Source organism: Mycobacterium sp. ITM-2016-00318 (assembly GCF_002968285.2).
GTDB lineage: Bacteria > Actinomycetota > Actinomycetes > Mycobacteriales > Mycobacteriaceae > Mycobacterium.
On sequence record NZ_CP134400.1, the window covers coordinates 684,681 to 912,927 of the forward strand.

Annotated in this window: 215 protein-coding genes, 2 tRNA genes and 9 pseudogenes (2 of these 226 only partly in view); 130 read left to right on the forward strand and 96 right to left on the reverse strand. The window is 65.4% G+C overall.

Annotation, left to right across the window (positions count from 1 at the left end):
- Positions 1 to 112: the end of a glycosyltransferase family 1 protein gene (locus C6A82_RS03345; protein ID WP_105348791.1), read on the forward strand. Its footprint begins 1,016 nt before the window's first position; 112 of the gene's 1,128 nt are visible here — the last part of the coding sequence; the start codon falls outside the window, past its left edge; it ends in the stop codon at positions 110 to 112.
- A 3-nt stretch (positions 113 to 115) separates the two neighbouring features.
- Here the strand turns inward: C6A82_RS03345 and C6A82_RS03350 are convergent, their stop codons facing one another.
- The gene (locus C6A82_RS03350) at positions 116 to 1,069 is read right to left on the reverse strand and encodes an esterase family protein (protein WP_105348852.1); all 954 of its coding nucleotides are present in this window, start codon (positions 1,067 to 1,069) and stop codon (positions 116 to 118) included.
- 283 nt (positions 1,070 to 1,352) lie between these two features.
- Between C6A82_RS03350 and C6A82_RS03355 the strand changes: the two genes are divergently transcribed.
- On the forward strand, positions 1,353 to 2,045 hold the full coding sequence (locus tag C6A82_RS03355) for a demethylmenaquinone methyltransferase (protein ID WP_105348789.1): 693 nt from the start codon (positions 1,353 to 1,355) through the stop codon (positions 2,043 to 2,045).
- Positions 2,046 to 2,054: 9 nt separating this feature from the next.
- A complete protein-coding gene (locus tag C6A82_RS03360) occupies positions 2,055 to 3,110 on the forward strand; it encodes an alpha/beta hydrolase fold domain-containing protein (protein WP_105348787.1) in 1,056 nt (351 codons plus the stop codon).
- Between the two features lie 10 nt (positions 3,111 to 3,120).
- Here the strand turns inward: C6A82_RS03360 and C6A82_RS03365 are convergent, their stop codons facing one another.
- Both C6A82_RS03365 and menJ read right to left on the reverse strand, forming a co-directional pair.
- On the reverse strand, positions 3,121 to 3,531 hold the full coding sequence (locus C6A82_RS03365) for a GAF domain-containing protein (protein WP_233217154.1): 411 nt from the start codon (positions 3,529 to 3,531) through the stop codon (positions 3,121 to 3,123).
- A 47-nt stretch (positions 3,532 to 3,578) separates the two neighbouring features.
- The gene (menJ, locus tag C6A82_RS03370; protein WP_311101650.1) at positions 3,579 to 4,835 is read right to left on the reverse strand and encodes a menaquinone reductase; all 1,257 of its coding nucleotides are present in this window, start codon (positions 4,833 to 4,835) and stop codon (positions 3,579 to 3,581) included.
- Positions 4,836 to 4,856: 21 nt separating this feature from the next.
- On the opposite strand from menJ, the gene grcC1 reads away from it, so the two are divergent.
- From grcC1 to C6A82_RS03385, 3 genes are all read left to right on the forward strand, one after another.
- Positions 4,857 to 5,864 (forward strand): nonaprenyl/(2E,6E)-farnesyl/geranylgeranyl diphosphat synthase, encoded by a 1,008-nt coding sequence (grcC1, locus tag C6A82_RS03375; RefSeq protein WP_311101651.1) that lies wholly within the window; start codon positions 4,857 to 4,859, stop codon positions 5,862 to 5,864.
- 83 nt (positions 5,865 to 5,947) lie between these two features.
- Positions 5,948 to 6,826: a zinc metalloprotease HtpX gene (gene htpX / locus C6A82_RS03380; RefSeq protein ID WP_105341521.1), complete on the forward strand. Its 879-nt coding sequence runs from the start codon at positions 5,948 to 5,950 to the stop codon at positions 6,824 to 6,826.
- An 80-nt stretch (positions 6,827 to 6,906) separates the two neighbouring features.
- Positions 6,907 to 7,440, forward strand: coding sequence for a hypothetical protein (locus tag C6A82_RS03385; RefSeq protein ID WP_105341520.1), 534 nt, complete (start codon positions 6,907 to 6,909; stop codon positions 7,438 to 7,440).
- Position 7,441: 1 nt separating this feature from the next.
- Here C6A82_RS03385 and C6A82_RS03390 read toward each other — a convergent pair whose 3' ends face one another.
- A complete protein-coding gene (locus C6A82_RS03390) occupies positions 7,442 to 8,467 on the reverse strand; it encodes an NAD(P)H-dependent glycerol-3-phosphate dehydrogenase (protein ID WP_105341518.1) in 1,026 nt (341 codons plus the stop codon).
- 153 nt (positions 8,468 to 8,620) lie between these two features.
- Between C6A82_RS03390 and C6A82_RS03395 the strand changes: the two genes are divergently transcribed.
- From C6A82_RS03395 to C6A82_RS03405, 3 genes are all read left to right on the forward strand, one after another.
- Positions 8,621 to 8,932, forward strand: a complete 312-nt coding sequence (locus tag C6A82_RS03395; RefSeq protein ID WP_158261577.1) for a WXG100 family type VII secretion target — start codon at positions 8,621 to 8,623, stop codon at positions 8,930 to 8,932.
- A gap of 269 nt (positions 8,933 to 9,201) precedes the next feature.
- The gene (locus tag C6A82_RS03400) at positions 9,202 to 9,684 is read left to right on the forward strand and encodes a hypothetical protein (RefSeq protein WP_311101654.1); all 483 of its coding nucleotides are present in this window, start codon (positions 9,202 to 9,204) and stop codon (positions 9,682 to 9,684) included.
- 125 nt (positions 9,685 to 9,809) lie between these two features.
- Entirely contained in the window at positions 9,810 to 10,229 is a 420-nt protein-coding gene (locus C6A82_RS03405) for a hypothetical protein (protein WP_158261574.1), read from the forward strand.
- On the opposite strand, the gene C6A82_RS03410 is transcribed toward C6A82_RS03405, so the two are convergent.
- Entirely contained in the window at positions 10,220 to 10,711 is a 492-nt protein-coding gene (locus C6A82_RS03410; protein ID WP_311101655.1) for a YajQ family cyclic di-GMP-binding protein, read from the reverse strand. The genes C6A82_RS03405 and C6A82_RS03410 overlap by 10 nt on opposite strands.
- Before the next feature lie 149 nt (positions 10,712 to 10,860).
- Here C6A82_RS03410 and C6A82_RS03415 point away from each other — a divergent pair.
- Both C6A82_RS03415 and C6A82_RS03420 read left to right on the forward strand, forming a co-directional pair.
- Positions 10,861 to 10,943: transfer RNA gene (locus C6A82_RS03415), tRNA-Tyr, on the forward strand.
- Positions 10,944 to 11,493: 550 nt separating this feature from the next.
- Positions 11,494 to 11,721, forward strand: a complete 228-nt coding sequence (locus C6A82_RS03420) for a hypothetical protein (RefSeq protein ID WP_311101657.1) — start codon at positions 11,494 to 11,496, stop codon at positions 11,719 to 11,721.
- Positions 11,722 to 11,817: 96 nt separating this feature from the next.
- Here the strand turns inward: C6A82_RS03420 and C6A82_RS03425 are convergent, their stop codons facing one another.
- Together C6A82_RS03425 and C6A82_RS03430 are read right to left on the reverse strand one after the other, a co-directional pair.
- Entirely contained in the window at positions 11,818 to 14,028 is a 2,211-nt protein-coding gene (locus tag C6A82_RS03425) for an acyltransferase family protein (protein WP_105342725.1), read from the reverse strand.
- A gap of 247 nt (positions 14,029 to 14,275) precedes the next feature.
- Entirely contained in the window at positions 14,276 to 14,401 is a 126-nt protein-coding gene (locus C6A82_RS03430; RefSeq protein WP_255419217.1) for a hypothetical protein, read from the reverse strand.
- Between the two features lie 302 nt (positions 14,402 to 14,703).
- Between C6A82_RS03430 and C6A82_RS03435 the strand changes: the two genes are divergently transcribed.
- Positions 14,704 to 15,252, forward strand: a complete 549-nt coding sequence (locus C6A82_RS03435; RefSeq protein WP_105342727.1) for a hypothetical protein — start codon at positions 14,704 to 14,706, stop codon at positions 15,250 to 15,252.
- Between the two features lie 326 nt (positions 15,253 to 15,578).
- On the opposite strand, the gene C6A82_RS03440 is transcribed toward C6A82_RS03435, so the two are convergent.
- On the reverse strand, positions 15,579 to 16,355 hold the full coding sequence (locus C6A82_RS03440; RefSeq protein WP_105342729.1) for an ANTAR domain-containing response regulator: 777 nt from the start codon (positions 16,353 to 16,355) through the stop codon (positions 15,579 to 15,581).
- A 1,177-nt stretch (positions 16,356 to 17,532) separates the two neighbouring features.
- Complete coding sequence (locus C6A82_RS03445; protein ID WP_142405886.1) at positions 17,533 to 17,844, reverse strand: hypothetical protein; 312 nt, start codon at positions 17,842 to 17,844, stop codon at positions 17,533 to 17,535.
- Between the two features lie 969 nt (positions 17,845 to 18,813).
- Between C6A82_RS03445 and C6A82_RS03450 the strand changes: the two genes are divergently transcribed.
- From C6A82_RS03450 to C6A82_RS03465, 4 genes are all read left to right on the forward strand, one after another.
- Complete coding sequence (locus tag C6A82_RS03450) at positions 18,814 to 19,311, forward strand: DUF4383 domain-containing protein (RefSeq protein WP_396836771.1); 498 nt, start codon at positions 18,814 to 18,816, stop codon at positions 19,309 to 19,311.
- Positions 19,312 to 19,481: 170 nt separating this feature from the next.
- The gene (locus tag C6A82_RS03455; protein ID WP_105342736.1) at positions 19,482 to 19,724 is read left to right on the forward strand and encodes a hypothetical protein; all 243 of its coding nucleotides are present in this window, start codon (positions 19,482 to 19,484) and stop codon (positions 19,722 to 19,724) included.
- A 501-nt stretch (positions 19,725 to 20,225) separates the two neighbouring features.
- Complete coding sequence (locus tag C6A82_RS03460) at positions 20,226 to 21,968, forward strand: DUF3556 domain-containing protein (RefSeq protein ID WP_105341788.1); 1,743 nt, start codon at positions 20,226 to 20,228, stop codon at positions 21,966 to 21,968.
- Between the two features lie 242 nt (positions 21,969 to 22,210).
- Positions 22,211 to 22,305, forward strand: a tRNA-Tyr gene (locus tag C6A82_RS03465).
- A 35-nt stretch (positions 22,306 to 22,340) separates the two neighbouring features.
- On the opposite strand, the gene C6A82_RS26900 is transcribed toward C6A82_RS03465, so the two are convergent.
- Together C6A82_RS26900 and C6A82_RS03470 are read right to left on the reverse strand one after the other, a co-directional pair.
- A complete protein-coding gene (locus C6A82_RS26900; RefSeq protein WP_396836772.1) occupies positions 22,341 to 22,637 on the reverse strand; it encodes a patatin-like phospholipase family protein in 297 nt (98 codons plus the stop codon).
- Entirely contained in the window at positions 22,526 to 22,927 is a 402-nt protein-coding gene (locus tag C6A82_RS03470) for a patatin-like phospholipase family protein (RefSeq protein ID WP_311101660.1), read from the reverse strand. The genes C6A82_RS26900 and C6A82_RS03470 overlap by 112 nt, the downstream gene beginning before the upstream one ends.
- Before the next feature lie 134 nt (positions 22,928 to 23,061).
- Here C6A82_RS03470 and C6A82_RS03475 point away from each other — a divergent pair.
- A pseudogene (locus C6A82_RS03475) lies at positions 23,062 to 24,955 on the forward strand (acyl-CoA dehydrogenase family protein).
- A gap of 1,107 nt (positions 24,956 to 26,062) precedes the next feature.
- Complete coding sequence (locus C6A82_RS03480) at positions 26,063 to 26,761, forward strand: ANTAR domain-containing protein (RefSeq protein WP_233217071.1); 699 nt, start codon at positions 26,063 to 26,065, stop codon at positions 26,759 to 26,761.
- A gap of 260 nt (positions 26,762 to 27,021) precedes the next feature.
- On the opposite strand, the gene C6A82_RS03485 is transcribed toward C6A82_RS03480, so the two are convergent.
- Positions 27,022 to 27,237 (reverse strand): hypothetical protein, encoded by a 216-nt coding sequence (locus C6A82_RS03485; RefSeq protein ID WP_105347343.1) that lies wholly within the window; start codon positions 27,235 to 27,237, stop codon positions 27,022 to 27,024.
- A 262-nt stretch (positions 27,238 to 27,499) separates the two neighbouring features.
- On the opposite strand from C6A82_RS03485, the gene C6A82_RS03490 reads away from it, so the two are divergent.
- The gene (locus tag C6A82_RS03490) at positions 27,500 to 27,874 is read left to right on the forward strand and encodes a nuclear transport factor 2 family protein (RefSeq protein WP_105347341.1); all 375 of its coding nucleotides are present in this window, start codon (positions 27,500 to 27,502) and stop codon (positions 27,872 to 27,874) included.
- Positions 27,875 to 27,998: 124 nt separating this feature from the next.
- Here the strand turns inward: C6A82_RS03490 and C6A82_RS03495 are convergent, their stop codons facing one another.
- Positions 27,999 to 29,171: a fatty acid desaturase gene (locus C6A82_RS03495; protein WP_105347340.1), complete on the reverse strand. Its 1,173-nt coding sequence runs from the start codon at positions 29,169 to 29,171 to the stop codon at positions 27,999 to 28,001.
- Between the two features lie 219 nt (positions 29,172 to 29,390).
- Between C6A82_RS03495 and C6A82_RS03500 the strand changes: the two genes are divergently transcribed.
- The 5 genes from C6A82_RS03500 (at position 29,391) to C6A82_RS03520 (ending at position 34,685) form a co-directional block, all read left to right on the forward strand.
- Complete coding sequence (locus C6A82_RS03500) at positions 29,391 to 29,654, forward strand: hypothetical protein (RefSeq protein ID WP_105347338.1); 264 nt, start codon at positions 29,391 to 29,393, stop codon at positions 29,652 to 29,654.
- A gap of 215 nt (positions 29,655 to 29,869) precedes the next feature.
- Positions 29,870 to 30,430 (forward strand): hypothetical protein, encoded by a 561-nt coding sequence (locus tag C6A82_RS03505; protein WP_105347336.1) that lies wholly within the window; start codon positions 29,870 to 29,872, stop codon positions 30,428 to 30,430.
- Positions 30,431 to 30,763: 333 nt separating this feature from the next.
- The gene (locus C6A82_RS03510) at positions 30,764 to 31,747 is read left to right on the forward strand and encodes an MDR family oxidoreductase (RefSeq protein WP_105347335.1); all 984 of its coding nucleotides are present in this window, start codon (positions 30,764 to 30,766) and stop codon (positions 31,745 to 31,747) included.
- 11 nt (positions 31,748 to 31,758) lie between these two features.
- On the forward strand, positions 31,759 to 32,970 hold the full coding sequence (locus tag C6A82_RS03515) for a MaoC family dehydratase N-terminal domain-containing protein (protein WP_105347333.1): 1,212 nt from the start codon (positions 31,759 to 31,761) through the stop codon (positions 32,968 to 32,970).
- Positions 32,971 to 32,972: 2 nt separating this feature from the next.
- The gene (locus C6A82_RS03520) at positions 32,973 to 34,685 is read left to right on the forward strand and encodes a class I adenylate-forming enzyme family protein (RefSeq protein WP_105347331.1); all 1,713 of its coding nucleotides are present in this window, start codon (positions 32,973 to 32,975) and stop codon (positions 34,683 to 34,685) included.
- Here the strand turns inward: C6A82_RS03520 and C6A82_RS03525 are convergent.
- The 5 genes from C6A82_RS03525 to sodC all read right to left on the reverse strand — a co-directional run bounded on the left by C6A82_RS03525 (position 34,682) and on the right by sodC (position 39,771).
- A complete protein-coding gene (locus tag C6A82_RS03525; RefSeq protein WP_105347330.1) occupies positions 34,682 to 35,194 on the reverse strand; it encodes a hypothetical protein in 513 nt (170 codons plus the stop codon). The two genes, C6A82_RS03520 and C6A82_RS03525, sit on opposite strands and share 4 nt — an antisense overlap.
- A gap of 109 nt (positions 35,195 to 35,303) precedes the next feature.
- Complete coding sequence (locus C6A82_RS03530) at positions 35,304 to 35,936, reverse strand: AMP-binding protein (RefSeq protein ID WP_233217069.1); 633 nt, start codon at positions 35,934 to 35,936, stop codon at positions 35,304 to 35,306.
- A 40-nt stretch (positions 35,937 to 35,976) separates the two neighbouring features.
- Positions 35,977 to 37,053, reverse strand: coding sequence for an ABC transporter ATP-binding protein (locus tag C6A82_RS03535; protein WP_105347328.1), 1,077 nt, complete (start codon positions 37,051 to 37,053; stop codon positions 35,977 to 35,979).
- A 193-nt stretch (positions 37,054 to 37,246) separates the two neighbouring features.
- A complete protein-coding gene (locus C6A82_RS03540; protein ID WP_105347326.1) occupies positions 37,247 to 38,599 on the reverse strand; it encodes a lipase family protein in 1,353 nt (450 codons plus the stop codon).
- A gap of 233 nt (positions 38,600 to 38,832) precedes the next feature.
- Entirely contained in the window at positions 38,833 to 39,771 is a 939-nt protein-coding gene (sodC, locus tag C6A82_RS03545) for a superoxide dismutase[Cu-Zn] (protein WP_233217068.1), read from the reverse strand.
- A gap of 27 nt (positions 39,772 to 39,798) precedes the next feature.
- Between sodC and C6A82_RS03550 the strand changes: the two genes are divergently transcribed.
- The 8 genes and pseudogenes from C6A82_RS03550 to C6A82_RS03590 all read left to right on the forward strand — a co-directional run.
- On the forward strand, positions 39,799 to 39,993 hold the full coding sequence (locus tag C6A82_RS03550) for a hypothetical protein (RefSeq protein WP_142406018.1): 195 nt from the start codon (positions 39,799 to 39,801) through the stop codon (positions 39,991 to 39,993).
- Positions 39,994 to 40,096: 103 nt separating this feature from the next.
- Positions 40,097 to 40,960: an alpha/beta fold hydrolase gene (locus C6A82_RS03555; protein WP_233217067.1), complete on the forward strand. Its 864-nt coding sequence runs from the start codon at positions 40,097 to 40,099 to the stop codon at positions 40,958 to 40,960.
- A 34-nt stretch (positions 40,961 to 40,994) separates the two neighbouring features.
- Positions 40,995 to 42,395 (forward strand): wax ester/triacylglycerol synthase family O-acyltransferase, encoded by a 1,401-nt coding sequence (locus C6A82_RS03560; protein WP_105347321.1) that lies wholly within the window; start codon positions 40,995 to 40,997, stop codon positions 42,393 to 42,395.
- A 1,177-nt stretch (positions 42,396 to 43,572) separates the two neighbouring features.
- Positions 43,573 to 44,412, forward strand: coding sequence for an SH3-like domain-containing protein (locus tag C6A82_RS03570; protein ID WP_105347317.1), 840 nt, complete (start codon positions 43,573 to 43,575; stop codon positions 44,410 to 44,412).
- 49 nt (positions 44,413 to 44,461) lie between these two features.
- Positions 44,462 to 45,166: a thiocyanate hydrolase subunit gamma gene (scnC, locus tag C6A82_RS03575; protein ID WP_105347316.1), complete on the forward strand. Its 705-nt coding sequence runs from the start codon at positions 44,462 to 44,464 to the stop codon at positions 45,164 to 45,166.
- An 86-nt stretch (positions 45,167 to 45,252) separates the two neighbouring features.
- Positions 45,253 to 45,543, forward strand: coding sequence for a thiocyanate hydrolase (locus tag C6A82_RS03580; protein WP_233217073.1), 291 nt, complete (start codon positions 45,253 to 45,255; stop codon positions 45,541 to 45,543).
- 115 nt (positions 45,544 to 45,658) lie between these two features.
- On the forward strand, positions 45,659 to 46,567 hold the full coding sequence (locus tag C6A82_RS03585; protein ID WP_233217066.1) for a DMT family transporter: 909 nt from the start codon (positions 45,659 to 45,661) through the stop codon (positions 46,565 to 46,567).
- Positions 46,568 to 46,619: 52 nt separating this feature from the next.
- Positions 46,620 to 47,486: pseudogene (locus tag C6A82_RS03590) on the forward strand (SDR family oxidoreductase); the annotation flags it as partial.
- 76 nt (positions 47,487 to 47,562) lie between these two features.
- Here the strand turns inward: C6A82_RS03590 and C6A82_RS03595 are convergent.
- From C6A82_RS03595 to C6A82_RS03620, 6 genes are all read right to left on the reverse strand, one after another.
- Positions 47,563 to 48,354 carry a DUF4239 domain-containing protein gene (locus tag C6A82_RS03595; protein WP_199193892.1) on the reverse strand — a complete coding sequence of 264 codons (792 nt, stop codon included), beginning with the start codon at positions 48,352 to 48,354 and terminating at the stop codon, positions 47,563 to 47,565.
- 135 nt (positions 48,355 to 48,489) lie between these two features.
- Positions 48,490 to 50,151 carry an acetolactate synthase large subunit gene (locus C6A82_RS03600; protein ID WP_105347312.1) on the reverse strand — a complete coding sequence of 554 codons (1,662 nt, stop codon included), beginning with the start codon at positions 50,149 to 50,151 and terminating at the stop codon, positions 48,490 to 48,492.
- Positions 50,152 to 50,161: 10 nt separating this feature from the next.
- On the reverse strand, positions 50,162 to 50,662 hold the full coding sequence (locus C6A82_RS03605; protein ID WP_105347309.1) for a hypothetical protein: 501 nt from the start codon (positions 50,660 to 50,662) through the stop codon (positions 50,162 to 50,164).
- A gap of 6 nt (positions 50,663 to 50,668) precedes the next feature.
- Complete coding sequence (locus C6A82_RS03610) at positions 50,669 to 51,463, reverse strand: DUF1906 domain-containing protein (RefSeq protein ID WP_396836773.1); 795 nt, start codon at positions 51,461 to 51,463, stop codon at positions 50,669 to 50,671.
- Positions 51,444 to 52,205, reverse strand: a complete 762-nt coding sequence (locus C6A82_RS03615) for a cutinase family protein (RefSeq protein ID WP_233217065.1) — start codon at positions 52,203 to 52,205, stop codon at positions 51,444 to 51,446. The genes C6A82_RS03610 and C6A82_RS03615 overlap by 20 nt, the downstream gene beginning before the upstream one ends.
- A 261-nt stretch (positions 52,206 to 52,466) precedes the next feature.
- The gene (locus C6A82_RS03620) at positions 52,467 to 54,839 is read right to left on the reverse strand and encodes a lysylphosphatidylglycerol synthase transmembrane domain-containing protein (protein WP_105347306.1); all 2,373 of its coding nucleotides are present in this window, start codon (positions 54,837 to 54,839) and stop codon (positions 52,467 to 52,469) included.
- Between the two features lie 171 nt (positions 54,840 to 55,010).
- Between C6A82_RS03620 and C6A82_RS03625 the strand changes: the two genes are divergently transcribed.
- From C6A82_RS03625 to C6A82_RS03640, 4 genes are read left to right on the forward strand one after another with little or no spacing between them, the layout of a single operon-like run.
- A complete protein-coding gene (locus C6A82_RS03625; protein ID WP_311101663.1) occupies positions 55,011 to 56,561 on the forward strand; it encodes an adenylate/guanylate cyclase domain-containing protein in 1,551 nt (516 codons plus the stop codon).
- Positions 56,562 to 56,573: 12 nt separating this feature from the next.
- Positions 56,574 to 57,272 (forward strand): GPP34 family phosphoprotein, encoded by a 699-nt coding sequence (locus tag C6A82_RS03630; RefSeq protein ID WP_105346829.1) that lies wholly within the window; start codon positions 56,574 to 56,576, stop codon positions 57,270 to 57,272.
- Positions 57,273 to 57,309: 37 nt separating this feature from the next.
- Positions 57,310 to 57,438 carry a hypothetical protein gene (locus C6A82_RS03635; protein ID WP_255419252.1) on the forward strand — a complete coding sequence of 43 codons (129 nt, stop codon included), beginning with the start codon at positions 57,310 to 57,312 and terminating at the stop codon, positions 57,436 to 57,438.
- 23 nt (positions 57,439 to 57,461) lie between these two features.
- Complete coding sequence (locus C6A82_RS03640; RefSeq protein ID WP_233217028.1) at positions 57,462 to 57,716, forward strand: diguanylate cyclase domain-containing protein; 255 nt, start codon at positions 57,462 to 57,464, stop codon at positions 57,714 to 57,716.
- Between the two features lie 123 nt (positions 57,717 to 57,839).
- On the opposite strand, the gene C6A82_RS03645 is transcribed toward C6A82_RS03640, so the two are convergent.
- Positions 57,840 to 59,435: an aldehyde dehydrogenase (NADP(+)) gene (locus tag C6A82_RS03645; RefSeq protein ID WP_105346826.1), complete on the reverse strand. Its 1,596-nt coding sequence runs from the start codon at positions 59,433 to 59,435 to the stop codon at positions 57,840 to 57,842.
- Positions 59,436 to 59,661: 226 nt separating this feature from the next.
- Between C6A82_RS03645 and C6A82_RS03650 the strand changes: the two genes are divergently transcribed.
- Positions 59,662 to 60,936, forward strand: a complete 1,275-nt coding sequence (locus C6A82_RS03650) for a hypothetical protein (RefSeq protein ID WP_105346824.1) — start codon at positions 59,662 to 59,664, stop codon at positions 60,934 to 60,936.
- A 75-nt stretch (positions 60,937 to 61,011) separates the two neighbouring features.
- On the opposite strand, the gene C6A82_RS03655 is transcribed toward C6A82_RS03650, so the two are convergent.
- The 3 genes from C6A82_RS03655 to C6A82_RS03665 are packed head-to-tail and all read right to left on the reverse strand — an operon-like array spanning position 61,012 to position 62,635.
- Positions 61,012 to 61,395 carry a hypothetical protein gene (locus tag C6A82_RS03655; protein WP_105346833.1) on the reverse strand — a complete coding sequence of 128 codons (384 nt, stop codon included), beginning with the start codon at positions 61,393 to 61,395 and terminating at the stop codon, positions 61,012 to 61,014.
- Between the two features lie 51 nt (positions 61,396 to 61,446).
- Complete coding sequence (locus tag C6A82_RS03660; protein WP_105346822.1) at positions 61,447 to 62,217, reverse strand: M15 family metallopeptidase; 771 nt, start codon at positions 62,215 to 62,217, stop codon at positions 61,447 to 61,449.
- A gap of 31 nt (positions 62,218 to 62,248) precedes the next feature.
- Positions 62,249 to 62,635 (reverse strand): DUF2237 family protein, encoded by a 387-nt coding sequence (locus C6A82_RS03665; protein ID WP_105346820.1) that lies wholly within the window; start codon positions 62,633 to 62,635, stop codon positions 62,249 to 62,251.
- A gap of 17 nt (positions 62,636 to 62,652) precedes the next feature.
- Here C6A82_RS03665 and C6A82_RS03670 point away from each other — a divergent pair, with 17 nt between their 5' ends.
- Positions 62,653 to 64,032: an alpha/beta hydrolase domain-containing protein gene (locus C6A82_RS03670; protein WP_105346819.1), complete on the forward strand. Its 1,380-nt coding sequence runs from the start codon at positions 62,653 to 62,655 to the stop codon at positions 64,030 to 64,032.
- Here C6A82_RS03670 and C6A82_RS03675 read toward each other — a convergent pair.
- Positions 64,029 to 64,511, reverse strand: coding sequence for a hypothetical protein (locus C6A82_RS03675; protein ID WP_105346817.1), 483 nt, complete (start codon positions 64,509 to 64,511; stop codon positions 64,029 to 64,031). The two genes, C6A82_RS03670 and C6A82_RS03675, sit on opposite strands and share 4 nt — an antisense overlap.
- A gap of 197 nt (positions 64,512 to 64,708) precedes the next feature.
- Here C6A82_RS03675 and C6A82_RS03680 point away from each other — a divergent pair, with 197 nt between their 5' ends.
- Positions 64,709 to 66,232, forward strand: a complete 1,524-nt coding sequence (locus C6A82_RS03680) for a serine/threonine-protein kinase (protein WP_105346815.1) — start codon at positions 64,709 to 64,711, stop codon at positions 66,230 to 66,232.
- 10 nt (positions 66,233 to 66,242) lie between these two features.
- Positions 66,243 to 66,398: a hypothetical protein gene (locus C6A82_RS03685; RefSeq protein ID WP_199193854.1), complete on the forward strand. Its 156-nt coding sequence runs from the start codon at positions 66,243 to 66,245 to the stop codon at positions 66,396 to 66,398.
- A 13-nt stretch (positions 66,399 to 66,411) separates the two neighbouring features.
- On the opposite strand, the gene C6A82_RS03690 is transcribed toward C6A82_RS03685, so the two are convergent.
- The 6 genes from C6A82_RS03690 to C6A82_RS03715 form a co-directional block, all read right to left on the reverse strand.
- On the reverse strand, positions 66,412 to 67,446 hold the full coding sequence (locus C6A82_RS03690) for a M48 family metallopeptidase (protein WP_105346813.1): 1,035 nt from the start codon (positions 67,444 to 67,446) through the stop codon (positions 66,412 to 66,414).
- Complete coding sequence (locus C6A82_RS03695) at positions 67,443 to 68,345, reverse strand: potassium channel family protein (RefSeq protein ID WP_105346811.1); 903 nt, start codon at positions 68,343 to 68,345, stop codon at positions 67,443 to 67,445. The genes C6A82_RS03690 and C6A82_RS03695 overlap by 4 nt, the downstream gene beginning before the upstream one ends.
- Before the next feature lie 8 nt (positions 68,346 to 68,353).
- Positions 68,354 to 68,554, reverse strand: a complete 201-nt coding sequence (locus tag C6A82_RS03700; RefSeq protein ID WP_105346810.1) for an excalibur calcium-binding domain-containing protein — start codon at positions 68,552 to 68,554, stop codon at positions 68,354 to 68,356.
- Positions 68,555 to 68,578: 24 nt separating this feature from the next.
- On the reverse strand, positions 68,579 to 68,761 hold the full coding sequence (locus tag C6A82_RS03705; protein WP_105346808.1) for a hypothetical protein: 183 nt from the start codon (positions 68,759 to 68,761) through the stop codon (positions 68,579 to 68,581).
- A gap of 163 nt (positions 68,762 to 68,924) precedes the next feature.
- Positions 68,925 to 69,104: a hypothetical protein gene (locus tag C6A82_RS03710; RefSeq protein WP_105346806.1), complete on the reverse strand. Its 180-nt coding sequence runs from the start codon at positions 69,102 to 69,104 to the stop codon at positions 68,925 to 68,927.
- On the reverse strand, positions 69,101 to 69,436 hold the full coding sequence (locus tag C6A82_RS03715; protein ID WP_105346804.1) for a DUF4148 domain-containing protein: 336 nt from the start codon (positions 69,434 to 69,436) through the stop codon (positions 69,101 to 69,103). The genes C6A82_RS03710 and C6A82_RS03715 overlap by 4 nt, the downstream gene beginning before the upstream one ends.
- A 418-nt stretch (positions 69,437 to 69,854) precedes the next feature.
- On the opposite strand from C6A82_RS03715, the gene C6A82_RS03720 reads away from it, so the two are divergent.
- From C6A82_RS03720 to C6A82_RS03730, 3 genes are all read left to right on the forward strand, one after another.
- Positions 69,855 to 70,241, forward strand: a complete 387-nt coding sequence (locus C6A82_RS03720) for a hypothetical protein (RefSeq protein ID WP_105346803.1) — start codon at positions 69,855 to 69,857, stop codon at positions 70,239 to 70,241.
- Between the two features lie 154 nt (positions 70,242 to 70,395).
- Positions 70,396 to 72,210, forward strand: a complete 1,815-nt coding sequence (locus C6A82_RS03725; protein ID WP_105346802.1) for a bifunctional serine/threonine-protein kinase/transporter substrate-binding domain-containing protein — start codon at positions 70,396 to 70,398, stop codon at positions 72,208 to 72,210.
- Positions 72,211 to 72,345: 135 nt separating this feature from the next.
- Positions 72,346 to 72,786: a DUF5994 family protein gene (locus tag C6A82_RS03730; protein ID WP_105346801.1), complete on the forward strand. Its 441-nt coding sequence runs from the start codon at positions 72,346 to 72,348 to the stop codon at positions 72,784 to 72,786.
- A gap of 18 nt (positions 72,787 to 72,804) precedes the next feature.
- Here the strand turns inward: C6A82_RS03730 and C6A82_RS03735 are convergent, their stop codons facing one another.
- Positions 72,805 to 73,992, reverse strand: coding sequence for a N(5)-(carboxyethyl)ornithine synthase (locus tag C6A82_RS03735; RefSeq protein ID WP_105346799.1), 1,188 nt, complete (start codon positions 73,990 to 73,992; stop codon positions 72,805 to 72,807).
- 264 nt (positions 73,993 to 74,256) lie between these two features.
- Here C6A82_RS03735 and C6A82_RS03740 point away from each other — a divergent pair, with 264 nt between their 5' ends.
- The 3 genes from C6A82_RS03740 (at position 74,257) to C6A82_RS03750 (ending at position 76,387) form a co-directional block, all read left to right on the forward strand.
- The gene (locus C6A82_RS03740) at positions 74,257 to 74,415 is read left to right on the forward strand and encodes a DUF6307 family protein (protein WP_199193853.1); all 159 of its coding nucleotides are present in this window, start codon (positions 74,257 to 74,259) and stop codon (positions 74,413 to 74,415) included.
- 93 nt (positions 74,416 to 74,508) lie between these two features.
- Positions 74,509 to 75,750: an acyl-CoA desaturase gene (locus C6A82_RS03745; RefSeq protein WP_105346797.1), complete on the forward strand. Its 1,242-nt coding sequence runs from the start codon at positions 74,509 to 74,511 to the stop codon at positions 75,748 to 75,750.
- 178 nt (positions 75,751 to 75,928) lie between these two features.
- The gene (locus C6A82_RS03750; RefSeq protein ID WP_311101666.1) at positions 75,929 to 76,387 is read left to right on the forward strand and encodes a DUF5994 family protein; all 459 of its coding nucleotides are present in this window, start codon (positions 75,929 to 75,931) and stop codon (positions 76,385 to 76,387) included.
- 38 nt (positions 76,388 to 76,425) lie between these two features.
- On the opposite strand, the gene ppk2 is transcribed toward C6A82_RS03750, so the two are convergent.
- A complete protein-coding gene (gene ppk2 / locus C6A82_RS03755) occupies positions 76,426 to 77,322 on the reverse strand; it encodes a polyphosphate kinase 2 (RefSeq protein ID WP_105346794.1) in 897 nt (298 codons plus the stop codon).
- 135 nt (positions 77,323 to 77,457) lie between these two features.
- On the opposite strand from ppk2, the gene C6A82_RS03760 reads away from it, so the two are divergent.
- Positions 77,458 to 78,072, forward strand: a complete 615-nt coding sequence (locus C6A82_RS03760) for a rhomboid-like protein (protein WP_105346793.1) — start codon at positions 77,458 to 77,460, stop codon at positions 78,070 to 78,072.
- Between the two features lie 13 nt (positions 78,073 to 78,085).
- Here the strand turns inward: C6A82_RS03760 and C6A82_RS03765 are convergent, their stop codons facing one another.
- A complete protein-coding gene (locus C6A82_RS03765; RefSeq protein WP_105346791.1) occupies positions 78,086 to 79,252 on the reverse strand; it encodes a zinc-dependent alcohol dehydrogenase in 1,167 nt (388 codons plus the stop codon).
- A 14-nt stretch (positions 79,253 to 79,266) separates the two neighbouring features.
- Positions 79,267 to 79,785, reverse strand: coding sequence for a hypothetical protein (locus C6A82_RS03770; protein ID WP_105346790.1), 519 nt, complete (start codon positions 79,783 to 79,785; stop codon positions 79,267 to 79,269).
- Between the two features lie 179 nt (positions 79,786 to 79,964).
- Between C6A82_RS03770 and C6A82_RS03775 the strand changes: the two genes are divergently transcribed.
- The 7 genes from C6A82_RS03775 to fadD1 all read left to right on the forward strand — a co-directional run bounded on the left by C6A82_RS03775 (position 79,965) and on the right by fadD1 (position 86,337).
- The gene (locus tag C6A82_RS03775) at positions 79,965 to 81,092 is read left to right on the forward strand and encodes an acyl-CoA dehydrogenase family protein (protein WP_105346788.1); all 1,128 of its coding nucleotides are present in this window, start codon (positions 79,965 to 79,967) and stop codon (positions 81,090 to 81,092) included.
- 4 nt (positions 81,093 to 81,096) lie between these two features.
- Positions 81,097 to 82,080: an acyl-CoA dehydrogenase family protein gene (locus C6A82_RS03780; protein ID WP_311101667.1), complete on the forward strand. Its 984-nt coding sequence runs from the start codon at positions 81,097 to 81,099 to the stop codon at positions 82,078 to 82,080.
- Entirely contained in the window at positions 82,077 to 82,580 is a 504-nt protein-coding gene (locus C6A82_RS03785) for a MaoC family dehydratase N-terminal domain-containing protein (protein WP_105341211.1), read from the forward strand. The genes C6A82_RS03780 and C6A82_RS03785 overlap by 4 nt, the downstream gene beginning before the upstream one ends.
- A 104-nt stretch (positions 82,581 to 82,684) precedes the next feature.
- Entirely contained in the window at positions 82,685 to 83,101 is a 417-nt protein-coding gene (locus tag C6A82_RS03790) for a MaoC/PaaZ C-terminal domain-containing protein (protein ID WP_105342690.1), read from the forward strand.
- Positions 83,098 to 84,303, forward strand: coding sequence for a thiolase family protein (locus C6A82_RS03795; RefSeq protein WP_105342677.1), 1,206 nt, complete (start codon positions 83,098 to 83,100; stop codon positions 84,301 to 84,303). Before C6A82_RS03790 ends, C6A82_RS03795 begins: the two co-directional genes overlap by 4 nt.
- A complete protein-coding gene (locus C6A82_RS03800; protein WP_105342679.1) occupies positions 84,300 to 84,740 on the forward strand; it encodes a Zn-ribbon domain-containing OB-fold protein in 441 nt (146 codons plus the stop codon). Before C6A82_RS03795 ends, C6A82_RS03800 begins: the two co-directional genes overlap by 4 nt.
- Positions 84,733 to 86,337 (forward strand): fatty-acid--CoA ligase FadD1, encoded by a 1,605-nt coding sequence (gene fadD1 / locus C6A82_RS03805; protein ID WP_105342681.1) that lies wholly within the window; start codon positions 84,733 to 84,735, stop codon positions 86,335 to 86,337. Before C6A82_RS03800 ends, fadD1 begins: the two co-directional genes overlap by 8 nt.
- Positions 86,338 to 86,354: 17 nt before the next feature.
- On the opposite strand, the gene C6A82_RS03810 is transcribed toward fadD1, so the two are convergent.
- Complete coding sequence (locus tag C6A82_RS03810; protein WP_105342682.1) at positions 86,355 to 87,608, reverse strand: cytochrome P450; 1,254 nt, start codon at positions 87,606 to 87,608, stop codon at positions 86,355 to 86,357.
- Between the two features lie 66 nt (positions 87,609 to 87,674).
- On the opposite strand from C6A82_RS03810, the gene C6A82_RS03815 reads away from it, so the two are divergent.
- The 4 genes from C6A82_RS03815 to C6A82_RS03830 all read left to right on the forward strand — a co-directional run bounded on the left by C6A82_RS03815 (position 87,675) and on the right by C6A82_RS03830 (position 91,924).
- Positions 87,675 to 88,622: an alpha/beta hydrolase gene (locus C6A82_RS03815; RefSeq protein WP_105342684.1), complete on the forward strand. Its 948-nt coding sequence runs from the start codon at positions 87,675 to 87,677 to the stop codon at positions 88,620 to 88,622.
- Positions 88,619 to 90,208 carry an NAD(P)/FAD-dependent oxidoreductase gene (locus tag C6A82_RS03820; RefSeq protein WP_105342686.1) on the forward strand — a complete coding sequence of 530 codons (1,590 nt, stop codon included), beginning with the start codon at positions 88,619 to 88,621 and terminating at the stop codon, positions 90,206 to 90,208. The genes C6A82_RS03815 and C6A82_RS03820 overlap by 4 nt, the downstream gene beginning before the upstream one ends.
- Positions 90,209 to 90,542: 334 nt before the next feature.
- Positions 90,543 to 91,046 carry a DUF5994 family protein gene (locus C6A82_RS03825; RefSeq protein WP_105342688.1) on the forward strand — a complete coding sequence of 168 codons (504 nt, stop codon included), beginning with the start codon at positions 90,543 to 90,545 and terminating at the stop codon, positions 91,044 to 91,046.
- A gap of 68 nt (positions 91,047 to 91,114) precedes the next feature.
- Complete coding sequence (locus C6A82_RS03830) at positions 91,115 to 91,924, forward strand: DUF1206 domain-containing protein (protein WP_311101668.1); 810 nt, start codon at positions 91,115 to 91,117, stop codon at positions 91,922 to 91,924.
- 5 nt (positions 91,925 to 91,929) lie between these two features.
- On the opposite strand, the gene C6A82_RS03835 is transcribed toward C6A82_RS03830, so the two are convergent.
- The 4 genes and pseudogenes from C6A82_RS03835 to C6A82_RS03850 all read right to left on the reverse strand — a co-directional run bounded on the left by C6A82_RS03835 (position 91,930) and on the right by C6A82_RS03850 (position 93,734).
- Positions 91,930 to 92,706, reverse strand: a complete 777-nt coding sequence (locus C6A82_RS03835; protein ID WP_105342055.1) for an aminoglycoside phosphotransferase family protein — start codon at positions 92,704 to 92,706, stop codon at positions 91,930 to 91,932.
- Positions 92,703 to 93,065, reverse strand: a pseudogene (locus C6A82_RS03840) (molybdopterin cofactor-binding domain-containing protein); the annotation flags it as partial. The gene C6A82_RS03835 and the pseudogene C6A82_RS03840, both read right to left, overlap by 4 nt.
- Positions 93,064 to 93,348, reverse strand: a pseudogene (locus C6A82_RS03845) ((2Fe-2S)-binding protein); the annotation flags it as partial. The pseudogenes C6A82_RS03845 and C6A82_RS03840, both read right to left, overlap by 2 nt.
- Before the next feature lie 53 nt (positions 93,349 to 93,401).
- Positions 93,402 to 93,734 (reverse strand): hypothetical protein, encoded by a 333-nt coding sequence (locus tag C6A82_RS03850; RefSeq protein ID WP_105342057.1) that lies wholly within the window; start codon positions 93,732 to 93,734, stop codon positions 93,402 to 93,404.
- 62 nt (positions 93,735 to 93,796) lie between these two features.
- Between C6A82_RS03850 and C6A82_RS03855 the strand changes: the two genes are divergently transcribed.
- The 4 genes from C6A82_RS03855 (at position 93,797) to C6A82_RS03870 (ending at position 97,565) form a co-directional block, all read left to right on the forward strand.
- Entirely contained in the window at positions 93,797 to 94,732 is a 936-nt protein-coding gene (locus C6A82_RS03855; protein ID WP_105342059.1) for an NAD(P)/FAD-dependent oxidoreductase, read from the forward strand.
- Positions 94,733 to 94,959: 227 nt separating this feature from the next.
- Positions 94,960 to 96,312: a DEAD/DEAH box helicase gene (locus C6A82_RS03860; RefSeq protein ID WP_105342061.1), complete on the forward strand. Its 1,353-nt coding sequence runs from the start codon at positions 94,960 to 94,962 to the stop codon at positions 96,310 to 96,312.
- Between the two features lie 119 nt (positions 96,313 to 96,431).
- Positions 96,432 to 96,635 carry a cold-shock protein gene (locus tag C6A82_RS03865; protein ID WP_105342062.1) on the forward strand — a complete coding sequence of 68 codons (204 nt, stop codon included), beginning with the start codon at positions 96,432 to 96,434 and terminating at the stop codon, positions 96,633 to 96,635.
- A gap of 126 nt (positions 96,636 to 96,761) precedes the next feature.
- On the forward strand, positions 96,762 to 97,565 hold the full coding sequence (locus C6A82_RS03870; RefSeq protein WP_105342064.1) for a transglutaminase family protein: 804 nt from the start codon (positions 96,762 to 96,764) through the stop codon (positions 97,563 to 97,565).
- Between the two features lie 12 nt (positions 97,566 to 97,577).
- Here the strand turns inward: C6A82_RS03870 and C6A82_RS03875 are convergent, their stop codons facing one another.
- Positions 97,578 to 97,718, reverse strand: coding sequence for a hypothetical protein (locus C6A82_RS03875; protein WP_199193598.1), 141 nt, complete (start codon positions 97,716 to 97,718; stop codon positions 97,578 to 97,580).
- Positions 97,719 to 97,844: 126 nt separating this feature from the next.
- Between C6A82_RS03875 and C6A82_RS03880 the strand changes: the two genes are divergently transcribed.
- A complete protein-coding gene (locus C6A82_RS03880; RefSeq protein WP_311101670.1) occupies positions 97,845 to 98,438 on the forward strand; it encodes a TetR/AcrR family transcriptional regulator in 594 nt (197 codons plus the stop codon).
- 3 nt (positions 98,439 to 98,441) lie between these two features.
- On the opposite strand, the gene C6A82_RS03885 is transcribed toward C6A82_RS03880, so the two are convergent.
- From C6A82_RS03885 to C6A82_RS03895, 3 genes are all read right to left on the reverse strand, one after another.
- Positions 98,442 to 98,882, reverse strand: coding sequence for a nuclear transport factor 2 family protein (locus C6A82_RS03885; protein ID WP_105341241.1), 441 nt, complete (start codon positions 98,880 to 98,882; stop codon positions 98,442 to 98,444).
- A 129-nt stretch (positions 98,883 to 99,011) separates the two neighbouring features.
- Positions 99,012 to 100,532, reverse strand: coding sequence for an MFS transporter (locus C6A82_RS03890; protein WP_311101671.1), 1,521 nt, complete (start codon positions 100,530 to 100,532; stop codon positions 99,012 to 99,014).
- Positions 100,533 to 100,588: 56 nt separating this feature from the next.
- Entirely contained in the window at positions 100,589 to 101,020 is a 432-nt protein-coding gene (locus C6A82_RS03895) for a lipoprotein LpqH (RefSeq protein ID WP_233216746.1), read from the reverse strand.
- Positions 101,021 to 101,203: 183 nt separating this feature from the next.
- Here C6A82_RS03895 and C6A82_RS03900 point away from each other — a divergent pair, with 183 nt between their 5' ends.
- Positions 101,204 to 102,514 (forward strand): DUF4407 domain-containing protein, encoded by a 1,311-nt coding sequence (locus C6A82_RS03900; protein ID WP_158261587.1) that lies wholly within the window; start codon positions 101,204 to 101,206, stop codon positions 102,512 to 102,514.
- Here C6A82_RS03900 and C6A82_RS03905 read toward each other — a convergent pair.
- The gene (locus C6A82_RS03905; RefSeq protein WP_105342151.1) at positions 102,503 to 103,066 is read right to left on the reverse strand and encodes a TenA family transcriptional regulator; all 564 of its coding nucleotides are present in this window, start codon (positions 103,064 to 103,066) and stop codon (positions 102,503 to 102,505) included. The genes C6A82_RS03900 and C6A82_RS03905 overlap by 12 nt on opposite strands.
- 147 nt (positions 103,067 to 103,213) lie before the next feature.
- Positions 103,214 to 104,962 (reverse strand): hypothetical protein, encoded by a 1,749-nt coding sequence (locus C6A82_RS03910; protein ID WP_233216747.1) that lies wholly within the window; start codon positions 104,960 to 104,962, stop codon positions 103,214 to 103,216.
- Between the two features lie 170 nt (positions 104,963 to 105,132).
- Here C6A82_RS03910 and C6A82_RS03915 point away from each other — a divergent pair, with 170 nt between their 5' ends.
- The 3 genes from C6A82_RS03915 to C6A82_RS03925 all read left to right on the forward strand — a co-directional run bounded on the left by C6A82_RS03915 (position 105,133) and on the right by C6A82_RS03925 (position 109,098).
- Positions 105,133 to 107,004 (forward strand): hypothetical protein, encoded by a 1,872-nt coding sequence (locus C6A82_RS03915; RefSeq protein ID WP_311101672.1) that lies wholly within the window; start codon positions 105,133 to 105,135, stop codon positions 107,002 to 107,004.
- Positions 107,005 to 107,007: 3 nt separating this feature from the next.
- The gene (locus C6A82_RS03920) at positions 107,008 to 108,540 is read left to right on the forward strand and encodes a serine hydrolase (RefSeq protein WP_105348278.1); all 1,533 of its coding nucleotides are present in this window, start codon (positions 107,008 to 107,010) and stop codon (positions 108,538 to 108,540) included.
- A 96-nt stretch (positions 108,541 to 108,636) separates the two neighbouring features.
- Positions 108,637 to 109,098, forward strand: coding sequence for a cyclic nucleotide-binding domain-containing protein (locus tag C6A82_RS03925; protein WP_105348276.1), 462 nt, complete (start codon positions 108,637 to 108,639; stop codon positions 109,096 to 109,098).
- 153 nt (positions 109,099 to 109,251) lie between these two features.
- Here C6A82_RS03925 and C6A82_RS03930 read toward each other — a convergent pair whose 3' ends face one another.
- Positions 109,252 to 110,712, reverse strand: a complete 1,461-nt coding sequence (locus C6A82_RS03930; protein WP_105348275.1) for an aminotransferase class I/II-fold pyridoxal phosphate-dependent enzyme — start codon at positions 110,710 to 110,712, stop codon at positions 109,252 to 109,254.
- A 339-nt stretch (positions 110,713 to 111,051) separates the two neighbouring features.
- Between C6A82_RS03930 and C6A82_RS03935 the strand changes: the two genes are divergently transcribed.
- The 3 genes from C6A82_RS03935 to C6A82_RS03945 are packed head-to-tail and all read left to right on the forward strand — an operon-like array spanning position 111,052 to position 113,230.
- Entirely contained in the window at positions 111,052 to 112,200 is a 1,149-nt protein-coding gene (locus C6A82_RS03935; RefSeq protein WP_105348273.1) for a glutamate--cysteine ligase, read from the forward strand.
- Between the two features lie 56 nt (positions 112,201 to 112,256).
- A complete protein-coding gene (locus C6A82_RS03940; RefSeq protein WP_199193929.1) occupies positions 112,257 to 112,778 on the forward strand; it encodes a hypothetical protein in 522 nt (173 codons plus the stop codon).
- Positions 112,775 to 113,230: an RDD family protein gene (locus tag C6A82_RS03945; RefSeq protein WP_105348272.1), complete on the forward strand. Its 456-nt coding sequence runs from the start codon at positions 112,775 to 112,777 to the stop codon at positions 113,228 to 113,230. The genes C6A82_RS03940 and C6A82_RS03945 overlap by 4 nt, the downstream gene beginning before the upstream one ends.
- Before the next feature lie 58 nt (positions 113,231 to 113,288).
- Here C6A82_RS03945 and C6A82_RS03950 read toward each other — a convergent pair whose 3' ends face one another.
- A complete protein-coding gene (locus C6A82_RS03950) occupies positions 113,289 to 114,383 on the reverse strand; it encodes a zinc-binding alcohol dehydrogenase (RefSeq protein ID WP_105348271.1) in 1,095 nt (364 codons plus the stop codon).
- Positions 114,376 to 115,326 (reverse strand): Gfo/Idh/MocA family protein, encoded by a 951-nt coding sequence (locus tag C6A82_RS03955; protein ID WP_233217122.1) that lies wholly within the window; start codon positions 115,324 to 115,326, stop codon positions 114,376 to 114,378. The genes C6A82_RS03950 and C6A82_RS03955 overlap by 8 nt, the downstream gene beginning before the upstream one ends.
- Positions 115,327 to 115,461: 135 nt before the next feature.
- Here C6A82_RS03955 and C6A82_RS03960 point away from each other — a divergent pair, with 135 nt between their 5' ends.
- Entirely contained in the window at positions 115,462 to 116,505 is a 1,044-nt protein-coding gene (locus C6A82_RS03960; protein ID WP_105348269.1) for a glucosyl-3-phosphoglycerate synthase, read from the forward strand.
- Positions 116,502 to 117,665: a glycosyltransferase gene (locus C6A82_RS03965; protein ID WP_105348288.1), complete on the forward strand. Its 1,164-nt coding sequence runs from the start codon at positions 116,502 to 116,504 to the stop codon at positions 117,663 to 117,665. The genes C6A82_RS03960 and C6A82_RS03965 overlap by 4 nt, the downstream gene beginning before the upstream one ends.
- 115 nt (positions 117,666 to 117,780) lie before the next feature.
- On the opposite strand, the gene C6A82_RS03970 is transcribed toward C6A82_RS03965, so the two are convergent.
- Entirely contained in the window at positions 117,781 to 118,272 is a 492-nt protein-coding gene (locus C6A82_RS03970) for an SRPBCC family protein (protein WP_105348268.1), read from the reverse strand.
- 77 nt (positions 118,273 to 118,349) lie between these two features.
- Between C6A82_RS03970 and C6A82_RS03975 the strand changes: the two genes are divergently transcribed.
- The 5 genes from C6A82_RS03975 (at position 118,350) to C6A82_RS03995 (ending at position 123,700) form a co-directional block, all read left to right on the forward strand.
- Positions 118,350 to 119,360: an LLM class flavin-dependent oxidoreductase gene (locus C6A82_RS03975; protein ID WP_105348286.1), complete on the forward strand. Its 1,011-nt coding sequence runs from the start codon at positions 118,350 to 118,352 to the stop codon at positions 119,358 to 119,360.
- 315 nt (positions 119,361 to 119,675) lie between these two features.
- A complete protein-coding gene (locus tag C6A82_RS03980; protein ID WP_233217124.1) occupies positions 119,676 to 120,827 on the forward strand; it encodes a glycosyltransferase in 1,152 nt (383 codons plus the stop codon).
- A complete protein-coding gene (locus tag C6A82_RS03985; protein ID WP_105348265.1) occupies positions 120,824 to 121,843 on the forward strand; it encodes a glycosyltransferase in 1,020 nt (339 codons plus the stop codon). Before C6A82_RS03980 ends, C6A82_RS03985 begins: the two co-directional genes overlap by 4 nt.
- Positions 121,840 to 123,318 carry a glycoside hydrolase family 130 protein gene (locus tag C6A82_RS03990; RefSeq protein WP_105348263.1) on the forward strand — a complete coding sequence of 493 codons (1,479 nt, stop codon included), beginning with the start codon at positions 121,840 to 121,842 and terminating at the stop codon, positions 123,316 to 123,318. Before C6A82_RS03985 ends, C6A82_RS03990 begins: the two co-directional genes overlap by 4 nt.
- A 1-nt stretch (position 123,319) precedes the next feature.
- Positions 123,320 to 123,700, forward strand: coding sequence for a hypothetical protein (locus C6A82_RS03995; protein ID WP_199193928.1), 381 nt, complete (start codon positions 123,320 to 123,322; stop codon positions 123,698 to 123,700).
- Positions 123,701 to 123,741: 41 nt separating this feature from the next.
- Here the strand turns inward: C6A82_RS03995 and C6A82_RS04000 are convergent, their stop codons facing one another.
- Positions 123,742 to 124,050: a hypothetical protein gene (locus C6A82_RS04000; RefSeq protein ID WP_105348262.1), complete on the reverse strand. Its 309-nt coding sequence runs from the start codon at positions 124,048 to 124,050 to the stop codon at positions 123,742 to 123,744.
- 251 nt (positions 124,051 to 124,301) lie between these two features.
- On the opposite strand from C6A82_RS04000, the gene C6A82_RS04005 reads away from it, so the two are divergent.
- A complete protein-coding gene (locus tag C6A82_RS04005) occupies positions 124,302 to 124,979 on the forward strand; it encodes a TetR/AcrR family transcriptional regulator C-terminal domain-containing protein (RefSeq protein ID WP_105348283.1) in 678 nt (225 codons plus the stop codon).
- 107 nt (positions 124,980 to 125,086) lie between these two features.
- Here C6A82_RS04005 and C6A82_RS04010 read toward each other — a convergent pair whose 3' ends face one another.
- The 3 genes from C6A82_RS04010 to C6A82_RS04020 all read right to left on the reverse strand — a co-directional run bounded on the left by C6A82_RS04010 (position 125,087) and on the right by C6A82_RS04020 (position 128,140).
- Positions 125,087 to 125,488 (reverse strand): ester cyclase, encoded by a 402-nt coding sequence (locus tag C6A82_RS04010; RefSeq protein ID WP_105348260.1) that lies wholly within the window; start codon positions 125,486 to 125,488, stop codon positions 125,087 to 125,089.
- Between the two features lie 101 nt (positions 125,489 to 125,589).
- The gene (locus C6A82_RS04015) at positions 125,590 to 126,525 is read right to left on the reverse strand and encodes an alpha/beta fold hydrolase (RefSeq protein ID WP_199193927.1); all 936 of its coding nucleotides are present in this window, start codon (positions 126,523 to 126,525) and stop codon (positions 125,590 to 125,592) included.
- Positions 126,526 to 127,039: 514 nt separating this feature from the next.
- Positions 127,040 to 128,140 (reverse strand): Zn-dependent alcohol dehydrogenase, encoded by a 1,101-nt coding sequence (locus C6A82_RS04020; RefSeq protein WP_105348256.1) that lies wholly within the window; start codon positions 128,138 to 128,140, stop codon positions 127,040 to 127,042.
- Between the two features lie 49 nt (positions 128,141 to 128,189).
- On the opposite strand from C6A82_RS04020, the gene C6A82_RS04025 reads away from it, so the two are divergent.
- From C6A82_RS04025 to C6A82_RS04040, 4 genes are all read left to right on the forward strand, one after another.
- The gene (locus tag C6A82_RS04025) at positions 128,190 to 129,653 is read left to right on the forward strand and encodes an aldehyde dehydrogenase family protein (RefSeq protein ID WP_105348254.1); all 1,464 of its coding nucleotides are present in this window, start codon (positions 128,190 to 128,192) and stop codon (positions 129,651 to 129,653) included.
- Positions 129,654 to 129,841: 188 nt separating this feature from the next.
- Positions 129,842 to 131,038, forward strand: a complete 1,197-nt coding sequence (locus tag C6A82_RS04030) for an amidohydrolase family protein (RefSeq protein WP_105348253.1) — start codon at positions 129,842 to 129,844, stop codon at positions 131,036 to 131,038.
- Positions 131,039 to 131,047: 9 nt separating this feature from the next.
- The gene (locus C6A82_RS04035) at positions 131,048 to 132,778 is read left to right on the forward strand and encodes an amidohydrolase family protein (RefSeq protein WP_105348250.1); all 1,731 of its coding nucleotides are present in this window, start codon (positions 131,048 to 131,050) and stop codon (positions 132,776 to 132,778) included.
- A complete protein-coding gene (locus C6A82_RS04040; RefSeq protein ID WP_105348248.1) occupies positions 132,775 to 133,995 on the forward strand; it encodes a cytochrome P450 in 1,221 nt (406 codons plus the stop codon). Before C6A82_RS04035 ends, C6A82_RS04040 begins: the two co-directional genes overlap by 4 nt.
- Here the strand turns inward: C6A82_RS04040 and C6A82_RS04045 are convergent.
- Genes C6A82_RS04045 through C6A82_RS04055 form a run of 3 tightly spaced genes read right to left on the reverse strand, consistent with a single transcriptional unit; the run spans position 133,992 to position 137,054 of the window.
- The gene (locus tag C6A82_RS04045) at positions 133,992 to 134,786 is read right to left on the reverse strand and encodes a carotenoid biosynthesis protein (RefSeq protein WP_158261665.1); all 795 of its coding nucleotides are present in this window, start codon (positions 134,784 to 134,786) and stop codon (positions 133,992 to 133,994) included. The genes C6A82_RS04040 and C6A82_RS04045 overlap by 4 nt on opposite strands.
- Positions 134,786 to 136,291, reverse strand: coding sequence for an NAD(P)/FAD-dependent oxidoreductase (locus C6A82_RS04050; RefSeq protein WP_105348245.1), 1,506 nt, complete (start codon positions 136,289 to 136,291; stop codon positions 134,786 to 134,788). The genes C6A82_RS04045 and C6A82_RS04050 overlap by 1 nt, the downstream gene beginning before the upstream one ends.
- A gap of 22 nt (positions 136,292 to 136,313) precedes the next feature.
- Positions 136,314 to 137,054 carry a 1-acyl-sn-glycerol-3-phosphate acyltransferase gene (locus C6A82_RS04055; RefSeq protein ID WP_105348281.1) on the reverse strand — a complete coding sequence of 247 codons (741 nt, stop codon included), beginning with the start codon at positions 137,052 to 137,054 and terminating at the stop codon, positions 136,314 to 136,316.
- Positions 137,055 to 137,323: 269 nt separating this feature from the next.
- Between C6A82_RS04055 and C6A82_RS04060 the strand changes: the two genes are divergently transcribed.
- The 5 genes and pseudogenes from C6A82_RS04060 to C6A82_RS04080 all read left to right on the forward strand — a co-directional run bounded on the left by C6A82_RS04060 (position 137,324) and on the right by C6A82_RS04080 (position 143,288).
- Positions 137,324 to 138,739, forward strand: coding sequence for a wax ester/triacylglycerol synthase family O-acyltransferase (locus C6A82_RS04060; RefSeq protein WP_105348279.1), 1,416 nt, complete (start codon positions 137,324 to 137,326; stop codon positions 138,737 to 138,739).
- A gap of 21 nt (positions 138,740 to 138,760) precedes the next feature.
- Positions 138,761 to 140,524 (forward strand): long-chain-acyl-CoA synthetase FadD6, encoded by a 1,764-nt coding sequence (fadD6, locus tag C6A82_RS04065; RefSeq protein ID WP_105348243.1) that lies wholly within the window; start codon positions 138,761 to 138,763, stop codon positions 140,522 to 140,524.
- A 145-nt stretch (positions 140,525 to 140,669) separates the two neighbouring features.
- The gene (locus C6A82_RS04070; protein WP_233217121.1) at positions 140,670 to 141,827 is read left to right on the forward strand and encodes a S9 family peptidase; all 1,158 of its coding nucleotides are present in this window, start codon (positions 140,670 to 140,672) and stop codon (positions 141,825 to 141,827) included.
- Between the two features lie 664 nt (positions 141,828 to 142,491).
- A pseudogene (locus tag C6A82_RS04075) lies at positions 142,492 to 142,653 on the forward strand (hypothetical protein); the annotation flags it as partial.
- A gap of 47 nt (positions 142,654 to 142,700) precedes the next feature.
- The gene (locus C6A82_RS04080; protein WP_311101673.1) at positions 142,701 to 143,288 is read left to right on the forward strand and encodes a GNAT family N-acetyltransferase; all 588 of its coding nucleotides are present in this window, start codon (positions 142,701 to 142,703) and stop codon (positions 143,286 to 143,288) included.
- A 135-nt stretch (positions 143,289 to 143,423) separates the two neighbouring features.
- On the opposite strand, the gene C6A82_RS04085 is transcribed toward C6A82_RS04080, so the two are convergent.
- Positions 143,424 to 145,685, reverse strand: a complete 2,262-nt coding sequence (locus tag C6A82_RS04085) for an alpha/beta hydrolase-fold protein (RefSeq protein ID WP_105341956.1) — start codon at positions 145,683 to 145,685, stop codon at positions 143,424 to 143,426.
- A 131-nt stretch (positions 145,686 to 145,816) separates the two neighbouring features.
- Between C6A82_RS04085 and C6A82_RS04090 the strand changes: the two genes are divergently transcribed.
- The 5 genes and pseudogenes from C6A82_RS04090 (at position 145,817) to C6A82_RS04110 (ending at position 151,441) form a co-directional block, all read left to right on the forward strand.
- A complete protein-coding gene (locus tag C6A82_RS04090) occupies positions 145,817 to 147,217 on the forward strand; it encodes a wax ester/triacylglycerol synthase family O-acyltransferase (protein WP_105341958.1) in 1,401 nt (466 codons plus the stop codon).
- Positions 147,218 to 147,292: 75 nt separating this feature from the next.
- Positions 147,293 to 148,159 (forward strand): SDR family NAD(P)-dependent oxidoreductase, encoded by an 867-nt coding sequence (locus C6A82_RS04095; RefSeq protein ID WP_105341959.1) that lies wholly within the window; start codon positions 147,293 to 147,295, stop codon positions 148,157 to 148,159.
- A complete protein-coding gene (locus C6A82_RS04100) occupies positions 148,156 to 149,715 on the forward strand; it encodes an AMP-binding protein (RefSeq protein ID WP_311101674.1) in 1,560 nt (519 codons plus the stop codon). Before C6A82_RS04095 ends, C6A82_RS04100 begins: the two co-directional genes overlap by 4 nt.
- Positions 149,716 to 150,270: 555 nt before the next feature.
- Positions 150,271 to 150,554, forward strand: a pseudogene (locus C6A82_RS04105) (acetoin dehydrogenase); the annotation flags it as partial.
- Positions 150,555 to 150,682: 128 nt separating this feature from the next.
- Positions 150,683 to 151,441, forward strand: a complete 759-nt coding sequence (locus C6A82_RS04110) for a Mut7-C RNAse domain-containing protein (RefSeq protein WP_105345457.1) — start codon at positions 150,683 to 150,685, stop codon at positions 151,439 to 151,441.
- A gap of 7 nt (positions 151,442 to 151,448) precedes the next feature.
- Here C6A82_RS04110 and C6A82_RS04115 read toward each other — a convergent pair whose 3' ends face one another.
- From C6A82_RS04115 to C6A82_RS04145, 7 genes are all read right to left on the reverse strand, one after another.
- Positions 151,449 to 152,069, reverse strand: a complete 621-nt coding sequence (locus tag C6A82_RS04115) for an antibiotic biosynthesis monooxygenase (protein WP_105345459.1) — start codon at positions 152,067 to 152,069, stop codon at positions 151,449 to 151,451.
- 264 nt (positions 152,070 to 152,333) lie between these two features.
- A complete protein-coding gene (locus C6A82_RS04120) occupies positions 152,334 to 153,722 on the reverse strand; it encodes an alpha/beta hydrolase-fold protein (protein ID WP_105345455.1) in 1,389 nt (462 codons plus the stop codon).
- A 341-nt stretch (positions 153,723 to 154,063) separates the two neighbouring features.
- Entirely contained in the window at positions 154,064 to 154,372 is a 309-nt protein-coding gene (locus C6A82_RS04125) for a hypothetical protein (RefSeq protein WP_105345454.1), read from the reverse strand.
- Positions 154,293 to 155,255: a DMT family transporter gene (locus C6A82_RS04130; protein WP_233216935.1), complete on the reverse strand. Its 963-nt coding sequence runs from the start codon at positions 155,253 to 155,255 to the stop codon at positions 154,293 to 154,295. Before C6A82_RS04130 ends, C6A82_RS04125 begins: the two co-directional genes overlap by 80 nt.
- 6 nt (positions 155,256 to 155,261) lie before the next feature.
- Entirely contained in the window at positions 155,262 to 156,239 is a 978-nt protein-coding gene (locus tag C6A82_RS04135) for an N-acetylglucosamine kinase (protein WP_105345450.1), read from the reverse strand.
- Between the two features lie 2 nt (positions 156,240 to 156,241).
- On the reverse strand, positions 156,242 to 157,375 hold the full coding sequence (locus tag C6A82_RS04140) for an SIS domain-containing protein (protein WP_105345449.1): 1,134 nt from the start codon (positions 157,373 to 157,375) through the stop codon (positions 156,242 to 156,244).
- Positions 157,372 to 158,688 (reverse strand): D-tagatose-bisphosphate aldolase, class II, non-catalytic subunit, encoded by a 1,317-nt coding sequence (locus C6A82_RS04145; protein ID WP_105345447.1) that lies wholly within the window; start codon positions 158,686 to 158,688, stop codon positions 157,372 to 157,374. Before C6A82_RS04145 ends, C6A82_RS04140 begins: the two co-directional genes overlap by 4 nt.
- A gap of 130 nt (positions 158,689 to 158,818) precedes the next feature.
- Here C6A82_RS04145 and C6A82_RS04150 point away from each other — a divergent pair, with 130 nt between their 5' ends.
- The gene (locus tag C6A82_RS04150) at positions 158,819 to 159,619 is read left to right on the forward strand and encodes a DeoR/GlpR family DNA-binding transcription regulator (protein ID WP_105345446.1); all 801 of its coding nucleotides are present in this window, start codon (positions 158,819 to 158,821) and stop codon (positions 159,617 to 159,619) included.
- A 181-nt stretch (positions 159,620 to 159,800) separates the two neighbouring features.
- Here the strand turns inward: C6A82_RS04150 and C6A82_RS04155 are convergent, their stop codons facing one another.
- Positions 159,801 to 160,445, reverse strand: coding sequence for a hypothetical protein (locus C6A82_RS04155; protein ID WP_142405961.1), 645 nt, complete (start codon positions 160,443 to 160,445; stop codon positions 159,801 to 159,803).
- On the reverse strand, positions 160,420 to 161,343 hold the full coding sequence (locus C6A82_RS04160; RefSeq protein WP_142405960.1) for a hypothetical protein: 924 nt from the start codon (positions 161,341 to 161,343) through the stop codon (positions 160,420 to 160,422). The genes C6A82_RS04155 and C6A82_RS04160 overlap by 26 nt, the downstream gene beginning before the upstream one ends.
- 367 nt (positions 161,344 to 161,710) lie before the next feature.
- On the opposite strand from C6A82_RS04160, the gene C6A82_RS04165 reads away from it, so the two are divergent.
- Genes C6A82_RS04165 through C6A82_RS04175 form a run of 3 tightly spaced genes read left to right on the forward strand, consistent with a single transcriptional unit; the run spans position 161,711 to position 166,373 of the window.
- Entirely contained in the window at positions 161,711 to 164,074 is a 2,364-nt protein-coding gene (locus C6A82_RS04165) for an ATP-binding protein (RefSeq protein WP_158261636.1), read from the forward strand.
- Positions 164,071 to 165,771 carry a DEAD/DEAH box helicase family protein gene (locus C6A82_RS04170; protein ID WP_105345439.1) on the forward strand — a complete coding sequence of 567 codons (1,701 nt, stop codon included), beginning with the start codon at positions 164,071 to 164,073 and terminating at the stop codon, positions 165,769 to 165,771. The genes C6A82_RS04165 and C6A82_RS04170 overlap by 4 nt, the downstream gene beginning before the upstream one ends.
- Positions 165,765 to 166,373 (forward strand): hypothetical protein, encoded by a 609-nt coding sequence (locus C6A82_RS04175; protein ID WP_105345437.1) that lies wholly within the window; start codon positions 165,765 to 165,767, stop codon positions 166,371 to 166,373. The genes C6A82_RS04170 and C6A82_RS04175 overlap by 7 nt, the downstream gene beginning before the upstream one ends.
- Before the next feature lie 14 nt (positions 166,374 to 166,387).
- Here C6A82_RS04175 and C6A82_RS04180 read toward each other — a convergent pair whose 3' ends face one another.
- Positions 166,388 to 167,578 (reverse strand): DNA cytosine methyltransferase, encoded by a 1,191-nt coding sequence (locus C6A82_RS04180; protein ID WP_105345436.1) that lies wholly within the window; start codon positions 167,576 to 167,578, stop codon positions 166,388 to 166,390.
- A 102-nt stretch (positions 167,579 to 167,680) separates the two neighbouring features.
- Here C6A82_RS04180 and C6A82_RS04185 point away from each other — a divergent pair, with 102 nt between their 5' ends.
- Positions 167,681 to 168,148 carry a very short patch repair endonuclease gene (locus C6A82_RS04185; protein WP_233216934.1) on the forward strand — a complete coding sequence of 156 codons (468 nt, stop codon included), beginning with the start codon at positions 167,681 to 167,683 and terminating at the stop codon, positions 168,146 to 168,148.
- Positions 168,149 to 168,277: 129 nt separating this feature from the next.
- On the opposite strand, the gene C6A82_RS04190 is transcribed toward C6A82_RS04185, so the two are convergent.
- The 6 genes from C6A82_RS04190 to C6A82_RS04215 form a co-directional block, all read right to left on the reverse strand.
- Positions 168,278 to 169,342, reverse strand: a complete 1,065-nt coding sequence (locus C6A82_RS04190; RefSeq protein ID WP_311101676.1) for an HNH endonuclease — start codon at positions 169,340 to 169,342, stop codon at positions 168,278 to 168,280.
- Between the two features lie 142 nt (positions 169,343 to 169,484).
- Positions 169,485 to 170,321 (reverse strand): hypothetical protein, encoded by an 837-nt coding sequence (locus C6A82_RS04195; RefSeq protein ID WP_233216715.1) that lies wholly within the window; start codon positions 170,319 to 170,321, stop codon positions 169,485 to 169,487.
- 31 nt (positions 170,322 to 170,352) lie between these two features.
- Positions 170,353 to 172,056, reverse strand: coding sequence for a serine/threonine-protein kinase (locus C6A82_RS04200; RefSeq protein ID WP_396836774.1), 1,704 nt, complete (start codon positions 172,054 to 172,056; stop codon positions 170,353 to 170,355).
- Entirely contained in the window at positions 172,053 to 173,369 is a 1,317-nt protein-coding gene (locus tag C6A82_RS04205) for a neutral zinc metallopeptidase (RefSeq protein ID WP_396836775.1), read from the reverse strand. Before C6A82_RS04205 ends, C6A82_RS04200 begins: the two co-directional genes overlap by 4 nt.
- A gap of 140 nt (positions 173,370 to 173,509) precedes the next feature.
- Positions 173,510 to 174,181, reverse strand: a complete 672-nt coding sequence (locus C6A82_RS04210; RefSeq protein WP_158261619.1) for a M14 family zinc carboxypeptidase — start codon at positions 174,179 to 174,181, stop codon at positions 173,510 to 173,512.
- A 149-nt stretch (positions 174,182 to 174,330) separates the two neighbouring features.
- The gene (locus C6A82_RS04215) at positions 174,331 to 175,821 is read right to left on the reverse strand and encodes a protein kinase domain-containing protein (protein ID WP_233216842.1); all 1,491 of its coding nucleotides are present in this window, start codon (positions 175,819 to 175,821) and stop codon (positions 174,331 to 174,333) included.
- Positions 175,822 to 176,121: 300 nt separating this feature from the next.
- Between C6A82_RS04215 and C6A82_RS04220 the strand changes: the two genes are divergently transcribed.
- Positions 176,122 to 176,388, forward strand: a complete 267-nt coding sequence (locus C6A82_RS04220) for a hypothetical protein (RefSeq protein WP_105343688.1) — start codon at positions 176,122 to 176,124, stop codon at positions 176,386 to 176,388.
- Positions 176,389 to 176,576: 188 nt separating this feature from the next.
- Here the strand turns inward: C6A82_RS04220 and C6A82_RS04225 are convergent, their stop codons facing one another.
- Positions 176,577 to 177,134 (reverse strand): serine/threonine protein kinase, encoded by a 558-nt coding sequence (locus C6A82_RS04225; protein WP_142405911.1) that lies wholly within the window; start codon positions 177,132 to 177,134, stop codon positions 176,577 to 176,579.
- A 309-nt stretch (positions 177,135 to 177,443) separates the two neighbouring features.
- Positions 177,444 to 178,190: a hypothetical protein gene (locus C6A82_RS04230; protein ID WP_199193674.1), complete on the reverse strand. Its 747-nt coding sequence runs from the start codon at positions 178,188 to 178,190 to the stop codon at positions 177,444 to 177,446.
- Between the two features lie 587 nt (positions 178,191 to 178,777).
- On the opposite strand from C6A82_RS04230, the gene C6A82_RS04235 reads away from it, so the two are divergent.
- Positions 178,778 to 179,026, forward strand: coding sequence for a hypothetical protein (locus C6A82_RS04235; protein WP_105343684.1), 249 nt, complete (start codon positions 178,778 to 178,780; stop codon positions 179,024 to 179,026).
- Positions 179,027 to 179,110: 84 nt separating this feature from the next.
- On the opposite strand, the gene C6A82_RS04240 is transcribed toward C6A82_RS04235, so the two are convergent.
- Positions 179,111 to 179,710 carry a hypothetical protein gene (locus C6A82_RS04240; protein WP_233216841.1) on the reverse strand — a complete coding sequence of 200 codons (600 nt, stop codon included), beginning with the start codon at positions 179,708 to 179,710 and terminating at the stop codon, positions 179,111 to 179,113.
- Between the two features lie 93 nt (positions 179,711 to 179,803).
- Positions 179,804 to 180,490 (reverse strand): sensor domain-containing protein, encoded by a 687-nt coding sequence (locus C6A82_RS04245; protein WP_105343681.1) that lies wholly within the window; start codon positions 180,488 to 180,490, stop codon positions 179,804 to 179,806.
- Between the two features lie 353 nt (positions 180,491 to 180,843).
- On the opposite strand from C6A82_RS04245, the gene C6A82_RS04250 reads away from it, so the two are divergent.
- The 7 genes from C6A82_RS04250 (at position 180,844) to C6A82_RS04280 (ending at position 187,415) form a co-directional block, all read left to right on the forward strand.
- Positions 180,844 to 182,208, forward strand: a complete 1,365-nt coding sequence (locus C6A82_RS04250; RefSeq protein WP_105343678.1) for a cytochrome P450 — start codon at positions 180,844 to 180,846, stop codon at positions 182,206 to 182,208.
- A 103-nt stretch (positions 182,209 to 182,311) separates the two neighbouring features.
- A complete protein-coding gene (locus C6A82_RS04255) occupies positions 182,312 to 182,947 on the forward strand; it encodes a Uma2 family endonuclease (RefSeq protein WP_233216840.1) in 636 nt (211 codons plus the stop codon).
- A gap of 80 nt (positions 182,948 to 183,027) precedes the next feature.
- The gene (locus C6A82_RS04260; protein WP_105343676.1) at positions 183,028 to 184,695 is read left to right on the forward strand and encodes an SWIM zinc finger domain-containing protein; all 1,668 of its coding nucleotides are present in this window, start codon (positions 183,028 to 183,030) and stop codon (positions 184,693 to 184,695) included.
- 281 nt (positions 184,696 to 184,976) lie between these two features.
- Positions 184,977 to 185,354 (forward strand): hypothetical protein, encoded by a 378-nt coding sequence (locus tag C6A82_RS04265; RefSeq protein WP_105343674.1) that lies wholly within the window; start codon positions 184,977 to 184,979, stop codon positions 185,352 to 185,354.
- Positions 185,355 to 185,619: 265 nt separating this feature from the next.
- Positions 185,620 to 185,871 (forward strand): hypothetical protein, encoded by a 252-nt coding sequence (locus tag C6A82_RS04270; protein ID WP_105345553.1) that lies wholly within the window; start codon positions 185,620 to 185,622, stop codon positions 185,869 to 185,871.
- Positions 185,872 to 185,911: 40 nt separating this feature from the next.
- On the forward strand, positions 185,912 to 187,159 hold the full coding sequence (locus C6A82_RS04275; protein ID WP_105345555.1) for an HNH endonuclease signature motif containing protein: 1,248 nt from the start codon (positions 185,912 to 185,914) through the stop codon (positions 187,157 to 187,159).
- A gap of 70 nt (positions 187,160 to 187,229) precedes the next feature.
- Positions 187,230 to 187,415, forward strand: a complete 186-nt coding sequence (locus C6A82_RS04280) for a hypothetical protein (RefSeq protein WP_105345556.1) — start codon at positions 187,230 to 187,232, stop codon at positions 187,413 to 187,415.
- Positions 187,416 to 187,464: 49 nt separating this feature from the next.
- Here the strand turns inward: C6A82_RS04280 and C6A82_RS04285 are convergent, their stop codons facing one another.
- Positions 187,465 to 187,689, reverse strand: a complete 225-nt coding sequence (locus C6A82_RS04285; protein ID WP_233216940.1) for an asparagine synthase-related protein — start codon at positions 187,687 to 187,689, stop codon at positions 187,465 to 187,467.
- A 436-nt stretch (positions 187,690 to 188,125) separates the two neighbouring features.
- Between C6A82_RS04285 and C6A82_RS04290 the strand changes: the two are divergent.
- Together C6A82_RS04290 and C6A82_RS04295 are read left to right on the forward strand one after the other, a co-directional pair.
- Positions 188,126 to 188,329 (forward strand): annotated as a pseudogene (locus C6A82_RS04290) (transposase); the annotation flags it as partial.
- A gap of 414 nt (positions 188,330 to 188,743) precedes the next feature.
- Complete coding sequence (locus C6A82_RS04295) at positions 188,744 to 189,808, forward strand: resuscitation-promoting factor (protein WP_233216942.1); 1,065 nt, start codon at positions 188,744 to 188,746, stop codon at positions 189,806 to 189,808.
- 28 nt (positions 189,809 to 189,836) lie between these two features.
- On the opposite strand, the gene C6A82_RS26905 is transcribed toward C6A82_RS04295, so the two are convergent.
- The 3 genes and pseudogenes from C6A82_RS26905 to C6A82_RS04305 all read right to left on the reverse strand — a co-directional run bounded on the left by C6A82_RS26905 (position 189,837) and on the right by C6A82_RS04305 (position 190,498).
- The gene (locus C6A82_RS26905; RefSeq protein WP_105345560.1) at positions 189,837 to 190,019 is read right to left on the reverse strand and encodes a DUF5996 family protein; all 183 of its coding nucleotides are present in this window, start codon (positions 190,017 to 190,019) and stop codon (positions 189,837 to 189,839) included.
- 61 nt (positions 190,020 to 190,080) lie between these two features.
- Positions 190,081 to 190,367: pseudogene (locus tag C6A82_RS26910) on the reverse strand (DUF5996 family protein); the annotation flags it as partial.
- A complete protein-coding gene (locus C6A82_RS04305) occupies positions 190,319 to 190,498 on the reverse strand; it encodes a DUF5996 family protein (RefSeq protein WP_105345563.1) in 180 nt (59 codons plus the stop codon). The pseudogene C6A82_RS26910 and the gene C6A82_RS04305, both read right to left, overlap by 49 nt.
- A gap of 153 nt (positions 190,499 to 190,651) precedes the next feature.
- Here C6A82_RS04305 and C6A82_RS04310 point away from each other — a divergent pair, with 153 nt between their 5' ends.
- From C6A82_RS04310 to C6A82_RS04365, 12 genes are all read left to right on the forward strand, one after another.
- Positions 190,652 to 191,362: a DUF4190 domain-containing protein gene (locus tag C6A82_RS04310; RefSeq protein ID WP_233216941.1), complete on the forward strand. Its 711-nt coding sequence runs from the start codon at positions 190,652 to 190,654 to the stop codon at positions 191,360 to 191,362.
- A gap of 120 nt (positions 191,363 to 191,482) precedes the next feature.
- Positions 191,483 to 192,166 carry a DUF4190 domain-containing protein gene (locus C6A82_RS04315; RefSeq protein ID WP_105345565.1) on the forward strand — a complete coding sequence of 228 codons (684 nt, stop codon included), beginning with the start codon at positions 191,483 to 191,485 and terminating at the stop codon, positions 192,164 to 192,166.
- A gap of 55 nt (positions 192,167 to 192,221) precedes the next feature.
- A complete protein-coding gene (locus C6A82_RS04320) occupies positions 192,222 to 192,767 on the forward strand; it encodes a hypothetical protein (protein ID WP_142405967.1) in 546 nt (181 codons plus the stop codon).
- 6 nt (positions 192,768 to 192,773) lie between these two features.
- Complete coding sequence (locus tag C6A82_RS04325) at positions 192,774 to 195,452, forward strand: VWA domain-containing protein (RefSeq protein WP_311101680.1); 2,679 nt, start codon at positions 192,774 to 192,776, stop codon at positions 195,450 to 195,452.
- Entirely contained in the window at positions 195,453 to 198,998 is a 3,546-nt protein-coding gene (locus C6A82_RS04330; protein ID WP_105345569.1) for a tubulin-like doman-containing protein, read from the forward strand. It begins immediately after the preceding gene.
- Between the two features lie 8 nt (positions 198,999 to 199,006).
- Positions 199,007 to 201,652 carry a hypothetical protein gene (locus tag C6A82_RS04335; RefSeq protein WP_142405968.1) on the forward strand — a complete coding sequence of 882 codons (2,646 nt, stop codon included), beginning with the start codon at positions 199,007 to 199,009 and terminating at the stop codon, positions 201,650 to 201,652.
- Between the two features lie 2 nt (positions 201,653 to 201,654).
- Positions 201,655 to 203,688: a hypothetical protein gene (locus C6A82_RS04340; RefSeq protein WP_105345573.1), complete on the forward strand. Its 2,034-nt coding sequence runs from the start codon at positions 201,655 to 201,657 to the stop codon at positions 203,686 to 203,688.
- Positions 203,685 to 206,177 carry a hypothetical protein gene (locus tag C6A82_RS04345; protein ID WP_311101681.1) on the forward strand — a complete coding sequence of 831 codons (2,493 nt, stop codon included), beginning with the start codon at positions 203,685 to 203,687 and terminating at the stop codon, positions 206,175 to 206,177. The genes C6A82_RS04340 and C6A82_RS04345 overlap by 4 nt, the downstream gene beginning before the upstream one ends.
- Positions 206,177 to 207,118 carry a hypothetical protein gene (locus tag C6A82_RS04350; protein WP_105343048.1) on the forward strand — a complete coding sequence of 314 codons (942 nt, stop codon included), beginning with the start codon at positions 206,177 to 206,179 and terminating at the stop codon, positions 207,116 to 207,118. The genes C6A82_RS04345 and C6A82_RS04350 overlap by 1 nt, the downstream gene beginning before the upstream one ends.
- Positions 207,115 to 208,272 carry a hypothetical protein gene (locus C6A82_RS04355; RefSeq protein WP_105343046.1) on the forward strand — a complete coding sequence of 386 codons (1,158 nt, stop codon included), beginning with the start codon at positions 207,115 to 207,117 and terminating at the stop codon, positions 208,270 to 208,272. Before C6A82_RS04350 ends, C6A82_RS04355 begins: the two co-directional genes overlap by 4 nt.
- A gap of 35 nt (positions 208,273 to 208,307) precedes the next feature.
- Complete coding sequence (locus C6A82_RS04360) at positions 208,308 to 208,649, forward strand: DUF4190 domain-containing protein (protein ID WP_105343044.1); 342 nt, start codon at positions 208,308 to 208,310, stop codon at positions 208,647 to 208,649.
- Between the two features lie 51 nt (positions 208,650 to 208,700).
- Positions 208,701 to 209,669, forward strand: a complete 969-nt coding sequence (locus C6A82_RS04365) for a sensor domain-containing protein (RefSeq protein ID WP_105343043.1) — start codon at positions 208,701 to 208,703, stop codon at positions 209,667 to 209,669.
- A gap of 18 nt (positions 209,670 to 209,687) precedes the next feature.
- Here the strand turns inward: C6A82_RS04365 and C6A82_RS04370 are convergent, their stop codons facing one another.
- The 3 genes from C6A82_RS04370 to C6A82_RS04380 all read right to left on the reverse strand — a co-directional run bounded on the left by C6A82_RS04370 (position 209,688) and on the right by C6A82_RS04380 (position 210,877).
- A complete protein-coding gene (locus C6A82_RS04370; protein ID WP_105343037.1) occupies positions 209,688 to 209,999 on the reverse strand; it encodes a DUF2510 domain-containing protein in 312 nt (103 codons plus the stop codon).
- 328 nt (positions 210,000 to 210,327) lie between these two features.
- Positions 210,328 to 210,558, reverse strand: coding sequence for a hypothetical protein (locus C6A82_RS04375; protein ID WP_105343035.1), 231 nt, complete (start codon positions 210,556 to 210,558; stop codon positions 210,328 to 210,330).
- Between the two features lie 142 nt (positions 210,559 to 210,700).
- Positions 210,701 to 210,877: a hypothetical protein gene (locus C6A82_RS04380; RefSeq protein WP_233216810.1), complete on the reverse strand. Its 177-nt coding sequence runs from the start codon at positions 210,875 to 210,877 to the stop codon at positions 210,701 to 210,703.
- Between C6A82_RS04380 and C6A82_RS04385 the strand changes: the two are divergent.
- The 5 genes and pseudogenes from C6A82_RS04385 to C6A82_RS04405 form a co-directional block, all read left to right on the forward strand.
- Positions 210,864 to 211,758, forward strand: a pseudogene (locus C6A82_RS04385) (cytochrome P450); the annotation flags it as partial. The gene C6A82_RS04380 and the pseudogene C6A82_RS04385 sit on opposite strands and share 14 nt — an antisense overlap.
- A 70-nt stretch (positions 211,759 to 211,828) precedes the next feature.
- On the forward strand, positions 211,829 to 212,122 hold the full coding sequence (locus C6A82_RS04390) for a hypothetical protein (protein WP_142405897.1): 294 nt from the start codon (positions 211,829 to 211,831) through the stop codon (positions 212,120 to 212,122).
- Between the two features lies 1 nt (position 212,123).
- On the forward strand, positions 212,124 to 213,272 hold the full coding sequence (locus tag C6A82_RS04395) for a hypothetical protein (protein ID WP_105343033.1): 1,149 nt from the start codon (positions 212,124 to 212,126) through the stop codon (positions 213,270 to 213,272).
- A 206-nt stretch (positions 213,273 to 213,478) separates the two neighbouring features.
- Positions 213,479 to 213,700: a hypothetical protein gene (locus tag C6A82_RS04400; protein WP_142405896.1), complete on the forward strand. Its 222-nt coding sequence runs from the start codon at positions 213,479 to 213,481 to the stop codon at positions 213,698 to 213,700.
- A 158-nt stretch (positions 213,701 to 213,858) separates the two neighbouring features.
- Entirely contained in the window at positions 213,859 to 214,263 is a 405-nt protein-coding gene (locus C6A82_RS04405) for a hypothetical protein (RefSeq protein WP_142405895.1), read from the forward strand.
- A 74-nt stretch (positions 214,264 to 214,337) separates the two neighbouring features.
- On the opposite strand, the gene C6A82_RS04410 is transcribed toward C6A82_RS04405, so the two are convergent.
- A complete protein-coding gene (locus C6A82_RS04410; RefSeq protein ID WP_105343029.1) occupies positions 214,338 to 215,963 on the reverse strand; it encodes a peptide chain release factor 3 in 1,626 nt (541 codons plus the stop codon).
- Positions 215,964 to 216,072: 109 nt separating this feature from the next.
- Positions 216,073 to 217,389, reverse strand: coding sequence for an IS110 family transposase (locus C6A82_RS04415; RefSeq protein WP_311101682.1), 1,317 nt, complete (start codon positions 217,387 to 217,389; stop codon positions 216,073 to 216,075).
- A gap of 334 nt (positions 217,390 to 217,723) precedes the next feature.
- Between C6A82_RS04415 and C6A82_RS04420 the strand changes: the two genes are divergently transcribed.
- Positions 217,724 to 218,971 carry an HNH endonuclease signature motif containing protein gene (locus C6A82_RS04420; RefSeq protein WP_105341403.1) on the forward strand — a complete coding sequence of 416 codons (1,248 nt, stop codon included), beginning with the start codon at positions 217,724 to 217,726 and terminating at the stop codon, positions 218,969 to 218,971.
- A 139-nt stretch (positions 218,972 to 219,110) separates the two neighbouring features.
- Here the strand turns inward: C6A82_RS04420 and C6A82_RS04425 are convergent, their stop codons facing one another.
- The 3 genes from C6A82_RS04425 to C6A82_RS04435 form a co-directional block, all read right to left on the reverse strand.
- Positions 219,111 to 220,043, reverse strand: a complete 933-nt coding sequence (locus C6A82_RS04425; RefSeq protein WP_105341401.1) for a DUF5996 family protein — start codon at positions 220,041 to 220,043, stop codon at positions 219,111 to 219,113.
- Between the two features lie 59 nt (positions 220,044 to 220,102).
- Positions 220,103 to 220,456, reverse strand: a complete 354-nt coding sequence (locus tag C6A82_RS04430; RefSeq protein ID WP_105341399.1) for a J domain-containing protein — start codon at positions 220,454 to 220,456, stop codon at positions 220,103 to 220,105.
- Positions 220,457 to 221,198: 742 nt separating this feature from the next.
- A complete protein-coding gene (locus tag C6A82_RS04435) occupies positions 221,199 to 221,618 on the reverse strand; it encodes an Hsp20 family protein (RefSeq protein WP_311101683.1) in 420 nt (139 codons plus the stop codon).
- A 126-nt stretch (positions 221,619 to 221,744) separates the two neighbouring features.
- Between C6A82_RS04435 and C6A82_RS04440 the strand changes: the two genes are divergently transcribed.
- On the forward strand, positions 221,745 to 222,098 hold the full coding sequence (locus tag C6A82_RS04440) for a heat shock protein transcriptional repressor HspR (RefSeq protein WP_105348515.1): 354 nt from the start codon (positions 221,745 to 221,747) through the stop codon (positions 222,096 to 222,098).
- A gap of 197 nt (positions 222,099 to 222,295) precedes the next feature.
- On the opposite strand, the gene C6A82_RS04445 is transcribed toward C6A82_RS04440, so the two are convergent.
- Positions 222,296 to 224,911: a LuxR family transcriptional regulator gene (locus tag C6A82_RS04445; RefSeq protein ID WP_105348516.1), complete on the reverse strand. Its 2,616-nt coding sequence runs from the start codon at positions 224,909 to 224,911 to the stop codon at positions 222,296 to 222,298.
- A 227-nt stretch (positions 224,912 to 225,138) separates the two neighbouring features.
- On the opposite strand from C6A82_RS04445, the gene C6A82_RS04450 reads away from it, so the two are divergent.
- Together C6A82_RS04450 and C6A82_RS04455 are read left to right on the forward strand one after the other, a co-directional pair.
- Complete coding sequence (locus tag C6A82_RS04450) at positions 225,139 to 226,413, forward strand: hypothetical protein (RefSeq protein WP_233217140.1); 1,275 nt, start codon at positions 225,139 to 225,141, stop codon at positions 226,411 to 226,413.
- 11 nt (positions 226,414 to 226,424) lie between these two features.
- Positions 226,425 to 227,378: a glutamate ABC transporter substrate-binding protein gene (locus tag C6A82_RS04455; protein WP_311101684.1), complete on the forward strand. Its 954-nt coding sequence runs from the start codon at positions 226,425 to 226,427 to the stop codon at positions 227,376 to 227,378.
- 46 nt (positions 227,379 to 227,424) lie between these two features.
- Here C6A82_RS04455 and C6A82_RS04460 read toward each other — a convergent pair whose 3' ends face one another.
- Positions 227,425 to 227,556: a hypothetical protein gene (locus C6A82_RS04460; RefSeq protein ID WP_255419275.1), complete on the reverse strand. Its 132-nt coding sequence runs from the start codon at positions 227,554 to 227,556 to the stop codon at positions 227,425 to 227,427.
- Here C6A82_RS04460 and C6A82_RS04465 point away from each other — a divergent pair.
- Positions 227,495 to 228,247: the 5' end (the start) of a serine/threonine-protein kinase gene (locus C6A82_RS04465; protein ID WP_233217142.1), read on the forward strand. The gene runs 1,329 nt beyond the window's last position; the window shows 753 of its 2,082 coding nt (coding positions 1–753); the start codon lies at positions 227,495 to 227,497; its stop codon lies off the right edge, out of view. The genes C6A82_RS04460 and C6A82_RS04465 overlap by 62 nt on opposite strands.

Below are 228,247 nucleotides of genomic sequence, written 5' to 3' on the forward strand. Positions count from 1 at the left end.
CTCGGTGGCAGCTCGCCGCAGCGTGCTCGGCCGTACCTGGCCGGCGATCTGCGACGAGCTGATCGGCCACTATGAGGCGGTGCTGGGCACTCGCGGCGTCAAGGCCGCCTGAGTATCAGGCGCCCAGCGTGCGCTGGATATCCGGCTTCATCGCGGTGAGCTGTGCGTTCCAATAGCCCCAGCTGTGCGTGCCGTTGGGCGGGAAGTTGAACGTGGCATTGCCCCCGCCGGCCGCAGTGTAGGCGTCCTGGAAGGCGACGTTGCTGTTCTTGGTCAGCCCCTCGAGGAACGTCGCCGGCAGATCCGCTCCGCCCAGCTCGGTCGGGGTGCCGTTGCCGGTGTAGACCCACAGGCGGGTGCCGTTGGCGGCCAGTGTGCCCGCCTGCAGCGTCGGGTCGTTGCGCTGCCACGCCGGGCCGCCGCCGGGACCCCACATCGCGGTGGCGTCGAAACCGCCCGAGTCGCGCATCGCGAAGCCGATCAATGTCGGCCAGACCCCCTGCGACGGGTTCAAGAAGCCCGACAGCGATCCCGCGTAGCGGAACTGGTTCGGGTGGTAGGCCGCGAGGATCAACGCCGAGTTACCCGACATCGACAGGCCGACGACGGCGTTGCCGCTCTGCGAAATGCCCTTATTGGCTGCCAGGTAAGCGGGCAGCTCGGACGTCAGGAATGTCTCCCACTGGTAGTTGTATGTAGTGCCGTTGCCGACGGCCGGTGACTGCCAGTTGGTGTAGAAGCTCGACATTCCGCCGACGGGCATCACCACGGACACCCCGGACTGGAAGTAGGTCTCGAACGCCGGCGTCTCGATGTCCCAGCCGCTGTTGTCGTCGCGGGCCCGCAACCCGTCGAGCAGATAAAGGGCCTTGGACCCGCCGCCCTGGAACTTGACCGGAATGTCGCGGCCCATCGAGGCCGACGGCACCATCAGCGTCTCGACCGGAAGGCCGGGTCGGGAGTATGCCGCCGCGGTCGCCGATCCACCGGCGACAGCGATCAGGCCCGGCAGCATGAGCGCCGCCACCACGCCGGCCATCAGCCGACGGAGCCAGTTGTGGGTAGTCATTTTCTTGCACATCCTTCTCAAGGCGGATTGGTTCCGCTGATTAGTCTATTGAGTGGTGTCGCCTGCGATGAGGCTCGGTGCCCGTGAGGCACGCGGCTTCTTCGCGTCCACTGTTAATTCGCACGGGTGTCTGTTCCCGTTAGCAAACGGGCGAATCATTACGAATTTGTTATCAACGCCACACTCTCAACCCTGGGCGAGCTCGGAAACCGGCTGCCATTGTTCCCAGGCCAGAGCACCGCGCATTCCCGGTCTACGGAACCTCAAAGGTAGCGTCACGGACGTGAACAGGGCGTCGCTGGACAAGGACCCGCGCGAGGTGGCGTCGATGTTCGACGCGGTCGCCCGGCGCTACGACCTCACCAACACGGTGTTGTCGTTGGGCCAGGACCGGTTCTGGCGCCGTGCGACCCGGTCCGCGCTCCGCATCGGTTCCGGCGACAAGGTGCTTGACCTGGCGGCGGGCACGGCGGTGTCGACGGTGGAACTGGCGCGCTCCGGGGCGTGGTGCGTGGCCGCGGACTTCTCGGTCGGCATGCTTTCCGCGGGCCGGAGGCGCGACGTGCCGAAGGTCGCAGGCGATGCGACGCGGCTGCCGTTCGCCGACGGCGTGTTCGACGCGGTGACCATCAGCTTCGGGCTGCGCAACGTGGTCGACCATGGGGCGGGGCTGCGCGAGATGGCGCGGGTGACGCGGCCGGGCGGACGGCTGGTGGTCTGCGAGTTCTCGACGCCGACGAACAAGCCGTTCGCGACTGTGTACAAGGAGTACCTGATGCAGGCGCTGCCGCGGATCGCGCGGAAGGTGTCGTCGAACCCCGACGCGTACGTCTATCTGGCCGAGTCGATCAGGGCCTGGCCCGACCAGGCGCAACTCGCGCACCGGATCGCCGAAGCCGGCTGGTCTACCGTGCGCTGGCGCAATCTCACCGGCGGGATCGTCGCCCTCCACGCTGCTGTGAAGCCGTCGCGCTAGGGTCGCAAAATGCACGGTCGCCTAGCGGATCCCCGCACCACACTCGGTACGGATCCGCGGGCCGATCCCCGCATGGTCCGCGCGCTTGCCCCGTTCGGGCTCGACGGCCACATGCCGGTGCCGTCTGCGACGCCCGATTCACCGCTCGAGGACAGACTCGCCGCCGTCGCCGCGACGGAGACGCGAATGGGTGCGGTGCTCGAGGCGTTGGCGCAGAACCTGCCCAGCCCCACCGGCGTCGCCACCATGGCGACGACGATCACCGGGGTCGACGGCAACGACATCGCGCTGTACATCACCCACCCGATTCCGGCCGGGGGCGACCTGCCCGGTGTCGTGCACTTCCACGGCGGCGGGATGGCCATCAACAGTGTCACCGACACCAGCTATACGCGGGTGCGCGAAAACCTCGCTGCGACAGGGCTTGTGGTGGTCGGAGTGGAGTTCCGCAATGCCGGTGGACGGCTGGGACCGCACCCGTATCCGGCGGGGATCGACGACTGCGCGTCCGCTCTGCGGTGGACGTATGCCAACCGTAGCGACCTCGGCATCAGCCACCTGATCACGTGCGGCGAGTCCGGTGGCGGGAACCTGGCGCTGACCACGCTGCACAAGGCGAAGCGGGAGGGCTGGCTGAACGAGATCGCGGGCGCCTACGCGCAATGCCCGCTGCTGTCCGGCCGGTGGTACGAGCAGCCTGACGACTTGCAATCGCTGAAGGAGAATGACGGCTACTTCCTCACGCGCGAAATCATGGGGCTCGCGGGTTCGGTGTACGACCCGACGGGCGAGCACTCGCACGACGGCGCCTGCTATGCGGGACAGGCGACCGACGAGGAGCTCAGTGGGCTTCCGCCGCATGTCATTTCCGTCAACGAGATAGATCCCCTGCGCGACGAGGGGCTGGTCTACTACCGCAGGCTGGTGCGCGCCGGTGTGCCCGCGGTCGGCAGGATCGTCGCGGGTACGGGCCACGGCTGCGATCTGCTGCTTGGCGGTTACCTGCCGGAGGTGTTCGCGGCCACCATCCGCGACGTCAACGGCTTTGCCAACTCGCTCGCCTGAACCCTCGCGACTAGGCGAGGTTGCGCCACACAAGCAAGCTCTCGGCGCCGACGGAGGGGTGGTGCGTCTGCTGGAAGTTGCGACCACCCCGTCGGAAGGTGGCGATGACCGCGGCGGGTACCGCGTGCTCGGGCAAAGGCGTTGACAACCAATCGCATCGACGCACATGAACGAGGTCGACGGCGGATGCGTCGTCATCATCGTCATAGAAGTAGCGGCCGTTGATGCGGCCGAGCCAGTACAGCCCGTCCGGGTCGCGGGTCCAGACGAACGAACCGTCATCGACATCGCGGAAACGTTCGATGCGGCGCATCAGGCGTTCGTCCGACGGCTCGCGGCGACCGCCGAAGCCGCACAGACCGCGCGATAACGCCCGCTCGATCGTCGCCCCGAAGTCGACGTCATCGCGACGCGACCGCATCGGCGCTCGGTAGACCGCCCCAGACCCGCTCGCCTGCACAGGAGACATCAGCTGAACGGGGGGCGATGGTCCAGGCGCCGTGAGCCCGCACCCGCACGCCGCCAAATGCGTGCGATCCAGTCCGCGTCCTCGTCGGTGACGAGGTTGGCCATCACCCGCACGGCGATGTTCATGACGAACTTCGACCGCATCGCGATCGGACCCGTGGCCGGCAGGAAACGCGGAATCGTCAGCAGCAGCCCGAGCCTGCGCGCGACCGAGAACCCGCGCGCATAGTGCTGCTGTAGAACAGACGGCCACGCCGACGTCAGGTCACCCGAGCCCAGCATCTCCGCGGCCAGCCTGCCGGTCTCCAGCCCGTAGTCGATGCCCTCGCCGTTGAGCGGGTTCACGCAGGCCGCGGCGTCGCCGATCAGCATCCAATTCGGGCCGGCCACGCCCGACACCGCGCCGCCCATCGGCAGCAGCGCCGAGAGCCCCAGCCGGGGCTCGCCTTCGAAGCCCCATTCCTTACGCCTCAGTGACGTGTAGTACGACATCAGCGGCCGCAGCGCGGCGTCGGCGGGCCGCTTCGACGTCGCCAGTGCGCCGACGCCGATGTTCACCTCGCCAGTGCCCAGCGGGAAGATCCAGCCATAGCCCGGCAGTACCTCGCCGTCGGGCGAGCGCAGTTCCAGATGCGACGTGATCCACGGTTCGCCGGCGCGCGGCGTCGCGATGTATCCGCGGATCGCCACGCCGTACACCGTCTCCTTGTGCCACTCGCGGCCCAGCACGCGACCGAGCGTCGAGCGTGCGCCGTCGGCGACGATCAGGTGCTCGCACCCGACCTCGGCGCCGGTATCCAGCAGTACCGAAGCGACACGACCCGACGAATCATGGCGCACCTCAGCGGCTTTGGCGCCCAGCATCATCTTTGCGCCGTCATCGACTGCGACCATCCGGATGCGGTCGTCGAGCTCGGTGCGCGGTACCGCGCTGCTGGTGACCGGGAACGACGGACCCGGCCACGGGATCTCGACGTCGGCGCCGAACCCCGACATCCGCAGACCGTGGTGCGCGATGCGCCCGTCGAGCCACGGCCCGAGGCCGAGCAGTTGCATCTCGGCGATGGCCCGGGGAGTGAGCCCGTCGCCGCACGCCTTGTCGCGCGGGAACTGGGCGGAGTCGATCACCAGCACGTCGCGGCCGCTGCGGGCGGCCCATGCGGCTGCGGCCGACCCCGCAGGCCCGGCGCCGACCACGACCACGTCAGCCTGCGCAGATCCCCGAGTCGCTCCGCTCCTGCCCGCCGGTGTGCCCATGCTTCCCAGTATGTTGGCAGGGTGAGGACACCGGCGAGCGTGGTGGCGGGAGTGGACTTCGGCGATCCCGCGTTCGCGCAGGATGTCCGCGAAGGCGTGGCCCGCATCGAAGACCTGATGTCCACTGAGCTGGGCAAAGCCGATGAGCTGATGGCCGAGGCGGTGCAGCACCTGTTCCAGGCCGGCGGCAAGAGGTTCCGCCCACTGTTCACCGTGCTGTCCGCGCAGCTCGGTCCCGAGCCCGACAACTGGCAGGTCACCGTCGCGGGTGCGGTCATCGAGCTGGTGCACCTGGCCACGCTGTACCACGACGACGTGATGGACGAGGCGCAGGTGCGCCGCGGTGCACCCAGCGCCAACGCCAGGTGGAGCAACAACATCGCGATCCTGGCGGGCGATTACCTGTTCGCGACGGCTTCGCGGCTGGTGTCCCGTCTCGGCCCCGACGCGGTGCGGGTCATCGCCGAGACGTTCGCCCAGCTGGTCACCGGCCAGATGCGCGAGACGCGCGGCGCCGCCGACCATGTCGACTCCGTCGAGCACTACCTGAAGGTCGTCTACGAGAAGACGGCGTGCCTGATCGCGGCGTCCGGCCGGTTCGGCGGCACCTTCTCCGGCGCCGACGAGGAGCAGATCGAACGGCTGAGCCGGCTCGGCGGGATCGTCGGCACCGTGTTCCAGATCTCCGACGACATCATCGACATCGACAGCGATCCCGACGAGTCGGGCAAGGTGCCCGGCACGGACCTCCGCGAGGGCGTGCACACGCTTCCGGTGCTGTACGCGCTGCGCGAAACCGGTCCGGACGCCGATCGGCTGCGTGAACTGCTGGCAGGTCCCGTGGAAGACGACGATGAGCTGGCCGAGGCGCTGAGCCTCCTGCGTAGGTCGCCGGGCATGGTTGCGGCCAAGGAAACGGTCGCGCGCTACGCCAGGGAAGCCCGCGACGAGCTGGCCAGTCTGCCGGACAGTCCCGGCAGGCAGGCGTTGGCCTCGCTGGTGGACTACACGGTCAACCGCCACGGCTGAGGAACCTCCGATGGCTCGTCGAGCGTTGTGGAGGCGAAGACCTTCCCGCGCACGCGTGGAGGGAAACTTTCAGGAGGACGTTGATGAGCTGGCATTCAGGTGCCAACACGGCCAAGACTTTCTTCCTGCTGGCACTGTTCTCGGGGCTGATCGTTGCCGTCGGTGCAATGTTCGGCAGGAACATCATGTTCCTGGCCGTGCTGTTCGCGATCGGCATGAACGTCTACGTCTACTTCAACAGCGACAAGCTGGCGCTGCGGGCCATGCACGCGCAGCCGGTCACCGAAGTGCAGGTGCCGTTCATGTACAGAGTGGTGCGCGAGCTGGCCACCACCGCGCATCAGCCGATGCCGCGGCTCTACATCAGCGACACCGCCAACCCGAACGCATTCGCGACGGGCCGCAACCCGCGTAACGCCGCCGTATGCTGCACCACCGGCATTCTGCAGATTCTCAACGAGCGCGAACTGCGCGCGGTGCTGGGCCACGAACTGTCGCACGTCTACAACCGCGACATCCTCATCTCGTGTGTGGCGGGCGCGATGGCGTCGGTGATCACCGCGTTGGCCAACCTTGCGTTCTTCGCGAGCATGTTCGGTGGCAACCGCGACGGCGGCACGAATCCTTTTGCCATCCTTCTTGTTTCAATGCTCGGTCCGATCGCCGCGGCGGTCATCAGGATGGCGGTGTCGCGCTCGCGGGAGTATCAGGCCGATCAGTCCGGCGCCGAGTTGACGGGCGACCCACTTGCACTGGCGTCGGCGCTGCGCAAGATCAGCGGCGGTGTGCAGCAAGCGCCGCTGCCGCCCGAGCCGCTGCTGGCCGACCAGGCGCACCTGATGATCGCCAGCCCGTTCCGCGCAGGCGAGAAGATCGGCAAGCTGTTCTCTACCCACCCGCCGATCGAGGACCGGATCCGCAGGCTCGAGGAGATGGCGGGCCGCGGGCCGGGCCAGTACTGACAACTTGCGGATTCGGCGCGTTTGGTCACGGTCAGGGTGACTGCGCGCGCCGAAATCGCATCCTCACTTAGGCTGTTCCGATGCTGAGCAGAACCATCGTGTTGGGCGCTATGGCCATGGCCGTCGTCGGCGCGCCTGCTGTCGCCGCCGCAGACCCGAATGAGCCGCCGCCACCTCCGCCGCCGCCCAACGTGAATGGATGGGCACCGGTCAAGCCGTCGGACTACTCGGTGCTCGGTGACACGGCGTACGCATTCACCACACCCGACGGGTTGTCGTGCATGATCCAGCGCAACGGCGGATATGGGTGCTTCGGCGCGTTGCCCGGCGCTCCCGAAGGGGCGAACCTGGTCAGCGGGCGGATCGCGCAGGCGCCCGGCTTCGCGAACGCGGGCGGAAACCCGTTCGCCGTCGCAGGCGAGATCAAGCCGCTGCCGACTGGCTCGCGGGTGAGCTACAAGACCTTGAGCTGTGGCACAGACGGCGCCGTCACATCGTGCGTAGACAGCAAGAACCAGGCAGGCTTCGTGATCAGCCCCGGCGCGACATGGATTGTGGGCGAGGTCAACCCACTCGTCGACCGGCCCGAGGGAACCAACCCCTACTTCAACTAGCTCAGAAGCCCGACCCGTGCACCTCGTGGCCGGGCTTTTCGGCGGCGAGGCCGCGATAGGCCTGCTCGACGGTTGAGCCGTGGTTGACCACACCGTCGACCTCGCGCGCGATCGGCATCGAGATGCCGTACTTGTCGGCGAATTCCATGATGACGCTGGCCGCTTTGACGCCCTCGGCGACCTGGTTCATCGCCGAAATGATCTCGTCGATCGACTTACCCGCACCGAGCTGCTCGCCGACGTGCCGGTTGCGGCTGCGCTGCGACGTACATGTCACGATCAGATCCCCCATGCCCGCAAGGCCTGCGAACGTGTCGCGGTGCCCGCCCATCGCCTCACCGAGCTTCGACATCTCCCGCAACGCGCGGGCGATCACCATCGCGCGGGTGTTCTCACCGATATTGAGGGAGTAGCCCATGCCGACGGCGATCGCGTAGACGTTCTTCAACGCCCCCGCCATCTCGACACCGACGACGTCGTCGGTGGTGTAGGTCCGGAATCGCTGAGTGCGGAACAGGTTTGCGAGGTTGGCGGCCAGGTGCTGGTCCGGCATCGCGAGCACCGCAGCCGCGGCGTATCCCTCGGCGACCTCGCGGGCGATGTTCGGCCCGGCCAGAATGCCCGCCGGATGCCCCGGCAGCACCTCGTCGACGATCTCGCTCATCCGGTAGTTCGTGCCCTGCTCGAGACCCTTCACCAGCGACACCACCGGCACCCACGGCCGCAGTTCCTTGGCAAGCTGCTCCAGCACAGCGCGGAAGCCGTGCGACGGCACACCCATCACGATGACGTCAGCGGACTCAGCGGCCTCGGAGAAGTCGGTGGTGGCCTGCAGGGTGGGGGACAGCGCCACCTCGTCGCCGAGGTACTTGGTGTTCCGGTGTTTATCGTTGATGTCGTTGGCGGTTTCCTCCGAGCGCACCCACTGCAGCGTCGGTCCGCGCCTGGCGCAGATGGAAGCCACGGTGGTGCCCCAGGAGCCTCCACCGAGTACGACGACTCTGGGTTCGCGTTGAGCAGGTGCCATGGCATCAGCGTATTGCCGACGCATGCCGTTTCACTGGCAGTTGAGAAACTGCGCCGCAGCTGTCCGCGAGGTTAGCCAGGGCGCGCAAATCGGTGCGGAAGACCCCTTCTGACCGCTGGTAGCGTCAATCGCCAGCTGGCAGAAAGGCTCCCCGTGCCTCAACCGATCAAGGTCGATCCGCAGGAGTTGGCGCATCTGGCCGGGCGTATCCGCGACTCCGCCGATGCGTTGCGGGACGGTCATCGATCCACGGCGGCGACGGCCGATGATGCGCAATCCGGCCTCGCGGGCCGCTCGGCGCGGTCGATCGACGGCAGGACCCAGCGGTTGCGGACCGCGACGGCCGAGCTGCACCGGGTGCTGACCTCTCAGGCCGACGCACTGTCGAGCGCAGCGGCGGCCTACGCGAGGACTGAGGAGAACAACCGCGTCCAGGTGGAGTCGCTGGACCCGACAACCCTGTAGCGCCCCGTGTCGTTGACGAGGCCGCCCGCACTCGGGCGCAGCTCTCCACCGACACCGCCAACGGCCTTCCGCGATTTCCCGACTGGACGGGCCCTTCGGCGGAAAGGTCGCCTTGCCCGACGTAGGCTTCGACATACCGGGTTCGCCTGCCTACATCGATCCCGAAGCCGATCGGCCCTCGGAGTCAGTGACCAAAGACCATGCGTTCTAACCGGATTCAGTTGAGCATGGCGATCCTGGGGGTCGCCGTCGCGCTAGGAGGATGCTCGATGTTGCCTCACGAAAAGGAGACGTCGTCGGCGCGACCGCCACTCGCTCCGGTGCAGACACTGTCGGACGCCGACACGATGAAGCAGGTGGTCGAGCCCGCCGCGACGATCGTGGCTGTGGCCGCGCTGCAGGATGTGAGCGCCGGCTTCGACTATGAGGTGTGCAACGACCAGGGCGAGCCGCCGTACCGCGGCAGGGTCGATATGGGCTTCCGGATCCCCGACGACATCGAGCCGAAGAAGTATTTCCAGCAGCTGGCCCAGACGATGGTGACCCGAGGCAACGGATGGTACGACGGCCCGCCGCCGGGCAAGAACCCGTTCGGCACCGTCATCCACACCGACACCGTGTTCGCGGTCATCGGCCAGAACCCGGTCGCCAAGGAAGACGGCTACGTCCACATCTTCGGCGAGTGCCGCAACATGGACGACCATCGCGACGCCGCCAGCGTCAACGTGACCGATCAGGTGGTTGCGCGATAGTCACTCGAAATCGCTGGACCAAGATGGCATGCGCGCTGGCCGGCGTCGCCGTCGTGGCGGTGGGTTGTTTCTCGACGGCGTCCGAGGCGCCGAAGGCCGATCCTTCGAAGCCCACAATCCTGCCCATGCCCGACCCCGCTTCGATGCATCAGGTGATCCTGCCGGCCAGGGAGTTCGTGATCCTCAACCATTTGCAGGACGTCACCGGGACCTTCGGCTGGGTGGCGTGCGGCGGCCAGAACGAAGCGCTGTATTACGGCGAGGTGGAACTGCTGTTCGCGTTCCCCGAGGGCGTCGCCGAAGACCGCTACATCAAGCAGATCGTGAAGATGATGGTGTCGCACGGCTGGATGGACGGTCCGGTGGAAGGGGACCGGTCGTTCGGGACGCTTCTGCACACGAACGAGGTGCGGGCCGCCATCAGTGACGGCGGCGCCGTCTACGGCGAGCTCGGCAAGGTCCGGTTGTCAGGCGAGTGCCGCAACACCAACGACCACCGCGACGACAGCGCCGTCGACATCACCGATCAGCTGACTCAGCGATAGTTGACGAACTGCAGCGCGACGTCGAGGTCTGCCTGCTTGAGCAGCGCGATCACGGTCTGAAGGTCGTCGCGTTTCTTGGAGCTGACGCGGATCTCGTCGCCCTGGATCTGCGCCTTGACGCCCTTGGGGCCGTCGTCGCGGATCAGCTTGGTGATCTTCTTGGCGTTGTCGCTGTCGATGCCCTGCTTGATGCCGCCGGTGACCTTGTAGGTCTTGCCGGAGGCCTGCGGCTCGCCTGCGTCGAACGCCTTCATCGAGATGTCGCGACGGATGAGCTTTTCCTTGAACACGTCGACGGCGGCCTTGACCCGCTCCTCGGTGGACGAGGTGATCGTGATCGCCTCCTCGCCCTGCCATGCGATCGAAGTGTCGGTGCCGCGGAAGTCGTAGCGGGTAGAGAGCTCCTTGGCGGCCTGGTTGAGGGCGTTGTCGACCTCCTGGCGGTCGACCTTGCTGACGACGTCGAAGCTAGAATCCGCCATTGGATTCGGTCCTCCTTCTCGTGCTGACTCGGTTAGTACTATCCCACGCCGCCCAAACCGACATTTCGCAGGGAAAGCCCGAGTAGACGCCTGCAAAACGTCGATTTCGCCGCCAACGCTCGCTCGTTGTACCCTGCTAGGCGCACAAAGGCAGGTTGCCCGAGCGGCCAATGGGAGCGGACTGTAAATCCGTCGGCTTACGCCTACGCAGGTTCGAATCCTGCACCTGCCACTCAGGTCAGACATGAGATTTAGGCATGCTAGGTTTTGCGAACGCAAGAGCAAAGGCGCTTCCTCCCAGCGTTATCCCAGCCCTCCGCGCAACAAGACGTCCTCGCGGCGTTGGCTACCGTGACAACGGCCTAGACCTGTAAACGGCCATTCGAGCGGAACGAGTATGCCTCTCTCCGTTTCAGACCGCTTCAACCTCGGATGGTCGCCACGTCTTTTCGAAGAACCCGTCGAGTGCGGCTCTAGAGGCGGGGTCCCACGAACCAGCCTTCGCCGGGCATGGTCTGGATCCAGTTGTGGCTTCGACGCCGTCGGGTTGTGTCGGTCCGATCCAGTTAGTGCCTGGCGTGACAGGGACGTCGTTGTCAAGCGTTCTCATCGGCACGGATGGTTTGCAGGGCTGCCCGCACGGATCCTCAGTTGTCTAGCGATTCGACTCGTTCGCTGGCGATGACCCGCAACGATGTGCTGGAGTTTTGATCGCTGGCCCGTCGACGCATGTGCGTTGAGCTGTTGCATTGGCACTTGCTGTCGGCGCACTATTGGAGATCATGCTCGACAAGGCCCTGACTCCCGAGGAGGAGCGCCGAACATTCGACGCGGTGCTCGTCCGTGCGCTCACCGATGGACAGCGGTGCTCGTCATGCTCTGGCTTGCATCCCGATGTGCTTGACGCCATCGATGCGGTCGCCGAAGCGTGGCTCAACGAGCCCGCGTCGCTGGCAGCCATTGCGCGCAAGGTGTTCGACGACTGCGCGGGTTCTCCGCGCAAGAACTAGACGTCGGTCCCCGCCGGCGGCCACCGCGACCTGGCCGATCGGCTCGGAGAACAAGTCGGCGGAGACGACATGGGCCGGCGAGTTTCGTTTGGTCGGTCAACCGAGGGCGTGGTCGGCTAGCGCCGCTATCACCGGTGTGAGCAGCCGCGCGTACTCGGTAGTGACGTGGTTGTCGTCGCGGTAGACGAGCGTGTTGCCGACGATGGCCGGGCAGCGGTGCTGCGTGCAGAAGAGGTCGGTCAGGTCGGCGTATTCGCCGCCGGCGGCGCTGACCACGGTGCGTTCGTTGGCGATGCCATCGCGGTTGACAGCCGACTGTAGCTGCGGCGAGCAGGCGGAAGTGTCGTCGAGGTGTTCCGACAGGCATGTGGGGACGCTCGATTGCGGATCGGGGACGGGCCCGAGAACTAGCACTGCGGCGCCGGTTGCTCGCAGTGCCGCGACCAGCTGGGTCAGGGTGTTCATCCAGGCAGGGTCGTAGGCGGTGAAGGAGAAGTCGGCTCCGTAGCGGCGCGACATGCTCAGCACGATGAGCGCGGGGTGTTCAGCGTGCAGCCGCGACATGATCTCGCCGCGCCACTGCTCGCATTCGGTGTATTCGCGGCCGAGGTAGGGACTGGTGATGGGCAGGTCCTGTAGTGGGCACGTCACCTTGCCAAGCGTCTCAAGCCGCCAGTGCCGCTGTTCGGCGACCTGAGTGAACGCCGGCTCCCACATCGCGGCGTGGGAGTCGCCGACCAGCGCCACCGTCGTCGGTGAGGAGGGTTCGCCCGAGGCGCAGTCGTCCTGGCCGACCTCTTCCCACGAGCGGACGCAGCCGTTGAGGAAGACATCTGGCTTGTCACCGGGAGCGTCGTCGAGCGTCGGCGAGAGGTTCGATGGCACTGCTTTCGGGCCGGCTGAGGCGGCTACAGCCCCTTGGATCTGTGCTGTCCACCCCGCCAGGGCGGCGTCGCGCGGATTGATGGATGGCGACTTTATGCCGGCCGTGGGCCCCGACAGCGTGATAGTCGCGGCGGCCGCTCCCTCGCCGACGGGAACCGGGCGAACAGCTAACAGTGTAAGGGCCACGCAGACGGCAGCCGCGGTCGCAGTCGCCCCGAGCAGCAGACTGCGCGTCACGGACTGGCGCAGCGGTTGGGCGAACCGGGCCGGGTTCTCGATCAGTACCAGTGTGACGGCGGCCAGCGCGGCCGAGATCGCGGCCAACGCCACCCGTTCGAACAACCCGAGAGGGTGTCCCACCACCGCCGGTGCGAGCACCAGCACCGGCCAATGCCATAGGTACCACGAATACGACAGCCGACCGATCGCCCGCAGCGGACGGTGTCCCAGGGCCCGGCCTGCACCCCGCTCGGATGACGCGCACCCAGCACCGATGATGAGCGCGGTGCCGAGGACCGGCAGCAGCGCGGCCGTTCCCGGATAGGGAGTCCTCCCGCTGAGCTCAATGCAACTGGCGACGAGGACCGCGAGCCCGCCCCATCCGGCAATGACCACCGCGATTGCGGACAACCGTTTCCAGGCTGGCGCCGACAGAGCTATCAGGCCGCCGAGCGCCAGTTCCCACGCCCGGGACGGTAGCGAGAAGAACGCCCACGGCGGCATGGTGTGCGTCCACACCAGTGACAGCACGACGGAGGCGACGGCAAGGGCGGCGAGAACCGCGGCGTAAGGCCGCATCGACGCCCCGGACCACCGACCTCCAGCTGCTGCGCGACGACGAATACACCAGGCCGTACCGATGATCAACGCCGGCCACAGCAGATAAAACTGCTCCTCCACACCAAGTGACCAGTAGTGCTGAAAAGGCGACGGCGCCGCATCGTCGGCCAGGTAATCGGTGCCATGTAACGCAAACCGATAATTGCCGACATAAAGCGCGCTGGCGACGGCGTCGCCCAACACTGCCCGCACCTGCAACGGAGGAAGCACAGCTGCCGCGGTAACCGCAGTCACAACTCCGACGATCGTCGCGGCGGGCAGTAATCGGCGGGCCCGGGCCGCAAAGAACCGTGCGAGCGTGACCGTGCCGGTGCGCGAGGCCTCCCGCCAGAGCATCCCGGTGATCAAGAAACCGGAGATCACGAAAAACACGTCGACGCCGACGTAGCCGCCCCCGATGCCCGGCACACCGGCGTGGAACAGCACAACGGCCAACACGGCCACCGCGCGCAGGCCTTCGATGTCGGCACGAAACGTCGTTCCTGCAGACGTGCGCCGCTGCCCGGCGGTATTCGCAACGCGCGATTCCCCGGTAGGACTGCAGCTGTTGTCGAGACGCCCCCCGGGCGCGGCAGTTGTCACTGCGCCGCATCATCTCATGTCGGGCTGCCGGCGCCGCTATACCCCGCCCAGCGGGGGCTTGGCTCTACGAGACTCCTCAGATGGTGGTCTTTGCAGCGGGGCGTCATGCCGACCACGGGGTGCGACTTCACTTGCGCCATCGAGTGCCTTGAGAGATCGCTGCGCGGTGGGTCAGTGTTGTAGCGGGCCGGCTGTGGATACAGGTCGGGCAGAAGCACCAAGAACAACTTCGGCTAGTTGTGCCGAGCTAGAAATCCGCGGCGAGGTGCAGTTCGGCATCGAGGGCGCGCTCGGCGCTGTGTACTCGGCCATCGGCCAGCCCGAACGAAACGTCGGGTGCAGCGCCCACCGCGCACGCGGCTGCGACACCCATACACTCACCCGACAATGCTGGTCGCCGCACTGGCGATGACCGGGGCCGGTGAGCAGGCGCAAGCCGCCGCGAACGGGCTGTTCCCGCCACGGCAGCGAAGTTTCAACGGACCGCCACTCCACAGCGGATGCCGCGCACTACCCCAGAAGAACTCGCTCTAACAACCGCCTTCGCGCTCGCAAGTGATTGAGCACCGGGTTCTGGGGATCGGAACCGTTTAAGCGGGACTCAAAAACATGTCGTTTCACATCCGCACCGCTGGGTATGTCGTGAGTTCTCTCGGCCTACTGCTAGGAGTCCTCATGGCCCGCGCCACTTTGTTTCACCAGATGCACGATCTCGGCCTCGCTGCCTGGTTCGGCGGGACGCTCGCCAACGCCGTCGCGCTCAATCCCGCCGCCTCCGCCGGTGGTTACTCGTCGCGAGTCGGTGCGGTCGCGAACGAGGGATGGAACCGGTGGACACCGGTGAACGCGGCCGCAATCGGCGTTCACCTGATCGGCGCCGCCGGCCTGCTCAAGCACGACCTCGGTCGGACGGCAGCGCAGAAGGGCGTGCCCACAATGGCAATCACCAAGACGGTCCTAACCGCCGCGGCGTTGGGTGTGACAGCGTACAGCCGCGTGCTCGGCAAAAAGGTCGCCGAAGATCACGCTGTTCCGGCTTCAGACGGCACCACGCCGAATGCGGCCACACCACCAGAGGTCGCCAAAGCGCAGATACAGCTCACGGTTCTCCAATGGGCGGTGCCCGCACTCACCGGAGGTCTTGCCGCCATCGGAGCGTACGCATCAGAGCAGTACCGGCCCGAAGAGGTGACAAAAGGCCTAGTTCAACGGCTGCGGCCCTAGGAGTCTGCTGAATGGTGGGGTTATGGGCGGGGTGCCTCGACCGCATTCCGGCAGGCACTTATTGCTGGTGCGCTAATCGCGCTGGCGACGACCCCGATGATGAAAACAGCTTCGGTTCTTGATCGCCGACGTGGCGCTGATCTACGCGCACGCCCGCTGTGTCCAAGAGTGAAGCGAACGGCGGCGCCCTTTCCCGTCAACACCAGCAGCGCAGTCCGCACCGGCGACAGTTGGAGCTGGCTGGCTCACAGAACACCAGCCGCCAGAGATTCGCCGAACTGTAGCGGTAGTCACCGACAAGCAGGACGACGCGTCGCTCGCTGAAGTTAGGTCTTCTCTTGCATTCGGTTGAGCATTTCGCGGGCGACGTCGCGCAGTTTGATGTTGCGCCTTTGCGATTCGTCTCTTAGTTCAGCGAACGCTGCATCTGGGTCACAGCCATGCAAGGCAATGAGAGCGCCTTTAGCCATGTCGATGTCAGAGCGAGAGAGGAGTGCGGTCTCGAGCTGGGTGACGGCTTCTCGGGATTTCTGCCAACGGCTGGAGTTGCTGATCGCTTGGCCGGCGGCCACGCTGTACAGCCGCATGAGTTCGGCGTCGTAGGGATCGAATGCGGACGTGGTGTGGCTGTAGATGTTGAGCGAGCCGACGAGTTCTTGCTCGCTATCCACACCGTCGATGAGCAGGGGAACCGACAAACTTGCGCGGATCCCTGCTCGTTGCGCGGCCTCCACGAATTCCGGCCACCGTTGATGTTCTTCGTCGATGACCGCTCGCAGCGGCGTGCGCTGCAACGCAGCCTCTAAGCAGGGCCCTCGGCCTGACTCGTACTGTTCGGTATCGAGTTGCAGCGCCTCTTCATCGGTACAGGCCGCGGTGCGGGAGTCAGGCCACGACAGCACCGAAATGCTGATGATGTCTGCATGCGGGATCGCGGCGAGCGCAGTTTCGGCGACCCGCCCCGCGACATTGTCGAGGGGTTCTTCGGCGGCGAAGAGGTTTCGTAGATCGTCAATCGCCTGAGCGGTGGTGAGGAGCCGGGCCAGTGGGTCGGAGGAGTCCGCCGACTTGGGGGTGGGGGAGAGGGTGTCGTCGTGTGGCATTGAAGGTCGGCTTTCGGGTCGTTCAGTTGCCCACGCTTCGCTACCAGAAATGCATTGAGCCCAGCGGCGGCAACCTCTCACGGCTGTGTGATCCGCTGACAGCGCGAGAACCGAAACGTTGACGGCGAACCGGTGAGTCCAGGCCGACGCTGTGCGTTTCAACGCTGAGGGAAGGCACCTGGGTCATCTAACAACGGAAATGTTCAACGCCATCCGGCTAGACCCGTTGATGGAACCGATACTACCCACCGCATCTAGTTTTACGCCCAACCAACGAGACGCCCGGACTTCATAGACGGTCCCGCTGGCTCATGTTGCTGAACCAGCGGGACCTAAGTCATCGTGGAAGCCGGCTTTCTCCACCACGACCTAGGCGCCCTTTACCCGACCTGAGCTGCGGCAAACGAAATTCAGCCCGCCGCCGGAGGGGACAGGCGGCGGGCCGAGCGGTACCCGAGAAGCGATTATCCATAGAAATACTTCGCGAGCCTTCAACGTCGAATCGGCGCGCCTACCGGCGTAGCTTCTAAGTGCATGGACTCAATATCTCGGCGTAAGCGGCGAGGCGAACAAATCGCCCGGAGGCTTGAGCAACTCGCCGATGGGCAACCTCCGACACAGGCTGATGTCCGTCGAGCGGCCGAGCGCAGCGCCGAAGCATACGAGAGCGCGGCAGCAGCGCACGATGCAGCCGCTCGCAAGCACGACGCGAGGGCTGCAGATCTCGAAGGCGGCGACGCGGCGAATTACGAAGCCGCCGCAGCTTGGCACCGCGCCGGGCGAGACGCCGATACAGCCGCAGGCGCCGCAGCGAGAGCCCAGAAGGGTGGCCCCGGCCACTCCGAGGAATGACCCGGGCCGATGCAGAATGGCCGCTGCGAGCCCAGCCCGCCTCCGCCTACGCCAACCCACCGATTTGAGGTCCGCGGGGGCCGCTCGAATGCCTGCTTGCGGTCGCGCGCCCCAGGGTCACTTCCAGTGGGGCACAATGCACCACCACACTGACCAACAGCTCCCTTGTCCTTACGGATGCCCGCGCAAACCGAACTTTCGTCTGGCAGCTCACGAAGAACGGCTGAAGCGAAAACGCTCAAATCATTTAGCGGGGCGACTTCGTAGGTGAGACGGACGTGGCTTCGATTCGCACCCTGCAAAGATCGTTCGTCGATCCGTCGCGTTAACGGCTGCCCGCTCGCGGGAAGTTGGTGCTGCGGTGTTCCCCGCGCGTAAGCGGCGGGACGTGCTCGATGGCACCGGCTGCCCGTCCGAGTGCGCCGCTGAGCTTGCGGCCAAGGGCGGCGACTCGGCCACTGGTCCGCCGCGTTGCCTGGTCGAGTCGGTCGCGGCCCCGGTCAATGATGGTCAGCGGGAGTGCCGCAGCGACGTTGCCAGGTGGCCGACGAGCGACCACCGGATGCGGGCGGGTAGGCGCGATACGTCGGACCAGTCCCCACGTTCGGCCCATCGACACCAGTTTGTTGGTCGTCACGGCTGCCTGCAGCTTGGGCAAGAGCTCGTCTTCCTCATCCCCTTTAATTCTCCTCCTTCGCATGCCCATCGCGCAGCAGAGCAAACCTCATCTCCGCCGGCAGGCCAGACATGCCCTGCTGATCAGCTCGTGGTGTCCACCGCCGCGCCCGCCAGCGGCTTCTTCACGGATTCACAGACGTCTTTGGCTACGATCAAAATCACCGGTGAAACTCACGAAGTCGTATCGTTGCGAGGTGGCACCGTCTAGGGCAGTGAGGGTTGCGCGGCTGCACGGGGCGTTCAACGTTCTCGGCGGACTCTGGCCGTTAGTGCATATGCGGAGTTTCGAGGCCGTGCTGGGGCCAAAAGTTGACCGCTGGCTGGTCTATACCGTGGCAGGACTTATGGGGTCGATTGGGGCAGCGCAGTTAGCCAGCACCGCCGACCCACCAAGTGTGCGCCAGGCGAGACGGATCGGAATGGGATGCGCCGCCACGTTAGGCGCAATCGACTTAATCTATGTCCCCCGTCGCCGGATCAGCCCGGCGTATCTCATCGATGCGCTAGCCGAGGCCGGGTGGCTTATGGCCTGGGCGACCACTCCAATCTCCGACCACACGAAAATTAAACACACGTCCTAACGACAGTATTACTGCCAGGTGTTTGTCCGCCGCCGTCCGTGGCCGAGGCAGGCGGACGTGGCCGACGAGGACTTGATTCGTCCCGAGGCGGGTGACCATTCGGGCGTAGGTTCGAAGGCTTGGTCATCAAGCGCCATCGACGGTCCAAGCTGCTCCTTGGACATGCCAGAGCCCTGGGCAGCGCGTACCCGACGGGCCTGCGGCGAAACGCCTCCAAGTCGCGGCTTGAACGTCGTGGTTTTTGATGGATCCGGTTGAGGCGACGCCAAGATCGGCGGGCGTGGTTTCGTTGTCCCGGCACCGGGTAAATCAAGGTCCGCCCTGGTGCTCTGAGGAAAGGAACAACGATGGCAACCAGTAATCCGGGCCGGCCGGGTGCGATGTCGCGGTTCCCGACCGATGTGCAAAAGGCCGCTCTCGCGGTTGGAGCGGTGTTCCTGCTGGTCGGTATCCTTGGATTCATCCCCGGCATCACTACGGACTACGACAGCATGACGTTCGCCGGGCACGAATCCGGCGCAAAGCTGCTGGGGATCTTCGAAGTGTCGATACTTCACAACTTGGTGCACTTGGCGTTCGGGTTGGGCGGTCTGCTGCTGGCCCGCACCTGGTCCGCGGCGCGCGGCTTCCTCCTCGGCGGCGGTGTCATCTACCTGCTGCTGTGGCTTTACGGTCTGCTCATTGACTTCGAGAAGCCGATTAACTTCGTCCCGGTGAACAACGCCGACAACTGGCTGCACTTCGGGCTGGGCGTCGGCATGGTCCTGCTCGGCGTACTGCTGTCCCGGCGCCCAAGGCTGGAGCGCGGCGTGGACACCCGCAGCACCCCGCGTACTGGCCGGTAAAGACCGCGCATCCGCGCCTTAGTGTTACCTCCACGCTGCCGTCCTATCCGAATCGCCTCAGACCGTCGGAAAGGCGGGCGAGTAAACGCACACGGTTAGAACATTGTTTCACCTGCAACCGGGTCGCGACGGTCCTAGCGGTTCGCCAAGGGTGTATCACTCGCACATTCTTGGCCGGAAGGGTCGACGATGCCGTCGGTTACGCCGAAGCGGCCCAGGAGGCCGTCACCAGCGGACGCTTCGACGAAGTTAGCAAGGACGCCGAAGACGGGATCGGCAGCCCGTATGCGGCGATCGGACAGACGGACCGCTGGGTTGAGTGGTGCCTCACCGTCATCGCGCGCCGCCCGGCCACTAATGTCCACGCAAAGGCATTGTTGGCCATCGCGCAAGAGAATGGCCGGTTCCGATGACGAGGTGAATGCGGCCACGGAAGAGCTCCTTGCCGCCGCCGACAACCCGACAACCGCAACCTGGGCGCGTGGGGACTGGTCGCGTATGGCGTGACCGACCGTGACGTCACTGCCGCGGCCGCCTGTGAAGCTCCTCCGCCGGGGCCTGACAATCGCGCAAGACAAGTGGCAGCCCGATAGACCTAGACAAGCATTGCGGGGACCCTGTCTATCCTTGCGCCCCCGACGGTGAGCCCGTCGACGCCCTCGACGGCGTGATCGGGTCGATCCGGTACTACTACTACTACTACTACTACTACTACGACTACGACTCCGGCAGCTTCTTCCTAGTGGAGAGGTGTCGCTGGCCGGGATCCGAAGGCGATGTGATTTGGGTTTGGCGAAGGCCAGCGCGGTGGGCAGGTGTACTTCCGGAGGTCGTTTGGATTCGTGACGTTCGGCAATCCGACGACCGGGCTTGGGTGCCGTGTCATTACCACTCTCTAGAAGGATCGCAGCACCATGGGATTCACCACACCGACGCTTCCCGACATCGACAAGGAAACCTGGTCGCAGCTGCCGCGTCGGCAGCGGCTGCAGACCATGACCCGGCACTGGACCGAGCACGGCTTCGGCACACCGTCGGCGGTCTACCTGCTCTACCTCGTCAAAATGGCCACATACGTTGCCGGTGCGGCGGCTGTCATCTCCTTGACGCCGGGTCTGGGCGGCTTTTCACACATCGCCTCGTGGTGGACCGAGCCGATCGTCTACCAAAAGGTCGTCGTCTTCACGTTGTTGTTCGAAATCCTCGGACTGGGCTGCGGGTCAGGCCCTCTCACCCTCAGGTTCTCCCCGCCCTTCGGCGGATTCCTGTACTGGCTCCGGCCGGGAACCGTCCGGCTGGCGCCCTGGCCCGGGAAGGTCCCGTTCACCGGCGGAGACACGCGCACGATCGTCGATGTCGCACTTTACGTGGTCGTGCTCGTCTCGGGCGTCCTCGCGCTCCTCTCACCCGGCCGAGGCGGGCCCGCCACCGCCGCCGGTGACGTCGGCCTGTTGAACCCCATGCTCGTTGTGCCGCTCATCGCGGCGCTAGCGCTGCTGGGACTGCGCGACAAGACGATCTTCCTAGCTGCCCGCGCCGAGCACTACGGTCTCACACTGTTCGTGTTCTTCTTCCCGTTCACCGACCAGATCGCGGCCTACAAAATCATCCTGCTGGCGCTGTGGTGGGGCGCAGCCACCTCCAAGCTCAACCACCACTTCCCCTACGTCGTGGCGGTCATGATGAGCAACAGCCCGCTGCTACGCGGCAAGGCGTTCAACTGGTTCAAGCGCCGGCTGTACCTCGACCCCGTCAACGACCTGCGCCCATCTTGGCTGCCGAAGATGATGGCTCACGTTGGCGGGACGACCGCAGAGTTCGTCGTCCCGGCTGTCTTGGTCTTCGTTGCCGACGGTCGCCCCTGGGCTTGGTTGCTCATCGGATTTATGGTGATCTTCCACCTCAACATCATTTCCACCATTCCGATGGGCGTGCCGTTGGAGTGGAACATCTTCTTCATCTTCTCGCTGTTCTACCTTTTCGGATACCACGGCTCCATCACGGTGTACGACCTCAACTCCCCGCTGTTGCTGGCCATCCTAGTCGTCGCACTTGCGGTCATCCCGATCCTGGGAAACCTTTTCCCTCAACAGATTTCGTTCCTGCCCGCGATGCGCTACTACGCCGGCAATTGGGCGACGAGCGCCTGGTGCTTGCGTCGCAGCGCCGAAGACAAGATCGAGGCAAATGTCAAAAAGGTATCGGCACTGGGCAACCGGCAGCTTGCCAAGCTCTACGACCCAGCGACCGCCGAGGCCATGCTCGACAAGCTGATGAGCTGGCGTGCCATGCACTCCCACGGCCGTGCCCTCAACGCGCTGGTGTCACGCGCGGTCGATAACGAAGCCGACTACGTTATTCGTGACGGCGAATACATCGCAGGACCGGTGCTGGGATGGAATTTCGGTGAGGGCCACCTGCACAACGAACAACTCATCGCTGCATTACAGCGCCGCTGCAACTTCGATGCGGGCGAAGTCCGCGTAGTGATTCTAGAAGGTCAGCCGATCCACAAACAACGGCAGTACTACCGGATCATCGACGCCAAAACCGGGCTCATCGACGAAGGGTACGTCGATGTTCATGACCTGCTCACACGCCAGCCCTGGCCCGAGGACGCCGATGACTTCCCGGTGCACCCGAGCACCAAGCCCTAGAGCAGGCGTTGAGGTCCCAGGGGCCAGCCCGATAGTGCGGATACCGCCTCCGCAATGGAGCAGCGACGTTAGCTGAAGCGGCGAATCACATCCCAGCGCCGTCCCAGCAGCCAGGGGTTTACGCTGGTCTACCGCAAACCTCCGCAACTCAACCGATAGTCAACGTTAGTCAGCCACATTGCGTCGATTACGTTGTGACACAAGGGCCCTCGCTGTCGATCCGAACCCTCTATCAGCATTGACGTCGGTTAGCCGAAACCGGCCGCAAACGGCCGGGATGGACTGTAAATCCGTCGGCTTACGCCTACGCAGGCTCGAATCCTGCACCTGCCACCCATATATGCTTGCCCGCCGGTGAGCGATGCGGCGAGTTCATAAATCTGTCGGCGGGCGTGGTCGCCCCGGGCCGACTTGCGAGACAAATACGGTATCGGCACCGTGGGCACCGCCCGATCGAGCAATGCTGTTCACCAGCCCACCGTCGAAGAAATGCTCGCCACCGATGCACACCGGTGGGACGATCCCCGGCAACGCACACGACGCGAGAATTGGCTCGATCAAGTTTCCTGTGCTGAACCAGTGCCCTTGGGCACTTTCGATGCTGGCCGCGACGCACTCGAACGGCACCGCGAGCTCGAAAGTTTGCGCGGGCAATCGGTCACACAACATCCGGCGAAGTTCGCTATTGCTGTGTAGTGCCGTCCTGCGGCGCATGACTTCGGCGGCCCGCCGGATGAGCGACCCGCCAAGGACCCCTCCTGGGCAAGCGCGTCCCATATCGCCAACAATCGACGCGCGCCTCCGGGTGTCGGATCTGCTGCGACAACTGCGCCGTTGATCGCGCCGACCGAGGTGCCGCACACGAGGTCGGGACGAATTCCCGCCTCCAGCAATGTGCGTGCCATCCCGGCTTCAGCAGCGCCGAGGACACCCCTCCGCCTAGCACGAGCGCGATGCATGTCATTGAATAGCTATACCCGCAGAACCGCAGGTGACGCGGTCCGGCGAGTGCTAGCGGTGCGGCCAAGGGCTCCTACACCGGCAGCCCAAGATGGGGTTACTGTCGAGTAGGTCAAACGTTGGGAGGTCTCCGATGGCCGTCACTGAACAAGTCAACGAGCGACAGGCCAGGCAGGCCGCCGAAGAGGCGCGCGAGGCGCAGTGGGAGCGACCCAGTTTCGGCAAGGAACTGTTCCTCGGCCGTTTGCGGTTGGACCTCGTTCACCCGCACCCCAGCGGCACCGCGGAGGCCGTGAAGCGCGGCGAGGCGTTTCTGAACAGCCTGCGCGATTTTTGCGAGTCGCAGATCGACGCCGCTGTGATAGAACGCGACGCGCAGATTCCGGACAAGGTGGTCCGCGGCCTGAAAGACCTCGGTGCGTTCGGCATGAAGATTGCGAACGAGTACGGCGGGCTCGGATTGTCCCAGGTGTACTACAACAAGGCGCTCGCACTCGTCGGCTCGGTACATCCCTCGCTGGGCGCGTTGCTTTCCGCGCACCAGTCAATCGGCGTGCCGCAACCGATCAACATGTTCGGCACCGACGAACAGAAGCGAGCGTGGCTGCCCCGCTGTACCCAGGAGATCAGTGCCTTCTTGCTCACCGAACCGGACGTCGGCAGCGACCCGGCCAGGCTGCACGCCACCGCCACTCCTGATGGCGACGACTATGTGCTGAACGGCGTCAAGCTATGGACCACCAACGGCGTGATCGCCGACCTGCTAGTGGTGATGGCCCAAGTCCCCAAGAGCGAGGGACACCGGGGCGGGATCACCGCCTTCGTGGTCGAAGCGGATTCACCGGGCATCGTGGTGGAGAACCGCAACGCGTTCATGGGGTTGCGTGGCATCGAAAACGGGCTTACCCGGTTGACCGAGGTACGGGTACCGGCGGCGAACAGGATCGGCAAGGAAGGCGACGGGCTGCGGATCGCGCTGTCCACGCTCAATGTCGGACGGTTGTCGCTGCCTGCGGTCTGCGCCGGAGCAATGAAATGGTTTGAAGATCGCTCGGGAGTGGTCTCGAGAGCGTGTGCAATGGGGCAAGCCGCTCGGCGAGCACGAAGCGGTGGCGGGAAAGGTCGCGTTCATCGCGGCCACCACCTACGGGCTCGAGGCGATGCTCGACCTTGCCAGCGAGCTGGCCGACGCCGGCCAAACCGACATTCGAATCGAGGCTGCGCTGGCCAAACTCTACGGCTCGGAGATGGCCTGGCTGGTCGCTGACGATTTGGTACAGATTCGCGGCGGACGTGGCTTCGAGACCGCCGAGTCGCTGGCCGCGCGCGGCGAGCGAGGGGTGCCTGTCGAACAAGTCTTGCGCGACTTGCGCATCAACCGGATCTTCGAAGGCTCGACCGAAATCATGCATCTGATGATCGCCCGCGAGGCGGTGGACGCGCATCTATCGGTAGCCGGAGACATCATCGACCCGCAGGCCGACACCCGGCGCAAGGCGAGAGCGGCCGCTAAGGCCGGCAAGTTTTATGCCCGCTGGCTGCCCACTTTGGTCACCGGCAAAGGCCAATTGCCAACTGCATTCGACGAATTCGGACCGCTGGCGACGCACCTGCGCTATGTCGAACGGGCCAGCCGCCGGCTGGCGCGCAGCACCTTCTACGGGATGTCGCGCTGGCAAGGCAGGCTCGAGCACAAGCAGCGGTTCCTGGCGAGGATCGTGGACATCGGCACGGAGCTGTTCGCAATGACCGCCGCATGCGTCAGGGCACAGCGTGATAGGGCGGACGGTACCGCCGTCGAACTCGCCGACGCGTTTTGCCGTCAGGCCCGGGTTCGGGCCGAGCTCCGGTTCGATCAGCTTTGGCACAACTGCGACGACTCAGACCTCAAGCTGGCACGTGGCGTGCTCGAGGCTCGGTACAACTGGCTTGAAGAAGGGATCCTTGACCCGTCGATCGAAGGCCCTTGGATTGCGCAGGAGGGCGGTGGCATCGGCAAGTCCGATGTGCACCGCTCGATACGCTGATGATTCGGGCTGCCAGAAGTCGCGACTGATGTAAGGCGTCAGGACTGCTCGGCACGAGCAGGCACCCAGACATCGACTTGGATCCAGGTTCTTTCGAGCCAGGGCTCCAGCCGTTTCGGCGGTGGAATACGAGTGGCCGGCACCACAGCTGTGCGGATGCAATCTCCTCTCAGCCCATCCCAGCCGCCAGGGTTTAACGCTGATCTCCCGCAAACCTACGGAGATCAACAATACTCTCCGCTAGTCGGCTACTCGGTGCCCAGATACGTTGTGGCACAGCGGGAACACGATCTGGTCCAAGCTTGCGACCTGCACCGATGGTGGTGAGCTGAATCTTTTGGTGAACGCCGGGGATGAACTGTAAATCCGTCGGCTTACGCCTACGCAGGTTCGAATCCTGCACCTGCCACCGAGGTCAGAAGTGCCTTTGGTTTGTCCTGATGGGTCTAAGAACCCGTGATCGTCTGCAGTTGTCTGCAGTGGCTTTTGCGGCTGCGTTGAAGGCACTGGCGACTGCGTCGAGATCTGAGTGTGTGCCGTGCTGCGCCCAAGGGGTTATGCGGCAGATGGTGGTGTGCCTACAAGTACAGCGCTGAGCTGACAGCCGGTGGGACCAGCCTTCAGTCCCTCGGCGAGCAGCTTCGTGGTCGGGTTCTCAGACTGTCTGGCTACCTGCCGGACTTGTTGGCGGCCGAAGCGGCCCAGGTGGCTGCGTTGCCGGTGCTCATGTGCGGCGACTGTAGGCGTTTTACAGACCGCAACCAGAGTTACCAACACCAGCGCCGACGCTGAAGCTTCCATACTTCGAAGGAACAAGTGGCCAGCATTTTTGGCCCGCCACACCCGAAAAGGCGGGGCGGGAACAAAAAGTAAAGAGTTGCGGACTCAGACCTAGTGCCGAGCAGAAGCGGGGGTTAGCGGACCCATGCTGCTTCTTAACACCGAAGTTGCACCGCCGACCACCTAGCTGAGGAACCCAGAGGCAACCATGCCATCCCCTCGCTTACTTAAGCGTACCCGTATCACGTCCGTTAAAACGCACTTCAGAACGCTGTGGCCGACCGATCGAGAGACGTAGGCTGCAGAAACAAGCGGGAGGGGATGGTATTGAGCGACGGAACCGAGAATGACGTCACTGCGGATTTAGCGCGGATGGCGCGCGCTATGCAGACTCAACAAGGCAGTGATCTCGATGTTGAACGGCTGTTACTTGAAGTTACGGAAAGTGCCGTGCGTATGCTTCCGGGGGTGGCTCACGGCGACGTGACACTCGTGGTCAACCGCCGCCGCCGAGAACTCGCTCCGGTGGCGACCACGGGGCCGGTCCCGCGAATCATTGGCAGTTTGCAGGAGAAGCATCAGCAGGGGCCGTGCATAGAGTCGATGTGGGACCACCACACCGTCCGCGTCGATGACTTTGAGGCCGAGAAACGTTGGCCCAACTTCGTGGCAGATCTCGTCGAACAGACTGGGGTGCGCTCAAGCTTGTCGATCGAGCTCTACACCAACGAAAGCGAACTCGGAACACTGAATCTGTACTCCGAAGAATCCGGCACTTTCACGTCTGAGGTTGAGGAGTTCGCATTGGCGCTGGCCACGCACGCGGCCATCGCGCTGGCCAGCGCCCGCCGCGGCGATCAACTTCAGAGTGCACTCGCTTCGCGGGACACCATCGCCCAAGCCAAGGGCATCATTATGGAACGCTTCCAGGTCACTTCGGTCGCCGCTTTCACGATGATGACACGGCTGTCGCAGGAATCGAACACCTCTTTGTATGAGATCGCCCGCAAGCTCGGCAACCCGTAGGCTGCCTGTCGAAACCTACGCCCGCTTCCGCGTGCGCGAGCGTGCCAATCGCGATCATCTCGCCAGCGGCCAGGTCCTTTCGACAGAGGGTATCTAGCAGTTAGCAGCAAAGCCAGGCCCGTCGAAGCCAGCCTCAACGGGACCATGGCTCACGTGCCCGTCACCGGCATGGCGGCCCATCCGTAAGCACGGACGCATAAGACCTTGCCACCCAGGTCTGAGCCGCTATCGGGGGTCACGGCGGCCGCTTGAGGTCACAGCTAGATGAATGTCGCTTTCCCCGAGCCGGACTTCGGCCCACCCGAAGTGTGGTCGGTATCAGCCTTCAAATAGACCCATTGGGCATACGTGTAGGTCTCGGTTCCGTCCGCAGGCCTGACAACCAACGTGCCCGCAGCGGACAGCTCGTACCTGTCCTTGTCTCCGTACTCATGGAAAATTCCCTCGTCCGCGGAGAGGTACACGGTGAATGCCATAGTTCGAGCGTGCCATGAGCGCGCGACCGAAACCCTCCGTTGACCACAGTGATTTGGCTCCTAGGTCCTCGCGCTCCGGTTCTGGTCGGTTCGCGGCTTGCGGCGAGCAGTCCTAAATTGTCGGATCTGGCAATTACGGGAGTGCGGTCCGATCTGCTCATTTGACTCCGCCAGCAAGCGCCCAGCCGTACTCTGGCCCCCGTCTCACCGACCGACCGCTTCCAATGGTGGTTGGCGCGAGACCCCATCGAAGAAGGTAAAGATGTCAAAAGATCAGAACATCGAGACATTGAACAAGGGCTACGCCGCGTTCTCCTCCGGAGACGCCGAAGGGGCTATGCGGGACCTCGATGACAACATCGAGTGGGTCGAACCGGGCAACAGCGCGATCAGCGGCACGTATCACGGCAAAGCCGAAGTCGGTGAGTTCTTCGCGAAGCTGGCGGAGAAGTCGTTCACCACAACCCCTAACCGGTTCATCGCCGACGGCGACGAGGTGATCGTGCTGACCGAAATCAAGGTAGGCGGCGAATCGGCTCAGAGCGCCGATTTGTACAGCTTCCGCGACGGGAAAGTCGTAAGAGCTGAAAACTTCTCGGACACAGCCATGATGGAGCGGGTCTTCGGCACAAAGTAAGCGGTCGCTCCGACTCACGGGCGCACAGGAGACGAGGTATTCACGCTGATCTGTCCCGGCGGCCTAAGCCTCGGCTTGACGCCAGGACACGATCCGCTGCATTCGCCGCTATATCGGTCGGTCTTCAGCACGCTCGCCGCACCGTGGTCTTCGACGGTCGAGCGTTTTCGATTCGGCGGAACCTGTCCTCGGACGCTGTCTCAGGTGCGTCGTCGGACGTGGCAGTGAGGAAACGATCCGGAAGGGCCAGCTTCATGATCGTCCGCAGAACGAGCAGGTATTGGCGGACCAGCGGACCGGTCGTGTAGGGCAGATCGTAGGCGACGCACACAGCTTTCACCCGCCGGGCGATGTCCGCGTAACGGTTGCTGGGAAGATCGGGGAAGAGGTGATGTTCGATCTGATAGCAGAGGTTCCCGCTCATGAACGCCAACACCGGCCCCGCGTTGAAGTTCGCCGTACCCAGCATTTGGCGCAAGTACCATTCTGGCTTCGTCTCGTCGACCAGTGCGGCAGTGACAAATTTCTCGGCGCCGTCCGCGAAGTGCCCGCAGCAGATCACCACGTAGGCCCAAACGTTGCGCATCAAGTTGGCCGTCACGTTGGCTGTGGCGGTGCGCCGCCACCGCCGGCCGCTGAGCGACGGATAGAGTACGTAGTCCTTGGCGGCCTGGCGGGCGATCTTGCGGACGAAGGCTTTGGTGTGAGTTGATCTGTCGGCATCGGTTGTTGCGCGCAGCTTCTCGGAGTACAGGTCGTGCAGCCCGATGCCCCATTCAAAGGTGATCGCCATCAACAGGTTTCGTAGCGGCTGCGTCAGATTACTTGGCTTCCACGTCTGGTCGCGGGTGACTCGCATGACTCCATATCCGAGGTCCTCGTCCATGCCGACAACGTTGGTGAAGACGTGGTGGCGGTAGTTGTGGGAGTAGCGCCACTGCGACGATGGGCCGACCATGTCCCACTCCCAGGTACCTGAGTGTATTTCCGGGTCGTTCATCCAGTCCCATTGACCGTGGCCGATGTTGTGAGCGAGTTCCATGTTCTCGATGCTCTTCGCCGCGGCGAGCGCTGTGGTTCCCAGCACCCAACCGACTTTGCCCTTGCTCAAGCCGATCACGAGGCGCGAGGCGACTTCGAGGCCACGCTGAAATGCGATCGTGCGATGAATATATGCCCGGTCTTTCGCGCCTAGCGACTGCTCGACATCATGGCGGATTCCCTCCAGGTCGGCGGCGAGTGCCTCCAGCTCTGCGACGCTGAGATGCGCGTATTCAGCGACATCGGTTATGGCCATCGTCCGTCAAACCCTTCAGGCGCGATTTGGAGTCCCCGGCTTGCGCAATCTCGACCAGCACAGCCGCCGTGAACAACTCCCACGGGCTGAAGGAGTGAAGCTATACATTCACTACCCACAACGAGCGAAAAAGAATCAGACGGGCCTGGTGCAGATGGAAGCTCCGGGTCGAAGACGAGATCGAGCCGGGAGGCCCAGCCACCGGGCTAAGCTCGCAATATGGAGCCCGAGTCCGAAGAAATCCCAGATTTCTCGCCGTTCAGCAGAATCAGACGGATAGCTCTTGATCCCGAATCGGTGGTCGGTAAGGAGCTTGTCGAAAAATTCGAGCAGCTTGACGAGTCCTTCAACGGCAAGAACAAGAGTTGGTCCGCGATCGTGAAGCTCATCGCGCTGAGCGCGATGTGCGTCAAGGGGGTGATCGACCTGGAAAAGCAGGTGATCGACCTGAGGCGCGAGGTGCGCTCCCGCGCCGAAATGTGATGCGCTGAGCGCAAACTTTCACACTGTGCATGCCAACAACAGCCGAGCAAGTTCCAGCGCGGGCCTCAAGCCGTGCTCCTCATAGAGATCGCCACTCACTGCACGACGGCGGTGGCTCTGCCCTCGAGCCCCGTGTCGGAGTGAACGTCGAGTCACCGTCGAGCGGACAGGGAAGGCCCTTGGGTGAGTTAACCCCCGAACAGTTCACTCACCTCGTGCTGCTCGCGGCGGCGCCGCCGGACCGGGTCGGCGAGGTGGTGGCGAGCCTAGTTGGTGATCAGCTCACCATCGGCCCTCTTGAAGTCGGCCCGGGAGGGGTCGCGTCGGCAACGGCGCGAGGGACGCGCGGTGAGGTCCGCGTCGACAAATGTGATGACGACTACTGGCGCCAAGTCATCACCGTCCCAATCGCGCTGTCGGTCGACGTGCGGTTAGCGGGACAAGTCGTCCGCTATCGCGGCGAAGTTGAGGTACAGATTCGATTTCGGTTGCGTCTCGACCCCCCCTGCGCGGTGACTGTTGAGCTCGAAGAGGTGCGCGAACAACATGTCCGTACAACCGTCGATCCGGTCGGCGTCGGTGCTCGCCTCATCGGCTGGGTTGGTGGAGTAGACGAAATCGTCGCCGAGCAGGTGCTGTGTTACGTACGAGATCTGATGTCCAGTCCAGAGTTCGACGCCGCCATGCACATAGACGTGAATGGACTGATGAAGCGCGCATGGGACGCCGGCCTGGTCGTCGCGCTGCCCGCACGCTCGTCCTCACACAGTTCATGATTTCAGTCGCCACGACACTAGTAATCGACTCGCGGCCTGATCGGACTGTTACCTGGGCGGCGAGGGACTAGCGGATAAGCCCGATGTCTGACTCTGCACGTGGCTCTGAGGGCGGGGAGCGAGCGGTACCGCTCACCGAATCCCAGGAGCTGGGCGAGCCGGCCATGGTACGCAAAATGGCTGCACGCCAGTAACCTCGCCGCCTGGCACGGAAACGCCGTTGCTCTCGCATGAGAATGTTATTCTCCTGCTGATAGGCCGGGAGGAATGGGTCGGTTTCGGGTGGGGCTCGGGCGTGCGTCGAAAACGTGTGTTGAGAAGGACGGATAAGAGATGTTTTCCGCAATTCTGATCGAGAAGGGCGACGAGGGGCAGTCGGTGGCGGTCACCGAGGCCGAAGAGGGGCAACTTCCCGAAGGCGACGTCAGTGTCGAAGTGGAGTACTCGACGTTGAACTATAAAGACGGCCTCGCCATCACCGGTAAGTCACCGGTCGTCCGCAAGTTCCCGATGGTGCCCGGCATCGACTTTGCCGGCGTAGTCACCGAGAGCACCCATGCCGACTGGAAGCAGGGCGACCGTGTTGTGCTCAACGGGTGGGGCGTGGGCGAGACTCACTGGGGCGGCCTCGCCCAGAAGGCCCAGGTCAACGGCGACTGGCTGGTGCCGCTGCCGTCGGAGTTCGACTCCCGTCAGGCGATGGCGATCGGGACAGCCGGCTACACGGCGAGCCTCTGTGTCGACGCTCTGCTGGTTCATGGGGTGTCGCCCGATCAGGGTGAAGTCCTGGTGACAGGCGCGACGGGCGGCGTCGGTAGCGTCGCGGTTGCGTTGTTGACCAACGCCGGGTTCAAGGTCGCCGCCGCGACGGGCAAGGCGTCGGAGGCCGATTACCTTCAGCAGCTAGGCGCCGCCACGGTGTTGGACCGTGCCGAATTCGCCGAGAAGGGCAAGCCGATGCAGAAGGAACGCTGGGCCGGAGTGGTCGACTCCGTCGGCAGCCACACGCTCGCTAATGCGTGCGCACAAACCCGCTACGGCGGCGCGGTTGCCGCCTGCGGCTTGGCCCAAGGCATGGATTTCCCCGCCTCGGTCGCGCCGTTCATCCTCCGCGGCGTCTCGTTGCTCGGCATCGACAGCGTGATGGCGCCCAAGCCTCGACGCTTGGCCGCCTGGGAGCGGCTATCCCGCGATTTGGATCCCGGCGTGCTCGACTCGATCGCATCGGAAATTACTTTGTCAGAGGCGATCGATGCGGCCGGCCGACTGATGGACGGCACGGTGCGCGGACGGATCGTTGTGGACGTCAACCGCTGATCGGGGCGCCAATGGCTACGAAAACGACCAAACGGCAAACGAAGTCACAGAACACCGTCGAGCTGGACCTGTCCGATGTCGACCACCGGGTAGGTAAGCCGATCGGCGGTGGCCAGCTGTGGGATCCCTGCAGCTCGTCGGACATCCGCCGCTGGGTGATGGCGATGGACTACCCGAACCCCATTCACTGGGACGAGAAGTTCGCCCGCGAATCGAAGTTCGGCGGCCTCATCGCGCCGCAGTCCATCGCTGTCGCTTTGGACTACGGGCATGGTGCGGCGCCCGCCTGTGTGGGTCATATTCCTAATAGCCACCTGATCTTCGGCGGCGAGGAGTGGTGGTTCTATGGTTGCCCTATCCGGCCGGGAGACCAGCTGTTTCAAGACAGACGCTTCCACGACTACAAAGTGGTCGAGACGAAATTCGCCGGGCCGACGATGTTTTCGCGTGGCGACACCGTTCACAAGAACCAGCACGGCACCCTGGTGGCGCGCGAGCGGTCAACCGCGATCCGCTATCTCTACGAAGAGGCGACCAAGCGGGGCATGTTCGAGAATCAGCTCGGAGAGATCAAGCGCTGGACGCAGTCCGAGCTCGAAGCGGTCGACCGGCTGCGCCGCGAATGGCTGGAGTCAAATCGATTCGGCGTGTCACCACGTTTCGACGAAGTAAAGGTGGGTGACACGCTGCCTCGGCGGGTCATTGGTCCGCACAGCATCGCCAGCTTCACCACCGAGTACCGCGCCTTCCTATTCAACATCTGGGGCACCTTCCACTGGGTGGCTCCGCCCGGAATCAAAGACCCGTGGGTGTACCAAGATCCGGGCTGGGGCAAAGACTTTGCCTTCGACGAAGAGGACGCGATGATCGACCCGCGTAAGCGCGACGGACTTTACGTCGGGCCTTCCCGCGGCCACATCGATGCCGACCGAGCGAGCGAAGTCGGCATGGCCCGCGCGTACGGCTACGGCGCAACGATGGGCGCGTGGTGCACCGACTATCTGGCCTACTGGGCCGGTCACGATGGCATGGTGCGCCACACCAAGGCGGACTTCCGCGGGCCGGCCTTCGAAGGTGACGTGACGTACTTCGACGCCGAGATCATCGACAAGCAGACTCAGTCGACATGGGGTGTGCCGCTCGTCCAGGTCAAGCTGCGGCTGACGAGCCAGAACGGCGAGGGCCTGGTGGACTGCACCGCCGAGGTGGAGCTGCCAGTCTGATCATGGCCGCTGGAACCAACACTGGGACGAATCGGGCTGTCACGCAGTCTCTTTCGCTGGCGTCAGGGCCTGCGCTTGCTGAAGAACCCGGTCTCGGATCGCTGACACTGCCGGGCTTCCTCCATGAGGTGACACAGCTGTACGGCCAGCGCGAAGCGCTGGCGTTTCCGATCCCCGGGGGCGCGGTCCGCTGGTCCTACGACGATCTCTGGGAACGCGCGGTCGACGTGGCATGCGCCCTGCGCAGGGGTGGCCTCGGCAAGGGCGGCCGGGCCGGCGTGTTGATGACCAACCGGCCGGAGTGGATCGCCGCGGTGTTCGGCATCGGACTCGCCGGTGGCGTGGCGGCTACGTTCAGCACGTTCTCCACTCAAGCCGAACTCGACCAGCTATTAGCTGCCTCCGACGTGTCGGTATTGCTGTTCGAGCGGGCGGTGCTCAAGAAGGATTTCGCCGAACTGCTCACCGACTTGGAACCCGGAATCACCACAGCGGGACCCGACGAACTGCGCTCAACGAAGTATCCGTTCCTGCGCCGGCTCGTCACGGTCGGCGAGTCCGCACCCGGGATGGAAACCTGGGAAGACTTCCTGGCGTCCGGCCGCGGCGAGCCGCGTGAGTTGGTTCACGCAACCGCAGCCGCAGTGCATCCCAGCGATCCGGGGGTGCTGTTTTTCTCGTCGGGTTCCACCGGCAAGCCGAAGGGCATCCTGAGCGCTCATCGGGGGGTGTCCATTCAAATGTGGCGCTTCCGTCGGATGTACCAGTTCGACCCAGAAGACGACGTTCGCTGCTGGTCGGCCAACGGCTTCTTCTGGTCCGGCAACTTTGCGATGTCACTCGGCTCCACGTTGGCCGCCGGCGGTTCGCTGGTACTGCAGTCGACCTTCGCGGCGGCCGAGGCGCTCGACCTCATGGCCGCTGAACGGGTCAACTTTCCGTTCGCTTGGCCGCATCAGTGGGCTCAGCTCGAAAGCGCACCCAACTGGGACCGCGTGGACTTGAGCAGCATGCGGTTCGTCGACTTCAAAACACCGGTCGCGCGGCACCCAACCGTGTCGACCAAGTGGTTCGAGCCAGGCCATGCATACGGAAGTACCGAAACCTTCACCATCTCCACCGGCTACCCGGCCAACACGCCGCCAGAAGTGCACGCCGAAAGCAGCGGTGTGGCGTTGCCCGGCGTCAAACTCAAGATCGTGGATCCACTGACAGGAGCCGTCGTCCCCCGCGGCGAGCGCGGCGAAATCTGCGTCAAGGGCCCCACGCTGATGCTCGGCTATATCGGCACCCCGCTCGACGAAACACTCGACGCCGAAGGGTTTTTCCGCACTGGCGACAGTGGCTATCTAGACGACGCCGACCGGTTGTACTGGGAGGGCCGGCTCACCAACATCATCAAGACCGGCGGTGCCAACGTCTCGCCGCTGGAGGTCGATGACGCCCTCGCGTCTCACCCTGCGGTCAAAGTGGCGCACACCGTCGGCGTGCCGCACGAACCGCTCGGTGAGGTGGTCGTCGCGTGCATCGTGCCACACGATGGTGCGCAAGTGACCGCCGAAGAAATCCGTACCTTTCTGGCGCAGCGGCTGGCCAGCTACAAGGTGCCTCGTCACGTGCTGTTCTTCGCCGACGACGAGATTTCGGTGACCGGCAGCGCGAAGATCAAGTCGGCCGAGGTGCGGGAACTGGCCATGAAGCGGCTCGGCGGCTAGGTCCGTCGAGCAACGCGCGTGCCGTTGAAAGACCCGATGACGCAATAACCAAGTGCGCCGCCGAGCACGGCAAACTTGATGATGGCCGCTCTTCGTGCGCGGCGTGCATTGATGTGGAGTTCGGTGCGCTTGAGGACCTCGAGCAACGACATTCCCTCAACGGCATCGGCCGCCACTGCCGGGATGACGACCGCAGGCACCACAGGCGGGTGTCCGTGGACGCTGCGGACTCGCTCCAGAAGCAGTGCAGTCCATGTGCCGTATGTAAGCATGTAGCCGAAGTCGAGCCATAGCGACAACTTGGCGGCGCGCTCGCCGTCGGGTCCCCACTGCACCATGATCTGCTCAGCGCGAATTCCATTGCCCGCCAACTCGAATGGAATGATACCCGGACCACCCGACCGGCGCATGCGCTGCTCGAGAATCAACATGACGGCGGTGTAGCCCGCAAAACCATACGTCGCTGCCGCCAGCGTCGCGCCGCGTCGCCATTGGATGCTTCTCATCATCGCAGCAATCTAGCGAACCGGCGACGTCGATACCGGTTGCCGACATCGTTGTGCTGGGTAGGTGCTTGCTTTCGGCTCCAGCCGGTAGCGTTCCCAGACTCGCGTCAACTCAGGGGTCAACACAACCATCGCGCTGGCCGTCGATGTCATCGTCGCGAAAGCCGAACAGCTCGCTGGCGGTGCAGCTGTCGAACAGCTGAGAATGTGTCAGCTCCGCGCCGTTTGGTTTGGCGTTGGTGTAGACGATCAGCGCAGTGTCGTCGGCGTCGGTCGGCTCGATCTCTTCGGTGTTCTGAGCGAAATACAGCTCGTCGAAATGATGTGTGCCCGCAGGGAGGTGTGCATCGATAGGCGCCTTCGCCACGTATGTTCGCAGCCCGTCTATTTCGGTTGCGCCGCGGACCGCCTCCTCTGCCGACGCCTCGAATGTGATCAGTAGTCGTGCCCCGCAATTGGTGAGGTGATAACAGATCTCCGGTGCGCGCAGCCGCGGGTCCAGCGACACCAGCACCGCGCCGACTTTGAGAACGCCGAAGTAGGCGAACAAGGAATGGGGCACGTTGGGCAACTGCACCGCCACCTTGTCACCGCGACCCACTCCGAGGTCGCGGAGGCTGGTGGCGATGCGGCCTGAAATCTCGTCGATCTGGGCGTAGGTGATGGTGTGCCCTCCTTGGCAGAGCGGTTTCTGGGGATAGGCGCTGGAAGATTTACGAAGAATGGTGGCGAAGTTCAAGCTCATCGAAGGCTCCGATCGCCGAGCGTCAAGAGCTGTCCCATGCTCAGCGTCCCCGTGAGGCGGGGATCGATGCCGTGTCGGCGTCCTCGTGGTCGTAGCGGCGGTCGCGTGATTCCCTGCCAGACTCGCTGGACCCGCTCCTGTCGGCGTCGAGATCATTGCGGATCGCTTCCTGGGCGTCCGGCGGCAGCGTGTGCATGATCTCGCGGACCCGGGCTCGCCGGCGTTCGACGGCCGCCCGCTCCGGCATGCCCGGCGTCGCGGTGATCTGCGGCGGCACACCCTCGATCTCGTCCACGCCGCCGTCGTGGTGGCCGGCGTCGACCATGGCCTGCTCTTCGGCCATCTGCGCCTCGTCCTTCTCCTCGGACATGCCGATGGGGCCGATGCGGCGGCCGTTGAGGAACTGCCCCACGACGGGCTCGTCACTGGTCAGCAGCACCTCGCGCGGACCGAACATCACCAGGTGCTTGCGGAACAACATGCCGATATTGTCGGGCACGGTGCGGGCGACGTTGATGTTGTGCGTGACGATCAGGATCGTGCAGTCGATCTGCGCGTTGATGTCGATGAGCAGCTGGCTCAGGTAGGCGGTACGCACCGGGTCGAGACCCGAGTCGGGCTCGTCGCAGAGGATGATCTGCGGGTCGAGCACCAGCGAGCGGGCCAGGCCGGCGCGCTTGCGCATACCGCCGGAGATCTCGCCGGGAAACTTGTTCTCGTCACCGGCCAGACCGACGACCTCGAGCTTCTCCATGACGATGTTGCGGATGTCGCTTTCCTTCTTCTTGGTGTGCTCACGCAGGGGGAAAGCGGTGTTGTCGTAGAGGCTCATCGAACCGAACAGGGCGCCGTCCTGGAACATCACCCCGAACAGCGTGCGGATCTCGTACAGCTCCTTGGCCGAGCACTCGAGGATGTCGGTGCCGTCGACGATGATCTTGCCCCGCTCCGGACGAAGTAGCCCGATCAGAGACTTCAGGAACACCGATTTACCGGTACCGGACGGGCCGATCAGCCCGCTCACCTCGCCGGGCGGAATGTCCAACGTGACGTCTTCCCACACCGTCGAAGTCCCGAATGACTTGGTTAGCCCCTCAATTGTGATTCCAATGCCCATTGTGATTCTCCCGCCGTGATGGCCTCACCGACGCATTGATCCCTACAGAATCGGGATAACCATTCAGTCACCCTGAAAACCGCGCTGAGCCAGAAATTCTCGACTTCAATTCATATGGATCGCGACGAAGTCGCCAAAGGTGTAAAGCCTTGCCGGATAGGTGCTGTGTTAAGTAACCAATCTAGGAAAACGCCTATTTGTCGAACTGAGAGAGGGGACGGCGCTCGATGGGCCGTCCTGTTATCACTTTGGCGCTGATCCGGGCTAGGCGGGCCATGCCGCGGTAGGTGGACGGGTTGAACAGAGTGGGCCAGGTGGTGCGCTTCCGGTGCAAGTCCGGAGGTCGGCCCGTGAAGCGGTCGCGCAACCACCTCAGCGTCATGGGTGCAGACATCGGGTGCAGCAGGATGTGTTCGCAGAACCTATCCCGGTGATACGTGACGTCGGTGCCCCCGGCCTTATAGCTGTCTGCGAGTGCATCGATGTCGTCCACCGAAATGATCCGGTCATGCGCGGCCTGCACGATGAGCACCGGCATAGTCGGTGCCGCTACGCCGAGTCGGATGCTGTCGAAGACGTGTTGAACCTCGGGCATGGCCAGAATTTCGTCGAGCGGGCGGTCAAGCATCGTTGCCATGTCCTTTTTCCTCAGCCGCGTCACTGCGTGGGCAGTGGTCATGGTTTTCAGCCGGTCCAACATCGCCTGACCCTCGGGAGTCACCCGTTCTTCGATCACCCTCTTGAAGTCGGGGTAGGTGTGCATCAGTGCGGCCACCACCATGGTCGGCAGTCCGGAGAAGAACTTGCCGTTGAGACGGTGATAGGTGTTTCCGAGATCACCGACCGGTGAACCGAGCACGGCGCCGACGATGTTGAGCTCTGGTGCATAGCCGGCATACATCTCGGCGGCCCACGCGGTAGCCAGGCCGCCGCCCGAATATCCCCACAAACCGACAGGTGCGGACCTGGACAAATTGAGCGGTGCGAAGTTAAGTGCGGCGCGCAGGCCGTCGAGTACGCAGTATCCAGGTTCCACGGGAGCCCCAAAGACGCCGTGCGGGCCGCCGTGGTCGGGGAGTGAGACCGCCCAGCCCTCGGCGAGTACAGCGGCGATGAGCAGCAGTTCGAACTGTGCCAGCGCGCCGACGGCCTTGGCGCGGCGGCGCAATGCGTAGGAGGGAAAGCAGCGGTCGGCAACGGCGTCGATCGCGCACTGGTACGACACGATCGGACAGGGCTTCTCCGGACCGCGCTCGGCCGGCGCCAACACCGTGGTCACGGTGGTCAACGGTGCGTTGTTCATGTCGGTCGTCCGGTAGAGCAGCTGGGTCGCGTTGAAGCGCTGCGGAATTAATCCGAGGAACGCCAGCTGTACGTCGCGGGAGCGCAGAACGGTACCGGGTGCTGCGCCTTCAGCGCCCGATGGCGGCTGATAGAACGGGTCGGCGCCGGGCACGATAGGGCGGATGCCAGCCTCCAGATACTCATGTGATGCAACGCCGGGCCACTCGGCTGTGGCCCCAGTTCTCTCATTGCGCATATCCATCGGGGGTACGTTACTCAAACTCCGCGCTCTACCCTTGCTGTCCGAGCAAGGCTGGATAATTCGCCACGGACTAGCAACGTTAGCTTCGCACGTGGGGCTGACCACCTACGACGCCAAGGAGCTCGATACCAGCTACCCGCCGATCAAGGACGTGCGCCCGTCGGAACCAATTCACCTGACCCCGTTAGCCATCGTCGGCGCGGGGAACGGGCTCCGCGGTGATCTGTCGAAGATCAGGCTCCTGGACCGGGGATGTTCGGTGGCCCGGGGATGTTCGGCGGGCCTGGGATGTTCGGCGGGCCGGGGATGTTGGGCACCTCGGGTACGTCTGGCACCTCGGGGACGTTCGGCGGGCCCGGAGGCGGCGGAACCTCTGTAACTGTCGGCACCGTGACCGTCCCTGGCGTGGGCTGGCCTGGTGGCTCCGTCTGAACGGTTCCTGTCGGCCCTGTCGTGGGGGAAACGGCGGTCGTCGTGGTTGTGGTCGTCGCGGCCGCCGCCCCGTCGATGACACCACAGGCCACTCGCCCACCCGAGTCACCGGTGTCTAGCGTCTCCTGGTCTGGGCCCGGTGCGCCGTCCGGCCCCCGGTAGCGCTGCGGGATGTTGGCGAAGTTGTCCGGCCCCTCGTGGATTATCAGCGCGGTCTTCTCGCCGGCCAGCAGATCATCGCGTGTGAAGGCGCTAGTGGTGGTGACGGCTCTCGCCGCGCCGTCGGGCCGCACTTGCAGCGGTGTCAAGTCGCCGCTTTGCGCGCCGTGTTGTCCCGTATTATCGGGCGCCTGGAAGTGGCCGCCGGCGGAGTTGAAGTTGCCACGAGGGCCTCCGTTGGGAGCCGCCGAGTTGGGCTCACACTTGCCCACCTGGTGAATATGCATCCCATGGAAGCCGGGAGTCAGGATGCCTGTGGCAACGGTTTCGACGGTGACGGTCGCATAGCCGTTGGCGAACTCGAAGTTCGCCCTTGCGACCGTCTGACCGTCCGCAGTCTTCAATTCTGTACTCAAGCGCTCACCGGCAGGCGGTTGTGAGGTTGTGGTCGTTGCGGTGGTGGTGCCGGGCGCGGGCTGGCCTTCCTGCTCGTCTTCTGCACAAGCACTCAGCGCGACGACGGGAAGAGCCACTGTGGCGACAACGAAGGCAGGCTTGATCATGATCAACGAAAGGCTCATAGCCAAACGCCGTACCCACTTATGCAATTGTCAAACGAACAACGCGGCCCGAACACGCGTACCGCCGACGCCAAGATCGTCACGCAAGTGCTCGAGCCCGGTCACAGCGACGAGGAGTTCGAACAGAATCCCGACTCGATCGGGTGGACGCCGCCGTTAGCTCCCGGATGCGGGGCCTTGATGACCTGGCGCGGCGGCGGAGGTTATTCGATCATCGGTTGAAACACGACCGTGCCCCTACTCGCGTCGTTCTGAAACATGTTTCAATGGCTTCATCGAAGGTTTCTGGCGTCCTCGAGCGCTCCCGATACCGCGGTTGCCGTCGGTGCCCGCGTTGGCATCGGTCGGCCGAATCCCGGACGGAACGACCGTCGACCTTCCAGGCCGGGGAAGCACCTACGTTTACGATTCCGGCCCGTGCGATGGCCCCACCTACGTGCTGCTGCACTCCCTGGCGTGCACCGGCCTGGTGACGTGGTACCCCGCGCTGGACGTGATTCGCGAGTTCGGCCGGGTCGTGGTCTTCGACCAGCGGTGTCATGGCCAAGGAATCCTGCCGCCGCGCATGCTGCTGGAGGACTGTGCCGACGATGTCGCTGCCCTGGCCGACGTGCTCGATATTCCCAGCTTTGTGCCGGTTGGGTATTCCATGGGATCGCTCGTCGCTCAACTTGTCTGGAAGCGACACCGGGAGAGGGTCGACGGCCTGGTGCTGTGCGCCGCAGCGGCGGCAGTCAGCCGAGCAGCATACGAACGGGTCGCCACCGGGGTCTTCGCTGCGCTGATCGAAGCCATCAGCCCTGCGGCACGCCTGTGCGAGCCCGCGAAGGCGGCCCATCATGGATACTTCCGCGATCATCACTGGGTGCTGGGCCAGATCCGCTCCACGTCGCCGGGCGGCATCACCCGAGCGATCGCCGAAGTGGTCCGGTTCGACTCGACGAGCTGGGTGGGCGAGATCGATGTACCGACAGCCGTGGTGCTGACCATGAAGGACCGCGCCTTCGGCGTGCAGCGGCAGAAGTGGCTGGCAAGTCACATCCCGAACGCCGAGATGGTGCCCGTCGACGCGGGTCATGCCGGTTGCACTCTGCAGCCGGCCGCGTTCGTTCCTGGACTGCGCCGGGCGATCGAATCGGTACATGGCCGGCTCGCTGCGCCGCGCCATACAGAGCGGATCGCCGAATAGGCGAATTCGCAACCACTGCGAGGGGAAAAGGGCGGTGAAGCGACTTAGCGGTTGGGACGTGCTGCTGCTATCCAGCGAGACCCCCAACGTCCACCAGCACACCCTCAAGGTCGCGGTCGTCGACACCGCCGGCTTCGAGGGGGAGCCGACGTTCGAGGCGTTCCGCGACGTGTTTCTCGCCAAGCTGCCACTTCTTGAGCCGCTGCGCTACCAGTTGGTGTCGACGCCGTTGCGTCTACACCGCCCGATCTGGCGTGAAGACGCCGACCTCGATTTGGACTACCACCTTCGGCGAACACAGGTGCCCGCGCCAGGAGGACGGCGAGAGCTCGACGCCGTGATCGGCGCGATAGCCAGCGAGCCGCTTGATCGCCGTCGCCCGCTGTGGCAGTTTCACTACGCGGAAGGGCTGACCGACAATCGAGTCGCGGTGATCGGCAAGGTGCATCACGTCCTGGCCGACGGCGTCGCATCAGCCAATCTCTTGGCGCGCGCGATGGAATGGCCGGGCGGTGAAGCACCGCATGATCAAGGGCTGAAACATCTCCCGCCGCCCACGACACGCGATGTCCTGCTTTTCGCGGCACGCGAACACATTTCGCGGTTCCGATCCCTACCCTCAGCTGCGCGAGACGGGGTGGTCGGTGGTTACCGGTTGCAGCGTAGAGTACGGCAACGCCGTCGCGATCCTGATCTTGCCGACCGCTTCAAGCCACCCCCCACGTTCTTCAATCGGAAACCCACCGCGGCAAGAACATTCGCGAGCGCTACGCTGCCGCTCGTCGATGTCAAAGAGACCAGCAAGAAGCTCGACATAACGATCAACGACCTGGTTCTGACGACCGTCGCGGGCGCGCTGAGACGCCTGCTCCTCATGTACGGAGAGAGCGCCGACGCGCCGCTCATCGCCTCGGTGCCCACAACGACTGACACTTCGCCGGAGCGGATCGCCGGCAACGCGCTGGCCACGATGCTGGTCTCGTTGCCTGTACACATCGACGATCCGATGGAGCAGCTTCGGTTGATCCGCACGTCGACGCGCATCGCGAAGGAAGACCATCAACTCCTAGGCCCCACTCTGGTGGGGCGGTGGCTGGAGTTCGTGCCGCCGACACTCACAAGCGCGGTCTTCCATCGGATGTCACGAAGCGAGGCACCCAACAAGCTGTTCAATCTGATTGTTTCCAACGTTCCAGGACCGCGGGAATACGGCCGCATCGCCGGCGCAGTGGTAACCGAGTTCTATTCCGTCGGACCGCTAGCGGCGGGTGCCACCCTGAACGTGACCGTTTGGAGCTATGTCGACCAGCTCAGCGTCTCGGTGATTTCCGACGACGCAACACTCAACGACACACATGAAGTGACCTCCGCATTCGTCGACGCCTTCACTAGGTTGCGGGAAGCGACAGACTCCACCGTCGGAAACGAGCCGTAGGCTCAGCGAGCCAGATCGCTTCCGCCGCTGCAACTTACGGGAATCAGGTGAAGGGCCGATAAATCCCAGCCGCGCGGAGTCGATGCGGACACCGAAATCAGGCGTCAGTGGGCGTGATCGTGATCACCGTGTGCGTCCTGCAAAGGCTCCGCTTGGGGGAGTGGCGCCTCGATGGGCGGCGGAGCCGGGGGCGCGCGGAGCGGCTCAATGATCGGCGGCGGAATGACCGACTCTGCCTTATGATCCTGATGGCCCCCGGAATGTCCGACGCTCGCCTCGTGGTGGTTGGGTTCTGCTTCCCCATCTGGCGCATGGTGGCCGTGCTGCAAACCGGAAGCCACTCCCACAGTGGAGGCGAGCGCCACGACCGCGATCGCGCTTAGCAGGATGATCGTGTTCCCGAAAGCTGGTATTGACTGTGCCTGGCGGCCCCGGTACCAGGCCCAGCCGGCTCCCATCACGACATAGATCTGAAGCAGCAGGGCGCAGAGGTCCGCCGCTCGTATGAGTTCGGCTTCGCCGGCGTGCGGGCCGAATGGCGCGCCCGCAGTCCGGGACACGGACCACAGTGCGATTGCTCCAACATTGAGCAGTACTCCGACGGCGAGAACAGGCGCTGTAGTCCGGGCAAGCACCACTCGAGCCCAGATCAGTTGGCACAGCGCAATCGTGACGAAAAACAAGCCTGCCAGCATCCACTCCTGCCAATGCGCCGGAACCACGGCGAAGTGGATAGTCGCTGCACCGACAGAAGCGAGCGCTGCAAGACGTGCAGCTAGCCTGCTGTCTGTCTTCGTCGATGCTCTTAGTGCCATTCGTTCGATGATGACAGGAACCGCGCAGACAGCGCGGGTGTGACATCACATCTCAATCCGACCGAGATTCTCTTGTCATGCACAAGCCGCGACAACAGACGTACTTTCCACGACAGCGATCCGTCGCACTTCGTCGCCGACTGAGCCGTCGAGTCATGCCCGCGGATCTGCTTCACTCAAATGGGTAGCTGAAGAACCGCTGTGGCGGGGCCCGCCGATAATTGACGCCGAGGTCTACAAGCGCTTTGTCGGTATGCCTGAAACGAACCGCCAAATCTCTACTTCGCAGTGCATTTGCTGAGCCGATGATATTTTGAGCTCTGCTGATCTGGTAGATGACATCCATGCAGAAGTGAGTCGCCGTGACTGATGCTGCCGAACGTGCCCAACAACTGGCACTGGGTTCGCGCCTGAAGACGATTTATCCCGAAGTCCCGGAATGGCCGACGCCGGACATGATCGCCCACGACCACTACCTCGCGTACATGAAGACCTCTCACGACGTGGGTGGCGAGCTGGATTATCCGCACCCCTACGAGAACAAAGAAGAAGAGCAGTGGGAACTGATGACCTACGTGCTCTGCGAGGTCCTCGGGTGGCGGGGTATCTGGGTCTCTGAGGAGCGTCGGAGGCTGGCCAATGTCGACGTCGGGCGCGCGATCTATCTGGGTCTTCCCTATTACGGTCGCTGGCTCTGGTCGGTCGGCCGGTTGTTGATGGAGAAGAAGCACATTTCCTGGGGTGAGCTGACCGATCGGCTCGCCGAGGTGCAGGAGCGCTACGCGGGCGGACTGAACGGCGGCTATCCGGAGGCGAAGCCGAAATCCGAAGGTGACGGGGCGGACGTCAACCGCAACAAGCACCACCTCGAAGCCGTCGGTATCGGTGATCCGCAATGCTTCGCCGGTCAGGCAGGCGTGGCGAAGTTCAAGGTCGGCGACAAGGTGAAGGTGCGAGAACTACCTGCGATGTTCTACACGAGGACCCCGGAGTACTGCCGCGGCGCCGAGGGGACGATCGCCGAGGTGACCTACGAAAGCCCGGCCCCCGAGGACGAGGCCTGGGACCGCGAAGACGCCAAATCGGAATGGTTTTACATCGTGCGGTTCAACCAGGCTGAGCTGTGGGACAACTACACCGGTCCCAAGAACGACACTCTGCAGACCGAGATCCCTGAGCGCTGGCTGGAAGCCGTCGGCTGAGAGTGCGCTTCAACCGCAGTCACGCTTGATCGAAAGGAATTTTGCCTCTATGTCCGACCACGGTCACGATCACTCGCGAACCGTCAAGCCGATGGTGGATGAGATCACCGATTTCGAGGTGCTCGAGATCGCCTTGCGCGAATTGTGCATCGAGAAGGGGCTTTTCACGGCCGAGGAACACCGACTGTTCACCGAGTATGCCGAGCACATCGGGCCGACTCCCGGTGCGCGTCTGGTCGCAAAGGCCTGGCTGGACGACGACTTCAAGGAGCTCGCGATCTCCGATGCCGTCGCCGCCGCCAAAGAGGTCGGCATCGACTGGCTCGAACCGACCGGCTTCGGCACCCCTAGCGACTTCGTGGCGTTCAAGATCCTCGCCGACACCCCGTCTGTGCACAACGTCATCGTGTGCGCGCTCTGCTCCTGCTACCCGCGTCCGATCCTGGGCAACTCACCGGAGTGGTACCGCACCCCGAACTACCGGCGCCGCATCGTGCGCTGGCCACGCCAGGTGCTCTCCGAGTTCGGGCTCCAATTGCCCGACGACGTGGAGGTGCGGGTGGAGGATTCCAACCAGAAACACCGCTTCATGGTCATGCCGATGCGTCCGAAGGGCACCGATGGGTGGAGCGAGGATCAGCTGACCGAAATCATCACTCGCGACTGCCTCATCGGGGTCGCACTGCCACGGCCGGCTGTCACGACGAACGTCACCCCCTTGGTCCGTGCGGCGATCCGGCCGATCGAAGAGTGACCGAGGTGGTCGACGAAACCCCGAGCGGCGGTGACGAATTCGCCGTTCTGACGGAGATCTCGAAGGTCGAGCAGACCTGGCCTGCGATGACGGCCAAATACGGTGTCGAAAACCCGTTGCCGCCGTGGAAGACCAGTCTTGACGGGCTGTGCGATGCGTTGGACCGATCGTGTCGAGCCAACGACGAGCTGGACTTCACGTTCAAGCAACGCCGCGACGAGGAAGACGAGCTTTCGACCGACCGGTATGCCCAATTGCCCTACCCCGAGAATCAACTTGTCTCACTTGCACACTCGCTGTTGAAGCGTGGTCTCATCGACGAAGCCGACCTGCGCGCGCGGCTCGCTTCGATCCGTTCCCGCCTCGAGGCGGAGTAGGCGGGAACTGCCGGTCCGGTACCGGCTGCCGGCCACGTGCAGCGTAACCGGGCAAAAGCCGAGAAAGGCCGGGCTAGCCCGAGTGCCTGCCGCGGCGTGTGGTCCCATGAACGGGATGAAGGCGTTCGGAACCGGCGCGGGGCATCGGCCGGAGAACCTGGCGGTCGGCGGGGCGCTGACGACTGCCGCCTTTTTCTGCGTGGCATTGGTGGCGACCCTGGCGAAGGTGGCCGGTCAGCACACCTCGACCGGCGTGCTACTGCTCTTCCAGAATCTGATCTGCCTGCTGTTCATGGTGCCGGTGGCGCTGCGCGGCGGAATGCCGCTACTGCGGACCGACAAGATCGGTCTGCACATTGTGCGTGCGGTGGCCGGAACCGTGTGCTGGTACGCGCTATTCGTCGCGATAAAACTCATACCGCTGGCCAACGCGACGTTGTTGACCTACAGCGCGCCATTGTGGATGCCGCTCTTCGCGTGGGTGGTTACGCGCCAGCGGGTGGCTACGGCGACTTGGGTGGGGGCAGCCATCGGCTTCGCCGGGGTGATTCTGGTGCTTCAACCCCAGTCGCACAGCTTCAGCGCCGGCGAGGGTTTCGCGCTCATCGGCGCGCTGATGTTGGCGATCGCGATGATGTCCGTCCGTTGGTTGGGCGCGACGGAGCCGGTCACCCGGATCCTCCTCTACTACTTCCTGCTCTCGACCGTGCTGACGATTCCGATCGCGGCCATCGACTGGCAGCCGTTCCCGGCACGGGCCGCGACGTGGTTGGTCGCTCTCGGGTTTGCGCAGTTCTTCTCACAGATCCTGCTCGTGGTTGCCTACCGGTACGCATCGGCGGAGAAGGTCGGGCCGTTCATCTACTCCGTGATCGTGTTCACCGCGGTTATCGACTGGCTCATGTGGGGCCACCGGCCGACGCTGTTCATGTACATCGGGATGGCCCTGGTGATCGGTGGTGGCCTCATCGCTGTCCGCGCCAGACCCGCCACCGCGGGCGACCCGTCACTGACGAATTCGTAAATTGCCGTCGTCAGATCACCGAGCGCATAGATTGTTAGCCGACGGCTCCGGTATGCCGTTTCGATGCGAGGTGAAGCGCGTGATCGCGGGTATCAGGAGAGCGGCACGCCTGGCAGGAATGCGTCCCATGCCGCAATGGGGTGGCCGGCCGAACATCGATCTTCGCGGTAAGCGCATATTGCTGACGGGGGCGTCGTCGGGGATCGGTGCCGTTGCTGCGGAAAAGCTCGCCGCGACGGGGGCGACCGTGATCGCGGTCGCCCGCCGTGAGCCGCTATTGCACGACGTCGTCTCGCGGATAATCGCATCGGGAGGATCGGCAGTCGCCGTTCCGGTGGACCTGGCCGACTTCGATCAGGTGGACGAACTCGCGAGAACCGTTGGCGCGGTGGATATCCTGATCAACAACGCCGCACGCTCGATTCGCAGACCTCTGGCCGAGTCGCTGGAACGCTGGCATGACATCGAACGTGTCATGCAGCTCAACTATTTCGCGCCGCTGCGGCTGATTCGCGGTGTCGCGCCCGGCATGATGGAACGCGGTGACGGTCACATCATCAATGTCGCGACGTGGCGGGTATTGCCGGAGTCCTCACCGCTTTTCGCCGCCTACAACGCATCGAAAGCGGCGTTGAGCGCGGTGAGCCGCGTCATCGACACCGAGTGGGGTGACTGCGGCGTCCACTCCACCACTGTGTACTACCCGCTGGTTGCGACGCCGATGATCGCGCCAACCCGCGCATACGAAGGAATTCCGGCGCTTTCTTGCGAGGAGGCCGCCGAATGGATGGTCACCGCCGCGCGCACCAGGCCCGTCCGCATCGCGCCGCGCAAGGCGCTCGCTCTGCGCGCACTCGACGTCGTCGCACCCCGTGCACTCAACAAAGTCCTCGAACGCGAGACGAATCGAATGAACGCCAAGGTTCGCATGGATGCTGAACAGGCCCAGCACGTACACCGCCCCGCTGCAGTCGTAATAGAGCCGGCGCCTGCGGTCACGGAGTCGCTGACAGGACGCGGATGACTTCGTGCAGCGGCTCCGGCGACGCGCCGATTTCGCCGATGAATGGATGCGACAGTTCCAGCACTAGGAACAGTTGGGCGCCAACGAGCACGCCGAGTATTGCGACCATCGTGTAGTGTGTCGCGGGTTTCTCAACGCCGTAGATGATCGCGCAGCCGAGGAGTAGCCCGCTGGTAACGAGTATGACCGCCCACAGCGACCAGGGTGGACCGACGTCGGTGCGGGACTGCAGGACTCGTTGCGTGCGGGCCTGACTGAGGCTGTCGAGGTTGGCGAAGGACGCTCTCAGGACTGCCTCCTGGGCGCTGGTTTGCGTCTGGACTTTCTCATAGTCGGAGCGCAGCCGGGCGAGCGCTTCGTCGGCCGGTGGATGATGACGGCCGTCTGCCGCCTCGCTCCATTCGGTGATCGCGGCGTTCTCGAAAGCCAGAAGACTCTGGCGAATTCGGTCGCGATCCGGCTGGTCGAAGACGCGCAGACTTGTGGCCAGTTCCACCCCCGCCGCTCCTTCGGTTCGCGCCTTGCCGTCGGCGTTGTTGACCTGCCCCCACATCGCCGACACGACGAAACCGATGAAGAAGGCGAATACGAAGCCGACAACCCCGAAGGCGAACTTCGTCACGTCGTTGTGTTCGTCGCCCCGAAGATGCGGAAATCGCCGCCGGACCACGATCTGCACGGCGATGGCTCCAGCTGTCGTGACGACGATGACTCCGAGCAGTAACAGCCACGGCGGTAGGTTGCTCACCAACCACTGACTCACAGCCGGTCCTCCTCAGGACGACGGATCGCGCGATCCACGCGGACCGGGCTTTCCGACTGTAGGTGTCGGCCGCGTTCAGGAAGTGGCGAATCTGAGATTCTCGCGGCAACTCCACGAAGCCCGCTCGGCTGACGATCAGGACATCGACTCGTCCAGTTCACCGAGCGAGGCGATCAGGACGCTGTTGGCCGAGTAATCGACGGGGCACGCGATGACGCTGACGGTGTCGTCCTCCAGCGCCTGACGCAGCGTCGGCAGTAGTTCGGCCGCCGAGGTGATGCGGTAACCCTTCGCGCCGAAGCTCTCGGCGTAGGCCACGAAGTCGGGGTTGGAGAACTTCGTCTCGACGTTGTGGCCGATCTCGAGGTCCATCTTCCAGCTGATCAAGCCGAAGGCATTGTCGTCCCAGATCAAGATCACGAACGGTGTGTTGAGGCGCAGCGCGGTCTCGATCTCCTGCGAGTTCATCAGGAATGCGCCATCGCCGGTGGCGACGAGAACCTTCGAATCAGGTCGCGCGATCTTGGCGGCGATCGCCCCTGGCACCGTCCAGGCCATCGTTGAAAGCCCATTGGAGATCAGGCAGGTGTTCGGCTCATAGGTCGGATAGAGCCTGGCCATCCACATCTTGAGAGCACCGGTATCGACCAGAGCGATGTCGTTGCGCTGCAGCGCTTCGCGCGTATCCGCCACAATGCGGGCAGGGGTGAGCGGGAAACTGTCGTCGGCACGCCCGCGGTCGAGTTCTCCCGACAGCAGCTCACGGATCTTCACGTGCGTCTCTGAATGCGGGTGTTCGCGGGTCACCTGCGACGCGAGTGCATCGAGAGTGCGACCGATGTCGCCCTGCAACCCGACCGCGACGTCATAGTGCACATCCACCTCAGCCGGAAAGCGATGGATGTGGATGATCTTCGTATCGCCGCTGGGATTGATTCGGACCGGATCGAACTCCTGCAGTTCAAAGCCCGCGGCGACGATGACGTCGGCCTGGTCGAAGCCGAAGTTGACATAGTCACGGCGCATGAAGCCCACCGCGCCGAGTGCGAGCGGGTGATCGTCAGGGATGACGCCCTTGCCGTGGAAGGTTGCCGCCACAGGAATCAGCAGCGCCTCTGCGAATCTGCGAACCGCGTCAGCCGCTCCGCCGCGAGCGGCCCCGTGACCGGCCAGCAGGATGGGATTGCGTGCGAAGCGCAGGATCTCCACTGCCCGCTCCAGCTGGGCGTCCGACGGGTCGTCGGGTCGCGGCACGTTGACGTGCAGGGGACTGGCATCCGATGCGGCAGGCGCTTCCTCGACATCCTCGGGCACAGCGAGATAGACGGCGCCGGGGCGCTCGGTCTGAGCCAGCTTGAAGGCCTTCCGGATCATCTCCGGCACGGCCGACGGCGTCGCGACAAGGGCTGACCACTTTGTCGCGGGTTCGAACATCGAGACGAGGTCGACACCCTGGTGAGACTCTTTGTAGTTCCGGTTCATTCCGACTTGCGCCGAGATCGCCAGCACCGGAGTGGAGTTCGTCGTGGCGTCGGCGACGCCGAGCAGGAGGTTGATGGCTCCAGGCCCCAGCGTTGCCGAGCACACGCCGGCTCTACCCGTCAGTCGTCCGTACACCTCGGCCATGAATGAGGCGCCCTGCTCGTGTCGGGTCAGCACGTATTCGATCGACGACTTCGACACCGCCTCGGTGAAGCGGATGTTCTCCTCGCCGGGAATGCCGAAGACGTGGGTGACCCCCTCGTTCTCCAGGCATTCGACGATCAGCTGCGCGGTCGTGCGACTCGATTCGCCCATGCTCGCGAGCCTAGTCCCGCGAGGGCACCGCTACGGGCGTGAAGCGAATCGCGAAGTAGTGCTCGCGCTCGCAGAGGGCCGCGAAATCCGTGACGGTGGGAATTTTGCCTGCACAGAACTTCAACCCCATCATGCGCTGTGCGCGCCTCAGGCCGTACGCCTGTGCTGCCCGGTGAGCCAGATCGCCGACGACAGCGCCGTCGTCGATGAGCTCGCCCCGCACGGCTGTCGACCGACCGTCGTGCAGAACTCGCGCGTCGGCGCCACCGCGGAAATTGGCCTTCCACGACGCGCTCGTCATGGCGTAGAGCACACCATCGATCCGATGAGCGCTGAGCGGAATCGAGTATCGACGCCCCGTTCTGCGGCCGGCGACGTCGACGACCATCATCTGGTTGCGCAAGCTGCCCGCCACCGGTGTCCGTAGGAAGCGCCGCATGAAGGGATTGGCGGCGTGTAGAAGCGACACCGGAGGATGTGCGATCCTCACTGCGGGAGCCGTATTCGTCACGGAACGTCAGCGGGCCATGTCCCACTGGCCGTAGTCGGGGGCGAGGATGTCGTCCTCGTCGACCTGGGTGCCGCCGAGGCTGATGCCGGGATCCGTTGGGGTGACGATCACTCGCTGATAGAGCACCGCCGCGGGTTCGCGCTCGCCGTTCGACCAGGCACGGGTCTGCCAGGCCCACCGGTATCCCGGGGTGGTCGAGTGGCCGATGACGTTGTCGGCGATCGCCCAGCCGCAGACTTCGGCGTGTCCGTAGACGCCGGTGCGTTCCACGCCGAGAACCGAGTTGATACCTCGAAGCCATTGCACCGCAGTGTTCTTCCACGTGGCGGCATCGATGTCCTCGTCGATGCTGAAGAAGATCGGCGCGGACTCCGGTCCGCCGGCCGCGACATGTAGCAGCAGCGCCGTTTGGGCGTCCGCGACTCCACCGTCGTATCCGCGTGTGAAGTCCGACGGCGCGCCCGGCCAGTTCGGCTTACCGTACTGGTAGCAGCTGACGACCTGAAGACCCAACGCACGCAACGCGTCCGCGTACTCGCGGGTGACGGGTTTGAAGTCGAAGGTCGCACCCGGCCGTAGTTGGGAGACATACACCAGCGCACCGGTGTAGCCTGCTGCGGCCACGTCATCGGCGGGCACCAGCAGCGCGGTGAAGTCGATCAGCTTTCCGTTGGCGGCCGACGCCTTCGGCGCCCTGGCCGTCGACGCCGCCATGCCCGCGAGAATCGGCGCCGCCAGCGCGTAGGTGAGGATGTCGCGCCGGGTCAAAGCGGAGGTGCGGCTATTCGGGTCCGACGACACGACACTCAGTTTGACATGCGGCCTGCAGATGCGCTTGCGGTTGAGCGACAGCGGCGGATTGCGACGGTGCGACGGGAAGCGCCGTCGCCACCTTGGCTGCCGCGAAAGTGGCGGCCCGATCGACCATTCCTGTCTCCACGTACTGGGTGTGCGCGTTGAAGTCCCTGCCGCTCGAGCAGACGAAGTCGGCCTCGACGCACAGTTCGACGGTCTTGGCCGCATACAACGGACCCACCTCGACGTCCGGCTGGTTGATCACCCGCATGAACCGGTCGTTGGGCTTACCGAACAAGGCGACAGCGACCACGTGTTGCGCCACGTCCTCGGGCATCGGATTGCGCACTCCCTCCGGCGCGCCATCCGGGATCACGTCTGCGGTGACGAAGCCGGCAACGGCGGCGCCCTGGGAGAAACCGCCGAGCACGATGTTCGTGTTGGGACAGTTCGCTGCCATGGACTCGACCCGCGCGCTGGCGTCGCGGACGCCGTCAAGCGCTCGGGGGAATTCAGTGGTGGCGGGATAGTCGACGGGATACACGTCGAGCGATTTCGTGCCGAGGCGGGACCTCAGCGCGCTGACGAACGCTTCTCCTGTAGGGCCGAGGCCGGGCGCTTCCGCGGTGCCGCGCGCGAACACCACCTCGACATCGGGGCACGGCGCCGCGGACGCCGAGGGCACAGCGCCCAGCGACGACAGGCTCGCTGCTGCCGCCGCGAATATCGCGATACTTCGTCCGCTCACGGCGCCATGCTGACACATCTCTGTGGCGAGCGTATTGGAAAAGCAAACAGCTAATAAACGTCTTATCAAGTGGTTATCAATGGCTTAATGAATTTGATGTCCGTGCAATTCCCCGACGCGGTTGATCTGGTCACACGGCCAAACTCGCGAACGTGCAGCCGTTGCGAGAATTCGCGCCGAATTTCGCACAGCTCTCACGTTCGGCGAGCTCAAACCAGCGGGGACGTAACGAGTTTCGGGTTTGACGCCAACGCCAGCTCACTAGATCATGTCCTTGTCGGTCAACCAGCGCATCAGGAACCAGCCGACGAACACCGGCAGCCAACAGGTGAGCACCCGGTACAGCAGTACAGACGGCACCGCGATGCCCGCGGGCACGCCGAACGCCGCAAGGCCACCGATGAGTGCCGCCTCCACCGCGCCGACGCCGCCGGGGGTCGGCGCTGCCGAGGCCAGGGTGCCGCCGATCATCGTCACCACCGTCACGGTGACGATCGAGACGTTGCCGCCGAACGCCTCGATGCACGCCCACAGCGCCAGCGCTCCACCGAGAGTCGTTGCTGCGCAACCAAGAACGATGAGGATGAGGCGCCTCGGCTCGCTCGCCAGCTCGCGGAGGTCGTCGAGCACCTCCCTGACCCGTGGCCCGACCGTCCCGGTCAGGAACCTGCGCAGCCTCGGCACCACGACGAACGCCGCGAGCACCACGAGGATGGCGGCACCGACCGCGTAGACGATCTGCGCCGACGGAACGAACTTGGCTAGGTCCGCCGACGCTCCCGCGAACGCGCTGAACAAGATCAGCAGCGTGATGTGGGTTACCACCTGCACCGACTGCTGCAGCGCCACAGCGGTCGCCGCCCGCAGCGCGCCGAGGCCACCCTTCTGCAGGAACCGCGCGCTCAGCGCCAGACCGCCGACACCCGCCGGGGTCGTGGTCGCTGCGAACGTGTTGGCCACCTGCATCAGCGTGAGATTGCGGAAGCTGACCAGCCCGTCGGCACACGCCCACAGCGCCGCCGCGGCGCCGACGTACTTCGACACTGAGATCAGCAACCCGAGCAGCGCCCACCAGTAATTCGCGGTCCGGAGTTCGGACAGGAACGTCGGCACGGTGCTGATGAACGGCAGTGCGACGTAGACGAGCGCCACCAGCAACACCATCTGCAGAATCTGGTTGCGATTGAACCGGGTGACCGTCGCAATCTCGATCTCGTCGGCGCCGGTTTGCAGCATCACCTCGTCGCGCGCGGTCGAGAGGACTCCGCGGGCGTCGGGGATCGACTCCCTGATGCGCTTGGGCACAGCCGCTTTCGCCAGTCGCTGCGAGGCGGTCAGGACGGCGCCTTTGCCGAAGACCCCCATCGCCGCGCGAACCGCGGTGGGTGCGTCATACAGCGCGGTCGTCGTCACGAGCAGCTGCGCGATATCGGACTGCAACTGCGCGTCGGTGGCTCCGTACTCGGCGTGTTCGAACCCGCCGAACATCACGGTGTCGCCGTCGACGGAGATCTTCCTCGCCCGCAAGTCGCCATGAGAGATGTGTTGGTCGTGCAGAATGCGCAACGCGCCCCAGATCCGCGGCACCAGTGTGGTTTCTCCTGCCTCGTCGACTGGTGTGCCACAGGCGGGAGTGTGCGCGTACAGCGTCCACCCACGGTCGAGTGGTGTCACGGCCAGCGGCGCGGTGTTGGCGACGCCGAGGTCGCCGATCGCGATCGCCATCAGTGCGCGGTGCTCGACGACGCGGCGCATCGACGCGTGGAACGGCGCCGTCTCGCCGCCGCGCAGGGTGAATTTTCGCCACAGCTGGCGCAGCGCGCCGCCGCTGCGCTGGTTCGGGCTGTACAGCTCGAGCTCCTTGACCGTGCCGTCCTCGCACGTGGCTGAAAGCAGGAGCGACCCGCGGCCTGCGAGCCGGACCACGGTGAGGTCGCTGACCCGGCAGCCCCGGCGATCCATTGCCCGTACGGCACCTTCGAGCGGAACCTCGAGGGCCGGTGTGCCGACGACGAGGATCACCAGCGCGCCGACGAACCAGCCGACCGCCAACCCGAGCAGCGATCGGGCGGGTACCACGGCGCTGACGGCGAGATGGATGGGGATGAATGCCAGCAGCAGCGCCCACCACCAGTGCCGCCAACGCGCAGGCAACCACGGTCCGGACACCGTCAGCATCGCGGCGAGCATGGCGATCCAGCGCGGGTCGTCGAGGAACTGGGAGAGAAACGTCTTGGGTTGCTCGGCGACGTCGAAGTGCCACTGCGGCGCGGAGATGCCGTCCGGTCGCACCGAGAGCGCAAGAACGGCGATCACGCCCGCCGCCGCGTAGGCGCCGAGCAGCTTCCAGTGCCTACCGGCGATCAGCCCGATGAGGATGGCGAACGGCAGCGCGAGAATCGCGATGCCGTAGGCCAGATACACGAGGTTGGACTGGGTGGGGGTAAGCACGCCGACGATGTCGGAGATCGATTTCTCCAGCGAAACCCAGTCATATCGGGTGATCAGTGAGCTGGTGATGACCACGCCGAGGAAGACCGTGGCCAGCAGCAGTCGCAGGATGTCGCTGGTGCGGCGGGCCAGCGGCTGCAGCAAGCTGCCAGTAACGGTGATGTCCCGCCCGTCGACCCGCACGCCGACTAGTTAACACTGACCGCTCAACCGCCGTGCACGACATTGTGCAGCGGTTCGCCGCGCGCCAGCCTTCCGATATCGGCGACTCCCATGCAGATGCCGCACCCACCTCGCGCTAGATCGGACTGCGATTCGAGCGGTTTCGGCGATTCCGTAAATTACGCTCACGCCATGCCGGAAACGGCGTACGCCAAGTGCGGCGATCTGAGCCTCGCCTACCAAGTGTTCGGTGACGGGCCGATCGAGCTCGTGTTCATGGGGCCGATGGCCAGCCACGTCGAGTTGTTCTGGACCCTGCCCGACTTCAAGTCCTTCTTCGAGCAACTGGCAACGTTCTGCCGCGTCGTCCTGTTCGACAAGGCCGGTCTCGGGCTGTCCGACCCGATCCCGCAGGTGCGCACTGTGGATGATCGGGTGACCGAGATTGAGGCCGTGATGGACGCCGTCGGCTTCGAGGAAGCGGTCATCTTCGGGATGAGTGAAGGCGGCCCGGCCTCCGCCGTATTCGCGGCGAAGCGGCCCGAGCGCACGAAAGCGTTGATCCTCTACGGTTCGTATTCGTGGATTCCGATCGGCTCGGACGACGTCGACGGTGACCCCGCCGAGCTTCGCGCGCGCTACTACGCGGAAGGCTCGTTTGACGACCGGTATACGCCGACTGTGGATCAGATCGCGAAGCTGCAGGCGATGACCCGCGCGGGCTTCTCGCAGTGGGGTACCGGCGAGATGATCAAGTCGATGTTCCCGTCGGCACGATCGGGGCGGCAACTGGGCATGTTCGAGCGCATGTGTGCCAGCCCGGGAATGATTCGGGCGGCCATACAGTCGCTGTTTCGGCTCGACATTCGGTCCCTGCTGTCGAGTATCACCGCGCCGACCCTGGTGATTCACGCGCGCGACGATCCGATGCCGGTGCAGTTCGGCCGTTATCTCGCCGACCACATTCCGCGCGCAAAGCTACTGGAGATCGAGGGTTCGGACCACGCGCCGTGGTACACCGAACCGGACCGGGTCCTGACTGCCATCGAAGAGTTCCTCACCGGCAGCCACCTGGCCCCCGCGCAGTCGCATCGCGCACTGCGGACGGTGTTGTTCACCGACATCGTCGCGTCGACCGAACGAGCCGCGGCATCGGGTGACGAGCGGTGGCGTGCACTGTTGCAACGGTTCGGCGAAATCACCGACAGCCTCGCCGATCCATTCGGCGGCACGGTGGTGAAGAGCACGGGCGATGGACACCTGGTGACATTCGACGGTCCGACGCAGGCCATCCGATATGCCGAGGCGTTGTGCCATGACGCCGAGACGCTGGGTATCGACATCCGGGTCGGCATCCACACCGGAGAGTGCGAACTTCTGGATGCCGATATCGGCGGCCTTGCAGTGCATATCGCGGCGCGAATACTCGGCCAGGCCTATGCGGGGGAGATCCTCGTCTCGCGCACCGTGCGTGATCTGGTCGTCGGATCGGGCATCGCGTTCGACGACCACGGTACGTTCGAGCTGCGCGGTGTTCCCGGCAGGTGGGAGCTGCTTGCAGTGGATCGACATGGGGCACAGGCAGATTCGGCCGAGTCGAGGTTGAGTTCGATGCCGACGCCTGGTCCCCGCGAGGCGATGCGTCCGGCGGACAGGGCGGTCGGGGCAATGGCCAGGCGCACACCGTGGATCCTGCGCGGCGTGGCTCGCATCGCTCCGATGAGGACCACCACCCGCAACTAAGGGGGCCGGGGAATGGACCTGCCGCGGACACTGTACGGCCAGTTGTATCTACTGGCCTACGACCGCAAGCGTCGGCGCTTCGAATACGACTACGACGACGCGTGGAAGATGCGGTGGCGCTTCGGATACGCGCTGAAGTCCGCGGTGCTGGCGGATCTGTATCTGACTGGCTTCATCCAGGATTGCGAAGGCAGGGCACGCCGGGTGAATTCGGCGAGCCACCCGGACCCCTTGCTCGACAATGCGTTGACCCGGGTCGACGGTCGGCTGTGGAGCGAGATGATCGCCAACGACGGCCGCGCCTGCAGGGAGGCCGTGCGTGACGAGCTGGAAGCCGCCGGGTGGATCGACGGACGCGAGCGCAGGACGTTCGGAATCCTTCCGCACAGACGCCAGGCGGTCTACGACGTGGACCTCGTTGAAGCCTCGGCGGTCCGCGTGAAAGAGGCGCTGCGCAACATCCTCGCCGACCGGCCCGCTGATCCTCGGTCGCTGGCGGTCGGGCTGATCGCGGTACAGACGCAGATGCCCGCGGTATTGAGCTTCAACGTCAATGAACAACACCGCAACGCGTTGCGCGAGATGACGTTCGCCGCGATCGAGCCGATCCTCGGACTGTACCAGGCGATACATAACCAAGTCGCTGACATGCATTCCGGCATGGGTGGGAGCGGAGGTTGTGGCGGCGGCGGTTGCGGCGGCGGCGCCTAGCCGCTCGACGCGTCTCGGTGCCGAACGCGTCTGGTTGATGTCCAGCTGTCGACTGCTCAACCCCGACATGCCGGGACAGTCCGACATGTTGATGTCGTTCACCGACGTGACGGCGGAAGGGACCGCCGCGGACAAGGTCTGTTCTATGCGTCCCACGATGCGCTGACGAAGCTGCCGAACCGCGCCTCGGTGCTCCGCAAGATCAACAGGGCGCTGGCCGCACGCGAGGAGCACGGCAAGTTGCGGGCGGTGCTGTTCATCAACATCGACGACCTCAAGGCGACGAACGACACACTCGGTCACACCGCCGGTGACGACGTGCTGCGCAGCGCCGCGCAGTGTCTGCAGCGGGTGATGTCCGACGGCGATGTGGCCCGACCAGCACTCCGATTCAAGCGAGTGTTGGCAGCGCTGTTGCGTCGAGATCTGCACGTTGGCTGTTGAGTCGCCGGTGTCACTGCCATGACGCAGAAATCGGCGGCAGCCACGGGCCGCTAGCCGCCTGAACGTCGGTTCGCTTGGCCTCATACATCGCAAGGTCGGCATCGCGCAACAGCGCACCGCTGGTCAGTCCTGCTGGAGCCGGCCGTCGATGCGCCGCCAGAGATTATCGGGGTTGCCGTCAGCGATTGCGCTGGGCAGCAATGACTTCGGCACATCTTGGTAGCAGACGGGCCGCAGATATCGTTCGATCGCGCGGACGCCGACCGACGTGGTCCGCGAGTCGGACGTCGCAGGAGAAGGGCCGCCGTGCACCATCGCGTGGCACACCTCGACGCCGGTGGGCCAGCCGTCGAACAGGATCCGGCCCGCCTTGAGCTCCAGCAGCGGCAGAAGCGCTCGCGCGTCGTCGAGATCGGATTCGTCGGCGTGCACCGTCGCGGTGAGCTGGCCCTCGATGTTCTCGGCGGCCGTCCGCATCTCGGCGGCGTCGGCGCAGCGGACGATCAGGCTCGATGACCCGAAAACCTCGGCCTGCAGCGTGTCTGACTTCAGGAAGCTGTCCACATCGGTGGCGAACAGAGCTGCGCGGCAAGTGGTGTCGCTGTCGCTGGGCGCGCCGCGCACGATCAGTTCGGCTTCCCCGGATAGTTTGGTGACACCGTTGGCGAAGGCGTCGGCGATACCGGGGGTGAGCATCGGCGTGGCCGCCGACTGGGCGATCGCGTCGCGGGCGGAGCCGATGAATGTGTCGAGTCCCGGCCCGTCGACCGCGATGACAAGGCCGGGATTCGTGCAGAACTGCCCGGAGCCCAGCGTGAGCGAGCCGACGAATGCGCGACCCAGGTCGGCGCCGCGGCTGGCCAGCGCACCGTCGAGCAGGAAGACCGGATTGATGGAGCTCATCTCGGCGTAGACCGGGATCGGCTCGGGCCGGCCGGCCGCGGCCGCGACGAGTGCCATTCCGCCGGAACGGGATCCGGTGAATCCCACGGCCTTGATGCGCGGATCGGTGACCAGGGCGACACCGAGATCGGGGCCGAATCCGTACAGCAGCGAGAAGGTGCCCGCAGGCAGACCGGCGGCGGCGACGGCGTCGGTGATGGCACGGCCGACGATCTCCGACGTGCCGGGGTGGGCGTCGTGTGCCTTGACGACGACGGGGCAGCCCGCGGCCAGAGCCGATGCGGTGTCGCCGCCTGCGACCGAGAAGGCCAACGGGAAGTTGCTGGCGCCGAAGACAGCGACGGGGCCCAGCGGGACCGATCGTTGGCGGATATCGGGCCGGCGCAACGGAGTTCGGTCGGGTAGCGCCGGGTCGATGCGGGCCTCGTTCCAGCTGCCCTCTCGCAGCACGCCGGCAAACAGCCGGAGCTGTCCGGTGGTGCGGCCGACCTCACCGGTCAGCCGGGCCTGCGGGAGGCCGCTTTCGGCGGCCGCGCGCGCGACGATCGCGTCTTTGACGGCTTCGATGTTGACAGCGATGGTTTCGAGGAACTGGGCGCGCTGCTCGGCGCTGGTGGTGCGGTAGTCGGCGAAGGCGGCGGCGGCAGCGGCGCAGGCGGCGTCCACGTCTGACGAGTCGCCGTAGAAGTAGGCGGGCTCCAGTTCCCGGCCTGCGGTGGGGTCGAAGGCGCGGATCGATTTGCCGGAACCTCGCACCTGCTCGCCGGCAATGAGCAATCGTCCCGTCAGCGCAGTGTCGGGCATCGTCGCAGTCATGTGTTCCTCGGCCTGGAAACGTCGGTTCCGTTGTGGAGCGGGGTGCTGTATGACACCAACGGTAGAAGCGGTATCAATGCTTGTCCAAGGCCATTTGAGGCTCGACTGATGCACCGATTGAATTAATCGAACCTAGTCTCAGAGCGGTTGGCGAACTCGATAAATGTCTATTGTGAGGTCGCGACGGTAATGTCTGGCGAGGATGAAAGGCAGAAGGGGATAGCAAATGGACCTCGTGCTCGGTCTGTCGGTCACCTCGACAGCCGTCCGATGGGTGCTTGTCGAAGGTGTGACGGGCGACGGTGACGCCGTAGACCGCGGTGTGCTCGACGTCGCCGACCCCGCTGATTTTGACGCGGATGCCCTGCTCACGGTGCTGCTGGACGCCAACGAGGCGGTCGTGGAAAGCGGCCTTCACGCTGCGGGTGTCACGTGGACGCCGGCGGGCGAGGTCGTCGCGGGCGCAATCCTCGAGGCACTCCAGGCGCGGGACGTGCAGGACGCCATCGCGGTGTCCGAACTCGAGGCTGCAGAGGCGCTGGCGAGCGGCATCTCCGCGATCTCCGGGTACCAGGACGTCGCCGTCTGCGTGTTCGAGCCCGACAGCACACTGGTCGCCCTGGTGGACGCCGGCGGGGTGACCGTCGACCCCCAGGACATGGTTCCCGACCGCGACGTCGAACTGTCCGCCAGCGTGATGGCGCTCGACCTCAATGACCGCCAGCTCGACGCCATCTTCGTGGTCGGCTCGGCCAACCTGGAGCCCGTGGTGTCCTCGATGGACTCCGTCGCCGCCGCCCCGGTCATCTCCTCGGCCGAGGCAGATATGGCGATGGCACGCGGCGCCGCGGTGGCGTCGGCCATGGCCGTCATCTCCATGGGCGGCGGATCCGCATCACTGTTCCGGCTGCGGGAGATGTCGCGCACGAGCGTGTTGACGGCCGTCGTCGTCGGCGCCGCCGTAACCCTGGTGATCTCGCTTTCGGTGGTGCTGGGGCTGCAGGCGACGTCGGATTCCCCTTCGGAGACCAAGAACGCCAACGCGACCACCGAGCAGCTCAACGAGGGCAAGTTCGGCGCCGAGGCGAAGGCCGCGCTGGCCGCTCCGAAGCCGGCGCAGCGTCCGGCGGCGCCTGCGCCGAAGCCCGCGGCCAAGCCGGCTCCTGCGCCCGCCGCGCCGCCGCCCGCTCAGACGAGGGTTGCTTCGCCGCCTGCGCCCGTGGCGATACCGGATGTCGATCCGCCCGCCGCGGCTCCGCCCGCACCGGCCTACGTGCCACCGGCCCCCGCTTACACGCCGCCCGCACCCGCCTACACACCGCCGGCCCCGGCCTACACCCCGCCGGCCCCGGCCTATACGCCTCCGGCACCTGCCTACACGCCGCCCGCGCCGCAGGTTCCCGCTGTGCAACCGGAACCGCGTCTGCGCGACAAGATCATCGAGCGCATTCCGATCATCAACCGGTTCCACGACCCGCAGCCGATGTACCCCACGAACTAACTGCGGCGCCGTCAGCCATCCTCGGGGCCGCCGCGGCTACGTGCGCCGACTACCGGGTCGCGAGGCGGCGCTGTACTAGGGGGCGGGTACCGCGCCGCAGCCAACGCCGGGAAGGCAGCCCGCTGCGCCCCCGGGACCTGCTGTGCCCGCGGGACCGCCGGGAATGCCTCCGGTTGCTCCTTCTGGTCCTGCCGCGCCTGCCGCGCCGCCAGGCACCGCGGCCGCGGCACCTTCAGGTCCTGCCGCGCCGACGGGACCACCCGGGATTGCGCCCGCCGCGCCTCCTGGTCCGGCCACGCCACCGGGAACGGCGACTGCGGGAGCGCCAGGCGCAACCGCGCAACCGGTGCCAGCGGGGTCGTAACATCCGGACGGGCCGCCCGCGGCGGCGATCGGTGCTGCAGCAATGGCGGCGGCCGCTGCACCCGCGAACAGAAGAGGCGAGATCCGTGTGAGCATCATGTCCGCATTTAACCCCACGGAAGAATTTCAAACATCCGATTTCCGCTTTCAGTCGCGTTCGAAGTGCTGGTAGTCCTTCGGGGTGCGCCAATTGCCGCCCCATCGCCAGCCCCGGTCGGTGAAGGCGCGCACCGCGGGGTCGCCTGTGTGCAACATGCCGGGGTCGGTGCGGTTGCGATCGAGATAGGGCGTCGCGGTCGTCGGCTCGATGTTGCCGTCGCTGTCGATGAAGGGGTTGATCAGCGGGTTGACGTCGATGGCGCGGCCGTAGGCGTGCAGCGCCCAGTCGTTTCCTGATGGCAGGAGCCGGCAGTTGAACGCCGAGGTGTTGTTGTCCTCCATCGACAGCTCGTCCTCGGCGCCCGGATAGTTGGCGACCGAGCGCATCTTCGCGATCGGATAGCCGAGTTCGTAGAGCTGCCCGAAGATCGCGACGACGTCGGTGACCACGTCCTGGTGCACGACGAGCTCGCCGCGGTGGGTCTGGCCGTCGAAGCCGAGATAGTTCATCTCGACCCTGCGCAGCGCTTCCGGACCGACCGGGCAGCCGGGTTTCCACGTCGCACCGAGTTGGGCGGCGGTGACGGGTCCGACGGTGGCAGGCGAGGGTGCCGCGGGCGGCGGTGGGGCCGGACGTGACGGCGATGACGACAGCGTGGAGGTCATCGACGAGGACCGCGAGGAGGACGACGACGAGGATTGCCCGGTAGGTGGAGTCGAACCGCACTGCGGCACAGCGGCACACACGCCCGTCAACGCCACCAGGGTGGCGATACGCCGCATCGCGAAATGGCATTCCGGCAGGCCGTTACTCGACATTTGTCTGCGTGGATCGTGTTTCGCGGAGGCTTTAAAGATCGCCCGGGTCGTCGGGCACGTCGACGGCGTGTTCGGCGAGCGCTTCCAGTGGCACCACGTCGAGCGTGCGCTCGTGCGTCGACGCCATCACCACCGGCGCGGCGCGGCCGTCCTCGTATGCCTTCAACCAGTTCGCGGCGGTGACGCACCAGCGGTCGCCGGGCATCAGGCCGGGAAACCGGAATTCGGGCCGCGGCGTGGACAGGTCGTTGCCGATGGCGTCCTGGTGCTCGAGGAATTCGGCGGTCATGACCGCGCAGATGGTGTGCAGGCCGATGTCCTCGGGGCCCCATGTGCAGCAGCCGTCGCGGTAGAAACCGGTCAGCGGTTCGCTGCCACACGGCTCCATGGGTGTCCCCAGCACGTTGAGATCCGGCATCGGCCCAGTATCGCCTCATGACTAGTGTCGTCGCCATGCCAACCGTCACGCCCGTCGAGGGCAAGCCGAACCTGCTGCTTGGTGCCTACGACATCGCCGGCGTCGGCTACACCGCCAGCGAGTACTTCGTCTCCGGAACGGCGCGGGCGTACGGGGAGGGCCGGCAACCCGAGGTCGACTACACGACACGGATCGTGGCGCTGCTTCCTGCCGACACGGCGAAGTTCAACGGCACGGTGCTCGTCGAATGGCTCAACGTCAGCGGCGGCATCGACGCGCCCGCGGTGTGGTTCATGGCGCACCGCGAGATGATTCGGGAGGGATACGCCTACATAGCGGTGTCGGCGCAGAAGGTCGGCGTGGACGGCGGCCTGACGATCACCGGCTTCGACATGTCGCTGAAAACACAGAATCCCGAACGGTATTCACGGCTGAGCCATCCTGGGGACGCGTACTCGTTCGACATGTTCAGCCAGGTCGGCCAGCTGGTGCGCGCATCGCCCGATCAGGTGCTGGGGCGGTTGAGGCCGGAATTCGTCATCGCGATCGGGGAGTCGCAGTCGGCGATGTTCTTGACCACCTACATCAACGCCGTCGATCGGCACGCCGGAGTGTTCGACGGCTTCCTCGTGCACTCGCGCTTCGGCGGCGCGGCTTCGCTGGACGGGATCAACACCCTCGAGGCCTTCGAGCGAGGGACTCCGGACCCGTCGCCGTTCCGCGACGACCTGCGGGTGCCGACGATGAACGTCATCACCGAGACCGATGTGGTCGGTGCAATCCTGCCGGGCTACTACATGGCCAGGCAGCGGGACAACGACATGCTGCGGACGTGGGAGATCGCGGGCACCGCGCATGCCGACGCCTACACGGTCAAGGTCGGGTTCATCGACGACGGGTCGTTGCCGGTCGAGCAGCTCGCGGCGGGGTATGCCCCGAGCAACGAGTTGATGGGCCAGCAGCTGAAGCAGCCCTTCAATTTCGGGCCGCAGCACCACTATGTGCTTCAGGCGGCGATCTCCCGGCTGCACGCATGGGTGCGAGCAGGTGAGCCGCCGCCACACGCCCCTCGACTGGAGACCGACGACGATCAGCCGCCGGGTTTCGTCGTCGACGAGTACGGGATCGTGAAGGGCGGCGTGCGCACGCCATGGGTCGAGGTGCCGATCGCGCGCACGTCCGGCACCGGCGACGACGCAACACCTGTGGCGCTGCTGTTCGGGTCCGGTGAGCTATTCGACGACAACACGCGCAAGCGGCTGTATCCGGGCGGCAAGAGCGAATACATCCAACGCTTCACCGAGGAACTCGACGCGACGATCCGCGCGGGGTATCTGTTACGGGCCGACCGCTCGGAGATCCTCGAGCTGGCCGCCGCGACGTACGGAGCGGGCTAAGCGGGGGTGAACCTGACGGCGCGCAGCTTCTCGCGCTGGGCCGCTTCGGTGAACTCCGCGAGGCTCGGGACGGAGTCGTCGCGGAACTTCAAGCCCATGATGCGCTGCGCTGTCTTCGCTCCGTAGGACTGCGCGGCGCGATGGGCGAGGTCAGCGACGGTGGCGGGGTCCCGAATGAGTTCGCCGAGCATCGGTGTCGTCTTACCGGCGTGCAGGACGTCGGCGGTGGCGCCATCGGCGAAATTGGCCGTCCATCCCGCGTTGGCCAGCGCATACAGTGCGTTGTCGAGCTTGTGGGCACTGACCGGCACCGAGAACTGCCGACCGCTTTTGCGGCCCGTGAAGTTCAGCACCATCATCTGCCTGCCGAGGCCGCCCGCAAGCGGCGTGCGCAGCAGGAGTTTCACTGCGGGATTCATCACTTTCAGCAGCGTTTCCGGTGGATGCGCGGTGCTGACCGCGGGCGACTGTTCTGTCATGCCGCTACCGTATGACGTATCGGGGTCTGCGAGCCCCTAATCGCATCGCGTTCTGTCGGGGGAACGTACGTCTGTGTCCAGCAGGACTGGGCTGACGGACGCGTTAAGCGAACGCCGGATGCGGGAACACCAGCAGGAGCCGCATGTCGAGAGGCGGCGTTGTCTCGCGACGTGCGAAGGGACGGAAAGGAATACGGATGGCCTCCCTGCAGGGCGATTCACGGCTGGGTTCGAGGTTCGGCCCGTATGAGCTGCAGTCGCTGATCGGTATCGGCGGTATGGGGGAGGTGTACCGCGCATTCGACACCGTCAAGGAGCGCATGGTGGCGGTCAAGGTGCTGCGCGCCGACGTGGCCGCGGACAAGAGCTTTCAGGAGCGGTTCCGGCGCGAGTCACGCGTTGCCGCGCGCCTGCAGGAACCGCACGTCATCCCGGTGCACGACTTCGGCGACATCGACGGAACGCTGTACATCGACATGCGGCTGGTCGAAGGGCCGAGCCTGAAGGACGAGCTACGGGTCAACGGCCCACTGGAGCCCAAGCGCGCGGCGTCGATCATCACGCAGGTCGCGGCCGCCCTGGACGCTGCGCATGCCGACAAGCTGATTCACCGCGACATCAAACCGGAGAACGTGCTGCTGACGGCGGACGACTTCGCCTACCTGGTGGATTTCGGGATTGCGCACGCAGGCGGCGACGCGAGCGTGACGTCGACCGGGCTGATCATCGGGTCGTGTGCCTACATGGCGGCGGAGAGGTTCGCCGGAGGCCAGGTCGGACCCGCCGCCGACATCTACTCTCTGACCTGCCTGCTCTATGAATGCCTCACCGGCAGAGCACCTTTCGAGACCGGCGGCGATCTGCGACAGTTGATGACAGCACACATGTTCTCCCCGCCGCCGCGGCCGAGCATGATGCGGCCGGGGATCACGCGGGCGTTCGACGATGTGATCGCGAAGGGGATGGCGAAGCGGCCGTCGGACCGATATGCGACGGCGGGCGAGCTGGCGAAGGCGGCGACGGCTGCCGCAGGATCGACTCTGCCGCCGCTTCCGGCACCGTCGCCACCGAACACCAGGGCGTTCTCCGCGGTCTACGAGGACCCCGCCGGAACGGGTTACACGCCGTACCCGCCCGCGGTGCACGCGCCGACGCCGCCGCCCACGCCCCGGCCGCCGTCGAGCAAGCCGCGGTTCGGGCGGACGCAGGTGGCGCTGCTGGCGGCGACAGTGCTGCTGTTCGGGCTGGCTGCGATCCTCGCGTCGGTGCTGGTCTTCTCCGGCGGCGACACGGACACGACGCCGCGATCATCGCTGGCCGCGCCCCGGCCGAGTACGACGACCGTGACCACGTCGGCGCCGTCGACGTCGACCACCACGTCATCGGCCCCATTGGCGGGCATTACGGGGATGGACGGCCAGGGCTTCGTCGGGCACACGACGCGGTGCGATGCAGGGGCGACTCTGGTGGCGGCGATCGAGACGTCGCAGTCGCAGGCGGTGATCTGTGAGACGTCGCCGGGGGCGTACCAGTACCGGGGTGAACGCCTGCGGGACGGGGCGAACGTCCAACTGGGCAACGCGGTGCCTTCAGGCGGCGGGTTCAATGCGGCCAATCCGGCCGACGGTGCGCGCTACGAGGTGCGGCCGGACCGGCTGAGGATTCTCAGCGGCGGCAACGTCGACTCCGACGAGCCGGCGCTGCAATACGGCTCGCGGTAGAGGAGAAGCGATGGCAGAACGCAACGATCCGCCCGAACATCCGAAGGACGCGCGGGAGGTGACCGAGGAGCAGCGGGAGCTGCAAGATCAACTCGACCACCGCAACGACGATCCGGACGCGCCGGGCGCCCACCAGAGCCGGAAGCAGGTCGCCGACGAGACCTAGCTGGGACCTGATTTCAGCGGCGGTTCTTCCACATTCCAACGAGTTCCGAGGCTGCTTGACGCAGAACCGGCTCTGGCTCGTCCTTCGAGTCCGTAAGTACTGGGTTGCTGGGCTCGTCATCGTCAACTGTTTCGGGGATGGACTGAAATGGATGCCGCTCAGCCGCTGCCAGGTCGCTCTTGGCGATCAGACTGTACTGTGGCGACTTCGCCCACTCCTCGATCTCGACGAATCTGATCGCCGGCCACGGGTGCGTACTCATCGCATCGTGGAGCATCAATGAGGACGTGTAGTACTCGATTCTCTCCTTCATGGAGCCCCGCTTGCGCGCTTCGACCGTCTGACGAAACTCCTTGGCCTGCAGGCGGAACTCGTCCGCCGAGAGTTCGTCTTTCAAGCTCGAGGCACCGCCCGCGAGCCGGAGAATCACGGCCTGCACCGTTTCCAGGTCGCCGGTAACCAGCAGGCTGAATCTGTCGGAACTGAGTTCAGACTTACGAAACCAGTCCATCAGGTGCCAGCGCAACGCCAATGCGATGAGCGAACCCCCGGGGAGCGCGCTGGCGACCGCTGCAACCGGCTCGAACCCTTGAGAGACGATCCGATAAAACGTGTGTTGACAACGGATGTGGCCGAGTTCGTGCGCAACGACTGCGCGAACCTGCGCCTCGGTGAACTCGTCGACCAGAGCTGACGTCAGGACGATCATCGGATCGTGTTGACCGAGCGCCCAGGCGTTGACCTCGGGTTGCGTGTCGAGAAACACGCGCGGCGTCGGCATCCGGGCGTCGGCTGCGACATCCTCGACAAGCCGATAGAGCGACGGGGCTTGGCGTGCGTTGAGGCGTGTGTTATCCGCCAGACTCATCAGGTGTTCCTCGTCCTCGAGGCTGCGCTCCAGAGACGCGAAGAGCTTGCGAATGCGCGGTTTGCTCGCGATCAGTTGGTCCATCCGTCGTCGGGCGGACACGTCGAGGGGGTGAGCAAAGTGCTTGGCCTCGAGTCCAGTAATCAACGGACGATCGGGTATTGCACTGCCGTTACTCATTTCCTATCCCTCTGGTTTGCTCGGCCCAGCAGTGTCATCGCCTGCAGGCGCACTAGGCTTCCCTCGATCCAGTTGCGTATTGACGTGGCCGCATCGACCGACTGCCCGTTAGGGCTTCTCGGCGCTGGCGGTTGAGGAGACGCAGCTTCCCTCAATTTCTGGACCTCTTCGCGAAGATTCTTCATTTGCAGCCGGAACTCTTCGTGTACGGCTTCGATCTGCCCCGCCGTTGCTGCTCGATCTTTGGTGTCCTCCTGCGCGACCCGCTGCACGATCCAAGACGCGAGAGTCGCGGTGACGACACCCACCAGGCTGATCCCGCCCATCATGAGTAGAACCGCGACCACTCGACCTGTACCGGTCACGGGCAAGATGTCGCCGTATCCGACAGTGGTCACGGTGGTGATCGACCACCACACCGCGTCACCGAAGTTGTTGATCATTGAGCCGGGCTGTCCCCGTTCGCTCTCCAAGACGGCGAGTGAAGCGGCGTAGATAAGTAGGACGGCGCCGGAGGCGGTGTAGATCGCGACCCGGCCCCGAATCGCTCCGCCGATGGTCTTCTGTAACGCAGCGAGCAAGACCAATAGCCTTAACAGTCGCAGTGGGCGCAGTAACGGAAGCGCGATGATTGCGAGATCCACCAGGTGACGGACGAACCAGCGCGGGCGGTTAATGGCAAGGATCAGGCGTGCGAGGTAGTCGACAAGGAAGACCGCATAGGTGATGGCGATGACAAGGTCTATCGCGACCGCGACACGCCCTTGTGGTTGGGCCAGTACTTGCACTGAGTAGGCAACCAGAAAGATGACTGCGACGATGGCCAACGGTCGCTCAGCGCGCTTCTCGAACTGTTCCGCGGTGAGACCGGCGATCTTCCGCCGCAGATCGCCGGTCATTTTGCGTATCACGACTCGCAGGCGATGCCGTCATGGTCGCGGTCGAGATGGTCCGCGTATCCGGGATCACCTTCGAAGAGGGGTGCCACCCCTGCCGCGCGCGCTTCGGAGCAGTTCTTGTAGTAAACGTTGGCGTTGGCAGCTGCGGCGCCCAACAGTGCACCGCTGAGCAGCGCGCCGCCGATGGCGGCTGTGATTATCTTTTTCATTGTCTGGAATTTGCCCTTCGTTGTTTAGGTTCTCCCGCAGCCTGATTGGCTGCGGGTCAGTTCTTGGGCGATCGTTGAGCCGCGCAGGGGTTCGGCGACAAAACCGCGTTCATAGGCTCGGGCGCTGTCTTCGGCGATGCGAAAGATCTGCTGATAGCGGTAGGGCAAGTCGTAGGTGTACTCACGCGCATAGCACCCGGCGATCACGTCGAGATGTTGGAGTGGACGAGAAATCTGTCCACGCCCGTTACTTACCCGAGGAGTCGGGCAAGTCGAGTGGTCCCGGACCCTCAAAGCTGGGCCACTGAGCCTGTGTTCAGCGAATCCTGGCCGCTATTGCCGGCACGCCTTCTTGACCACGTCACCAGGTTCATCGGGCGACGACGTCCACGACCAACTCGCCGGGGTAGCTGTCTTGGATTGTTTGGCGTGCGTCGACTTCGTCGAATGCGAAGACGATGCGGGCGATATGTCCGCAGCCCGAGCCTTCGCTGGTGACGATGAAAACGTCGTCCATCTCGCTGCCTCCGGCTTCGAGAAAGCGGGTCACTTGTTCTCGCCCGCCTCGTCGGCCGTGGCGGGCGGGGCAGGGATGCCCTTGACGAATCTGTCGATGCTGGCTTCGAACTGCACTGACTGGCTCGCGAGGTTCTCTCGGAAGAAGTCGAACTGGTTCAGCACGCCGGGGTGCGAGACCTCAAGCGGATCGGCGCAAATCTGATTACCCTCGCAATTGCCGTACAGGAACGTGTGAACGACCTGGCTGTTGCCGAGCTTTTCCAGCTGGCTCTGTTGGGGCGTATCTGCCGACGCGGGGGCAGCCAGAGCGATCGTGCCGGCAGTGCCGAGTGCACCGGCCGCCAGAAGCAGGATTCGTTTCATTAGGGGATCTCCTTGACTCACCGTCCAGCGTCGCGGGGTGCAACTGGGTGCTGGTCTGATTGTGAGGCAACAGTAGGAAATAAACGGCAATTGTGTCAATCATCCGGAAACTATTGCCAGTATGACCTCCATCACAAGGTCGGGGAGCTGGTGTGGTGGCGGGCGGCTTCGGCTGGATAGCCGACGCCGTGCCGAAAATCGAGGTAGTCGGCCTTTCGAAGGGGGGAATAGTGAAAGAAGTAGTCTGGACCCGGTTGCCCCGGGCCGAGGGCAGAGTTTGAGAAGAGAGAGCGGAAATCACCTTTGTACCGCCCGTGGAACCCGGAAACAAACGGCTATAGCAAATCGACATTTCCATTTTGGTACGCGAGGATGGCAGCATGGATCGGGTCGCTCGCCAACGGTTAGGCCACTACTCGTGAGCCGGCGCGTCGCGCTCGGCTACCGCAACCGATCCGATCTGGCGAGCAGCCTGCAGTTCACAGTGCGAACGCTTGCCGATGTCGAGCACGGAGTGCGAAAGGCCAGCCCGGGGACCTACGCCATGCTGGAGAACAAACTGGCCTGGGCCCCAGGCAGCATCGATACAATCCTGGCCGGCGGGGAGCCCCGCGAGACAGTGCCCGAAGTGCGCCGGCCAGCCTACGTGCCGGGGCCCCACTCCTCGTTTGACACGCTGGCTCGCGCCTCCACCGAGGAGCTGCTGCTCGAGCTGCGACGCCGCATTGTCGCCCGCGGCCAACAGCGCCACCAAAGCTGGGACAACGGTCTTGACGCGCATGGCGATTGGCCCGCGCAAGGCTAGGCCGTTGGACACATCGACTCGACTCCCCGATATTGATCTCAGGTCGCCGACGAGACCTGAGCCCGCTTTGACGCACCCGCGGACAACCTCGGCAAACGTGGTGTAGCTTCAAGCGACACATCAGCGCGGGTTCGCGTGCCGAGGAGTAAACGCGGTGGATGCGACACCATTCGGGCAGTACGAGCTTCAGGAGCTGATCGGCCAGGGCGGAATGGGCGAGGTCTACAGGGCCTTCGACACCCGGACCGACCGTGTCGTCGCTCTGAAGCTGTTGCCGTCACACCTGGCCAGGGACGGCGTTTTCCAGCAGCGTTTCCGGCGCGAATCGCAGGCCGCCGCGGGCATCAATGAACCCCACGTGGTGCCGATTCACGGCTTCGGCGAGATCGACGACCGCCTCTACCTGGACATGCGGCTGATCGACGGCCGCAATCTGGGCGCCATGCTGGGCGAGGATGACGACAAGAAGCCGTTGAATCCGGCGCTGGCGGTGTCGATCATCGAGCAGGTCGCCGCGGCGCTGGACGCCGCGCACGAACTCGGCCTGATCCACCGCGACGTGAAGCCGTCGAACATCCTGGTCACCAAGAACGACTTCGCGTATCTGATCGACTTCGGGCTGGCGCGCACGGCGGGCCAGCAGGGGCTGACGACGGCGGGCAGCACGCTGGGCACGATGGCCTACATGTCGCCCGAGCGGTTCGAGGGCGGCGACATCGATCCGCGCTCCGACGTCTATGCGCTGACCTGTGTGCTCTACGAGTGCCTGACGGGCTCACGGCCGTATCCCGTCGACAGCCTCGAGCAGCAGATCGCCAAGCACATCAACGCGCCCCCGCCCAAGCCGTCGGCCATCAACCCGAGGCTCGCCGCCTTCGACCCCGTCATCGCCAAGGGCATGTCCAAGAAACCCGGCAGGCGCTATCAGTCGGCGGGCGAGATGGCTGCGGCCGCACGCCAGGCGCTGAGCGTCCCGGTACGCATGACGGGCTCGGGCAGGCACTCGGCGGGCCGGGCCAAGCAGAGTTCGGGCAGCAGACTGTCGGCGCGCACCTTGGCGATTCTCGGGGCCGCTGTGCTACTCGGCGCGGCGCTGGTGTTCGGGGCGTGGCACTTCTGGGGCGGACGCGACGACGGCGGATCGGCGGGGCCGACGTCGACGTCGGCGCCACCAGGCCCGGCGGACGACTCGGGCGGGCTGGTGCCTGCGATCGCGGCGACGCTTCCGGCCGACATCAAGGAGTCGGGGCGACTGACGGTCGGCGTGAACGTTCCCTATGCGCCGAACGAATTCAAGAACAGCGCAGGCGACATCGTCGGCTTCGACGTCGACCTCATCAACGCGGTGTCCAAGACGCTGGGCCTCATTCCCGAGTACCGCGAGTTCCTGTTCGGCGACATCATGCCGGCGGTGCAGCGCGGCGACGTCGACATCGGCATGTCGTCGGTCACCGACACGCTGGAACGGCAGGAGATGGTCGACTTCGTCACCTACTTCGAGGCGGGGACGCTGTGGGCGCAACGGGCCGGCTCCGGAATCGACCCGAACGCGGCGTGCGGGCTTCGCATCGGGATGACACCGGGAACAACACACGAAACGGTCGAGATCCCGGCCAAGAGCGACCAGTGCGTCGCCGCGGGTCTGCCGCCCGTCGAGGCCGTCGTCTATCCGAGGCAGGACGAACTCACGGCGGCGGTGATCAACGGCGAGATCGACGCGATGTCGTCGGATTCACCGGTGACCGGGTTCGCGATCAAGGGCAGTAACGGCGCGCTCGAACCGGCGGGCGAGACCTTCGACACCGCGCCGTACGGCTGGCCGGTGCAGAAGGGATCGCCGCTTGCGGAATCGCTGCGGCAGGCAATGGAACACGTGATCTCGACCGGTGAGTACAAGGCGATCGCCACCAAATGGGGTGTCGAGAAGGGCATGATCGCCAAACCGGTCATCAACGGCGCGATCAGCTGATTACCCGGGCGCGGCCGGGTTCGCGGGGCGTAAGCTGGTGACCATCGGTGGCATGTCGAACGCGACCATCTGAGATTGTGTCGTCGCCGATTCGTCTTATTGAGTCGTTCGAGGGCTCAGACGGGATCGTCAGCAATGACCCCACAGGAAAGCCCTGCACCAGCCACCCGCCATGCAGGACCTGAAATCACGCCGCGTCTGCGGTTGAAGCGCAAAGCACCCGTGAGTGGATACGTCGACGGGGCGTGGTGGCCGCACAGCGATGCTCTACCGACCGAACTTCCCGATCTGCTGGCGGTGCTTTCGGTGCGCCTCGGGACAGTGGCGCGGGTGATGTACAACATCGACGAGTGGCAGGCGGCGCCGCGCCGCATCGATATCGATGGACACACGATCAGGCTCGAAGGGTTCCACCGACAGCCGGCTAATACACTCGAAGTCCTTGACGCAGAAGGCAACAGAATCATCCTGCTGGTAGTCCCGACGCAAACCGACCCTGACCACGCCCACTCGATCCTGATGGCCGCCGCGTCCACCGATGACGCTACGAGTGTCGCGTCTCTGCTCGTTGTTTGAGGGTGAGTTGTAACGGATTCACTCGGTCCACTCGTGTCGCTCAGCCGAGCGCACGCCGTGTGGATATGCCTCGTCGCGGTTCTGAAACGACAGGATGCCGGAAGAGAGCACGACACCGTCGCGAATTTCAATCGCCCTGCGGATCGTCTGGTCCGTATCCCACGCCGGTGGCCCCGCGAGAACCGTATCGATGTGGGGCAGGAGTGCCTCGCTGATCTCCCAGGTTGCGGAGTTCCACAGGTAGGACGGGCTGTGGTCGACGGCGTAGTAGTGCAGACCATTCGCCATCCGGCTGATCGGTTCGTCGAACGAGGTCGGATGCGCCCAGCTGAACCCCATACCGGTGTCACACGAGACATCGACGATCAGGCTGCCCGGAGCGAATGCCGTCAGGTCGTCCTCGGTCACGAATACCAGGGGTGCGCTGGGATCCTGAAGTACACAGTTGACGACGATGTCGTTATCGCTGAGGAGGTCGGCGACCAAGACCTGCCCATCCGGCGTATTGGCCCATATCGTCTCGGGCGCAGCGGGATCCGGCCCCATTTGGATGATCTGAGTGGACGGAATGGGTGAGCCGACGGCAGCGACATCCCTATTGGTGAGCACCCGCACATCATCGACGCCGTGAGCGTTGAGGGCGGTGACGGCGCCACGGGCGGTCGCACCGAAACCGATGACGGCAGCGCGCAGCCGACGGCCGTAGCTGCCGGTTCTCCCGGTCAACTCCATGGCGTGCAGCACCGAGCAGTAGCCCGCGAGCTCGTTGTTCTTGTGAAAGACGTGCAATCCGAACCCGCCGTCGGCTCGCCAGTGATTCATCGCCTCGAAGGCGATCAGCGTCAGTCGCCTGTCGATGGCGGTCTGCGTCAAGTCGAAATTCTGCACGCAGTGTGGCCAGCCCCAGACGATCTGTCCCGCATTGAATTCAGCTAGATCCTCGGCTTGGACCTTTGGCAGGAGGATGACGTCGCACTGCGCGATGACTTGTTCTCGGGTGCCGACTCCCCCAACGAGACCCGCCAGGGTGTCGTCGGTGACGTCGAAATCCGCACCGTAGCCGTGCTCGAGGAAAATCCGCGAGCGTACCTGACTGTCGATCCTGCCGAAATGCTCCGGGTGGATCGGAAGTCTGCGTTCATTCGGCTTGCGCGAGCGCGCCAATACTCCCAGCGAAAGTGATTGCGCCTCAGTGCTTCTTGTCACTGTCCAGACTTCTTCAACATGACGTGTCGAGAAGATTGATCAGACATTGCTGCCCCTCGATCGCGGGAGACCAATTGGTCCCAATCTCTGTCGACCTTACCCTCTCCGTGCGTCCCCATCGGCTCTGTAGCATGGGGTCTCAGCGGCACGGCGAGCGCCGCCACTTCGCGGACTACCCGACGAGGCGGCGGCTTCAGGCGTAACGTCAGAAGTATCGAGCAGCTCGGCTACGAGCGAACACGCTCGGCAAAATAAGGAAACTCCATGGCTTCGCCAACATTGCCCCTTACGCCCTACGACCTACGCGTCACGCTTGTCAAAGACACCATCACAGAGCACTCGAAGATCAGCGACGAGGCGGCAGGCGAATTGGCAATAAAGATCTTGCACGCGCTGAACTCGATTCCCGAGAAGATTCGGTGATCAACGGCCCGCGGCGTCGCCGAACAGCGTCTTTCAGGTGACGCCGGCGGGCTGGTAATACGAAGGCACCGAAATCGACAATGGGGACATCTATTGGCAATCGCCGACATCGCCGCTTTCGCGCATTTGACCGACGCCGACATCGAGGCCCTCGGAGGTGAGCTCGACGCAATTCGCGCCGACGTCGAGGAATCCCTCGGGGAGCGAGACGCGACCTATATACGTCGCACCATAGGTTTCCAACGGACACTTGACGTGGTAGCACGCCTGATGATCGCGTGCAGCCGGTCGAGGCGCGGTTGGGTGCTGGGCACGGCGTCCCTCGCGTATGCGAAAAGTATCGAGAACATGGAGATCGGTCACAACGTCGGCCACGGCCAGTGGGACTGGATGAACGACCCGGAGATCCACTCCAACACGTGGGAGTGGGACATGGTCGGCGTCTCGTCGCAGTGGCGGTATTCGCACAACTACCGCCATCATGTTTTCAGCAACGTCGTCGGCGTCGACGACGATCTCGGCTTCGGGATCATGCGGGTCACCCGCGACGAGGCGTGGAAACCCGAGCACCTGTTGCAGCCGCTCCGGAACCTATTGTTGGCCTCCGTTTTCGAGTGGGGCATCGGACTTCACGGCATTCATTCTGAGCGGGATCGCTTCGCGCCGGATGCTGCCATGGTGGGCAACGCCAGGCAGGCGTTCGTCGGCAAGATCGCGCGTCAAACCGTCAAGGACTACGTGTTGTTTCCTGCGTTGAGCCGCTCTCGTTGGCGAAGAACGTTGAGCGCGAACGTGACCGCAAACCTGCTGCGCAATCTGTGGGCGTACGTCGTGATCTTCTGCGGTCATTTCCCCGATGGCGCGGAAAAGTTCACCGAAGAGGTACTAGCACAGGAAACACGAGCCGAGTGGTACCTGCGACAGATGCTCGGCGCCGCCAACTTCAGGGCCGGTCCGTTGATGGCGTTCTCGAGCGGAAACCTGTGTTACCAGATCGAGCACCACCTGTTTCCCGATCTGCCGAGCAATCGCTATTCGCAGATCGCCGTGCGGGTGCGTGCGCTGTGCCAAAAATACGACCTTCCGTATACAAACGGTTCGCTGGCACGCCAGTATCTGTTGACCCTGCGCACCATCAACAAGCTCGCACTGCCCGACGCGCTACTGACGGCCACGCCCGACGATGCGCCGGAAACCGCGTCAGAGCGAAAGTTCGCGGCAGGCGGCGTGTCGGCAGATGTACTGAATCGGCCGAGGGGTGGGCTTCAAACGGCGTTACGGGGCCGTGCACGCCGTCGAACTCTCCGCCGAGTGCATCGAAACGCCGGGGTGTAGCGTCCACTGAAGAATCGATTGCCGTTCGCTTTCGAGCCGTCTGCGGATTCGATCCGTGCTCGTGAAGGGAATGCTGAATGGTTTCGATCCATGCCGCAGCCACTGACCGAGCGTCGTCTGCGCATCACCCGACGCCGACGTGAACGGGTTGACCGGGCCGCGGCGCATGGCGCGACCCGTGAGACTGTCGCTGGCGGCTCACCTCGGCGGCGACATCGACGGGGCGTGGTGGCCCCACACGTCGTCGGTGGCGCAGGAACTGCCCGAACTCGTCGGCAGTCTCCACGAACCGCTTGGAGAGATACTCGACATCCGCATCAACTGGTCGATGACCGAGGGCGCGCTGGACCTCGAGTCTATGGTGCAAACCGCTCGATTAGTGGCTGGTAGGCGCCGACGACCGCGGATCATGGTGGTCGACGGGCGTAGCGGTTGCGCGAAACTTCTTGTCGTGCCGCACATCACGTCACAAACGCTCGGCGCGTTGGTGATGCGGTGCGCAGCGGCGATGCCGTTCTCGGATGCCGAACGTGACAACAGGCTGATCGAGATCGCCGAGTTGGTCATGCGGACCGCGCAGGTCGAAAGCGCGAACTGGGTGGCAGGCATGCGCAGTGTGAGCTCGGCCAAGCGATGATCTGAGCGGCGGATACCTGATACCGCTTGCTCAGGACGCTAATCCTCCAGCGCGCGGCCCACGATCAGTGGATCCGGTTCGCCGACCAGTTCCTCGTCTTTGTCGTCGTAGTCGAACTTGGCGAGAAGAAATCGCATGGCGTTGATGCGGGCGCGTTTCTTGTCGTTGCTCTTGACGACGATCCACGGTGCGATGTCCGTGTCGGTCACTCGGAACATGTCTTCTTTGGCGGCGGTGTACTCCTGCCACTTGTCGATCGACGCCATGTCCATCGGCGAGAACTTCCACTGCCGCACCGGGTCGACCAGCCGGATCGCGAAGCGGGTGCGCTGTTCGGCCGGTGACACCGAGAACCAGAACTTCGTGAGGTGGATCCCCTCGCTGACGAGCATGTCCTCGAACATCGGGGCCTGGCGCAGGAACTCCAGGTACTGCTCGGACGTGCAGAACCCCATCACCCGCTCGACGCCGGCGCGGTTGTACCAGGACCGGTCGAACAAAACCATCTCGCCTGCGCTGGGCAGGTGCGACACGTAGCGCTGGAAGTACCACTGCGACTTCTCCGAATCGGTGGGTTTCTCCAGTGCTACGACGCGCGCGTTGCGGGGGTCGAGGTGCTCGGTGAACCGCTTGATGGTGCCACCCTTACCCGCTGCGTCGCGGCCTTCGAACACGATGACGTGCCGGGTGCCCGTTCGCTTGCTCCAGTTCTGCAGCTTCAACAGTTCGATCTGCAATCGCCGCTTCAGCCACTCGTACTCTTTGCGCGACATCCGCTCGTCGTAGGGGTAGCGCTCGCGCCACGTCTCGATGGGCCTGCCGTCGCGGGCCAGCAGAACGGGATCGTCGTCGTCCTCGTCGTCGACGGTGTAGCCGTGCTTATCCGTCGAAAGGTCGTCGAGATCGATGTCGATCTTGTCGTCGGCGGTCGTCATGACGGGCTCCTCGATAGCGGATCCAAGAGCCCTACCCGCCGAACGTGACCCCGCAAACGTCGAAACGCCGGGCGTTGTGCCGTCGCATGGCGGTAGGTCGAGGCCTCATGACGGGGGGTTGACTACGTTGGTGTCATGACCGCGCCACTGAGTTTCGGGTGGCTGGCGATCCTTTTCGTCACGACGCGCATTCAGCGGTCGGCCGGGCGCCGCAAGGCCAAGCAGATCCAGCGGGCCCATTCCACGAACCTGCGCGGCCTGGACAACGAGCCCTCGCGTGTGCTGGCCGCAAGCCTGTTCTGGCTCGACGATCACAGGTGGTGGCCGTACGTCCCTGTGTTCGTCGGCGTTGTCGCCCCCGCAGAACGACGGTTGGGTTGGTGGCGTTGGCTTCTCGTCGGTCTCTGCGCCCATGTCGTCGGCACCTATGCCGGACAGAGCTTCCTTCGGCTGTTGATCCGCCGAGGTCGAGTGCCGCAGCGGCTCGTGAACGCGCGCGACGTAGGAGTGAGCTACTTCCTGCTCGGGGTGACGGGCGCACTGACGGGCTATGTGCCACCGCCGTGGCGTGCTCGCAGCCAGCTCACAGCCGTTGCCGCGCTGACCGCCAACGCCGCGGTCCGGCCCACCTTCACCGAGGTCGGCCATCTGACCGCGTTGTTGTTCGGGTTGGCCGCCATCCCCCTGGCGCCCGACCGCGACCGAATGCCGTACCCGCGGGCGGTGTCCGACCGCAGAATGAACGCATGAATGAACGGCGCGCCTACGGCCGCAGCGCCACGCGGATGCAGCCGTCGGTCTTGTTCTTGAACATGTCGTAGGCGCGCACGCCCTCCTCCAACGGCAGGTCGTGGGTGATGAGGATCGATGGGTCGAGGTCGCCCTGCTGCACGTAGTCGAAGAACTGGGGGATGTAGCGCTGCCCGTGCTGCTGCGCCGAGCGCAGGGTCAGCCCCTTGTTCATGATGGCGCCCATCGGGAACTTGTCGGTCACACCGAAGACGCCGAGCACCGAGACGACGCCGCCTTTGCGGCAGGCGAGAATCGCCTCGCGCAGGCTGGCGGCCCGATCGGTTTCCAGGCGCAGCACCTGCTTGGCGCGGTCGTAGGCATGCTGCACGCCCGTGCTGTGGGCCTCCATGCCGACGGCTTCGATGACAGAGTCGGGTCCGCGGCCGCCGGTCTTCTCCCGCAGCACTTCGGCCACACTGTCGACGGAGCTGTAGTCGATGGTCTCTGCGCCGAGTTGTTCGGCAAGAGCGAGTCGTTCGGGAATGCGGTCGATGGAGATCACGCGTCCCGCGCCGTTGAGCAACGCGCTACGGGCGGCCATCAGGCCGACTCCACCCGCGCCCCACACCGCGACGGTGTCGCCGCCCGCGATGTTGCAGAAGTCGGCGCCCATGTAGCCGGTCGGCACCGCATCGGACATGAAGAGCGCCTGCTCGTCGGTGACGAAGTCCGGAATCGGAAAACAGTTCACGGCGCCGAACGGCACGCGGATGTACTTGGCATGCGAGCCGGCGTAGCCGCCGAACTCGTGGGTGTAGCCGTAGATGCCCGCCGTCGGCGAGCCAAGCAGAGGTGCCTGCAGTTCGGCGTTCGGATTGGTGGTGTCGCACAGCGAGTACAGGTCGCGGTCGCAGTACCAGCAGCGGTTGCACGCAATGAAGGACGGCACGACGACGCGGGTGCCGACCTTCAGTTCGGTGACCTCGCGGCCGACCTCGATGACCTCACCCATGAATTCGTGGCCGAAGATGTCGCCTTCGCGCATGCCGGGGATGTAGCCGTTGATGAAGTGCAGATCCGACCCGCATGTGGTGGTCAGCTTCACCTCGACGATGACGTCGTGAGGGTTGAGAATGCTTGGGTCGTCGACGGTTTCGACGGCGAGATCGTTGACGCCGTTCCATACCAGTGCTCGCATGTGGTGTCCTTCGCTCAGCGGTCCGAGGCGCGGGCGCTCGGGTTTTCTTTGATGGTCGGCACTTCTCCGGTCATCAGAAGCGCACGGGCCCGGTAGAGCGCCTTGAAGGTCGCGACGCCGGTCAGCGCACCAGGGCCCGGACTGGTGACTCTGGCGATCACCTCGGTGCCGCGGTCCTGCGGTGCGTCGCGGAGAGTGAGGTTGACCCCGGTCTTCTTCTCGGGGTCGACGTCGACGAACCGAAGGTGCGAATCGTCGTCGACTGCGACAACGCAGTCCCACGACGGCCCGCTGCCGTCGGCCGCGAACGTCCACCGGAGCCGGTCGGGACCCTCGCTGCTGACCGTTGCGATGTCGCCGAACACCTGAGACAGGAAGCCGGGGTCCTGCAAGTGGTGCAGGACCTCGTTTCGCGGGCGCGCGATGGTGATCGCCTGCACACGCGAGTCGCTGGTGGCTGACTCGACGACCTTTTCGGTGACCTTCCCGACGATCTGCTTGACCTGCGCCTTGGCGGTGTCGACGACGTTCATTCCTTCTCCTCGCATGTCGTTCGGTCGCGGTTACCCGCCGCCGGTTGGCCGAAACGTCATGCTGGCCGTTCGCGAGAATCCGATTTTGTGACCGAAATCCGGCGAAATCGTCATAAACCGCAGTCTCGGCGCAGCCCGTTCGGCCGCCGAGTAGACAACTTCTCGATAGTGTCGCCTGCGTGGACTTCGAGCTCGACGACGCCCAGCGCGCATGGGTGGCCGAAGTGCGGCAGTTCCTCGAGGACAACGTCACGGAGGCGCTGCGGGCCGAGATGGCCGCGCACGGTCTCGAGTACCAGGGCGGCGAGCTGACCGCGTTCCGCCGCAAGATCGGCGAGAAGGGCTGGTTCGGGCTGAACTGGCCCACGGAGTACGGCGGCCTCGGTTTGACGCCAACCCATCAGCACCTGCTCATGACCGAGTTCGAGTACGCCGGTGTGCCCGGCCCCGACCTCACCGTGACCTCGATCGCGCCGATGATCATGCGGCACGGCACCGAGCAGAACAAGAAGGAGTTCCTGCCCGGCATCGCACGCGGCGAGATCGTCTTCGCGTTGGGCTACTCAGAGCCCAACGCGGGCACCGACCTCGCCAGCCTGCGCACGCGCGCCGTTCGCGACGGCGACGAGTGGGTGATCAACGGGTCGAAGATCTGGAACAGCGGCGCGCAGCGCTCCACCCACGAATGGCTCTGCGTGCGGACCGATCCCGATGCGCCACGGCACCGCGGGATCTCGGTGATCGCGGTCCCCGTCGACACTCCCGGGGTGGACGTGCATCCGCTGTATGCCTGGTCGGGATACCGGACCAACGAGACCTTCTTCAACGACGTGCGGGTGCCGCTGACCAACCTGATCGGTGAACTCAACGCCGGTTGGACCTACATCACCGGCGCACTAGACCTGGAGCGCGGTGCGCTGACCAACGCCGGTGACCTGCGGCGGGCACTGGACGACCTGATCGCGATGGCGGACGATCCTGACCCGGTGTTCCGGCGCCGCCTCGCGCAGGCCGAGGCCGACGTCGAGGTCGCCCGGCTCATGGGCCTGGAGGCGGCGTCGATGCTCGACAGCGGACGCATCCCCAGCATCGAGGTCAGTGTCGAGAAGATTTTCACCAGCGAGTTGCGCCAGCGCATCGCCGACCTGGCCATCGACCTGCTCGGGCCAGAGGGGTTGCGGGTCGGGAACTTTTTCGAGCGGCTGTACCGGGTGTCGCCGTTGATGCGCTTCGGCGGCGGCACGAACGAGGTCCTGCGCGACGTCATCGCGCAGCGCGGCCACAAGATGCCCTCGTACGGTCGGTGACGCGATGCGGGTGACTCTGGATCAGGACGAACGCGATCTGGCGGCGATGTGCCGCAGCGTGCTGGCCGCCGAACTCGCGCCCGACGCGCAGTGGAAGGCGCTGTCCGACGCGGGTGTGCTCGGTCTGCCGGTCGACGGCAGCCTCACCGACGTCGGGATCTTCTGCATGGAAGCGGGACGGGCGTTGTGCCCCAGAGTGGTTACGAGCACGCTGCATGCATCGGTGGCCATCGGTTGGCTCGGGGTGGGTGCGGAGTGGCTGCCCCGGTTGACGTCGGGTGAAGCACGCGGCACGTGCGCGCTGTTCGATCCGCGGGACGCGTCCGCCGACCGGCCGGTCAGCGGTGTCGCGGAGTTCGTCACCGACGCGGATCAGGCCGACGTGATCATCGCGTCCACCGACGCGGGCGTCGTGGCCGTCGACACCACGGCACCCGGCGTCACGATCGAACCCGTCGCGACGATGGGCGGCTTTCCCGCCTTCACGGTCCGCCTCGACGAGGTGGCGCTCGGCAAGCCGACGCCCGTCGATCCCCTGCAGCTGCGCCGCGTCGCGAATACCGTTGTGGCGCTGGACTGCATGGATCTGGTCGGCATCGGCGCGGCGGTGCTCGACCGCACGGTGGAGTACACGAAGATGCGCGAGCAGTTCGGCAGGCCGATCGCGTCGTTCCAGGCCGCACAGCACATCGTGGCCGACATGCACATCGCGCTGTCGGCTGCCCGGCTCGCCGCGCACTCCGCGGTGTTCCAGCTCGGGCAGGGCCGCACCGCGACCCGTGAGACGGCGATCGCGCGCATGCGGGCGGCGGAGGTCAAGAAGATCACGCTCGACGCACACCAGCTGCACGGCGGCATGGGCTACGTCGTCGACACCGGACTGCACAAGTACTCCGAGCGCGCCCGCATCCTGTCCACGATCGGCGGCGGAGCGGACGTCGCCGCGAAATGGCTTGCAGGTGAGATGAACTGGGGAGGACGACGATGACGGCCGACAGCCTCATCGATCCGGAGTCGGCGGAGAAGATCGGCCAGGTCGTCGCCGTCGCCACCGGCGAGGTGTACCGGCGCGACTGGCAGCGGTGGGCGGCCGCGATCGGAGACCACAACCCGCTGTGGTTCGACGCCGACTACGCGCGCAGGCACGGCTACCGCGACATCACCTGCCCGCCGCTGTATCTGCAGTACTCGATACTCGGTGTGGCGGCGCTCGGCGAGCTGCGGCCCGACGGGTCATCGGGCGCGGTCACCGGCAGCATGGCCTTCCCGCGCGCGCCGCGGCGAATGGCAGGCGGCGAGAGCACGACGTTCCACCTGCCGGCCTATCACGGCGACGAGGTCGAGATGACGCGCACCGTCGACTCGATCGTCGAGAAGCATGGCAGGTCAGGCGCTTTCGTGTTGGTGACCTGGCGTGCGGAATACCGCAACCAGCACCGCGAGCTGCTCGCCGAAGCCACCACCTCGATGATCGCGCGGCCCGCATGACCTCACCACCCCCCGCGAGCAGACGCAAAAGTACCCGAAAAGCAGCCGAAAACGGGCCTTTTGCGTCTGCTCGCGAGGGAACGCAACTTCGCGAGGCAACGCAAGTGCACTTCGACGACGTGGCGGTCGGCGAGGCCATCCCGGCGCTGACGGTCACCGTCGACGAGACACAGATGTTCTTCTTCAGTGCCGCCACCTACAACGGCCATCGCATCCACTACGACAAGGAGTGGGCGCGCGATCGCGAAGGCTACGACACCGTGCTCGTGCAGGGACCGCTGCAGGCAGCGTTGCTGTCGCGCGCGCTGACCGACTGGATCGGCGGTGGCGGCCGCCTTGTCGCGTTCTCCGTGCAGAACCGCGCGATCGCACTGCCCGGCCAGGAGTTGACGTTCGGCGGCACCGTGACCGGCAAACGCGATGACGGACTGGTCGATCTCGACATCGGTTGCAAGCGTGGCGACGACGTACTGATGCCGGGCACCGCGACGGTCGCCCTGCCGCAGCGGAGCGCCCAGTGACGGGCCTGCGCGGCGAGGCCGCCATCGTCGGCATCGCCGAACTGCCCGCTGAGAAGAAGCAGAGCGCACCGCCGTCGTTCACCCTTGATCAATACGCGCGGCTCGCGAAGATGGTGATCGAGGATGCGGGTGTGGATCCCGTTGTCGTGAACGGTCTTTCGACGCACGGCATCGCGGAGTCGACCATGTTCGCGCCCGCCACGCTGTCGGAGTATCTCGGGCTGCCGCTCGACTTCGGCGACCGCGTCGACCTCGGCGGTGCGACCGCGGCGGGCATGGTGTGGCGTGCCGCCGCGGCCGTCGAGCTGGGTCAGTGCGACGCGGTCCTCGTCGTCATGCCCGGATCGACCGAGATTCCCCGATCGGAGGCCAAGCCCGGCCGAACGCTGAGCTGGTTCGGCGCGTCGAGCAATAACTACGGGTCGCCGCAGGCGGAGTTCGAGATCCCGTACGGCAATGTCGGGCAGAACGGCCCGTACGCGCAGATCGCGCAGCGCTACGGCCACGAGTTCGGTTATGACGCAGCGGCTCTGGCCCGCATCGCGGTGCATCAGCGTGAGAATGCGTGCGCGCACCCGGGGGCCGTCTTCCACGGCAAGCCGATCACCGTCGACGACGTGCTGAACAGCCCGGTGATCGCCGACCCGATCCACATGCTCGAAACCGTGATGCGGGTGCAGGGCGGTGCGGGCGTGCTGATCGCCAACGCCGAAGTCGCCCGGGCATCCCGTCACCGGCCGGTGTGGATCAAGGGCTTCGGGGAGCACATCCGATTCAAGACACCGACCTACGCCGACGATCTTCTCCGCACGCCGATCGCACGCGCCGCCGAACGTGCGTTCTCCATGGCGGGCCTTCCCCGCTCCGACATCGACATGGCCTCGATCTACGACTGCTACACCATCACGGTGTTGATGACGCTGGAGGACGCCGGCTTCTGCGGCAAGGGTGAGGGCATGACGTGGCTGACCGACCACGACCTGACGTTTCGCGGCGACTTCCCTGTCAACACCGCGGGCGGGCAGCTGTCCTACGGTCAGGCCGGGATGGCGGGCGGCATGCACCACGTCGTCGACGGCGCCCGTCAGGTCATGGGCCGCGCGGGCGACGCGCAGGTCGCCGACTGCAACACCGCGTTCGTCACGGGCAACGGCGGCATCATGAGCGAGCAGGTCGCGCTGATCCTCGGCGGTGATCGATGAGCGCGCCGCTGCCGGAGCCGACTCCGGTGTCGCAGCCGTTCTGGGATGCGTTGCGCCAGCGCAGATTACTGATTCAGTACTCGCCGTCGACGGGCCGCTACGTGTTCTACCCGCGGACGCTGGCGCCGGGGACGCTTGCCGACGACCTCGAGTGGCGTGAGATCGACGGCGCCGGATCGCTGTACACCTTCACCGTCGCGCACAAACCGACCGGTCCGCCGTGGGCGGAGAAGCTGCCGCAGCTGCTGGCGGTCGTCGAGTGGGACGTCGGGCCGAAGGTCAGCACGGAACTCGTAGACGTCGAGCCCGACGACATCCGAATCGGGATGCGGGTCGAGCCGGTGTTCGTCGATGTGCCCGATGCGGGCGTCACGCTGTTGAAGTATCGGTCGGCTTCGGAGCGAGGCTTGTCCGAGCGACCAGGCAGCCATGTTTGAGACGGTGCAGCAGCTACTGCGATCGCGGATGGACGACGACGGCATCGCGATGCTGCACGGCGACAGGACGTGGACGTGGCGCGAACACCTTGCCGAAGCAGCGGCTGAGGCGTCGGCGCTCCTCGATGTGGCGGACGCGTCGCGGCCCATGCACGTCGGCGCGCTGCTGGGGAATACGCCCGCGATGCTGCGGTCGATGGCCGCGGCGGCGCTCGGCGGCTACGTGCTGTGCGGGATCAACACGACGCGCCGCGGCGACGGGCTGGCCGCCGACATCCGGCGAGCGGACTGCCAGTTGGTGCTCGCCGACGCCGAGCACATGCCGCTGCTCGACGGCCTCGATCTCGGCGGTGCGACGGTCATCGAGGTCGACGGGCCCGGCTACCGCGCAGCTGTCGAATCCGCGGAACCGCTTGTACCGCATCGTGAAGTCGAGGGCATGGACCCCGTCGTCATGCTGTTCACGTCGGGCACAAGCGGCGACCCGAAGGCCGTGCGGTTCGCACACGCGATGGCGGTGCTGTGCGGCGCGAGCCTGGCCGAGCGTTTCGAGCTGACCGCCGACGACGTCTGCTACCTGTCGATGCCGCTGTTCCACTCCAACGGAGTGGCGGCGGGCTGGGCGGTGGCACTGGCGTGCGGCGCGGCGATGGTGCCGGAGAAGTTCTCGCCGTCACGGTTCCTGTCCGACATCCGCCGCTACGGCGCGACGTACATGAACTATGTCGGCAAGCCGCTGGCGCTGGTGTTGGGCACCGTCGAGAAGCCCGACGACGCCGACAACACGTTGAAGGCGGCGTTCGGCAACGAGGCGACCGAGCGCGACGTCGAGGAGTTCGCGCGGCGGTTCGGGTGCCGGGTGGTGGACAGCTTCGGCTCGAGCGAGTTCGCGGTCGTCGTGATGCGCGAGGACGGCTGCCCGTCGGGGTCGATCGGCAAGGGCTATCCGGGCGTCAGCGTCTACCACCCGGAAACGGTGACAGAATGCGCGCCAGCGGTTTTCGACGAGCACGGCGCGCTGACCAACTTCAACGAGGCGGTCGGTGAGCTTGTCAACACCTACGGTGTCGGCGGCTTCACCGGCTACTACAACGACGAGGCCGCGACTCAGCAGCGGATGCGGCACGGCATGTACTGGTCGGGCGATCTGGCCTACCGCGACAAGGACGGCTGGATCTACCTGGCCGGTCGCACCGCGGACTGGATGCGGGTCGACGGGGAGAACCTCGCTGCGGGCCCGATCGAGCGGATCCTGCAGCGGCTACCGGAGGTCAACCACGTCGCGGTGTACGCGGTGCCCGACGAGCGCGTCGGCGATCAGGTGATGGCGGCCGTCGTCCTCAATGACCGAGCCACGTTGTCGCCAAGGCGGTTCGAGGAGTTCTTGGCGTCGCAGCCTGACCTGTCACCGAAGGCATGGCCCAGATTTGTGCGCATCAACGACGCGCTGCCGCAGACGGCGACCAACAAGATCCTCAAGCGCGCGCTGATCGGTGAAGGCGTGAGCGCGGGCGACGGCGTGCTGTGGGAACGCGAGCCGAGAGGCCGCCGCTACTCAGCGATTTCGGCGCGCTCGCGTGCGCTCACCGTCGATTAGCGCGCCGAAATCACAATTCAGCGGTATTCGACCTGCCAGTGCTTGATGCCATTGATCATGCTGTGCCGCAGCCGCTCGGGCGCGGCGACCGGTGTCAGGTCGGGGATGTGGTCGGCGATCGCGTTGAACATCAGGTCGATGGTCATCCGTGCGAGGTTGGCGCCGACGCAGTAATGCGCACCCGTGCCGCCGAATCCGAGGTGCGGGTTCGGGTCTCGCGTGATGTCGAACGCGTACGGGTCGTCGAAGACGTCCTCGTCGAAGTTCGCCGAACGGTAGAAGAGAACCAGCCGCTGGCCCTTCTTGATCTTCACGCCGCCGAGCTCGGTGTCGACCAGCGCCGTGCGCTGGAACGCGGTGATCGGCGAGGCCCAGCGGATGATCTCGTCGGCGGCGGTCTTCGGCCGCTGCGCCTTGAACAGCTCCCACTGCTCGGGGAACTCGGTGAACGCCATCATGCCCTGGGTGATGGAGTTGCGCGTCGTTTCGTTACCCGCCACCGTCAACGTCACGACGAACATGCCGAACTCGGCCTCGGTGAGATTGCCCTCGGCTTCGGAGTCGATCAGCGTGCTGACGATGTCCTCGCCCGGCTCCTCCTTCTTGCGCGCCGCCAATTGCATGGCATACCAGATCAACTCGGCCGTCGACTCCAGCGGGTTGAAGTCGGCGAACTCGGGATCCTCCTCGCCGCCGATCATCTGGTTCGTCCAGTCGAAGAGCTTGCCCCGGTCCTCCAGCGGCACACCGAGCAGCTCGGCGATGGCCTGCAGCGGCAGCTCGGCGGCGACCTGGAGAACGAAGTCGCCGGCGCCCTCCGCAGCTGCCTCCTCGGCGATGCGCTGCGCACGCTCGCTGAGTTCGGCGCGCAGCCGCTCGACGGCCCGCGGCGTGAACCCGCGGGAGATGATCTTGCGCAGCCGGGTGTGCTCGGGGTCGTCCATCATGATCAGAGACAGGGCGCCGGCCTCGATCTGACCGCCGCCGCCGGTCACCTTGTAGCGCGGCACGATCGACTTCTTCGCCGACGAGAACACGTCGCTGCGCAGTGAGACCTCGCGGACGTCGCGGTGCTTGCTCACCACCCAGAAGCCGCCGTCGCCGAACCCGCCCACATCGGGCGGCTGTTCGTTCCACCAGATCGGCTCGGTGCGGCGAACCTCGGCGAACTCCTCCATCGGCAGCCGGGAGGCGTAGATCTCGTGATCGGTGAAGTCGAAGCCCGGCGGCAGGTTGGGGGTGGCGTGCTCGCGAGGAGCGGATGGGCACATGCCGTAACCTCCTCAGGCTCGCTTTCGGTGATCGTAGCCAGCGATCGTGCACTACCGTTGCCGAACATGGACGATGGCGTGCAGAAGTTCATGCAGGCCACCAACGACGCGTTTCCCGCCGTGGAGACCATGACCGCCCATGAGGCGCGCGCGTTTCTGGCTGGGCGACGCCTGGCGGTCACCAACCTCGGCGATGTGGCCAGCGCCGACGACCGCACGATCCCCGGCCCTGACGGCGACCTGCGGGTCCGGATCTACCGCCCGCACGGGTCCGCAGGCCCGCGGCCCGCCGTGGTGTTCGCGCACGGTGGCGGCTTCGTCCTCTGCGACCTCGACTCGCACGACGGCTTCTGCCGGGCGATGTCGCGGTACACCGAAGCCGTCGTCGTCTCGGTGGACTATCGCCTCGCGCCCGAGCACCGCGCACCGGCGGCCGCGGAGGACGTGTTCGCCGCCTTCGGCTGGGTGGCGAACCACGCCGACGAACTCGGCGTCGACCCGTCGCGGGTGCTCGTCGCCGGCGACAGCGCAGGCGGCAATCTCGCTGCGGTCACCGCGCTGATGTGTCGCGAACGCGGCGCGCCGATGCCCGCCGGCCAGGTGCTGCTGTATCCGGCCATCGAGCCGTTCTTCGACACCGAGAGCTACCGCATGTACTCCACCGGCTACGTCAACACCCGCGACGCGATGCAGTACTACTGGCGGGAGTACCTCGACGACAAGATGCCGTCGCCGGAGTACCTGGTGGCACCCGCGCGGGCCGAATCGCATGACGGCCTGCCGCCCGCGGTGATGGTGACGGCCGGGTTCGACGTGCTGCAGAGCGAGGGCGGCTCGTATGCTCAACGGCTTCGTGCCGCCAATGTGCCTGTGCTGCATCGCGATTACCCCGGCCTCTTCCACGGCTTCGTGACGATGATGCAGTTCCGCGCCGGTGAGGCCGCGCGTGAATTGCTGTGGTTCGACATGCGGCGACTGCTGGCGGTCAACGAGCTCGCGGGAGTCGAGGCATGAGGTACGACGCGATCGTCATCGGCGCCGGGTTCGCCGGTCTGTACGCGGTGCACCGCTGCCTGTCGGAGGGCCTGTCGGTGCTGGGCATCGAGGCGGCGCCGAGCGTCGGCGGCACCTGGTACTGGAACCGCTACCCCGGCGCGCGCTGCGACGTCGAAAGCGTCGACTACTCCTACTCGTTCGACGAGAACCTGCAGAGCGAATGGTCGTGGACCGAGCGCTTCGCGGCGCAGCCGGAAATCCTCGCCTACCTCGACCACGTCGCCGACCGGTTCGACCTGCGCGGGCACTACCGGTTCGGCACCGAGGTCGTCGGCGCGCAGTTCGACGCGGGCGAGTGGCTGGTGCGGACGTCGACGGGGGAGGAGCACCGCGCCCGCTTCCTGCTGTGCGCGACGGGCTGCCTTTCGGCGGTGAACCGGCCCGACATCGCGGGCGTCGACGACTTCGCGGGCGACCTCTATTACACAGCGGCGTGGCCGCGCGAGGACCCGCCATTGCGCGGCAAGAGGATCGGCCTCATCGGCACCGGCTCGTCCGGTATCCAGGTGACGCCGATCCTCGCCGAACAGGCCGAGTCGCTGGTCGTGTTCCAACGTTCGCCGAACTACACGATCCCGATGCCGAACTATCCGTGGTCGGACGAGGACCTGCAGCGCATCCGGCGGGAGTATCCGGAGCGCAGGAAGCGTTCGGCGTATGCGGGCGCGGGCACACCGCACGGTACGTTTCACAAGACCGCGCTCGACGCCGGTCCCGAGGAGCGGCTCGAGGCGATGTGGGCGCGCTGGCGCGACGGCGGCGTGCTCTTTGCCAAGACGTTCCCCGATCAGGGTTCGGTGCTCGCTGCCAACGACATCGCGCGGCAGTTCGCCGAGGACCGCATCCGTGACATCGTCGACGACGCCACCGTCGCCGAGGACCTGATCCCCACCGATCACCCGATCGGAACGAAACGCATCTGCACCGACGCGGGCTACTACGCGACGTTCAACCGCGACAACGTCCGGCTGGTCAACCTGCGACGGGAACCGATCGAGGCCATCGTCGCGCACGGCGTTCGCACGAGCGAGGCGACCTATGACTGCGATGTCCTCGTTTTCGCAACGGGTTTCGACGCGCTGACGGGTGCGATGACGCGCATCGATCCGGTCGGGCCTTACGGCGACCGGCTTTCGGAGCTGTGGGCGGACGGTCCGGTCACCTTCCTCGGGGTGATGATGCCGCGGCTGCCGAACCTGTTCAGCTTCAGCGGGCCGGGCAGCCCGTCGGTGCTGGCGAACATGGTGCTGCACGCCGAGGTGCAGGTCGATTGGGCGGTCGAACTCATGGTGGAAGCCAGGCGGCACGGGATCGCCGAGGTCGAGCCGCGCCGCGATGCCGCCGAGGCCTGGACCGCCCACGTCGCCGAGGTGGCCGAGCGGACGCTGTTCCCCAAGGCGCGGTCTTCGTGGTACCTGGGCTCCAACATCGACGGCAAGAAGCGTGTCTTCATGCCGTACATCGGTGGCTTCGGCAAGTACCGCACGTCGCTGGAAGATGTTGCGGCACAGGGATATCCGGGAATGGTGCTGACGACGCGCTGACAGCAGCCGAGACACGCGCGAGGCGTCGGACCGACACGAATCACCGGCCTGCGCGACGGGGTGTAGGCTTGAGTTTCGGCACTTCATCTCTGCAGTGTCGGGAATGACTGGCCGCCGTGATCGATCAGCTTGCGAACCGAACGCTGTTCGCGCTCGTCACTCCATACGGTCAGCGCGCAACAAACCTCAAAGGAATTTGATTTATGGATTCATCCGATCTGTTCTCGCATCCCGTTAAGCACGAGACGGTTCCCAAAAGCGACGCGTCGTCGGAGGAAGTGCAGTCACCTGCCTTCTCCGATGCCACTCCGCCGTCGAGTGAACCGCGACAGTCGTGAATGGGTTGACGGGAACGCGGCGGTTGGCGCGGCCCGTCAGACTGACCCTCGCCGGGCAACTCGGCGGTGACATCGACGGCGCATGGTGGCCCTACTCGAATTCGGTGGCACAGGAGCTTCCCGGGCTGATCGAGGGCCTTCACGAGCCACTCGGCGAGATTGTCGACATCCGCATCAACTGGCCGGTCACCGAGGGCCCGCTTGACCTCGAGACGCTGGTCGGAGGCACGCGCCGGGTGGTGACGACTACGTGCAGGCGGATGCGCCTCATGCATGTGGACGGCAGGCGCGGTTGCGCGAGACTGCTGGTCGTGCCGCATATGACGTCGACAGACCTCGGCGGGCTGGTCATGCGTGGTGCAGCGGCGATGCCTGTGCTCGGGCTCGAGCGGGACAGCCGAATGTTCGCGACAGCCGAACTCGTCGTCCGCACCGCCCAGGTGGAAAGCGCTCAGTGGGTCGCGCGGATGCGCAGCGCGGAGACCGTCAGCGGGTCCTGAATCGCGGATAGTTTCGGTGACCGCTGGCCGGTTCCGACGCGCGCGGTGGTGGGTACTTCCGCTGCACAATGAGTTTCAAGTCTGCCGTCAACCGGGCCACCGGCAACGCTGCACTGCAGCGGGTGGCCAGGGCCGGCTATCTGATCAGCGGCACGCTGCACCTTCTCGTCGCGAGCATCATCGTGCGGATCGCGCTCGGCTCCTCGGGAGAGGCGGATCAGACGGGCGCGCTGGCCACGCTTGCGAGCAGACCGTTGGGTACTCCGACGCTGTATGTCGTCACCGCAGGCCTGATCGCGCTGGCGTTGTGGCGACTGTCCGAGAGCGTGCTGGGCCTGCACCCTGCCGAGCACTCCCATGCGCACCAGCGTGACTCGCCGATCACTCACCGGCTCAAGGCCTTCGGGTTGGCGCTGGTTTACGGCGCAGTGGCCGCGACGGCGATCCAGTTCGCCCTCGGCACCCATTCGCGAGGAAGCCGCCGGACGGCCGGTTTGAGCGCCAAGCTGATGCAGTCCGGCGGCGGCAAGGTCCTTCTGGTGGCCGTCGGCGTCGTCATCCTCGTCATCGGCGCGTACTACGCGCACAAGGGCGCGACGCGGAAGTTCCTCAACGACCTCAACGCCGACGGCGGGCGGCTGTTGACGGCATTGGGCGTCTGCGGCCACGTGGCCGAGGGCCTGGTGCTGTCGGCGGCGGGCATACTCCTGATCGCGGCGACGGTTCTCGACGACCCGGCCAAGGCGACCGGACTGGACGGCGCGGTCAAGGCGCTCGGCTCGACCCAGTTCGGCGGGGTCATATTGATCATCGCCGCAGCGGGTTTCGCGGCATACGGTCTCTACAGTCTGGCGTTGACGCGGTACTCGCGAATGTGACGGGCTCAGTCGTGCACCGCTTTGGCGAGCGCGACATAACGCGTCAGGTTGTCGGGATCGGCGATCGCGGCCCGCACGACGCGGATGGCGACGTACGCGCGGGCGCGGTCCTCGTCGAGGCCTGCGGAGTCGACCAGCGCGTAGAACCGTCGCTGCACGCCGAAGCGGATGTTGTCGGCGATGTTGTCCCAGCGGTGCCACAGCATCGGCGCTATCTCGTAGTGCGGGTCGCCGTTGACAGGCTTCGGCGAGACGGCGAGCCACGGCGCGCGGTCGGCGGCGAGCACGTTGCCGTAATGGAGATCGCCGTGCAGGACGGCGTCGGCAGGCTCGGGTGCGAGTTCGCGGCACAGCACGACGGCCTGTTCGACCAGGCGGTGCGGGATCGCCGCGCTGCGCGGCAGCCCGGCGAACTCGTCGGCCCACTGCGCGAGGAGCGTGGACAGCGACGGCAACTGCGGCATCGCGGGCACGTGTAGCCGTGGGTAGAGGGTGGCGACCGCCGCGCAGGCCTCCGCGTCGACCAGACCGTCGAGCGACGTGGTGTGCAGCCGCTCCAACAGCAGGGCCCGTCGGTGCGGATCGGCCCGCAGCAGCCGCACAGCGCCCTCGCCGTTCCACCGCCGCAGTACCAGATGCTCGTGGGCGGAATGCCCGATCTTGAGCACGGCCGGCTCACCGTCGGATGACCGCACGGGCAGCACCGAGGACCGGGAGCCGCGCACGACGTCGCCGTCGGCTCGCAGGTCCCATTCGTCGACGAGGTCGTCGACCTCGCTCACGCGGGCAGCAGGGCGTCACACATCACGGGCAAGTCTCGCACCCGCACGCCGGTGGCGTGGTAGACGGCGTTGACGATCGCCGCGGCCGAGCCGACGATGCCGATCTCGCCCGCCCCGCGCGAGCCCATCGGGTTGGAGTGCTCGTCGACGCTGTCGAGCCAGATCGCGTCGATGTCACCGATGTCGGCGTGCGAACTGATGTGATAGGTCGCCAGGTCGTGAGTGACGATGTGGCCGAACCGGTGGTCGCGCACGCTCTCCTCGTGCAGCGCCATGGACAGCCCCATGGTCATGCCGCCGATCAGCTGGGACCGCAGCGTCGTCGGGTTGATGACCCGGCCGACCGAGAACACGCCGAGCCTCGGCGACGGGATGCAGCGCGTCGGTGTCGCCGAGGCCCGCCGCGGTGACGATCTGCGCGCCGTCGTGGGCGACGGCGAACGCGAGGCAGGTCGTCGCGCGCCTGCCGTCGAGCAGCACGGTGCACGATCCGCACTGGCCGTGGTCGCAGCCCTTCTTCGGCGCGGTGACGCCGAGGTGCTCGCGCAGCAGGTCCAACAGGGTCACGCGGTTGTCGATGCGTAGAGAGCGGGAGCTGCCGTCGACGTCGAGCGTGATGTCAGTGAAGTGGGCTGACTCCATCAGGGCGACGTACCCCGTAACCAGGGGCGCAAACAGTCAGCGCACGGCGATCGTCAACCGCGGATCTGGATGTTGTCCCCGCCGCGGCTGCATTCCGTGCCGAAGCCGTTGACCATCGCCTCGCCGGCCGACGGCGTCCAGCAATCCCATCCGTCGAAACGGATCCACGCGCCGTCGGGCGCGACGGAGAACTCGCTCAAATAGCGGTTGACGACGGCCATCGCGTCGGCGCAGGTGACGGTGCCCGATGCGACGACGACGTTGCCGGCAGGCGGAGCGCCGATGGCACCACATTCGTCACCGGCGCCGGCCGGCGCGACGGCGGGTTGGACCGACGCGGCGGCGACAACCAGTGCGGCCAGCCCGGCGCAGCGGCGAAACGACATGTCGAGACTGTACGACAGCGGCGCGTGCGGTTACCTGCCGTTGACGTGGGTATCAGGAGGCGGTGACTGAAGAGTGGGAATGCGCGGTCGTCGGAGCGGGCGCGGCGGGTCTGAGCGCCGCCCTCGTGCTGGGCAGGGCGCGTCGCCGAACGCTGGTGATCGACGCCGACGACCAGAGCAACCGGGCATCGGAGGTGATCGGCGGCCTGCTTGGCTATGACCGGCGTCCGCCCGCGGAGCTGTACGCCGCCGGCCGCGAGGAGCTCAAGGAGTATCCGGACGTCGATTTTCGGCACGGGACCGTTACCAGTGGCCGTCAGGTCCAGGGCGGTTTCCTGCTGGAGATCGACGGCGGCGACGAGATCTGCGCTCGCCGGGTTCTGCTGGCGACCGGTATGCGCTACCACCCGCCCGAGATTCCCGGGCTGACCGCATTGTGGGGCACGACGGTCTTCCAGTGCCCGTTCTGCCACGGCTGGGAGATGCGGGACAAGCGGTTGGCGGCGCTGGCGGCCGATGGCACCGCCATGCACGCTGCGCTGATGCTGCGCGGGTGGACCGAGGACCTCGTCCTGCTGACCGACGGTCCCCCGAAGTTGTCAGATGAGGACCACGAGATGCTGCGAGGTGCGAATGTGCGGATCGACGATCGACGAATCGTCGAATTGGTCGGCGAAGGCCGACAATTGACCGACATCGCGTTCGCCGACGGGGAGCGGTTGGCGCGGGACGGATTGCTCGTCGAGGCGCCGCTGCGGCAACGTTCACCGCTGGCCGAGCAACTGGGCGTCGAGTACAGATCGGGCGCGTGCGCCGTCGACGAGATCAAGGTCGACGAGATCTACCGGACGACGGTCGAAGGCGTCTTCGCCGCGGGCGACAACTGCACCGACCAGCCGCATCTGCCGAGCACGATGGAGAAGGGCTCGAAGGCGGCCATGATGGTGGTGCAGAGCCTGCTGTCCGAACTATTCGGAATGCCCTACCCGCCGACGTGACCGACCTCACGTCAGGCGATTTCCCAGCTCAGCAGCCCACCTGTAGGCTGGTGTCAACGTCGGCGGTCGAAAGACCAAGCCGACGACGTCGTAAGACACCTCCCAGACCGTGCACCATGCACAAGGTTTCCTCGCGGCGATCGATGTTGCCCACCGGCAATCTCGCCACACTTGTGCTATGCCGATTCACCCGGCGAAGCGCAACCGATGCCTGAAGGGCACTCACCATTACAAGCACACAATCCTTCGCTGATCTCTGCGTGGACGAACGACTCATCAGGTCGCTCGCGGCGCGCGGGATCGACGTCCCCTTCCCGATTCAGGAGAAGACGCTTCCCGACACGCTCGCCGGACGAGATGTGTTGGGCCGCGGCAAGACCGGCAGCGGTAAGACGCTCGCCTTCTCCATCCCACTGGTGACCCGGCTCGACGCCACGCAACGCCGCGGCCGTCCGAGCGGCCTGGTGCTGGCGCCCACCCGTGAGCTGGCGACCCAGATCGCAGCGACGCTCGAACCGCTGGCCCGCGCGCTCAACCTCAAAGTCACCACGATCTTCGGCGGTGTCTCGCAGAGCCGTCAGGAGAGCGCGCTGCGGTCAGGCGTCGACATCGTCGTCGCGTGCCCCGGCAGGCTCGAAGACCTGATGCGCCAGCGCGTCATCAGCCTCGATTCGGTCCAGGTCACGGTCATCGATGAAGCCGACCACATGGCTGACCTGGGCTTCCTGCCCGGCGTCACCAGGATCCTGGCCGCCACGCCCGCAGGCGGGCAGCGGATGCTGTTCTCCGCGACGCTGGACAACGGCGTCGACAAGCTGGTGAAGCGGTTTCTGCGGCAGCCGGTCACGCACTCCGTCGACGAAGTCAATTCGCCCGTGGCGCAGATGACCCACCACGTATTCCACGTGGGGGGTGTGCAGGCCAAGAAGGAACTGGTGCACCACCTCGCGTCGGGCACCGGACGGCGAATCCTCTTCATGCGCACCAAACATCAGGCCAAGAAGCTCGCCAAGCAGCTCAGCGAGGCCGGCGTGCCGTCAGTTGACCTGCACGGCAACCTTTCTCAGCCCGCGCGTGACCGCAACCTCGCCGCGTTCAGCAGCGGCGAAGCGCGCGTCCTCGTCGCAACCGACATCGCCGCTCGCGGCGTGCACGTCGACGAGGTCGAACTCGTCGTGCACGTCGATCCGCCGATGGAGCACAAGGCCTACCTGCACCGGTCCGGCCGCACCGCACGCGCGGGCAATGCCGGCGACGTCGTCACCGTCGTGCTGCCCGAGCAGCGCAGGGACACCAATGCGCTGATGCGCAAAGCGGGCATCAACGTCCGTCCGCAGGATGTCGTCGCGCACTCGGCGCCGGTCAGCGCGCTGGTCGGCGACATCGCACCGTTGCGCAAGTCCGCTCCTCGCACCGACCAGCCCGCCAGGGCACAGGCCGTCGCGAAGGCGGGCGGAAACGGGAACCGGCGTCGTCGCAAGCCGGGTGCGAGGTCCGGGTCGGGCGGCTCGGGCGGCGCAGGCGGCGGCCAACCGCACACCCGCAACCACGCCGGCCGTCGGCGCGCTGTCTCCCGATAGTGCCGCTCGTACGGCGAAAAATGTTTTGCCACAATTGAATTGGGCAATCAAGGTTATCCATGATAGCCTTGCCTAGGATGTTGTTCTACATCCGTACAAAGTGAAAGAAGTAAGCAAGTATGACGCAGGGCACTGTGAAATGGTTCAACGGCGATAAGGGCTTCGGCTTCATCGCCCCCGACGGCGACGGCGCAGACGTGTTCGTCCACTATTCAGAGATCCAGGGCAACGGCTACAAGTCGCTCGAGGAGAACCAGAGGGTGGAGTTCGATATCGAACAGGGCCAGAAGGGTCCTCAGGCGGTCAAAGTAACGGCCGTCTGACATCCGTTATCCAATGTGGGCTGGTGGGTTTTCCTACCAGCCCACTTCTCTGTTCCGGGGACGTGCCGACCACTGCCGCTCATGTTCAGCAGGCGCGCCGCTCGGTAGAGGTGCGATGATCAGTCGATGAGGCGAGAAGTCGGTGTCGAACTCGACGTCGAGATCGTCGCGCCGACGACGTTGGAGTTCCAGATCGCCGTTGCGCCGCATCCCACGGCGGAGGTGTCCGAAACGCTGTCGTTCCTGTTGGACGGAAAGCCGCTGGAGCCTCTGGAGGTCACCGGTGTACACGGCAATCGCATTCACAAGATGGACGCCGCGACCGGCAATCTGAAGGTCAATTACGCCGCGACGGTCGTCGGTCGGACCGATCCGGCGCCGGTCACCGAATACGACCTCTCGATGTATCTTCGTCCGAGCCGTTATGCGGAGGCCGACAAGTTCTTTGGTTTCGCCGCAACAGAATTCGGCAAGTACGGCGATTCGACCACCCTCCTGGAGAAGGTGTCCTCCTGGGTGGGCACGCGGCTCAAGTACGTGCCAGGGTCAAGCGACCCGATCGACGGCGCGGCGGACACGTTGCTCGCAGGCGAAGGCGTGTGCCGCGACTACGCACACCTGGTCGTCGCGCTGTTACGGGCCGTGAACGTCCCCGCCCGCCTCGTGTCGGTGTATGCGCCGGGGCTGTATCCGATGGACTTCCACGCGGTCGCCGAGGCGTTCGTCGAGGGGCAATGGCGGGTGGTCGACGCCACCCTGTTGGCCCCGCGGCAGACCTTGGTGCGTATCGCCACCGGACGCGACGCCGCCGACACCGCATTCCTCGATAACCACGGTGGCCCGGTGAACCTGGACAAACTTCTCGTCACGGCGATCGTCGACGGCGACCTGCCGAGGGACTCGATCGATCAGTTGGTGTGCATCGGCTGAGGCTGGTACGCGTCAACGCTTCTTGTCGTGGAACAAGGCGTTGGCCGCCGAGACCGCCTTGGCGTCCGACTTGGCATGCTTGGCGGCGCGCTTTTCCTTCAGCGATTTACCGGACTTCTTGGTCATGGATTGTCGAGGAGACTTGTCGGACATCGCGGGCCCCTTGCTTGTAGGGGCCTGGTTGGTCCCGATTCCCCGACCCTACTCCCCGGTGACGAACTCGGCGTGTGGTCGCCTCGGTCGACCGGCGTTGTAGAGCAGGGACTCTAATATCGTGGGATGGCGCGACCTCCGCTGCACGACACCGACGCGATGCTGGACGCCGCTCGCGGACTGCTCCTGCAACACGGTGGCCGAGCAGCGACGATCGAGGCGATCGCCGAGGCTAGCGGCGCGCCCGTCGGCTCCATCTACCATCGCTTCGGCTCGCTCGAGGTGTTGGTCACCCGGCTGTGGATGCGCGCGGTGCAGCGCTCGCAGGCGTCGTTCCTGGCGGTGATGGATACCCCGGATGCGACCGAAGCCGCTGTAGCTGCGGCTCTTTCGATTTTCGACTTCTGCACACAACACCCGGCGGATGCGCGGCTGCTTGCCTCGTTCGGCCGCGAGGAGTTGATCGGCGCCACCCCGGCGGGCCCCCTCGCCGGGGAACTCGCACAACTCAACCGCCCGGTGCAGCGGGCGGTGAAGGAGATGGCCGAGCGGTTGTACGGCACGCGAAGTCGCCGGGCCTTCGATCGCACGATGCTTGCGGTGTTCGACCTTCCATACGGCGCGACGAAGCGCTACCTCGTCAGCGGCGCCAAGCTGCCGGCAGGCCTCCGTGACGATGCGGAGACAGCCGTGCGGGCCGTCATCGACGCGCCGCTGTAGCGCCTAGGACTGGCGCCGTGAGCGATCGAAGAAATCGATCAAGGCCGCGGTATCGAAGTGGAACATCTGCGCCCTCGAGAACTTTCCGTCGCGTACCTCGTACAGGGCGAGCACTTCGGACTCGAAGCGGTCGCCGTCCGGGCTGACGCCGCGGTTGCGGTACGTGACCACGACCTCGTTGTCGCCGACCGCAACGACTCGGGGGTCCATCCGTCGCTCGGCCTCGGTGGGCTGAAGCGGTCCCCAGGTCCCCAGCCACGTCTTCTCGGGGTCAGATTCGAGTTGATCCCGCAGCACGTTCTTGCCCTTCAACCGGCCGCCGTAAGGCAGCGACGGCGCTTCATGGAATTCGAGTTCGTCGTGATAGAGCCGGTTCAGCGTCTCGGCATCGCGGTCCTCGACCGCTTTGATCACCGCGAGCACGACATCGGCATTGCTGGTCATCTCTTGCTCCAGATCTTTCTCAGTGGCGGAACTGACACAGTAATAGAATATACGCTCTAATACTGAAATCTAGAGTAGATGTTCTAAAACTGGCTGGGTTGCCCTGCTCGAGGGGGATAGTGGTCGCCGCTAGCTTCTGTCGGCGGGCTTGATCAGCCACAGCGCCACCACGATCGCGATGACCGGGCCGGCGGCCATGATCACGCTCAGCGTGTGAATGGCGTCGACGGCGTTCTGCGGCGCCTGGTCGATCACCAGCCGTGCCTGCTCGGGGTTGACCAGATGCGCCTCCCGACCACCGTGCGCCGTCAGCAGCGCCTCGCGGGTCTCCGTGCGCGTGACACCGGACCGGGAGAGGTCGTGCACGCTGTCGGTGAGGAAGAGGTTGATGCCGACGAGCGCGAACAGTGCGGGTCCCAGCGAGTAACCGCCCTCGTTGACCGCGCTCTTGACGGCCGAGATCGCGCCGCCGAGATCGTCCGGCGCGCTGCTCATCATGATCTGGGCCTGCGGTGTGGTGACCAGCGCACCACCGACAACCAGGAGTGCGGTCGTGGCGAACACGACAGGGCGCGACGTGTGCAGGTCGAACGACCTCAGGATGAGTAATCCGATCAGCATGACGACGAGCCCGCCGACGAGAACGGTGCGCGGACCGAACCGATTCGCCGCCGGGCCCGCGGAGGTGGCGGCGACGGCCGCCATCGCGGTGGCCGGAATCAGCAGCAGGCCGAACAATTCGTGAGATTCCTTGCGGATGGTCACCAGATAGAAGGCCAGTAGAACCATCGATCCGCCGAGCACGATGTTGAACACCACTCCGGCTGCCACCGCGGCATTGAACCGGCTGGAGCGAAATACCCGCATGTCCAAAGCCGGGTCCGCGGTGCGGAGTTCCTGCATCACGAACGCGCCGCCTGCGGCCAGGCCGATGCCGATGGACACCAGGCCCACGGCGTCGACGCCGGTCTCCATCCGCGAGGTGCCGAAGATCAGGCCGAGCAGGGCGACGGCGAACAGCGCAAGGCCGGGCAGATCGAGTCGACGGGCCGCAGGCGTCGTCTCCGGCACAAACCGCCAGGTGATCAGCAGTCCGATCGCGGCGATCACCGGCACGACGAAAAAGCATGCGCGCCAGCCGATCGCATGTGCCAGCATGCCGGCGAGCGCCGGCAGTGGGGTGGCGACGGCGTATCCGACCCCGAAGTACGCCGCTATCGCCGCGGCCCGCTTGCCCGGCGGGAACACCGCGTTGGTGAGCGCCAGTGAGAGGCCGATCAGGAAGGCCAGCGACACACCGACGCCGCCACGCGCCACCATCAGCACCGCGGGCAGCGGGGCGGCGGCGGCCAGTGCGCTGAACACCACCGCACCTGTCAGCCCGATCAGGTACATGCGGCGCATGCCGTACCGGTCGCCGAGGGCGCCCGCGCTGAGCACCGCGGCCGCCATGGTGAGCGTCGCGAGGCTGGCGACGAACGTCGCGGTGCTTCCGGTGATCTGCAACCCGGCCGAGACAACCTGCAGGTTGGCCGACAGAATCGTCGGGTCGCCGATCGAGATCGCGTAGCCGAGACCCATCGCGGCCACTGTCATGGTGGCCGCGAGGCCCGCTACATATCGGCTCTCGGCCGGTGCATCCGTCGGCACGCGCTGGATGCTACTGGCTGCCGGTGAACCCGCTCAGGCGATTTCGAAGAGCTGCTTCAGCAGGGCGCTTCGATGGTGAACGGCATGTCGGTGGTCTGCGACGGGTCCGCGGAGTCGGTGACACGCGCGGTACCGGTGATCGTGTAGCTGCTGTTGTTGTCGAGTCTGGCCTCGGCCTTGCCGACGGCGCCGCCGGAAACGCCGCTGACCCCGTCGATGTTCTCGATGCTCACCGTGTCGACCGTCGGCTTCTCGCCGCCGATCGTCAGGGCGACCTGGGCACTTCCCGGGTTGGTGTTGGCGTAGATGTTGAGCGCCCAGTCGGTTTGCGTGCACTTGACCGACTGCGTCGGCCGCGACTTGTCGCCGAGGACGACCCTGCCGGATCGCTGCGACGGCTCTTTCGGTTGTTCGCCCGTCAATCCGCATCCAGCGGTGGCGGCGACCACCGCGAGCGTTGCAGTCCAGCCGATCAGTCGTGTCCGCACGGCGCACTCCCCCTCAACCTGCCGAGTTACCCATACCTGTGTGCCAGTTAACTCCCCGACGGCATCCTTTGCTGAGCTCTCACGATATGCGCAGAGGGAGGCCGCTGTGAGACGATGGGCTCAATAACATGCTGGCGTGCCGGTTCCGCCGCGTCCCAACATAACTCGGCTTTTGGAGTTCTGATGTCTGCCAACCGTTTCGGTGCTGTTGTCGCGTGGCCGCGTGCCCTGGCGTATGCCATCGCCGCGGTGGTCATGGGTGTCGTCGTGGGGGAGGTCGTCGCCATGCTGGTCTTCGCGGGTTCGAGCGAACGCCGCCTGGACGAGCAGGCCGCGCGCACCGCGTCGTCGGCGCCCGCCGTTGTGGCGGCGTCGGCCGATCTGGAGCGGACGCGGCAGGCGCGCAGCGCTCTGGACGACGCCGTCGTCGACGCGAGCCGCCGCCGCGACGAGGCGCTGGTCGTCGCGCGCTGCGAGTTCAACCCTTCGCCGGCGTGCCCGCCGACGCGCATCACCGGCTTGCCCGGCGCGGGGCCCGAAAATCGCACGGCCAACGGGTTTCTCGCAGAAACGCAGCGCCGGCTCGACAAGGCCGTCGTCGAGCATGACCGGCTTGCCCCGTCGTTGGACGCGACGATCGCCGACGAGCAGCACAAGCTCTTGGACGCTCGCGATGCCGCGACGGCGACCGCGGACCGTGGCTTCGGCGTGCGGTGGCTGGCCATGAACTCCTACACCCTCGACAGCGCAGGTGCCACGGTGTTGCGTGCGCTGCTGACCGGGTTGTTCATCGTGGCCTTCCTGTTCCCGCTCCTGCTTCGGCTGTCGCGGGCGAAGACGACCGAGGACCGGCGCACGGCCGCACGCGCGACGCAGGAACGCGCGGACCTGGAGGCCGACACCGCGATCGCGGTGAAGCGGGCCGAGGTGCGCGCCGCCATCGAGACGATGAAGGCCGAGCAGGAGCTCTCGACCGCGCGGCTGCAGATCGAGGCGCAGAACGAGATCGACCGCGAGCAGCAGCGCCGCCGTGTCGCCGCGGCGATCGAGGCACCGGTGCATGTGACCGCAGTGCGGGTCGACGAGCCCGCCGCGGAGTTGACGGGCGAGGTTCTGGACGAGCCGAAGAACCTGCCTGCGGTGGCCTCCGACGGCGAGAAGCGCGCGCTGATCCCGACGGTGCCCGACGTCGCGAAAGCGGCGACCCGCTGGATTCGTCCGTTCGTCCCGCCCATCGTCGCGAGCGCGATCGACACGACGACTCGTCCGCTGCGCGCGGCGCGGCAGGTATTCGAGGAGACCGAGGAGATCCACCTCACCCTTCGGCGCAGCCACCGGGTGAGTGTGACGTCGGAGGAAACGGCCGAGTCCGACGAGCATTGGGTCGAGGCAACACCCGTCACGCGGACGACGTCGTCCCGGATCGATCAGCCGCAGGTGGATACGCAGATTCAGGACAACGGCGGTCGGCGTCAGCTGCCGTCAGCCGACTGACAGAGCCATGTCCCAGAACGCCACCTCGTGCGACAACACGTCGCCGACGAGCTCCTGATGCGCGTCGGGTGACGCGAGCTCGCCCAGCGCAGCGACGTAGTCCGCGAACTCCGGGGTGGACCAATGCTCGATGAACTCGCCGAACGGCGCCGTATCCGACTTCGCCGAGCTCCACGCCAGCAGGTAAACGCGCTCGATCACCCATAGCGCCGTGACCGCCGCGTCGTAGGGTGCGCCATCCAATCGCTGCAGGAGTACGCGATAGGCGAGCGTCGCGGGCAGGGCGGGCGCGTCCATGGCGAGCCCGCGGCGGGCGGCCTGCTCCTCGAACCAGTCGAGTTCGGCGACCAACGCCGAACAGCCGCCGCACACCGCCGACTGGGCTTTCCGCGGCGCCCGCGCCAGCAGGCGCGCCTGGAAGGTCAGCAGGTCGGCGACGAATATCGCGTCCTGCACCAGCCAGCGGTCGAATGCGGCGTCGGTGATGGTGCCGTCGCGCACCGCGTCGAGGAACGGGTGGCGGGTGGCGGTGGTCCACAGTTCGTCGGGCACGCCACGAAGGGTAGTCACGGCGGAGCCGGGCGCCGCGAAATGGCAGAGTCGCGCGCGAAAGGGCAGAGACGCGCGCGAAATGGCATTCCAGCAGGCCCCTTCTCGCACTTTCCCTGCCGGAATGCAATTTCGCGGAACGGTGTCAGGTCACTTCTCGGTCGCGGGCCGCGACTGTGTCGCCTGCCCGCCCTCGTCCTCCGGTGGAGGGGACAGCGCGATCGTCGGCTCGGATGACCGCTGGCTGCGCTGAATGCGAAGCGCGGCCGTCGGCGCGGCGGCGTCCTGCGCCGGGGGAGCCGAGAGCACCGTCGTCGAATCCTCTTTCAGCCGAACGATTCGCGGCAGGGAGGTGGGCTGCGAAATGGGTTGCGACGTCGGCCGCGAGGTCCGCGCCAGCGTCGGCGGCGCCAACAGGTCGGGTCCGGACGGAACCGGCGTAGCAGCGGGCGCCGGTGTGGCAGGCGCGGCGGCCCGGGTCTCGCGTCGGCGGATCAGATAGCCCGCCAGCGGCCCGGTGAACAGCATCGCGACCAACACCGCGAAGCTCAGCCCGCACACGGTCACGTCGAACGTACTGGTGATCTGCTGAGCCAGGTTGTTGCCGTAGAAGGTGTCGGGCGACGGCTCGGCGTACCGCGGCGCGAGCGCGACACCGATCGCGAGGTTGGCGACCGTGAACACGAACAGCAGTCCACTGAACGCAGCGATGACCGTCAACGCGGACTCACCGCGCACGAGCTGGCGGTGCAGCCACCGCGCGATCAGACCGGTGATCAGGTTGAACACCGTCATCGCGACGGTGTCGTACAGGGCGCGGGGCAGATCGAGCGACCAGGCGATCAGGTAGTCGACGACGCGAAGCCCGGCGGCGGCGAATGCCCAGAACGCGATCAGCGTCAGGCACTTCTCCGCGGCCACGCGGTAGGCGCCAAGGGTCGGCGGCTTGATCAGGAAAATGGCGTAGAGCGTCGTCGGCGCCACGAGAGCGGCGGCGGCCGCCCAGAACAGGTAGCCCTCGTAGCCGACGGCGGCCGTCGAGGTGTTCTCGGCGATGCCGTGGAAGGCGTCGACGTCGCGGCCGATGGGAAGGATCCACACCAGCGTCGCCGCCAGCGCACCCGAGGCGCCGAGGGCGGTGGTGGCCAATCGAGCGGCGGCGGTCCGCTCGATGAGCCAGCGCGACGCGATGACCAACGCGGCCATCGCAGCGGCGCCGTAGAGCAGCGTGGTGACGATGACGGCGACGTCTTGGCCGCTGAAGGCCTCGTTGGACAGGAACAGGTAGCGCAGCCGCCAGTAGAGGTTGAAGGCGACCGACAGCGTCGCCAGCACGATCGAGAGCACGCCTAGCGTGCGCGCGGCGGCATACGAGCGACGAAAACCGTTGTCCTCGATCGTGATGCTGGTGATCGGTGGCTGCGACGCCAGCGCCGCGCCGCCGAGGCCCAGCAGCAGGCCGGGCCCGACGCCTGGCGGCACGAGGCCGGTTCCGCCGTTGCGCCAGGTCTCCACCAACTGATACATGACGAAGCCCGCCGCGACGACGTAGTAGGCGACGCTGAGAAGAAACCGGACCCGGCTGGTTCGGCGCACGTCCTGGTCGGCGGCCTCCAGCCGGAACGGGCCGATGTGCGGCGTGAGGGCGGCGAGGATGGCGAGCACCGTGACAACGATCGCGACCGCGAAAAGCGACCCGTCGCTGCCCGGCACGCCGATCCCGAAGTCGAGGTTCGACGGCAGCAGCAGCGCGATCACGAGCAACGCGATCGCGACCCCGTCGCGCACCCGGTTGGCGCGCGCGGGCACGTATCCGACGCGCGGCGACCGGCCGAGAACGGCCGCGGCGCTGGTCGCGACCGCGACGGTTTCCGACGCGTCGTAACGCTGGTCGCTCACGGGACGATTTCCTTTCCAGAGGGACGACTCGGGTCGCTGCCACTCCAGCGTGCCACTTTTCGAAGCGTGCGCGAGCAGTTTAGGTGTCGGCTCGAACACCGGGGACGCGCAAACCCGGTGCGGTAGTTTCGGGACATCGTAGGAGGCAGTCGAGAGATGAGGGTGAACGGGTGGACGTAGTCCTCGGGGTGGCGGTCACCGGACGGGTGGCCCGCCTGGCGATGGTCGATACGGCCGCGTCGGACGAACAGGTGCTCGATCAGTACGCGCTGGACCTGTCCGAGCACGATGCGACGACCGACCTCGCCGACACCATCGTCGGCACCTACCGGGCCGTGGCCGAGTCGGGCAACCGGGTCGCCGCGACCCGGCTCTGCCTTCCCGATCCGTCGCAGGCCGAGACCTTGCGCCAGACCGTGTCGAACGCCGGTGTGCAGAACGTCGAAGTGGTGACCGAGGCCGAGGCCGCTGCGGCGCTGGCCCACAAGGTCGGCGCCGACGCGGCACTGCTGCTGGCCGATGACGACACGGTCTCGCTGGCGGTCCTCAACAATGACGCGGAGTCGACGTCCGTGCTGACGTCGCTGCCCATCGGATCGGCCGGTGCGGCTGTCGCGTGCGCCGCTGTGCTGCAGCAGTGGCCGGAGGCGAGCACCTCGGTCATGTTGGTGGGGCAGCGGCTCGACCTCGATTCCATTGCGGCCGAACTGAGTTCGGCTGCGCCCGTGCAAGTGCCGCCGGATCCTGGCTTTGCGATCGCGCGAGGCGCCGCAGACACGGCCGACACCGCGGGGTTCACCGCGGCCGGCCCGGCGACAGCGATGGGACTTGCCGCTTCGGATCCGACGGCGATGGCGCCTGCTGCGGGCGAGGCGACGCAGATGGCGCCTGCCGTGGGCGATGCGACGCAGATGGCCCCTGCCGCAGGCGATGCGACGGCCATGGCCCCTGCCGCTGCGGACGCGACGCAGATGGCCGCGGCGACAGGGCCAGGCCAGGTCGGGCCGCTGCTGGCCTACTCTCAGGAAGAGCCCGACCCTTACGAGTTGCCCGCCGACTCCATCGAGGAGTTCGTCCCCGAGCAGGACGATGAGGCGCCGTACACCGAGGTGATTGCGACGCCGCCGCCGAAGACACTCCTCATGGGCAGTGCGATGTCGTTCGTGGTGATGAGCTTCGCGGTGTTGGCAGTCACGGTCGCGGTCAACATCCGGCCGGTCGCCGACGCTGAGGCGCAGCCGGTGCCCGCCATCCAGGCGGAGACGATCCCGGGCCGCTACCTCCCGCAGCTGCCACACGAGCCCGATCCGGTGGCGTTGCCCGCCGCGCTGGTGGCGCCGCAGCCCGCCGCGCCCGCGAGGCCGAGAATCGTCCAGACCAACCGGGGCCCGGTGATCAACAACGTGCCGGTGTCTCCGCCGGCGGTGCAGCCCGGGCAGGTGCCTGGAGTGCCGGTGCCGGAGGTGCCCGGGGTCCCGATTCCGCCGGATGTGATTCCGCCGTGGAATCCGTTCCCCGTGCCGAGCCTGCCGACGTTCCCGTGGCCGACGTACCCCACGACGACCACGTCGCCGACCTCGACGAGCCCGACGACGAGCCCGCCAACGTCGACGTCCACTTCAACGTCGACCTCGACGTCGTCGGTGCCGCCGGAACCGAAGCCCGAGCCGAAGCCGGAGCCGGAGCCGCAACCCGAACCGGATCCGGGGCCGGCGTACAAGCCACCCGCGGTCGCGCCTGAGCAGCCGAAGCCGGCAGCACCGGTCGCACCCGCACCCGCGCCCGTCGCTCCCATCGCGCCTGCGGCGCCAGTCGCTCCGGTCGCACCCGTGGCGCCTGCGGCTCCAGTAGCACCCATCGCTCCTGCCGCTCCGGTGGCTCCGGTCGCACCGGTGATACCCGTCGCGCCTGCGGCTCCGGTCGCTCCGGCGCCCGTGTACGAAGTGCCGTCATCAGGCGGAAGCGGGTCGTATGGCGGCGGATACTCGAGCGGAGGCGGCGGTTACGAGTCGCCCGGCACCACACCGGTGATGTCGCCGTAATCGATGTTCGATGAGGCATCTGCGCGGAAGGCCATCGCGGTAGGCGCGGTCGTCCTGGTAGTCGCGACGGCATGTGCACGCGAGGAGGCGGCGCAGACAGTGCAGCCCGAAAGCCCGCGTGCTACACCGGCTCCCGTAGTGCGACCGCCCGCACCGCCGCCGCCGCCGACATTGCCGCCCGTCGAGCCGTCACCGTATGACTTCGGTGCCGTGTCGACGCTGATCGACGACGCTATCGCGGCCAACGAACTGCCGGGTGCCGTCGTGCAGATCGGGCACGGCGGCAAGGTCGTTTTCCGCAAGGCGTACGGCCAACGCAAGCTTGACGGCGAGCCGGGACTGAACGCGGCGCCCGCGCCTGCGGAGCCGATGACCGAGGACACGATCTTCGACATCGCCTCGCTGACAAAGCCGTTGGCGACGGCGCCCGCGGTCATGCAGCTGTTCGAGCAGGGCAGGCTGCAGTTCGACGATCCGGTGCAGAAGTATCTGCCGGACTTCAACCCCTCCAACGACCCGCTGCGCGCAGAGGTGACGCTGCGGATGCTGCTGACGCACACCTCTGGCCTGCCGGGCGACGTCGACATCAGGGATCCGTGGGGCCTCGAGCAGATCGACAGGGCAGAGGGTTTTCGGCGGGCGCTGACGACGCCGCTGGAGTCGCCGCCGGGTGCGGGCGTCAACTACTCCGACATCAACTTCATCCTGTTGGGCCTGTTGGTCGAGAGGCTGACGGGCGTCATCGAGGACGACTACGTGCAGCGCAACGTTTTCGGGCCGATCGGCTTGGCGGAGACGCGGTATCTGCCCGCGGCCAAGGCGTGCGGGCCGCACTCGATGAGGGGGGCGGCGATCGCATGGGAGCCGCCGTCGGCGGACGGCGCGTCGGTCGAATGTGCGCCGGGCGCGTGGAACATGAGCCTGCTGCCGAGGATCGCGCCGACGTCGCGCGACGAAGAGAACAGAGGCGATCCAAGCAGGAACCCGAACATCGACTACCTGCTGCGGGGCGCGGTGAACGACACGACCGCGCGGCGAATGGGCGGCGTCGCCGGGCATGCGGGGGTCTTCTCGACGGCGAACGAGGTCGGCGCGTATGCGCAGTCGCTGCTGGACCGGCTGGCGGGTCGGCCGAGCAGGTATCCGCTGAAGCAGGAGACGCTGCAGCTGATGACCAGCCCGCAGCAGCCCGGCGCCAACGCCGACCAGATCGAGGCGGCCAACGCGGCCGCGCGAGAGGCGGGCGCGAAGGCGACGGACCCGCTGCTGGCGGCGCGCTATCCGGCTATCAGGGGACAGAACCTGCGTAGCTTTGGATGGGACATCGACTCGGGCCATTCGGTGCCGCGGGGCAGGCTCTTTCCCATCGGCAGCTTTGGCCACACGGGCTTCACCGGCACCAGCGTGTGGATCGACCCGACGTCGGACACCTACGTCGTGTTGCTGACGAATTCGATCCACACCAGGGGCAGCCCACCGGCGTCGAAGCTGCGTGGTGACGTCGCGTCGGCGGCGGCTCAGGCGGTCGGTCTGTAGCGCGTCGCGGCGAGGTTTTGCGGTTTGGGCAGATGGGATGGGGTTTCTCGCTACGCTCCCGTGGACAGACCACACCGGTACCCGGGAGAGACCAGTATGAGCAGCGAACGTCAGATCGCCCGTAACAAGGCGAGAGCCGTTACCAAGCAGGAGCAGCAAGACGTGCATCTGCTTCAGAACTTCGATGGCTTCTCGAAGTTCTCGGAGGATGATCTAAGGCGCATCGTTCAAGCGTCGCATCGCACGTCGACGTCGGGTCCGTGGCCGCTGATTCGGGAGCAGACGGTGTCGGATGCGTGCTACATCCTGCTGAGCGGTGAGGCGGCGGTGTACGTCGGCAACGACAAGATCGCGACGGTCAAGTCCGGCGAGGTGATCGGCGAATCGGCGCTCAAGCGCGGCAAGCTGCGCGGTGCGACGGTGACGACGACGGGCCGCGCCGAGGTGCTGCACATCGACCGCAATGACCTCGACCGCCTGCTCGACGACGTGCCCGCGCTGCGCCAGCTCATCGACGACACGGTGGCACGGCGGACGCCCGGCGCGAACGAGGGCTGATTGACCTGACGCTCGGACGCGGCGGGGTCAGCCTCGTCGTAAACGGGTTGCACAGGTTCTGCCGCAGTGGTCGCTGTTCGTCGAGAGCGACCGACAGATCGACCTGCCCCGTCTACGAGGTCGTATCACGCCGCAGATCTGGCGCCCGAAGTTCTAGGCCACAACCTTGAACTCGTTCACTTGCGCATCCGACGCGTCCGGGAGGTTCATTCCCGCGTCCGCGCCCGTGCGCAGGTAGTTGATCACCGCGTCATTGAGCACTTCACCGGGAGTCACGGCCGGAATACCCGGTGGATACGGCGTGATGAGTTCGGCGGACACACGGCCCGCCGCGCGTTCGGCGGGCACCATTTCGGTCGGACTGAAGAAGGCGTCTCGCGGCAGCAGAACCGTCTCCAACTCGATCTCGTCCGGTGACGGCAGGTCGATCTGCGGTGGAGGGTCGAAGTCGCGGGCGGCTTCGCGCCACGACGTCAAGGCATCGAGCAGCCGTTCGGTGGTGTGCTTGTCATCGGCGTAAGAAAGCGTGACCAGCATCCGGCGATGGTCGGTTTCACCGAGATCGAGCTGGCAGTGCTCCCGCATCCAGTCGACACCCTGATATCCCGACGTGCCCGTTTCGGCGATGTCCAGCAGCACCTGCAGGCGGTCCAGGTCGTGGGACGCCTGCTCACCGAGCAGTTCCTCCTCCATCACGGTGACATCCGGTATCTCGCTGATCCGCTGACGCAAATCGCGCGCCAGTTCCAGTGCGGCCCCGAGTAATTCGGTGCCCCGCTCGACCATCTGGCGCCGCCACGCATCCAGGGCCGAGTACACCATCACGTTCGGGCTTGTGGTCATCAAAAGGTCCGCGCACTTGACCAGTCGATCGCTGTCGACCAGATCGCCTTGCAGATGAAATACCGAACCCTGCTCGAAGCCCGAGCCCATCTTGTGCACGCTGACTACACAGATGTCGGCGCCGGCATCCATTGCCCACGTCGGCAGGTCGTCGTGGAAGGGCAGGTGAGCACCCCAGGCCTCGTCGACGATCAGCGGCTTACCGCGCTCATGGCACACCTCGACGATGCCGGCGAGATCGGCACACGTGCCGTACGGGCTCGGACTGACCACCAGGGCACCTGCGGCGTCTGGATACTTCTCCCACGCCTGACGGACCTGCTCGGGTGACGGCGGGTGGGAGAAATGCCGCTCCTCGTCCCATTGCGGGGTGATCCAATGCGGCTGCACGCCCGCCAGAATCAGGCCGGAGATCGCCGACTTGTGACTGTCGCGCCCGATGAGAAGACCCTCTCCTGCTCCGGCGGCCACCGCCATCATCGCGGCCTTAACCGACAACGAGCTGCCACACGTCGAGAAGAAGGCCGATTCCGCCCCGACTGCGTCGGCCATCAAATCCTCGGCCTGCGAGAGGAATCCACCACGCGACATGCGGTCATCGAGACCGCCCGATGCCAACACGTCGTCGCGGAACGGGTCCTTTCCGAGTACGGCCAGTGCCCGTTCATCGGTTCCACGCCCCTGACGATGGCCGGGCGGGCTGAAACCGTAGCGCTCACTGCGGTGATAGTCCGCCAGGGCGTCCAACAGCGGTGCCTTCGACTGGTCCATCCTCTTGGATTACCCGGGCAAGATCACTCGAATCACCTGGGCGGAAGCAGTTTGTCGGAGCCGTCAACGGGTACGCCGCTGAGGTCTGAAGTCCAGCCCGGTGCTTCGGAAGCTGCGTCTTCGAATTCATTCAGCAGGCTTCAAGAGCGCAGCTCGCGTGTGTCCACTAGAGACCTAGGACGCAAGATGTGCGGCTTCTGTGGCGAGATTCGCTTCGATGGTCGCGACCCGGACTTACCGGAGACCGCCGCGATGACTCGTGCCCTGGCCCCACGGGGGCCGGACGGCATCTCGGCGTGATGGAGATGTGGTTACAGGGACAGGGGATCGGAGCATGACATGCCTGAACCGACCCAGAGTCCTTCGGTAGGCGACACGCTCGGTGTCGAGGAGGAGTACCACCTCGTCGATCCGGCGGCCGGTGAATTGGCCACTCGCGCAGAGGTTCTCCCCAATGACGGGTATGTGAAGGGTGAACTGCAGGCCAGCCAACTCGAAATCGGGACGCGGGTGTGTCACCGGCTCACGGAGCTCCGCAGAGATTTGGTCAAGGCGCGCAAGGCGGCCGGCCGGGCGGCGGCACAATCGGGTGCGGCGATCATGGCCGCGGGAACGCACCCGTTCGCCCGATGGCGTGACTTGCAGCGTGTCCCGCTTCCGCGCTACGACGTCATGGCCAACCGCTTCGGGGCGCTGGCCGATCGGCAGAATATCTGCGGTCGTCATGTGCATGTCTCGGTGCCCGACCTGTCGACAGCCCTGACGATCATGAATCGGGCGCGCCCCTATCTACCGGCGCTCGCGGCGCTTTCGTCGAGCTCACCTTTCCACGAAGGGGTCGACACCGGGTTCGCCAGCTTCCGCACGATGTGGTGGTCGGTGTGGCCGACAGCCGGTATCCCGCCGGTGATGCCCTCTGTTGCGGCGTACGAGCAAGTGGTCGCCGACCTGACCGCGGGCGGGCTGATCGACGACGCGTCGACGCTGTACTGGGATGTCCGGCCGTCGATCCATTACCCGACGGTGGAGTTTCGCGCGGCCGACGTCTGCCCGGACATCGAGGTTGCCGTGCTGTATGCCGGATTGGTGCGCTCGCTGGTCCGAACCCTCATGCGCGACCTGGAACATGACGTGCCCGAGCTGTCGGATGCCACTCTCACTGCGGCCAGGTGGCGGGCAGCGCGAGAGGGGATTCGCGGCGGACTGTGTGATCCGCTCAGCGGGGCGGTTCTCCCGGCCGCTGTAGTGATTCGCCGTGTGGTGGCGCAACTGGAACCGGACCTGCGCGAGCACGGTGAATTCAAGTTGGTGAACCGAATGGTCAACCGCGTGATCAACCGCGGTACGTCGGCCGACCGACAACGTGCGCAGTTCGCACGCCATGGAGACCTGCGTCAGGTGGTGCGGTCCCTTGTTGGCGAGACGATGCGCGGGGTGTGCTCGCCGGTCGAAGCGTCGGCCCACGTGAAGGGGTCTCCGTCGTCGTGAGGTGATGGGCGAGCCGAATCGCCAATACGCTGGTTCCCGAGAACTACGATGCGGTGATGGCCACCAACGCCGACCTGGTGCAACACCCGGCGGTGTCCGCCGCCGTGGGTACGGCGGCGATTGCCGTCGGTGCTGCCGAGTCCGCGTATCGCGTCGCCGAGAGACTTCCGGTCGTCGGGCCGCTGCTGCGGCGCAGTGTCGCCGGCCTGTCCGAGCGAGGCGACAGGTGGGTGACGCAGAGCGCCGACCAGTTCGCCGCCTTGGTCGGGGCCGTCGCGGCCCGGTTGGTCAACGTGGTTCTCGACGAGATGGATCTGAATGCGCTCGTGCGCGAGCGCGTGGACATCGACGCACTCGCGGAAAATCTGAACATCGAGGCGGTGATCGACCGGGTCGACCTGATCGCGCTGGCCGACAAGGTGATTGAGGGCGTCGACCTGCCTGCGATCATTCGCGAGTCGACGAATTCGATGACCGCGGAGGTGATGACCGATGTTCGCACGCAGGGCGAGCGCGCCGACGACGTCGTCTCGGGAATCGTCGACCGCGTGCTGGGGCGTGACCGGGCGAACCGGTGATCTCATCGGAGCCGGAAGCCGACGCGCTGCGAGCTGCCGGAATCATCACCCGAGGATCGGCCGCCGTCATCGATCTGCTGGTGGTTCTGCTGATCATGGGCGTGCTGTACGGCGGCCTGGTGTTGGTGCGGCTGATCTATTCACCCGCGGCGTTCAGCCTGCCGTCGCTCAATGCGGTGTTCTCGACGGTGATGACCTTCGCGGTCGCGGTGCTGTATCTCACGGGATGCTGGCGTGTCTCCGGCTCCACCGCGGGTGCGATGACGATGGGCTTGCGGGTCGTCGGGCGACGGTCGCACCGAATTAGCCTGCCTGTCGCGTTTCTGCGTGCGATCGGCTGCGTGATCTTCCCGATCGGCTTGCTATGGGCCGTCGTCGATCGGAAGCGAAGATCCCTGCACGACATCGTCTTTCGCACGCGAGTGGTCTACTCGCGGCCATTGTCCAGCTGACACCGCGATGGTTACTTGGCGAGCAGCCAGTGGCAGCACTCGAACGAGGCGTCCTCGCTCAGGTGAAGACGAGCTGAAGCCCGTCATGTCGGCTGCCGGCCAGTCGAACCAGGGTTTCCGGCGCCTCAGACAGGGGCGTGTACTCGGTGATGATGTGCTTGGCGATGTCTTCGCCGTAGGCGGCCAGAAGCGCTAATGTCTCCGTGCTGAGGCGCTCGCGGTCCCATAGATGGCCGGTGCCGCGTGGCACCCGTCCGATCTGGGCACAGCGCAGGCTCAGTCCATTGTGGTGAAACTCCTCGCCCAGCCGGACTTCTTCGCATCCGCCCGGGTAGAACGCCAAGTCGATGACCGTGCCTTGAGGGCGCACTATGCGAAGGGCCAGAGCCAATGTACTGGCCTGACCGCGACATTGGAATACGACGTCGGCGCCCCGGTCCCCGGCCCCGTGACGCCATTGGCTTTTCAGCACCACGGCTGGGTCGACATCGCCGGGATCGACGACGTCGAAGCCGAGGTCGGCCGCGATCTTGCGGCGTGACGGGGTGGGCTCGACGACGACTACCGATCCCGCGCCGTGCATGCGCGCGAACAGCGCGGTCAACAAACCCACCACGCCGGCGCCGGTGACAGCGACGCGACGACCGCGCACGCCGTCGTCGAGGCCGCGTACATCGGTGCCGTGGATGTCGGCGGCGGCGTGCAGCAATGCGTTTGCACAGATCGGTCCCATGTGTGCGGCGTAAATGCCCAACACCGGCTCGAATGAAGTCGGCAGTCTGACGAAACGGTCGGTCAGCGCGTCGGCGCGGTACGCGCTGCGGTGCCCGTAGGTCATGGCGACCAGGTCACCTGGCTGCACGGCAGCGGTCGCACTGTCCGTGACCCGACCGACCTGCATGTAGCCGAATTTGTCGATCGGGTAGCCCGCGTCCGGGGCGCCCGGCATGAACAGGGCCAGCTCGGGATCCCATCTGCGGTGAAGCGCCGGGTTCGTGCCCTTCACCCAGCTGAGGTCGGTGCCGGTCGACAAGCCACTGAACACGGTCTCTACGTCGAACTGGCCGTCGCACAGGGCTCGCGGTGACAGTTCATCGCGCAGTGTGACAACGCCGCAACGCTCGACCACCACGGTGAATCGTCGGTCAGCCATCGAGCCTCACAGGCCGGTTGTGCGCAGCGGAAGTCGCTATGGCGCAGGCTAATTGGTGGGTCCGCAGTGCTTCCTCGTAGTCCACCAGAACTCCGGCGCGAGCCGACCCGTTGCCGACCACGGCGTCGATGAAGGCGCGATCTGCGGCCCGTTTGGCGTCATCGGGTAGCAGACTGCGCTGCGTGGTTCCCTGCGCCGTCCTCGTGGTGATGCAGTCTTCGCGAAAGGTGACCGACAGGCCGTCTGCGTGGAGTTCGAGACCCGCTCGATGCTTCCAATCCACACAGCAGGCGGCGGTGACGGTTCCCACCGCTCCGGATTGCAACTGCAGTATTGCGACGGTGGCTCCGTCGATGTCGGCGTCCGGAGTGCCCGGCGGCGTGGCGTTGGCGTACGCGTTGACTTCGATGACGTCGCCGCAGAGCAGCCGAATCATGTCCAGCACATGCACCGCCTGTTCGACGATCTGACCGCCCGACAGCGCGCGCCTGCTCCACCAGGGCACAGGGGGAACGCGGTCGATCCATGACCCCGCCACCAGCCGAACGGGTCGGCCGTCGAGTAGTTCGCGGACGAGATCGACGGCAGGCGAATAGCGCCAATGATGACCGACTGCGGTGACGACGCCGGCCTCGCGCGCCGTGTCGGCGATGCGCTCGGCGGTCGGTGCGTCCAGCGCCAGCGGCTTCTCAACGAACAACGCGGCGCCAGCGCCGAGCACCTGTTCCTCGATGGGGCCATGGGCATGCGGGGGCACACAGACATACACCGCATCCGGCGATGCGTTGAGCAGGCCCTCCGGGTCTGGGGCGACGGCGGCGCCCGTCATTTCGGAAAACGACTGTGCGGCTGCCGTAACTGGGTCGGTCACCGCGACGATCCGGACATTGGGAAGTTGGCTGAGATGGCGCGCGTGGCGCAGAGCAACGCCACCGGCTCCCACAAACCCAACTGTGCACTCGGCCAAAGTTCATTTTCTCCCGACTCGGCGACCGGCTCAGGGGTACCCTCTGCCTTCCGAAGCTACGCCACCCTTAGGGGTGGATTCTGACGTCGACGTAAGGGGTAGTTCGAAAACATGCGCGACGCGGATGAGCCCGCCCCGGTCGGGGCGGACCCCGAAATGTGGAACTGGCTGTCGCGGCGCAGCAGTCGCGGGACGTCATGGACGCTGAAGCGGGTTGTGCAGGCCAAAGGTGCACGGCGGATCAGCGTCGTGCTGCCGGCCCGCGATGAGGAGCACACCGTCGGGAACATCGTCGCGCAGATTCGGCGTCGGCTCGTCGAGGACGTCTGCCTGGTCGACGAGCTCATCGTCGTCGACTCCAGATCGCGTGACGCCACCGCCGCGGTAGCCGCATCCGCCGGGGCAACCGTCTATCACCAGGACGAGATACTGCCTGAACAACCGAGAATGGACGGCAAGGGCGATGCCTTGTGGAAGGGGCTGGCGGCCAGCACCGGTGACATCGTCCTCTTCGTCGATTCTGACCTGCGCGACTTCACCACGCAGTTCATAGTCGGGCTGCTCGGTCCGTTGCTGTGTGAATCGGGCGTGGTGTTCGTCAAGGCGCACTACCTGCGCCCGCTGACGACTGATCAGGTCACCGTCCCCGGCGGTGGTGGCCGGATCAGCGAACTGGTGGCCCGGCCCCTGATCAACATGTTCTGGCCGCAGTTGGCCGGCTTCGTGCAGCCGCTCGCAGGCGAGTACGGGGGTTATCGGCACGTACTGGAACAGATTCCGTTCGCCACCGGCTATGGCGTCGAGATCGCCATGCTTGTCGATCTGCTCGACCTTGTCGGACTGGACGCGATGGCACAGGTCGATCTGGGCACACGCACCCACCGTCACCAAGACATCGAAGCGTTGGGGCGGATGGCCGCCCAGATCTTGCAGATCGCCGTCGCGCGACTCGAGCGAGAGCACCGCGGTGTCACCGACGCGCCAGTATCGCGATGGCTCTCCCAATTTCGCCACGACACGACGTCACCCGTGCATCATCAACTGATGATCTCCAACGTCGCTGTACAGGAAAGACCACCTCTTGCGGAGGTTCGCAACCCACTGACCACCGCGCCTGCCGGAGGCACGTGGCCGCTGGTGCACCAGCAGCCATGACTCCTACGGTATTGATCAATGCGGGACCGTGGCTGACAGTGCCGCCGGTCGGCTACGGCGGTATCGAGAACATCATCGCGACCCTGATCCCGCAGCTACGCCGACGTGGCGTGCGCGTTATCCTCGCCACCGTCGGCAAGAGCGCCATCGACGTCGACGAACAGATCCACGCGTTCGAGGAGCCGCAGTTCGCCCACCTCGCCGAGCCCTACAACGACGTCGTCGGTGTCGCAGCCGCGCATATGCTGCGCGTCGCCGCCGAACTGCGACGCCGTTCAGATATCGATCTGGTCCACGACCATATGGAGGTCTTCGGTCCGAGCATGCTCGCCGCCATGGGCTCCGATCGGCCGAGCGTCTTGCACACCCTGCACTGGGACCTGTCCAAGCACCGCGCTTTCTACGGCGGCTTCGGCAATTACGAGCACTTTCACGTCAATGGCGTGTCCGCCGAGCAATTGCGGCACGCGCCAGAAGGGCTTCGTCAGCACAGTCTCGGGCACGTCCATCTAGCTACCCCGCTGGCGCATCACGCGACCCGTCGGCCTGCCCCGGCCAAGGGCGGTCATCTGGTTCTCGTCGCGCGCATCAACCGCAGAAAAGGGCAACACGTCGCCGCCCGTCTGGCGCAGCGGTGCGGGTGGGAGCTGGTGCTTGCCGGGCCGATCGGGCCCTACACCGCGCCGGACGAACTCGCCGCCGCGCCGGACGCCGACCGCTACGCCGACGTGCGGTATTGGCGTGAGGAGGTCGCCCCGTATGTCGACGGCGATCAGGTGAGGTGGATCGGCAATGTGGAAGGCGCGGAACGTGATCACCTTGTCGCGACCGCGCGGGCGACGCTCTTTCCGGTGTGCTGGGACGAACCGGGCGGTACCGCAGTCACCGAATCGTTGGCGCTCGGCACACCGGTCGTCGGTTACCGCCGTGGCTGCCTGCCCGAATTGATCGAACCCGGAACCGGATTGCTCGCCGAGTTCGGAGATGAAGCCGCCCTGGCACAGCTGGTCGCAAATGTCGACACGCTTGATCCCGCCCACTGCCGTGCAACCGCGGAACGCCGCTTCACTCCGGCCGTCATGGCCGCGGCTTATCTCGGGCTCTACGAGCGGTGCATGGCGGGCTCGCTTGCAGGTCAACGCTCCAAGGTCTCTGCGTAAAGATCAAGCGCCACCGCCGAAGTCGGCTCGTCCGGTCCGCCGAACGTGCGGCCACTGCGAGAATCTGGGCGGATTTTCGCTGTGCATTCACGCTCGGCGAGATGAGGGCCCGCCGTCATCTCTCGACCTGCGACCGGATCCAATCGAGGTTGGCCTGCATGTTCTGCTGCCATTCGGCGATACGTCGCGTGACAATTCTCGCCTCTTTCTCCGGGTGCGCGGCGATGCCGACGGTCAACCCGGAGGGTCCCGGTCCCATCCGGCCCCACTGGCGGATCAGCACGCCGTCACTGGCCGGTTCCACCTCGAAACCCCAGGTGGCCCCGACACCGTCCGGCCCGCTGACGTTCCACACCCAGCGGCGCTGATCCTCGACCTCGATGACCTCGCATACGGTCTCCCATTTTCCGAATGCGTCGTGCTGGCTGCGGCCACGAAAGCGAGCTCCGACCTTGACGCTGTCAAAACCGTCAAGCCATTCCGCTGATTGCAGCTCCGCCGAGCACCGCGCGGGCAGAGTGATGTCGGTGACGTATGCCCATGCGGTGGGTACATCGCAGCGAACGCGCTGTGTCACTTCTATCGTTGGCTGATCGCGGTATCGCACTGTTGCAGCATGCCAAGAACGGGCGACCGGGCGGCCTGAACGACAAGAAAGCGGGGCACGAGGTGAAGGTTGGAACGATGATCGAGCCTCGTCTGCCGGGCGCAGCGGACTTCGCCGTGGCAGCCGAGGGGATCGGGGTCGATTCCCTGTGGGTGCCGGAGGTTTGGGGGTATGACGCGCTGACAGGACTGGCATACCTGGCGGCCAAGACGTCGACGATCAAACTGGGAACGTTCGTGGTCCAGCTGGGTTCGCGCAGTCCCGCACTGCTTGCGACCTCCGCGCTCAGCCTGCAGGAACTGTCGGGCGGCAGGTTTCTGCTGGGCGTTGGTACATCTGGACCCCGGGTGATGGAGGGGTGGCATGGTGTTCGATTTCGCAGGCCGGTAGAGACCACTAAAGAGACCATCGAGATCGTTCGGACCGTCAGCCGCGGAGACCGGCTCGAACATCAAGGCGCGATCTATCCGCTTCCGCTGCCGGACAGCAGCGGTGCTGCGTTGCGGCCTCAGGTGCGACCGCAGCATGTGCCGGTCTATGTGGCGGCAATGGGCCCACGAAACCTGCGGCTCACCGGCGAGATGGCTGACGGCTGGCTGGGCAACGCGTTCATACCCGAAGCCGCAGAAGTGTTTCTGGGTCCCCTGCGCGAAGGGGCAGCGCGCGCCGGCCGCGCGTTGTCCGACCTCGATCTTGTTGCGCCGGTCGCGGTCGAATTTCACGACGACGAAGCATCCGCCGATGCTGCGGCGCGCCGCCATGCCGACGGATACGCGTTCACCATCGGGGCGATGGGCACAAATGGCCGCAACTTCTATAACGAGGCGTTCGCCCGATTGGGTTACGGCGCAGAAGTCAGCACGGTCGCAAAACTCTGGCATAACGGTGAACGAGACGAGGCCCGCCGAGCAGTGCCGATCGACCTCGGCCGCCTCACGAATCTCCTTGGCACACCTGAGGGCATCGCCGCACGCGTACGGAAGTACACGGCGGCGGGGATAACGACGCTGCTGACAAAATTGGAGGGCAACAACCAGCGCCAGCTGGCGACGCTCGAACGACTGCTCGATATCGTCGCCAACGTGTGAGCCGTCGCAAGCGCAATCCGGCCGGAAAGGTGCCGCGGAACGACTTGGGCGTTTCTGACTGACCGTGTCCAGACGGCGGTGCCGGTCATCGCGACAGGCGTCCCGTTGGCTTCCGTGCCGACCACCGCCGACGTCGCCGCAGCTCGCTAGGTGTATCGTTGAAGCAGTTGGTAATCCAGTCAGTCCGGAATGCATTCGCCGTCTTCCGCTTATCGCCGAGCAACCGCTCATGCCGGACACGCAGGTAGCAACCGTCAAATCGGATTCACCTTGAGCGCTCCAACCTTTTCTCCATCCACATCTCCCTACACGTCGATCCTCGATCCCCTTGAGGCGCATCGCGTTTCTCGAAGTCTCCGGGTCGGAATCCTCAGCACCTATGCGCCGACGCATTGCGGGCTTGCGACATTCACAGCGGCACTGTCGGACGCGTTGACCGCGCACGGCGCCGCGGTGAGTGTCGTGCGGGTGGCCGACGGCGGTCGCTCATCCCGCGATCGCGTCGTCGGTGAGCTGGTGAGGGGTTCGGCGGCATCGATCGCAGCGGCATGCGAAATTCTGAACCAGAACGATGTCGCTGTCGTTCAGCACGAGTACGGAATCTATGGCGGCGTCGATGGAGACGACGTCGTGGACGTCGTCGATGGTCTGCGTGTGCCATCGATCATCGTCGCCCACACAGTTCTCAAACACCCGACGCCGCACCAGCGTTCGGTTTTGGAAGCGATCGCAGCAACCGCGGATTGCGTGGTGGTGATGTCGGAGGCCGCACGGCAGCGCCTCTGTTCCGGGTTCGACGTGAACCGCCGCAAGGTCGTCACGATCCCACACGGCGCAGCCGTCCCGCCCGGCGCTGCCCCGAAGCGTCCGAGCAGGCCCACCCTGCTGACGTGGGGGTTGCTCGGCCCCGGGAAGGGTGTCGAGCGGGTGATCGACTCGATGACTTCGCTGAAGGATCTGCCTGGTAGGCCGCGCTATCTGGTCGCCGGACAGACGCACCCGAAGGTCCTTGCAGGTGACGGTGAGTCCTATCGCGACGCCCGAAAAGAGCAAGCCCGCCGCGGCGGCGTTGCGGATTCGGTCGCCTTCGACGCCCGCTACTGGGCCGCGTCGCAATTGCCCGCCCTCATCCAGTCCTCCTCGGTTGTCGTGCTGCCCTACGACTCCACCGATCAGGTCACCTCTGGTGTTCTCGTCGACGCGATCGCGTGTGGCAGGCCCGTCGTGGCTACCGCGTTTCCCCATGCCGTCGAGCTCCTCGGGACAGGAGCGGGCATCGTTGTCGACCACGACGATCCGGACGCCATGGCGGTGGCCCTGCGCCAAGTGCTGACACAGCCGCGTCTCGCCGGCTCCATGGCTGCCGAAGCCCGTCGACTGGCGCCGGAGATGGCGTGGCCGGTCGTGGCGAACGCCTACGTGGGTCTGGCGAATCGACTCCTCGACGAGCGGCGGGCACTGGTATGACCACCGAGGCACCTGCGAACTTCGACCACCTGCTGCGCCTGACAGACCGTAACGGCACCTTCGAGCATGCGTTGTTCACCGAGCCCAGGCCCGATCACGGCTACTGCACCGACGACATGGCCCGCGTCCTTGTCGTGGCAACCAGAGAACCGGACGCCGAAGGCGCGGTGAACGGCCTCGCGGGGCTAGCGGTGCGGTTCTTGAACGAGGCGCAGGCCTACGACGGTGCATGCCGTAACCGCATGGACCGCTACAGCCGGTGGACCGACCAGCCGAACACCGGCGACCACTGGGGCAGGTGCCTCTGGGGTCTCGGCACGGCCGCCGCTCACAGTGGCGTGGGTCTTGTCCAGAAGCTGGCGGTGATCCAGTTCGGCCGCGCCGCGCAGACACGGTCGACGTCGGCGCGCGCAATGGCGTTCGCCGCATTGGGAGCAGCCGAGCTTCTCGCCGTCGACCCGGAGCACCAGGCGGCGCGAAAGCTGATCGCCGACTATGCCCGTTCGCACAACCCACCCGCCGCTGACAGCTCGTGGCCGTGGCCTGAGCCGCGGCTCGCCTACTCGAACGCGGTGCTGGCCGAGGCGATGATCGCCGCGGGATCTGCGCTCGACGACATGGCCTTGCAGCAGCGTGGCTTGGATCTGTTGGGTTGGCTGATCGACTACGAGACGATAGACGGCCATCTGTCGCCTACCCCGGTGGGAGGCAGCGGGCCAGGCGACGTCAAGCCGGCTTTCGACCAGCAGCCGATCGAGGTGGCCGCGCTGGCGGATGCGTGCGCGCGTGCCGCGACCGTCGACGCAGCCGCGAGGTGGCCCGATGGCGTCTCGGCCGCTGCCGCCTGGTTCCAGGGTGCCAACGACATCGGGCAGCTCATGTGGGATCCGGAGACGGGCGGCGGGTTCGACGGGCTTCTCGTCGACGGGGTGAACCAGAACCAGGGCGCGGAGTCGACGCTGGCTGTCCTGGCGACGATGCAGCACGCTCGCCGGTTCTCCGTTGTGTCGCAATGACTTCGGTGCAGACCGGACTCGTCACCCGAAGCCCGCAGAGGCTCGCGGCGGATCCGTCGAGGGTGATCACCCGGCTTTTCGTACCCGGACAGGAAGGGTTCGAGCGCCGGGACTCCCGAGCCGGAGCAGTGCTGAGACGCATCCTTGCCCTCGACGAGGACGAAGTTGAGCTGTCATTGGACGATGTTGTTCGGCGCTTCGATGGCCGGCACCGCGATCTGGTCGGCACCTTCCGCAGGCACGCCGACGAACTCTCCGATCGTCTGAAGGCCGGTGCCCGACTGTCACCGGCTCGAGTGTTGTTGCTGGGAGCCACATTCACCAGTGAATACGCCATCGAGGCGGCGGCATTGTGCAATCCAAGCATCGTCGCGCACCCGGACCAAGCGGATATCGCAGCGGGCAGCCTGCGGTTCGTCATGAGCGTACGGGGCATCGGCGAAGGACATCGGTCATCGATCGGATTCCGGACGGGCGTCGTCGACGCCGAGGGCGGTGTCACGGTCCACACTCCGACTCGTTTCGCCTCCGCCGGGTCCGTCGGGACGACGCTGCTCGACGCCGCCGCTTTCCGCAGTGAGCTCGCACGGCATCGCGACGCAGGCGAGGCTGCCGACTACGTCCTCGATGCCCTCGGCGAGCAATTCACCATGGCCGACCTCGACGAGCAACTCCTTACGCTGCAGACACATATGAGTACCCGAGGCCGTGCACAGCAGACTATTTCAGTGATTCGGACCGTCGCTGAACGTTTCTATGCAGTCGAATTCCCGGCAGATCTACCGCTTTCCGAACGGGTGCTGCACCCGACGATCGGCGCCGAGGCGGCAGGCATGGAGGACGCGCGCTTCGTTCGCTTCGTCGACGACGACGGGTCGGTCACGTTCTACGCCACCTACACAGCCTATAGCGGGTCGGTCATCAGCCAGCAGCTTCTGAAGACTACTGACTTCCGGTCGTTCACCTCGACGCCGATGGTCGGTAGCGCGGCGGCCAACAAGGGCGTAGCGCTGTTCCCGCGTCGCATCGGCGGACGTTTCGCCGCCATGTCGAGGTCGGATCGTGAATCGAATTCGGTTGCCTTTGCCGATGTTCCGTTCGACTGGCCTAGCGCCGCACCCTGCCAGCAACCCACTGAAGCGTGGGAGACGTTGCAGCTCGGCAATTGTGGACCGCCCATCGAAACCGAGGCGGGGTGGCTGGTGCTCACCCATGGGGTCGGGCCGATGCGGACCTACCGGATCGGGGCGATTCTGTTGGATCTCGACGAGCCGACCCGCATCATCGGTCGACTGCGACGGCCACTGCTGAGCCCGGCCGATGACGAGCAGGACGGCTACGTTCCGAATGTCGTGTATTCGTGCGGTGCACTGGTGCACGCCGGGACCTTGGTGATTCCGTACGGAATAGCAGACGCGGCCATCGGTATCGCGACCGTGCCGCTGAATGGACTACTTGCCGAGTTGAGGAGTTGAAATGGCAACACAGGATGACCGACAGCGAAAAGCTTTTCGGGAGAACTCGATCCATGTCGGCAGCGGCTTTGTGGCGAGAGAACGGGCGCATGTCGTCGAGGTGTTGTCGGCTCTTGGGCCTCACCTGGGAAAGTGGGACCCCAGTGATGTCGTCGTCGATGTCTCCCTGCAGGACCGCGACGGCAAGGAGCAGCGGGTCACATTGCGCACCACCCTGCCTGCCCATCAGCCGCTGATAGCGGTGGCTGAGAACCCGGACATCGACCACGCGCTCTCCGAAGCCAAACGTGAGCTGATCCGCCAACTCGATCACCGGAAGTCGATGAAAGAACCCATGAACAACCGCCGACTTCGGCAATCCTCTATTCGGCGACCGGGCTGATCACTCCGCGTCGGCGGCTCTGACGGTCACACAGCCGCCCGTCATCCGGCGAGTCGGTGAACGCGTCCCTCGTTCAGTTGATCGTGTGAGGTGACCGCTTCGCTTCGATAGGACGTGTCGTGATGCCGCAGGCTGTTTTGGATCTCGACCATGGCCGCTTGGGCCCTCGCAGCGGACTCATGGGCAAGCAGTTCCCGCCGGAGTTGCACCGCGTGCTCATCTGCGATCGCCGCACCTCTGTTATCGCGCCGTCCCGGGCGCGTCTTCCGCACCACGACGACGAGCACGCCGATGAGGACAAGTGCGGCCATTGCCGCGACGACGATCAAAGCGGTTGTGTTGGTGGCCATCCCGGCCTCTCAAATTTGTGGAGCGGCGCCACCACACCGGCCATGATCCGAAAGTGGAACATCGCGCCGGTTCCTCCCGAGGGATGTATCCGGACACGCATGTTTTCGGTCGGTGAGTGGGCCGCCCCTGCACTGCTCGCGAACCAGACCTCCAGTACACGCTTGTTTCGGTGTTCTGTCAACACTGTTGACAGGTGCTGTTGACGTACGATGTCGGTGCTGTTCAGGACCGAACGGAAGTGCTGCAAAATATGGCGATCAACCGGTCGACGATCCTGCGGGCGGCGCTCACGGTTATCGACAGGGACGGCGTCGACGGCTTGTCCATGCGTCGCCTCAGTGAGGCGGTGGGTCGGGATCCGACCGTGCTGTATCGACACGTGCCGAACAAGGCAGCGCTGCTCGACGGAGTCGCGGAGATCCTGCTCGGGCAACTGCGTGTGGACACGGCTGATCCGGACTGGGCCGGTCAGTTGCGCGCCATTGCCCACGAGTTCCGCCGACTGGCCGTCACACACCCGAACGCAGTGCCGTTGTTGGTGACTCGGCCGTTGGCGACTCCTCTGGGTCAGCGGCCGCCGGGGATGTTGCGGCCCCTCGAGGATGTCGTCGCCCTGCTCACGTCCGCAGGCTTCAGCGGGGCGGATGCCCTGCACATCTACCGGGTGCTCTTCGGCTTTCTGCACGGCCACATCCTCGACGAGCTGCAAGAGGTGATCGAGCGACCGGAGGAGACCGACGACGTGTTGCGCCTGGGCTTGCATCGACTGGAGGTCACCGAGTTCCCGCAGGTGCGCGCCCTGGCGCCGATGCTGGCGTCCTACGACGGTGAGGCCGAGCTCGACCGCGGCCTTGATCTGTTGTTCTTCGGTCTGACGGCGACACTGACGACGCCGGACGTGTCATCGCGGGCGAGTCAACGGAAGTGACGGACTAAGAAAGACAACTCGCTGCGAGTCACGAAGATCGTCGCGCGGGGCCGACTTTCGCACCTGAATGGTCTACTCGCGGCCTTGGCCGGCTGACACCGCGGGGATTATTTGGCGAGCAGCCAGTGGTAGAGCTCGAACGAGGCCTGTTCGACCGAACCCTTCGTCAGCTTTCCGTCGTCCACCGTCCATACCGCGGTGCCGGTCATCGCGATGGGCTTGCCGTTGGGTTCGGTGCCGAGGATGCCATTGTTCGACCCGGTCAACACCCACCGGGAGGTGACGCGGCTGCCGTCGTCGTTCTGGAATGCCTCGATGGTGTCGACATGCAGTTCGTCGACGTGGTCGACGAAGTCCGTGACCCAGTTCTTGACGTCGGCCTTGCCAGAAATCTTCTGGCCGCCCGCCTCGACGACGATGTCGTCGGTCACGAACTTCTCGACGGCATCGGGTGCGTGAGCGTTCCAGACCTCGTCCCAGAACGCGTTGACAATCTCCGTTGATCGCATGTTCGCACCATCTCACCCTCGTCGCGCTGCCGCAGGCCTTTCGACGAAAATAAGAGCGATCTTGTTGTACGGCAATGTATTTCTTGGCTTGCCGTTGTGCACTAGAGGTGTGATCGAATGAAGGCAAGAACCTCGTCCGCGGTCGCGAAGCCGCCGAGGTGGCTCTCCTCGGTGCGCAGGAATAGTTCGGCATCAGGCAGGAGATCGACAGCCGCTTGCGCGTCCCGCAGCGGCACGATGTTGTCGGCGTCGCCGTGCCACCACCGCACCGGCGCCTTCACGTCCGCCAGCCGGAAGCCCCAGTCGCGACCGAAAAGCCGGGCATCATCGACGATGGCCTGGAAGCGGCCCTTGGCGACCAGGACGATGTCGTCGATGAACATCCCCTCCATCTCGGGGTCGCGAAGTACCCGGCGGTCACCCGCCGGAGTGGTCATCGCATAGACCTGACAGGCATAGTGCGCGAACGGGAGCAGGGGCGTCATCAGCACGGACACTGCCCCGGCGAGGGGACGGCGCAGTTCGCTCAAGAGCGGGGCGAAGCGGCGGGCCAGTTCGATGGCGCCGGTTGCGAGCGCGTCGGGGCCGACGGAGGGGACGACGCCCCCAAGGACAGCCACTGCTGCGACGCGGCCTGCCAGAGCGGGCGCCGCGGCACAGGCCAAGGCGTACGGCCCGCCGCCGGAGAGGCCGACGACGCCGAGTCGCTCGGCGCCGAGGGCATCGGCAACATGTGCGACGTCTCTCGCCCAGTCGGCCACCGACTCATAAGGATGAGGGTCGGACAAACCGCTACCCGGCCGGCCCACCACCACGACGCGCAAGCCGAGGTTTTCGGCGGCGCGACGGCCGATCAGTGGAAATTGCCGGCGCCCGCCGGGTGTGCCGTGGAACCACAGCACTGGATCGCCCGACGGATCGCCGAATTCGGCGAATCCAAGACGGCGGCCGTCGGGCAGGTAGAAACGGCCCTCGGCGCGCGGCTTCTCGACGCGAGGTACGCCGAAGGGGTGCCGCATCGGGTTGGTCATCCGCATCGACTCAGGATCGTGCTTGGCAAACGCTCTCACGGGGGATATCGGGGTAACTGGAGCTGCCGTTAGCGGCCTGCTGCCCCCGACGAGCCTGAGATGGCTTCGGGCCATCGTCAGCGGCCCCGGCTCGCTCTTGCCCGGTTTCCACTGCTCTGAGCCGTCGCGGTGTCGTCCCGAGTTTCGCTGTCCGCCGGAAATCCGTCGGGTGTCGTAGCAGAGCCGCCGAGTCCCGAGTCGATCGAGTCGCGCCGGACTAGTTCCTCGTGAAAGGACCGCTTCTCACGATATGGCCGTTCGAGATTCAATTCCCACGGAAATGCCATTAAGTTCCCCCATGTAGCGCCGTATCGGCAATAGCGGAGAACGCTACCGCAATTCTTCGGGATATTGCGTAACTATCCGATAAAGGATAACTGCGGCTGAATAGCGTAGCCGTGAATATTCTTTTCCCAAAGCAAAGCGTTTGTCGCTGCCGGGACGGCGCCGATCGAGCACCCCTGAGGTGCAATCGCCGCCCTCATCGCCCGCCGGTAACCGCGCCGAAGCAGACCACGCTGCGTGCCCCATGACCAGAAACCATTTCCGTGAACGCCTTTTCCACGTCATCAATACCGACACGCTGCGTGACCAGGGCCTCCAGATCGAGTCGTCCGCGAAGAGCCAGCTCGGCGAGGACCGGGATGTCGCGCGCGGCATCGCTTGCGCCATAGACACTGCCGCGGATCGTCTTGCCGTCAGCCATCAATGAGAGCGCGTTGAACGTGACTGTTTCCTCGATCGCGGCAGCGCCGACAAGTGTGACCGTGCCGCCGCGGCGCGTGGCGTCGTACGCGGCGCGGATTGTCGCTGGCTTGCCGACGACCTCGATTCCGTGGTCAACCCCTTGGTGACCAGTGAGCTCGCGGACCGCGGTGACGAGATCGACGTCGCTCGCATCGATGGTGTCGGTCGCGCCGTTGGCTGCCGCGGTAGAAAGCTGACCAGCCACGGTGTCGGCGGCGATGATGCGCGCTGCCCCGGCGAGCCGGGCGCCCTGCATTGCCGCTAAACCCACACCACCGCAACCGATTACGAGCACACTCTCACCGGGACGGACGACTGCGGTGCGCATCACCGCGCCGACGCCGGTCGTCACTGCGCAACCCAGCAGGGCGGCGATGTCGAGCGGCAGCGACGAATCCACGTTGACGACCGCCGCAGCGGGCACCAACGTCTCTTCGGCTAACGTCCCCGCGCCCATTGACGGCCACACGCCTCCGTCGGCGCTGGAGGCGTACGGCTCGCCGAAGGCGTGTGTGAGCCCGCTCGGGCATAGGTGCGAGTCGCCGCGCAGACAGTCGGGGCATGTTCGGCATGGGACATTCCAGGTGATCACGACGTGGTCGCCGGGGTGGACGGTCATCACGTCGGCGCCGACCTCGGTGACGATGCCTGCGCCTTCGTGACCGAGGGTGCACGGCAGAAGGGCCGGCATGCCGCCGTCCCGCACCGACAGGTCGGTGTGGCAGACGCCGCTGGCCGCCAGCTGCACCTTGACCTCGTGGCTGCCGACTGGCCGGAGTGTCAGGTCTTCGACCGCGGCGGGCTTGCCGACCTCACGCAATACGGCCGCCCTCATACGGTCTTACGATGGCGAGACGACACCATCAGGTCAAGGGGGACCTGCGATGACGACATCAACCCTGGCGACAATCACGATCGGCGGCCAGCCGCAACCCGGCGCCGCGGGCAGCTATCCCGTGCACAACCCCGCCAGACCAGCCGAGATCGTCGGCGAGGCCCCCGCTGCCGACCGTGCCCAACTCGACGCGGCGGTGGGAGCGGCGCGTGAAGCGGCGCCGGCCTGGCGGGCGTTGGATGTCGGGGAGCGGGTCGCCAAGATCCTGGCGGCGGCGACGACGGCCGGCGACCAGCTGAGGGAGCGCGACGGCGCTCGGCTATACACGCGCGAACACGGCAAGGTGTTGTCGGAAGCGCGCTTCGAGCTCGACACCGCGCCGATGCTCGCGGCGATCATCGGGTCGATGGCGGAGGCGGCGCTGACGCCCGAACAGATTGACCCGCAGGCGCCGTATCCGCAATTGCACCGGGAGCCGTACGGCGTTGCGGCCCTCGTGATTCCGTTCAACTGGCCGCTTGCGGTGATGATGACGAAACTGGCGTCGGCGCTGGTCGCGGGTAATACAGCGGTGGTCAAGCTGCCGCCGACGGTTCCGCTGACCGCGCTGCAGTTCGGGGCGCCGTTCGCGGCGGCGCTGCCACCGGGTTTGGTGAATGTGCTGTCGGCGCCCGGTATCGAGCTGGCACAGGCGTTGGTGACGCATCCGGGCATCGACGTGATCTCGTTGACGGGTGGCCCGGCGACGGGCCGCGCGGTGATGGCGGCGGCGGCACAGCGGCTGACGCCGGTGTTGTTGGAGCTCGGCGGCAACGACGCGGCGATCATTGCGCCGGACATGCCGATCAGCGACGGGCTTGTCGAGCGGCTGGTCGCGGCGACGTACACAACGGGCGGACAGGTGTGCATGGCGATCAAGCGGCTGTACGCGCCGCGCGATCGAGTCAATGAATTGTCGGAGGCGGTGCTGGCGCGCTGCGAGCGGGAAGTCATCGGCGACGGATTGGCGGACGAAACGACGCTCGGACCGCTGCACACCGCGGCTGGGCGCGACAGGGTTGGAAGGATGCTGAAAGATGCAGCAGCACAAGGGGCGACAGTGCGGACCGCGGGACGGATCCGCGCCGAGGACGCCGACGCGGGCGGTTACTTCGTATCGCCGACCGTTGTAACCGATGTGGTGCAGGATTCGGCGTTGGCGCGCGAGGAGCAGTTCGGCCCGGTGTTGCCGATCCTCGGCTACGACGAGATTGACGACGCTGTGGGTGCGGCGAACGCAACTGAGTTCGGCTTGACCGCGTCGGTATGGACGAGTGACGACGCACTTGCGGACAAGGTGACACGGCAGCTCGTTGCAGGCACGGTCAGCGTCAACTGCCACGGAATGGCGGCGCAGGACCCGCGTGTCCCCTTCGGTGGGGTTGGGCAGTCGGGCCTCGGACGCGAGTTGGGTGTCGACGGGATCAGGGCGTTCACCCAGGCAAGGGGTTATGTCCGGCAGCCGCCACCTTGAGGCGTGAGCGAGTTCTGCATGCGGGCTGCTGGAACTGGCGATTCACGACCCTGGCGCAGATTTCGCCGCACCCCCGGCCGGCGCCGCAGCAGGTCGCTGGCCAACTGCGAGACAGCTGCTACCTGATACTGGCTTTTTTTGCACAAATAGCATTGACAGTGGGCTGAAAGCGACGATAGTCGACAGGTATGGCGCTGCTGCCCGACCCGACGCCACGGGAGCGACAGCACATCCTCATCTCGGTGGACGACCACGTCATCGAGCCACCCGACATGTTCGAGGGCCGTCTCCCCGAAAAGCTAGCCGACCGGGCGCCGAAGATCGTCGAAACCGACGGCAGCCAGGCGTGGCAGTACGAGGGTCGCACGTACCCGAACATCGGCCTCAACGCAGTCATCGGGCGGCCCAAGGACGAATGGAGCATGGAGCCCGCGCGGTTCGACGAAATGCGCCGCGGCTGTTGGGACATCGATGCGCGGATCGCTGACATGGACCTCGCCGGGATCTGGGCATCGCTGAACTTCCCTTCGCTGATCGCTGGGTTCGCCGGCACAGTGTTCTGGAAGAGCGACGACCCCGAATTGGGACTCGCGGTGCTACGGGCCTGGAACGACTGGCACCTCGAGGTGTGGGCCGGCGCCTACCCCGACCGGATCATCCCCCTGCAGCTGCCCTGGTTGGCCGACCCGCGGCTGGCCGCCGAGGAGCTGCGCCGCAACGCCGAGCGCGGCTTCAAGGCCGTGAGCTTCCCAGAGCTGCCCGCCCAGTGCGGCCTGCCCAGTCTGCACACCGGGGTCTGGGATCCGTTCCTGGCCGCGTGCGAGGAGACCGATACCGTTATCTGTCTGCACACCGGCTCTGCGCAGTGGGCACCGATCCCCGCGCCGGACACCCCGTTCGAGACCATCACCACGCTGTTCCCCGTGAATGCCCTTGTCGCGACGGCGGATTGGTTGTGGTCGGGCATCCCCGTGCGCTTCCCGAAGCTCAACATCACGCTCGACGAGGGCGGCCTCGGCTGGGTGGCGATGCTCGCCGACCGCGCCGACTTCGTCCTCGCCCACTCCGCATCGGGCGCCGAGGGCGGATCGTGGAAGGGTGACCTGCTGCCCAGCGAGGTGCTGCGGCGCAACTTCTGGTTCTGCTCGATCGACGACCCGACCGCATTCGGCACGCTCGATGCGATCGGCGCCGAGCGCATTCTCATCGAGAGCGACTACCCGCACGCCGACTCGACGTGGCCCGACACCCAGCGTGTCGTCGCGCGCAACGTGGCGAAGCTGTCGGCCGAGGACGCGGCCCGCATCACCCACCGCAACGCCGCAGAGCTGTTCCGCCACCCGTTGCCAGACAAGGGATGGCTGGCTCAGAACGGCGCAGCATAGGAGTCCGCTTTGTTAGATCTGCTGATCCGAGATGCTCAGATCGTCGACGGCACCGGCGCACCCGCCCGACATGGTGACATCGGCGTGCGCGACGGGCGCATCGTTGCGGTCGGCAGTAAAAGGCATGTCGACGAGCAGGCGACGAAAACGATCGACGCGGAGGGGCAGACGCTCGCACCCGGCTTCGTCGACCTGCATACCCACTACGACGCCCAGCTGTTCTGGGATCCGACCGCCAGCCCATCGGTGCAGCACGGCGTCACCACGGTATTCGGCGGCAACTGCGGTTTCACGCTGGCACCGGCGGAACCCGGCCACCGGGATTACCTGACGCGAATGCTGGCGCGCGTCGAGGGCATGCCGCTCGAAGCGTTGCGTGCCGGCCTCGATTGGCAGTGGTCGTCCTTCGGCGACTGGCTGGCACGACTGGAAGGCCGCACCGCCGTCAACGCCGGCTTCCTGGTGGGCCACAGTGCTATTCGCTTGGCGGCTATGGGCGACGACGCAGTAGGTGGCGACGCGTCCCCGCAGCAGATCGAGAAGATGGCCACAATCCTTGGTGCTGCGTTGGCCGACGGGGCGCTGGGGTTGTCGACGTCGCAGTCGAACACCCACAACGACGGCTCGGGGCAGCCGGTGCCGTCGCGCAGCGCGTCACGCGAGGAGCTGCTGGCGTTGGCGGCAGCGGTCCGCGCACACCCGGGCACTCAGCTCGAGGCGATCATCCCGGGTTGTCTGTCCGGCTTCACCGACGACGACATCGACCTGCTCACCGGAATGTCGAAGGTCGCCGACCGGCCGCTGAACTGGAACGTACTGGGTGTCTCGGCTGCCAATCCGGAAGGCCACGAAAAGCAGTTGCGCGCGGGCCGAGTCGCGGCGGAACGCGGAGGGCGCGTCGTGGCGCTCACATTGCCGCATTCGATGAAGATCCGGCTGTCCTTCCTGTCCGGCTTCGTGCTCGACGGGCTGCCGGGCTGGCGCGAGACGATGCACCTGCCGGTGGCCGACCGGCTAAAGGCTCTCGCCGATCCCGAGGTGCGGCGCCGCCTCAACGAGGGCGCCCACTCGGAAGAGGCGGGCATCCTTCGCGGTCTTGCCAATTGGGAGCGACTGATCATCGTCGAAACGTTCGCCGGTCAGAACAACGACGCGACGGGCCGCACGGTCGGCGACGTCGCGGCCGCCCGTGGAAAAGATCCATTCGACGCGCTGCTGGACATCGTGATCGCCGACGAGCTGCGCACTGGGCTCTCGCCGCGGCCGTTCGGTGACGACGAAGCCGACTGGAAGGCGCGCGCCGAGGTGTGGCGAAATCGGGATGCGGTAATCGGCGGGTCGGACGCGGGCGCGCATCTCGACATGATGTGCGGGGCGATTTACACGACATCGCTGCTCGGCCACGGTGTGCGCGAGCACCAGGTGGTTTCGCTGGAGGAGGCGGTGCGGCTGATCACCGACGTGCCCGCGCGGCTGTACGGGTTGAAGGACCGCGGCAGGATCACGCCCGGCTGGCACGCCGACTTGGTGATGTTCGACCCGGCGACCGTTGACCACGGGCCGGAGCGCACCCGCTACGACTTGCCTGCAGGCGCACCGCGTTTGGTCGCCGATGCGAGAGGAATAACCTCGGTTTGGGTGGGTGGTGTCGAGGTATGCCACGACGGCATGGCAACCGGTGCGATGCCGGGCACTGTTCTGCGATCGGGCCGCGATACCGAGACGGTGACCGCGTCATGACCAACCGGGCGCCGCTGGCGCAGTTCGATCCGGCCAAGTTGCAGGACGGTCTGCTGATGGCGGTCGAGGACGTGCACGAGAAGCTGCGCACCGCGCGGGAGAAGCATCGGGTGATGGTCGGCAGTCCGATCTTCGAGACCTCGACGCAGAACCTCGATGTGGCGGGCGTGACGGTGCTCGGCTATGACGAGTGCCAGACGGTGCTGACCGACTCGGACAGGTTCTCGTCGTCGATATACGAGCACATTATGGGCCCGGTGATGGGAAAGACGCTGCTCGAGCAGGAAGGAGATGAGCATCGGGCGAGCCGGGCGCTGGTGTCGCCGTTGTTTCGGGCGAAGCTGCTGGAGCGGTGGCGCACCGAGCTGGTCGAGGTGGTGGTGCATGAACTGATCGATCGGTTCGCGTCACGCGGTACGGCAGATCTCGTGCGGGAGTTCACGTTTGCGTTTCCGGTGCAGGTGATCGCGCGACTGATGGGGCTTCCGCGTGAGGATTATGTGCGGTTCCAGCAGCTGTCGATCGAGTTGTTGAGCGTGGTCTACAACTGGGACGTCGGGGTGGCCGCGTCGGCCACACTGAAGGAGTACTTCGGCGAGATTCTGGCGGAAAGACGGCGTGCCCCCCAAGACGACTTGATCAGCGTGCTGGCCAGGTCCGAGATCGGCGGCGCACGACTGACTGACGACGAGATCTTCGCGTTCCTGTTGTTGATCCTGCCGGCGGGGGTGGAGACGACGTATCGGGCGTCGGGGAATCTGTTGGTGGCCATGCTCACCGAACCGTCGCTGCTGGAGATGGTGCGGTCGGACCGGAACATCATGCGCGGGGCAATCGAGGAGGCGCTGCGGTGGGAGCCGCCGATCAGCACGGTCGTGCGGGTAGCCAAGCGGGACTGTGAACTCGGCGGGATCGCGATTCCCAAGGGTACGAACGTGAGTGTCAGTGTGGCGGCGGCGAACCGGGACCCGGCACACTATCCGAATCCCGATCAGTTCGACCCGACGCGGAAGACCTTCGGGCATCTGACGTTTGGTGCGGGCGCACACGTGTGCCTGGGGATGCCGCTGGCACGGATGGAGACGATGGTTGCGATCAATGCTCTGCTCGACCGGCTGCCGGACCTGCATCTGGACCCGACCGCACCGGAGCCGGTGATCAACGGCGTGGCATTCCGATCACCGGCAGCCTTGCCGGTCGAATACACACCGGTCTAGTTGTGCCGATCGTCGGCCGCGCTTCGTAGCGAGCGCCAGTAGACCGCCGTCAACAAGGCCATGGGGATCCCGATGATGAGGGACGCGCCGGCCAGCGCATCGGCAATTGCGGCGACAGCCGCATCACCTGTGGTGCGGGCCACGACAAACGCGACAACCGCCATGACTCCCACCTGCAGCAGGTAGGTCACTAACGCCGGGAGGTGTGGATGGTTGCGCAGGCGCGGCACGACAACGGCCGGCTCATCGCGCGCCATCCACGTGAGCATGCCGATCAGGACGCCGGATGTGAACAGAAAGCCGACCTGCGAACCAAGCGGTAGGCCGAACCAGAAGCCAGGCCCGTCATAGCGGAACAGCTCCCCTAGTGCGAAATATCGGCCCAGTCGGCTGACGGGATCGATGATCCACAGCGCCCAGGTCGCGAGCACCACCGCAAGCACATACTCGAGAACGGATTGTCGAGAGCGGGACCAGTAAGGCCCCGCGACGATCAGTCGAGCGGCGGCGAAAGCGAAATACGCCATGAAGGTATAGCTGAGCGGCACCATGAGCGGCACCTCACCGACCCATAGCTCGTGGCCACGCAGGTCCGGATTGAAGGCGTACCGGGTATAGGGGACACCCAGATGTACAGACCCGTTCTCCGCGAGCGCGCCGACCGCCACTGCGATCACCGCATATATCGCAGTGCACTTCAGGCCGAGGTGGCGCAGCGCAAGCACCACGAACACCGTGCCGTACGCGGTGACGTACCACCTGCCGACGAAGGTGCCGACGATCTGTTCCACTATCGGGGAGCCTCTCCGGCTGCAGCCGTCGAGGCTCTGTTGTCCGACCTGGCTCGGCCGAACACCATCGACTCGTCGATGCGGTCGAAGCGGCGTCTGAAGGCATCGTCCAGGAAGTTGACGCCGACCTTCCATGGCCTGACTGTGCCTGATTTCGGGAGAACATGCTGACCGCGCTTCACGTAGCCAGATTGCAGGTGGAACGTCGGCTGCTCGGGCATCTCGGTATCGTCGAGGTGCGGATACGCGTGCGTGTAGCCGCGACAGTTCATGTAATACAACAGTTTTGCGACAGTGCGCGCCGTCAGGTCGGCGCCCAGCGTCCAAGATGCATTGATGTAGCCGAAGCTCCAGGCCATGTTCGGGACATCCTCGAACATGTGTCGTCGATACAGGAAGTGCTCGTGGGGGTCGATTGTTTCGCCGTCGATGCTGACGGTGATGCCGCCGAGCGCCTGCAGTCGCAGCCCGGTGGCCGTAATCACCACGTCGGCGTCGATGCGCCGTCCCGACTTCAGTGCGATACCGGTGACGTCCATGTGGTCGATGCGGTCGGTCACCATCTCGACGGCACCGTCACTGATGGCCTTGTATAGGTCGGCGTTCACGATGAAGCACAGGCGCTGATCCCACGGGTCGTAGGGGGGCGCGAAGTGGGTGTCGATCGGATAGTCATCCGGCAGGTTGCGCTCGGCGATGCGACGCAGCACCCGTTTGCTCAACTCCGGCGCCTTCCGTGCAGTGACCCACATGAGCTGCGCGACGAATGCGTTGCGCCACCGAACGATCCAGTGAGCAAGCCCCAGCGGCAACACTTTTCGAAGCGCATTGGCCGTCGGCTCCTCTTTCACCGCGGAGATCATGTAGGACGGCGTGCGCTGCAGCATCGTCAGGTGCGTGGTCTTCTCTGCCAGCGACGGGACCAGACTGACCGCCGTCGCGCCACTGCCGATGACCACTATCCGCTTACCGGCGTAGTCGAAGGACTCGGGCCAGTGTTGCGGGTGGATGACCTCCCCGGCGAAGTCCTCGATCCCGGGAATCGGCGGTTGGTAAGGCTTGTCGTAGTCGTAATAGCCGGTCGCGAAGAACAGGAATCTGCACCCGTAGGTCTTTTCGGCCCCGTTTTCTCGCGTGTGAACCGTCCAGGTGTCGGTGTCGGAATTCCAGTCGGCGGACCGCACGCAGGTGTTGAGCCGGATGTGCTCATGAATGTGATGCTTGCGTGCCGTCTCGTCCAGGTACTCCCAGATCTGGTCGCCGTCGGCGATCATCTCGGGCCGGGTCCACGGCTCCCACGGAAAGCACAGTGTGTAGATGTCGCTGTCGGAACGCACGCCCGGATATCGGAACAGGTCCCAAGTTCCGCCAAGTCGCGCGCGCCGTTCCAGTATTAGATAGCTCAGCCGCGGGTTGCGTTCGTGTATGCGGTAAGCGGCGCCGATGCCCGAAAACCCGGCGCCGATTATCAATACGTCGACCTGCTCGGCAACCTTCGCCGCCATCTGTCCACAATAGGCGCGATCGTCAGCCGATGATCGGAAACCTTCGCTCACGAGCCAGCGCGTCGAGCGCGGACTGCATCCGCCCACGGACTACGTCGTCGACGTGATCGATATCGGGGTTTTTTCCGAATTCACTTTCTACGTGAATGGGCTCGAGCACCTCCGTGACGATCTTCGCGGGCATCGGCAGGTTCGGCATGTAGCCGGAGGTGACTCCGAAGGGGAGGCCGACGATGATCGGCGCGATTCGCAAGCGCAGTAGCTTGTCGAGGCGTAGCAGCCGGGCCAGCCACTCGCCTCGGCTGAGGAACAGGTACTCCTCCTGTCCGCCGATGCTGACCACGGGGACGATCGGCACGCCTGCGTCCATCGCGGTGCGGATGTATCCCTTACGCCCCGCGAAATCGATCTTGTTCGCCTTGACGGATGGCCGGAATACGTCGTAATCCCCGCCGGGAAATACGAGTGTCACCGCCCCCGCCTGTAGCGCGGCGATCGCGTTGTCCCGGCTGGCAGGCAGAAATCCGGCCCGGCCCAACACGTTCTTTGCCCCGCCCCTCAGGAGAAGGTCATGGGTCAGAATGTAAAAGGGCCGTTCGCCGCCGAAGTAGTCATGGAAGGCGACGGCGATGACCGGAACATCCATCGCCACCAGGCCGCCCGAGTGATTCGACACCAGCAGCGCGCCGCCTTCGGGAAAGTGTTCCAAACCCCTGACCTCGGAACGGAAGTACAGCTTCACCGCCAATCGGAGCACGGGCATCAGCCGATCGACATAGGCGGCATCCCGCAGTGCCAACCAGGTCGCGCTCTGCGCTTTGACCGACTCCTGTTCGGCGCCCACCTGTCCCCCTCTTCCGTGACCCTGGCCACCTCCCAGTGTGCCTCGTCATGCCTGTGGGCCGGTATCCGCTCATTGAGCTGCCCAATCATTACTAATTTAGCTATATTCAAGGAAGCCGTGCACTCGAACGGGAGAATCTCGACGTGCCCCCGCTCACCTCTGTGGTGCGTCGTCGGACGGTGGTGAACATGAAGCGGCTGTCGAGCGTTGATGCTGCCTTCTGGTATGCGGAGACACCCGGCTGGCACATGCACATTGGTGGCCTCGTCGTCTGCGACCCGACGAATGCGCCGGGTTTCTCCTTGGATGCGGTCCGTCAACTGCTGGCCGATCGGCTGCCCGAAGTGCCGCAGCTGCGTTATCGAGTTGCCGGGGCGCCGCTCGGGCTGGACCGTCCGTGGTTCGTGGAGGACGAAGATCTCGATCTCGATTTCCACATCCGCCGGATCGCGGTGCCACCGCCGGGAGGCCGCAAGGAGCTCGACGACCTCATCGGGCGGTTGATGTCGTACAAGCTGGATCGCGCGCGGCCCCTGTGGGAGCTGTGGTTCATCGACCGCGTCGAAAACGACCGGGTTGCCATACTGACCAAAATGCACCATGCGCTCATCGATGGCGTGTCGGGTGCCGGGCTCAGTGAGATCTTGCTCGACGCGACGCCCGAACCGCGGCCGCCCGCGGCGGAGCCCAAGGAGTCACTGGTCGGCGTCGGCCTCCCGCGATTCGAACTCCGCGCGATCGGTGGGATGTTCAACCTCGCAGTGATGACGCCCTATCGGATGATGCGCATGGTCGAGCAAGTCGTGCGCCAGCAATTGGCGGTGATCGGCCTGGCCGACAAGCCACCCCGCTACTTCGACGCGCCGACCACACGGTTCAACGCCCCGCTCTCGCCGCACCGGCGCATCAGTGGGAGCCGGGTTCCGCTGGATCGAGTCAAGGCCGTCAAGGACGCGTTCGGTGTGAAGGTCAACGATGTGGTGCTAGCCATGGTTTGCGGGGCGCTGCGCAGCTATCTGAAGGAACGCGGGGAGCTTCCCGACCGGCCGCTACTGGCTCAGATACCGGTATCCACCCGCGACGATGACAATGAGGTCGGCAATCAGATCACCTCGACGACGGTCAGCCTTCCCACGGACGTCTCGGATCCAATTCAGCGGCTTGAAGCCATTCATGCCAGCGCTCAGGGCGCTAAAGCAGTGGCGCGGGCGCTCACCGAGAACCAGGTCGTGGGTTTCACCGAGACCGCGCCACCTGGCGTGCTCGCGCTCGCCGCCCGCGCCTACACCGCCGCCCGGCTCGGGGCGAACGTCGCCCCGATCAACCTCGTTGTCTCCAACGTGCCGGGTCCCGACTTCCCGATCTACATGGCCGGCGCGGTGCTGGAGACACTGATTCCGATCGGTCCGCTGGTGATGGATGTCGGGCTCAACGTCACCTGTTTCAGCTACCGGGATTCCGTTGACTTCGGCTTCGTCACCACCCCCGAAATCGCCAAGGACATCGACGAGCTGGCCGACGGCATCGAGCCCGCACTTCGCGAGCTCGAACAGGCTGCAGGTCTGAATTCCCGTCGGCAAACTCGACGGCGCGGCCGTCAATGACCATGACGGAGGTAGGCGCTAATGGCCGGTGACACCGTCGGGCTGACCGACATCATCGCGCGGCTACCCGCCTTGGTCATGGACGCGCCTGTCGTTTTGCGGGGCACGCTCACGGCAGTCCTGGCCCGTGGGTCAGCCAAGCGGTCGATCGGCCGGGTCTTTCAAGAACGTGCGGCGCGCTACGGCGACCAGATTTTCATCCGCTTCGACGACGAAACGCTGAGCTACCGCGACGCCAACCACACCGTCAACCGCTACGCGGCCACGCTGGCCGAACGTGGCGTCGGTCGCGGCGACGTGGTGGGCATCATGATGCGCAATTCGCCGAGCCCGGTGCTGCTGATGCTCGCCGCGGTCAAACTCGGCGCGATCGCGGGCATGCTCAACCACAAGCAAAGCGGCAACGTGCTCGCCCACAGTGTCGGGCTCTTGGATGCCAAGGTCCTCGTCGGCGAGGACGACCTGCTCTCGGCGGTGGCCGAGTCGGGCGCGGATGTCGCAGACACGTTGACGTTGAACGAATTCGAGCGCCTCGCCGCGGACGCGCCCACCGATAACCCGAGGGTGACGTCATCGGTATTGGCCAAGGACAGGGCGTTCTTGATCTTCACCTCCGGCACCACCGGAGCACCCAAGGCCAGCGTCATGACGCACTACCGGTGGCTGCGGGCGATGGGCGGGTCCGGCGCCCTCGGCATGCGGTTGAAGCGCAGCGACACGTTGTACTGCTGCCTGCCGCTGTACCACAACACCGCCCTGACCGTCGCGGTGTCGGGCGTGATCAGCGCCGGCGCCACACTCGCTATCGGCCGGTCGTTTTCGCCCTCGCGGTTCTGGGACGAGGTGACTCACTACGAGGCCACCGCCTTCGTATACATCGGTGAGGTCTGTCGCTATCTGCTCAACCAGCCCGAGAAGGACACCGATCGCACCAACAAGGTGCGCGTGATCGGCGGCAACGGACTGCGCCCGGATATCTGGGAGGAGTTCACCGCTCGCTTCGATATCCCGCGGGTGTTCGAGTTCTACGGGGCAAGCGAAGGCAACACCGGATTCGTCAACATCTTCCACATTCCCAAGACCGCCGGCATGTGCCCTACCGCGGTGGCGTTCGTCGAATATGACCAGGAGACAGGCGAGCCGGTTCGCGGTGACGACGGCCGCGTCCGCAAGGTGCGTCGCGGCGAGCCGGGTCTTCTGCTGAGCAAGATCACGAAATCACAGCCGTTCGACGGCTACACCGACCCGGAAGCCAGTGAGAAGAAACTGGTGCGCAACGCTTTTCGTGACGGTGACGTGTGGCTCAACAGCGGCGACCTGCTGCGTCCGCAGGGTTGGCGCCATGCCGTGTTCGTCGACCGGCTCGGCGACACCTTCCGGTGGAAGGGGGAGAACGTGGCGACGACGGACGTCGAGGCCGCCGTGGCCGCCGATCCGGCCGTCGAATCGGTGACGGTCTTCGGGGTGGAGGTGCCCGGCGCCGACGGGCGCGCCGGGATGGCGGCCGTGGTGCTGGACGGAGGCAGAGAGTTCGACGGCGCCTCGCTGGCCAAGACCGTGTACGAGCACCTGCCCGGCTACGCGTTGCCGCTGTTCGTGCGGGTCGTCGATTCCCTGGAGCACACCGCAACGGTCAAGGCCAAGAAGGTCGATCTGCGCGAGCAGGGCTATGGGGCCGACGTCGACGATCCGCTCTACGTGCTCAAGGGTCGCGACGAAGGCTACGTCCGGTACTACGACGAGTACCCCGACGAAGTCGCGACCGGTGAGCGGCCTGCGGGCTGACACCGCCGCAAGATCTGCGTCACGGCGATGTGGAGGACAGATGCAGGACAGCGAGCGCGCTGGTGCCATTGCGCCGGACGATGACAACCGCAGGGGGCGAAACATCCGGAGCCCCTTGGCTATTCGGGCTCTGCCCCTTACCCAGATGCTGAGGCCGTTCACCCGGACCGGCGGTTTCTACGCTCGGTCGTGGGCGACGTACCTCGATCGTCAGCCCGACGAACTTCCGGTAGCGAGGCCTACCCTCGCGCTCGCGGCCCAGGCGTTGAGCGACGAAATCGTGCTGTTGGGCTTCCATCTGCTGCGCTCGGCGCCCGACGCAACACGGCTCGATCGCATACATCGCGAGGTGATCGCGGCACTTGAGTTCTATGGCGGGCAGGGTTGGCTTCAGGAGCCTGAGAAGTTCTTCGTTACGCCCCCACCACTGACCGACGTTTCCATCAGGAACGTCAGCAGTATGGGCCACACCTACGAGCGCATCTTCTTCGACAGCGAATACGAGCCTTCTGTGAGTGAACCAGGCCGGAACCGCTGGCTGAGCTACAGCGCGAACGCACGCGAGTACGGCCTGATGTTGCGACACCGCGAGCCGCGACCCTGGCTGGTATGTGTGCATGGCGCGGAAATGGGCCGGGCGGCACTGGATCTCAGGCTGTTTCGGGCCTGGCATCTGCATCAGACTCTCGGCTTGAATGTCGTGCTACCCGTGCTGCCGATGCACGGCCCCCGCGCACGGGGGCTACCAAAAGGTGCCGCGTTTCCCAGTGAGGATGTTCTCGACAACGTCCATGGTGTCGCTCAGGCGGTGTGGGGCATCCGGCGGCTGTTGTCCTGGATCCGGTCAGAGGACGCTGTCTCACCGATCGGGCTAAACGGCATCTCGCTCGGGGGATACCTCACATCGATGATCGCCAGCTTGGAGGACGGCCTCAGCTGTGCGATCGTCAGCATTCCGCTGGCCGATCTGGTGGAGCTGGTCGCCCGCCATGCCGGTGTCAGCGACTACCTCGACCTACAACAGATGTTGACGTCGGCCAAGCCCATCAGCCGCATGATCTCACCGCTTGGGCTGACTCCCCGCGTGCCGATGCAGGGCCGTTTCATATGTGCTGGCATCGCCGACAGGTTGGTGCACCCGCGCGACGAAGCGACCCGGCTCTGGGAGCACTGGGACAGGCCCGAGATCTGCTGGTTCCCGGGAAGCCACACCGGATTCTTCCGCTCGCGAGCGGTACAGCGATTCATCGACGGTGCGCTGGAGAAGTCGGGGCTCGGCGCCGCAGGGCAGGAAACCCTGTAGGGCTGACTAGTGCCTCCCTGCGCTGAAGCTGCCTGCGCGCAAGGATGTCACGACTGGGTTTCACTTTCATATTGCCGGGCGCGGGACGGAACGTGGGTCCCCGATGCGCGACACGCTATGGGCCTGCAATCGCCATATGAGGTAAGCCCATGAACGTGGATCAGTGCCGTGCCACGGTGTTCCTGCACGAGCCGCTCAGACAGTCGCTCGCAACATGGTTGGGCGGCAAAGAGGTTGCGTCGATGCAACGCTGCGCGCTCAACGGCGGTCACCGTGGTGAGCACCTTGGATCTCCCGATGCGGAGGGCAGGGCCTCGTTTCGCTGGGACGAATGTGGATTCCACATCGGGTCGGCCCAGAAGCAACGGGGAGGGCTGTTCGCGTCATGGCCCGAATCAGCATCCACCGCACGAGCGGCGGCATCCACGGGAATGTCCACGACAACGCGGCCCACAGGAGGCCGCCATGCCGCTGATGCCGACCCACCCGACGAATCGAATAGGCAAACCCAGGCGCTATGGGCGCTGACCGCCGCGGTCGAGCGACTGACCGATGTGGTTTCAGCTGCGGGCGACCGGGGGGTTCCGAATGGCCGAGGCGGGCCCACCCCTTTATGACCACCCCGGTGCCGCTGGAGGAGTTCGAACAGCGCTAAGCGCGATTCGACAACGTCCATGGTGTCGCTCAGGCGGTGTGGGACATCCGGCGGCTGTTGTCCTGGATCCGGTCACAAGACGCTGACTCACCGATCGGGTTGAACGGCATCTCGCTCGGGGGATACCTCACATCGATGATCGCCAGCCTGGAGGACGGCCTCAGCTGTGCGAGGAATCTATGCGATTGGGAACGTGACCGACCGCGTACCGTCATTGCATGACGACACAGGAGGCGAGCGGGGTAACCCCGACGACCGACGAAGACAGGGCGATCGCCACCCTCACCATCGCGTTCAGCAGCGATCCAGTCGCTCGCTGGTTCCTTCCTGATGCAGGTCACTACCTCACGTACTGGCCCCCGTTCGTCAGGGCATTCGCCGGGAGTGCCCTGACCGCCGATACAGCCGACTCGATCGCAGACTGCGGAGGTGTCGCCCTGTGGCTGCCACCCGACGTCGAGCCGGACAGCGAAGCAATGGCCGCCATCGCGGCCGAGGCCGTACCGGAGTCCGACCATGAAGAGGTCTTCGGCGTCTTGGGGCAGATGGGCGGTTACCATCCCGCCGAACGCCATTGGTACCTCCCCGTGATGGGCGTCGACGTGGCGAAGCAGGGCGTCGGGCTCGGCTCGGCACTGCTCCGCCACGCAGCAGAGCGTTGCGACCGGGACGGCCTGCCCGCCTACCTCGAAGCAACAAACCCTCGCAACAAGCGCCTCTACGCAGCCCACGGGTTCGAGGAACTCGGCGTCATCCAAGTCGGCGCTTCGCCCCCCATCTGGCCTATGTTGCGCAAGCCCCATTGAACTGCCAAACGCGGATCAACGGGAGCAATTCGTGGCCAGCCGAGATCTGCGGAAAAGTGCGGGTCCTTGTTGGCGCGACCATGAGTGGGTGTGCACGCCGGTTGATGCCCCCGCCGTGTGATGTGATCACCGTCGTCATGAGGTGACGCTCGGAGTTTGGGGCAACGTGATCGTGTGTTGACCCACGGGGACTGCCACCGGCGAGCCGGTCGGCTGACCGTCGAGCAGCACCGTGGTGCCGGGCGGCAGCGCGGCGAGCTTGATCCGCGTGAGCGTATCGGTCACCACGTTGATGGTCGACGTCGACAACGGCGCGAGCCCTGCCCTGGTGACATCCACCGTGAGGCCAGCGACGTGAGAGAGATTGAGCGCCAGCGACGGCAACGGGTCGACGGCCGGCCCGATGCGCCAGAGCAGTTCGGTGTACAGCCCGGGTGTGAGGTCGAGATCGGGTTCGAATCCGCGACGACGCCGCGTGGTGCGCGTGGGGTCCGGCCTCGCGTGAGACCTCGCATCGACGGAGGCCCTTTCCCCTCGCCTGGTCGCGATGTCCGGGTCGGCCGTCAGGTCTGACAGCCACCAGACCTGGTGCGGCCCGATGCCGAGGTCATGGCGCACCAGTTGCGGATACCACGTGAAGGTGATGTGTCCGGGGTCGCCCTGCCGCAGCCCGGTGCCCATGTGCGACACCGGATCGTCGAAGTCGTCTTTGAACACCCACCCGATATGGTCCTCGGTCGGATAGACGGTGAAGCGGTAGCGGTAGGCGAGCCGGTCGAGCTCGTGCACCTGGAACAAGACCGAGGAAAACGGCACCAACTGGTCGAGAACGCCGTGGGCGATGACGAACGGAAGCCACCGCGCATTGACGAGCAGCCGCAAGGTGTCGCCCTCGCGCGCGCAGTGCGAGGCCGGATCCAGGTTGCCCGGAATGGTCACGTCGGGCAGCAACTTCACACCGCACGCGGGTGGGCCGGCCAGCACGACCGCCTGGGCGAACACTTCCGGATAGGCCAGCGCCAGCCTGTAGGTCCCGTAGCCACCCATCGAGTAGCCCGCGATCACGGTGCGGTTGGGGTCGGTGCCCAACTGCTCGGCCACCCGCGCCCACACCTCCCACAGGTCGAGTTCGCCCTCGTCGAGATACCAGCACGACGGACCGCGCGCCAGCGGCGTCACCACCACCGAATCCCGGTCCTCGCAGATCTGGTGCAACAGCCGCGGTCCGATGGCGGCGAACTGGTTCTGGCCCAACGCCAGTGAGTGCAGCAGCAGCGTCAGCGGCAATGTGCGGCCGGGGGCGTACGTCGAGGGAAGACACACCGAGTAGGGCTGCACCCGGCCGAGGAACACGGGGTCGGTGCTCAACAGCCCGGTGTCGGCGACGCCCTGTCCCAGCTCGATCGACGAGACATACCACCGGGTCGAGGTGCCTCTGAGGACGGGCTCCTCGGTGGTTATGTGAGCGGCAAGGTCACTCCACGGGACGGCCAGCGAGAACTGGGACACGTCGCCGTCGGCCAGGGCGTCGGCCTGTGCTGCATCCGACCAGAAGTTCAGGTGCGGCTTCTCCTGGTGATGGGTGCGGAAAGCGACGTTGTAGACGTTCGGCTGCCCGGGCTTGGCGCCGCGGCTCAGAGGAACGCCTTCGAACCCGTCGCCCACGTCGTTGGCGAGCCCGGCCGCCAGCCGGATCGTCCAGGTGCCGGTGGGCTCCACCAACGAGCGCGGAACCCGGGCGACGAAGGAGCGAGCCGACATGTCAACGGTGTGCTCAAGCGGTGTAGACGCATGCGTGGTGAGGTCGATCAGTCGCGCGCCCGCCGCGGAGACGAGCAGGGCCAGGTCGATACCTGCGGAGCGGACACCCGCGCCCGCGGGCCACTCGTCGGTGGTCGTCGTCGCGCGGTCGGTGTCGAACGTGAATAGCGCGATGGGCACGGACGGGTCGAGCAGCGTGTTCCAGTCGACGCGCCACCAGGTATCGGTCTCGGTGAGCCCGACGGCGGCCCGGAAGATGTCGGCGCCATTGCGGGCGGCGGGCCCGTCGGGATAGGTGTACGTGCCGCGCGGTGGCGCCCCGCCGCCCGGAAGGCTGAGCCGGACGCCGTCGGCACCATGGTCGTCGTACAAGAAGTCGGTCCAGAACAGTGCGCCGCCTGCGAAGCGGCCGGTGCCGCAGGTGCGCGGAAACTCCTCGCCGAACGGCCATCCGGCCGGTGCGGGAAGTTCGGGCTCGGGTCGCAACGCGGCGGCGGGCACCCCTTCGGGCATTCCGGCTACGACGAACAGCTCCGACGGCGGTGCGGGCGAGTCCGGCCGGACGCCGTTCAACACCGCGTCGGCGATGCCGCGCCCGACGCGAAAGGGCAGGAGGGCCAGGTCGACCAATGACATGACTTCACGATATGGGCCGTCGACCCGGGTAGGTAACCCAACTTCGGCGGCCAATTCTGTTTGTGATCGAAAATTGTTGGTATTCCGTGCAATTGGTTTCGATCAATGACCATTGGTCCTAGCATCGGAGTATGGAACGACTCAGCGGACTCGACGCGAGTTTCCTCTACATCGAAAGTTCCGACCAGCCTCTGCATGTCTGTTCGATCCTCGAATTGGACACGTCATCGATGCCCGACGGTTACACCTTCGATCGGCTGCGCGACGACCTGGCCACCAGGATCGCCGCCATCCCCGAGTTCCGGGCAAAGCTGGCCGACAGCCAGCTCAACCTGGACTATCCGGTGTGGGTCGACGACGACGAGTTCGACCTCGATCGCCATCTGCTCCGCATCGAACTGCCCGCACCGGGCGGACGCCGGGAGCTGGCGCAGATCTGCGGGCACATCGCATCGTCGCCACTGGATCGCGACAGGCCGCTGTGGGAGATGTGGGTGATCGACGGTATCGCCGACACCGACCCGCGCGCGGGTGGACTGTTGGCGGTGATGACCAAGGTCCATCACGCCGCGGTGGACGGGGTGAGCGGCGCCAACCTGTTCGCGCAACTGTGCAGCGCCGAGCCCGACATGCCGCCGCCGGAACCGGTCGAGGGTGCGGGTGGTGCCGGTCCGATACAGATCGCGGCGGGTGGGCTGATGAGGTTCGCCTCGCGGCCGTGGCAGTTGGCCAACCTTCTGCCGACGACGCTCGCCACGGTCGCGAAGACGCTGGGGCGTGCGCGCAACGGCCTGACCATGGCGGCGCCGTTCGCGGCACCGGCGACCCGTTTCAACACTTCGGTCACCGCCGAGCGCAACATCGCGTTGGCCCAGCTGAACCTGGACGACGTCAAGAAGGTCAAGGACCGCTTCGAGGTCACGATCAATGACGTAGTGATGGCGCTGTGCGCGTCGACGCTTCGATGGTTCTTGAGCGATCACGACGAGCTGCCCGAGCGGTCCTTGGTGGCGATGGTGCCGGTGTCGGTGCACGACAGGTCCGACCGGCCGGGGCACAACCAGTTGTCGGGGATGTTCTGCAACCTGGAGACGCACATCGCTGACCCCGCGGATCGGTTGCGGGCGATCGCCCGGTCGGATGCCGCCGCCAAGAATCACAGCTCGGCGATCAGCCCGACGCTGTTGCAGGACTGGGCGCAATTGGCTGCGCGCGCGGTGTTCGGAGGCGTTTTCCGGCTTGTCGCGGACTCATCGCTGATCGGAAACCCGGTGCACAACCTCATCGTGTCGAATGTGCCGGGGCCGCAGGCGACGCTGTACTTCCTCGGCTGCGAAGTCGACGCGATGTATCCACTGGGCCCGCTGTTCCACGGGTGCGGGCTCAACATCACGGTGATGTCGCTGGACGGCAAGTTGAATGTGGGCGTCATCTCCTGCCCGGACCTGGTGCCCGACCTGTGGCGGCTGGCCGACGACTTCGATGTTGCGCTCGAGGAATTGCTTGAATGCAAGGTTCCGGTGCGCAGGTGAAACCGTTTCAGCGGAAGCGGGTTGCGGCCTAGCGGGTTGAGTAGAACGGGTCTGGGGAAGTCCCTCGTGGTGAGCATGGCGGCGAAGGCCCTCGCCAAAGTCGTGAACCCATCGCATGGGTCTGCGCCAGACCGCCTCCGCGACGCCGTGTCGGGGGCGACCGTCCTGGTCACCGGCGCGTCGTTCGGTATCGGTGAGGCCACCGCACGCAAACTCGCGGGCGCCGGAGCGACCGTGCTGCTGGCGGCTCGGTCGGGCGACAAGCTCGACGAGCTGGTGCGGGACATCGACGCGGGCGGCGGGCACGCAGTCAGTTATCCCGCCGATCTGAGCGACGAGGCCGCCGCCACCGCGTTGGCGAAGCGCATCGTCGACGAGCACGGTGCGCCGGACATCGTGGTGAGCAACGCCGGCAAGTCCATCCGGCGGTCGCTGCATCACCAGTACGAACGACCGCAGGACTTTCACCGCACGATCGGCATCAATTATCTCGGTCCCATCTGGTTGCTGCTGGGATTGCTGCCGGCGATGCGGGAGCGTGGGACGGGGCACATCGTGAATGTCTCGAGCGTTGGTGTCCGCGTCCCGCCGGGTCCGCGGTGGGGCGCCTATCAGGCGTCGAAGGGCGCGTTCGACATGTGGCTGCGCAGCGTCGCAGCGGAGTTGCACGCCGACGGCATCGACGTCACGTCGATCTATATGGCGCTGATCCATACCCGGATGATGGAGCCGACGGAGAGTCTGCGCCACGTTCCCGGGCTGTCTCCCGACGAAGCGGCGGACATCATCGCCAAGGCGATCATCGAACGACCTCGGACGATCGCGCCGTGGTGGTTGTGGCCTGCCGAAGTGACTACGGTGCTTCTGCGGACGCCGGTGGAGCGCGTGACGCAGGTGTGGTGGCGGCGGCGCGCTCGGCATTCGGACGAGCGCGATCGATGACAGAACGGTTGGTGACGACGGGCTTGCGGGCCTTGATGCGCTCGCGGCTGATGGTGCCGCCCGGGCCGACGGCGATGCTCCGCCTTGGTCGCGAGGTTGCCCGCGGGCGCACGAACCTAGCGACCTTGCTGGGGATGGGCGCCGCCCGCTGGCCGAATCGGACAGCGGTGATCGACGACGAGGGTGACATCAGCTATCGCGAATTACTCTTGTGCACAAAGAGTCTCGCCGATGAGCTGCAACTCCGCGGCAGCGGCCCGGGGCACGCGGTCGGAGTCCTGTGCCGCAACGGGCGGGCTTTCGTCGCCGCTGTTTTCGCTGGAGCCATGGTCGGAACCGACGTAGTGCTGCTGAACACGGAGTTCCAGGCCGAGTCGCTGGCCGCCGCGCTTCGCAGTCACCGGATCGGACTGGTTGTCTGTGACAGCGAGTTCGCTCCGCTCGTGCGTGACGCGGACGACGGGGTCACGGTGGTCGATGCAGCGGACGTCGATGTGCGCGAGGGTGTGCGGCCTGCTGTGGCGGCGGCCGGCCGAATCGTCCTGCTGACCTCCGGCACGACCGGCGCACCGAAAGGCGTGCCCCGTCAGCCGAAAATCCGGATGGCATTGGGCATCGGCGCATCGATCCTCGACCGCACGGGGCTTCGGATCGGGTCACGAATCTCGGTTCCGGTGCCGATGTTTCACGGCCTGGGGTTCGGCATGCTAATGCTAACCCTGGGTCTTGGCGGCACTGTGCTCACCGGTCGGCGCTACGACGCCGAAGCCACACTGGTTCAGGCCTCGCAACATCGCGCCGACGCGTTGACTGTTGTGCCGGTCATGCTTGCGCGCATTCTGGACCTGAACAAAGACGTACGAACGCGACATCTGTTGCCGTCGCTACGAGTCGTGGTATCGAGCGGGGCCCGGCTTGATCCGAGCCTGGCCAGGCGGTTCTCGGAGGCCTACGGCGACATCATCTACAACGGTTACGGTTCTTCGGAAGTCGGGATCGGTTCTCTCGCAACGCCGATGGACCTCAAGGAGGCACCGGAGACGGTGGGCAGGCCCGTTGTCGGCTGCGCGGTGCGGATCCTCGACGAGCACGGCGGGGTTTCCGGTCCGGAGGTGACAGGGCGAGTTTTCGTCGGCGGCGACTTGACGTTCGAGGGATACACGGGCGGCGAAAGCAAGGACGTCGTCGGCGACATGATGGACACCGGCGACATGGGCTACCTGGACCGGGTGGGACGGTTGTTCATCGTCGGCCGTGGCGACGACATGATCGTGTCCGGGGGAGAGAACGTCTACCCGCGCGCGGTCGAGAATGCGCTCGCCGCACATCCGGACGTCGCCGACAACGCGGTGATCGGCGTGCCCGACGAAGACTACGGCCAACGGCTGGCGGCATTCGTCGTGCCGCAACCCGACGCCGACGTCGACGAAGAGTCGATTCGAAAGTTTCTGAAAGACAGGGTGTCTCGCTTCGAGCAGCCCCGGGATATCAGGATTGTCGAGAAGATTCCTCGCAATCCGGCGGGCAAGGTCGTCCGGAATGACCTGGCGCCCTGACGACATCGGGCGACTCGACCGCGGCGCGGCCAGGCTGGGAAACTGTTCGATACAGGGTGAATTGCGATTGAGTCATGGAACCCGGTGCTCCGGAGTCTGGCATTCGGGGCCGAACAATGGGACCCAGTTGCCGAGATACCAGAAGCCCCATTGCCGCATGCCGCCGTCGAAGGCGGGAGTGACCGTCTGACCGCCGTACTGCAGGGAAGCCGGAGGTAAACCATCGGGCGACGGCGGGGCCACGCACGGCGATAGCAGGACGGTAGTGGACTCCCATGAGTCGGAAGTGTGCGGCCAGAACGGATCGGTCCACGGCAAGATCGGCGGTTCGCTCGGCGGGTCGGGAGGACGCGGGCACCAGAGCGGACGGCAGCCGTGACCGAAGTCGGTAGGCGAACCGTTCGGATCACCGGGGGCTGCAGTAGGCGGAGCCGTTGGGGGAGTGTTGGATGCCGGAGTGCCGGCGGGACCGGGGGCGCCCTCGATCGGCGGTGAGCCAACGGGTAGTTCGATGATCGGTGGAGCACTGCCCGTTTGATCGGCCCCCGGCTCGCTGTGCATCCCGGCGGCATCAAGACCGCGGTGGCGCGCAATGCGACGGTCTCCGACGGCGAGGATGCGGCAACGTTCGCGGAGTTCTTCGACAAGTACCTGGCGCTGCATTCGCCGGAGATGGCCGCGGCGACGATAGTCGAGGTGTGCGCAATGGCCGTGCGCGGGTGGTGATCGGCTGGGAGGCCAAAGCCCTCGACGTGCTGGCGCGGCTCACCGGGTCGGGCAATCAGCAGGTCATGGCCACCGGGGTTCGGCGGCTCTTCCCGTGGGCCAACAGGCGCTGACCGCTCAGCCGAGGTCGTCGAGACTGCGGACAGATCGCAATGTCGCCGAAATTTGCGATCTCCCCGCAGTTTCGGGTTTTTACCACTGCGGGGTAGCGGGCTAGCGATCCCATGGGAGACCATGAGGAATGGCAGGCCACGTGGACGTGCGGGCGTACGCCGAGCTCAACGACTTCGTGCGACCCGAGTCGCGTGGTCTGACCGTCCGCCGGTCGTTCCGAACTCATCAGACAGTCAAAGACGTTCTCGAGGCGATGGGCATTCCGCACACCGAGGTGGACCTCATCGTGGTGAATGGGCACGCCGAGGACTTCACGCACCGCCCGGCTCCCGGCGACCGCATCGCCGCCTACCCGATGTTCGAAGCGATCGACATCGGATCCACGGCCCGGCTGCGTCCGGTCCCGCTGCGCGATCCGCGCTTCGTCGTCGACGTCAACCTGGGTCGACTGGCGTGGCTGCTGCGACTGCTCGGGTTTGACGTGGTGTGGTCGAGTGATGCCGACGACGAGACCCTGGTTGATACCAGCCTCACTCAGCGGCGCATCTTGCTAACCCGAGACCGCGCCCTGTTGAAGCGCCGCATCCTTACGCACGGCGTGTTCGTCCACTCTGACGAACCCGAGGAGCAGACGCTCGAGGTGATACGGCGTCTGGATCTAAGTGACCGGCTCGCGCCGCCCGGCCGCTGCCTGCGCTGCAACGGTGAGCTGGTCGGGGTTGCGAAGGCAGAGGTTGTCGATCGCCTCGAACCGTTGACCCGCAGGTACTACACCGATTTCAGTCGGTGCGCCGACTGTGACCGGATCTACTGGCGCGGGTCACACCATGCACGGATGGTCAAATTCGTCGAACGGCTCCGCTGCCGGTTGAGCGACGCGACGTAAGGCCCGGTCAGGCCATCTCGGGCACACGCAGGTGGGCGAGTGCCAACTCGAAGTCGCACTGGTCGAGTACCTCCGCGTCTGCGTCCCGGCTGCCCGTGGCTTTGATCCTGTCCAGCTGGTCCTTGTTCTGCTCGATCGCTTCGGCGTTGTCGAAGGTCGCCGCGGCCACTCCGCGACCGGAGGCCCGGTCGACGAGCAGGCTGGCACTACAGAATCCCTCTAGTTCCTCGAGAGCGGGCATGATGGTCGCCTTGTAGAACTCGATGCCTCCGTCGAGTTGATCCGGATCGACTTTGACCCAGGTGGCTCGAACGCAGGCGCCCTCACCCGCGCGGTGCTCGCGGTGCATGACAGCGATCTCCCATTCCTCTATTTGGGCGCCACCACCGAATAGCTCCGCGGCCCGATCCCGCATCGGCCGCAGGGTCCCCGCGCTCGCGCGCATTGCCTCCTCGGACTCCCAGGCGCTGGTGGCAATGCAGCGGCCAGACCTCCGGTCGACCAATAAGGACAGGCCGACGCACCCGTCGACGGCCTCGATCGCGGGCATCACCTTATCGCGCATGTGCGTAATACCGGCGTCGATAGATGTGGGCTGCGCCTGGATTGTGGTGCTTCGTGCATACATGATCTGCCTCCGTTGTATGTGGGGCAGCGTCTCGACGGCGCCGCCGGACCACTTCATCGTCCTCCCACGAGCAACGCGTGGCAACGGGTGGCGGCTGTCAACCTGTGGCAATTTCTGATTCGCTGAAACCCGCTGCGCACCCGAGCAATACGTCCTTCGCAATCAAGCACAACTAATGATTACTGGGGTCAGGTGGTGGTGACGGCGACCGCCAGACGCGAGTTGAATTCACGCGCAAGAACAGAGATCGTCGACTCGATGCAGTTAGTCGGGCGCCACGTCCGGGTCGGGGTCGGCGGCGCTCCCGGATGCAGCACTGCTGGCAGGTCGCAGCCGGGCGATGATGCCGTCGAGGTCGCGGATGAACATGTCGGACCGGAAGACGTGGCCGCCGGGGACCTCATGCGATTCATGCGGGATGCCAGCCTCGCGGAGGCGTTCGCGGAACTCCCGCTGGCCGGCGAGCACCTGTGTTTCGTTCACGCTGTCGAACCAGTTGAGCGGGTCCGGACTGGTACCGGCGACCAGGAAGATCCGCTTGTTTCGGTAGCTTTCGATCCGCTCGACCGGGTTGTCGGCGGTGACCCTGGCCTGGTCCCAGTTCGGCGCGCCGTACACCGTGCCGCCGCCCAGGTCCAGGACCGCCGACGTGATGTTTGCCCAGTGCACGACCAGGCCGAAGTCTCGGCGCAGACTCGCCGGGCCGGAGTGGCTGCTCACCGAGGCGAAGTGGCCGTAGTACTTGGCTGCGTACTTGAGCGCACCGAAGCCACCCATGGAGAACCCGGAGACCGCACGGCCGTCGTACTCGGCGAACGTTCGGAAGTTCGCCTCGATCCACGGGAGCAGCTGGGCGATGTGGAAAGTCTCCCAGTTCCTCGGGCCGACGAACGAGCTGACCGGGTTGGAGTACCAGCCCGCGTGCCCGCCGTCGGGCATCACGACGATGATCGGCTTTCCGGCGGTCAGATTGCGGATACCCAGAAAGTCGAACTGGCGGAAATCATCATTGCCGCCGTGAAACATGTAGAGGACGGGATATCTGAGACCGCTGGTGCGGTATCCATCGGGAAGCAGGACGTTTACACCGGGGTTCCAGCCGATCGCCGAGGTCTGGAACCGGTAGTACCACAGGCGGGGGTCATTCTCATTGCGGTCCACGATCCGCAGGCCGAACCCGTCGCTGCGCCCGACGAATATGACCAGGACCCGCCCGACGTTGATGGAGTTGGGATTCGGGACGCCGTTGACGGTGGCGATGAGCGGATAAAGCGTGGCGTCTCCATAGAAGCGCTGTGCCAAACCGGACAGTGTGTCTCCCGCGACAACGGTGTATCTCGTGATTTCTGGGATGATCAGCCGTTGCCCTGCCGTGATGGCGGCGGATTCGGCGATCCCGCTGGCGGTGGCGATCAGCCAATCCAGTTGCGCGTCACCGTAGAAGCGCTGTGCCAAACCGGACAGCGTGTCTCCCGCGACAACGGTGTATCTCGTGAAGTCGGGCATGATCAACCGTTGCCCTACATTGATGACGTTGGGATCAGCGATCCCGCTGGCGGTGGCGATCAGCCGATACAGCTCCGCGTCCCCATAGAAGCGCAGCGCCAGTGCCGACAGCGTTTCCCCCGCGACGACAGTATGTGTTCTGACCATTCGAACCCCTCCTTCAGTTGCAACTGGCTCTGGTACCACAGCCGTAGACCGAGAATTGTCGGTGTGTTTGCACTGATAGGGCGGTGACTGCGGCACCTTTCCAATCTTTTTGAGGACTGCCGAAAGTAATGATGCCGCAACCGCTGTAACCGCGGACTGAGATTTACAGGTGGGAGCGGAGGAATCTCAAAACATCGTCTGCGGCGGCGAATCCGCCGCGGTGGCTTTTCATCGGGCATCACGATCAGCTCGACATTGGACGGGTAGCTGACGGCCTGCTTGGCAAGGGGTAAACGCGTGGCGGGGACTTCGGCGCGATCTTGACGTGTCGGTGCCTGGTGCTATCCATATTGCGGTACGCCGAGATGGAGGTAGTCATCGTCAGGGACAGTTGGTGCTGGGTCCGGTGACGGTGGATTTTCAGCGGACATTGCGAATCCCGGCAGTCGCTCGGTGTCGATGTCGTGCAGCACCACCCGCGTCGAGCTCAGCTCCGGGAACGACAGGATATCGCCGAGCAGTTCGCGGGTGAACTCGACGCTGCCCGCGCCGATGATGACGACGGTGGTTTCACTGCACCGTCCGGCGTTCGGCGGTTGTCGGCGTATCGGCGACGACGGCTTCGGTGAGGGCCTCGCCGCGCTTCTCATCGCTGTAGACCATCAGCGTCGAGCCGACGAGCGCCAGGACGATGCCGATCGCTCCGTACGGCGTGGGCAAGGTCTGGTAAGCGATCAGCGAGATGGTGACGGTCAGTGCAGGCGCGAGCGCATTCGTCGTCGGTGCCACGATCGACGCCTTGCCGCGGGCGAGCGCCATCACGAGGAACAGCGCGCCCACCGCGTTGAGCACCTGGGTTCCTGCCGTCAATGCGGGTGCCTGCCAGGGGAAGTCGGTGGGGAGGCCGCCGGCCATGATCAGCGCAACCGGGATCAGCGCCAGCGCGGTGATCGTCATCCAGCCGAACGTGGTGGCTTCGTTGACGCCGATCGTCGCGGCCTTACGCATGAAGTAGGCCTGCACGCCCCACGCCACGCAGATCAGGATCGCCAGCAGCAGCCACGGACCCTTCGATTCCTCGTCCTCGCCGCCGGTGATGGTGAACAACACGATGGCGGTCAGCGCAAAGACGAGCCCGACGACGGCAAGAGGCCTGAGCCGTTCGCGCAGAAGCACCATCGCCATCAGGACGGTGATCGCGGGGGAGATCGAGATGATCGGGAAGATGAGGTACGCCGGACCCATCGTCAGCGCCTGGAACAGGATCAGCTGGCCGCCTGCGCCGGTGAGCCCGATCAGCAGGCCGTAAATCGTCGCGGCCGGGCGGCGGTCCCACTTCTGGCCGCGCAAGATGAAGGCGGCGGGGATGAGCATCGTCAGCGCCCAGATGCTGTAGATCATCTCGTCGGGGTAGTCGTACTTCGTTGCGGGCAGAGCGGAGAACGCGCCCCAGACACCCCAGAACAGGATGAGCAGGGCGGCGTAGAAGATCCAGCTGCGGGTCTGCGTCGTCTTGGCAGTGGTTTCAGTCATGATCATTCACCTCGTCGATTGGTTCTCGGAAAGTTGTTGTATGGCAACCGCACTCAGTGCATGTCCGCTGTGTTTGGCGGCGTACAGCGCGGCGCCCACGGCTGGATCGAGCCGCGGAGTCTGGAGGTCGTACTTGGCGGGAGCGCTCTGCATCGCGGTGACGAACAGTTCGAGATAGCCCTCGTGCTTGAACATGCCGCCGGAGTAGGACACAGGCACGGACTCCTCGTCGGTGAATTTGATCAGAGTCCGGGTGGTCTCGATCAGCAAGACGAGCTCGTCGACCGCCGCGGACAGGATGCGCTGGGAGGCCTCGTCGCCGGCGTCCGCGGCTTCGCAGATCGTGGTGGCCAGGGCGGCGATCTTGCTGCGGTTGCCCTTCCACGTGTCGATCACCAGGCTGACGACGTCGAGATCACCGTCGACCTCGAGGCGCTCCATGAGCATCGCGTGCAGCGGGCCGTGTGGCATGCGGCCGTCGCTCATTCGGGAGAACGCGTTGAGCCCTTGTGCGGCAATCCAATAGGCCGAACCCTCGTCTCCGAACAGTTCGCCCCAGCCGCCGACCCGTCGGCCGACGCCTTGGCGTTCGCCGTAGGTCATCGACCCGGTGCCGCTGATGACGTTGATGCCGTCTTCGCCGGCGAGCGAGCCGGCCCAGCCGCACACCATGTCGTTGTCGCAGCTGTACCGGTCGTGGCCGAGCACGCCTCGCGGAACCGCGTTGAGCTGTTCGATGTCGCCACTGGCCTCGCCGTAGCCGGGCAGTCCGAAGAACGCGGCGTCGATATCGTCGGGCTTGATGTCGGCCTGGGTGCAGATGTCCGTAACACCCTGCGCGAGAGATTTTTCGACGACCTCGAAGCCGTCGTTGAAGTAGTACGAGGCCGGCGCGGTGGCGCGGGCGATGACGCGTCCGGTGTCGTCAATGAGCGCGAACGCGGTCTTCGAGCCGCCGCCGTCAACCCCGAGATAACGGGCCATCGCTATGCTCCGCTCTTCGTCATCGGATAGATGGTGACGCCCTGCACGACGCGGTTGACCTCGCCGGAGGGAAACGGGTTGTCGGGCGTCTTGCCGTGCTCCAGCGAGGTGAACAGCGCGAGGTACTGCGCGAAGGTCAGGTACGGGAGGGCGACGAGGGCGTCGTCGAGACCGTCGAGGCCCGGCAGGACGATGGCGGGGCCGTGGGTGTCGGGGAGGGCCTCGGTGCTGAGGACGACGACGGCGTCCTGGCCGACCTGCGCGCGAATCTCGGTGATGATGTCGAGGTCGTAGCGGCGGGTGTAGGGGTCGGTGGAGACGTAGACGATGACGAGGGTGTCGCCGTCGAGCGCAGACTTCGGGCCGTGCCGGAAGCCCAGCGGGGAGTCGAAGTAGGTGACGACTTCGCCCGCGGTCAGCTCGAGCATCTTCAGCGCGGACTCGCGCGCCAGCCCGGCCAGCGGCCCGCTGCCGAGGTAGAAGAAGCGCTGCTTCTTGGCCTGCGCAAGGGATTTGATGTCGGGCTGCAGACTGGCGATGTGTTCGGCGGCTTTCGCGAGGGGGTCGCCGTCGTCGGCGGTGGCGGGGCCGAGCAGCAGCAGGCACGTCAACAGCATCGAGGTCAGGCTGGAGGTCATCGCGAACCCGGTGTCGTTGGCCCGGTCCGGCATGTAGACGACGTGGGAGTTGGCCTTGTCGCTGTGCGTGCGGCCGAGTTCGCCGTCGGGGTCGCAGGTGAGAACGAGATGCCAGATCTCGTCGACGAGCTCGTCGGCAAGCTGTGTGGTGGCGATGCTCTCGGGGCTGTTGCCCGAGCGGCCGAAGGACACCATCAGGGTCGGGGTCTTCGGCTCGAGGTGGTCGCGCGGGCTCGCGACGATGCTGGTGGTCGGGATGGCGTCGACGCGGCACCCGAGGTGGCGCCGAAGCGCGGCGGCGGCGATCTCACCGATGAACGCGGAGCTGCCTGCCCCAGTGAGGATGACGCGAATGCCTGGCCGACCGGTGATGTCGGTGAGGAAATCGTCGAGAGCGGGGTTGGCGCGGTTGGCGACCTCGCGCCAGACGTCGGGCTGCTGGTCGATCTCGAGAATCGTTGCGCCGCCGTCTTCTTGGGCGGGCACGGGTGTCGTCATTCGATCCCTCCAGACACGGCTCGGGCGTAGGGACGCATGGCGTCGCGGATTCGGTCGATGACCAGGGCCTGGGCGACGGGCTCGAGTTCACCGGCGCGGATCCGGTCGTACTGATAGGGCAGGAACTGGCTGATGAGCGGCAGTGGGATGCCAGCGCGGTCGAGGTTCTGCAGAAGGGTGACGCGGGCGGCGTCGACCTCGTCGTCGGCCCAGTAGTAGCGCAGCCGGTCGCTGTAGCTGTAGCGGCGGGACATGCGCTGGGTCTGCGGGTCGCCCTCGTAGTAGCCCTGCCAGTAGTCGGGGTTGGCGAGCATGCGGCGCTCGATGACCTCGACGAGGTTGGAGCGGGAGGGACGGGGGATGAGTTCGTTCTCGATGAAGGTCAGCGCGAACAGGGCCTCGCGCATCGCGAAGGTCAGGCCGGGCCCGACCTTGAGGACGGCCCAGTGGTCTTCGACGAGCTCTTTGAGCTGACCGGGACGTTGGTAGTCGGTGGAGTGGGCTTCGAAGACGAGGTGGTCTTCATCGTCGAGGACGCGGCGCAGCTCGGCGGTGGCGTCACGCTGGTAGTCGATGACGTGGATGTGGTCGAACTCGACGCCGGGCTGCACGACGAGCGCCATGACGCGGGGCCAGACGTTATGCAGCCCAAGCCGTTCGAAGGCTGTGTGGTGGGCTTCGATTGTCTTGCGGGCGCGGTCGGCGGGAGTGGGGGTGAGGCGGTTGAGGGTCTCGTGAGCGCCGCCGGGCACGGGCACCTCGGTGCCGATGACGTACATGGGCGCGGTGCCGGTGCGGTGGGCGGTGTCTTCGGCGATCTGCAGGAGGCGGGCGGTGCGGGCGGCGACGGTGTCGTCGTCGAGGACGTCGGGGTCGTCGGCGCAGGACATGCTGCAGTCGAGGTGGATCTTGGTGTAGCCGGCTTCGACGTAGGCGGCGATGAGGACGTCAGCCTTGGCCATGGCGGCGTCGGCGGGTTCGCGTTGCCAGCGGTTCGGGCCGAGGTGGTCGCCGCCGAGGACGACGCGGTCGCGGGGGAAGTTCTGTTGGCCGGCGATGGCGAGGACCATGTCGCGGAAGTCGGCGGGCCGCATGCCGGTGTAGCCGCCGTACTGGTCGACCTGGTTGGAGGTGGCCTCGATGAGGACATAGGTGTCGTCGGCGGCGGCCTGGGCGAGGGAGGCTTCGACGACGGTGGGGTGGGCGGAGCAGACGGAGTAGACGCCGACGGGTTCACCGGCTTTGTGGCGGCTGATCGTGCCGGCGAGCCAGTTGGTGCGTTGGCCGGCTTGGGCGGTGGCAACTGAACTCACGCGGTGGCCGCCCGGCGTGATGTGTGCAACATTTGTCGATTGTGGAAAGCTCGCTCATAGTGCGCAATATCTGGCCGTCAAGCGATCACTAAAACTGATCGTTTATTGTCGAAGTCCGAGGAGACGCCCCATGTCGATCAGGCGCACCGACCGGATGCGGGAGGTGCTGGCGCTGCTGCGAGACCGCGGCGAAGTCGATGCGCAGAAGTTGCGAGCGGAGCTGGGCGTGTCGGCGGCGACGCTGCGGCGGGACCTGGCTGAGCTGGAGGAGCAGGGGCTGCTGGTGCGGACGCACGGCGGGGCGAGGGCGCTGGACCCGAGCGGGAGTGAGATTCCGGTGAGGCTGCGGGATCACCGGATGGTGGCGATCAAGAGGCGGATCGCCCAGCATGCGGCGGCGTTGGTGCCGGCGGGGCCGCAGGCGGTGGCGTTGACGGGTGGGGTGACGACGGGGGAGGTGGCGCGGTCGCTGAAGGGGCGCCCGCATATGACGATCGTGACGAACTCGCTGACGATCGCGGCGGACTGTGCGGTGGACGCGCACATGAAGGTGATCATGACGGGCGGGTTGGTGAGGGCGAATTCGCTTGAGGCGGTGGGGCCGATGAGCGAGCACGCGTTTCAGGTGATCAATGTGGGCACGGCGGTGCTGGGCGCGGATGGGATGTCGGCGGAGGTGGGCGCGACGACGTTCGACGAGGCGGAAGCGCGCACAGCGATGGCGATGGCGGCGAACGCGCAGCGGGTGATCGTGTCGGTGGACGGGTCGAAGATCGGCAAGGTCACGCTGGCAAAGATGGTGCCGCTCAGCCAGATTGACCACTTGGTGACGGACTCGACGGCAGATCCGGGGCAGTTGGAGATGATCGCGACGGCGGGCGTGCAGGTGCATGTGGTCGAGGTGGGGGAGGAGTACGGCGCTGGTATCTAACTGCGCTGCTCGACTACCGCGTTGGGGCCAACTCGCGGTGGCCGCGGACACCGCCCGGAACAGCCGCTCTGATTCGCGATTATAAACACCTGATGCTTCGCTGATAGACGCGAGCACCACTTAGGTGGCCTTTGCCAATCCGATTCTATAAACAAACTCTGCGATATTGTTATGCCTGGTTCTAGTCCAATTGACTGCGCATAACGCCCTGAATTAGGACCGCGACTTGGTACAGTGTGCGTATTGCAGTCAACATCTGCGCCGCTGAGTATCCAACCAACATCGCGACTATGGCGGTGAGAATGCTGTTCTCGATCGTATGGCTCGAAAGAATGCTGTCGCCGCCGATCGCAGTCGACCACACAATTACCGCCGCAGATGAAAATACATTTGCGATTGCGGTGATTAGAAACACCGCGACCAACTCGAGGTAGGCTGTTTCGCGCTGTTCGCTGCTGCTATCTGGAGAATCTTGCTCTTGCTGGATTTCCAATCCTTCGTCTGCTTGTACGACCTGAACAGGAGGTGCGCCGCGACTGTTCACGACCAGGAGAGCGGTTGTACGACCTAGGGGCATAGCCAAGATCAGCGCCACTGCGGTCAGCGAAACTGCGAAGCCCATTGAAGTAAACGTAAGTATCGCGCCAGATAATTCGACGACCTTGACTTCCGGATGCCGCGGCGGGATTCGTACATACGTCAATGCAAAGAACGCAAACAACCCAAGTAAAAGTGACACGAGCCAATTCGGGTGGCAAAGAATTCGCCGTAATCGAGGCGCGACCAGGCCCTTAGAGCGCTTATCCGTCGCCATCAGCACGCCCATGCTCGGATCCCGGGTTCTCCGGCCGGTCATTACCGGCGGGAGCTGGATGTGACTTACTCTCAATTAGCACGCGGCCTTGCTCATGAAACACATGATCAACTGAGTCTTCCGAAGCTGACTGAAGGGGCTGGACATAAATGCGCTCTTGATGCTTCTCGCTGGTAACGACCGTATCTCGACCTGAATTCGGCTTACGACCGGTCACCCTGAATTTGCGGACTGCGGGCGAGCCCATACTCAAACTGGCTAAAATGGTGCCAATAATGCCACCTGATTTGCTGAGCGACCCCCGTCGGGATGCCCGGACTGTGGCTTCTGCCTCGTGCCCAGATGACTCTTCCGCGAGCGTTGACAACTTGTCGCTCATGTCGTTCCAGTCGAAGTTCGGCCGTGTCACTATGGCCGAAGCCTGCTTGATCCGCTCGAAGGACTCGATATCGGATCGAAGTGAATCTGACTGTACCGGGACGATGTCGAACTCGACACCGCCGATATTTAGAACGCTCTCGGCGAGAATCGAAAAGTAGCGTGCTAACCGGGTCGCCGTCACCCCATTGCGACCGCCTTGGAGCGCGAGGTATCGAATCGCGGGTGAAAGACCAACTGTCAGGGCAGAAAGCTGCGCGAGCCACTTGCCTTCTGGCGTAGCGCCCTCCTCTGTCTCGCCAGTGTTGTAGTCGAAGTAAAGTGGTACTTCCCCAGGGGAGCCTGCGATGACCCGCCCCGCGAAGTACCGTCGGTCGTCAGCCGACCGGTCGTCGCTCACCATCTCATTTAGCTCGATCGCGAAGCTTACCTCGCGAGTTACGTTTCGGATCGTTGCAGAAGAATCGAGCGTCGCGATTTGTGTGAAGAACCGCTCATATGAGATGACACCCTTCGGTGAACGTGCGTTCATCGAGTAGAGGTAGAGCGGTACTGCTCGTCGTTTAGCCAAGGTCGCCCCCCGGTGTGGATGCTATTGGCGCGCTCCGACGCATCCGCGCGGTAGCGCATCGTTGCTTAACAGATTGAGTGTCACATCGGCGTTTGTCCACGTCACCTGATCCGGTTCATTTCGCGTCAGCGAAGCGAGCTCATTTCGAACTGTTTGTTTGCTACCTGGCATCACCCTGCCCTCCGAGCGGGCAGCGGTGGGACTGTCCACGAATGAGTCGTCCTCGACTACTCCGTAACCCACGGCTAGTAATGTCCGAATGCGCCAGCAGCGACACCCAAGGTATTTCGCCAAAGGCGCAACCCGGACGGCTACCCGAGGACATGTAATGACTGAAGAGACGCTCGATCTCACTCCTTCTCCGCGGATTCTCGACGTGATCGCGGATGTCGACATGAGCGTGGAGGAGTGCCTCGCTGAACTCATTGACAACGCGCTCGACGAGATCTATGCAGCCCAACGAGAAGACCCAGGATTCGAAGGTCATGTGGAGATCGCGTTTCCTTACGGGTCCGACAAAGTGGACCCGGAGTCTGAGATCAGCGTTACCGATACGGGACGCGGTATGTCCTTGGATCAGATGCGCCAGGCTCTACGGGCAGGTTCGTCAGGCAATGCGCGCTATGGCTCTCTTGGTCTGTTCGGCATGGGGTTCAATGTTGCCACCGGGCGCCTTGGCTACTCAACGACGGTCAAGTCGGGCCGGGCAGACGACGATCACTGGACAATTGCGGTCGTCGACATCCAAGCGATGGGTTCTCAGGACTCCTTCCAGGTCCCGATCAGCACCGAACCCAAGAGCATCGGCGAGCATGGCACCTCAGTAAGTGTCTCCCGCCTCCGAGCCGACACGGTCAAGCGACTTCGTTGGCCCAGTATCGCGAACCGCGTGAAGAGCCGCCTCGGAGAGACGTATTCGTACATGCTTCGAGCGGTGGGAGGTACCGAAATAGCGGGGGCCGAAGTCATCGGCGGCCTGGGCGTCGGCCTCACCCTCAACGGAAGTTCCGTCAAGCCCCACATCCCGTGCATCTGGTCACCGGAACGGTCGGTCGCGTACAAGGGCCAGGACGTGCCCGCTGTGACGGAAGTACGTCACGAGCTTAAACCTGCGTTCGCTTGTCTGGCCTGCGGGCACTGGCACTCGGAGACAATCGCCGACCTAGAATCGTGTGTAGAGTGCGGGTCGCATCGGGTGGAGATGCGAGATCGGGTGATCCGCGGCTGGCTCGGCATCCAGCGGTACGACGACACGAATGACTTTGGCATCTCGCTGCTGCGGCAGGGGCGCACGATCGTCCATCTGGACAAGGCGCTGTTCGAGTGGTCGAATCCCGACACTGGTGAAAAGTTTGTCGAGTACCCGTTCGAATTGGGACGCGGACGCATAGTTGGCGAACTTCATCTCGATCATGTCCCCGTGAACTATCGCAAGACAGACTTCGGTCGGGACAACGTCGCGTGGAACACGGTCCGCGACAAGATCCGCGGGGACGGCCCGCTCAAAGAACAATTGGCCAAACAACTGGACTACGGACTTAACACCTCGCAGTTGGGCATGCTCGCCCATGCCTACCGGCGGTACGACCCGGGCTACCGCTACCTCGTGCCCGGCGACGGCTCGAAGGCGTTGGCCGAACTAGCGCGTAAGTGGGGACAGTATTTCCGCGACGGGCTATCTGACTACCAGAGCGACGACATGTGGTGGAAGAACGTCGTTCGCCATGAAGAGATCAAGGCGGGGCTCGCCGATGATGACGACGACGAAGACGACGTCGAGGATCTGCTCCCCTCCTCGGGCGGCGCCCAGACCGACGAGCAAACGTCCGATGACTTGGCTGACGACGACGCCGATGAGGACGACGCAGCGGTCCCGGAGACACGCGATGAGCGCCTCGCCCGCTATCGAGTCAGCGGTCGAGTCATGCCGCAACTGGACGGAGCGGAGATTGTGATCCCTGGTCGGAGTCGGACGATCGGGGTAACTGCCTACATAACGGCGGGAGTGGAGCTAATTGAGGGGCCTGACAAGTTCTCGTCAATGAATCTTGAGGCGAGCATGCTCGAACTCTTCATCGACGAAAAGCACCCTCTGCTGGCCGATTTCGGATGGAATCCCGTCGACGTGGCAGCGATCATCGTTCACGACGCTGCGGCCGCGTACCTCGGGTACGACGGCAACGCGGGCCACTTCATCGAGCGGGTCCTGGACCAGGTGGGTGACCGACGGGTGGACGCATCGGCCATTCGCTTGTCGGCCGAGGGCCTCCTCGATGAGATCAGGGAGGCGACCAGACCGATCGTAGAGAGCGATCCGGCCGGTGTCTGGGCCACGCTATCCCCCACTGCCAAGACGACGACTCAGAAATCTGCGGCGATGATGGCGAGCGCTGACTGGGACGCTCTGGAGGGCTCCGGAGGATTCGCGGAGTTTCTCAGCCCGCGCGCGTTCGAGGACCTGGTCGTCGAGCTGCCGGAGCGCGTGCTCGACGGTGGGGTATTCACGACGAGTTACGGGTCCTGGCAGGACGAGTCCATCCGCGAGGAGAAGCTATCGCATCTCACCAGCCTCATACGGGACCTAGATAGGACCCTCGCGGCCTCAGACCGAATGAGTTCGCGGGAGCTGATCAGGCTTTCCATCGGGCTTGAGTCGTTGCGCGCGATGGTGACACAACAGGCCACGACATGAGCGACAAGTCCTTCCTCTCGGCTGACCGGATCGAAGCGGGCGGTCCTGCGGGGTTCACCCGCGCGCTGGAGCGGCTGCTGCCGCTGCTGGGCTTCACCCAGGTAGTGAACATCGACGGACCAGACGATCAAGGTGGAGACATACTCGCCTACTACGGCCGCGACCTGATCGCGGTCCAGGCGAAGTGGCGGCGTGATCCAGCCGGCGGCTCGGTCGGCGAGGAGGCCGTGAACGAGGTCTCGAACGCGATCGACGCCTACGGCGCTGCATCAGGGATCGTCGTCACCAATGGCCGCTTCACCAGGACGGCCCGGGCACGAATGGCGGCGTTCAAGCAGGTCGGCCGCTCTATCAAAGCTTGGGACGGTGCGGCGCTGACGAAGCTGTACCGCAGCGCCAAGGCCCTGCCGCCCCAAGTCGACCTCCGGCCCTACCAGGTTGAAGCGGTCCAGGAATCGTTGAGCGCCTTGGACGAACCGGGCCGGCGCAAGGCCCTTGTCTACCTGGCAACCGGTCTCGGCAAGACGGTCGTGGCGGGTTCCATCGTCGCTGATCGGCTCGACCGCGACCCGTCAGCGAAAGTCCTCGTGATCGCGCATGGGGTCGACCTGGTCGATCAACTGGAGAAGTCCATCTGGCCCTTTATCCCGAAGGATGTCCCCACCCAGAAGATCGGGCAAGGCGAGCACCGTGATGACCTATCTGGCGTCACATTCGCCGTACTGCCGACGGCGCACGCCTACGTTGAGTCCGGCTACAGGCCGGATCTCATCGTGATCGACGAGGCCCACCACGTCGGGGAGAGCGGCTTCTACGCCCACATCATCGAGATGCTGGACGACGTGGCGCGGCTCGGCGTAACCGCGACACCTTGGCGTGGCGACAAGTTCGACATCGAGTCCACGTTCGGGCCGCCGGTAGTGCAGTTGTCGATCGCTGACGGAATCCGGCGAGGCTACCTCGCGCAGGTGAACTACATTCTGCTCGCCGACAACATCGACTGGGAGTTCGTCAAGGACGCGTCGGAGCATTCGTACACGATCAAGGATCTGAACCGCCGACTCTTTATTCCGGAGCGCGACGAGGCCATTATCGGACGCTTGACCAAAGCTTGGAACTCCACGCGTGCGCCACGCGGGATTGTCTTCTGCCAAAGTATCGAGCACGCGGAGCGCTTCGCCGAACTTTTGGGGGGCCATTCACCGTGGCGGGGGGTTGAGACGATCCACAACGGCATGAGCAAGCGCGAGCGGCAGCAGCGATTGGTGCGCTTTCGCTCCGGGCATACTGAACTTCTTGTGAGCGTCGACCTACTGAATGAGGGCATTGACGTCCCCGACGTCAACATCATCGTCTTCGCTCGGGTGACGCACTCGCGCCGAATTTTCATCCAACAGCTTGGTCGCGGGTTGCGTCTTCGTCCCGGCAAAGAACGGGTCACAGTCCTGGACTGCGTCTCGGACCTGAGGCGCATCGCCGAGGTCTCGTCGTTCCGCGCACAGATAGAGGCGTCCGAGTCCGAGGTTCTGAGCGTTAACAGGTCGAGCTTCGACTTCGAAGATCAGGGGGTGCGGTCGCTCATCGAGCAATGGATCGCTGATGTCGGCGATCTCGCGACGGCTGCGGACATGGTGCGGCTTGAGTTCCCGCCGTCGATGGACGCGCCCGACGCCGATACTAAAGGGCTGACATGCTGAGGCTGCCAGACGAGGTTAGGGAAGAGGCCCTGGCGTATGCGTACGAGGTGTTTGACCGCCGGCGATGGGAACAGGTCTCCGCGGGAGAGCGTGGCGCTGTGTTCGATGAAATGGTAATCGACGTCGGGTTCAGCGAACCACTTCGACCGTTCCTCACGCCTGCTCAGATGCGCGTATGGTTGAAGGACAGTGCCGCGAAAGAGTATTCGCGCGCGCTCGAGGGAATTGGCCCGACCGCGCGATACACGAAGCGTCGCTATCCGGGTCCAGACGTTATCGTCCGAGCGACCCTCGGTAACAACTGGTCGGTTGTCCCGGGGTCGGTCGAGCAGAAGCCGATGCGCTGCCGAGCCGTCAACAAATCGGAACAAGAGGCCACCCTTACGTGGGGTTCGTATCGCGGTCTGCGGGATCTGCACTGGGCAGCCTCGATCGCGCGAGTCAGTGGAGAGCAACGGGTGGCGGTCGTGATCACGCGGCCGACGATGGCCGCGCTTCCAGCGGACCAGTGGGCTCGCGTCGAGTCGGTCTGTGCCTTGATTGGCGTTGATGCCTTCTCAGTGATGTATGCCCCTCGGGCGGTGGCCGGGCCCGAGCGCTAGGTCTGCGTCAACGCTCACGCGATACTCGTAGTGCGAGCCACGCACAGACGCCGCTCGGCCTGGACGGCGCGGAAGGTTGCCCTGTCGAGATGCTCGCGCACCGATTCCGCGACCACAGCTGCTAGATCAACTGGCACCGCGTTGCCGAGCTGACGCATCGCCTCGCCCCATGGCCCGTGCAGGCGATAGTCATCTGGAAAGGTTTGCAGGCGCGCGGCCTCGCGGACGGTGAAGTAACGAACCTTGCCGCCGACGTCGCGGAGCATGTTCTCCCCACCGGGCACGCCATGTACGCCGGCTTTAAGGGCCTTGGCCGGAGCGTCGATGTAGGAGCCGGTGTGCCCTGGATACGATTTCGCGCCGGGCTGCGGGACGTGGTTGAGAACTTCGGCGCTCTCCGGGAGCGTCGGTGCTGGCAGATCGTGTAGGGCATCGCGGACGGTGCGCCAAGGCTCTAGCGAGTCGCAGGGGTCCTTAGCCACAGGGATCGTCACCCGGTCCCTCTTTGCGACACGGTGACGGGCCCAGTAGGAACCGTCCTCCTGGGCGGCGCGTAGGGCGCCCGCAGAATGCGTGGGCCGTCGGAAGCTCCACTCCGCGTCGACGTCGGTGCGGAAGCCGACGAAGAACACGCGCCAGCGCTGCTGAGGGACGCCGTAGTCCGCCGCGTTCACCAGTGTTGGGAGCACTGCATATTGCAGGTCCGAGCGCACAGAGGTGTGCTCGGCCTGAAGACGGGCGAAGTGGTCGCCCCAGGACTCGTTCTCGTCGGCCACGAGTTCGGGATGGGCCAAGCGCAGCTGAATGTAGCTGTAGTAGTCCGAGAATGCGGGTCGGGTCAGCCCGCGGACGTTTTCGATGATGAAGGCTCGGGGCCGCAGTTGCCGGATCACCTCGGTGGTGGCCGGGAACATGTCGCGCTTATCGTCGGCGGCTTTGCCCTTGCCGCCTGCGGAGAACGGCTGGCAGGGCGGACCGCCGCTTACAAGGTCGACTCCGTCGGCGATCTTCGACCAGTCGACGTCTCGGACGTCGCCTTCCCGCACGTCGACCCCTTGCACCAGCGGGAAGCCCGCGTCGCGGTTCTCACGGAGTGTGTCGCAGCACCACCGGTTCCACTCGGCGACGACTTCGGTGGAGAAGCCCGCCCGGTGACTGCCGAGGGCGAGGCCCCCACCACCGGCGAATAGTTCAACACTACGCATGCGTCCAAGGCTATCGGCGGCCGCCGACGAACTGGCGCATGGCTCGGTGGAAACTTCGTAAGGGAAGGCATGTCGCCCGGTCGGGTGGCGCACAATGGTCGTATGGGCGACAGCTGGGCATCGAGTCGCGCTGTGCGAGCGTCGATGCGGGGCAACCGTCGGCGGGATACGCGACCCGAGCTGGCTCTGCGGCGACACTTGCACGCGATGGGCCTGCGCTACCGGGTCGACTTCGCACCCCTGCAGGAAGCGCGGCGGCTACGCGCCGACATCGTGTTCACGCGAGCGCGGGTGGCGGTGTTCATCGACGGCTGCTTCTGGCATAAATGCCCGTACCACTACCGCCCCGCGCGTAGCAACGCTGACTTCTGGACTGCCAAGATCGAGGGGAACCACCAGCGCGACGCTCTCTCCAACGCTGCTCTGCGCGACGCCGGCTGGACGGTCTTGCGGTTCTGGGAACACGAAACGGTAGACCACGTGGCCCCGCTCATCGCGGCAGCGGTGACGGCAGCGCAGCCGAATCATGTCGAATCAGAGCTGAGCGTGCCGGCACGATGCGCAGATTAGCGTGATGATGATCGAGATACACTCGGTCGCCTTGAACGCGATGTCTTGGACGAACTCGATCTCCCGCTAAATCTGCAAGCATGAAAGCGACGCTTGTTCGACGACGCTCTCAACGAATTCGGTGAGCAATCACCAAGTCCAACTCGGCGGAAAACTGATGTCTAGTCGCTCGATCTGCTTATAGCCCGACCACGTCGGAACGCCGGCTGGTTGGCCGCGGTAGATCCCTCGCGCCGCCGCCACGACCCGCTCGTTCTGAGTTGGCCATTGCAACGTCATGGCGATCTCCTCAAGGACGGACGTGCGACTGACGTCTAGGACTCTGTTAACGATCGACACGGCGGGCAATGCACCGCCCTTGTCACCGTTGCATCGTGCGCAGGCCAACACGAGGTTCGCCAGGCCATCGATTCCCACCAGCGACCACGGCAGCACATGATCGATTGGATTGTTGGCCGGTAGATGCGTCCCGCAGTAGAAGCAATGCGGTCCGAACGCCTCCTTCAACGGCTCACGCACAGCGGTGAGCGCTGTGCGTGAGCGGCCGAAGAGGTGGCCTGCGACGTCAGGAACCTCGGCATCGAGGAACTTATTCATTCGCCGCACGTCGTCAACCCACATGATCTCCAGTGCGGGCTTGAGCAGTCCTGCCAAGCGCGCTAAGCCGTGAGCAACGCCACTATTCAACACAATGGCATCTCCGTGCGCTCGCAGAGAGGACCGCGACACCTGATCGTTGAGAAAGGAGTCGTCGTAAAGAAACGTATCGCTGCCTCGTGAACCCGGGAGCTTCTGCAGCCGGTGCAATGGCTGCTGCGCCAAGCACATGGTGATTTCGTCGATCGAATGCGCATACGCCGCCGGCGCACGCATGCGTGCTATCTCGACCGAACCGGCATTCTTCGATGCCTCGCGTAACGCGTTCGCGGCATTGGGGATTCGGGCTTTCGGCTGCGTCGACTGTCTGAGTTCCCGCCCATCGAAAGGCCTTACCTGCTGCCAGTAAAGGCTCAGCACTCGATGGGCGAGGTCTGGAATCGGCACGGTAAGGGCGTCGTCTGCCCGGGTAGGAAGGTTCTCGATCGAGTGCTCGATCAGCGCCATCAGCGTTGCGAGCTTGTAGGTCGCAGTCCGCAAGCCCGTCTCCAAGATCGCGACTACCCGCTGGCCTAAGAGCACCGGATCAGACTCCACGACTGGTCCAAAGTCTTGATCTGCGAAGGCGGTACATCAGCACTGACGGATTATCGCCGGGAAGAGTATGCGGTAGTCAACCTCTGCGTGACGGCGATAAACTTGTCCATATAAGCCGATCGCAACCTCACAAGGATTTCGCTCAGCCACCGCAGCTGCCTTTCGGCATCTGTTCGCGATGGTCGAGTACCCATTCGCTTAACTTGTCGAGCATCGCGGTTCCGGTGGCGAAGCTGCCGTCCGTTGGCTTGGCGGCGAGCGCGACACCGAAAGTCTCCGGACCGTCCCCCACGAGTGCAATTTGGCGGACGAGGTATCCGCCGTCTGGTTCTGGACCCCAGCCGCCCTTAACTGCCGCCCCGTCGCCGGCGAGGCCCCACTGCTGATCGGATGCCAGGCTCTTCATTTGGCTGAGTACTGGCTCGGCTTGAAGGCACTGCAACCGAAAAGCGAACTGCGCCGCCTGCGGCAACGACCATTGAGTCTGACCGAAAGGACTGTACGGCGGACGCACCTGCTCTGTCTGGACCCTTACCTCGGGATCACCGCCTTCAGCAAGTACCGTCTGCACTGCGGTCCCGGCCTCGGCCGGGGTACCGAGAAGTGCCCACATCTGGTCGGCGGCGGAGTTATCGGACTGCGCGATCGCGCGACTGACGTAGGGTTCCGCGGCGAGAGCATCCTTGCGGAGCGCAGCTATAGACAGCGGTACTTTGATCGTCGACCAGGCTGCGCCGCTTGTCCATTCACCGTAAGAGGAAGTTTGGTCACCAGCTGACACGGCGACGCCGACGTCGGCGGGCAACGCGGCGGCGAGCTGCAAGAAGCTCGCTCGCAAGTCTTCGACGGCTGGCTGCGGCGTTGCCGGGGGCGGCGCCACCGCGACCGGCTTTGGCTGCTCAGTAAGCGCACGCGCGATCGCTGGTTCGGGTGACGCCTTATGTGTTGCTTGATATCCGATGACGACACCGGCGGCCAATGCGCCGACAGCTGCGGCGATCAACACTCCTCTAGTAGATGTAGACACGCGCGTTCTTTCCGCCTGTGCACGTCACCCAGTCGTCGCGGCCGTATGTCTGGCATTCCATGACAAAACGGTTTCCGGCGCATCGACCGCCGGTCTCGGCGCACGAGACCGCGCCCAGCGCATAGACCGTTCGCGGTTCGGAGGATGGTGGACCCTCCTTCCAATAAGCCTCCAAAACGTTCTGTGCGAACAGGCAAGTTGTGTCGGTTGTGCCGCGGCTGGCGCGGCTGTACCGACCGCTGGCGCCCGGATAGATTACGCCGCCCTCACAGCTCTGCCCCTTTGCATCATTCCCTAGCACTCTCGGCGGCGGCGTGAGCTGACGTGGCGGACTAATCGGACCAGCCGCTCCCGGTGATCCAGCCGGCCGATTCCCCGGCGGCAATTGGGTCAATGTCGGTCGCGCCGCAGTAGGGTTCGATCGATCATCGGAGGATCCTCCACCCACCAGCATTCCGATTGCAATTCCGCACGCGCCAAGAAGCAAGGCGACGGCGACAGCAATCGCCGGAACCATCCATTTCTTGTGTTCAGGCGGGGCGGTCGTCTGCGAGACAACTGGTTCCGGCGTCTGCTCCGGCTGGGGCGGCGGAGTAAGTCGAGCCGCCTGGGTGTGCCGAGAGTCCGACGGCAGCTGGATGTCCTGGTAGCCGGTCGGGGCCAGAGTGTGCGGCGCGGCTTGCGTCGTCCAAGGATCAACCACGGGGAATGGTTGCGATACAGGGGAGCCGCTAGCCAACGCCCGTCCGGCGGCACGCGCGAAGGCGCCGGCACTGCCATAGCGATCGTCGGGTTCCTTGGCCATCGCACGCTCAATAATGGCGTCCAAGGAGACGGGCACACGAGGATTGATCGAGCTCGCTGCTGGGGGGGATTGGTATAGATGCGCCTTCAGAAGCTGCTGCATGCTGTCTGTTGCGAACGGGCTTTCGCCGGTCAAGGTTTCATGCAATACGCAGGCCAGCGAGTAGATATCAGCCGCAGGTGAAGTCGCCTGATTGTCCATCCGTTCGGGCGCCATATAGGCCAATGAGCCGACGGTTAATCCGGCTTGGGTCAGCCGAGTGTCTCCACTCTTCTCGGCGATACCGAAGTCGAGGAGATAGGCGAAGTCCCCTGAGGTCACGATGATGTTCTCAGGTTTGATATCACGGTGGATGAGGCCTTCGGCGTGAGCGGCGTCGAGCGCGCCGGCGACCTGGCTGATGATGTTCACCGCTCGATCAGGTTGCAGCGGGCCGGAGTTCAGCATCTTGCGCAGATCGGTGCCGCGGACCAACCGCATATCGATGTAGAGTGAGCCTTCGATCTCGCCCCAGTCGTGGATCGGGATGACGTGTGGCTCTTGGAGCTGTGCCGCCGCGTGTGCTTCGCGGGTGAACCGGCTGCGGTATTCCGGATCTTGTGAGAACTGGTCGACGAGGACCTTCAGTGCGACGACGCGGCCCTTGTCTGTGTCGCGAGCCTCGTACACCTCTCCCATTCCGCCGCGGCCGATCAGGCTGACGATCTCGTATTTGCCGAATCGTGATCCGACGCGCGATGTTTCTGCCGTATCCATTTCAGAACCCCGAATATCCTGCTCGCGGTAGCGATCTCGCGAAGAGCCGAAGGCTCGCGCGTCTTCGTCGAGTGTTTCCTTCACCGATCGTTGAAGGCCGGCCCTTTCCGCATAGCGAAAGGTCATCGGTACCGGTCATAGCACTGCTCCTCGGTGCTCGATAAGCCGTTGCGAAAAGCCTCGATGCGCGTGAATCCAGCGGGCACGGTAGAGCCGTCTATCGTGCTGGCCGCTATTCCGTTAGTGAGTAGCCCGCCGACCGCCTCATCCATGTCGCCCGCCGCGAGCATGAGACCATGGCCGCTTGGCAGCTCGGTTTCGTCAGCCATGGCCCGCTGCGCGACGCCAGTGAGACACGCCGTTCTGAGCGCTGTAGCGGGAGTGTCCAGCGGCAGTCCGCGGGCCTGCTGCACCGCGAGCACGTACCGCGATGTCACGAGCGACAGCGCGGTGTTATCGCCCTGGGGTAGAACGTACTCGTCGCGGTCCGCTGGTACCGACATCTCTTGCAGCACTTCGAGATCAACGGAGACGGTGTTGCTCGACGGACAATAGGAAGCGGTCGCACTCACCGCTGTCCTGGGGCAGTCTTGCGGCGTCATGGAGAGTCCCGGCGGGCTCTGCGGTCGGTATACGAGGTCTAAGAGCTCCATCAATGACACCAGCGTGTTCTGGTCGACGGGCATTTCGCCCGGCTGAACGCCTCCACCGGAGTCCGTGGTTAGCACGAGAGGCAGATCACCGCGACGCCGCTCGATCTCGTCCGAGTCGATTGTGGCGCACATCTTTGCACCGTCGACGAAGCCCATCTGGAACGCGCTGACACGGTCGAGAGCCGTACCGTGGCCGCTCTCGGTCTCCCCTGCTTGATCAGGAGTCAACACATCGTCGCGCGAAGTGATTACTCCGGCAAGGATCCTGTTCAAGCCGTCGCCCGTGCTCAGCTCAAAACGCGGGGAGTTGCCTTCGGCTACCCAGCGAGAGTAGGCGCCCGCGAAACAGTCCGCTTGCTGCTCCTTGACGATGGTGTCGGTCAGGAGGGTGGTCAGCCCAGACTCGTGTTGTACGGCATGGCCGTATTCGTGGGCGATCAGCGCAGCTATGGCGACATCCCCGAAGTACTGCTGGCCCGTCGGCACCAGGACTCCGCGGTCCCACGCCATGGTGTCCGCGAGGAAGCAGTACATCGCGTTGGGGTTGTCGTATTGATCGGCCCCACATACCTCGGGGCCGTAGAGATTGGCAGAGTCGTAGGACACGAGAGTTTCGACCGGAACGAAGGAATCATCGAAGGTCCGCGAATACGTCGCCGACCAGAATTGCTCGACATCGTCGACTGAGAGCAACGCGAGCTGGTCAGTGGGCTCGTCCGTTGCGTACTTCGCAGTGCGGGACGGTGGAGGGGCCCCGGCGCGCACACCACTCGGCCCGTCAGTCACTGGGATACCGCCAGCGAGAAACGCGCCGGACGTGTCCTCGGGGGGGGGGCGGCGGCGACGGCTCCGGAGGCGCGGAGCACCCGGCGAGAAGCCAGGTCACAACGGCCAGTGCCGGCAAGGCACGGGATGAGGCGAAGTGGTCAGCCACGGATCGCCTCCAAAAGTGCTGGCTTCAGTTTGTCCCATACAGCCTGCTGATCTGAACCTTTCAGCACTTCGATGGTCAGGACCGGAATCTTTCGATCTCTGCCGACATATGAGCCGAATGATCCCGGTGTGGGAGCAAAGGAGCTCGAATCTTCGACGGGAAGACCGCTTGCCGCTGAGAATCGATCGGCGATCTGGCGTGCGGGGCCGTCGAAGTTGATGAACTGCTTGCCCGACCAGGAGTGCGCGACCATGACGAGCGCGGGTGCGATGCGGTCGACGGCCTCGACCAGCGTGCGTGACTCGGGTTGGGTGAGCGGTTCCCTCCCGTTAGAGGGGTTCCCGGTGTCGAAATTCGACGCCGGGAAGTTGCGATTCACGTCGACACCATTGGCATTTTCGCGGGTGCCCGCAGCTCGCCCGTCGGGGTTAACGTCTTCGATGATCGTGAGGGTGACCGCCTCACTCAGCCCGGCCCCCTCAAAGGCCGCAGGCAGCTCGGCCGTAGTCAGAACGCATTCGGTCTCGTCGCCGTGGATGCCACCAACAAAGAGAACCCTGCGTGGCCCATATCCGAGCGTGAGCTCACGGATCGGCAACCCCTTCACTGAAGTGCCGACGACCTGCCAATCCAGGCCACTATCGATCGCCGGTGGTAGCGGCACGGGGGCTGGTGCAGGCGACGAAGCGCTTCCGCTCGCGTGAGTAGTCGGCGGCGATGCCGTCGCTGTATCGGCATCCTGCGAGGTACATGCCGTAGCGAAGATCGTGCAGGACAACACAATCGAAGTCACGAAAATACGCGGTGATTGCTTTAACACGAGGGAATTCCGTAGGGCGGCAGGCTCACGTATACGGAGTTCACATACGCACCGTTATCCAACCTGTACCAGATAGTGCTCGATCCCGCGCCCTGGCTTGTGCGAAGGTCGCCGACGGTCTGGCACGAAACTGTGACAAGTGTTCCGTCGCGTAGATCAGTCGGATACAGCCGAGGAGCTTCAGTGACGGGCTGAGTGCGTTGTTTGACGCCGCAAGAGCTGCCCTCGTCACAGGTGCCGACGATCATGCCCGTTACGGTGATCGGTGGGGGCGTTGGCATCGCAATTGTGTATGGGGGAGAAGCGCTTTCGGTGACTGTGACCGTCGGTGGTACAGCAGTCGTTCGCGGGGGAACTGTGTAGCTCGGCCGTGAAACCTGCGTGAGCGTTGGCGCCGACGTCTGCGGCGCGTCTGCGGGAGTGTCGGGATCATCACTTCCCATCAGGAGACCGATGACAATTCCCAGGGCGCCTAGTACCAGAGCCGCCGAAGCCGCAATGACGACGGGAAGAACCCATGACCGCGCCGACCTACCAGCGACCTCGGAATCAGTTGCGTTCGTCGGGCTAGTGCCCACTGAACTCGTCGCTGAGGCGGCGCTTGGCGGTGTCGGCGCGGCCATCGTTTCAGCGCTCGCTGCTGCAATCCTCGGATCCAGCAATAGGGCCCGCTGCGCTGCCCGAGCCAATGCGCCTGCGCTTCCGTATCGATCATCGGGATCCTTCGCCATACCGCGGGCGATGACGTCGTCGAGGGCCGCCGGCACTTGAGCGTTTACGGCTGCAGCCCGCGGAGGCGGCGCAGTGAGATGGGAGGTGATGAGATGCTCATAACTCTGCGCGGAAAAGGGCGTATCGCCGGTAAGCGCCTCGTACAGAACGCAAGCGAGAGAGTAGATGTCGGCAGCGGGAGTGGTAGGCATGTCACCGAATCGCTCGGGCGGCATGTAGGCGAGCGAACCGATTTGCGTCCCATCCATGGTGAGCCGCGCGTCCCCTTGAGTTTCAACGATGCCGAAGTCGACCAAGTATGCAAAGTCGGCAGGGGTCACGATGATGTTCTGCGGTTTGACATCGCGGTGAATCAATCCTGCAGCGTGAGCAGCGTCAAGTGCTGAAGCAGTCTGCTCGATCAGATTTACTCCGCGTTGAGGGTCGAGGGGGCCTCTCTTCACAAGGTCGTAAAGCGTCTGCCCATTGACCAGCCGCATATCGATGTAAAGGTTGCCTTGAAAGTCGCCCCAGTCATGAATTGGAATGACGTGTGGCTCCTGGAGGATCGCTGCCGCATGCGACTCGCGGAGGAATCGAGCACGAAAGTTCTCGTCTTCGGCGTACTGGTCCCGGAGGATCTTGAGGGCGACGGTCCGCTTCTTTTCGGTGTCGCGCGCCTCGTAAACCTCACCCATACCGCCTTGGCCCAGCAGGGCAATGAGTTCGTACCGCCCGAAGCTTGTTCCGACGCGGGAATCGGCCGTCGTCACGCTACAGAATCTGTTACGTCGGACATGGTTTCTCTCGCGGGGCCGATAGTTGCTATCGCTGCGCCGGGATAAAGCCGCCGAGCTCGGCGTATCTTGTGACACCCCTCGGAACCGCACCCCCACAGCGTTCTGAGCATAACGAAGATCGGCGGATGGTTACGTTGGTTTGATTGCTGATGGAGAAGACATCGCATGAAACGCATCTGCCGGCTGCATCCTCAGAAGAAAGCCCCTAGCGGGGTCGGTTGCTTGCCTGATAGCAAACACCTATGGTTCCCTTCCAATAGGGTTGGAGGGGACATGAAGCGCAAGGTTGTGGCACTGGCAACGGCGTTGGCGGCGTCTGATGTCGCCTTCGCCGCTCCAGCCGACGCGGGGTGCGAATCGCGCCCGATGGTGTCGTATTGCGATGGCCCGATCCAGCCTGACGGTTCGTGGCAACGATGCTTCAGCAACTCGCCGGTCTGGGGAGGAGGCGGCGGTTGGATCGCGGGCTCCAACTGCTACCGAACTGGGCCGGGCCCTGACAACTACCCGTGGGCGCCGCAGTATCACATCGACCCATGACCGTGGGACCAATTGGTGACCGTTCGCCAATGCAAGGGGCTAGTTAAGAGGCCCCGTGGACCGCTCAAGAGGTGACGTCGGTCACCAAGCCGGGCCGAAGAAGTCGCTTCACAATCCGAAGCGCTCCGTCGGGCCGTCCTCTGCGCTTGGCTTACAAGAGAACATGTACCGGCGCCTCATCGAGATCCCTAGCAAGGGATCACGTAGTCCGGGGGATGAGTGGTGTCCAGCCATTTGCCATAAGCGATGCCGCCCGCTCCTCGCACGGCGTCGCAGACTGCGGACTCAGACTTGCCGGCGATCTTGTAGACAGCGTAAATCGGGTTGCCATCGGCGGTTGCTGGCCTGAGAGAGGGGCATGACTGATCGGTCCGCAGATAGGCCGCACCGGGGTTAGCGTTCAGCAGGCGTTGAACGCCCTCCGAGTATTGGCCGGGCGTAGTGACTGACCCCAATACGACGATCCCTGTTCCGTCGCACGAGGGATTGGATATAGGAACACTTGTGTTGAGGGGTCCGCCCGCAGGACTCACCGGAGGTTGCGGGGCTGGAAGACTCGGTGGCTGCGGAGCAGCGCCAGAAACCGGCGTCAGCACTGCGTCGTCAACGTTCACCAAGCTCGCCATGTATGGGACGACCACCATCGTGCGACCATCAACGATGTAGTTCTCGATCATCCCGCCGGATGGGTCGCAGACGTAATCGGCGCAAACCTCGACATACCCGCCAATCGAATCGGTTGGCATCGCCCAATAGTTTCCCGGTGTGATGTCAGCCGGGACCAGCAAAGAGCCGCTCGACGGGCTGGCGCTCGATTGCGCCGCTCCCACGAGCAAGATTGCGCTTGTGAAGATTGTTGCTGAAAGGAGCGCTCTAAGCATTACTCTCCCCTTGACTTCGCCGAATCTTCCGCCCCCACGGAGTATTTTCTGAAGATACGCTGAAATTGCGAGCCAGAAAATACAACAAGCCAAAACGGGTGGGATTCGGCGGACGACGCGCAGGCAGCGGACAGTTGAAACCAGCAACCTTGGTGGCTCGCGCTGGGTACGTGCTCAGGACAGTTCGGAACCGCAGTAGCGACACTTGATCGCCGCGGCCTTGATCGTCTCCGCGCAGTAGGGACATTCTTTTTCAGCCGGAGCCGATGAGGTGTGAATCGCAGTTCTTGCCGGTTCGTCGGAACTTGCGCGGACTCGCTTCAAGACCCCCTCACCTGCCGCGGCAATACCTTGGGCGGCCTTGATGTTCAGGACCGTCGGCGGCGACGCACGAAGGACATAGACATCTCCCTCGGTGACGATATTCAAGTAGACGTCGCCCCGTTTATTGGGGGTGAGCAACAGGTTCGCTCCGCCCGTTAGTACTGCGGTGCCCGCGCGTCCAATGCCGGTCTTCTTCTGTATGTCTCCGGAGTACTCGATCGAGAGTAGTCGCTGGAACGGAACGGAATCTCGCATGAACAGCGCCACCCTCACGTAGCCGTTGCTGTAGATCTCAACCGTTTTGCCTCCGAAGTTTCCGGAATGTACTCGGCTCCCTGCGCGCTTGCGATCTGCTGCAAGCCGTGCTGCTCTGGCATTCTCCTCCGCCTGCCTTTGACGATGGCGCTCGGCCGCTTTTTCATCTCGCAGTCGTTGCTTCTCGGCACGGGCTTCGTCTCGCTGACGAACGCCTTCCGCGCGGGCCGGGTCGTCAACGGCGCTGCCTTCGCTTCGAATCAGGACCCAAACGCCCGCAACGAGGCTGACGATGACTAATACACCCACGACGGTCAGGATTATTGCTATCGGAGTGCTCATACCGTCGTCCTCTCCACCGCTGAACTGCCTAGGGTCGAGTCAACTCTAGCGAACCTTCCAGGCCACTGAGTCAGCGGGACCGATCGGGAAACCGACATGGACGGAGAGAAGCCTAAGCGTTTGAAAGTGTAGTGATCTTGGTTCAACACCAGCTACCATTCTCGGATGACATTTCGTGGGATAGTGGCGTGTGTCGGTGCCACATTAGCCCTGGCAGGGTGCTCAAGCACTACGCCGCCAGCTCAGACAGTAACCGTCACAACCGAGCGATCCGCTACCGCTGTTCCGGCCCCCGTGCCCGGGCTCCCAACCAGCACGTCCGCTGTCGCGGGGGCACCATCTGCGCAGTCGTGGACTATGCCGGACCTTACGGGCAGCAACCTGCAAGACGCGCAGGATGCGATTCAAAGACTGACCAATAATGAGATTGCTTATACCGGGTCCACGGACCTTACTGGGCAGGGACGCAACCAGATGCTCGACGCCAATTGGCAGGTCTGCACATCAACTCCGCCTCCCGGATCCACCATCACGAAAGACACGATGATCGACTTCGGTGTTGTACGAATCGATATTGAGACTTGCCCATGAACCCGTGGGTCGCCTTGCTCCTACTGCTGGGTTTCGTCATCGTCTATTTTTGGTGGATCGCGGCTATCGTCGCCCCAGTCGTGGTCGCGTGGATCGGTTACCGCATGTGGCAACGCCACCAGGCCGCCACGGATGCTGCTGCTGCCGCACGCGTCGATATAGCCGCTCGCGCCGACCAACAGCATGCTCAATTGCTCGACGGTGACGATCGCGGCGTCTATGGCGACTATCCGCCCGCGATATGACGCAACTGCTGACAAGTCCGGCGTGTACGCGACCCATCTGTAAGTGGGCCTCCGGTCCCGCGACACCGGCGGTACTCAGGATCGTCAGCGCCACCCAGCCTGTTCGAGAGCCTGTGCGAAGGCCGCCTTGAATTGGCGCTGCCGCCCGTGCCCGGGAAACGGCATCCGAACGGCCACTACTGGTAGTCCGGCCTTGGCCAGCTCCGAGTAAGCGGTGTCGTAGACGTTCGCCTTGATCAGGATGATCTTCTCGGGTCGGAGGGCTCTGCTCCGCTCGATGAGGCTTGGCACATAAGGGCTCAAGTCTTCTGCACCGTCGACGGGATCCTCTTTCAGATCGATCAGAAAGATGCCGCGGGCCTTCAGCTGCGCCAGCAGTTCGGCCTTGCCTTCGCGCGTCGGATCTTCCCCGAAGATCCTGGCTGCAACATTTCGGAACAGCGAATCGTGGCTGGCGACCTCGGGGAAGTAGAAGTATCGATCCGACGCCGGGGGCGGCGCCTCGGCAACGAGTAGGAGCTTGATGGTCGGCGGGCGGTAACGCCGCGCGGCCGCCTGGCGCCGCTGCCTTGTTGCGCCATCATGCTCACGCGGCAGTATGGGCGCCGTCGCGGAGGTTCGCCGGGCGCTCCGGCCAGCCGCAAGTCTCGCCCTGACCGGCTCGCGGGGCCTTCCCGTCGGCACCACTGACGCCCGGCCTTGCTGTTCTCGTGCAGCCCATCCCGGTAACAGACCGTGTGGTCGAAATTGGCTCGTCCCATCTTCGCCGTCCCGTCGCTACCACCGCGCAGCCACGTTGTCAGCGAGCTGTTTGGCGATCCGGACCGCCGAGTCAGCGGGGTCAGCGCTGCACGTGTTGACATCGACGATGATGTTGTTTCTGTGTGTCAGCGCTCGTCCGCAGCCCCAGCCGGGAGCGGCCGCATCCTGTTGATTCGCAATCACACTCAGTGTGCCGCCCACGTCGGAGATCTTCCCGACGGCCCACGTGGTCCCGCTCTGCGTATGCGTGTACTCGCGGCAGGCCGGCCACCGCTCGGCTGATGCGTTGAAGAACTCGCCAGCCTTTTCGATCGTGGGGAACAGCACCACCGCCTGTTTGAGATAGTGCGTGAACTTGTCGCCGTTGTTCAGACTCTGATCCCGCTCCGCCCAGAAACCGCTGTCGGCATAGACCGGCGCCTCCGCCGCGCCGTCGATGGCCAGACACTCCGGCGGCGCCATCGTCGCACTGTTGTCGGACATCGCAGCCTGCTGGCTTGTCACGGCCATCCCGGTCGTTCCCATCGCCGCGTTCACCTGGTCGGGGTTGAGCAGCAACCCGGTGAGCTCACGCTCGACGAGAGGGCGGGGAATCATCGTCCGAGTGGGGGTAGGTGACTGAGCGTTGCCTACGGAGCTGGCGCACCCGACGACCGAAACGCAGAGGACTGCCGCGGCTAGTGCGGCCGTTGGCTGGCGCATGTGTTCCTCCCGGTGCCAGTTGTGCCCAACCTGGTCGGCCTGGCGACCTCCGCTGTCGCGAGGCTCATGGAGAAATGGTGCAGCAATTCCGCCCGCGTCCCTGTGAGGTGAAGCGCGTTTCCCAATAACGAATAACGGCCCTTTTCGGTAACGCCTTGAGCGCCGTCAACCCCGAGACTGCCGCGAGATCGCATTCCTCGAACGGAAGTCGATCTCACCGCAGGCTCGCGGCGAGAGCTACCGATCAAATGCGGATTCCTCTGCTAACCACACCAACATCTACGCGCATTGGCCGATGATGTAGGCGGCTCAAGGCCGGACGCCTGACTTTGAGCGCCCACGAGGAGGCCGCAATGGTTGAGACGAGCACACCCGCTGAGGTTGCCGAGCTTCCGTCGCCTCGAACGAATCCCCTTTCGATGCGGCAGCAGATTCGCGCTATCAGGACATTCCACACCGGCCAGGAGCTGCTGCGCGACGCCGGTGGGCACGTGACCCGCTTGAAGAACGGACCGGCCTGGTTGACGCCGGAGGCTGTGCTCGCGACGTCACCGCGGGCGGCCCGCGACATCCTCGGTGGGGCCGGCAGCGCCGAGCGGACACCCGCCCACGACGAGGTCCGCTCCCTGCTAGGTGCGAGCCTCTTCACGTTCACACACGATCCCTGGCTGCCCCGTCGGCGCGCCCTGCAGCCCGTCTTCACCAAACACAACGTTCGCGTCTTCGGCGGGCAGATCACTCAGGCCGCCGACATGGTCGCCGCCAGCTGGAGCGACGGCCAACACGTCGACCTCGACGCCGAGTGCCGCCGACTCACGCTGCGAGCACTCGGCAACTCGGTACTAGGCATCGATCTCGACGAGCGCGCCGACGCGATCGCCGAACCCCTGAGGACAGCCCTTGGCTATGTCACAGCCCGCATCACCAGTTTCGTCAAACCGCCCCGCTGGCTGCCCACTCCCGCCCGCCGGCGAGCCCGCGCCGCGGCCGCCACTTTGCACCGACTGGCCGCAGAGGTCCTGCAAACCTGCCGCGACGACCCGACCCACGACGCCCCTCTGGTGCGGGCGATGATCAACGCGACCGACCCGGCCACCGGCCGCCCACTGACCGACGACGAGATACGCAACGAACTCATCGTGTTCATGTCGGCCGGACACGACACCACCGCCACCACCCTGACCTACGCGCTGTGGGCGCTCGGCTGCCACCCCGAGATGCAGAGCAAGGTTCGCGCCGAAACCGATGCCATCGGTGACCGGGAGCTGACCCCCGACGACGTTCCCCGACTGCGTTACACAGTCCAGGTGCTGCACGAGGCGCTGCGCCTATGCCCGCCGGCCCCCTCGATTCCGCGGCTGATCACCCGCGATATCGAAGTCGACGGACATCTCGTGAAGGCAGGCACGTTGTGCACGGTGGGGGTTTATGCGATGCACCGCGACCCCGACCTGTGGGAAGACCCCCTGCGGTTCGACCCCGATCGGTTCAGCCCGGAGAAAGCCGCGGGCCGCGACCGCTGGCAATACATCCCGTTCAGCGCGGGCCCCCGTAGCTGCATCGGCGACCACTTCGCCATGCTCGAAGCCACCCTTGCATTGGCCACCATCATCCGGCGCACCGAAATCCGTTCTCTCAACGACGATTTCCCGGTCGCGCTGCCCTTTACGATGGTCGCCGCAGACCCTGTTTTCGCGCAGGTGAACGCGCGCAGATAGCCGACCGACCCGCGCTTGACGCAAAGATCCGCCCGCTGCAAACAGCACCGCGTCGCTCGGGCGGTCGTGCGCGCCGGTTGTCGGTCGGGTCCGCCACACTCGGTTGCGATCGCCGTTGCGGTTAGTCTGCACTTACTCGAGTTCCATGGCGAGAGGAGACGAGGCGGTGCCCGACCTTGCACACTTGCCGCGCGGCTTGCTGAGCCTGGAGCAGTGGAATGCGCTTGAACTCGACCCGACGCGACGGTGGGAACTCAGTGAGGGGACCCTCGTCATGTCGCCGCGCCCCCAGCTTTGGCATCAGCGCATTTCCAGAAGGCTCACCCGCCTCCTCGAGGATCACCTGCCGGACGGGCTCGAGGCGGTTCCCGAGATCGAGGTGATAACGCGAGCATCATTTCCACCGAGTGTCCGTGACCCTGACATCGTCGTGGTTGCAGATCGCGTTTTCGAGCGGCGTCCTACTCGGGTCTCTGCGGCGGATGTCGTGCTCGTCGTGGAGATCGTCTCGCCGGGCTCGCGCGGAACGGATCACGTGATGAAGTTGCACGAGTACGCGAAGGCGGGCATCGCAAACTATTGGATCGTCGATCCCGACGCACCGGCTGATGAGCGGTTTCTCGCATACCGTCTCGAAGCTGGAACCTATCAACAGGTCGCGGCGCTCGAAGGGGACAGGGTTCGTGTGAACGAGCCGACAGCGTTGGAATTCGCACTGGATCTGTTGACGGGTCGCTAGTCCTCGGTCGCCCATCCCGAGTAGGCCAAGCGGCAGAAGGTCGGTCAAGTTCTAGCCCACGAATCCGGCATCATGGTGATGTGCCGCTCTCCGAAACGACGCTGCTCGAGGTGGCCGGTGAGCTGGTCTACGCCCGGGGCGAAGACTACGTTCGTTACGTCCGCGGGCTCCGCACGACCGAGTCCAAGGCCTACGCGTCGATCCAGGCCAAGAACGTCTACCAAGTCGAGCTCGACTGGTCCGGTCCACTACCCGACGGGTCCTGTACTTGCCGGCATCATGCCGACGGCAACTTCTGCAAGCATCTGGTTGCGACCGGACTCGCCGCGATCGACTCCGGACGGGTCGCGATCGACGACACATCCAGCAGTACGGCCGAGGCTGGGCTAGAAGCAGCGGTGCAGGCGATGGATGTCGATGAGCTGCGTGACCTGGTGATGACACTTGCGCAGCGCGATGACGGGGTGCGCCGCGTGCTGGAGATTCGCGCCACGACAGCGGCAGGTGACGACACGCACGCCAAAGCCGAGCTGGAGGCCTACGTGCGAAACACGTTGGCGTTCCGCGGCTTTGTCGACTACCGACGTTCCTTTGAGGTCGCGGAAGCGGCCAGTGACATGCTCGACGAACTCGAAAACCACCTGAACAGTGGCGCCGCCGAACTCGTCCGGCCGGCATTGCTGCGCGCAGTAACCCGGTTGCGCAAGATCATCGAGCACGTTGACGACTCCTCGGGCTCGATCGGTGATCAATGCCAGCGCGCCGCCGACCTCTACGCGCGGGCCTGCCGGCTGGGTGAGCCCGACCCCGTCAAACTCGCGACGTGGCTCGTGAAATTCCGCGCTGACTCGCCGGGGTGGCCGACCCTGGGCTTAGCGGACTTCATCGACTGTTTCGACGAGCAGGCACTCGGTGCGTACCGCCGGGCGGTGGCGGCCCTGGATCGAAAGCTCGCAGATCGTGATCAATGGGGGCGGTTCGAAGTCGACGCAATGCTGCTGGAGCTCGCCGATCACGACGGCGATGTCGACCGGGCCGTCCACTTACTCAGTGAGCGGGAACACCCGCAGTACGGGGCGATCGTCAACCGGTTACGCGCAGCCGGACGCACAGAGGATGCGGTGGCATGGATCGACCGCGCAGTTGCCGAGGGACGAGTCACCAGTCATGGTGCTGGCAACGCATACTGGCTGAGCCCAGACGACGTCGCCGCGACCTATCAGGGACTGGGCCGGATCGACGATGCGGTCGGTGTCCTTCGCGCCGACTTCATGCGGCAGCCGTCGGTCTCCACCTATCGAGTCCTACTCGATTTCGCTGTCGGCATCGACCGTGCCGACACCGAACGCACCTGGGCCTTCGGCCACGCGCGGCAACTTGCGGCGTCTGACCGCTTCGCGGCCGGCGCGGTCCTGGTCCAGCTTTGTCTGAGCGAGGGTGATGTCGATGCCGCGTGGCAGGTCGCCGACCGTTATGGCCCTGGCTGGGCGTGGCGAGAACTGGCCGACCGAGGCGCCGAGGCTCGGCCGGTCAAAGCCGCAGACCTGTACCGGCCGCAGCTTGAAAAGGATCTGCGGCACCCCAACTCCAAGCTTTATCCTGACATCGCCGACACGCTGGTGACGATGGCCGATCTCTACGAACGAGGCGGTCGCAGTGCCGATTTCGCGTCGTTCATCGCGCAGATCCGCCACGACTACGGTAGGCGACCCTCGCTGATGAAGGCGCTAGACGCGAAGGGGCTCTGAACGGAGGGCGGCATTGCCACTGGCCGTGAGTACCGTCCGCGATATGAGTGAGAAAGCCGAGCACACACGGCCAAATAGATCCGACGTGACGAGCGGCGGGCGAAGATGCGCAACGGGAAAGGTTCTGCCGACACGACGTTCAGGGACGCGTTACGTCGTGCCCTGGGGCGGCATCCACTCGGCCTGCTCAGCATCGCCAGCATGATGATCCATGTGGCGAAACCTGATCGCTCACATCGCCGGCGTGTGATGCCAATTATCTCGATCAGATCCTGGCTGGCTTGATCGAGACGCGGAATCGGGAGACGACCTCGCTGTTGGCCGTCATCGCCGAGCTCCTCGTCGACGATCCGGAGCCGCAACTCCGGTGCCGACGCGAAGTGGCTGAACGAGGCGAGCATCTGCCGCGGTGGATCGGACCCCTGTCGCGGGTCGAGGTCTACCGCGCGGTGCGCAGAGCCTACGTGTTTGGCGACGTCGACGAACTCGTGATCGGTATGCGACTCGCCGGTGGGTATGAGCTGAGTTTCGCCGTCCGGATTGATCACAACATGTCGTCGAGCGATGTCGACGCCGGAGCGGTCAAGGGTCCGATCGACGACGTGCTGGCGCGAGTAGCCGATCTAGCAGCGATACTTCTGTTTTCGACATGGCCCTGACTGATGCGCGGGCGTGGATTGAGGATGCGCTCAACAAGCCGACATCAATCCCCAAGACTGAGACCTGGCCGCTCTACCGTGCGCTCATTCGGTGGCTGGTGGATCGACTGCCAGAGTGCGGTGAACACCGGTCACCTGCAGGGAACTCGGGGTCGCACGAGAAGCTCTGCAATGCGTTCTTCGCGACCAGTTCGCAGCGCCGTTCACCGACTCCGACCATCGGGAGCCGCTGCTGGAGCTCTTCGAGACGGGTACGGGTGACCCATTGCGATGGAGCGCAGCCCGCGTCGAACGGGCAATCGGCAACACGCCCTACCTCGCGGAGAGTTTTCCGTTGGAGGTGATGCTGGACACTCCAGATCTGCTGCGTGCGTTCATCCCATTCGCGCACGCGCAGAGCGGAATACGAGAGGCACTGACGTCGCGAACACTTGCTGCGATCGACGAGCTGCGGACGAGCTACAAGCGGGAAGTGTTGTGGGAGGCCGACTACTGGTGGCTCGATGATGCGGTTTGAGCGCCATTTAAATGTCGGACCCCGCTGCGATGATGGGGTTATGTCTTCGATAGCGGCTCCTGACGCCACGGCGGTGCGTCCTAAAGACCGTCTGGAGGTGTTGTTTGAGGAGTTGTCGGAGTTGGCCGGTCAGCGTAACGCGATTGATGGGCGCATAGTGGAGATCGCGGCAGAGATGGATGACAACGGGTTGTGGGGTATGACCGGCGCGCGTTCGGTCGCTGGTTTGGTGGCGTGGAAGACCGGTTCGTCTCCGGCCAACGCGCACACCATTGCTGCCATCGCTAACCGGTCAGCGGAGTTTCCCCGTTGCGTGCAGGGCTTGCGGGAGGGCCGGCTGTCGCTGGATCAGGTCGGCGTGATCGCCGAGCGGGCGGCTGAGGGTTCTGATGAGCATTATGCGGCGCTGGCCGAGGTGGCTACGGTCAGCCAGCTGCGCACCGCGATCAAGCTCGAGCCGCGCCCAGAAGTCGATCCGCGACCCCAACGGGAACGGGCGATCACCAAAACCACCGACGGGCACACCACCACCTGGCGGATCACCCTGCCCAAGCTCGAGGCGGCGAAATTCGATGCGGCGCTGCAATCACACCAGGATGCGTTGATCGCCGAGTGGAAACGTGATCACGACGACGACCGGCGCTCACCGAATCGACCGCCGCTACCCGGCACGGTCGAGGCGCTCCTGCGCCTGGTCGAGGCCGGGTGGGACGCCGACGCCGCCCGCCGCCCACACGGGCAACACACCACGGTGGTGGTCCACCTCGATGTCGAGCAGCGTGCTGCTGTGCTGCATCTGGGTCCGCTGCTCACCGATTCCGAGCGTCGGTATCTGACCTGTGATGCCATCTGCGAGGTCTGGTTCGAACGTGCCGGGCAGGTCATTGGCTCGGGCCGATCGACGCGGGTGATCAACCGGCGGCTTCGTCGTGCCCTCGAGCATCGCCATCCCACGTGTGCGGTGCCCGGCTGCGGCGCCACCCGTGGTCTGCACGCCCATCACATCCGCCATTGGGAAGATGGCGGAGCAACCGAGTTGCACAACCTGGTGCTGGTCTGCCCCTATCACCATCGGCAGCACCATCGAGGGGTCATCACCATCACCGGACCCGCGCACACCCTGACCGTCACCGACAGCGAGGGACGACAACTCAGCCCGGGATCGCTCGCCCGTCCACCAACGAAACCCCCGCCGGCTGTGCCGCCCTATCGAGGGCCCACCGGTGAGCGCGCAGACTGGTGGTGGTACGACCCCTTCCAACCCCAACCACCACCAACAAACAACTGAGCGCCGGCCGCGTTCCACGAGCGGCAGAACCCGTTGTAGCGCAGAATATCTCTTGGCATCGTGTCGGGCGATGGGTCTGACCTTTCACCCGTCGAACTCGCCGTCGGCCGAGGCTCAGCGCGACCTCACGACGTATCTAGATCAAGCCACGTCGGCGGTCATCGGTCACGGCTCGAACCAATTGCTACGTGTTTCGCATCTGGTGGGCATCGAGGTCGCCAGTGCACTGCGCCGCCACGTCTTCCCCGCGCGCTGACACCCGGTGACGCTCAACGCCGCCTGTGCGTCGTTTGAAAGCAGCGGCTTCACACACAGAAGACCGACGCCGAGCACTCGGCATGCCAGATCGCGTCGGCGAACGCGTCGGCGATCTCGCGCCCCGTGATCGGAATTGGGTGATACGTCGAGCCGACGTGGCGGGCCTGAGCTTCAGCGATGCTGGCTTCGTCATAGATCGGGTTCTCGAAGGTGACCGTGAACGAGCGGATCGGCCGATCCATTTCCTGCTGCGCGAGTCCGAGGACCCGCATGAGTCGATGCCGCCACTCAGATACGACGCCACCTCAACATCGGCGACCGTCTTTGCCCCACCGCATCGCGCAGAGCCGCGCGGAATTCGTCGACGACCTCAGCCTCGCTTCGCGTGTTCCCCCGCATCTGCTCAGCGGTCGGGATCTCCCAATCCAGTACGGATAGATGCGAACCTCGCCATCTCTGGCGCCGCCAGCCTGAGTGGGCAACACGCCGGGCGTGGTGATCGAGTTGAGGGCCGGAGCGCGGAATGATGTGCGGCTGATGAGCTCGCCTATGGCAAGTTGTTCAAGGTAGGTCTTGGAGAGCGCGCATACACCCAGCTCGGCGAGGCCGAAGTTGCCCGCCGAACAAGACGTTCCGGGCATTCGGCCCAATGGCCGTTTGCCGGCGAAGCACTTGGCCCGGCTCGTTGCCGAGTTGGTCGACGAGCATTTGGATCTTGTTCGCATTCCGGCTGCGGATGACGAGGCGCGCGGTGGGCTGCCCTACGATCCGCGGCTGATGGCGCTCCTGTTGTACGCCTACACCACCGGGGTGTGCTCGTCGCGAATGATTGAACGCAAATGCTTTGACGATGCCGCCTTTCGGTGGCTGACGGCCGGCGCGTCCCCGGGCTATAGAGCGATCGCCGATTTCCGCAAGCAGCACCTGTCTGCGCTCGGATACCTGTCCGTGCAGGCGTTGGCGTTGCGCCGGCCCGCGGGTGCGGTCTGCCCGGGCCGGCTCCCTCTCGACAGGACGAGAATCGCGAAGGAAAGGGCTCTCGTGGAGGAGGTCTCGGCCCTTCTGACCGGCGCCGAACGGGTCGATGAAGCCGAGGACGCAGCGTTCGGGACAAATCGTCATGTCGGCCAGCAGCCGCAGCGACTGCGGCGACGAGATATTTTGCTGGCCAGGATCTTCGAGACCAAGGCGTCGCTTGCAGCCGAGATCGGACCGGGCCGGGAGGTGGGCGTCCGGGCCGACATCCGCGACGAGAGGGATGAGGCAAGTGGCACGGCGGGGCACACTACCGCGAGACCGAAGGCGCGGCGCGCGGCGGTCGGTGCGCTGTTGCTGATGGTGGCGTTCGGAGGCGGATTCGCCGTCGCGATGCAAAAGACGGTTACGCTCTCCGTCGACGGCTCACCGATGACGGTCTCGACGATGAAGTCGCGAGTGGTGGACGTGGTGCGGGAAAACGGCTTCGCCGTCGACTACCACGACGAGCTGTATCCGGCCGCCGATCAACCGGCCCATCAGTCCGACACCATTGTGCTGAAACGGGCCCGGCCGTTGCAGGTGTCAGTGGACGGCGGGCAGAGCAAGCGGGCGTGGACGACGGCCTTGACGGTCGGCGAGGCCCTTGAGCAGCTGTCGATACATGACGCCGCTCCCGCCTTGGCATCTCGTTTCAGCCGAGTGCCATTGGCCGGCATGGATTTGTCGCTGGTCAGCGCGAAGAACGTGCATATCGTCGACGGCGGTGTGGCCAACGACCGGCGGCTGGCGGCGCCGAATGTGAGGCTCTTGCTAGCGGCGGCCGGTGCGCCGCTCGAGCAAGGCGACAAAGTGTTCCCGCCGGCGTCGACGTCGGTCACCGAGGGCATGAAGATCGTGGCCACCCGAATCCGGACGTTGACCGTCACCGCGCGGATCACGCTGCTGCCCCGGGCGTACCACGTCCGGGATCCGAAGATGAACGTAGGCCGCAATGTTGTGGAGAACTTAGGCACGAATGGAACCCAGGTTGTCACCTTCGCGGTGTCGACCGTCAACGGTGTCGAAGCCGCGCGGTCGCCGGTGAAGAACGAGATCGTGGCACCCGCGCGGCCCGCGGTGCTGCGCGTCGGTGCCAAGCCGGGCACTCGGGTGCCGCCGGTGCGCAACGGCGCGGCATGGGACGCGCTGAGCGCCTGCGAGTCCGGCGGCAATTGGGCGATCAACACCGGCAACGGATTCTACGGGGGCGTGCAGTTCAACCAGAGCACGTGGGAGCGCCACGGTGGACTGCGTTATGCGCCTCGAGCAGACCTGGCCACTCGGGAAGAGCAGATCGCAATCGCCGAGGTGACTCGGACAGTTCAGGGCTGGGGCGCCTGGCCGGTATGCAGCGTCAGAGCGGGGGTGCGCTGACCAACACACCCTCGCCGTCCGGGCCGGGTCAGTATCCCGCGCTGCTCACTTCGTGGGAGTGGGCCTCCCACATCACATGTGGGCCGCAGTGCGGCGCGCCGCCGGGATGTTTGGGTGCGGTTTGGCCGGAGTACCGTGTCACCGCCAGATTGATTGCGGCCCAGAAGAAGTGGACCGGACTCACCTTGCCGATGAACCGCGACCGGAACATCTCGAAAGACGCGCTTCATCTGCACCAGCGCCAGCCAGAAATTGTGCGCTTGATCGCCGTCATACGCGATGTGTTGTCGATCGGTGTCGAACGGAATCGCTTCGGGAATCTCGACCGCATGGTCCAGATCTCGGTGGACACACCCAGTTCGTCGAGCGCAGCCATGACGTTGCGGTAGAAATCACCCATTGGTCCCGGCTGCAAGGCCACGGCGCGCCTGTCCCCGCCGGTGGTGGTGACGATCAGTTGGTGGTCGATGAAGTCGAAATCGATCGAGAAGCCTCTGTCGCCGTGGGGTATCAAACCGTAGTCAGACCGCGTGCCGACACGTACAGCACAACGTTCCACCTGTGGCTCATCAGCGGTGTGTTCGCCAGTCGCACCTTCCCGACGACCTGCGTCATCAGGTGAAGGGTGTCGCGGGTTTCGACCCACTGGGCCACCGGAAGTCCAGGCCATACCAAAGCGGACTCGGACATGTGTACCTCTTCGTGGATCTGAGGCCCACAGGATCAACAGTGGTGCTCGCGACCATCACGATCACATTTCGCACCGCCGTTCCGGGGTTATCGCACCGCTGATGGTGATGGAATCGGTGACTAGAGGACGTCAGAGCAGGGCGGGATGACCAGATGACGCACGGCGGGTATGGGGGCGGCCAGCCCGACCCGTTCGGTTCGGACCCCTTCGGTGGTCCGCCGAGCACCCAGGGGTACATGCCGCCGCTCACCCCCGGCTCACCGCCTGTGACAGGGCGGGTCTTCCCGCCGTCTGGTCGGCCAAGCGGTGAGGTCAACAAGTTCGCGACGTTGTCGATCGTGTTCGCGTTCGTGTTCGCCCCTGTCGGCGCGGTACTGGGCCACATCGCACTCTCGCAGATCAAACGCAGCGGGCAACGCGGTCGTGAACGAGCGATAGTCGGCCTCACCATCTCGTACGTGATCATCGTGCTGGCGGTGATTGCGCTGGTGATCTGGCTTCTGACCGCCAACTCCTCCGAGTCACCTTCGTCGCCCGGTGAGACGACGGCGACGCCGAGGACGACACCACGCGCTTCGCCGCCACCCCCGCGCACCACGGTTTTCACGCCGCCCCCGGCCCAGCGGCCGACGGTCACCGTGGAGCAGCTGCGGGTAGGCGACTGCGCCGAGGTCCAGCAGACGCAGCCGGACCCCACCAGAGGGCCCGAAACGAACGTCATTCTCATTTTTCCGGTGCGCTGCGAGGTCCGCGACGGTGTATTTCGGGTAGACCAGATCTTGTCGACCAGTGCATGCCCTGGGCAGACACTGTTCAACAAGCAAGAAACGGTATTTGCATGCATCTCGGATTTCCGAGGCTGATGATGATGATGAGGTTGTGTTCACTGACTGGCCTTAGTCGCGTGTACCGCGGGCGCACGCTCGCGGGTCGCTGGCCTGCAGCGCGGGGTCGGCCAAGCCCGCCGCCGACGGGGGGCTCTGATGCAGCCCACCGGTAATCCGTTCGAGCCGCAGTCGGTGGATCCGTTCGGGACACCATACGCAGGCGCGTCCGCGCCACCGAGCGTGCCTCCGTTCGGGCACGGGCCTCGGATGGGTGCCCCCTACGGAGCACCGCCGTCGGCCGACTACAACACCTTCGCGGTGCTGTCGCCGATTTTCGCGGTGGTGGTACCGCCTGCCGGCGTGGTGCTGGGGCACCTGGCTTTGCCGCAGATCCGGCGCTCCGGCGAGCGGGGGCGCAAGGCTGCGATCGCCGGACTGGTGATCGGCTATCTGATGTGCCTGGTGCTGATCGCCGCCCTCATCTGGTGGTTGTCGAGTGATTCGGACTCCGGCGACGCGACCGCCGCGCCCTCGTCGAGCGCCCCTTATCAGGTGCCGCCGGCTCCGCCGCGACCCTCGACGGTGACCTCGGTGGCCCCGCCGCCCACCGTTCCGCGGATAAAGCTCGACCTCGCCACGGTGCCGATCGGCACCTGTGTGGAGATCCAGCTGCGCAACGACGAAGGCAACGACGCGTTGGATCTGTTCAAGGTCGACTGCGCGCACAAGGAAGGGGTGTACACCGTCACCACGCGGGTCCCCGCCAGCTACGAATGCCGTTCCGTCTACGTCGCCGCGCCGCCCGACCGCTCCTTCGCCCTGTGCCTGAACCCGTACTGATGCCGATGAACATCCTCGCAGCGACCACCCACCAGCGAAGGCGGGGGTGATCGACGTGGGTCAACCCAATCCGTTCGACTTCAGCGACTTCGGCCCGCCCTCCGGGAGTCCCACGCCGCCGCGAACCGGCGCGGATTCGCCATCGCCGCGGGGTGCCGACTTCTCCACCGGCTTCGATCCCTGGGCGAACCAGCCGAAGACACAGCCGCACGTGCGACGCCAGGACGCCTTCGGTCAGGCGAGCGAGCGGGACGCCTTCGGTGGGGCGATCACGGCGGGGACGTTGGCGACCGCCGGGCCACCGCTGAAGTGGTTCGGCGTGGCGCTGCTGATGGCCGCGGCTGGGGTGGTCCTGGCCCTCGTCAGCGCCACCGGCGGTGGCGGCGTGTTCGCGCCCGCGCTGGCGGGCTGGCTTCTGGCGGGGCCCCTCGCGATCGGCGCACTGGCGGTCTACACCCGGGTCGACACCCGCCGTCGCAGCGAGTCGATCTACTCGGCGCCGCGGTGGGCGTCGAGGTTGTACTGGGCGGTGCTGGTCGTGTGTCTGGTGGGCATCGCATTGGGTGCGTGGCAGATCGCTCTGTGGGCGGGCAGGCAGTAGATGTCTGTGTCACCGCGAATCCTACTGCAGGTCAAGCGTATTGGCCTGCTGGCACAGTTCTTCGCCGTCGCGCTGATGATCGCGGCGCTGGCCGGCTGGTCGATTCCGTCGGCGCACGCCGAGCCGGCCGGCGGCGGCGCGAAGCGCTTCGGCGCCTGCCTGGCCTCGCAGAAGGCCGGCGATCTGGTGCTGTTGTTCGACGAGTCGAGCAGCCTGCAGGGCACCGATCCGCAGGCAGCCCGGGTGCAGGCGGCGCGCTACCTGCTGCAGACGCTGGGCAGATACGCCGATCGGGTCGGTGCGAATCTCGACGTCGCCACCTCCGGGTTCTCCGAATCATATACGCGCGAACAGGATTGGACGAAGCTGACCGGGTCGACGGCTGACCAGGTGGGTGCGCAGCTGTCGAGCATCGCCACCAAGAACACCGGTATCGACACCGACTACTGGCTGGCGCTCGACGGGGCACGCCAGGAGTTGGCGTCGCGCGGGCAAGGGCCCAACGGCGGGCAGCGCTGCCAAGCGATCGCATGGTTCTCCGACGGCAAGATCGATTTCACGTCGCGGGCGACGTCCAAGCCCTACGCCGACGGGGTCACACTCGACAGCCCGAGCGGTGTCGCCGACACCACCAAACGGGCCGTGGAGTCGATCTGCCGGCCGGGCGGCGTCGCCGACCAGCTGCGCAGCAGCAACATCGTCATGCTGGGAATCGGTCTGGGCGCCAACAAGACACCCGGCGACTTCGACGTGATGTCGGCGATAAGCACCGCCCGCGGACTCAACGGCATGGCGTGCGGAGAGATCACTGATCCGATACCGGGTGACTTCTATCCCGTCTCCAACATCGACGACATGCTGTTCGGGTTCGACGCGCTCAACCCGGACCCCGGCACCACCGGGCAAGCCCCGGTCTGCCAGCTGCGGGTGTGCCCGGAGGCGCGGCACAACTTCACGTTGGACCGCTCGATCAAGTCGGTGGACATCCTCGGTTCCGGCGGAGTAGCCGGTGTGGTGCCCTATCTGATCTCGCCGTCGGGCAAGACGTTGGAACTGCCCAAGAAGGACGGCCGCAACACCGCCGACCTGGACGGCGTGCCGGTGACGTATGAGTGGCGATCCGATTCAGCGCAGACCATTTCGCTGCAGAACACCGGGGGCCCGCAGTGGCCGGGCCAATGGGCGGTCGTCTACGTCGACACCACCGGTCAGCACCCCGACGCCGTATCGCGGGTGAGCATCCACATCACCACCGACATCTTTCCGGCGCTTAGCAACGCCGACAAAACGCCGTGGCGCAGCGGGCAGGTGGTCAAGGCCTTGACGTTCGGTCTCGTCGACGGATCGGGCAAGCCCATGCAGCCGACCGTCCTCGCGGGGACCGCGACCATGTCGGCGGCGCTGGCGCCCGATGGCGCGGCGCCCATCCCGCTCCTGGACTCCGTGGCCAAAGCCGACATCGCCAACCCGGTCGACGCCGACCTGACGAAGGTCAATCCCGGGCAGGCGAAGCTGCGAATGTCGTTGGTGATCACCACCGCGCCGGCGACCGACCCATCAGGCGCGCAGATCGCGCCCGGCACCCAGCTGTCACCCCAGGACGTCGAGGTCCCCGTGCAGATCCTGCCCAAGCTCGGCCTGCCGGCGCCGGGCGAGCGGATCGATTTCGGCACCGTGCAAGCGGCCAAGGGCGCGACCGCGTCGCTCAACATCACCGGCCCGGGCTGCGCCTGGATCGCCGACACGGATGGCGCCAAGGTGGCGGCCGCGCCCGATGACATCGGCACCGCGCGGCTGTCCTCCACCACGAACTCCGCGCAGACCTGTGCGAAGGTGCAGGCCGGCCAGACCGGGAAGCTGTCGGTGACGCTGCGCACCGACCGCGACGGACAAGGCGGGCTGACCGGAACGGTGCCGATACATGTTGCGGCGCTTGACAACCCGGGCGATGCACAGGTCGTCGACGTTCCGTTCGTCGCGTCACTGATCAAGCCGTTGAACACCACCAACTTCGTGCTGGTGTTCCTGGCCGCGCTCCTGCTGGGCCCGGGGATCCCGCTGGCCCTGCTGTACGCGGCGAAGTGGTGGGTCAGCAAGATCCCCGACACGCCGATGCTGGCCGACCGGTTCCCGGTCGAGGTGAACGACGATGTGGTACTGCGCGACGGGGAACCGTTCACGCTGGCCGACACCGACCTGATCCGGCCCGTGCCCGGCCTGGCCGGGGGCGCTCGCAAAGTCTCGGTGCAGGGTGTCACGCTGAGCACGACCGTCGGCCGCAGCCCGTTCGGCCCCGGCTATGTGACCGTCGACGCCGACGGTCTGGTCAGTGTGGGTTCGGCGCTGCCTGCAACCGACCGCAGCGGACTGCGCGCCGTGCTGCCGCTGGCCGTGCACAACAAGTGGGTGGTCCTGCACGATCCCAGCGGACCGGCGAACGTCGCCGATGTGCTGCTGCTGGTCGGCGGACGCACCGACACCGCGGCGCGTGAGCGGCTCTACGAAGACGTCGGCCGTCGACTGCCCGAGCTGCTCAACGGGCTGCGGTTGCGGGCGGTTGAAGCCGGGCTCGCGGTTTCGGATGACGAAGCGCGACAAGCGGTTTCGCCGTTCGGCGAACCCGCGAAGGGTGCGTCGGCGGCCCATGACCCAGATCCATTCGACCCGTTCAGGGAAGGAAACTGAATGCGACGATTCCTCATAGTGGGATGCGGTGGTTCCGGCGGTGCCACGCTGGCGTTCATCATGGACCAGCTGCGCTCCGAACTGCACTCCGCGGGCATCGAAACACTCCTGGGCGGTTGGCAATTCGTTCAGATCGACGTGCCAAGCGCGCCGGAGACCGGTCCTGAGGGACTGGCCAACGTTCCCGAGCAGGGCGGCACCTACATCGGCTGTGGACCGCAGGGCAGTAGCTACGCGATCCTCGACGGGGCCTTGTCGCAGCGGGTGGCCGCCGAATCGGCGTTGGACACCATCGCCACCTGGGCGCCCCGCAACCCGCAGGAGGTGTCGATCCCGATCTCGGCGGGCGCCGGCCAGTACCGGGCCATCGGGCGGATGATCACGCTGAGCAAGGCCACCGAGATCCACACCCGCCTGCAGGCCGCGTGGGATGCGCTCTTCCGGGTCGACACGATCTCGCAGATGTCCACCGTCGATGTGCCGGGCATGGGGAAATTCGACCCCAACGAACCGCCGCTGGTCCTGGTGGTGTCGTCGATGGCCGGCGGCGCGGGGGCGTCTATGGCGCTGGACGTGTGTCGGCTGCTGACCCTGGTATCGGGCCTTGACCCGAAACTGATGGGCGTCTTCATGGTGACGCCCGACATCTTCGATTCGCTGCCGCAGAGTTCCATCGTCGGGGTGCGCGCCAACTCGCTGGCCATGCTGGGAGAGATCGTGGCCAGTCAGGCGGGCTCGGCGCGCGAACACGATGTGCGGCTGATGCGGGCGCTGGGCCACCAGCACGGCGAAGGGGAGCTGATCCCGTTCGCGCGGGTGTTCCCGGTGGGCCGCTTCATCGGCGCGGATCGCACGCTGTTCGGAGACGGTTCGCAGTGGGCCGTCTATCGGGGACTGGCGCGGGGCCTCGCCGGACTGATGATGAGCGGCGCGGCCAGTGACCAGTTTGTCTCCTACGACCTGGGCAACACGGCGTCGCCGGAGGGCGACCGCGACCTGCTGGGCTGGGGCATCTCCGCGTGGGACGTATTGCCATGGGGCACATACGGGTTCGCCAGTTTGAGCATGGGTCGCGACCGCTACGCCGAGTACTCCGCGCAACGGCTGGCGCGCAGCTGCGTAGACAAACTGCTGTTCGGGCATCTGCAGGCCGGCAACCCGGCGTCGAGCACCGAGCAACTCGACTCGCTCCTGAGCAGCCAGTGGCAGGCGCATTGCGGCGAGTTGGAACTGCCGGCGAACCCCGGCGACGAGCAGACCCGCACGGGCATTCTCGGCCGCTGGATAGGCTCCGACGCCTTCGCCGCCGAGTCGGTGGCCGCCACCGTCAACGGGCTCATCGACCGGCAGCTGCGAGGGTATCTGCCCAACCCCGAGGGCATGACCGCAGAGCAGTGGGTTCCGATCTTCCGTCAGGCTCTTCGCAACCGGGGCAGCGAACTCCTGCGGGCATGCGACGACGCGGCCTACGCAATGGCGTTCAACTGGCACCGAGAGTTCGCCGGGCGGGTCGAACAGATGGTGGGCGAGACGATCGCCACGATGGGCCTGCCGTATGCCCGGGAACTGGTCGACCGGTTGCGCCGCCACATCGACGACGTGCTGGCCCCCGGGATGGCGCAGCTCGGGACGATGGGGCCGTCCGACATCGTCGCGGTGCCGCCGCAAGTGGATGCGGCGCTGCGCTCCATGCGCGGGGTGATGACCAACGCCGATCAGGTCCTGGCAACGGCGCTGGACGGGTTCCGCGCGGGCGTGCGACGCCAACTGTTCGCCGACGCCGCCGCGCGAATCGCAGACGTGATGCGGGTCGTGGGCGCGGAGATGTTGCGGCCACTGCGCGAAGCGCTGGGCGAAGCCATGGTGCTACTGGAGCAGGCGCGCGCGGAACCGCCCACCGATGTCGGGCTTGCGCGGCTGACCACCGATCAGTACGCGGCCTGGCCCGCCGATGCCGACGAGCTGGTGCCCGCGCGGTTCGCTGAGGCCAACAACGAAGTGCTGCTGATCAGCTCGGCCGCCTTCCAGGGCCGCTACGAGCTCGACCTGCCCAAGGCCGTGGCAGGCGCCCACGCATTGGTGCCGCTGCGCACCGCAATCGACGACGGGACGACCCAGGTGATCCTGGGGCAGTGGCGCACCACCGGCGGGGTGTCCGCACCCGGCGGTCTCATCGAACGCACCGCAACGTGGGTGACGCGCGCCTTGGGCACCGACCCCGAGACGCGTCGGCCCCGGGTGCCGTCGATGGCGCAGTTCGATGTGCACACCCGCCCAGCAGAGCTGCTGAGGCGGGCCCGACTTTTTGTGCGCAGGCCGGGGGAATCGTTCGACGAGTTCTGCAAGGTTTCACTGCGCGACTTCGTGCAGGGCGCGGGCGCGGCGGAATCGGAATTGGTCACGCGCCGCCGAGACATCACCACGAAGTTCGCCGAGGCGCTGTCGCTGGCCCGCCCGCTGGCCAGCGTGAATGACGAAGCGCTGCAGCGAGTGCATCCCGGGCAGCAGACGGAGTACCGCTACAAGTTCTCCGAGGTGCCGTTCGCCGGCCAGCCCGTTGCCGACGCGCTGTTTGACGTGCTGCGCACCAACCCGCGTATCGACCAGGCCACCAAGGACAACTACCACCGGTCGCTGTCGGATGAGGACAGCGTGACACGGGTGGACATCTTCGGGTCCTATCCCAACTACTCGCCGCTGGCGTTCGACTCGGTGCTCAAGCCCGCTGCCCAGCAGTGGGCCCGGATCGCCGGACCAGGCCGCGGGACGTTCTGGCGCTATCGTCGCGCGCGACCCTTGCCTGCGTCACTGCCGATGACCGACGACGAGCGCCGCGCCATGACGGCGGGATGGTTCCTAGGCCAGATCGTCGGGCGGATTCACATCCCGGAGCCGCCCTACACCGACCCGGTGCGCATCTACGACGCCGATGTGGGGCACTGGTTGAACTTCCCCAGCCCGCTGCTGACACCGCCGTCGGCCTTCATCGCCACCTATGACTGGCTGCCTGCGGTGCTGGAGAGCATCCTGCTCGCCATCGCCCAGTCCCACGAGCCGCCGGTGATGCACACACTGCGGCCCTACGGCGTGCTGCGGGAACTCTACGACGCACATTCGCAGGACCCGGCCAGCGGCATCGTCGAGTTGTCGGCCAGCGACGTGCTGCGCGAGTTCCTTGTCGGCAACGCTGCGGTGCCGGGCGCGACAACGCGGATCGAGACGATCGCCGCGGCCCGAAGCCCCGAGGAGCGCGCCGCCGCCGCCGAGGAGTGGCTGACCAATGTGCGCGACGTCGCGGCGCAGTATCTGCCGGGGGACATGCCCGGCGCGGCGCCCGGCGGAGTGTTCACCTCGATCCCGACACGGTCGACGGCGTCGAAGACGCCGATCTTCCGCGATCTCGCTCCTGACGTGTTCTGGGCGACGGAAGCCCTCACCCGGTTGTTGCAGCGCGAGGCTGCAGGGCTGGCGCGGGGCGCGGCGACCGCCGGGACCGGCTACGGCGACGACGGTCCCCTGGTGATCCCGGAGGGCGGGACGTTCTAGTCATGTCGATGCCGAGCACTTCGCAGGCGCTGACGGTGTTGGTCGCTCCGCACGCCCGGACAGAGGAGATCTTCGCCGTCCTGGCCGACTATTCCGCTGTCGGACTGCTCGCCGCGTTCACGTGGGTCGACGCCGCGGACATCGGTGGCGCGTCCACCCCGGCCAGCGTGCTGCGCGACGGTCGCGCCGAATCGGCGGTGTTGCAGCAGTTGCTCACCGCCAAGCGCTACCAGCGGATCCGGGTGGTGGTCTTGGTGCCCGCGGATGCGCCGTCGACCGAGCGGGTGCCCCTGGTGGCCGAGCAGACGGTGGAGCAGATCGTACGAAGCAGTTCGATGGGTGCGCGTATCAGCCTGCTGCGTGTCCTGCTGACCCGGGGGGACGACGCAGCGGCGGAACCGTATTCGACGATGGTGCTGGAGGGATGGCACAACCTGCTTGTCGCCCCGGAGGATTCGGCGGGACCCGGCCTGGGTGCAATGCCGAGCGGCCCGATCACCGACCCGCTCGAGTTTGCGCAACGCACCGCACCGGTGATCGCCGGGATAGCCGGACTGTGGGCAGAATTGGAGCAGACACCGTTCGACACGTTGGAGATCTTGCCCGGGCAGACGGTGCGCGCGGTGCGGGCGTTCTACCGCCGGCTGGACAGCAGCGAGGTCGAGGAGCGCCTGCGCGCCCAGCTGTTCGACCCTGCCGGACGCCTTCCGCTACCCCGCGGCGGTGAGGTGCCCGTCGTCTATGTGGAGGACGTTGCGGCGGCCACCCAGACCATGGCGAGGGGGCTGTGGACCAAGCACCGAGACCTGCTCCGCGGGCCCCGACTCTCTGTGAGTGCTTCTGGCGCCCAAGCCATTTCGATCTGGGCAGCCCTGAAGATGTTCTTGAAGTTCATGGGCGCCGCGCTGCGGCAGGCGCCGGGGGCATGGTGGTCGGCGGTTACGGGTTCGGTGTCGTCGGTGCTGGCCAGCACGGTGCAGGGCACGGTGTTCGGCGGGAGGGATTCCGCTTTCGCGGTGGTCACCAACACCGAGGTGGCCAACTGGCAGCACCTGGGGGCAAGCGCGGACACGCTGAACACCGCGCTGGGCGGAGCGCCGCCGCAACATCTTGCACAGCGGGACCTCAGCGCGCTGTGGATGGATTTCATCGCCGGGGCGCTGACCCTGGCCGACGGGGGGCGTCGCGCCGCGGGGTTGGATCCGGTGCCGGTGGGTTCCGGCGTCGGGGTGCTCGCCGTCGCCTCCGACGTGGTTCCCAGTGCCGCTGAATCGTTTTCGTCCATTCCCACGTCGCTGTCCGCAGTCATCGGGGTCAGCTCGGTGGAACCGGTCGATGTGCTCGGCGTCGCCGGCCTACGGGAACGGCTGCAACGCGCCTACTCCGATCCCGCGGCCGGCGTCGAGGCGCGTACTGCGGGGACCGATTTAGAAGGCTGGCAACGGCTCGTGTCGAAAAGCTACGCCTGGCAGGTGGGTTCCATCCTGGCGGACTTCTTACACCGCGCCCGCGGCGAGGTCGCCCGCCTGGTGGGCGAGATCCAACAGGCCACCAACCGGGTGTCGGCCGACGAGCGACTGCAGGCGCGCCAGCGGGCGATCGGCGTCATCCTAAAAACCTTCTTCTGGGCACTGGTTCTGATACTCGTCGTTCTCGCCGGGAGCGCCGCCGCCGGCTGGGTCCGCTGGCCGTTCGCGCTGTGGACGGGCGGGGTGATGCTCGGCCTGTACATCCTGGCGTCGCTGGCGTTGTTCCTCTTCTCGCAACGAGATCTTTTCGCGGAGACGCACTTACGACAATCTCAGCTGGGCGAGCTGGAGACGATGCAGGCCAATCTGCGCACGGCGCTCCAGGACGTCAGCCGGCTGTCCACCGCGTACGGACAGCTGTTGTCGTGGTGCCGGGTGCTTGGGGCGGTGCTCCGGGCGCCGTTCGGGCCGGCGCCGGCGGCGCGGCCCTCACCCGGCCAGCTCTTCGACGGCCTGCCGCGCTCGACCCGACTAGGTGTCGCCGACCCGGACGCGCTGCAGGCAGGTGACGCCGCGCATGCGATTCAGCGGCGCCTCTACGCATTGGGCTGGCTGACCCAGCCGTGGCGGGACATGATCAGCGAGGTGGCAGCGCGGCTGCGTGAGGAACCTGAGATGCTGTTCCGGATGCCGGGGATCGGCACGCAATCCGGGCTCGATCAGTGGTCGTCTGCGGTCGCGTCGGGGCAGGTTCAGCCCACCGGCGCCGACGCGCTGTGGGGGCGGGTCGAGCAGATGTTCGCCGAGGGGGACGGCGAAGTCGCCGATGCGCTCACAGGCACGGTGCTGATACCGGGTGAGGACCGGCAGGTGCCTGCCCGGCAATTCGGCGCGGGCATCACGGAGCAGGGCGACGGGCGGGCCGCCCCCTTCGACGCGTCGCTGTTCACCCACGCCGCAATGACAGCGGGCCGCTCGAGCGTTACGGTCGACGAGACGACGGTCGAGCGCGCCGGGTTGGGGTATCGCGCCGCGGTGGTGCAGGCCAGTGATGGGTTGCCGCCCTACGACTTTGCGCTGTTCGCGCCTCGCTTCGACGTGGCAGCGGCCGGCGAAGAGGACGCGACGTCGCTGGGCGGGCGGGAGCGCCGCGACGTCCCGCCCCGTCAGGACATGGTGTTCTAGCGATGCCCGACCCGCAGTACATCGACGCGACCGACGATCCGCGACTGCCTGCGCTGATCGCGTGGCGCCAGCGGCTCATCGACGCCGGTGCGGTGTCGCGCACGAGCTTCAAGGAAGCCCATCTGCGTCTGGTGCTGCGCTCGGGCCGCACCGACGTCACGCAGATCCGGGCCATGCTGCCGCCCTCGGTGGCCGAGCACGCCGAGGACATGGCCAGGTTGCTGGCCGAACTCGAAAACCGAAGCAGCACTGTCGAACCGGGCCGCACCCGGGCGGATGTCGTCGCCGCCGACGCCCCTCGGACCGATGCCATTGACGTGGAACTCCACTATCGGGCAGGCGATTTCGCGCCGTTCCGATTGGGTGAACAGGTGGGTTACCCGCACCCCATCGGGCTGCGGCGGCGGCGCGACGAAGGCCAGTCCGGTGCCCTGGAGTTGAACTGGCCGCCGTACCCGCCTGCCGGCGATGGCTCTGACACCGTCGTCATCTACCGGGTCGTCAGCGACGAGGACGACCCGCCGTACTCACCGGACCGGGCGTATCTCGTCGACGCCACCACCGCCACGTCGGCGCTGGACGACCGGCCGCCGCGCGGCGCGGTGCGCCACTACCAGGTGTGGGTCAACAGCGGACCGACCCGTGGCCAGGCGCTGGCCGCTCAGCCGGTCAAACACGCCGAGGCTGCGCTGGTGAGCCCGGTGCGCGACTTCGCGATCCGGGAGGACAGCGGCCAGGTCATCGGCCGGTGGAACGTCCCGTCGGCGGTGAGCGAGGTGTTCGTCTATCGCATACCGGCGCAGGAGTCAGGACGCGAGGGACTGGAGCACCGCATCCTGAGGGACAGCGACACCCGCCGCGGGTTCGTCGACACCGAGGCGTCGCGTGGGCAGCGCTACATCTACCGGGTGCGCTGCGCGGTCACCGTCGGCGGCGTCATGCGGTTGTCGGAGGCCACCGAAGCCACCGTCGAAGTGTCGGCGGTGCTGGCGCCGGTCACCGATCTGTCGTTGGGCGCCCACAGCCCTGACGGGTCGCGCTTCGAGCTGACGTGGACGTCGCCGCCGACCGGCGCAGTGGCCATCTACCGCAGCCAGACCGCGCCAAGCGCCGGCGCAGAAACCGTTGAGTTGCCCGAAGCCGCGCTCGAGCAGATCGGGCTGCACCCGGTCCAGCGGTTGACGCAACCGGTGTCGCAGCGCCACGACGAGCACGGCCGGCACCGTGCGGTGATGTCGGGGGTGTCGTGGCCGGAGCGCTGGAGCCGCGCCTATTTCACCCCGGTGACCGTGCTGGCCGGGCGCGCGCTGCTGGGCACCACCGTGTCCTCGGTGCGCACGGGGATCATCCGTGACGTCAATCTGGCCGAGTACTGCAACAAGCAGGTGCTGACCTTCGACTGGCCTGCCGGTGCGGCGGCGGTGGTCACGCATCTGGCCCCCAAGGGGCACGATCCGCGAAACGGATTGACCGGCAAGTCGTTTGAGATCTCTCTCGAGGAGTACGAGAAGTACGGTGGTATGCAGCTTTCCCGGCAGGAGTTGCCTGCCGCCGGGTGCTCGCTGCACCTGGCCCCGGTGGCCTTTTCGGCGGGGCGCCGCGTCGTCGGCGCGATTCGTAGCGTGGAGTACGCCGGGCTGCTGCGTCTGCAGTACGCGGTGCGGATCGCCCGCGACCCCGACGGCTGGCCCACCTCCGCCACGCTCGCGTTGCGATCGCAGTACGAGCTTCCCGGCTCTCCGGCGTTCGTCTTGATCAACAATCCGCAACGCATCCCGCTGTCGATGCACGACGGGCAAGCCGTCGACGCGGCCCCTGTCAACGAACACGGTCAGATCATCGGGGAGGCGTCGAAGGAACTGCGGTGGTCGGCGCTGACCACGCACGGCGTCGGCGAGATGTGGACGGCGAATGTGCATGGCCTGCACGGCTGGATCCGACTGTTCGTGAACACCCCTTCGCCGGCGCGACTGCGGACGATCGCGCTGCTGGACCCGCCGGTCGAGAATCTACGGCTCTCCGCGGTGGCGCCATGAACACCCGCTACGGCCAGCTGGCTTACACGTCGTTCGACGCGCCCGGCTCCGCAGGCGGCTGGCAGATCAAGCAGGTCGCCGGCGCGTTGAGCGCCGCAGAAACGCAAACCCTGCTTGCCGGGATGCGTACCGCGTTCGATGCCGTCGAACCGCTGCCCGCCTACCCGACACCCGAACAGCACGAGCGGGGTCCGCGGCGGCTGGCCTATCGACGCATCGACGCCCGCACGGCCGCCTACTGGCATACGGTTCCGGCCGGATCGGACAGCACCGGCCGGCCCGGCAACGTGTTCGCCCACGCGGTGCTGGACCGCACTGCGGAGGCCGAGCCAGAGCACCGGCCGATTCTGTGGTGGCGGTCACCGCGATGGGTGTGTCCGTACGGGGCGGCCGCGGTGGCGCGCGCCGTCTTGCCCGACGAGGTGCCCGGCCCGGCGGCGGCGGTGACCAAGGACAGTGTGCTGAGCTTCGTACTGGACACCAGCACATGGCGGCTGGCCACATTGTTCGGCCTGCTGGACGCGGTCGCCGCCGCGCTCGACGGCGGCCCGCCGGTGGTGCTGGGGGTCGAGTCCACCGACGCCGCCGCTCAGTGGATCGGCCTGGTGAGTTTCCTGATGTCGCCCGGCACAGCCGCGCGCCTGAACTTCTCCACCTTCGATCGCGCCGACCAGTTGGCCGCGGCGCTGCAGGGCAAGCAGCACCTGACCGCGGTGCCGGTCGTCGACGTGACCGCGGTTCCGGCCGGGGTTGTGGTGATCGATGAGACCGCGACCTTGTCGTTGGGCGAGCTCGGAGGAGAACCACATCGCACCTCGGCCGGGCAGCCCATTGCGGTGACGCCGTGGTCGGCGATGGCGCAGGTGGTGCTGCTCGAGCCGGGCTCGGCGCGCGCCGTGCTCGACGACATCGACCGCTACGCCACGCAGGTGGAGGACACCGCGCTGCCACCCGCCTGGCCGATGGCGATGGCGGTGGCGAGCGCCGGGAATTACGCCGACGCCCACACCGAAGCCCGCAGCGTCATCGCGGCGCATACCCCTCGCGGGGTGGATCCCGGCTCGGCGGTCGGTGCCACCATTTCAGGAGTCATGACACAGTTGGTCGGCACGAGGACCGCCGATGCCTGGGAGGCGGTGCAGCACGCACCTGCCGGTCTGGCGGCAGAGCATGCCGACGTGACGTACGCGTGCCGCGCCATCACAGATGCCACCTGGTTGAGTCAGTTGGGCCCGATCCCCCTGGGCCCGAGGCAATTTGATCGCAGCTCACTGCCGGCCCAGCTGTCCGACGCGATCGGGCCGGCGCTGGAGCAGGCGCGTGGCGTCGGCCCCGAGCAGGTGCTGCGGCTGGTCGATTTCTTGATGCGCGCCGGTGTGGACGACGAACGGCTGTCGGCGGCGCTGATCCGTGACGTGGTGCCAGCCCTGACCGACCCGCATTCCGGTCCACGGCTGGTCCATCGGCTCGGGCAGCGCATCGGCACGCAGGCTCGGCTGGCGCTGGCCGCCGAATCGCTGAAGGGCACCCCCGGGTGCACTCAGCTGGACGAAGACGTGCTCGGTTGGCTCGCCGAGAACATCGCCGCGCCTGCTCCATCGGAGCTGGCGCATGCCTGCCCGTGGGATGCAGCGTGGACTCGTGCGGCGCTGCGCGGCGCGCGCGCCCAACACGCGGGGGTCGCCGACACCGCCGACCGCTGGCTCTTGCTGTGGTGGCTGCGGATCTGTGGATCACCGCGCTTTGAACAGATGGCCGCCGCAGAAGCGTGGGAACCGGCAGCGCTGCTGGCGGCCGCCGGTGGCGCCCCGCCCGGCCTGTCCGCGCTGCCGACCCTGGTGGGCGCACCGGACTCGGAGGCACTGACGGAGTTGGCCTCTGCAGTGACGGAGGCCAACGCGGACGAAACCGCTGTGGCGTGCGCGGCGGTGCGGCTGCTTGAACCGCGGATGTGGGTGGAGGAAGGCCGAATTGAGACGTATTTGGCCACCTGCAGCGCACACTGGGACGCCGCGCTTTCGGTCGCGCACGACCGGTTGCATCCGGACTTCACGGTACGCCTGTTGACGTTGGCGGTGCTGGCGGCCATCACGGGTCTGCCGTACCCGACGGGATGTGCGGCGCTGGCCGCGGACCCGGCGCTCGGCGCGCAGGCGGTCGGGCACGTGGTGGCGTTGACCGAGCATCACGTCGTCTTCGCACCGGCGGTGCTGGCCGCCGCTCTCGTGCGTTCCGCGCCCGACGAGAAGTCAGCGACGTCGGCCGGCGGCGTCGACGCTCTGTTGGGGCGAGCCGCCCGACAGCTCGCCGCCACAAAGGTCTTCACCGACCCGGAGATCGACGACACTGCAGTATTGATGGCGAAGATGTCGGGCGCTGAACCGGACAGCTCATCACTGCGCCGAAACCGAAAGCTGGTGGCCAAGCTGCTGGCGCACCGCACGCAGGCGCAGCCGTCACTGGCGGCCCGGACGACAGAGCGTCGCTGATGCCCATCTACGTTGTGGGCGAGCGCAATCAGCGTGTGAGCATTCCGAATGAGGCGCTGGCGGTGTCGATCACCGGTTCGGTTGCCGAAGCCGAATTGGATGTACGCGGCAGTGCACAGCAGCTTGTGGTGCGCCCGACCGCGCATCGCGCGGTGTTGCCGCAGATCGCCGGCGAGGTGACTGTCGGTGTGCGACCGGTCGGCACAGCGAGATTCGGCCCCGGAACCGTCGTTCATCTCGAGATCGCGCATGACGACCCCATCGAGGTCGATCCGGTACAGGTGCTCTTCGACCCGGTCGACGTCAGCGGCGAGTCGGGCGTGGTGTTCGCCGCGTTGCGGCCGCAGGGATCTCACGTCGAGGTGGGCGTCATCGCGGTGGCCGATGTGCCGCTGAGCCCGTTGGGGTCGGCGGCGCGCAGTTCCGCGCGACAGCTCATCGGTCGCACGCCGTCGCGGTCCGACGAGTCGGTTGTGGTGGCCCTGGACGTGTCGGCGTCGATGCGGCCGTGGTTCGCCGACGGCAGCGCCGCCGCGGTCACCGACATCGTCGTCGGCGTCGCCGCGGCGGCAGGTATTCGCAATGTGTCGTCGGTGTTCGTCGGGGCGGAGGTCACGCCGATGGTTGCCGGCGGGTCCGATGCGCGCGGCCCCGACGGCGTGGGCCTGGCCGACGCGGTGCGGAAGGCGCGGCCGCGGTGGTGTGCCGGTGCGCGCTGGTCGCTGCTGACGCCTGGCCGCACCATCGCCTGCGCCGACTTTCCGAGTGCGGCTGTCCAGCAACGCTTTCCGGTAATCATCTTGTCCAATGACCGCCGGTTCGACGCTGCCGGGGCGCGGCTGCCTGCACCGCAGCAGGGCCACGACGCGTCGGCCGAATTGCTGGTGCACCCGCAGGTGCTGGACCGCATCACCGCCTTTCTCGTGGGGGCGCTGACGTGACGAAGTGCCCGCGCTGCTTTTCGGTGCTGAACTCCGAGCAGCACTTGTGGATGGTGCCCCCACGAGCCGGGACCGCCCGCTATTTCGACGAGGTCGGATCGGCGTTCAATGGCGCACCCGTCGAGAGCGGGCCGTTCTACAAGTGGGATCGGCCTGCGGGCTACCGCGGGCCGCCACCGCCGGCGGCCGACGCCAGCCGGGCGCTGCAAGGCCCGGTGGTGGAGGTGTGCCCGGTGTGTCACTACCCGTTGCCGGAGGGATGGCACGACGGTCATGCGGTGTGCATCGCCATGGCAGGCGCTCGCGCCACCGGCAAGAGCCTCTACATCGCCGTGCTGGTGAAACAACTCCAGCTGCTGTGCGAAAACCTTGGATTCTCAATGGAACCCGCGACCCGAGCCACCGCCACGGCGTATTCCACGCACTATGAGACGCCGCTGTTCGTGCAGCGCGGACTCATCCCGCCCACGCCGACCGTGCACACGCAGGCGTCGCTGCAGCGGGAGCCCCTGATTTTCAGCATCGGCATCTGGCATGACGTCCGGCGCTACCTGGTGCTGCGTGACGTGGCCGGCGAGGACCTGGAGACCGGGGACCTGAGCGCGCCGCCGTTTCGGTTCTTCGTCAACGCCGACGCCGTTTTCTTCATGTTCGATCCGCTGCGGGTCAAGTCGATTCGGGACCAGCTGCAAGATCTGCTGCCCGCCCAGACGGTCAGCGGGGGCGAGCCGCGCAGTGTGCTGAACAACGTGCTGCTGGCGATCGGGCACGGCCAGCCGAGGCTGGCGGTGATCCTGTCGAAATTCGATGCGCTGCGGATACTGCGCGATGTGCAGGGATCGGAGTGGAGCCTGATCATGTCCAACGCCGGAGCGGCGTACCTTCGCGACACGTCCGATTGGCCGTATTACGACGAGGCCGGCGGCCAGCTGCTCCACGAAGAAGTGCGCAGCCTGCTGACGCGGTTGAATGCGGGGACGATGGTGGCAGCCGTCGAAAACCCGTCCACCGGAAAGCGGTTGACGAACCGGTACTTCGTGGTGTCCTCACTCGGGCAGCCGCCCAGCGGCAGCCGCCTGCACCCGCGCGGTATCGCCCCGTTCCGCTGCGCGGACCCCGTGCGTTGGATCACGTCAGGGTTCGGGGTGTTGTGAGCTGTGTCGGCGCGAGGGAGTCGAGGAGGTCGGGAATGACGCATGGCGGCTACCGCGGGGAACCGACCGCGTCGTCGAGGGCAGATCCGTTCGGTGCTGATCCGTTTGATCCCTTCACCGGCGGTGCCACCGGCGCCCCGGAAACGCCGGCACCACAGCAGCAGGAAACCCATACGCTCGCCACGTTATCGGTGGTGTTTGCGTTCGTGTTCGCTCCCGCTGGGGTGGTCCTCGGCCATCTCGCGTTGTCGCAGATTCACCAGACCGGACAACGCGGGCGGGACCGGGCGTTGGTCGGGGTCACGTTGTCGTATGTGTTCATCACGGTGGCGGTGGTGGCACTGATCGTGTCGGCCGCCGGCGTCCCCGTCCGGTAACCGGCGGCCGCCCGGCCCGGACCGCTAATGTCGAGGTGAGGTGCGCTGCAGATGAACGACGGCAGGTATGGTGGCTCGGTTGGCCGCGACGACGATGAGTTGTTCGGCGCCGATCCCTATCCGGAGCCTCCAGTAATATCGGCCCCGCCACCGCCGCCTCGTCAGGAGACGAACACGTTCGCCACCCTGTCGGTGGTGTTCGCGTTCGTATTCGCACCCGTGGGCGCGGTGCTGGGTCATCTCGGGCTGTCACAGATCCGGCGCACCGGGCAACGCGGCCACGACCGCGCGCTGATCGGGCTGACGCTGTCGTATGCGTTCATCGTCATCGCGATCGTCACGGTGGTCGCCTGGGCCGTGGTGCGCACAGGACCGGGGCCCCCCTCGACGGTCGCGTCGCCCCCTGCTCGTGCGACGAGTCCCGCCACACCGGACGAGCGCCTCGTCAAGGCCGCCCAGTTGCCGCAGCTGTTGCTGAGCATCGACGAGGTCAAGCAGGCGGTCAACGCGCCCGCTCTTGCCGAGGTCGAGGAGGGGTCAGGTCTGAGCGGTGACAAGGGCATCAATGTCACGCCGCGCGAGTGCCTGAGCGCGTTGTTCGGTGGGGGCGCATCGGCATATGAGCGCAGCTCCTCTCGCGCCGCCTTCACGCGGGCGCTGTCCGGTGACGGTCAAAGCGGCATGATCCTGCTGAACGAGGCCGCATCGACGTTTGAAAGTACCGCCGCGGCAACCAATCTCGTGTCACGTACGGTTGGCGAGTGGCGCAGCTGCGCGGGCAAGTCGGTGACGCTGATCGTCGACGGCAACCCGCTCGTCCTCGACGTTGGGGAACCGACGCAAAACGGCACGGTCATGATGTTGCGAAACACACTGCGCGGGAGCAAATCCGGTTTCAGTACTGACCGGGTCATCACATCCGAAGCCAATGTGGCCATCGACCTGGACGCGCAGGGCTTCGACCTCGGTGACAGCCTGCAGACGATAGCGAACCGCATCGTGGACAGGGTGCCCAGCTGAGCCTCGGTGGGTGGACGCTTACCGGGCCCACGGCGGCGGCGTGGTCACCACGTGCACGCGACGCCGGTTACTCAGGGCGACGATCAGCCATATCCATCCCCAGCCACCGCAGGCCCAGAAGGTCAGCAGCGTTAACACGGCGTGCAGTGCGTGGTTGGGTCCGGTGATCACCACGCTGGTCTGCACGGGCAACGGCTGCGGTGCGAGCGGGGCCACCGGCTGTGGCGGGGCGGCGCGATGGTGGGCCGTCCACACGCGGCCGTCGAAGTAACGCTGTCCAGGTCCACCGCTCCGGTTGGGATACCAACCGGCAGGCGGCAGCGAACTCATCTGCGCACCTCCTATCACCGCACATTGCGCTCAAGCCAACTGAGTCGACCACTACAACGCTAATGGGTATCGAACAGCGAGCCTCGCGTGGTAGGGCCCCTTTGCGGGTGACGCTGTCTACCGAGCCGCCGGTCGGTGAGCGTCGTTAAAACGCCACGACCAACGCGGCTCACCTCATGGAAAACAGCTCTTGCATCACGGCGCTTACGTCGGCCGGGTTGGCATACCCACCATGACGATCTCGACCGAACGCCCCGCCACACCGTCGATGAACGACCACCGATTGGGTAGGAAGCGTCCAAATCTATGAGCAGCAATACGCCAGCCCTTAGGCAGCGTCCAGCGAGCGGACCTCAACGTCTTTGATTCCCCGGCGCAGGTGATCAGCCAGATGCCACTCCTCGCCGCTGTGGGCATCGTGTAAAGCCCTGTCGACCGCCAGCTTGGCGTCGGCAAGGTGTCCCCGCCGTTCCTCGCCAACGGTGGCGATGGCATCCAGCACCGCGACCACGGCCTCCTGACAGGCACCAGCGAAGCCGCTGAGATTGCTGACCGACATGCTGACCCCCTTCGTAGTGGGTGCGGACACCAAGTTGCGCGGCGTGAAGTCAGGAGCTTAGTCCCGGCTCCAACTTCTGTAACACTGTCTCAGGCAACGTCATTCCCCAAATGACGGGGTCGTAAACAAGACCTTGCATATGTCAGTCGCCGTTGCCGAGGGCATACCTAACCTCGCCGCACCAGGAGAACAGCATGACCGATGCAACCCTTCCGACCGAGCCGTTGCGGGCCGACACCGCGAGCTGCTGCCCCATTTGCAAGGTCTGGACACAATCGCCGATGAGGTCGACCGCTGGGATGCCGACGGTACTAGGCATCGATCTCGACGAGCGCGCCGACGCGATCGCCGAACCCTTGAGGACGTCCCTTGGCTATGTCACGGCCCGCATCACCAGTTTCGTCAAACCACCCCGCTGGCTGCCCACTCCCGCCCGCCGGCGAGCCCCGCGCCGCGGCCGCTACCTTGCGCCGACTGGCCGCAGAGGTCCTGCAGGGCTGCCGCGACGACCCCACCCACGACGCCCCGCTGGTACGGGCGATGATCGCCGCGACCGACCCGGCCACCGGCCGCCCACTGACCGACGACGAGATCCGCAACGAACTCATTGTGTTCATGTCGGCCGGCCATGACACCACCGCCACGACCCTGACCTACGCGCTGTGGGCGCTCGGCTGCCACCCCGAGATGCAGAGCAAGGTTCGCGCCGAAACCGATGCCATCGGTGACCGGGAGCTGACCCCCGACGACGTTCCCCGACTGCGGTACACAGTCCAGGTGCTGCACGAGGCGCTGCGCCTGTGCCCGCCAGCGCCCTCGATTCCCCGACTGATCACCCGCGACATCGAAGTCGACGGACATCTGGTGAAGGCAGGCACGTTGTGCACGGTGGGGGTTTACGCGATGCACCGCGACCCCGATCTGTGGGAAGACCCGCTGCGGTTTGACCCTGACCGGTTCAGCCCGGAGAAGGTCGCGGGCCGCGACCGCTGGCCGTACATCCCCTTCAGCGCGGGCCCCCGTAGCTGCATCGGCGATCACTTCGCCATGCTCGAGGCCACCCTTGCGCTGGCCACCATCATCCGGCGCACCGAAATCCGTTCTATCAAAGACGATTTCCCGGTCGCGCTGCCATTTACGATGGTCGCCGCCGAGCCTGTCCTCGCGCAGGTGAAACGCGCGCAACATAGGCCGACGTAAAGGATTCCCTGGGAAGTAGCGCCGCAAAATCTCTGCAAGTAGCCGCTTAGGAGCGCCATAAAATTTGCGGGTGGACGTTATTCGCGTCAGCAGCGACGGACTGCAAAGGCTGGCCGCACAACACGTGGCGGTATCGGCTGAAGTAGCGGGCACCACTTCGGGCCCGCCCATTGGACCGCCTGCGCAACACACGTCGGCAGCCGTAGCCGGCGGATATGAAGCGCTGCGGGCCGCCACAGGCGTGCTTGCCGCGCGCTTGGAGGCCACCGGCTCGAAGCTCAGCTCGGCCGCGGACCACTATGCCGCTCGAGAAGGCAGCTCTGCACTGCGTCTCAGCGCCGTGGCTTCCTCGGTCGAGACCTGAAGTGCCGACGCTGGCCGGCACCGGGTTTCCCACCCTGTCGCAGGTTGTTGACTGGGACGTCGGGCACCTGCACCAGGCTGCGTCGGAATGGACGAGAAGTGCGAATCAGTGGGAGGACCATTTCGACACGCTGCACCGACGGACGGTGTCGCCCGGCGACACGGTCTGGGAAGGCAGAGCAGCCGAGGTCGCGCAACACCGTACCTACGCGGACTTGGTGAAGGTCAGAGGCGCCGCAGATAATCTCCGAAACGCCGCAGCTGTCGCGAGTCGTGGCGCCGACGAACTCCTTCACGCGCGTTTTAATGTTCTGAACGCGGTAGCCGCAGCCGAGAAGGTCGGATTGGTTGTTGGCGAGGACCTTTCGGTTACGGTCGCGCTGACTAACGGGAGCGCCGTTGAGCAGTCTCGACAATTAGCGAGTGCTAGACAGCGAGCAGATGAGATAGCTGTCCGCGTGATCGAACTCAGCGCGGTGGACAAGAGGATCGCGGACGCCATAACCACCGCCACTGTCCCCTTGACTGAAGTGCAGTTCACCGAGTCGCCTGTCCAGTTAGTCGACAATCGCACCTTCAAAGAGGGCCCGCCGATACCTGTCCCGGGAACACCCGATGACCCGGTTGGAAGGACGGGCGGTCCGAACGCCGGCGAGATCCGAAGTGTGATCATGAGCCTGCCTGAGGGGACTCGGCCCGACATACGCGAGATACGAACCGCGCAGGACCTTCAAAACCTCTGGGGATGGATGCGACAAGACGCTGTGGAGATCCCTAATGCGTACGGCGACCCCGCGAAGGGCATATGGGTCGCAACTCCGGACGGGACTCAGGTTGGGCAGCGATTCGCGGCCGAATCCACCAAGCAAGCAGCGCTCGACATCAAGATTCCCGGCGAGCGTGACGACTACAAGGTTCATATCAATCCCCGCGGTGGTGTCCCGGAGATTCCATCGATCGTGCGACCGCCGAGTATGGAGGCGCCCCCCAGGCTGCCTGAACCGATCGAGACACCGCAGATGCGTGGTGGGGGACTGGTTGTCGGAGTCATGCCGGACGGTATCCTGCCGCACCTTGTGCATCCGCCGGAGGCGGGAGATCCTGACCTGCCGGTCATCGGTGATGGCATCCCGGATCACCCGAACCAGTGAACAACGATGAAGGGCGACACATTGTGAGAGAACCTCGCGACGAGGATGCGCCAGAGAGCCCTCAGCCGAGGCCCGGCAAACAATCATTCCGAGACGAACTGCTTCGTGACATGTCGGGCGGCGAGTACTTGTCACTCAGCCATATCGACTCCAAAATTCAATACGACTATCGAACTGAGCCGCTCGCTGAGCGCCAAGCTCGGGTGATGACCGCGGTTGCGTCGCTGCTCAGCGAGGGTTTGGCGGTCGTCGGCGACATCGTCGGAGGTACCGGTGCCACGGTCGACCCATGGAAGCTATCGACCGAGGAAGCGCTAGCTCGAGTGCGTGACCGCTACGTCGGCCAGTACGACGATTGGCACCAGTGGGGATGGTTGATCTGGTTCGCGCTCACCCCTGCAGGTGAGCGAGTCGCCAAGAAGTTGTAGACCGTGCGTTCTTACGCTTGCTTGCGCCAGCCGGTCTCCCCGAAAACGCAACCACTGCAACCCGATTCCTGCCGGCGGATGGTTGGTCCGTTGTCGACGTCGTACCCGAATAGTGCAGTAGCAATCAATATGGACATACCGAGGAAGGGCGACACATCGTGACCCAGCCACCGGACGGAAACCGGCCAGAAGTTGACCGGCCGAAGCCGGGCAACCAATCATTGCGAGACGAGCTGCTTGAGGGCATGTCCGGCGGCGAGTGCTTGCCGCTCGGTCATATCGACTCTGTCGTCGCATACGACCATTCAACTGAGCCGCTGGCCGCGCGCCAATCGCGAGTGATCACCACGATCGAGTCGCTGCTTACCGACGGGCTGCTGGTAATCGGCGACATCGTCGGCGGCTCGGAGGACTATGTAAACCCGTGGAAATTATCGACGGAGGACGCTCTGACTCGATTGCGTGAGCTCTATGTCACCCATCACGACAACGAGGTCGGGTGGAACTGGACGACCTGGTTCGCGCTCACCCCTGAAGGTGAGCGAGTAGCCGAGAAGATGTAGTCGCCGAGTTCGCCATCTAGATGTCGGCGGCTGTTGGCTTCGAAGTCCTATCGACTCGCAAGAGAGCCGTCGTCCTAGTCTTCCGCCGCGACCAACGAACCCAGCTTCACGTCGGGGTTGTCGCGCTGGAAGCCCTGCAGCCGCCACGGGGTGGAGAACAGCACGAGCATGACTCCGTCGGTGCGGGTCAAGACTTCCGCCGACACCTGCTTGCTCATGAACTCGGCGTCTGCGGGGTCCGCGATCCGCGCGACCTGGTAAGGCAAGGATTCCAGCGAGATCGGGGCACTGAGCTCTGTGGCCATCCGGTGGACGGCGACCTCGAACTGCATTGGCCCCACAGCGGCGAGCACCGGTGCCTGCTCACCGCGACGGTCTGAGCGCAGCACCTGAACAACGCCCTCCTGCTCGAGCTGTTCGATCCCGCGACGGAACTGCTTATGCTTACTCGGATCAACATTGCGGGCCACCGCGAAATGCTCGGGCGAGAAGCTCGGTATCGGCGGATACTGCACCGGCGCATCGTGATACAGCGTGTCACCAGGGCGCAGCGCGGCCGCGTTGGCCAAGCCAATCACATCTCCCGGCCACGCCGTGTCCAGCGTGGCGCGCTGTTGGCCGAACACCGACTGCGCGTACTTCGTGACGAACGGCTTGCGCGTGGCGGCGTGGGTGAGGACGTCGCCACGTTCGAACGTGCCCGAAACGACCCGCGCGTAGGCGATGCGATCGCGATGGAGTGAGTCCATCCCGGCCTGCACTTTGAAAACGAAAGCGCTGAACGGTGACTCGGTCACGCGGCGATCCCCGTTGACGTCGACTGCACCGTTCGGCGGCGGCGCGAGGTCAACCAGCACATCGAGCAATTGGTTCACCCCGAAGTTCAGCGCCGCCGAGGTGAACAGGACCGGCGTGGCCGCGCCGCTGAGGAACTGCTCGCGGTCGTAGTCGGCGCCGTCGGCGGACACCAGCTCGGACTCCTCGACCGCCGTCTCCCACTCGTCGCCGGCGGCGCTGTGTGCATCGGCCGCCGCAATGTGCTCCTCGGGCGCGGCCGTTGCGCCGCCCGCAGTGCGGGTGAACCGGATGAGATCTCCGGTCCTGCGGTCGAGCACTCCTGTGAATTCTCCGGCTATGCCCACCGGCCACGTCAAAGGCGTGGGGCGCAGCCCGATCCGCGCCTGGATCTCGTCCATCAGCTCCAGCGCGTGACGGCCAGGCCGGTCCCACTTGTTGATCACCGTGATGATCGGGATGCGGCGGTGCTTGCACACCTGGAACAGCTTCAGCGTCTGCGGCTCGAGGCCTTTGGCGGCATCGATGAGCATCACCGCCGAGTCGACCGCTGTCAGCACCCGGTATGTGTCCTCCGAGAAATCCGCGTGGCCGGGGGTGTCGAGCAGGTTGATGACACTGTCGCGGTACGGAAACTGCAACGCCGTCGACGTGATCGAGATGCCTCTGGCCTTCTCCATCTCCATCCAGTCGGACACCGTCGCGCGACGGCCCGCCTTGCCGTGCACCGCACCGGCCTCGGTGATGGCGCGAGCATGCAGCGCCAGCGCCTCTGTCAATGTGGATTTGCCTGCGTCGGGATGGCTGATCACGGCGAAGGTTCTGCGACGGCCCGCCTCGGCGGACGTACGGCCAGCTGGCGGGGTGTCGAAGGTGGGCGCAGCGGCCAGGGCAATGTCGGTCATAGCGCCACCGATGGTATTGGCCGAGGAGTGCTTTCCGGAAATCCTTCGCTGCTCTTGCCCTCGTGATCATCACGATTGTCGAGTCCAAAAAATGAGTTCCTAACTGAAGTCAAGCCACTTGTGGGCTCGTCGTAGGCTTGCGTTTAGCGGGCTGGGATGTTGGAGCGCTTGGCGACTCCTGTGACTCCTGGCCCGCCTTATTGCGGCGCTCACGCATGAGCTTGTGGCGGACGTGGTCGCGCCGGCGGGGATCGAGTTGGTAGCGCTCTTTGACGATGGTTCGGCCTTCGGATTCGGTGATGATGGTGCCGTCGACGTCGCGCAGGACGTAGTGCTCGCCGTTGCGCATGCAGGTCGCGATCCGGGTCAGTAGCTGGGTGGCCAAGTGACAGATCGCCGAGCAATGGTGGCGGTCGCCGGCCATCAGACGCTGGTATTTCGCTGCCAGTTGAGGGTCGATCTTGCGGGCCGCATCGGCTGCGGTGAAGAGTATCTCCCGTAGCAGCGGGTCACCGGCCTTGGTGATACTTGCTTCGATTTTCGACACTCCGGACTGGCTGACCTTGGGAATGAGACCGGAGTAGGAACGGATGGCGGCCAACGAGGTGAACCGGTGCGGATCTCCCAGCCGGCCGGCGATCACCGCGCTGGTCGTCGGCCCGACACCGGGCGCGGAGGCGACGATTCTGTCAGGGTCGGCATCGGCGTAGAGGTTGGCGATGCGCTCATCGATCTGTTTGATCTGGCGAGTCAAGAACAGTGCCTGGTCGGCCTCGTGGGCGATGTCTTCGGCAAGTTCGGCGAAGTCCATGCCGTCCTCACCCCAAAGCGCGAGTGTCTCCTTGGCTGCGGCGATCAGACCGGCGGCGTGATCGGCCCGCCAGACACCGCGGGAGCGGGCGATCAAGAACCTGCTCAAGCGGGCTTGGCCGAGCCGCATCACCGCGTGCGGGTCGGCGTAACGCGCCAGGAATTCCAGCGCCGCGTTGCCGTAGTTTGACCCGAGCACCGCATACCAGGCCGGGCCCAGGAGCTCGACGAGGGCATCGAGGCGGGCATGAACCGCGGTGCGGCGCTTGACCATTGTCGAACGCTGCTTGACCAACCGCCGCAACGGATCAGCCGGTCCTTGCCCGGAGTACTCATGCAGACCATCGGGGTGCAGCAGCGGCAACCGGGCCAGCAACTCGGAGTCGATCCGGTCGTTTTTAGTGTGTTTGGAGTAATACTTGCGCAGATCCGCCGACTGAGTCGTCGGCACCACCACCACCCGCGCGCCGCGGCGGCGGAACCACTCCGCTACCACAATCCAGGCGTTACGAGTGGGTTCGAGCACCACAGTCAGCTCGCCCGGAACATCGAGGTCAAGTTCGGCCCACAACCGTTCCAGATCCGCTGTGCGAGAACAAACTTTCTGCCACGCCACACCGTGGCTCCATCACGGGCCAGCGTCGCCTGATGCGCTGCCCGCACCGCCACGTCGATACCCAGTGTCAACGCCACTTCTGTCTCCCATCAGTCACTTCCCGTTCGCAAGGTGACTGATACTCGCGGCCACGGCCCAGACATTCTCTAAGCAGGAGTCCACACCCCACGGCTGGCTTCCAAGTTCCCGAACAAGGACACCGCTCGACCAGGCACCGAGCTCACGAGCGACCACTCAAATTCCAGGGATCACCACCGGCGTCCCAGTCGGACCCACGACCGCCCGCGAACCCACTCCCACGCTAAATGTCGGACCGGTCTGCGATGCTGGGTTCATGTCCTCGACGGCATACCCCACGTGCACGGGAAACGTTGCTGACCAACGTCTCGAGGGGTTGTTCGAGGAGTTGTCGGAGTTGGCCGGTCAGCGCAACGCGATCGACGGGCGCATCGTGGAGATCGCCGCGGAGATGGAGCGTGACTCGCTGTGGGGTGCCACGGGTGCGCGGTCGGTGGCGGCGTTGATCGCCTGGAAGACCGGTTCCTCTCCGGCCAACGCGCACACCATCACTGCCATCGCGGACCGGCTCGACGAGTTTCCCCGCTGCGTTGCCGGCTTGCGGGAGGGCCGGCTGTCGCTGGATCAGGTCGGCGTCATCGCCGAGCGGGCCGCAGACGGCTCCGATGCGCATTATGCGGCGCTGGCCGAGGTCGCCTCAGTCAGCCAGCTGCGCACCGCGATCAAGCTCGAACCACGACCGGACCCCGATCGGCAGCCCGAACCGCAGCAGTCGATCACCAAAACCAGCGACGGGCAAAGCACTACGTGGCGGATCACCCTGCCCAAGCTCGACGCGGCGAAATTCGACGCGGCGCTGCAATCACACCAGGACGCGTTGATCGCCGAGTGGAAGCGCGATCACGACGACGACCGACGCTCACCGAATCGGCCGCCGCTACCCGGCGCTGTCGATGCCCTCATGCGGTTGGTCGAGGCCGGGTGGGACGCCGACGCCGCCCGCCGTCCACATGGGCAGCACACCACGGTGGTGGCCCACCTTGACGTGAAAGATCGCGTCGCGTCGCTGCATCTGGGCCCGCTGCTCACCGAGTCCGAGCGTCGCTACCTGACCTGTGACGCCACCTGCGAGGTGTGGTTCGAACGTGACGGACAGGTCATCGGCTCGGGCCGATCGATGCGGGTCATCAACCGCCGGCTACGCCGCGCCCTCGAACACCGCCACCCCACATGTGCGGTGCCCGGCTGCGGCGCCACCCGCGGCCTGCACGCCCATCACATCCGGCACTGGGAAGACGGCGGCCCCACCGAGTTGGACAATCTGGTGCTGGTCTGCCCGTATCACCACCGGCAGCATCACCGCGGAGTCAGCACCATCACCGGGCCCGCGCACACGCTGATCGTCACCGACAGCGAAGGACGACAACTCAGCGCGGGATCACTCGCCCGGCCACCGACCAAGCCGCCGCCGGCCGTAGCGCCCTACCGAGGGCCGATCGGCGAACGCGCCGACTGGTGGTGGTACGACCCCTTCGAGCCTCAACCACCGCCAACAAACAACTGAGGCGCCGGTCGAGTCCCACGAATATCGGAATGCGCTGTAGCGGAAAACATTTGACCGAAGCGTCGGGTCATGACGTCTGGCCCGTGGATCTCTGCTTCGGCCGAAGTGTGCGCGTAGCGACGTGTGGCTGCTTGACCGTTCAGCGTCGCTCGAGCGCTTCCCGATCCCAGCGACCCAGATCGGCAGCCACGTCGTAGGTGCTCTGCAGGAATTCGAGCAACACCGCGTCCGGGTCGTCCGCCTCGCGCACCGCGGTGTAGGGGAGTACGAACTCGCCGAGCGCCTCGTCGAACGTTGCCTGTGCCGGTGACACAGACGCATCGCGATACCCCTCAGGTTCGGGATAGGCGTAGGAGTAGAAGACCCCCTCGCCGTCGGGACCGGGCCAGTATCCCGCGCTGCTCACTTCATGCGAGTACGCCTCCCACATCACGTGCGGCCCGCAATTCGGTGCGCCGCCAGGGTGTTTTGGGGCAGTACGCCCGGAGAACCGCGTCACCGCCAGATCGAGCGCACCCCAGAAGAAGTGCACCGGGCTGACCTTGCCGATGTAGCGTGAGCGAAACTCCTCGAACACGCGGTTCATCTGTACCAGCGCCAGCCAGAACCGGTGTGCCTGATCGCCGTCGTAGGCGACGTGCTGCTGGTCGATGTCTAAGGGAACAGCGTCGGGAATCTCGACCGGCATCGTCCATATATCGGTGGACAATCCCAGCTCGTCGAGCACCGCCATGACATCGCCATAGAAATCGGATACCGGGCCCGCCTGCAGGGTTACCGTCCGCCGGTCACCGCTGGTCGTCAGCACGACCAGTTGATGGTCGATGAAGTCGAACTCCATTGAGAACGCTCTGCCGTCATGCGGGATCAAGCCGGTGGTCAGGCCGCGTGCCGACACGTACAGCACGACGTTCCACCAATGGCTCATCAGCGGCGTGTTCGCCAGGCGCACCTTGCCGACGACCTGCGTCATCAGTTGCAGGGTGTCTCGAGTGTCGATCCACTCAGCGACGGGCAGCTTCGGCCATACGGATTCGGGCACCACGACCTCCTCGACTGGTTGCACCAGCATTGCAGAGGCGTCGCCACTGCAGGGATATAAGCAAGCACTGTGCGACAGTGCAACAACTCTCAGATTCGGTGCCGGCGCACTGGGCCGACCCACAATGGTGGCGCTGAGCGCTGAGCAGCGGATCGGCCGGTGGTTCGGTAGGTGACCGGGATATCGATGCCGCCGACGGGCGGGCTGTCGGCGACGCGGACGGTCGCACCGTCGTAGTCGGCCCGGTGTGCGGGGTCACGCAGCAGGGCATACGCGGCCAACACGTCCCGCAGATGTTCGTCGGCGCGTCGCGCGGACGGGGTGTCACGAGTGTCGGGGTGATGTGCGCGGAGCCGGCTGCGGTAAGCGTGGGTGATCTCGGCCTGGGTTGCGCTCGGCGACACCGCCAACACCAGGTAGGGATCGAAACGTTCCCGCACCATCTCTGGTACCTCCGACAGTGAAACGCGGTGGCTCCCGATGCGGCCCGGGAGCCACCGCACGAGACGGTCCATCCGGAGGTGTCGGCGAGATGGGCCGTCGGGTTCGCTTGCGGACTGCTTCTTTGTGATGATGCCCGAGCGGCCGGCAGGAACGGCTACCAGAGGAGCCATCTCGCGGCCTGCCCGGGCTTGGCAACGACGGTGTCACGGTCCACTTCGATGTGCCACCGCAAGTGGCAGTGCGTACGCGATCGACTCGTCGAACTGAAGTCGGCCGCGGTGACGCGCCATAGGAATCTTCGTGGGCCGACGCGATGTCAGTTGCCGTGGACATCATCGGACATCATCGCCTGGGCCATCACCTCCCTTGTGGCTCAGCATCGTTGACGAACATCTCTTTCGACGGAGGCGACCGCTGGGTCGCCCATACCGGCATCGCAGGCCATCGCCGCGGTGACCGCCCACGACGGTCGTCTGGCATCGATTGGCCTGACCAACGACGTGCGATGGTCGCCACCCTGACGCGAGGTTGGACGGGCCGGGGCGCAGGCTTTTCGGATCGGAGGTCGGCAATCTTTAAGTCCCACAGGGCTTCTTCCTGCTGTAGGCGCATCCACTCGGCCTCCACGATCGCCGCCGCCTCTTCGACCAGGCTGGTTGCCCCTTGGGTGTCGGTCGCCATCTCACTCACCCCCTTCCCCGAAAGCTTCGCGCCCCGGCCCAGCGGTCAGGTGGACCGTCGTCAGGCGTTGATCGCGTGCTTCTCCTCGCTGCTGGCGACCTTGATACGGCGCGGCTTGGCCTTCTCGGCCACCGGGATGGCCAACCGCAATACGCCGCCGGTGTAGCTGGCCTGGATCTGATCGGTGTCGAGGGTCTCGCCAAGGAACAACTGGCGGCTGAAAACTCCGCGCGGCCGCTCGGCAGAGACCATTTCCCGGTCGGAATCCAGGTCAGGTCGCGTGGCGTGCACGGTGAGCACATTGCGCTCGACGTCGAGGTTCAGCGATTCCTCGTCGACGCCGGGCAGGTCGAACTCCACGATGAACTTGTCGCCTTCACGCCAGGCATCCATCGGCATCACGGCTGGCCGCGCGGCGGTGCCGAGCACCTGCTGGGCGAGGCGATCAAAGTCACGGAACGGATCGGAACGCATCAACATGATCTTCCCTCCTAACCCATAATGGCTGTGTAGCAATCTGTGTCGACTGCCATAGATTTCTTATAGCACAAACCGGAGATCTGTGCAAGGATGATCCGGCCATATCGATGAGGAATCGGGGAGTCATTGTCGAGCGATTCAGAGCCGCGGTCCGCGCGTGGCGTGTACGGCATCTCGGTGGCCGCGGAGCTGAGCGGACTCGATCCTCAGACACTGCGGCTCTATGAGCGGCGCGGACTGCTCACCCCTGCGCGCACGGACGGTGGCACCCGCCGGTACAGCGAAGAGGATCTCGATCGTCTGCGGCAGATCAGCGACCTCGTCGCGCAGGGCATCAACATCGCCGGGGTAGCCGAGATCCTCCACCTGCAACGACGCAACAGTGAACTCGAGTCAGACAACAGCCGTCTGGAATCTGAAAACGCCAGACTGCGGTCCGAAGAGCCGGCCACCACAGGGAAGCGGACGGGAAAGCGATAGCTCACCGGCCGACCGCGTGGCGGCCCACGTCCACCTAAAACAGCGACAGCTGCCGGGTGTCCCCGTCGCCGAACTTCTGCGGAACCGGCCGCTGTCGCACACGCACCGGCCACCAGAACCAGCGTCCGAGCAAGTCAGCATCGACGGAGTCACCCCGTTTTGACGGGCTCGGGCCTGCAACTCCGTGCAATTAGCGCTCAAGCCCGCTTCATCGTCAGTAACGCGGCGAGTTCTTCGCGGCTCGCCGTACCGGTCTTCGCCATTGCCCGATAAATGTGTCCCTCGACGGTGCGCGTCGAAAGGGTAAGCCGTTCGGCCACATCGCGACTCGACATGCCCTGGCTGATCAACAACACGATCTCGCGTTCCCGGTCGGTTATCGGAATCGGCTCTCGTGCCTGCCTCAGCGTCGGCGTATCGGCCCCGCATTGATCCGCCAACGACTCCGCCCGCGCCGCGCATCCCAGCGCCGAACCGCGTAGCTCGCCCCGGCGATATGCCACTGCCGCGTGCGCCGCGGCATCCACGGCCGCCACGCCGTCGCGCAGCTGCTCGAAACCCTCTGACGCCGTGGCCAACTCGGCACCGTCGCAGTGGTGCAATGCGTTCGCGAACCGCAGCACGGCACCGATGCGCGACCCCTCAACAGTCCCTTCGAGCTCCTGGAGCCGCATCACGCAAGACCGGTCTCCGAACTGTGCCGCCATCTGCAGGCACACCACCTCGGCCGCGAATCGGCCATTCACTGCGGCCATGTCGGCCGCCGCCCTCGACATCGCGACGGCCTCGCTGACCGCGCCCTGCCCCGCCGTCACCCACGCCGCAGCCACGCTCTTCTCGTAGTCCAGCCTTCGGAACGGTCGCCGCACCGATTCGAGCTCCTCGAGCACGGCCTGCGCCTCGCGCCATCGGCCACGCATCGCCAGCGCCGTCGCCCGAGGAATGCCGTACCGGTACCCCCACCCTTGTGCATGGCCCGTCGCGCTCAGCGCACCCGCCGCCTGCTCCAACAACTCGCACGCCTCGACCAGTCGGCCCGAACCAAGCGCTGCTCGACCCGCAATCGCCGGACCGAGCAGATGCGCCGTCCCCGGAAGGTCCGCCGCCTGGCCTCGCGCCCACTCCGCCACCTCGACCGCCTCGCTTACGCGTCCCGCCAGTAGCAGCGCGGTCACATGCGAGTCCGCGATGTTGAATCGCATATGCGGAGCATCCGAACATCGCACCGCGATCTCGTAGCCCGCCTCCGCCGCGGTCACCGCGTCCGACGTCCGTCCCGCGTCGGCGTACATCGTCGCCAAAGCCCACGCCGTCTCGGCGCCGACGACCGGCGGTAACTCGTCGAGCACCAAGTCCTCGAGCACCCCCAGCGCCTCACCCGGCCGGTCGACCGCGAACAGATAAACCCCGCGGACGGCTTCGATGCTCGCCTGCGCCGGCCCCATTCCCACTCGGGCAGCGCCCGCAGTGATCACCGCTTCAGCGCGACCCGGCTCCGCGAGCGCCCACAGCAGGTTGCTCGCCCTCAGATAGGTAAGCCGCGCGTGCTCCTCATCGGACAACTCCGCGATCGGGACGTCGGCCAGTACCTCCTCGGCCGCCTCGCCCAAGCCCTGCCAGGACAACGCATGTCCGCGGACGAACATCGCCTCGGCTCCGCCGTCTGCGCGCCCCGCCGCCTTCGCCAACCGGTCGGCGAGAGCCAGATCGCCCATCGCTATCGCGGCCCGGGCCGCGCTGAGAAGCAGGTCGACGTCTGGATCGAGGTTCGAGTCAAGGCTCAGCGCACCGCGTCGAACCAGCACCCGCACGTCGTCTCGGGTGTCTGCCGTCGCCAATTCTTCGGCCAGTTCACCGCGCAGCCGCCGCAACCGCGTCTGCGCCGCCGTCCTCCGTCGCACCTCGCCGTACACCGGATGCGCCAACCACACCTCGACACGATCGTCGACATCGCCGAGCCTGATCAGCCCCCGCAGATCGGCCTGCTCGACCGCCTCGGTGGATGCGATGCGATGGAGCATCGCCAGCTCGACCGGCTCACCGACCGCGAGCGCATCAACGGCGTCGGCCACCGCGACCGGCAGGTCACCGATGCGGGATTCCACCAACTCGACGAGACCCGGCGGCACGACGGGCTCGCCGCTCCACTGCCAGTAGCCGCTGCTGTTCACCAGCCGCTCGTCGGCGACCGCCTGCTCGACGATGTGCCGCAGATACAACGTGTTGCCGCGGGTCAGCTTCCACAGGCTGCTCACCGTCCCGGGATCGACCGGCCCGGCCAACGTGGCCGACAGCAGCTCCGACGTGGACTCGCCCGACAGCGCCTGCAAATCGACGCGGTCGAACTGTCCGAGATGCAAAAGCTCATGTACCCCAACAGGAATCGGCACATCGTCACGCTCGGTCAACAGCACCTTGGCCACACCCCGCTGAACGATCTGCTGGAGCACGAACATCGACAGATCATCGAGCAGGTGCGGATCGTCGACACCGACGATGACAGGCGCCGCCGACGCCGCCGCCGTCAGCGACTCGATCACCTCACACACCAGGTGCAGGCTGTCGCCGCCTGACAATCCCGCCCACGACGCCAACGCGCCGAGCGGCAGATTCCGACCGCACGACGTGCCGAACACCCATCGCACCTCGCTGCCGGACGACGCAGCTGCGTTCAATGCCTCGCGCGCGACCCGGCTCTTGCCGACCCCTGACGGACCACAGATCACGGCCCCGGACGTGTTCGGGTCCGAGAGCGCGGCGTCGACGACCCGCATCTCCCTGGACCGCCCAACCAACGGCCACGCCAACCGCATGTGTTCAGCCTAAAAGACCAGGTGAACGCCGCGCGGCTGAACGAAGGACCTGATAAGTACCCGATGTCGCCGGATGACCCGAATTTGAGTAGTCGTCTACTCATCCCGGCACCGGACACGGGGGCGAATATCGACGTAACTGCTACGTCAATTGCATCCATGGGGGAGACGAAGATGAGCAATCATGGGTTTGCTCCTCAAGTCACCGGGGCGAAGCGGGTGGGCATGTGGTGATCGCAACGGGCTCTCCTCTCGCGCTGGACGCGCGCGCATCCCGCGCGTGGCTCCGACGTTTCGCCCGCACGACGCCAGGCGTGGTCGTCGTGATCGCCGTCGTCGTCGCAGCGTCCTGCATCCTCGCCGGCGTCCTCTCCGCCGCCGCGCTCAACGGGCGGATCGCCGAGCAGAAGGCCGTTCTGGACCGATCCGAGCCGTTCGCCTACGCGGCCCAGAATCTCTACGCCGCATCGTCTGCGGCCGACGCGGCGGCGGCCACGGCGTTTCTCTCCGGCGGCGACCAGACACCCTTGATGCGCGCGCGATATCAACAGGCGCTCGCCGCGGCCGCGTCCGCGCTGGCCGACGCGACCGCGGGGGCGCCCGACGCCGACACCCGCAGAGAACTCGCCCAGGTGTCGGCGAACCTCGCCACCTACGCCGGGCTCGTCGAGGCGGCGCGCGCCAACAACGTGCAGGGCTTGCCGATTGGATCGGCCTATCTGCGCGAGGCCTCGTCGTGGATGCAGAACAATCTGCTGCCCGGCGCCGAGAAGATCTACGCCGCCGACCTCGCCCGCGTCGACGACGCGCAGCGCCGCGTCGGATCGCTGCCGAAGGCCGGTCTCGCGCTGCTCGCGTGCGCCCTGGCGGCGACCGCCGTCGGCTCGGCGATCATGTTCCGGCGCACCAACAGACGCTTCAACCTCGGACTCCTCGTCGCAGCGGTCCTCGGCGTCCTCGTGTTTGTCGCGATCATCGGGTCCGTCCGCCTCGCCGCCGCCGACATCGAACGCGGCCGCATCGAGGGCACCGCGAGGTTCGGTCAACTCGCCGAAGCCCGCATCCTCGCCCAGCAGGCCCGCACCGACGAGACCCTGCAACTCATCACCCGCGGCGACATCACCGCCAGCGAGAAGTCGTTCGACGGGCACATCGACGACCTCGTCGCGCGAATCGGGTCCAGCTCACCGGCGGCGACCGAGGCCGTCGAGATGTGGGTAGCCAGCCACCGCAGGCAGGTCGACGCCTATCGCGCCGGCGACTACCAGGAAGCGGTCGCGCAGGCGCTCGGCACTGACACAGGCGCATCCGGCGCTCAGTTCGCCGCCGTCGAGGCGAGCCTGCGCGACGCGATCGAGCAGTCCCGCGCCACCATGCGCGGCTACGTCGCCGACGCGGGGCGCTACCTGGCGTGGACTCCGACGGCGACGCTCGCGTTGATGACGCTGGCGGCGGCGGCCGCGGTCGTCGGACTGTGGCCCCGGCTGCGGGAGTTTCTGTGAACACGCGCGCCGTGGCAGTTGTGGTCGCAGTCGTCGCGGCGCTGGCCGGATGCGGGGCGTCGCCGACGCCGCCTGCATCGGTGACGGTCGCGCCCGCACCGGTGAGACCGGCAGGCGCGCAGGAGATCACCGTCGCGCCGAAGCCGGAGAAAGCCGACTGCGGCGATCGCGAAGCGAGCCTCAGCCCTGGCGCGCAACCGGCGCCGGGCGCCATGCCCGCCGGGTCGACGATGGCGTCGATCCAGGAGCGCGGACGGCTCATCGTCGGCGTCGACCAGAACACGTTCATGTTCGGCTACCGCGACCCGTCGTCGGGTCAGCTCGAGGGCTTCGACATCGACCTCGCCCGCGAGATCGCGGACCGCATCTTCGGCGACCCGAACCGCATCGAGCTTCAGGTGGTCGAAGCCAACCAGCGAGAGGCCGCGCTGAAATCCGGTCAGGTCGACCTCATCGTCCGGACCTTCTCGATCACCTGCGAACGCAGAGCGGAGGTCGACTTCTCCACCACCTACTTCTATGCATACCAGAGGATCCTCACCCGCGAGGGCTCGCGAATCCGTTCTGCCGCCGACCTTGCCGGTAAGCGGGTGTGTTCCGTGTCGGGCACGACATCGCTGAACCGGGTCTTCGAGCTGAATCCGAGGCCGACTCTGATCGGTGTCACTAGCTGGACCGACTGTCTGTTGATGATGCAGCAGGGCCAGGTCGACGCGATCAGCACCGACGACGTCGTGCTCAAAGGCCTTGCGCGGCAGGATCCGGCTGTCGACGTGGTCGGCGACAGCCTCGGCGTCGAGCCTTACGGCGTCGGGGTGCGAAAAGGCAACGACGATCTGGTTCGATTCGTCAACGGTGTCCTCGAGGACGTTCGGAAAGACGGCACCTGGGAGCGGCTCTATGACCGGTGGCTGCGAAGCCTCGGGCCTTCGCCGGGTCCGCCGTCGCCGAGGTACCGGGACTGACCATGACGTGCGCTGAACTCGATTGCGGGGGGACGGTCGTCGACGGCTATTGCGACGTCTGCGGCACGGCACCCGCCGCGAAACCGCAGTCGAAGGTGTTGACCGCGACAGCACCCATGGCGTCGACGCCCCGGTCTCGCGGGTCTGCCCGAACCGGGTCGTCGAAGTCGGTAGGCACGCGCGGACGCCTCGGCGCTGGCGTCGTTGACATACCGCCGGTGCCGAGAGGCAATCCGGCGAAGGCGATCCTGACCGATCCGCAGGTTCCCGAGAACCAGCGCTTCTGCGGCAACTCCGAGTGCGGCCAACCCGTCGGGCGCGCCCGCGGCGACAGTCCAGGTCGTGCAGAGGGCTATTGCAAGGCGTGCGGCACCGCGTACTTCTTCGTGCCGAAACTTTCTCGCGGTGACCTGGTCGGCGGACAGTACGAGGTGCGCGGCGCCATCGCGCACGGCGGCCTCGGGTGGATCTATCTGGCGATCGACCGCAACGTGCACAACCGTTGGGTCGTGCTCAAGGGCTTGGTGAATTCGGCCGACGCTGACGCCATGGCCACCGCGGAAGCCGAAGCGCTCGCCCTGGCCGAGGTCGAACATCCCAACATCGTCCGCATCCACAACTTCGTCGAGCACAAGGATGCCGCAGGCACGGCGATGGGCTACATCGTCATGGAGTATGTCGGTGGCACGTCGCTGAAACAGATCCGCAAGGCGGCGGGCGGCCCCCTCTCACCCGCACAGGCGGTCGCCTACATCGTCGAGATCGCTCCGGCACTGGGCTACCTTCACGAGGAGGGCCTCGCCTACTGTGACTTCAAGCCCGACAACGTGATGCAGAGCGACGAACAGCTCAAGCTGATCGACCTCGGC

Coding starts and splice junctions, on each gene's coding strand:
- C6A82_RS03350 (WP_105348852.1), bottom strand. CDS start 1,069: ATGACTACCCACAACTGGCTCCGTCGGCTGATGGCCGGCGTGGTGGCG.
- C6A82_RS03360 (WP_105348787.1), top strand. CDS start 2,055: ATGCACGGTCGCCTAGCGGATCCCCGCACCACACTCGGTACGGATCCG.
- C6A82_RS03365 (WP_233217154.1), bottom strand. CDS start 3,531: ATGCGGTCGCGTCGCGATGACGTCGACTTCGGGGCGACGATCGAGCGG.
- menJ (WP_311101650.1), bottom strand. CDS start 4,835: ATGGGCACACCGGCGGGCAGGAGCGGAGCGACTCGGGGATCTGCGCAG.
- htpX (WP_105341521.1), top strand. CDS start 5,948: ATGAGCTGGCATTCAGGTGCCAACACGGCCAAGACTTTCTTCCTGCTG.
- C6A82_RS03385 (WP_105341520.1), top strand. CDS start 6,907: ATGCTGAGCAGAACCATCGTGTTGGGCGCTATGGCCATGGCCGTCGTC.
- C6A82_RS03390 (WP_105341518.1), bottom strand. CDS start 8,467: ATGGCACCTGCTCAACGCGAACCCAGAGTCGTCGTACTCGGTGGAGGC.
- C6A82_RS03400 (WP_311101654.1), top strand. CDS start 9,202: ATGTTGCCTCACGAAAAGGAGACGTCGTCGGCGCGACCGCCACTCGCT.
- C6A82_RS03405 (WP_158261574.1), top strand. CDS start 9,810: ATGCCCGACCCCGCTTCGATGCATCAGGTGATCCTGCCGGCCAGGGAG.
- C6A82_RS03410 (WP_311101655.1), bottom strand. CDS start 10,711: ATGGCGGATTCTAGCTTCGACGTCGTCAGCAAGGTCGACCGCCAGGAG.
- C6A82_RS03420 (WP_311101657.1), top strand. CDS start 11,494: ATGCTCGACAAGGCCCTGACTCCCGAGGAGGAGCGCCGAACATTCGAC.
- C6A82_RS03430 (WP_255419217.1), bottom strand. CDS start 14,401: ATGGGTGTCGCAGCCGCGTGCGCGGTGGGCGCTGCACCCGACGTTTCG.
- C6A82_RS03435 (WP_105342727.1), top strand. CDS start 14,704: ATGGCCCGCGCCACTTTGTTTCACCAGATGCACGATCTCGGCCTCGCT.
- C6A82_RS03440 (WP_105342729.1), bottom strand. CDS start 16,355: ATGCCACACGACGACACCCTCTCCCCCACCCCCAAGTCGGCGGACTCC.
- C6A82_RS03450 (WP_396836771.1), top strand. CDS start 18,814: ATGGCAACCAGTAATCCGGGCCGGCCGGGTGCGATGTCGCGGTTCCCG.
- C6A82_RS03460 (WP_105341788.1), top strand. CDS start 20,226: ATGGGATTCACCACACCGACGCTTCCCGACATCGACAAGGAAACCTGG.
- C6A82_RS26900 (WP_396836772.1), bottom strand. CDS start 22,637: ATGTTGTGTGACCGATTGCCCGCGCAAACTTTCGAGCTCGCGGTGCCG.
- C6A82_RS03470 (WP_311101660.1), bottom strand. CDS start 22,927: ATGCATCGCGCTCGTGCTAGGCGGAGGGGTGTCCTCGGCGCTGCTGAA.
- C6A82_RS03485 (WP_105347343.1), bottom strand. CDS start 27,237: ATGGCATTCACCGTGTACCTCTCCGCGGACGAGGGAATTTTCCATGAG.
- C6A82_RS03490 (WP_105347341.1), top strand. CDS start 27,500: ATGTCAAAAGATCAGAACATCGAGACATTGAACAAGGGCTACGCCGCG.
- C6A82_RS03495 (WP_105347340.1), bottom strand. CDS start 29,171: ATGGCCATAACCGATGTCGCTGAATACGCGCATCTCAGCGTCGCAGAG.
- C6A82_RS03500 (WP_105347338.1), top strand. CDS start 29,391: ATGGAGCCCGAGTCCGAAGAAATCCCAGATTTCTCGCCGTTCAGCAGA.
- C6A82_RS03510 (WP_105347335.1), top strand. CDS start 30,764: ATGTTTTCCGCAATTCTGATCGAGAAGGGCGACGAGGGGCAGTCGGTG.
- C6A82_RS03515 (WP_105347333.1), top strand. CDS start 31,759: ATGGCTACGAAAACGACCAAACGGCAAACGAAGTCACAGAACACCGTC.
- C6A82_RS03520 (WP_105347331.1), top strand. CDS start 32,973: ATGGCCGCTGGAACCAACACTGGGACGAATCGGGCTGTCACGCAGTCT.
- C6A82_RS03525 (WP_105347330.1), bottom strand. CDS start 35,194: ATGATGAGAAGCATCCAATGGCGACGCGGCGCGACGCTGGCGGCAGCG.
- C6A82_RS03530 (WP_233217069.1), bottom strand. CDS start 35,936: ATGAGCTTGAACTTCGCCACCATTCTTCGTAAATCTTCCAGCGCCTAT.
- C6A82_RS03535 (WP_105347328.1), bottom strand. CDS start 37,053: ATGGGCATTGGAATCACAATTGAGGGGCTAACCAAGTCATTCGGGACT.
- C6A82_RS03540 (WP_105347326.1), bottom strand. CDS start 38,599: ATGGATATGCGCAATGAGAGAACTGGGGCCACAGCCGAGTGGCCCGGC.
- sodC (WP_233217068.1), bottom strand. CDS start 39,771: ATGAGCCTTTCGTTGATCATGATCAAGCCTGCCTTCGTTGTCGCCACA.
- scnC (WP_105347316.1), top strand. CDS start 44,462: ATGTCCGACCACGGTCACGATCACTCGCGAACCGTCAAGCCGATGGTG.
- C6A82_RS03580 (WP_233217073.1), top strand. CDS start 45,253: ATGACGGCCAAATACGGTGTCGAAAACCCGTTGCCGCCGTGGAAGACC.
- C6A82_RS03585 (WP_233217066.1), top strand. CDS start 45,659: ATGAAGGCGTTCGGAACCGGCGCGGGGCATCGGCCGGAGAACCTGGCG.
- C6A82_RS03600 (WP_105347312.1), bottom strand. CDS start 50,151: ATGGGCGAATCGAGTCGCACGACCGCGCAGCTGATCGTCGAATGCCTG.
- C6A82_RS03625 (WP_311101663.1), top strand. CDS start 55,011: ATGCCGGAAACGGCGTACGCCAAGTGCGGCGATCTGAGCCTCGCCTAC.
- C6A82_RS03630 (WP_105346829.1), top strand. CDS start 56,574: ATGGACCTGCCGCGGACACTGTACGGCCAGTTGTATCTACTGGCCTAC.
- C6A82_RS03635 (WP_255419252.1), top strand. CDS start 57,310: ATGTCCAGCTGTCGACTGCTCAACCCCGACATGCCGGGACAGTCCGAC.
- C6A82_RS03645 (WP_105346826.1), bottom strand. CDS start 59,435: ATGACTGCGACGATGCCCGACACTGCGCTGACGGGACGATTGCTCATT.
- C6A82_RS03650 (WP_105346824.1), top strand. CDS start 59,662: ATGGACCTCGTGCTCGGTCTGTCGGTCACCTCGACAGCCGTCCGATGG.
- C6A82_RS03655 (WP_105346833.1), bottom strand. CDS start 61,395: ATGCTCACACGGATCTCGCCTCTTCTGTTCGCGGGTGCAGCGGCCGCC.
- C6A82_RS03660 (WP_105346822.1), bottom strand. CDS start 62,217: ATGTCGAGTAACGGCCTGCCGGAATGCCATTTCGCGATGCGGCGTATC.
- C6A82_RS03665 (WP_105346820.1), bottom strand. CDS start 62,635: ATGCCGGATCTCAACGTGCTGGGGACACCCATGGAGCCGTGTGGCAGC.
- C6A82_RS03670 (WP_105346819.1), top strand. CDS start 62,653: ATGACTAGTGTCGTCGCCATGCCAACCGTCACGCCCGTCGAGGGCAAG.
- C6A82_RS03675 (WP_105346817.1), bottom strand. CDS start 64,511: ATGACAGAACAGTCGCCCGCGGTCAGCACCGCGCATCCACCGGAAACG.
- C6A82_RS03680 (WP_105346815.1), top strand. CDS start 64,709: ATGGCCTCCCTGCAGGGCGATTCACGGCTGGGTTCGAGGTTCGGCCCG.
- C6A82_RS03685 (WP_199193854.1), top strand. CDS start 66,243: ATGGCAGAACGCAACGATCCGCCCGAACATCCGAAGGACGCGCGGGAG.
- C6A82_RS03690 (WP_105346813.1), bottom strand. CDS start 67,446: ATGAGTAACGGCAGTGCAATACCCGATCGTCCGTTGATTACTGGACTC.
- C6A82_RS03695 (WP_105346811.1), bottom strand. CDS start 68,345: ATGACCGGCGATCTGCGGCGGAAGATCGCCGGTCTCACCGCGGAACAG.
- C6A82_RS03700 (WP_105346810.1), bottom strand. CDS start 68,554: ATGAAAAAGATAATCACAGCCGCCATCGGCGGCGCGCTGCTCAGCGGT.
- C6A82_RS03715 (WP_105346804.1), bottom strand. CDS start 69,436: ATGAAACGAATCCTGCTTCTGGCGGCCGGTGCACTCGGCACTGCCGGC.
- C6A82_RS03730 (WP_105346801.1), top strand. CDS start 72,346: ATGACCCCACAGGAAAGCCCTGCACCAGCCACCCGCCATGCAGGACCT.
- C6A82_RS03740 (WP_199193853.1), top strand. CDS start 74,257: ATGGCTTCGCCAACATTGCCCCTTACGCCCTACGACCTACGCGTCACG.
- ppk2 (WP_105346794.1), bottom strand. CDS start 77,322: ATGACGACCGCCGACGACAAGATCGACATCGATCTCGACGACCTTTCG.
- C6A82_RS03760 (WP_105346793.1), top strand. CDS start 77,458: ATGACCGCGCCACTGAGTTTCGGGTGGCTGGCGATCCTTTTCGTCACG.
- C6A82_RS03765 (WP_105346791.1), bottom strand. CDS start 79,252: ATGCGAGCACTGGTATGGAACGGCGTCAACGATCTCGCCGTCGAAACC.
- C6A82_RS03770 (WP_105346790.1), bottom strand. CDS start 79,785: ATGAACGTCGTCGACACCGCCAAGGCGCAGGTCAAGCAGATCGTCGGG.
- C6A82_RS03780 (WP_311101667.1), top strand. CDS start 81,097: ATGCGGGTGACTCTGGATCAGGACGAACGCGATCTGGCGGCGATGTGC.
- C6A82_RS03785 (WP_105341211.1), top strand. CDS start 82,077: ATGACGGCCGACAGCCTCATCGATCCGGAGTCGGCGGAGAAGATCGGC.
- C6A82_RS03800 (WP_105342679.1), top strand. CDS start 84,300: ATGAGCGCGCCGCTGCCGGAGCCGACTCCGGTGTCGCAGCCGTTCTGG.
- fadD1 (WP_105342681.1), top strand. CDS start 84,733: ATGTTTGAGACGGTGCAGCAGCTACTGCGATCGCGGATGGACGACGAC.
- C6A82_RS03810 (WP_105342682.1), bottom strand. CDS start 87,608: ATGTGCCCATCCGCTCCTCGCGAGCACGCCACCCCCAACCTGCCGCCG.
- C6A82_RS03815 (WP_105342684.1), top strand. CDS start 87,675: ATGGACGATGGCGTGCAGAAGTTCATGCAGGCCACCAACGACGCGTTT.
- C6A82_RS03820 (WP_105342686.1), top strand. CDS start 88,619: ATGAGGTACGACGCGATCGTCATCGGCGCCGGGTTCGCCGGTCTGTAC.
- C6A82_RS03830 (WP_311101668.1), top strand. CDS start 91,115: ATGAGTTTCAAGTCTGCCGTCAACCGGGCCACCGGCAACGCTGCACTG.
- C6A82_RS03850 (WP_105342057.1), bottom strand. CDS start 93,734: ATGTCGTTTCGCCGCTGCGCCGGGCTGGCCGCACTGGTTGTCGCCGCC.
- C6A82_RS03865 (WP_105342062.1), top strand. CDS start 96,432: ATGACGCAGGGCACTGTGAAATGGTTCAACGGCGATAAGGGCTTCGGC.
- C6A82_RS03870 (WP_105342064.1), top strand. CDS start 96,762: ATGAGGCGAGAAGTCGGTGTCGAACTCGACGTCGAGATCGTCGCGCCG.
- C6A82_RS03875 (WP_199193598.1), bottom strand. CDS start 97,718: ATGTCCGACAAGTCTCCTCGACAATCCATGACCAAGAAGTCCGGTAAA.
- C6A82_RS03880 (WP_311101670.1), top strand. CDS start 97,845: ATGGCGCGACCTCCGCTGCACGACACCGACGCGATGCTGGACGCCGCT.
- C6A82_RS03885 (WP_105341241.1), bottom strand. CDS start 98,882: ATGACCAGCAATGCCGATGTCGTGCTCGCGGTGATCAAAGCGGTCGAG.
- C6A82_RS03900 (WP_158261587.1), top strand. CDS start 101,204: ATGTCTGCCAACCGTTTCGGTGCTGTTGTCGCGTGGCCGCGTGCCCTG.
- C6A82_RS03920 (WP_105348278.1), top strand. CDS start 107,008: ATGTTCGATGAGGCATCTGCGCGGAAGGCCATCGCGGTAGGCGCGGTC.
- C6A82_RS03925 (WP_105348276.1), top strand. CDS start 108,637: ATGAGCAGCGAACGTCAGATCGCCCGTAACAAGGCGAGAGCCGTTACC.
- C6A82_RS03930 (WP_105348275.1), bottom strand. CDS start 110,712: ATGGACCAGTCGAAGGCACCGCTGTTGGACGCCCTGGCGGACTATCAC.
- C6A82_RS03935 (WP_105348273.1), top strand. CDS start 111,052: ATGCCTGAACCGACCCAGAGTCCTTCGGTAGGCGACACGCTCGGTGTC.
- C6A82_RS03940 (WP_199193929.1), top strand. CDS start 112,257: ATGGCCACCAACGCCGACCTGGTGCAACACCCGGCGGTGTCCGCCGCC.
- C6A82_RS03950 (WP_105348271.1), bottom strand. CDS start 114,383: ATGGCTGACCGACGATTCACCGTGGTGGTCGAGCGTTGCGGCGTTGTC.
- C6A82_RS03960 (WP_105348269.1), top strand. CDS start 115,462: ATGCGCGACGCGGATGAGCCCGCCCCGGTCGGGGCGGACCCCGAAATG.
- C6A82_RS03965 (WP_105348288.1), top strand. CDS start 116,502: ATGACTCCTACGGTATTGATCAATGCGGGACCGTGGCTGACAGTGCCG.
- C6A82_RS03975 (WP_105348286.1), top strand. CDS start 118,350: ATGATCGAGCCTCGTCTGCCGGGCGCAGCGGACTTCGCCGTGGCAGCC.
- C6A82_RS03985 (WP_105348265.1), top strand. CDS start 120,824: ATGACCACCGAGGCACCTGCGAACTTCGACCACCTGCTGCGCCTGACA.
- C6A82_RS03990 (WP_105348263.1), top strand. CDS start 121,840: ATGACTTCGGTGCAGACCGGACTCGTCACCCGAAGCCCGCAGAGGCTC.
- C6A82_RS03995 (WP_199193928.1), top strand. CDS start 123,320: ATGGCAACACAGGATGACCGACAGCGAAAAGCTTTTCGGGAGAACTCG.
- C6A82_RS04000 (WP_105348262.1), bottom strand. CDS start 124,050: ATGGCCACCAACACAACCGCTTTGATCGTCGTCGCGGCAATGGCCGCA.
- C6A82_RS04005 (WP_105348283.1), top strand. CDS start 124,302: ATGGCGATCAACCGGTCGACGATCCTGCGGGCGGCGCTCACGGTTATC.
- C6A82_RS04010 (WP_105348260.1), bottom strand. CDS start 125,488: ATGCGATCAACGGAGATTGTCAACGCGTTCTGGGACGAGGTCTGGAAC.
- C6A82_RS04015 (WP_199193927.1), bottom strand. CDS start 126,525: ATGCGGATGACCAACCCGATGCGGCACCCCTTCGGCGTACCTCGCGTC.
- C6A82_RS04020 (WP_105348256.1), bottom strand. CDS start 128,140: ATGAGGGCGGCCGTATTGCGTGAGGTCGGCAAGCCCGCCGCGGTCGAA.
- C6A82_RS04025 (WP_105348254.1), top strand. CDS start 128,190: ATGACGACATCAACCCTGGCGACAATCACGATCGGCGGCCAGCCGCAA.
- C6A82_RS04030 (WP_105348253.1), top strand. CDS start 129,842: ATGGCGCTGCTGCCCGACCCGACGCCACGGGAGCGACAGCACATCCTC.
- C6A82_RS04040 (WP_105348248.1), top strand. CDS start 132,775: ATGACCAACCGGGCGCCGCTGGCGCAGTTCGATCCGGCCAAGTTGCAG.
- C6A82_RS04050 (WP_105348245.1), bottom strand. CDS start 136,291: ATGGCGGCGAAGGTTGCCGAGCAGGTCGACGTATTGATAATCGGCGCC.
- C6A82_RS04055 (WP_105348281.1), bottom strand. CDS start 137,054: ATGCCCGTGCTCCGATTGGCGGTGAAGCTGTACTTCCGTTCCGAGGTC.
- C6A82_RS04060 (WP_105348279.1), top strand. CDS start 137,324: ATGAAGCGGCTGTCGAGCGTTGATGCTGCCTTCTGGTATGCGGAGACA.
- fadD6 (WP_105348243.1), top strand. CDS start 138,761: ATGGCCGGTGACACCGTCGGGCTGACCGACATCATCGCGCGGCTACCC.
- C6A82_RS04070 (WP_233217121.1), top strand. CDS start 140,670: ATGCTGAGGCCGTTCACCCGGACCGGCGGTTTCTACGCTCGGTCGTGG.
- C6A82_RS04080 (WP_311101673.1), top strand. CDS start 142,701: ATGACGACACAGGAGGCGAGCGGGGTAACCCCGACGACCGACGAAGAC.
- C6A82_RS04085 (WP_105341956.1), bottom strand. CDS start 145,685: ATGTCATTGGTCGACCTGGCCCTCCTGCCCTTTCGCGTCGGGCGCGGC.
- C6A82_RS04090 (WP_105341958.1), top strand. CDS start 145,817: ATGGAACGACTCAGCGGACTCGACGCGAGTTTCCTCTACATCGAAAGT.
- C6A82_RS04095 (WP_105341959.1), top strand. CDS start 147,293: ATGGCGGCGAAGGCCCTCGCCAAAGTCGTGAACCCATCGCATGGGTCT.
- C6A82_RS04100 (WP_311101674.1), top strand. CDS start 148,156: ATGACAGAACGGTTGGTGACGACGGGCTTGCGGGCCTTGATGCGCTCG.
- C6A82_RS04110 (WP_105345457.1), top strand. CDS start 150,683: ATGGCAGGCCACGTGGACGTGCGGGCGTACGCCGAGCTCAACGACTTC.
- C6A82_RS04115 (WP_105345459.1), bottom strand. CDS start 152,069: ATGTATGCACGAAGCACCACAATCCAGGCGCAGCCCACATCTATCGAC.
- C6A82_RS04120 (WP_105345455.1), bottom strand. CDS start 153,722: ATGGTCAGAACACATACTGTCGTCGCGGGGGAAACGCTGTCGGCACTG.
- C6A82_RS04125 (WP_105345454.1), bottom strand. CDS start 154,372: ATGAGAAGCGCGGCGAGGCCCTCACCGAAGCCGTCGTCGCCGATACGC.
- C6A82_RS04130 (WP_233216935.1), bottom strand. CDS start 155,255: ATGACTGAAACCACTGCCAAGACGACGCAGACCCGCAGCTGGATCTTC.
- C6A82_RS04135 (WP_105345450.1), bottom strand. CDS start 156,239: ATGGCCCGTTATCTCGGGGTTGACGGCGGCGGCTCGAAGACCGCGTTC.
- C6A82_RS04140 (WP_105345449.1), bottom strand. CDS start 157,375: ATGACGACACCCGTGCCCGCCCAAGAAGACGGCGGCGCAACGATTCTC.
- C6A82_RS04150 (WP_105345446.1), top strand. CDS start 158,819: ATGTCGATCAGGCGCACCGACCGGATGCGGGAGGTGCTGGCGCTGCTG.
- C6A82_RS04155 (WP_142405961.1), bottom strand. CDS start 160,445: ATGGGCGTGCTGATGGCGACGGATAAGCGCTCTAAGGGCCTGGTCGCG.
- C6A82_RS04160 (WP_142405960.1), bottom strand. CDS start 161,343: ATGAACGCACGTTCACCGAAGGGTGTCATCTCATATGAGCGGTTCTTC.
- C6A82_RS04165 (WP_158261636.1), top strand. CDS start 161,711: ATGACTGAAGAGACGCTCGATCTCACTCCTTCTCCGCGGATTCTCGAC.
- C6A82_RS04170 (WP_105345439.1), top strand. CDS start 164,071: ATGAGCGACAAGTCCTTCCTCTCGGCTGACCGGATCGAAGCGGGCGGT.
- C6A82_RS04175 (WP_105345437.1), top strand. CDS start 165,765: ATGCTGAGGCTGCCAGACGAGGTTAGGGAAGAGGCCCTGGCGTATGCG.
- C6A82_RS04180 (WP_105345436.1), bottom strand. CDS start 167,578: ATGCGTAGTGTTGAACTATTCGCCGGTGGTGGGGGCCTCGCCCTCGGC.
- C6A82_RS04185 (WP_233216934.1), top strand. CDS start 167,681: ATGGGCGACAGCTGGGCATCGAGTCGCGCTGTGCGAGCGTCGATGCGG.
- C6A82_RS04200 (WP_396836774.1), bottom strand. CDS start 172,056: ATGACCTTTCGCTATGCGGAAAGGGCCGGCCTTCAACGATCGGTGAAG.
- C6A82_RS04220 (WP_105343688.1), top strand. CDS start 176,122: ATGAAGCGCAAGGTTGTGGCACTGGCAACGGCGTTGGCGGCGTCTGAT.
- C6A82_RS04225 (WP_142405911.1), bottom strand. CDS start 177,134: ATGCCAACCGATTCGATTGGCGGGTATGTCGAGGTTTGCGCCGATTAC.
- C6A82_RS04230 (WP_199193674.1), bottom strand. CDS start 178,190: ATGAGCACTCCGATAGCAATAATCCTGACCGTCGTGGGTGTATTAGTC.
- C6A82_RS04235 (WP_105343684.1), top strand. CDS start 178,778: ATGAACCCGTGGGTCGCCTTGCTCCTACTGCTGGGTTTCGTCATCGTC.
- C6A82_RS04245 (WP_105343681.1), bottom strand. CDS start 180,490: ATGCGCCAGCCAACGGCCGCACTAGCCGCGGCAGTCCTCTGCGTTTCG.
- C6A82_RS04250 (WP_105343678.1), top strand. CDS start 180,844: ATGGTTGAGACGAGCACACCCGCTGAGGTTGCCGAGCTTCCGTCGCCT.
- C6A82_RS04275 (WP_105345555.1), top strand. CDS start 185,912: ATGTCTTCGATAGCGGCTCCTGACGCCACGGCGGTGCGTCCTAAAGAC.
- C6A82_RS04280 (WP_105345556.1), top strand. CDS start 187,230: ATGGGTCTGACCTTTCACCCGTCGAACTCGCCGTCGGCCGAGGCTCAG.
- C6A82_RS04285 (WP_233216940.1), bottom strand. CDS start 187,689: ATGCGGGTCCTCGGACTCGCGCAGCAGGAAATGGATCGGCCGATCCGC.
- C6A82_RS26905 (WP_105345560.1), bottom strand. CDS start 190,019: ATGTTCCGGTCGCGGTTCATCGGCAAGGTGAGTCCGGTCCACTTCTTC.
- C6A82_RS04305 (WP_105345563.1), bottom strand. CDS start 190,498: ATGTCCGAGTCCGCTTTGGTATGGCCTGGACTTCCGGTGGCCCAGTGG.
- C6A82_RS04310 (WP_233216941.1), top strand. CDS start 190,652: ATGACGCACGGCGGGTATGGGGGCGGCCAGCCCGACCCGTTCGGTTCG.
- C6A82_RS04315 (WP_105345565.1), top strand. CDS start 191,483: ATGCAGCCCACCGGTAATCCGTTCGAGCCGCAGTCGGTGGATCCGTTC.
- C6A82_RS04330 (WP_105345569.1), top strand. CDS start 195,453: ATGCGACGATTCCTCATAGTGGGATGCGGTGGTTCCGGCGGTGCCACG.
- C6A82_RS04335 (WP_142405968.1), top strand. CDS start 199,007: ATGCCGAGCACTTCGCAGGCGCTGACGGTGTTGGTCGCTCCGCACGCC.
- C6A82_RS04340 (WP_105345573.1), top strand. CDS start 201,655: ATGCCCGACCCGCAGTACATCGACGCGACCGACGATCCGCGACTGCCT.
- C6A82_RS04345 (WP_311101681.1), top strand. CDS start 203,685: ATGAACACCCGCTACGGCCAGCTGGCTTACACGTCGTTCGACGCGCCC.
- C6A82_RS04350 (WP_105343048.1), top strand. CDS start 206,177: ATGCCCATCTACGTTGTGGGCGAGCGCAATCAGCGTGTGAGCATTCCG.
- C6A82_RS04360 (WP_105343044.1), top strand. CDS start 208,308: ATGACGCATGGCGGCTACCGCGGGGAACCGACCGCGTCGTCGAGGGCA.
- C6A82_RS04365 (WP_105343043.1), top strand. CDS start 208,701: ATGAACGACGGCAGGTATGGTGGCTCGGTTGGCCGCGACGACGATGAG.
- C6A82_RS04370 (WP_105343037.1), bottom strand. CDS start 209,999: ATGAGTTCGCTGCCGCCTGCCGGTTGGTATCCCAACCGGAGCGGTGGA.
- C6A82_RS04375 (WP_105343035.1), bottom strand. CDS start 210,558: ATGTCGGTCAGCAATCTCAGCGGCTTCGCTGGTGCCTGTCAGGAGGCC.
- C6A82_RS04380 (WP_233216810.1), bottom strand. CDS start 210,877: ATGCCTAGTACCGTCGGCATCCCAGCGGTCGACCTCATCGGCGATTGT.
- C6A82_RS04400 (WP_142405896.1), top strand. CDS start 213,479: ATGACCGCGGTTGCGTCGCTGCTCAGCGAGGGTTTGGCGGTCGTCGGC.
- C6A82_RS04410 (WP_105343029.1), bottom strand. CDS start 215,963: ATGACCGACATTGCCCTGGCCGCTGCGCCCACCTTCGACACCCCGCCA.
- C6A82_RS04420 (WP_105341403.1), top strand. CDS start 217,724: ATGTCCTCGACGGCATACCCCACGTGCACGGGAAACGTTGCTGACCAA.
- C6A82_RS04425 (WP_105341401.1), bottom strand. CDS start 220,043: ATGCTGGTGCAACCAGTCGAGGAGGTCGTGGTGCCCGAATCCGTATGG.
- C6A82_RS04430 (WP_105341399.1), bottom strand. CDS start 220,456: ATGGTGCGGGAACGTTTCGATCCCTACCTGGTGTTGGCGGTGTCGCCG.
- C6A82_RS04435 (WP_311101683.1), bottom strand. CDS start 221,618: ATGTTGATGCGTTCCGATCCGTTCCGTGACTTTGATCGCCTCGCCCAG.
- C6A82_RS04445 (WP_105348516.1), bottom strand. CDS start 224,911: ATGCGGTTGGCGTGGCCGTTGGTTGGGCGGTCCAGGGAGATGCGGGTC.